This window comes from Pseudomonas paraeruginosa PA7, from assembly GCF_000017205.1.
In the GTDB taxonomy this organism is placed as follows: domain Bacteria; phylum Pseudomonadota; class Gammaproteobacteria; order Pseudomonadales; family Pseudomonadaceae; genus Pseudomonas; species Pseudomonas paraeruginosa.
Map to the genome: position 1 here is coordinate 1,035,814 of NC_009656.1, position 224,613 is coordinate 1,260,426.

The window sequence follows — 224,613 nt, forward strand, 5'->3', positions numbered from 1 at the left end:
CCGACCCTTTCATGTCGCCAGCGAGGCGCAGGACGTCACTGCCTTGGGGCGTGCGCCGCGTCGCCAACCACTATCAGATTTCGAGTGCCCCCCTACACCATGCGAATGCGCCTGATGCTTTTGGGCGGCGGTAATGCCCTTGGACAGGCGCTGATCCGCCTCGGGGCGGAGGAAGACATCGGTTTCCTCGCGCCCAGACCACCCGAGCAGGGCTGGGATGCCGCCAGCCTCACCACCCTGCTGGACGAAACGCGTCCCGATGCGGTGATCAACCTCGCCTTCTACCATGACTGGTTCCAGGCCGAGCAGGTCGAAGCGGCGCGTCTGAATGCCCAGGAGCGCGCGGTCGAGCGCCTCGCCGAGCTCTGCCAGCACTACGAGATCCTACTGATCCAGCCGTCCAGCTACCGGGTTTTCGATGGCGCCCGGGCCACCGCCTACAGCGAGAAGGACGAGACCCTGCCGCTAGGCCTGCGCGGCCAGGCGCTCTGGCGCATGGAGCAGAGCGTGCGGGCGGCCTGTCCGCGGCATGTGCTGATCCGCTTCGGCTGGCTGCTCGACGAAAGCCCGAACGGCCTGCTGGGGCGCTTCCTCAGTCGCGCCGAGCAGCCGCAGCCGCTGTACCTCGCCGACGACCGGCGCGGCAACCCGACTCCGGTGGACGACGCCGCGCGGGTGGTGCTCTCGGTACTCAAGCAGTTGGATTGCCAGGCACCGCTGTGGGGCACCTATCACTACGGCGGTCTGGAGGCGACCACCACCCTGGCCCTGGGCCAGGTGATCCTCAACGAGGCGCGCAGCTACCGCTCCAACCTCATCCAGGAGCCGTCGGCGGAAGCCCACGCCGCTCGTCCCGATGCCGCGGACGAACCGCAGCACGCAGTGATGGTCTGCAAGAAAATCCTCCACACCTTCGGCATCAAGCCGCGCGCCTGGCGTGCGGGCTTGCCCCCGTTACTGGACAGGTACTACAGGCATGTCTGAACGACCGATCCTGATCACCGGCGGCGCCGGTTTCATTGGCTCCCACCTGACCGACGCGCTGCTCGCGCGCGGCCACCGCGTGCGGGTGCTGGACAACCTGTCCACCGGCAAGCGCGACAACCTGCCCCTGGACGACGGGCGGGTCGAGCTGATCGAAGGCGACGCCGCCGACGCGGCGACCCTGGCGGCGGCCCTGAAGGGCTGCGCGGCGGTCGCCCACCTGGCGGCGGTGGCCTCGGTGCAGGCCTCGGTGGACGATCCGGTCGCCACCCACCAGAGCAATTTCATCGCCACCTTGAACCTCTGCGAAGCGATGCGCGAGCAGGGCGTCAGGCGCGTGGTGTTCGCCTCGAGCGCAGCGGTCTACGGGCAGAATGGCGAAGGCAGCGCGATCGACGAGGACACCCCGAAATCCCCGCTGACGCCTTACGCCTCGGACAAGCTGGCCAGCGAGTATTACCTGGATTTCTATCGTCGCCAGCATGGCCTGGAGCCGGCGATCTTCCGCTTCTTCAACGTCTACGGGCCGCGCCAGGACCCGTCCTCGCCCTATTCCGGAGTGATCAGCATCTTCACCGAGCGCGCGCTCAAGGGAACCCCGATCACCGTGTTCGGCGATGGCGAGCAGACCCGTGATTTCATCTACGTCGCCGACCTGGTCGACTTCCTCGTCCAGGCGCTGGAGGCACAGGCGGTGGAGTCCGGCGCGGTGAACGTCGGCCTGAACCGCGCCACCAGCCTGAAGCAACTGCTGGCCGAGATCGGCCAGGTGCTCGGCGGCCTGCCGCCGGTGAGCCACGCCGAGGCGCGGGCCGGCGATATCAAGCATTCGCGGGCGAACAACGACCGCTTGCTGCAGCGCTTCCGCTTCGATCAGCCGACGCCGATGAGCGTGGGCCTGGCGCGCCTGCTCGGGCGTTGATCACCACCAGGGCTTGTTCAGCGCCAGGTAGAAGATCCCGCCCAGCAGGGCGAGACTGAGGGCGCTGAGCAGGCCCTTGCCGATCCCCCGGGCCATGCGCAGGGCGAACGCCGCGCAGACGATATAGCCCAGCAACAGGCCCAGCTTCGCCTGCAGCCACAGCGGCAGCGGCCAGGGCATCGCCAGGTGCACCAGGCCCAGCGCGCTGAGCAGCAGCAGGGTATCCACCAGGTGCGGTCCCCAGCGGCGGATGCCGCTGTTCTTGCGCCCCGACCAGTTCCAGGCCAGGCGCCAGGCGAACAGGGCGGCGCTGCTGAGGGCGAAGGTGATGTGCAGGGTCTTCAGCCAGAGGTACATGGGGTCCGTTTCCGCAGGATGAAAAAAGGCGCCCGAAGGCGCCTTTTCCCGTTGGGGGCGCAAGCCCCGCGACAGTCTACGACTCAGAACTTGTAGCCGAAACCGATCATGTAGACCCACGGATCGACGTCCACGTCGACCTTGGTCTTGCTCACGCCCAGCGCGCTCGGGCCGTTGATGCTGGCCTTGGTGTCGATGTCCATGTACCAGACGGCCATGTTGAACAGCGCGTGCTCGTTGAGCATGTAGTCGAAGCCCAGTTCGCCGGCCAGGCCCCAGGAGTCCTGCAGCTTCATGCTGCTGAAACCCTGCGCCTTGCGGTTGCTGGCGAGGTCTTCGTCGAAGAAGGTGGTGTAGTTCACGCCCAGGCCGCCGTAGGGCTGGAAGGCGCTGTTGGTGCCGCCCATGGGGTAGTACTGGAGCAGCAGGGTCGGCGGCAGTTGCTTGATGTCGGCCAGCTTGCCGTCCAGGCCCGGGCCGAGGCCCTTGACGTCGACCTGGTGGTTGAACGGGGTGGCGGCGACCAGTTCCACGCCCCACTTGTCGGCGAACATGTAGGTGAAGGTCAGACCGAGCTGGGTATCGCTGTCGACAGTCGCCTTGGTACCGCGCTGCTTGGCGCCGTCCAGCTTGATGTCGGAACTGCTGTCGTCGGGATCGACGGTGGCGAAGCCGCCGCGGATGATGAAGTCACCGGCCTTGTGTCCTTGAATATCCGCAGCGGCGAACGGGGAGGCGACGGTGAGGGCCAGCAGGGAAGCGGTAAGCCAGGACTTACGCATGATGAGCTCCATTCCTTGTATTAGAAGAGTGTTGGTGCTGCTAATGGTCAGCCAGCTAACAGTTGCCTTCCTTGACACAGCTCAATCAATCCTAGGGGCAAATGTGACCGCCGCAACCTAATGCGCGCGGCGGATTGTCGCATGCCGTTCAGCCATCTTCGTATTCATAGGGTGTCACCTTGCTCGCCTGCATGCGGTAGCCGGCCGCCGCCAGTTCGCTGCTGGCGTTTTCCACCTTGAAGGTGCCCTCGACCCAGAACGGCTGGTACAGCTCGTCCATCTGCACGCCCTTGGCGGTCTTCACGTAGACGATCTGGTTCGACGGCGGCGGTGGCACGTGGATGCAGGCGCCGTAGTAGGGCACCAGGAGGAACTCGGTGACCAGCCCGGCCTCGCTGATTTCCAGCGGCACGATGTAGCCCGGCAGCTTGGCCTCGATACCGTCCAGTGCCTTCACCACCGGGGCGTTGGGGCTCTGCTGGCTGGCCGCCGGGCCGGCTTCGCTGAGGGCGTTGGCCAGGTCGTGGATCGGCAGTGGCGCCGGGGCCGGCGGGGCGCCGGCCGGGATCAGTTGCGACCAGGTCAGTTCGCGCGGCGCGGCGCGCGCCACGGCACTGCCCAGGAGCAGGGCGAAAGCCAGCAGGAGGACGGTCAGGGAGCGCAGCATCGGGGAATATCTCCGGGTCATAGGCGGATCGACAGGCCATCGGCCAGGGACTGGCGGTAGGCGCGCCAGGCCGGCACGCAGCCGATCAGCACGGCGGCCGCCAGGATAGCCCCGAGCAGGCTCCACTCATAGTCGCTCGGCCAGGCCAGCGGCAGGTAGATGCCGTAGCTGGCCTGGACGTAGCCCTGGCTGGCGGCGAGGCCCAGGTAGAGCAGGCCGAGGCCGAGGCCGACGCCGGCCAGCGCCAGGCTGAAGGCCTCGGCCAGCAGCAGGCCGAAGATGTGCCAGGGACGCGCGCCCACCGAGCGCAGGATGGCCATCTCGCGGCGGCGCTCGTTGAGGCTGGTGAGGATCGCCGTGAGCATGCCGATCAGGCCGGTCAGGACGACGAACAGCGAGACCACGAACAGCGCCTTCTCCGCGGTGCCCATCAGGCCCCACAGTTCCTGCAGGGCGACACCGGGGAGGATCGCCATCAGCGGTTCGCCGGGATAGTCGTTGACCGTGCGCTGCAGGGCGAAGGTCGCCACCTTGCTCTTCAGGCCGACCAGGAACGCGGTGATCGCCTGCGGCTGCAGCTCCATGTGCCGTGCCTGCTCGGCGCTGACGCGCCCGGCGCCCAGCGCCGGCACGCCGTTGCGCCAGTCGACGTGCAGCGCCTCCATGCCGGCGAGGGAGATGTGCAGGGTGCGGTCCACCGGCGTGCCGGTGCGCTGGAGGATGCCGACCACGGTGAACGGCTTGTCGTCGTGCTTCACCAGGCTCACCGTGCTCACCCCGTGGGCCAGCACGATCCTCTCGCCGAGCTTGTAGTGCAGGGCCTCGGCCACCTCGGCGCCGAGCACCACGTCGAACAGGTCCTGGCCGAAGGCGCGGCCCTCGGCCAGTTGCAGTGCCTGGCCGCGCCCGTAGCGGTAATGCTCGAAATAGCCGGCGTCGGTGCCCATCACCCGGTAGCCGCGGTGCGAGTCGCCCAGGGAGATGGGGATCGCCCACTTCACCCGCGGGTTGTCGGCGAAGTGCCGGTAGCTGTCCCAGCGGATGTTGTTGGTCGCGTTGCCGATGCGGAACACCGAGTAGAGCAGCAGGTTCACCGAGCCGGAGCGCGCGCCGACGATCAGGTCGGTACCGGAGATGGTACTGGCGAAGCTGGCCTTGGCCTCGCTGCGGACTCGCTCCACCGCCAGCAGCAGGCAGGCGGAGAGGGCGATGGCGAAGATCGTCAGCAGGGCGGTGAAGCGGCGGTTGGCCAGGCTGGCCAGAGCCAGTCGGAAGAGATACATGCTCAGAGTCCTACCGGCCGGGCGGCGCGGTTGAGATCGGAAAGGGACAGGCTGCGGTCGAACAGCCCGGCCAGGCTCTGGTCGTGGCTGACGAACAGCAGGCTGGCGCCGGCCTCGCGGCATTCGGCGAAGAGCAGTTGGAGAAACGCCTCGCGGCTGTCGGCGTCGAGCGCCGAGGTCGGCTCGTCGGCGATCACCAGTTCCGGCTGGCCGATCAGCGCACGGGCGGCGGCGACCCGCTGCTGCTGGCCGATGGACAGGCTGTCGGCGCGGCGTTCGTGCAGTTCGCCGCCGAGGCCGAGCTGGCCGAGCAGGTGGCTGGCGGCCTGCGCCGGGCTGCCGTGGCGTTCGCGGGCGCGCTGGCGGCGCAAGGTGGAAAAGTGGCAGGGCAGTTCGACGTTCTCGCGCACCGAAAGGAACGGCAGCAGGTTGAACTGCTGGAAGATGTAGCCGGTGTGGTCGACGCGGAAATGGTCGCGGCGCGCGGCGGACAGCTTTTCCAGGTCCTCGCCGAGCAGGCGGATGCTGCCGCGGCCGGGCTTCTGCACGCCGCCAAGGAGGCCGAGCAGGGTGGTCTTGCCGCTGCCGGAAGGCCCCTTGAGGAACAGGCTCTCGCCGCGTTCGAGATGGAAGCTGGGGATGTCCAGCAACTCCGCCTGGCCGGGCCAGGCGAAGCCGAGGTTGCTCAGGGTGATCAGTGCGCTCATGGGGATAGGGGCGGAACGCTCCGCCGGAGCCTCGAGAATGGATGGAGGGGCGCCGCGCCGAATCCCTCGCGGCGCCTCCGGAACGATCCTACAGCTTCAGCTCGGCGCTGGCCGGAGCCAGGTCGGCGCCTTTCTGGCCGTCGGGACCGATCAGTTGTACCTGAATTTTCTGGGTGGCGGGGAAGCGCTTGAAGAACTCGGCGAGGGTCAGCAGCTTGAGCAGCTCGGGCTTCTCGCAGCTGAGCCGGTAATGGGCGTGGATATCGGCATGGCCGTGTTCGTGCTCGTGGCCTGCCTCCTCCTTGTGCGCGTGGGCCGCCGCCTTGTCGCCGAACAGCGGGCTCCGCAGCTCCTGGCTGGCCACCGAGCAGCCGGCGGTGACCGGCAGGGCGAACAGCTCCAGCGGTTTTTCCAGCTGTGCGCGGGCCTTGGCCACGGCGGCCTTGTCCGCTTCGCTGCTGGCGGCATGCTCGAAGCCGACCAGGTTCATCGCCGGGCTGTCCAGCTCCAGTTCGAGGCTCTTGCCGTCCAGCGCCACGTTCAACTGGGCTACGCCGTGCTCGTGCTTGCCGAGGCTGCCATGGGCGTGGTCATGGTCATGATCGTCATGGGCCTGGACGGCGAACGGCAGCAAGGCGAGGGCTAACAGCAGTGGGCGCATGGACGGGACTCCGGCAAGGATGGGAAATGATTCGTTACGTTATAACGAATTTTTCCGCCTGCCTAGCCTGGATGATTTGGTCCATTCGCGCCGACGTGGGAGCATGGCGCGATTCGCTTGTGGAGAAACGAGATGGTGCGGATTCGCGGAAGCATCGGCGATTGGCCGGTGGACCTGACCCTGGAGCTGGACGCCGAGGATTGGCGCCAGCTGGCGCAACACTTGCCCCCGCCGCCGCAGGCCGTGGCGGCCAGGACGCCGGTGGCGGAAGCGCCGCAGGATCGCCTGTGGCAGGCTGCCATCGACCTGCTGCGCGGCAGTGGACGGATCGAGGGACCGCAACTGCTCGCGGAACTGCAGGCCTTCGCCGGCAACGCCGGGGCCGCCAAGCATCTGCTGGTGCGCCTGCGGCACAACGCGCGGGTCAGGGTCGAGGTGGTCGACGGTACCCAGGTATTCGTCTGGCAGGAAGAGTGAGCCCCGCGGACGGGGCCCGGACCACTCAGTAGAGCGCCTGGTAGAGCTTGCGGCGATAGGTGGTGACCAGCGGGTGGTCGTTGCCGAGCAGGTCGAACACCTGTACCAGGGTCTTGCGCGGCAGGTCGTCCTGGTAGCCGCGGTTGCGCAGGAACAGCTTGAGCAGGCCATCCAGCGCCGCTTCGTACTGCTGCCGGGCGAGCTGCTGGATGGCCAGCTGGTAGGCGGCCTCGTCGTCGCCGGCGTCGTTCGCCAGGCGACTCTTCAGCTCGGCGGCGTCGGGCAGGTCGGCGGCCTGGCGCAGGAAGGTCAGCTGCGCGCGGGCGCCGGCCAGGGCCTGCTTGTGCTCGTCGCTCTTCACCGCGTCGAGGATGGCCTGCGCCTCTTCCAGTTCGCCGCGCTCGGCCAGGCAGCGGGCGTAGAGGATCAGCGCAGCGGGGTTGTCGTTGTGCTCCGCCAGCAGGGCCTTCAGGGTCGCTTCGGCGTCGCCGATGCGACCTTCGGCGAACAGCGCCTGGGCCACTTCCAGCGGGTCTTCGTCGGGCAGCGCCGGGGCTTTCACATGGGGTTCCAGCAGGGCGCGGATCTGCGACTCGGGCTGGGCGCCGGCGAAGCCGTCGACCGGCTGGCCATCCTTGAACAGCACCACGGTCGGCAGGCTGCGGATGCCGAAGCGCATCACGATGTCCTGCTCGACGTCGCAGTTGACCTTGGCCAGCAGCAATTCGCCCTGGTAGGACTCGGCGATCTGCGCCAGCAGCGGCATCAGCGCCTTGCACGGGGCGCACCAGTCGGCCCAGAAGTCCACCAGGACCGGCTTGTGGAACGAGTTCTCGATGACCAGCTGCTCGAAGTTGGCGCCGGTGACGTCGAAGATGTAGGGCGTATCGCTCATGTCGATTCTCGGAAACGCAAGGTGGTGACCACTATAAGTGGGGGCGCGCCGCGCGCAAACAAGCCCGTGCCTCAGGCTTGCCCGCGTTCGGCGTGATACAGGCTGACCAGGCGGAATTCGGCGGGCTCGGCGAGGTCCGGCCAGGTACAGGCGTCGAGCACGTCCAGGCGCCGGTACAGCGGATGACGGAAGTCACGCACCCGCGAGTCGGCGACCAGCGCCTGGCGGCCGCGACTGAGGAACTGGTCGAGCAGCGGCAGGTTGGCGCGGTCATAGAGCACGTCGGCGACCAGGATCAGGTCGAAGCGATCGTCTTCGGCGAAGAAGTCCGCCGAATAATTCAGCGCCACTCCGTTCAGTTCGGCGTTCGCCCGGCTCGCCGCCAGCGCCAGGGGATCCAGGTCGCAGGCCACCACCTCGGCGGCGCCGGCGCGGGCCGCGGCGATCGCCGCCACCCCGGAGCCGCTGCCGAAGTCCAGCACGCGCTTGCCGCGGACCCACTGCGGGCGCTCCGCCAACCAGCGCGCCAGGACCAGCCCGCTGGCCCAGCAGAAGCACCAGTACGGCGGCTCCTCGAGGATGCGGCGGGTTTCCTCCGGACTGAACTGGCGGTCCATGTTCCGCGCGTCGATCAGCCACAGGCGCAGGTCGGTGCCGGGCAGCGCGGTGGCGCTGAGCCGGGCGTCGCCGAGCAGTTCGCCCAGCGCCTGGGTCAGGGCTTGCGGTGCCGTCACGGTGCGCGTACCAGGCGCAGTTCGCCGAGGGCCTGGGTGGTCGGCTGGGCGATCCGCAACGGGTGCAGGCGCCAGGCCAACTGGCCGGACTGGATCACCCGGGCGTGCAGTTCGACGCGCAGCGCGCCGCCGGCCGGCGGGAAGGATTCGGGGTTGAAAGGCAGGCGGAAGGGCATGAGTTCGCCGGAGGCCAGCACCGTCTCGCTGGCCAGCAGTCGCTGCGGGCGGTCGCGCTCGTCGATCACCAGCAGCGCCATCTGCACCTCGCTGCCGCGCGGCAGGCTGCCCTGGACGCTGCTCAGGGTTCCGCTCAGCTCGCGCAGGTGGGCCGGCAGCACCGGCTCGACCATGCTCACGCTGCGCGGGGCTGGCGGTGTCGGCGCGGGCTTCGGCTTGTCGCTGGAACAAGCGGCGAGGAGAAGGAAAGCCAGCAGGGCGATCGGGCGCAGGGTCATGGGCTGCTCCATGGCGGTGGAATCCGGGGCGGCGCTTGTATAGCGCAAAGTGTGATTCTTGTCGCGCTTCGCGTGGGCCGCAACGTCCGATTCCTCCCGCCTTTCCCATCGCGCCGGCGCCGGTCGATTCTGCGGGTGCTCGGCCGGGCGCGGATGCGCTACCATGCGGCTTCCTTCAGCTACGCCTGTACCTGCACCATGCATTGTCCCTTCTGCGGTGCCCATGACACCAAAGTGATTGACTCGCGACTGGTCGCCGAGGGCGATCAGGTGCGCCGGCGCCGCGAGTGCCTGGCCTGCGGTGAACGCTTCACCACCTTCGAGACCGCCGAGCTGGTCATGCCGCGTCTGATCAAGCAGGACGGCAGCCGCCAGCCGTTCGACGAGGACAAGCTGCGCGCCGGCATGCAGCGTGCCCTGGAGAAGCGTCCGGTCAGCGTCGAACGCCTGGAAGCGGCCATCGGCCACATCAAGCACCAGTTGCGCGCCACCGGCGAGCGCGAGATCAAGTCGCGGGTGCTGGGCGAACTGGTGATGGCCGAGCTGCAGAAGCTCGACGAAGTCGCCTACATCCGCTTCGCCTCGGTCTACCGGCGCTTCCAGGACCTCAACGAATTCCGCGAGGAGATCGAACGCCTCGCCCGCGAGCCGGCCAAGGAATGAACGCCGCCGACCCGCTGTACATGGCCCGCGCCCTGGAGCTGGCGCGCCAAGGGCTGTACTCCACCCATCCGAATCCGCGCGTCGGCTGCGTGCTGGTCAGGGACGGCCAGGTGGTCGGCGAGGGCTGGCACGTCCGCGCCGGCGAGCCGCACGCCGAGGTCCATGCCCTGCGCCAGGCCGGCGAGAAGGCACGCGGCGCCACCGCCTACGTGACCCTCGAGCCCTGCAGCCACTTCGGCCGCACCCCGCCGTGCGCCGATGCGCTGGTGGGCGCCGGGGTGGCGCGGGTGGTCGCGGCGATGCAGGATCCAAACCCCGAGGTTGCCGGTCGCGGCCTGCTGCGTCTGATGCAGGCAGGCATCGCGGTGCACAGCGGGGTCCTCGAGGCCGAGGCGCGGGAACTCAACATCGGTTTCATCAAGCGCATGGAACATGGCCTGCCGTTCGTCCGGGTCAAGCTGGCGATGAGCCTGGACGGGCGCACCGCCATGGCCAGCGGGGAAAGCCAGTGGATCACCGGCCCCGCCGCGCGTTCGGCGGTGCAGCGCTTGCGCGCTCGCTCAAGCGTGGTGTTGTCCGGCGCCGATACGCTGCTGGCGGACGATGCGCGGCTCAACGTACGCCCCGACGAACTGGGCCTGGACGCCGAGCTTACCGCGCTCGCCGCGGCTCGCCAGCCGTTGCGGGTGCTGGTCGACGGGCGCCTGCGGGTGCCGCTGGAGTCGGCGTTCTACCAGGCCGGCCCGGCGCTGGTGGCGACCTGCGCCGCCGCCTCCGCGCGCGAACGCTTCCAGGACGCCGGCCACGAACTGCTGGCGCTGCCCTCCGCCGAGGGCCACGTCGATTTGCACAAGCTGCTCCTGGAACTGGCGGCGCGCGGTGCCAATGAAGTGCTGGTGGAGGCCGGCCCGCGCCTGGCCGGCGCCTTCGCCCGGCTGGGGCTGGTGGATGAGTACCGGCTGTTCGTCGCACCGAAGTTCCTCGGCTCCAGCGCCCGTCCTTTGCTCGACTGGCCGCTGGCGCGGATGGCCGATGCGGCGGAGCTGGAGATCGACGACATCCGCGCGGTGGGCGACGACTGGCTGGTCACCGCGCGGCCCCGTCCGCAGGACGCCTGAACTTCGCTGCGCGGCGACGCGCAGGACGATGCACAAGCGGCGCAACTGTGGTAAAACGCCACACGGCCATCTCGGTGGCCGTAACGTTCTCAGGGCGGGGTGAAAGTCCCCACCGGCGGTAATGGCGCGCAACGCGCCTAGCCCGCGAGCGCTTGCCGGACCGGCCACCGCCGGACGACAAGGTCAGCAGATCCGGTGCGATTCCGGGGCCGACGGTCATAGTCCGGATAAAGAGAGAACGGGATTGCCTGCCTGGGCGTACCGCGTGCGCCCGCAAGATCCCCTTCGATCCAAAAAGCCCTGTTTTTCACGAAACAGGAGTTCGTCATATGTCTTCATCTTGGAATACCCGCGCTATGGCATGCAGGCCGCTCGGCGTCGCGCCGGCCGGGCTGCGCGCCTGTGCGGCGGAAAAACGGGAGGTCGCATGTTCACCGGCATAATCGAGTCGATCGGCAGTATCCGCGCGATGACGCCCAAGGGCGGCGACCTGCGGGTCTACATCGCCACCGGCAAGCTCGACCTGGGCGATGTCAAGCTCGGCGACAGCATCGCGGTCAACGGCGTCTGCCTCACCGCGGTGGAACTGCCCGGCGATGGCTTCTGGGCCGACGTCAGCCGCGAGAGCCTGGCGCGCACCGCCTTCCAGCACCTGAAGGTGGGTAGCCGGGTGAACCTGGAAAAGGCCCTGACGCCGACCACCCGCCTCGGCGGGCACCTGGTCAGCGGCCACGTCGACGGCGTTGGCGAGGTGCTCAAGCGCGAGGAGAATGCCCGCGCCATCCAGTTCACCGTACGCGCCCCGCGCGAACTGGCCAGGTACATCGCGCACAAGGGCTCGATCACCGTCGACGGCACCAGCCTCACGGTGAACGCGGTGAACGGCGCGGAGTTCGAGCTGACCATCGTCCCGCATACGCTCAGCGAAACCATCATGGCCGAGTACCAGCCCGGACGCCGGGTCAACCTCGAGGTCGACCTGCTGGCCCGTTACCTGGAGCGCCTGCTGCTTGGCGACAAGGCCGCCGAGCCCAGCGCCTCCGGCATCAGCGAAGCGTTTCTCGCCGAGAACGGTTTTCTCAAGTAACCCACGAATTGCACAAGGGGGTGCCCATGGCACTCAACACGATCGACGAACTGATCGAAGACATCCGCCAAGGCAAGATGGTCATCCTGATGGATGACGAGGACCGCGAGAACGAAGGCGACGTGATCATGGCCGCCGAATGCGTCCGCACCGAAGACATCAACTTCATGGTCAAGCATGCCCGCGGCCTGGTCTGCATGCCGATGACCCGCGAGCGTTGCGAGCGCCTCGGCCTGCCGCTGATGGTGCAGCGCAACGGCTCCGGCTTCGGCACCAAGTTCACTGTCTCCATCGAGGCCGCCGAGGGCGTCACCACCGGCATCTCCGCCGCGGACCGCGCCCGCACCGTGCAGGCTGCGGCGGCGAAGAACGCGGTGGCCGCCGACATCGTCAGCCCCGGCCACATCTTCCCGCTGATGGCCCAGCCGGGCGGTACCCTGGCTCGCGCCGGGCACACCGAAGCGGCCTGCGACCTGGCGCGGATGGCCGGGTTCGAGCCGTCCGGGGTGATCTGCGAGGTGATGAACGACGACGGCAGCATGGCCCGCCGGCCCGAGCTGGAGGCGTTCGCCGCCGAGCACGGGATCAAGATCGGCACCATCGCCGACCTGATCCACTATCGGCTGATCCACGAGCGCACCGTGGAGCGCATCGCCGAGCAGCCGCTGGACAGCGAACTGGGGCACTTCAACCTGATCACCTACCGCGACTCGGTGGAGGGCGACGTGCACCTGGCGCTGACCCTCGGCAAGGTCTGCGCGGAAGAGCCGACCCTGGTCCGCGTGCACAACATGGACCCGCTGCGCGACCTGCTGCAGGTCAACCAGCCGGGCCGCTGGAGCCTGCGCGCGGCGATGAGCAAGGTCGCCGAGGCGGGCAGCGGCGTGGTGCTGCTGCTCGGCCACCAGATCGGCGGCGACGACCTGCTCGCGCACGTCCGCGAGATCGCTTCGGCGCCGGCCCCGGCGCCCAAGGCCACCACCACCTACAGCACCGTGGGTGCCGGCTCGCAGATCCTGCGCGACCTCGGCGTGCGCAAGATGCGCCTGCTGAGCGCGCCGATGCGCTTCAATGCGATATCCGGTTTCGACCTGGAAGTTGTAGAATACCTGCCCGCCGAATAAGGCCTGTCCCGCCCGCCGCGTGCAAGATCGCGGCGGGCGCTATGCTGGACGGACCTTTCGACCCTTTTCGCTCGGGGCGCAACGGCGCCCCGGCTCTTTAACAGATGAGACCTGCTCATGACCCTGAAGACCATCGAAGGTACCTTCATTGCTCCCAAAGGCCGCTACGCCCTGGTGGTCGGCCGCTTCAACAGCTTCGTCGTGGAAAGCCTGGTCAGCGGCGCCGTCGACGCCCTGGTCCGCCACGGCGTGGCTGAAAGCGAGATCACCATCATCCGCGCCCCGGGCGCCTTCGAGATCCCGCTGGTGACCCAGAAGGTCGCCCAGCAGGGCGGCTTCGACGCCATCATCGCCCTCGGCGCGGTGATCCGTGGCGGCACCCCGCACTTCGAATACGTGGCCGGCGAGTGCACCAAGGGCCTGGCCCAGGTGTCCCTACAGTTCGGCATCCCGGTCGCCTTCGGCGTCCTCACCGTCGACTCCATCGAGCAGGCCATCGAGCGCTCCGGCACCAAGGCCGGCAACAAGGGCGCGGAAGCAGCGCTGTCGGCCCTGGAAATGGTCAGCCTGCTGGCGCAGTTGGAGGCCAAGTGAGCAATCAAGACAGCGGCAGCCCGGCAGCCAAGCCGCCCAAAGGCAAGACCGCCGCTCGCCGCAAGGCCCGCAGCCTGGCCGTCCAGGCCCTGTATTCCTGGCAGATCGCCGGCCAGCCCCTGCACGAGATCGAGGCGCAGTTCCGTACCGACAACGACTTCTCCGAGGTCGACGGCGCCTACTTCCACGAGATCCTGCACGGCGTGCCGCGGCAGAAGAGCGAGCTGGACTCCACCTTCGAGCCCTGCCTGGACCGCCCGCTGGCCGAGATCGACCCGGTCGAGCTGGCCATCCTGCGGCTGTCCACCTACGAGCTGCGCAACCGCATCGACGTGCCCTACAAGGTGGTGATCAACGAGGGTATCGAGTTGGCCAAGACCTTCGGCGCCACCGACGGCCACAAGTTCGTCAACGGCGTGCTCGACAAGCTGGCGCCGCGCCTGCGCGCCGCCGAGCTGCGCGGCGGCAAGCGCTGATCCCGCGCCGGCGGCGTCATGGGTGAGTTCGAGCTGATCCGCCGCTTCTTCGCCGCGGCCGCCTGCGCGGCGCAGGCGGAGGGTGTGGCCCTCGGCATCGGCGACGACTGCGCCCTGCTGGCGCCGCCAGCCGGCGAACAGCTGGCGGTCTCCACCGATACCCTGGTGGAAGGCGTGCATTTCCCCGCCGGTTGCGACCCTTTCCTTCTTGCCCAGCGCGCCCTGGCGGTGTCCGCCAGCGACCTGGCAGCGATGGGCGCCGCGCCCCTGGCCTTCACCCTGGCCCTGACCCTGCCGCAGGCCGACGCCGAGTGGCTGCAGGGCTTCGCCCGCGGCCTCGACGCCATGGCCCGGCAATGTGGCCTGGTCCTGGTCGGCGGCGACACCACGCGCGGCCCGCTGAGCATGACCCTGACCGTGTTCGGCAGGGTGCCGGCCGGCCAGGCGCTGACCCGCGCCGGTGCGCGCCCGGGCGACCTGCTCTGCGTCGGTGGCCCGCTCGGCGAGGCTGGAGCGGCGCTGGAACTGGTGCTGGAGCGAAGATCGGCGCCCGCCGAGGTGGCCGAGCCCCTGCTGGCGCGCTACTGGACGCCGGCCCCGCAATTCGAGCTGGGCCTCGCCCTGCGCGGCAAGGCCAGCGCCGCCCTGGACATCTCCGACGGGCTGCTCGCCGACTGCGGACATATCGCCCGCGCTTCCGGCGTCGCCCTGCTGGTCGAATGCCAGCGCTTGCCGGCGAGCGCCGCGTTGAGCGGCCTGCTCGCCGGCGAGGAAGCCTTGCGCCAGCAACTGGCCGCCGGCGACGACTATGTGCTGGCCTTCACCCTGCCGCCCGCGCACCTCGACGAGATTCGCGCCGCCTGGCCGGCCATGGCGGTCATCGGCCGGGTCGAGGTGGGGCAGGGGGTGCACCTGCTCGACGCCAGCGGAAAGGAACTCACGCCGGCCGCGGCCGGCTACCAACATTTCGGAACCCAACGTGACTGAGCATCCTGATCAGGCGCCGGCGCAGCCGGTGCCGCCGTCGGTCTGGCGCAATCCCTGGCATTTCCTCGCCTTCGGCTTCGGCTCCGGTACCCTGCCCAAGGCGCCGGGTACCTGGGGTTCGCTGGTGGCCATCCCGTTCATCCCGCTGTGGCAGATGCTGCCGGACTGGGGCTACTGGCTGATGCTGGGAGTCACCATGCTGTTCGGCTTCTGGCTGTGCGGCAAGGTCGCCGACGACCTGCGCGTGCATGACCACGAGGGCATCGTCTGGGACGAGATGGTCGGCATGTGGATAACCCTCTGGCTGGTTCCGGAGGGCTGGTGGTGGCTGCTGGTCGGCTTCGTCGTGTTCCGCATCGTCGATATCCTCAAGCCCTGGCCGATCAGCTGGGTTGACCGCAACGTGCACGGTGGCGTCGGCATCATGCTCGACGACGTCCTGGCCGGGGTATTCGCCTGGCTGGTCATGCAGGGTCTAGTCTGGGGATGGGTACACTGGCTGGTCTGAGGCCTCCCATGCGTCTGCTCGTCCTGTTCTGCTGCCTGTGGCTGTTGTCCGCTGTCGCGTCTGCCGCGTCCGCTCCCGGCGAGATCCGCGTGGTCAGCGAAACCTGGACGCGCTACACCCAGGAGGATGGTCGCGGGGTCGCCTGGGACTTGCTGCGCGCGGTCTACGAGCCGGCCGGGGTGCGCCTGCGCATCGCCAACGAGCCCTATACACGGGCGGTCGGCCTGGTCCTGCGTGGCGAGGCCGACGCCTGGGTCGGCGCCTACCGCGGGGAAGTCGACGAAGCGCTCTACCCTCGCTGGCCCTATGACGTCGATCCGATCGCCGTGCTTTCCCTGAGGGACAACCCACCGCCGCCACTCGAAGGCCTGAGCCGGTTCCGCCTGGCCTGGATGCGCGGCTACGCCTTCGCCCGCTATATCCCACTGGCCCCGCACAGCGAGGTGCAGCGCCGCACCTCGGTGCTGCCGATGCTGCTCAACCACCGGGTCGACTACTTCATCGATTCACGTCCGGAACTGGAAGAAATGCTCGCCGGAGCCGGAGCGCTGGCGGCTGAGTACCGCATCACCGACGTCACCCGGCTGCCGTTGTATCTTGGCTTCTCCGATACCCCCAGGGGCCGCGAGCTGCTGGCGCTGTTCGACCGGCGCATGCGGCGGCTGCACGCCAGCGGCGAGCTGGAACGCATCTTCGCCCGCTGGAACTGGCCCTACGCGCCGTTGCAGGCGATCCTGCCACCCAAGGAGTGATTCCATGCCGCGCCTGTGCGTCGCCCTGTTTTCCAGCATTCTCGCGCTGCCCTCGCTGGCTGCGCCCCAGGTGTTCGTGGTCGGCCTGTTTCCTGGCGCTGCGGTGCTCAACGTCGACGGCCAGCGCAAGCTGGTCAGGGTCGGCCAGACCGGCCCGCAGGGCGTCCAGGTGGTCAGCGCCGACAGTCGCAAGGCGGTGCTGCGGGTCGATGGCGTCGAACGCACCTACGAGTTGAGCCGCGAGTACAACGAGGCCGGCTACTCGACGCCGCAGCGGCAGGCCTTCAGCATCGCCCGAGGTACCGGCGGGCACTACTGGGTGGCGGGGTCGGTGAACGGGCAGAACATGCAGTTCCTGGTGGATACCGGCGCCACCAGCATTGCCATGAACGAGAACGAGGCGCGCCGCCTGGGCATCGACTACCGGGTGGCCGGCAAGCCGATGGTCGCCTCCACCGCCAGTGGCACCTCGCGCGGCTGGCGGGTGACCCTGGACCGGGTGAAGATCGGCGGCATCGAAGTGCTGGGCGTCGAGGCGGCGGTGATCGAAGGCGATCATCCGACCGAAGCCCTGCTCGGCATGAGCTTCCTCAACCGGGTGCGTTGGCGTGAGGAGCAGGGGATGCTGCTTATCGAGGCCAAGCATTGAACGCCGGTCGTTCATAACCCGGGGTTCTATCCATCGTCCATCTCGATAGGTATTTGCGGCATTTCGAACTGACCGGGCGCCGGACGCTGCTGGTACAATGGCGGACTTCCGTTTCCCTAGGAGTTCCCCGGTGTCCGTCGTGTTCGTCGCCGCCTCCAAACTGCCGACTCCCTTCGGCGAATTCACCATGCACGGCTTCCTCGACGAGGAGAGTGGCAAGGAGCATGTGGCCCTGACCATGGGCGACATCGCCGATGGCGCGCCGGTGCTCGGCCGCCTGCATTCCGAATGCCTGACCGGCGACGCGCTGTTCAGCCTGCGCTGCGATTGCGGTTTCCAGCTGGAAGGCGCGCTCGCCGCGATCGCCGAGGAAGGCCGCGGCGTGCTCCTCTACCTGCGCCAGGAAGGCCGCGGCATCGGCCTGCTGAACAAGATCCGCGCCTACGAGTTGCAGGATGGCGGCGCCGACACCGTCGAGGCGAACCTGCAACTGGGCTTCGGCGCCGACCAGCGCGACTACGCCATGTGCCAGCCGATGCTCGCGCACCTGGGCGTTTCCTCCCTGCGCCTGATGACCAACAATCCGCGCAAGGTCAAGGCGCTGGAAAGCTATGCCGTCACCGTGGCCGAGCGCGTGCCGCTGCAGAAGGGCCTGAACAAGCACAACAGGCGCTACCTGGCGACCAAGGCCGGCAAGCTCGGCCACATGCTCGGCAGCCTGCACCAGGGCGAGGCGGAAACCACGTGAGTCGCCAGCAAGCCCGCGGCGCGCTGGGACGCGCCTGGTGGTCGCAGCTGGCGTTGGCGCTGTTGCCGCTGATCCTGGTCGAGTTCTTCCTCGGCGCACTGCAACCCCTTCCCCATGGCCTGGCGATGCCGTTGTTCATCGCCGCGCTGCTGTCGATGTTCGTCAACCTGCCGCTGTTCGGTGCCTACAAGCGTGGCCTCATCGCCACCCAGAAAGCGCTGGATACGCCGGAGGAAGCCGCCGCCTGGAGCAGCCTGGCCCAGGTGCGCCGCAAGGCCCTGCTGGGCGCCAGCCTGCCGGCCTGGGTCGCCGTGCCGGGCATGTTCGCCGGGCTCAACGGCGTTGCGCTGATCCTGCTCGGGATCACCAGCCTGGTGCTGTTCTGGCTCTACCGTATTCCGCGTCAACTGGGCTGATGCGTTCGTTCTGGCTGCTCGCCTGCCTGCTCCTCAGCCTTTCCGCCGGGGCGGCGCAGCGGGTGGTCAGCCTGGCGCCTTCGTTGACCGATAGCGTGCTCGAACTCGGCGCCGCGGGCCGCCTGGTCGGCGTGCTGGACGGCGGCGAACGGCCGGCGGCGATCCGGGACCTGCCTTCCGTCGGCCGCTACGGCCAGGTCAACCTCGAACGCCTGCTCGAACTGCAACCCGATCTGATCCTGGTCTGGCCGGGCAGCGTGCCCGAGGCGCAGTTGCAGCGCCTGCGCGATTTCGGCATCTCCCTCTTCATCGCCGAACCGCACAACCTCGACGAACTGGCTCGGCAACTGGCTTCGCTGGGCGAGGCATTGGGCGAGGCCGAGGCCGGCCAGCGGTTGTCGGCCAGGTTCCGCGAAGGCATGCGGCGCCTGGCCGAGCGCTACCGGCGGGACAAGCCGCTGAAGGTGTTCTACCAGGTCTGGGACCGGCCGCTGTACACCATCGGCGGACGCCAGGTGATCAGCGATGCGCTGCGCGTCTGCGGCGCCGAGAACCTGTTCGACGATCTGCCGCAACCGGCGCCGCAGGTCAGCATCGAAGCGGTGCTGGCGCGCGATCCAGCGGTCATCGTCGCCGGCAGCCACGCCCAGCTGGAACTCTGGCGTCAGTGGCCGGCGCTGGCGGCGACGCGGCGCGGACAGCTGTACCGGATCGAAGACAAGAACCTCGAACGGCCGAGCTTCGCCATGCTGGCGGCGACCGAGAAGCTCTGCCGCTCGCTCGCCGGGGCGCGCTGAGTGCTGCCGGTATCGCGCTGTACCGGCGGATGACGCCGGTGGCGTTGTCGCTGCCACGCGGTGCGTGTCGGCATGGCGGTGTATCGGCGGATAACGCCGGTGGCGTTATTCGCCCTACGGGCAATTGGGGGGAGGGCGAATAACCGCAACGCGGTTATCCGCCGTTGTCGCTGGGTTTGGCGCTACTGCCGGTCGAGGCGCTGGCGCACGGCTTTTTCGATGCCGGCGGCATCCAGGCCGCACTCGGCGAGCATCTCGCTGGGCTTGGCGTGCTCGACGTAGTAATCGGGCAGGCCCAGTTGCAGCAGCGGGACTTCGAGGCCCTCGCGGGCGAGGAACTCGCCGACCGCCGAGCCGGCGCCGCCCATCACCGCGTTTTCCTCGATGCTCACCAGCAGTTCGTGGCTGCCCGCCAGTTCGCGCACCAGGGCTTCGTCGAGGGGTTTGACGAAACGCATGTCGGCGACCGTGGCGTCGAGCCCTTCGGCGACCTTCATCGCCTCCGCCAGTTGCACGCCGAAGACTAGCAGGGCGACCTTGCCGCCACGGCGGCGGACCACGCCCTTGCCGATCTCCACCGGCTGCAGGTCGGGATCGATCGGGTGGTTGGGGCCGCTGCCGCGCGGATAGCGCACCGCGGCCGGGCCGTCGAACAGGTAGCCGGTGGTGAGCAGCTTGCGCAGCTCGTCCTCGTCGCTGGGGGTCATCACCAGCATGCCGGGGATGCAGCGCAGGTAGGAGATGTCGAAGCTGCCGGCGTGGGTCGGTCCGTCCTCGCCGACCAGGCCGGCGCGGTCGATGGCGAAGAGCACGTCGAGGTGCTGCACGGCGACGTCATGGATCAGTTGGTCGTAGGCGCGCTGGAGGAAGGTCGAGTAGATCGCCACCACCGGCTTCATGCCCTCGCAGGCCATGCCGGCGGCCAGGGTCACGGCGTGCTGCTCGGCGATGGCGACGTCGAAGTAGCGTTCCGGGTAGCGTTCGCTGAAGGCCACCAGGTCGGAGCCTTCCTTCATCGCCGGGGTGATGCCGAGCAGGCGCGCGTCCTGGGCGGCCATGTCGCACAGCCACTGGCCGAAGACGCTGGAGTACTTCGGGCCACCGGTCTTCTTCGGCGCGCTGCCGGGGGCTTCCAGCTTGGTGATCGCGTGGTAGCCGATGGGGTCCAGCTCGGCCGGGGCGAAGCCCTTGCCTTTCTTGGTCACCACGTGAAGGAACTGCGGACCCTTCATGTCGCGCATGTTGCGCAGGGTGGCGACCAGGGTCGGCAGGTCGTGGCCGTCGATCGGGCCGATGTAGTTCCAGCCGAGTTCCTCGAACAGGGTGCCGGGGACCAGCATGCCCTTGGCGTATTCCTCGGTGCGGCGGGCGATCTCCCAGGCCCCGGGCAGGCGCGAGAGGACCTTCTTGCTGCCCTCGCGCATGCTGCTGTAGGTGCGGCTGGAGAGGATCTTCGCCAGGTAGTTGGAGAGTCCGCCGACATTGTGCGAGATCGACATGTCGTTGTCGTTGAGGATCACCAGCATGTCGGCGTCGACTTCCGAGGCATGGTTGAGCGCCTCGAAGGCCATGCCGGCGGTCAGCGCGCCGTCGCCGATCACCGCCACCGACTTGCGCTCCTTGCCCTGCAGGCGGGCGGCGATGGCCATGCCGAGGGCGGCGCTGATGGAGGTGCTGGAATGACCGACGCCGAAGGTGTCGTATTCGCTCTCGGCGCGACGCGGGAAGGCGGCCAGGCCGTCCTTCTGGCGCAGGGTGCCCATCAGCTCGCGGCGCTCGGTGAGGATCTTGTGCGGATAGGCCTGGTGGCCGACGTCCCAGACCAGGCGGTCGTCCGGAGTGTCGAAGACGTAGTGCAGGGCGATGGTCAGTTCGACCACGCCGAGGCCGGCGCCGAAGTGACCGCCGGTCTGGCCGACGGTATACAGCAGGTACTGGCGCAGCTCGTCGGCCAGGGTTTCCAGGTCCGCCTCGCCCAGCCGGCGCAGCTCGGCCGGCGAAGAGGCGCGGTCGAGCAGGGGCGTGGCGGGGCGCTCGCGGGGAATCTCATGGAGCGTCTTGGGCATCAGGCTGTCGTTATGCAATCCGGAGAGGGCAGCAGTTTACCTGATGCACCGGCCACGCCCAAGCAAGGCAACCCCTACCTTTGCCGGGGTCTTGCGACGACCCGTCGGTCAGTTGCGCCGCTCGACGATATAGCGGGCCAGCTGGCGCAGCGGGTCGGCGCTCGCCGGGAAGCCTTCGAGGGCCGCCAGGGCCTGGTCGCGCAGCTCCAGGGCATAGGCCTTGGCGGCCTCCAGGCCGAGCAGGGCGGGGTAGGTGGGCTTGTTGTGCGCCTGGTCCTTGCCCTGGGTCTTGCCGAGGGTCGCGGTGTCGCTTTCCACGTCGAGGATGTCGTCCTGTACCTGGAAGGCCAGGCCGATCGCCTGGGCGTAGCGCTCCAGGGCGGCCAGGGTGGCGGCCTCGGCGCGGCCGCTGGCGAGGGCGCCGAGGCGCACGCTGGCTTCGATCAGAGCGCCGGTCTTGTGCCGGTGCATGACCTCCAGGGCCGCCTGGTCGAGCGCCACGCCGACCGAGCCGAGGTCGATCGCCTGGCCTCCGACCATGCCGGCGGAACCGGCGGCGCGGGCCAGGTGGGTGAGCATTTCCAGACAGACGGTAGGTTCCTGCGGATTGCGCCGGCCGTCGGCGAGCACTTCGAAGGCCAGCGCCTGCAGCCCGTCGGCGGCGAGGATCGCGGTGGCTTCGTCGAAGGCCCGGTGGGTGGTCGGCTGGCCGCGGCGCAGGTCGTCGTCATCCATCGCCGGCAGGTCGTCGTGGACCAGCGAGTAGGCATGGATCAGCTCCACCGCGCAGGCCGCGGCGTCGGCACGCTGGGCCTCGCCTTGAAGGGCTTCGCAGGCGGCGTAGGCGAGCAGCGGGCGGACCCGCTTGCCGCCGTTCATGACGCTGTAGCGCATCGCCTGGTAGAGGCGATGCAGCTCTTCGCGAGGGGCGACGAACAGGGCGTCCAGGGCGCCGTCGACGCGCGCCTGGCAGCGCGCCTGGTACGCCGCGATCATGCCTCGTCGCCTTCCGTGTCGAACGGCGCTTCGCTGAGTTCGCCGTCGCGCTCGAGAAGGATCTGCACCTTCTGCTCGGCCTGGCTCAGCGAGGCCTGGCATTCGCGGGTCAGGCGGATACCCTGCTCGAAGGCGCCCAGCGACTCTTCCAGCGACAGCTCGCCGCTTTCCAGGCGTTCCACCAGGGTTTGCAGCTCGGTGAGGGACTGTTCGAAATCGAGGGTTTTCTTGCGGGCCATCGGGGGAGTCTCGGCGAGGTGTTCAAAACCCCGCGACACTAGCAGAGGGGCGGGGGCCGGGCAAATCGGCGGAAGGTCGGGACAGCCGGTCGGGCGACCGTCGCGGCGAGCTTGGCTAAGGTGAAGGAGGGCGGATCGAGGAGGAACCGGCCAGCGATGCGAATCCAGGAAATCCACGAACGCAGCATTCCGCTATCCCGCTACGCCGGGGTGGCCGCCGCCGCGGGCGGGCTGAGCACCAGCCTGGTGGCGGTGCGCACCGATGTCGTGCGCGACGGCCGGCGAGTCGTCGGCTACGGCCACGCTTCGGTAGGGCGCTACGCCCAGGGCGGACTGATCCGCGAGCGTTTCGCCCCGCGCCTGCTGGCGGCCCCGGCAGACAACCTGCTCGGCGACGACGGCGGTATCGATCCGTTCCGCGCCTGGAGCGTGATGATGCGCGACGAGAAACCCGGCGGGCATGGCGAGCGCTGCGTGGCGGTGGGCGCCCTGGACATGGCGTTATGGGATGCCGCGGCCAAGGCCGCCGGGCTGCCGCTGCATCGCTTCCTGGCGCGACGCCTGGGGCTGGCGCAGGACTATCCGCGGTGCGTACCGGTCTACGCCAGCGGCGGCTACCCCTATCCGCACGACGACCTGGCGCGCCTGGAGGAGGAGCTGCGGCGCTTCGTCGATCTCGGCTACACCCACGCCAAGATCAAGATCGGCGCGGCCGGGCTGGACCGGGACCTGCGCCGTATCGACACGGCGTTGCGGGTTCTCGGCGACGCTTCGCGGCTGGCGGTCGACGCGATGAACCGCTACGACGCGGGGGGCGCCGTCGACGCAGCGAAAGCCCTGGCGCCGCTGGGGTTGTGGTGGTTCGAGGACATCTGCGATCCCCACGACTTTCCCACCCAGGCCGCGGTGGCGGCTTTCTACCCGGGGCCCATCGCTGCTGGCGAGGCCCTGTTCTCCCTGGCCGAGGCGCGCCTGCTCGATGCCTACGGCGGCCTGCGGCGGGAGCGTGACGTGCTGCTGTTCGACCCCGTGCATTGCTACGGTCTGCCGGGTTACCTGGCGATACTCGACGCGCTCTGCGTCCGTGGCTGGCCGCGCTCGGCCTTCCGTCCGCACGCCGGGCAACTGTTCAGCCTGCATCTGGTGGCGGCCCTGCGCCTGGGCTGGGCGGAGGCCAATCCGCTGGCTTTCCAGCCGCTCGACGGTCTCGCCGCCGCACAGCCGCTTGCCTCGGGGCTGGTCGAAGTGTCCGAGGCGCCGGGGATCGGTTTCGAACTCCAGCCCGCGCTCGGCGGGCTGTTCCGCGAACTGCTGGAGGCCTAGCCAGGAGTATCCAGCAGCCGGCGCGGGGGGCGTTCGATATCGTCGTGTCGTTCCGCTGGATCCTTCGGACGAGGTCCGGGGGCAGGGCTCGTGTTTCGACGAGCCCGCCAGGAGCCAGTGGGGAGCCGGACAAAGGCCGTTCACCGTTTTACCTCCCTTGACCAGAGGCACTGCGCCGGGATGCTCCGACAGCGCTGATGCATGGTGCAGGAAATCGGCGAAAAGATGGTTCTTTTGGTCACCCATGCGCTCGGCGACGATGGAGGTCAGCGATGGCTTTTCCGACTTCCTGGGGGTACAGACGTATGAAGGTTGCCTTGCTCGTTGCGTTGATGGAGTTCTTCAGCCTGTGGATAACACCTCCCGTGCTTGCAGAGAATGGGACGGAGCGGAGCGTGGACAAGCTGCACGAGCGGATGCGGGATTCCTCCCGGTCAGCCTGAGGTACGGCAGCCGGCTGCCAAGGACAGAGGCGGACCGTCGGTTTCCTTCCGCCGGCCGGCCGTTCCGATCAGGACGCTTCGCCGTCCTTTTCGATGAGCTGGCGCAATCTTCCGCAGAGCGGTTCGAGCTCGTTGCGGTCTATGTTCGAAACGCCCAGAAGCAGGCCGCTCCGGACCTCCTGTTTCAGGGAGCAGCACCACATGGAAAGGGGCGAAGGGGCGAGCCCCTGCGAATACGCCTGGCGAGCGATCTTCTGGTCGCTGGAGGAGGGCGGCAGCTTCAGGAGCAGGGCCAGCCCGGCCAGCTTCGTCGTCAGGCCAAGCCTTCCCAGTTCTGCCCGTAGCGCGTCGGCCCGCTGCGTATACAGGCGCTTCGTGCGGCGCAGGTGCCTCATGTAATGCCCTTCGCTCATGAAACGGGAGATCGTCATCTGCACTACCGGGTCGGGGGCGGGAGCCAGGCAGTTCGCGGCAATGGCGAAGCGTTCCAGAAGCGTGAGGGGGGCGACGATGAAGCCCAGCCGCAAGGTCGGGCCGATGGTCTTGCTGAACGAGCCGATATGGATGACGCGTCCCGAGCGATCCAGGGAGGCCAGGGCCGGAGCGGCACGGCGTTTCAGCTGCAATTCTCCCAGGTAGTCGTCCTCGATTATCCAGGCCCCAACCTGTTCCGCCCATTCCAGCAAGCCCATGCGCCGATCCAGCGACAGCGTCGCCCCGGTGGGGGCCTGTTGGCTGGGGGTGGTGAGCACGAGGGTGGCGTCCGGCGCCTGACGGATGCCCTGCTCGACATCCAGTCCGTGGTCATCCACGGGGACCGGTATCAGGTTGAATCCCGAGAGCGTCAGCGCTTTCCGGCTGGGAGGAAAGCCGGGGTCTTCCACCCAGGCCTCGCGTTTCTCCAGCCGAAGCGTCTGGAGCGCCAGGCCTAGTGCCCCGCTGAAGCCTGTGGTGACGATGATCTGCTCCGGAAGGCACTCTATCCCTCGTGCAAGCGCCAGGTGAACGGCGATTTCGCGGCGCAGGTCGGATTCTCCCAGGGCGGAAGGATAGAGTGCCGGTTCCCGTGCCTTGGCCCTGGCCGCCTTGGCTTGCAGGCGAGCCAGCAACGCGGTCGGCAGGCAATCCATGCCGGGCACGCCCATGCGGAAGACGATCGGGCAGGAGGGGCTTGCATCGAAGGCCGGGTACATCAGGGAATGCCTGCCTGCGCCGTCGAACGACGGGTTCCTGGCCTGCCGGCAGGGTTGCGAGGCGACCCGGGTTCCTCCGGCTCCCAGCGGTACGACCAGTTGGGCGTCGGTCAGCCGGTCATAGGCGGCCTTGACGGTTCCCCTGGAGACGCCTAGCTGAGTGGCGAGGTCTATCCAGGAGGGCAGTCGCATGCCGGGGGTCAGCACGCCGTTGCGGATGGCAGCTGCGATTCCGGCGCGAATCTGTTCGCTCAGAGGGGTTCGATTGGAGCGGTCCAGGTGAAGCTTCAGTGCCATGGTGGCTCTTCTGTCAGGTGGAGACGAGAGAGTGTCCGGCGAGCGTAACGCTCCTGGCGCAGGGGTTCGACCGTCGATGGCCGCCGGGGATGGAGGACCTGCCGGCGCCACCGTCGGCAGGCGAGACGTGGCGGATCAATCCTGCGGAATGTCCCTGGCCAGTTTTGGCAGGCTGTCGGGTGTGAGCAGTTGCGGCAGGATCTCGGTCCTCCCGTCGGCGTGCTGCCAGAGATAGAAGGGAACTCCGGAATGCCCGTGGACGGTGATGAAACGGCTGATCTGCGGATCGCCGTCGGTCCAGTCGCCGATCATCGTCACCACCCCGGCTTTGCTGAAGGCTTGCCGGGTGTCCTGGCGGTCGATCGCTACGCGTTCGTTGACCTTGCAGGTCAGGCACCAGTCCGCGGTGAAGTAGAGGAACACCGGTCGGCCTTCGGCTTGCAGGGCTGCCAGGCGCGCCTGGTCGAATGGCTCTCCGGCCAATTTGGCAGAGCGCTCGGTTTTTTCCATGTTGGACGGCAACAGGCCGATACACCCCAGGGCCAGCAGCATGGCCAGGAGAGCCGGCCACCAGCGCAGGCGCAGCAGGGTCTGTTGGCGCAGGCCGGTGAACCACAGGCCCAGGCCCAGCAGTAGCGCCGCGGCGATGCCCAGGACAGCGCCATCGACACCTGTCTGGCGTCCCAGCACCCAGACCAGCCAAACCGCGCTGGCGAACAGCAGGATCGCGAGAACTCTTCGCAGCGTTTGCATCCAGGCGCCCGGCCGGGGTAGCCAGCCTTGCAGAACCGGAGCGAAGCTCAGGAGCAGAAACGGTAACGCCAGGCCGAATCCCAGGCCGGCGAATACCAGGAGACCGGCCAATGGCGGAAGGACCAGGGCGGCCCCCAGGGCACCGGCCATGAACGGCCCGGAGCAGGGAGTGCCGACGAAGGCGGCCAGCCCGCCGGTCCAGAATGCGCCCGCCGGACCATCCTGGCCCGCCAGCCTGGAGCCCGCGGATAGCGAACCCAGTTCGAAGAGCCCGGCCAGGTTAAGGCCCATGGCGCTGGTCAGCAGAATCAGCAGCAGGATCACCGCAGGATTCTGCAATTGGAAGGCCCAGCCAATCTCGCTTCCCAGCGCTCTCAGCGCCATCAGCACGGCGCCCAGCGCGAGGCAGACCAGTACCGCTCCGGCGGTGTAGGCCAGTGCTTCGTTGCGCGCTCCGTAGGCATCCGGATTGGCCTTGGCCAGACTGAGGACCTTCAGGCTGAGGATCGGGAACACACAAGGCATCACGTTGAGCAGCAGGCCGCCGAGTATCGCTCCCAGCAGGGCCAGGAGCGTCGTGCGCAGCTGCGGAGCGCTGTCGCCCACCGCCAGCCCCTGGCCCGCGGCAGGTACGCTACCTGGCCGGGCCTGTATCGCCAGCCCTGCGCCATTGCCGAGGCCGAGCACGCCGGAGAAGGCCGGCAGCTCGGTCACGTCATTGCCGGCCATTTCGACCACCAGCGTGTCGCCGTTGCGGGAGAAACGTTGTGCCGCGGCGTAGCCGAAGGCAGTGTCCGATAGCGGAAAGACATGGGGACTGGTGAGCTCGACTGTCGCCGGCAGCGGTATGCCGAGGCGAAACCGGCCGTTCCTGAATTCATACCGGGCCTCTGCGCGCAGCGGCCGTGGCAGGGCTCGACGCCAGCCATCGAAGCGGGCCTGTCGAGCAGGGTCGGGGGTGGCGGCGTCGCCGGGTGTGACGATGGTCTCGACGTCGGCACTTTCTGGAACGCAACTGCGCTCGGTACAGACCAGATAGCGCAGCCTGGCGCTGATCGGCAGAGGCTCTCCGGGCCTGGCATCGGCCGGTATCCGCAATGTCGCCAGCAGGGCGTAGGGACCTTCGTAGACATGGTTCATCAGACCCTGCATCAGCAGGGGCCGGGGAACGGGATACTGCAACTCGCCGATACTGGCGGCTTTCGGCAGCCGCCATTGCACGTCGTTGGGAAAGCCCGCATCGCCCGGCGTTTTCCAATAGCCATGCCAGCCTCGCTCGGGCTCCATCAGCAACGCCAGCGTCGTTCGCGTGCCTGGAGCCGGAGCAGCGTTCTCCAGCTCCAGCGTGACTTTCATGTGCCGTTCGCCGATAGGTGTGACAGGCGGCTCCGGTCGGCCCTGCGCTGCCAGCGAGCTGCCCTGGGCAAGTAAAACGAGCAGCGCGGCCAGGCCCAGGAAAAGCCTTCTATGTTGTCTCATCGAGCGGAAAGCTCCTCGATCGCCTGTTCCAGGTCGTTGTCGTCGGGACCCACGACGCGTTGCAGACGGCCCTGCGCATCGATCAGGGCGACCGCTGGGAAGCGATGGATGCCGAACAGGCGGAAGGCCTTGCCTTCGCTGTCTATGACGAAAGGCTGCTGCTGCCGGGTCTGCTGCCGGTAGTCCGCCAATGCCTGGGGGGATGTCCACAGGTGGGTCACGACGCCGCTCCAGCGAACGGCGCTGTTCGCCGACAGCCGGTCGAAGTCCTGGCGCAGACGCGCGCAACTGGCCGAGGTCCCGGGCTCCATTTCCTTCAGGTAATCCTCGCACCAGGTGGCGGTGAACAGGATGGCGTGTGGTTTGCCGGTGCCGTCGGCGCCCAAGGTGGAGGACGAACCGTCCGGCAGCGTAACGCTGATCTCGGGAATCTGCTCTCCTGGCTTCAGCGGCGCCAGCTGTCGCATCGGGTTGGTCTGTACCGGGCCGTTGGCGGTCGGACTGTCGAGTGCCTGCTGCAATGCGGAGTCCAGTTCCGCGCCGTCGCCCTGGCCGGAGAAAATCACCCGACCGTCACGTCCGATCACCAGGTGCACGGGCGTGCCCTGCATTTTCAGCCAGGCACTCAGGCTGCCGTCGTCGATCGCGATCGGCGTACGCAGATGGGTCCTGGCGGCAAATCCCGTGATCTTGCGCGCGTCGTCGCCGATGCCCGCATTCACGGCGACGATCTCCATGCGATCTCCCATCGCCTCGTAGATCTTGTCGAGCTTGGGCATCTGCGCGCGGCAGGGGATGCAGTAGGAGGCCCACATCTTCAGGTATACGGGTTTCTTTCCATAGATGTCGGCCAGGTCCACCGAGCCTCCTGTCAGAGACTGCAAGGTAATGGCCGGTGCGGGCTGGCCGATCAGGCGCTTGAGCTGCGGGTCTTCTTCCACTTCCGTGGCCGCGGCCTGTTCGGAACTGGGTTCGACGGTTGCGGCGGAGCTTCCACCTCTTTTGGTGGCGTCATCGGCATTGTCCTGGCAGGCGCACAACAGGAGGGCCAGCGAGAGGATTGGCAGGTACTTGGCAAGCATAGGGATGCGGTCCTGATAAAGGTGATGGGGAGGCGTCTTATCGATCCCCTCATGCGCGGCTGGTACGGCCTGGTTAACCTGCCCGGGTGATGGCTTGAAGAAAAGAACCAACTTTCTCGGTTTTTCCTGTACCAAGGAAACGAATGGATGCACGTCTTCATTACCGACGTTCGGAGCCGGCGGCAGGCGACGATGATGGATATCGTCGATGAAGGGGAGTGGGAACGACCTGCCAGGCCATGGCCGGAGGGGGGAAGCGAGCGAGGGTCCACCGGGAGAAGGCCGGGACAGAGGCATTAAAAAAGCCGGCTTGTGGCCGGCTTTTCTGGGGTGGGGTTGGCTTACTTCTGATAAGCCGCGCCTGCCTTAGGAATTCTGCATCGACGAGCCCGTGGCCCGTGGAGGAGGCGGTACTCTAGCAAACTCGGCGGGCCCTGCCCAGCGCGCTATTGCGCCGGGCATCGACCGGCGGCTGGCGGGGACGTTCAGCATTTGGGCGGCGAAGGCTTCGCCGGCTTGCGCTTCTTCACCGGCGACGCCTTGGGTGGGCTGGGCGCGGGGGCGGTGTCCGGCGCCAGGCCTTCGACCCGGTAGCGCCAGCCCTGGAGGGCGGCCACCTGGCCCTCGGCGAAGCCCTTGCTCTCGGACAGTTGCAGCCAGTACTGGCGGTCCAGCTCGAAGAGCTGGCCCTGCAGGACGCCACCGGCGAAGCTTTTCAGGGTGAAGGTGAGCAGCGGCTTCTGTCGCGTTTCGGCGGCCGGCGCGACATCCACCAGGGTGAGCGCGCTGAACAGCCGCGCGGCCTGTTCCGCTTCCGCCTCGTCCATCAGCCGCGGCCTGGAGGGAAACTGCTGCAGACGGATGCCGGCGTCCTGCTCGCTGCTGCGGGAGATGCTCAGCCGCATGCCGTTGCTGTAGGACAACGTCAGTTCACGCAGTTGCTCGAAGGGCAAGGCGGTGAGCTTTCGATCGAGCAGTGCCAGGTCGCCAAGGGGCAGGCCCACCGTGCGGTCGATCAGCCAGGCACGGGCGTCTTCGCCCTGCCTGACCAGTTGCCCGCCCTGCGGAGTGGGCTTGCCCAGCAACAGCACCAGGGGAGCGGCGTCGCCGCGCTCCAGGGTGATACGGCTGGCCTGGCCCTTGCCTTCGTCGGCGAGCCCCATGCGCTCGCGGTTTTCCGCAGAGGCGCTCTTTTCTTCCAGCAGGCGGGCGTCCGCCAGGGTCCGTAGCAGTTGCCGGATCGCCACGCCGGAAGCGGGATAGTCGGCACGGCTGGCGAGCTTCCAGACCTTGCCGTCGCGCCTGAGGCGAATCGGCGGCTTGCCGGGGGTGGCAATGCACAGTGCGGTTACCTGGTGCGGTTTCAGCTCCGGTAGCCAGGCGCGGCTGGCGGGCGCTTGCGCCGGAGGCTGCTGGCGCTCGTGCAACCAGCTGAAGGCGGCGGCGAGCAGGACGAGGGCGAGGGAAAGGCCCGCTACGGTTCGCAGGCGCATGTCAGGCGCTCCTTCGGCGCAGTCTGCGCCAGGTCCAGTGCAGCAGGAGAAGGAATGTGAGCAGCGCCGGCACCAGGACCGTGTTGACCAGTTTCACCTGCTCCGCCAGGCGGTCGATGTCGGCGTTCAGCTGGAACTGCAGCTGGCGCAGTTGCTGGCGGATGCGCAGCTTGTCGTCGACGAAACGCCGCAGGGTCGCTTCCATTTCCGGGGTGACGTCCTGTTCGGCGCCGTCCATCGACTGTTGCAGCTCCTGCAGGTTCTTCTCGGTATCGTTCAGGCTTTGCTGCAGGACGTTGAGCTGTTCCTGGACGCGCATCCCGGCTTCGCGACGCAACTCCTCCACGCGAGTGAAGGGACGGTTCGTATGGCCGCGCGAGCGCAGGTCGATCAACGCGTCCGATCCGGAGAGATAGTCGAGGGCGTTGCCGACGAACAGGTCGTTGTCCGCCCACACCCGCGGGCCGCCAGGCCCCGCCTGTTCCTGCAGCCAGAGTGGATCGCTCAGCAGGTCGCTGTCGGCGACCAGCAGGACATGGATGTTGGCACTCTCCGCCGGGCCGTCGGCCGGCTTTCCCGGCTCCGGCGCGAAGGCGCTCTTCGCCGGGCCTTCGAGCTTGGCGGCAAGCACGTAGCGCTCGCCGGTTGGGGCCAGGGCGGCGTTGAGTTCGTCGGTGGTGGACCGCTGGAAGCGCTCCAGCGACAGCGGCATGCTGCGCTCCGAGCTGTACATCAGCGGGATGAAGCGGGTGGACGCTTCGGCAAGGGGTTCGAGCAGGCCGGCGGTGGCGAGGTTGAGTCCTTCCAGCCCGGTGGTCAGGACGTTGTTCTGGGGGAACGAATGCCCGGGAAGGTGCAGCCAGGTCGGGTTGCGTTCCGGCCGCCGCTCGGCGTTCGGCCTGATCATGGCGAACGCGGCATCCGCCAGCAGGGTGTCCGGTCGCAGTTGGACGCCCCAGGCGCGCAGCAGGGGGGAGAGGTCGGAGCCCTTGTCGGCGGAAGGGTCGGCCAGGCTCAACGGATCGACGAAAGCCAGGAGCTTGCCGCCGCGCAGGACGAAGCGGTCGATGGCGCGCAGGGTCGGTTCGGACAACTGCCTGGGATGGACCAGCATCAATACCGAAATCTCGGCGGGAATTTCCGTGGTGGCCAGCCCCAGGGTACGGATGTCGAACTGCTGGTGGAGCTTGTCCATCATCGCCCACGGCCGGCTGCCCGGCTGGCTGTCGGTGGCGGCCTGGCCGTTCATGGGCAGGCTGCTCATCAGCCCCACGACGGTGCGTTCCCTCTCGGCGAGAGCCTGCACCAGGCGGCTCAGGTCATATTCGAGCAGCGGTTCCTCCTCCGGCGAGAAGAACGGAATCACCTGGATGCCGTCGGTGGCGTTGGTAGCCGCCAGGCCGAAGTAGATGCCTTCTTCGTTCGGGCCGAGGGGCAGGGCCTGCAGACCGAAGCGCGAGGCGCGGTCCTCGTCGTCGGAGAACGGCAGGGGATCGATCACGAACAGGCGGATCTTGCCGTGGCTGCGCTGTACATACAGGTCCAGCACTTCCTCGACACGGCGGGCGTAGTTGCGCAGGGCGACCAGGTCACCGGCGCGGCTTTTCGAAAAGAACAGGTAGAGGTTCAGCGGTTCGTCGAGCTGGTCGAGGATCTCCCGGGTGCCGTCGCTGAAGGTGTAGAGCTTCTGCTGCGTGAGGTCGACCTGCAGGTTGCGCAGCAGCAGGCCGGACAGGAGATTGAAGACGAGGAACAGCAGGCCGACCAGCAACAGGCCGGCGCCCGAGTACAGGGTTCGTTTCATGGTTGCTTCCTAGGCCGCCTTTTTCAGGTCGATGATGATGGTGGTGGCGGCCAGCCAGGCGACGATCAGGCTGAGGAAATAGGCCAGGTCGCGCAGGTCGAGCACGCCCCGGCCAAGCGCCTCGAAACGCACCAGCACGCTCAGCGAGGCAATTCCGTCGAGTAGCCATTGCGGCAGCCAGCCGGCGAGTGCCTGTTGCACATCGGCAGCGCCGCTGCCGACGAACAGCAGGCAGGTCAGGACGGTCAGGGCGAAGGCGATGATCTGGTTCTTCGCCAGTGCCGACATGCAGGAGCCGATGGCCAGGTAGCCGCCGGCCAGCAGCCAGCCGGCCAGGTAGCCGGCGACGATCGCGCCGTTGTCCGGGGAACCCAGGTAGTTGACCGTCAGCGGCATCGGGAAGGTCAGCAGCAAGGCCAGGCCGGAGAAGAACCAGGCCGCCAGGAACTTGCCGGCCACCACCGTGGCACCGGAGACCGGCAGGGTCATCAGCATCTCGATGGAGCCCGACTTGCGCTCCTCCGCCCACAGGCGCATGGACAGGGCGGGGATCAGCAACAGGTATAGCCACGGCAGGATCGAGAAGAACGGCACCAGGTCGGCCTGGCCGCGTTCGAAGAACTCCCCCTGGTAGAACGTCGTGAGGCCGGCGAGGACCAGGAAGATCAGGGTGAACACATAGGCGAGCGGCGTCGCGAAGTAGCTGCCCAGCTCGCGTCTGAAAATGGTGCCGATGGCGGTCATGCGAGGTTTTCCCGGGTCAGTTGGCGGAACACTTCTTCCAGTTGGCCGTGCTCGGTACGCAGGCCCGAGACCCGCCAGCCCTTGCCGTGGATCAGGTGGTTGAGTCCGGGCAGTATCTGCGTGCCGGGGCGGGCCAGGATGGTCAGGGTGCCGGCCCGGTCGGGCCGCCCTTCGATTCCGGCGACACCGGGGAGCATCGCGATCGCCAGGGGATCCACCGGTGCTTCGATGGTCAGGCTGACGGCATGGTGGTAGCGGCTGCGGGTCTTCAGTTCGCCCGGGGTGTTGTCGGCCAGCAGGCGGCCGCCGCTGATCACCAGGGCACGGCTGCACATGAAGGAGACTTCCTCGAGGATGTGAGTGGAAATCACCACGATCTTGCTTTCCGAGAGATTCTTCACCAGTTGCCGCACCTGGTGCTTCTGATTCGGGTCGAGGCCGTCGGTGGGTTCGTCGAGCAACAGCAGTTCGGGATCGTGGAGGATCGCCTGGGCCAGCCCTACGCGGCGCTTGAAGCCCTTGGACAGGGTCTCGATGACGCTCCGGCGCTCGCCATGCAGTTCCATGCACTGCATGGCGTGGTCGAGGCGGCGCCGTTTTTCCCGGCCGCTGTAGTTGCGGATGGAGGCGACGAAGGCGAGGAAGCCTTCGACGGTCATTTCGCCGTAGCTGGGGGCGTTTTCCGGGAGGTAGCCGATCAGCTTCTGCGCCTGGCGCGCCCTGTCCTGCATGTCGAAGCCGAAGATGCGAACGCTGCCGGCGCTCGGCGGGAGGAAGCCGGAAAGCATCTTCAGGGTGGTCGACTTGCCGGCTCCGTTGGGGCCGAGGAGGCCGACGATCTCCCCCCGGCCAATGCGGAAGCTCAGATCGTTCACTACCGTCCGGCCAGAAAAACGTTTGGTCAGTCTGTCTATGTCGATCATGGTTTCACTGCAGTGGTTGAACCGTTTGCCTTTTATGCGGAGGGGATCGCGTGAGCGCGGTAGATTACCGGGAGTTGCCGGTTAATTTTTTAGGCCCGCTCTTTTTGGGATTAGTTACTTGTACGCTTGGGAAACTTCCTACGAACTTTGCCCATGCATGAAAGTTGTTCCGGAGTTCGGCAGATAAAGCGGGTTAAACGTCGAATTCAATATCGCCGGATACCGTAGGCATGAAGGCATTCGAGTTGAGCGTCGAAGGCAGGCAAGGAGGGGCCTTGCCTGCCTGCAGCGGCATCGCACGGCGCGGCAATGGCTGGGCGGATGTCGCTCATGGTCCGCCAGGGGGCGAGTCAGCCTTCGCTTTTCAGCAGCGGCAGGCGAATCTCGAACGTGGTGCCTTGGCCGACCTGGCTTTCGCAGGTGATCCTGCCGCCGTGGCGGTCTATCACCGTCTTCACCATGGCCAGGCCCAGGCCCAGGCCGGCGCTGCCTTCGGCGGAGGCGAAGCGCTGGTACTGGCCGAACAGGCGCGGCAATTCCTCGGCGGCGATGCCCCGGCCCTGGTCGGCGATCCGGCAGGACAGCCAGTCGCCATCGAGGTGGATGCCAAGGCTGACGCGACTACCCGCCGGGCTGTACTTGACGGCGTTTTCCAGCAGGTTGAACAGCGCGCGGGTGAGCAGGCCGGGGTCGGCCCAGACCATCGGTTCCTGCTCGTCGTCCCAATCGCGGTGCAGCTCGATGTCCTTCTGCTGCGCCAGTGGCCAGAGCTGGTCGGCGGCGTCCATCGCCAGCATGGTGAACATGCACGCTTCGAAGCGGTAGGCGTCGGACTCGGCCTTGGCCAGTTGCACGAAGGCGTCGGTCAGGCCCAGGGCGCGGCGGACCTGCTGCTCGATCTGCCGGTAGACCCTCTGGCCCGCTTCGTCCTCGGCGCGGCGCACGTCGAGCAGGGCGAGGATCGCCGAGTGCGGCGCGCGCAGGTCGTGGGAGAGGAAGCGCAGCAGGGTGGCGCGCTGGCGCTCGGCGTCACGCTCGGCGCTCAGGTCGATCAGGCTGACCAGCCAGCCGATGGCGGTTTCGCTTTGCACCGGCAGCAGGCGCGCCAGTTCGACGCGCAGGTCGCGTTCGTGGCGGTCATGGAACTCCACCGCTTCGAGGCTCCCCAGTGGCGGAGGGTTGTCGCCGGCGAGACTCGGATGGCCGAGCTCGGCCAGGCGCTGGCGCAATTCGTCGCCGCGCAGGTCCCGGCCGAACAGTTCCCGGGCCTTGCGATTGGCCAGCAGGATCCCGCCTTCCGGATCGCAGATCAGCGTTGCCACCGGCAGCCCTTCCAGGCCATCGGCCATGAAGCGTCGGCTGTCGCGGGTGCGGCTGACCGCCTGTTCCAGGGCGGCGATGCGGTTCTGCAGGGGATCGTTGCCGGCGGCGGGCGCGCGGCTCCGTTCGGGAAGCACCTTGGGCTCCTGGTCGAGGCGCGCCAGCTCCCAGCCGAAATAGGCGAGCACCGCGTTCAGCCGGCGCCAGCTCCAGATCAGGTAGGCCAGCAGCAGGCCGACCAGGCTGGCCAGCGGCGACCACCACCAGCCGTTCAAAAGCAGGACCCAGGACAGGCCGAGGGCCAGCGCCGCGCAGGTCAGGGTGAGGAGCAAGGCGTGGCGCGAGCGGAACAGCATCAGGCCGAGCAGCAGGGCGACGCTGGCGGCGGAGAGCAGCGCGGCGAGCCAGGGTTGCAGGTCGACGCTGCTGCGCTGCTGCAGCAGGCCGTTGAGGATGTTCGCCTGGATTTCCACCCCCGGCGTGGTACCGAGGCTGGCCGAGAGCGGGGTGACGTAGCGATCGCCGAGGCCTGGCGCAGTGGCGCCGACCAGGACCAGGCGGTCGCGCAGCAGGGTGTCCGGCACTTCGCCGCGCAGCACGCTGACGTAGGGTACGCTGGGGAAGCCCGCGGCGGCGCTGATGAAGGGAATGCGGATCGCGTGGTCACGCTGCCAGCCGGGCAGGTTGCGCTTCGTGTCGAGCCCGGGCATCGGCGTTTCGCCGAGGCTGGCGAAGACCTGCCAGGCGAGCAGCGGGCGTGGCTGGCCGAGCGGCCCCTCGCGCAGGTAGACGCTGCGCACCGTGCCATCGCTGTCGGCCTCCACGTTGATATGGCCGATGCCGGCGGCGCAGCTCGCCAGCTGCGCCGCCGGCGGTATCTCCCGGGGCGGTTCGCCGTAGCGCGGGACGCTTTCGCGCAGCAGCGGCAGCAGCACGTTGCCGGCCCGGCACAGCGACTGCGCCAGTTGGCGGTCGTTGTCCGGATCGGCGGAGGGTTCGCTGAAGATCACGTCGAGCAGCACGCTGCGCGCGCCGGCGGCGCTCAGGCGCTCCAGCAGTTCGGCGTGGACGCTGCGTGGCCAGGGCCAGCGGCCGAGGCTTTCCAGGCTGCGATCGTCGATGGCGACGATGAGGATGCGCGGGTCGACCGCCAGGGGCGTGAGGTTGCGCAGGCGATCATAGAGCAGGTTGTTCAGTGGCAGCCCGGCGCTCAGCGAAAGCAGCGCGGTGAGCGGCAGGAGCACCAGGCTGACCAGCAGCCATTCGCGTACCAGGCCGCGGAACAACCGCTGCGCCTGGCTGGATTCGTCCCGCCGGGAAGGCGCAATCACCGCCGGGGCCCCGGCGCCTTACCGGGCACTGCCGCCCCGGGGGTAATAGAGGATGTCGTAGACGCTGGTTTCGCCTTCCAGGCCGTCGTTGTCGAAGGCCGAGAGGCGGACGTGGTAGAAGGCCGCCTTCAGGCCGCTGAAGGCGACCTCCGGGGTGCTCGAGAAGCGTTCCTGCTGGATGCGCAGGAAGTCCGGGTCGCTGGCCACCTGGGCGCGGTAGCGCTTGGCGCCCTGCAGCGGCGCGAGGTACAGCTTCCACACCGGCGAGTCGCCATGCTCGCCGCCCTGGCCGCGCAGTTGCGGAGCGGGCAGCAGGTCGACCGGGGTCAGCTTGCCCTGCGGCCTGACCTTCAACCCGCGGCGCGCATCGACCAGCACGTCCTCGTCGGGGACGGTCCGCGCCTGCGGCGACTTGCGGGCGGGGCGCCCGCCGTTGAGCGGCAGGTCGTCGCTGGTCAGCTCGCGGTTCACCGCGACGCGTCCGTCGAGCACTTCGGTCAGCGTCTGGCCGTCCTCGGTGCGGGCGCGGAAATGGGTACCGCGCACGCCCAGCACGCCGACCGGGGTCAGCACCTGGAAGCGGTCGTGATCGCTCTTTCTCTTCAGGACATACGACTCGACCTGCCCCGCGCGCAGGGCGATCTGCGGAATGCCGGTGTCCTCGTCCAGGTGCAGGGTGACTTCCGAGCTGGAGGGCAGGACGATGCGGCTGCCGTCGCCGAGCAGCAGGCTGACGAAGGCGGTCGGGGAGGTTTTCACACCTTCCAGGTCGTCGATGTCCATGCCTTCTTCCAGGGGCGTCTGGTTGCCCTTGGCATCGAGCTTCCACGCGTCGCCGGCGAGATAGAGCACGCTGGCGGGGAGTGGCTGGGGCAGGCAGGTTTCGCCCTGCTCGATGAACGGCGGCCGTTTCGCCTTGGCCGGCACGGCCGCGACGGGGTTGGCGAGCAGCGCCAACAGACCGCCCAGCGCCAGGGCGGCGCAGGCCGGAAGGAAGGTACGGGGTGTAGGGGCGAGGGCTGTCATAGGCTTCACTGGCGGCGGGTAAGGTATCGCTGGCGGTCCGGTCAGGCTGCAATCTGCCTGATCGGGCGGCGGTTTCGCAATCCTTGCAACGACATCGGGAGCCCGCAGGCTCCCGTGACGTTTCCTCGGCCGCAGCGCCTGGCGAGCGGGCCAGGCGCTTCGGTTCAGTCGTTCTTGTCGCCGATCAGGCGATAGGCCAGGGCGCCGAGTACCGCGCCGAGGATCGGCGCGACCCAGAACAGCCACAGCTGGGATACCGCCCAGTCGCCGACGTACAGGGCGACCGCGGTGCTGCGCGCGGGGTTCACCGAGGTATTGGTGACCGGGATGCTGATCAGGTGGATCAGGGTCAGGGTCAGGCCGATGGCGATCGGCGCGAAACCCTGGGGCGCGCGCTTGGAGGTGGCGCCGAGAATGATCAGCAGGAACATGCCGGTGAGCACCACTTCGCTGACCAGCGCGGCCTGCAGCGAATAGCCGCCCGGTGAATGCTCGCCGTAGCCGTTGGAGGCGAAGCCGGCGGCCAGGTCGAAGCCGGCCTTGCCGCTGGCGATCAGGTACAGCACGCCGCCGGCGGCCAGGCCGCCGAGCACCTGGGCGACGATGTAGGGCAGCAACTGGCTGGCCGGAAAGCGCCCGCCGACCCACAGGCCGATGGATACCGCCGGGTTCAGGTGGGCGCCGGAGATCGGTCCGATGGCATAGGCCATGGTCAGCACGCTGAGGCCGAACGCCAGGGCCACGCCGAGGTAGCCGATTCCCAGTTCCGGTACGCCGGCGGCGAGCACGGCGCTGCCGCAACCGCCCAGTACCAGCCAGAAGGTGCCGAAGAACTCTGCTCCGTATCGTTTCATGATGAGGTCCTTTTCAGATCCAGGGTGGGACGCGGAACGAGGCGTCCGGATGTCGGGAGGGGATGATTCGGATAAGGAAGGGGAGATGACACATCCGTGTGTCGAAGCCAGCCCTGGGGGGATTGGCTCGGTCGCCTGGGGCGGTCGTCCGTTACCGGCCCCCGACTGTGGTTCGAGTGATCTCGTCCCACGGCCCGCCGAGGCGGGTTTACACGTCCCTGTGTCGGAGCAATCCATTTGCTCCTTGGCCTACTCAGCGGTTGGAAATCTACCAAGCGGCTTTCGCCTGCTGCGGGATTTGCCATATTTCTTCAGATTCTTTCGCGAAATTTCAGATTCACAGGATTCAAAAAACCCAGCGCGTCTCGTCCCGCACGCTGACTGCGCCGGACAGGCCGACGTTCCACAGTTCCACGCCTGCCCGCGCGCTGTTGTCGAGGCCGAGCGGAGCGGCGAAGGAAGGGCTGCTGGTGCCCTGGTTGAACACCGGGGCGAGGGTAGTGGTGGACGGCGGGCCGACCGATTCGAGGCCGAGGATCAGGGCCAGGCAGGAAAACTTGCCGAAGGCCTGCAGGTTGATGTCACGCAAACGTTGGCGAACTGGCCGGAAACCCATGGCTACGACTCCTTGATAGTCAGGCTGGCACTGGCGCGCGGGTTCTCTGTCCCGCTTAATGGCTATTTGGAATCAGGCTATCAAGGGCTGGTCGCCACCAGAGAGATTCGTCACAATTCTTCAGATTTGTACGTAATCAACCGTTCCTGGAGCGAAAAAAGGGCGATAGCCCGATTGAACAGGACCAGCTTTCTATGCGTGTCGCAATACTGGACGACGAGTCGGCCGAACTGGACCGGGTCGAGCAGACCCTCCAGCAGATACCCGCGCAGGGCGAACAGGCCTGGGTGGTGCACCGTTTCTCCCGGGGCGAGGACCTGCTCAAGCAACTCAAGCGGGAAACCTTCGACCTGCTGATCCTCGACTGGCAGCTGCCGGACCTCAGCGGCCTGCAGTTGCTGCGCTGGAGCCGCGAGCATCTCGACGCGCCGCCGCCGGCGATCATGCTGACCAGCCGCGACGCCGAGCAGGACATCGTGCAGGCGCTGAACAGCGGCGCCGATGACTACGTCAGCAAGCCGTTCCGCCCCAACGAACTGAAGGCGCGGGTCGCCGCCGTGCTGCGTCGCCACGCGGCGACGCGGCCGGCGCAGCACGAGATGCAGACCTTCAATGACCTCAGCTTCGACGACGCCGAACTGACCGTGACCCGCGCCGGCGCGCCGATCAGCCTGACCGAGCGCGAATACCGCCTGGCTCGCTGCCTGTTCGCCAACCTGGGGCGGCCGCTGTCGCGGGAATATCTCTACGAGCGCTTCTGGCCTCACGAGGAGGTGCTTTCCTCGCGACCGCTGGACACCCACATCTACCGTCTGCGCAACAAGCTCGGCCTGACCGCCGAGCGTGGCTGGCAACTGCTGACCATCTATGGCTACGGCTACCGCCTGGAGAGCGTGGCGGCCGGGGAATGACCCGTCGCGCCGGCGGAAATGAAAAAGCCCCGCGGGTGCGGGGCTTTTCCTGGCTGGGCGGCGCTTACTTCTGGAACGCGGCCACGGCCTTGGTGATTTCGGCGCGGGCGGCGTCGGCGTTGCCCCAGCCTTCGACCTTGACCCACTTGCCCTTCTCCAGATCCTTGTAGTTCTCGAAGAAGTGCTTGATCTGCTCCAGCAGCAGGGCCGGCAGGTCGGTGTATTCCTTCACGTCCTTGTACAGGACGCTCAGCTTGTCGTGCGGCACCGCGATCAGCTTGGCGTCGCCACCGGCTTCGTCGGTCATGTGCAGGACGCCGACCGGACGGGCGCGGATCACCGAACCCGGCGCCACCGGATAGGGGGTCACCACCAGCACGTCCAGCGGGTCACCGTCGTCGGCCAGGGTGTTGGGGATGAAGCCGTAGTTGGCCGGGTAGAACATCGGGGTGGCCATGAAGCGGTCGACGAACAGGCAATCGGTGTCCTTGTCGATCTCGTACTTGATCGGCGCATGGTTGGCCGGAATCTCGATAGCGACGTAGATGTCGTTCGGCAGGTCCTTGCCGGCCGGGATCTTGCTGTAGCTCATGGGTTGACTCCAGAGGTTTCTGGCCAAAAAAGAGGCCGCGATTATAGGCATATTCGCCTGGCGATGCCATGTACCGGCGTTCAGCCGTTAGTCGTGCCGCCCGCCGCCTCGCGGTAGTCCGGGTGCTCGGCCTGCAGGCGCCGCAGGCGTCGCAGCGGATCCTGGCGGTAGAACAGCTGGAGCTGCTGGTAGACCGCCGGGTAGGCCTCGTGGAGAAGGTCCGGGGCGCTGAAGAAGTACTCGCTGGTGACCGCGAAGAATTCCGCCGGGTCTTCCGCCGCGTAGGGATCGATGGCGGTCTGCGCATCGGGGTCGTGGTCGAGCAGCGCGTTCATCTCGTCGTAGGCGGCCTGCATGGCGCTCGCCCAGTCGCCGATGCGCATGCCGGCATGCAGCGGCGGCAGGCCGTTGGCGTCGCCGTTGAGCATGTCCAGCTTGTGCGCCAGCTCGTGGATCACCAGGTTGTAGGCGTCCCAGCCGCCCCCGCCGACGACGCCGGGCCAGGCCAGGACCACCGGCCCTTGCAGGGACGTCTCGCCGCTGCGTTCGTCGTCGAACTCATGGACCACGCCGCTGGCGTCGCGGTGTTTCTGCGGACTGACGAAGTCGTCGGGATACAGCACCAGTTCATGGAAGCCCTGGTACCAGTTCAGGTCCGGCAGGTGCAGCAGTGGCAGTTGCGCCTGCGCCGCCAGCAGCAGGCGGCCGAAGTCATCGAGATCGACGCCGGAGAGTGCGGTCAGGTGCTTGTCGGCGAGAAACAGCACGGCCCGCTCGCGCAGGCGGCGGTCCTCGTCGGCGTCCAGGCCGTCGAGGATCGGCAGGTGCCGGCGCACCTGCCGCCAGAGTTCGTCCGCCACCGGGTGGCGCGCCAGCAGGCGTCGGCGCCGCCAGGCGCGGAACGACCACATGTTCAGTCGCTCTGGGCCTTGGCCTGCTTGGCGGCGCTGGCCTGCAGGCGATGGCGGATGAAGCCGAGGATCATCGGCAGCAGCGACAGCAGGATGATGCCGATCACCAGCAGCGACAGGTTCTTCTTGATGAAGGGCACGTTGCCGAAGAAGTAGCCCAGGGTCACCAGGCCACCGACCCAGGCCACGGTGCCGGCCACGCTGAACATGACGAAGCGCGGGTAATGCATCTTCGCCATGCCGGCGACGAAGGGCGCGAAGGTCCGCACGATCGGCAGGAAGCGCGCCAGGGTCACGGTCTTGCCGCCGTGGCGGGCGTAGAACTCGTGGGTGCGGTCGAGGTAGTCGCGGCGGAACACCTTGGAGTCGGGGTTGCTGAACAGCCGCTTGCCGAGGGTCCTGCCTATCACATAGTTGGTGCTGTCGCCGGTGATCGCCGCGATCATCAGCAGGCCGCCGAGCAGCCAGGGATCCATGCCGCCGGTGGCGCAGATGGCGCCGGCGATGAACAGCAGCGAGTCGCCGGGAAGGAACGGGGTCACCACCAGGCCGGTTTCACAGAAGATCACCAGGAACAGGATGGCGTAGATCCAGACGCCATAATTGCTGACCAGCATGGCCAGGTAGGTGTCCAGGTGAAGGATCAGATCGATTGGGTTGAAGTCCATTGAGCAACCTGCGGAGACAACGCGTTGAGCGGCAGAGGGCCGCCATTATAGGGGGGCGTCCGGACGGGTGGGGGGTTGTTTGTCGCGATCCCGGCAAAACCACTGATTGCAGGATGTTTCGGTAATTTTTCCGAAATTGGTCGGCATAAAGTCTGCAAGAACAGGAGAAATTTCTAGCAGGGAAGGACCCGCCATGACATTCCAGCCTGATGCCCGGCCAGCGCTCAGCTTCACGCTGGGTACCGGGCGCGACCTCGCCGGGCAGGCCGCGCGGGCCCGCGCCGAGTGGCTCGTGGCGCGCCCCGGGCGGGCGCCGGCGTTTCTCCTGGCGCTGCTCTGGGGACATGGCTGCGCCAACGTGGTGCAGGCGCTCGAAGGACATCTCGACGGCCTGTTCGCCGACTACGCCTGCACTCCCGAGGGCTGGCCGGAAGCGCAGGCGGTACGCCAGGTGCTCGCCTCGCTGAACATGCAACTGTACCGCCGACGCCGGGAGGGCGAGCCGGGGGTGCTGGAACTGGCGGCGGGGTTGCTGCTGGTCCACGGCGGCGGCGTGCACTTCTTCCAGTGCGGCGCGGTCGGCCTGCTGCGCTATTGCCGGGGCAGCCTGCAGCGCCTGGGCGGCAGTGGCCAGGCGCTGGGCAGCAGCGCGGAACTGGCGCTGGTCCAGCACAACCTGGCCCAGGTGACAGGCGAGCCGCTGTTGCTGGCGCCGCAGCCGTTGCTCGAGGTGGCCGACCTGCGCGCCCTTGGTGAGCGCTGCGCGGGGCTGGCCGAGGAACGCCTGGACGAGGTACTGCAACCTTTGCTGCAGGCGCCGGGAGCGGTGGCGCTGGTCCTGCCGGGGGCCATGGGGGCGGCGCCCCCGGCGCCACGGCACGCCGGCTGGCCGGCGCTGCGCAGCGCGCGGCCGGGCGAGTGCCTGGACGGCTGGACCTTGCAGGCGGCCTGTGCATTCGGTCCGTCCGGGCGACTGTTCCGCGCCCGCGACGAGGTGGGTCGCGAGGCCTGGCTGCTGCTCGCGATGACGGACGCCGACGAAGCGTTCTGGCAGCGTGAGTGGGCGTTGCGCCGTTGCCGGGTGGAAAGCCTGCCACGGGTGCTGTCGTCGCAACGGCCGCGCCGGCATGCTTACCAGTTGTTCGCCCCGCCGAAGTGGCCGGTGCGTAGCCTGCAAGACTGGGCGCCGGCGCACCTGCCGCTGGATCCCGAATGCGCGCTGGTCCTGCTGGAACAACTGATCGAGGCCGTTCGCGCCCTGCAGCGGCGCGGTGTGCAGGGGCTGTGGCTGGCGCCGCGGCAGATCCTGCTGGACGAGGGCGGACGCCTGCTGTTCCTCCCCGAGGCCGCGGCGATTCTGCCGGGCGTGGCACGCCAGGCCATGCCGGCCGGGATCGTGCCACTGGCACCGGAACTGCGCGGTGGCGAGGCGGCCGACGGCCGTGCCGACCAGTTCGCCCTGGCGGCGCTGCTCTATTGGCTGCTCAGTGGGCGCTGGCCGCCGGTCGCCACCACGGAGGGCGCCGCCGGCAGCCGCTACGAGCCGCTGGGCGAGCGTCACGCGGGCCTGCCGGTGGGCTGGGACGGCGTCCTGGCGCGGGCGCTGGCGCCGCGGCCGGAGGCGCGCTTCGAGGCGTTGTCGGAATTCTGGCTGGCCTTGCAGAGGCCGCTAGCGCATCCCCAGCGAGCCCAGCCGCCACGCCGGCCGGGCCTGGGCGGGGTGCTGCTGGTCCTGCTCCTGGTCGGGCTGGCGCTGCTGGTCGGCCTGGCCGGTTAGCGGATCGATCGCCAGCGTGCGGGTCTGTCCGCTGCGTTCCAGGTGCGCTTCGGCGATGAGTTGCTCCAGCCGGCCGCTGCGGCGCATCAGGCGCAGGTTGCGATCGAGGCTGGCGGCCAGGGCCGCGCCGCGGCCGAGTTTCTTCGGCACCAGCACATAGAGCGGCTTGACCTCCAGTGGTGGCTCGATGAACACCAGGCGGTCCTTCAACGCCGGCACGTTGCGCGCCAGCAGATGGTAGCCGGTGTAGCGATCGACCACGGCCAGGTCGATACGCCCGCGCAGGAGCTTCTCGAGGTTCTGCCAGTCGTTGGTCACCGTGTCTCTGGTCAGGCTGCGGTCGGCGTCGAAGTCCTGCCGGTTGACGTAGCCGCGGACCACGCCGATGCGGTACGGACGCAGGCTTTCCAGGTGCGCCGGATCGACCGGCAGGAGGCGTTCGCGCTGGCGGAAGAAGCCCAGCTGCGAATCGAGCAGGGGAATGGTGGCATGGAACAGTTCGCCTCGCTCGGGCGACAGGTAGGCCGGCATCAGGGCGTCGAAGCGGCCCTCGGCGGTCTCCTTCAGGGCGCGCTGCCAGGGCAGGAAGACCAGCTCCGCGCGATGCCCGTCGAGCGCCAGGGCTTCGGCCAGGATGCGGCTGGCGAGGCCGTTCCCCGGCAGGTCGGGGCCGACGTAGGGCGCCCAGTCGAGGGTTGCCACACGCAGGGTGTCGGCCTGCGCGCCGGCCACGGCCAGGAGCAGGCCGAGCAGGACTGCGGGCCAGTGCGACGAAGGGCGCGAACCCATGGTTGCCTCTGCGCTACGCGATCGGGTAGTGGAAGAACCTCTGCCTTCAGCTTAGTTCGTCGCTGATCGGCAGGGTGTAGTTCTTGAACTCGTGGTCCTCGCGGAAACCGATCGACTCGTAGACCTTCTGCGCCACCTCGTTGTCGACGCTGGTGGACACCCGCATGCGCACCGCATGGGTGTCCCGGGCCATCTGCTTGGCGTGCTGCAGCAGGTGGTCGGCGACCAGTTGCCGGCGCGCTTCCTCGGCGACGTAGATGTCGTTGAGAATCCATACGCGCTTGAGCGACAGCGAGGAAAAGCTCGGATAGAGCTGGCAGAAACCGAGCAGCCGGTCTTCTTCGTCGGCCAGTGCCAGGTAGATCACCGACTCCTTGCGGCGCAGGCGTTTCTCGAGGAATTTGCGCGACGACTCGGGGTAGGACAGCATGCCGTAGAACTCGCGGTACCTGACGAACAGCGGCGCCAGCAGGTCGAGGTGTTCGAGGGTGGCTTGCACGATTCGCATGACGGACCTCGCGGTGCGGGAAGGGGCTGTCGGAACGATGCAGGCTGCATGCCAGCAATGTCCCGATGCTGCCCAATCTCCCTGCAAAGCGCAATCCAGGCGAGCGGCCGGATGGTGCGAAGAGCGGGCGGCTGGCGCCCGCCCGTCCTTCGGCCGGGGCTCAGTCCCTTGCCAGGAGGAAGTTGCCGGTGCGCGGAGCGTCGCCTTCCAGCGACTGGACCTCGGCTTCATCCTTCAGGTTGACCCCGGAAAGCTGCCGCCGGCAGGCCTCGCGCATGAGGTACAGCAGGCGGTGCGCGGCCATGCCGTAGCTGAGGCCTTCCAGGCGGACGTTGGAGATGCAGTTGCGGTAGGCATCGGTGAGACCGACCCGTGGCGCCCAGGTGAAGTACAGGCCGAGGCTGTCCGGCGAGCTGAGGCCGGGACGCTCGCCGATCAGGATCACGCTCATCCTGGCCCGCAGCAATTCGCCGATCTCGTCGGCCACCGCCACCCGTCCCTGTTCCACCAGGACCACCGGGGACAGTGACCAGCCTTCGGCCAGCGCCTGTTCCTCCAGGCGTTCGAGGAAGGGCAGGGTGTGACGCTGCACGGCCAGCGCGGAGAGGCCGTCGGCGACCACGATGGCCAGGTCGATCTGCCCGTCGTAGCCGGCGGCGTGCTCGCGCAGGCGGCGCACCGAGGCTTCGTCGAGGCGCCGGCCGAGGTCCGGGCGTTGCAGGTAGACGTGGCGGTCGGCTGCGGCGCTGTGCAGCAGCAGGCTGTCGCGGCCGCGCTGGCGCAGGCCGTCGCCGATGGACGCATGGTCGAAGGGCAGGTGCACGGCGTCGCGCGCCTGGGCGTGGGCGTACTGGAAGTCCAGTTGCGGGCGGGTCGGCAGGCTGGTGCCGGTGCGGCCCAGGGCGATCCGCGCGGGGGTCAGCTGGCGCAGCGGCAGCCAGGGGTTCTCGGCGCTGGCGTCGGGCAGGTGCTTGTCGTTCATCGGCGTCTCCTCAGGCCAGTTGCGCCAGGGCCTGGCGGAACGCCGGCGGTAGTTCCTCACCGAAGCGGATACGCCCGTCGGCCTGGGTGAAGATGCCCATCCGCTGCAACCAGTCCTCGAATTCCGGCGCCGGCTTCAGGCCCAGCGTCTGGCGCGCGTAGAGGGCGTCGTGGAAGGAAGTGGTCTGGTAGTTGAGCATCACGTCGTCGGAGCCGGGTATGCCCATGATGAAGTTGATCCCGGCGACGCCCAGCAGGGTCAGGAGCATGTCCATGTCGTCCTGGTCGGCCTCGGCGTGGTTGGTGTAGCAGATGTCGCAGCCCATCGGCACGCCGAGCAGCTTGCCGCAGAAGTGGTCTTCCAGGCCGGCGCGGATGATCTGCTTGCCGTTGTACAGGTACTCGGGTCCGATGAAGCCGACCACGGTGTTCACCAGGAACGGCTTGAAGTGGCGCGCCACCGCGTAGGCTCGGGTCTCGCAGGTCTGCTGATCGACGCCATGGTGGGCGTTGGCCGAGAGCGCGCTGCCCTGGCCGGTCTCGAAGTACATCAGGTTGTTGCCGAGGGTGCCGCGCTTCTGGCTGAGCCCGGCCTCGTAGCCTTCCTGGAGGATCTTCAGGCTGATGCCGAAGCTGGCGTTGGCCGCCTCGGTGCCGGCGATCGACTGGAACACCAGGTCCAGCGGCACGCCGCGATTGATCGCCTCGATGGAGCTGGTGACGTGGGTCAGCACGCAGGCCTGGGTGGGAATCTCGTAGCGCTGGATGATCGCGTCGAGCATCTCCAGCAGGGCGCAGATCGAGGCCATGCTGTCGGTGGCCGGGTTGATCCCGAGCATGGCGTCGCCATTGCCGAACAGCAGACCGTCGAGGATGCTCGCGGCGATCCCGGCCGGGTCGTCGGTCGGGTGGTTCGGCTGCAGGCGGGTGGAGAGCCGGCCGCGCAGGCCGAGGGTGTTGCGGAAGCGGGTGACCACGCGGATCTTCTGCGCCACCAGGACCAGGTCCTGGACGCGCATGATCTTCGACACCGCCGCCGCCATCTCCGGCGTCAGGCCCGGAGCCAGGGCGCGCAGGCTGGCCTCGTCGGCGGCGTCGCCAAGCAGCCAGTCGCGGAAGCCGCCGACGGTGAGGTGGGACACCGGGGCGAAGGCGTCGCGCTGGTGGGTGTCGATGATCAGGCGGGTGACCTCGTCGTCCTCGTAGGGGATCAGCGCTTCGTCGAGGAAGTGTTTGAGCGGGATGTCGGCCAGGGCCATCTGCGCGGCGACCCGCTCGCCGTCGTTGCTCGCCGCGACGCCGGCGAGGAAATCGCCGGAGCGCGCGGGGCTGGCCTTGGCCATCACGTCCTTGAGGCTGTCGAAACGGTAGGTCTCGCCGCCGACGCTATGGGTGAATCGTGCCATGTGTATCTCCAGCGCCCGGCCTCGCCGTGCGGCGGGCCGGGCTTTGCTTGTCGTTGTCGCTCAGCGCAGGTCCTGTTCCGCCGCCTGGATCGCGGCGAACTCCTCTTCCGGGGTGCCGGACACCAGGTGATGCCGACTGTACAGGGCGAAGTAGCCGATCAGTACAGCGTAGATCGCCACCGCGCCGACCACGACCCGCGGATCGACCAGGAAGCCGGCGACCACCGCGACGCAGGCCAGCGCCAGGGCCACGCCGGAGGTGAGGACGCCACCAGGGGTGCGGTAGGGGCGCTGCATGTCCGGACGGCGCACGCGCAGGGTGATGTGTGCGGCCATCATCAGCACGTAGGAGATGGTCGCGCCGAACACCGCGACCAGGATCAGCAGGTCGCCCTGGCCGGTCAGCGACAGGCCGAAGCCGATCACCCCCGGCACCACCAAGGCCAGCACCGGCGCCTTCTTGCGGTTGGTCAGCGAGAGGCTGCGCGGCAGGTAGCCGGCGCGGGAGAGGGCGAAGATCTGCCGCGAGTAGGCATAGATGATCGAGAAGAAGCTGGCGATCAGCCCGGCCAGGCCGACCAGGTTGACGAACTGGCTCATCCAGGTCGAACCCTTGTAGGCCGACTCCAGCGCCTCCACCAGCGGATTTCCCGAGCCCATCAGCTCCTTGGCCCCGGCGGCGCCCGGCCCGACGACCAGAATCAGTGCGGCGAAGGCGAGAAGCACCAGCATGGCGCCGATCAGGCCGCGCGGCAGGTCGCGCTTGGGGTTCTCGGTCTCCTCGGCGGCCAGCGGTACCCCTTCGACGGCGAGGAAGAACCAGATGGCGTAGGGGATCGCCGCCCACACCCCGACATAGCCGAACGGCAGGAAGCTGCTGGCGCCGGTCGCCGTGGTCTGCGGGATGTTGAACAGGTTGGCCGGGTCGAAGTGCGGAACCATCGCGACGATGAACACGCCGAGGGCTATGGCCGCTACCGCGGTGATGATGAACATCAGCTTCAGCGCCTCGCCGGCGCCGAGAATGTGGATGCCGATGAACACCATGTAGAACACCAGGTAGATCAGCCAGCCGCCGACGCCGAACAGCGATTCGCAGTAGGCGCCGATGAAGCAGGCGATGGCCGCCGGGGCGATGGCGTATTCGATGAGGATCGCGGTGCCGGTGAGGAAGCCGCCCCAGGGACCGAAGGCGCTGCGGGCGAAACCGTAGCCGCCGCCGGCGGTGGGGATCATCGAGGACAGTTCGGCCAGCGAGAAGCACATGCACAGGTACATGGTGGCCATCAGCAGGGTGGCGAGGAACATCCCGCCCCAGCCACCCTGGGCCAGGCCGAAGTTCCAGCCGGCATAGTCGCCGGAGATCACGTAGGCGACGCCGAGGCCGACCAGCAGGACCCAGCCGGCGGCGCCTTTCTTCAGTTGACGGTGTTGGAAGTAGTCGGCGTCGACGCTTTCGAAGTCGACCCCGGAGGTTGCGGGCGCATGGCCGGTTTGTTCGAGGGACATGGGTTTTCACCTCATCTTGTTGTTATCGACCCCGGGTTTTCCCGGTGGTGTGCTGTACGTGGTGAACGCAGGCAATAGCTGTGCCAGCCGCTCTGCAATCGGCCTGGCGAGGAGGTGGAAGGGGCGCCGCCGTCAGCCTCGGCGGCGAGTTTCACGAGCCACCGCGACCGCTCCGGGAAAGAGCGGTCGCGGCCGATCCGAGGTCTTAGAAGAAGCCCAGCGGATTGATGTCGTAGCTCACCAGCAGGTTCTTGGTCTGCTGGTAATGGTCGAGCATCATCTTGTGCGTCTCGCGGCCGACGCCGGACTTCTTGTAGCCGCCGAACGCGGCGTGGGCCGGGTACAGGTGGTAGCAGTTGGTCCACACGCGGCCGGCCTTGATCCCCCGGCCCATGCGGTAGGCGCGGTTGATGTCGCGGGTCCAGAGGCCGGCGCCGAGGCCGTACTCGGTGTCGTTGGCGATGGCCAGGGCTTCCGCCTCGTCCTTGAAGGTGGTGACGCCGACCACCGGGCCGAAGATTTCCTCCTGGAACACGCGCATGCCGTTGTGGCCCTTGAGCAGGGTCGGCTGGATGTAGTAGCCGCTGGCCAGGTTGCCTTCGAGCTTCTCGGCGCTGCCGCCGGTGAGCACTTCGGCGCCTTCCTGCTGGGCGATGTCGAGGTAGGAGAGGATCTTCTCGTACTGCTGCTGCGAGGCCTGGGCGCCGACCATGGTCTCGGTGTCCAGCGGGTCGCCGCGCTTGATCGCCCTGACCTTCTTCAGCACTTCTTCCATGAACGCCGGGTAGATCGACTCCTGGACCAGTGCGCGGGACGGGCAGGTACACACCTCGCCCTGGTTGAAGAAGGCCAGCACCAGGCCCTCGGCGGCCTTCTCGATGAACGCCGGCTCGGCCTGCATGATGTCTTCGAAGTAGATGTTCGGGCTCTTGCCGCCCAGCTCGACGGTGGAGGGAATGATGTTCTCCGCCGCGCACTTGAGGATGTGCGAGCCGACCGGGGTGGAACCGGTGAAGGCGATCTTGGCGATGCGCTTGCTGGTGGCCAGGGCCTCGCCGGCCTCCCTGCCGAAGCCCTGGACGACGTTGAGCACGCCCGGCGGCAGCAGGTCGCCGACCAGTTCCAGCAGCACGCAGATGCCCAGCGGGGTCTGCTCGGCCGGCTTGAGCACCACGCAGTTGCCGGCGGCCAGCGCCGGGGCCAGCTTCCAGGCGGCCATCAGCAGCGGGAAGTTCCACGGGATGATCTGCCCGACCACGCCCAGCGGCTCGTGGATGTGGTAGGCCACGGTGCTGTCGTTGATCTCGGCGGCGGAGCCTTCCTGGGCGCGGATGCAGCCGGCGAAGTAGCGGAAGTGGTCGGCGGCCAGGGGGATGTCGGCGTTGAGGGTCTCGCGCACGGCCTTGCCGTTGTCCCAGGTCTCGGTGACGGCGAGCAGTTCCAGGTTCTGTTCGATGCGGTCGGCGATCTTCAGCAGGATGTTCGAGCGCTCCTGCACCGAGGTGCGGCCCCAAGCGTCGGCGGCGGCGTGGGCGGCGTCGAGGGCCTTGTCGATGTCCTCGGCGGTGGAACGGGGGAACTCGGCGATCGGCTGGCCGTTCACCGGCGAGGTGTTGGTGAAGTACTGGCCCTTGACCGGAGGCACGAATTCGCCACCGATGTAGTTGCCGTAGCGGGCCTTGAAGGAAACGATGGCGCCTTCGCTACCGGGATGGGCATAACGCATGGTGGTATCTCCTGGCTCTTGTGTTTATTAGGGGAGGATGCGCTGTCGCGCTTGTCGAGAGCATGCAGCAAGGGCCGGGCCAGAGTTGCGAAAGGCCCGTGGCAGAGCGGCTGGGGCTTTCCTGCGGGGTGTCGGCGAGGGGGCTGTGTCACGCGGGTGAGACGTCCGGGGGTGACAATTCGTACCGTTTCCGGCGCAGCGCATGACTCATCGGTCAGTCCGTCGTTGCATTGCGCCCCGCCCTGTTGGATGCTGCACGTCTAGCCGTCCGGATAGACGCGGACCGATCCACCGCGCCCAGGCAAGAGACGGCCCATCCCTCGCGGAGACCATAACAATGCCTGCCAGCTCCATGAGCCGCCACGCGCGGCAAGTGCTGACCGTCGCCCAGGGCAAGATCCCGCCGGGCGGCCCGGCCACCGACCCGTCCATCGCCCGTTCCTGGCTGCGTTGCCTGGAGCAGCACCATCTCGATCCGGGCCAGCCGATGGCGCCGATGGTGCTCGAGCACGCGCGCATGCTCGAACGCCGCGAGCGCCTGCAACAGGTGCTGGAAATCGCCGACGGCGAGATGCACAGCCTCTACCAGCAGCTTTCCGGCAGCGATCACGCGGTGCTGCTCACCGACGCCCGCGGGGTCATCCTCAACTGCGTCAACGCCGACGCTCAGCGCCAGACCTTCGAGCACGCCGGCCTCTGGCTCGGCGCCGACTGGAGCGAACCCTGCGAAGGGACCAACGGCATCGGCACCTGCGTGGTCGAGCGGCAGGCCCTGACCATCCAGCAGGAAGAGCACTTCCGCAGCCGCCACACCGGCCTGACCTGCTCGGCGAGCCCGGTGTTCGACCCACAGGGCGAACTGATGGCGGTGCTCGACGTATCCTCGGCGCGCCAGGAGGTGTCGCGGCAGAGCCAGTTCCACACCATGGCGCTGGTCAACCTGTCGGCGAAGATCATCGAAGGCTGCTACTTCCTCCGTCGCTTCGAGGGTTCCTGGCTGCTGCGCTTCCATGTCCAGGGCGACTATGTCGGCCTGTTCAGCGAGGGTCTGCTGGCCTTCGAGGAGGACGGGCGGATCCGCGCGGTGAACCAGAGCGCGCTGAACCTGCTCGGCTGTCCGCGCCAGCGCCTGCTCGGCCAGCCGGTGGAAGCCTTCTTCGATTGCCGCCTCGACGACCTGCTCGGCCGTGCCTCGCCGCAACCCGCCGCCAGCTGGCCGCTGCGCACCCGCGAGGGACGGACCCTGTACGCCATGTTGCGGGGCGCGCCGCGGGCGATCCCGCAGGCCCTGGTGGTGCCGTCCGTACCCGCGCCACTGTCGGCGCCAGGCCTGTGCCTGGGCGACGCCGAGCTGGCCGCCGACTTCCGCCGGGCGCTGAAGGTCTATGCGCGTGACGTGCCGCTGCTGCTCAACGGCGAGACCGGCTCCGGCAAGGAAGCCTTCGCCAAGGCCGTGCACCTGGCCGGACCGCGCGCGCGCCAGGCGTTCGTCGCGCTGAACTGCGCGGCGATCCCGGAAACCCTGATCGAGAGCGAACTGTTCGGCTACCGCGGCGGCAGCTTCACCGGCGCGCGCAAGGAGGGCATGCGCGGCAAGCTGCAGCAGGCCGACGGCGGCACCCTGTTCCTCGACGAGATCGGCGACATGCCGCTGGCCCTGCAGACCCGCCTGCTGAGGGTGCTGGAAGAGCGCCGGGTGGTGCCGCTGGGCGGCGAGCCGCAGGATGTCGATGTGCGCCTGATCAGCGCCACCCACCGCGATCTTGCCGGCCTGGTCGCCGATGGGCGCTTCCGCGAGGACCTCTACTATCGCCTCAACGGCATGGTCCTCAGCCTGCCGCCGTTGCGCGAGCGCAGCGACCGCGAGGAACTGCTCGACTACCTGCTGGCCGAGGAGGCCAGGGGCCAGGCCATCCAGCTCGATGCCGAGGTTCGCCGGGGTCTGCTGGCCTATCGCTGGCCGGGCAACGTCCGGCAGATGCGCACGGTGCTGCGGACCCTGGTGGCGCTCTGCGAGGACGGCCGGGTCGGCCTGCGCGACCTGCCGGCCGATATCCGCCAGGCCCTGGCGGCGCTGCCGACGGCCGAGGCGGCGCCGGTCGCCGCCAACAGCCTGGAGGACGCCGAGCGCGTCGCCCTGCTGGCGGCGCTGGACGGCCAGCGCTGGCATATGAGCCGGGTCGCCGAGCAACTCGGGATCAGCCGCAACACGCTGTACCGCAAGCTGCGCCGCCACGGCCTGGTGCGCGGCCGGGCCTGAGTGCGCGGACGCGCTTCCCGCTCTGCCGGGAACCGCGTCCGCGCCGCGTCGTCTGATGCCGCGACGCCGGGCGGCCGGCACCTCCGCTGTGCTAATCTGCCGCCCATTCACAGCGCCTTCGACGGCTTGATCTGCAGGAGTCTGCATGCACATCCACGTACTCGGCATCTGCGGGACCTTCATGGGCTCGCTGGCCGTGCTGGCCAAGGAACTGGGCCACCGGGTGACCGGTTCCGACGCCAACGTCTATCCCCCCATGAGCACCCAGCTGCAGGCCCAGGGCATCGAACTGATGCAGGGCTACGACCCGGCCCACCTGGAGCCGGCGCCGGACCTGGTGGTGATCGGCAACGCCCTGTCGCGCGGCAATCCGGCGGTGGAGCATGTCCTGAACAAGGGCCTGCCCTACGTCTCCGGCCCGCAATGGCTGGCCGACCACGTGCTGCAAGGGCGCTGGGTGCTGGCGGTGGCCGGTACCCACGGCAAGACCACCACCACCAGCATGCTCGCCTGGGTCCTGGAGCACGCCGGCATGAGCCCGGGCTTCCTGATCGGCGGCGTGCCGCAGAACTTCGGGGTCTCGGCGCGCCTGGGCGGCACGCCGTTCTTCGTGGTCGAGGCCGACGAGTACGACAGCGCGTTTTTCGACAAGCGCTCGAAGTTCGTCCACTACCGTCCGCGCACGGCGATCCTGAACAACCTGGAGTTCGATCACGCGGACATCTTCCCCGACCTCGCGGCCATCGAGCGGCAGTTCCACCATCTGGTGCGCACCGTGCCGGGCGAGGGCCTGATCATCCGCCCGAGCGCCGAGGAAGCGCTCGAACGCGTGCTGGAGATGGGCTGCTGGACCCCGGTGCAGACCACCGGCGAAGGCGGCCAATGGCAGGCGCGCCTGCTCGCCGAGGATGGTTCGCGCTTCGAGGTGCTGTTCGACGGCGTGCTCCAGGGTGAGGTGAACTGGCCTCTGAGCGGCCTGCACAACGTTGCCAACGCCCTCGCCAGCCTGGCGGCTGCGCGCCATGTCGGCGTGCTGCCGGACCAGGGCGCCGCGGCGCTCAGCGCGTTCCGCAACGTCAAGCGGCGCATGGAGAAGGTCGCGGAAGTCGATGGCGTGACCATTTTCGACGACTTCGCCCACCATCCGACCGCCATCGCCACCACCCTCGACGGCCTGCGCAAGCGGGTTGGCGCGGACACCCAGGTGATCGCCATCGTCGAGCCGCGCTCCAACTCGATGAAGCTCGGCGCCCATCGCGACGGCCTGCCGGACAGCGTGCGCCAGGCCGACCAGGTGCTCTGGTACGCGCCGCCGAACCTGGGCTGGGACCTGGCCGCCACCGCCGCGCAGTGCGCGGTGCCGTCGCAGGTCTGCGACTCCCTGGAGGCGATCATCGTCCAGGTGCGCCACCTGGCGAAGCCTGGCGCCCAGGTGGTGATCATGAGCAACGGCGGCTTCGGCGGCTTGCATGGCAAGCTGGCCGCGGACCTGGCCGAACGAGGGGCGCGATGAGCGGTCCGGAACGCATTACCCTGGCGATGACCGGCGCTTCCGGCGCCCAGTACGGCCTGCGTTTGCTCGACTGCCTGGTGCAGGAAGAGCGCGAGGTGCATTTCCTGATCTCCAAGGCCGCGCAACTGGTGATGGCCACCGAGACCGACGTCGCCCTGCCGGCCAAGCCGCGGGCGATGCAGGCCTTCCTCACCGAATACTGCGGCGCCGCCGCCGGACAGATCCGCGTGTTCGGCCAGCACGACTGGATGGCGCCACCGGCGTCGGGCTCCAGCGCGCCCAATGCGATGGTGATCTGCCCGTGCTCCACCGGCACCCTGTCGGCGGTCGCCGCCGGCGCCTGCAACAACCTCATCGAGCGCGCCGCCGATGTCGCCCTGAAGGAGCGCCGGCCACTGGTGCTGGTGCCGCGCGAGGCGCCGTTCTCCAGCATCCACCTGGAGAACATGCTCAAGCTGTCCAACCTTGGCGCGGTGATCCTGCCGGCGGCGCCGGGTTTCTACTACCAGCCACAGTCGGTGGAAGACCTGGTCGATTTCGTCGTGGCGCGGATCCTCAATACCCTGGGGATTCCCCAGGACATGCTGCCGCGCTGGGGGGAACAGCACCTTGTCAGCGACGAGTAGGGCGCTGCTGCTGATCCTGGCGCTACAACTGGCCGGCTGCGCTACCGTGCGCACGTTGGACGCGGCCAAGCCCGGCGCGCCGGTGATCTATGCCGGCACCCGGCTGGACTGGTACAGCCTGCACGGCGGCTGCTGCCCGATGGAGCGCTTCGGCGCCGAGGCACCGGCTCATCCGGGTCTCGACCTGCCGGGCAGCGCGCTGCTGGACACCCTGTTGCTGCCGTTCTCGCTGGCCACCGCCATCGGCCTCAACCTCGGCGTCAGCGGCGGCATGTAGGGCGGGACCCGCCCGAGGCTCATTTCCCCAGCTTGCGCAACTCGTCGGACTCGACGAAGCGCACGCCCTTGCCTTCTTCCAGCGCCAGGCGCCAGAGCGCGCGAGCCAGGTCGCAGGCCTCGATGCCGTGGTACTTGCCGGGAAGGATCCGGGCGATCGGCGCGGCGAGGATCTCGGCGAGGCGGAATTCCTCGCGCGGGCCGAACAGCAGCGATGGCCGGGCGATGGTCAGTTGTGGCCAGCCCTGCTCCTGCAGGGCCTGTTCCAGTTCGCCCTTGACCCGGTTGTAGAAGATCGACGACTTGGCGTCGGCGCCCAGGGCGCTGACCACCAGGTAATGCCGGGCGCCCATTTCCAGCGCGCGCTTGCCGACCGCGAGCGGCAGGTCGAAATCGACCGAGCGGAAGGCTTCCTCCGAGCCGGCTTCCTTGATCGTGGTGCCGAGGCAGCAGAAGGCGATGTCGATGCTCCCGCTCAGTTGCGGCAGCAGTTCGGCCAGTGGGCCGACCGGGTTGTCCAGCCGCGGATGCTCGGCCAGCGCCTTGCGGGCGGGCGCGATGACCTTGGCGAGGGTCGGCTCGCTCAATATCCGGTCCAGCAGGTGTTCGCCGGTAAGACCGGTCGCGCCGGCGAGCAGAACGCGCTTGGGCGTCGAGTGCATGTGTGTATCTCCCCTTCCACACCAATGAGCGTAGTGCGCGGCGAATCTATTTGCCCGCCGTGCCCTCGCCGGTTGTTTCCTCCCGGGACGCGAGCGCACCCGCGGCATGCTGCCCCCGCAGCGTCCGCCAGTGCGCGAGCACGCGTTCCGGTAGCCAGGCTTGGGGTTCCGAGGCTTCGAAACCCTCTTCCTTCTCTCTTTGACGCACTTCCTCCTTCGCCAGTTCGAAGGCCCTGGCGAGGTCATCGGTGCGGTGCAGCGCATTGGCCAGCAAGGCGCGGCCGAAGTAGGTGAAATCGGCGTCGTCGGAACAGCCGAACGAGACCCGGTCGGCACGCGCCGCGGTCAGGACCAGGGTACGTTCGTCCTTCAGCGGCGGGATGAACCCTCCGCTGTAGCAGGCCGATACCACCAGCACCTTGTCGCGCTTGCGCAGTGGCGCGAGCAGTTCGGCCAGTTCCGCGGCCGGCAGGTCGCCGAGGTTCAGGCCGGGCATGTCCAGGGCCAACTGGTGGTCGCTGGAGCCGTGGCTGGTCAGGTAGATGAAGACCAGGTCTTCCGGCCCGCTGCGTTCGGCCAGGGTGCGCACGGCGCGGGACAGGCTTTCCCGGGTGGCCAGCGGGCGGTCGCCGAAGTGGTCGCGATGGTTGACCAGGCGGATCACGCCACGAGCGGCGAAACGCTGGCCGAGCAGGTCGCCGGCGTAATCGGCCTCGCGCAGGAACACGCCCTGGCGACCGTCGCCGCCCAGGCTCAGGGCATAGAGCTCGCTGGCCGGCGTCGAGGCCGGAATCTTGTCCAGTTCTTCGTCGAGCAGGCGACCCTGGGCCAGCAGGCCGACCTCGAGGGTGTCGGGCAGGGCCTTGCCGGCGGCGTCGCGGATGCGCTTGCCGTCGGCCCAGAGTCCCTGCTCGCGGCTACCGTCGGCGCGACTCAGGCTGCCTTGTCCGGCATAGGCGCCGGCGGCGAAGCCGCCTTCGTAGCGGCTGCCGTCCAGTTGTTCGAGCAGGCCCTGGCCATGGAAGCGCCAGAACTGGAAGCCGCCGCGATAGCGGCTGCCATCGGCGCCGAGGAACTCTCCGGGGCCGTTCAGCGCGCCTTCGCTGAAGCGGCCGCTCCAGACATCGCCGCTGGCGCTTTCGTAGCGACCCTGGCCATGGAACTGGTTGTCCTTGAACTGCCCGTCGTAGCGGTCGCCATCGGGGCCGTTCCAGCGCCCCTTGCCGTTCAGCATGCCGTCGCGAAAGGTGCCGGCGTACTGGTTGCCCTGGCTATCGGTGAAAAGGCCTTCACCTTCCAGCCGGCCCCGGCGGAAGCTGCCCTGGTAGCGGCTGCCGTCGCTGCCCTCCAGGCTGCCCTGGCCGCTGTACAGGCCCTTGCGGAAGCCGCCGCGGTAGCGATCGCCCTGCTGCTCCAGAGCGCCTTCGCCATCGAACAGACCCTGGCGAAATCCACCCTGGTAGACGCTGCCGTCGGCCAGCGCCAGGCGGCCCTGGCCGTCGAACAGGCCGGCGGCGAAGCCGCCGCTGTAGCGGCTGCCGTCGGCGCCCTGCCAGGTGCCATGGCCGTGCAGCAGGCCATGCTCGAAGCGGCCGGCGTACCAGGCGCCGTTGTCGTAGTCCAGCCGGCCCTGGCCTTCCAGGCGCCCGTCCACCAGTTCGCCGCGATAGCGCGCGCCGTCCGGCAGGCGTGCGTCGGCCGGCAGCAGCGGTTCGCCCTCGCCGCAGGCGGCGAGCAGGATGACCAGGGCGGAGCAGAGCGAGATAGACCTGGCGGGGCGAAGCATGCGGCGTTCCCGATGAGTGGTTCGGTCCGAGGGTGAAGGGGAGACAGTGTGGCGGAAAAATCGTTGCCTGGCAGTAGAGTATTTCCCCGCCGGCGCAGGACGCCCCCGCGAGCGGGGGCGATCGGCTCCCTCTCCTTTCAGGGAAAGGGGAGAGCGGCGCAACGGCGCCTGGCCGTCAAGCGAACGGCAGCGCTCGCTGGGGCGGGCTCAGACGAAGCAGAGGCTGAGGGTCTCGGCGATGTAGGCGGGTTTCTCCTGGCCTTCGATCTCCAGGGTGGCGCGGGCCTTGATCAGCCACTGGCCGGGGTTCTTCTCGTTGACGTCGAGCAGGGTCAGGCCCAGACGGACCCGCGAGCCGACCCGCACCGGCTGGATGAAGCGGACCGTGTCGAGGCCGTAGTTGACCGCCATCTTCAGCCCTTCGGGCAGTACCAGCAGACCTTCCATCAGTTTCGGGATCAGCGATAGGGACAGGAAGCCGTGGGCGATGGTGCCGCCGAAGGGCGTCTTCGCCGCTTTCTCCGGGTCGACGTGGATGAACTGGTGGTCGCCGGTGCATTCGGCGAACTGGTCGACCCGCTCCTGGTCGATGGTGAGCCATTCGGAATGGCCGAGATCCTTGCCGACATAGTCCTTGAGCGTTGCTACGGGTACGAATGGCATAAGTCCTCCGGGAGGATGGCTGTTGTTCTCGAGGTGCAGGAAGATCAGCACGCGTCGGCGAGCGGGTCAAGAAACCATCGGCCTGGCGAATACCCGGTCATGCGGCGCCGCGACTACGACCGATGGCCAGGCGAAGAGCGTGCCAATGTCCGGGCGGGCTGGGCATAATGGTCGGCCCTGGCTGGAGGTGCCCATGTTGCTTCGTGGTCTGACCTGGCTGGTGCTGTTCCAGTTGCTCGGCACCGGTCTGAACGTTCTGTTGTTGCCTATGCTGCCCGGGCCGATCATCGGCCTGGTACTGCTGTTCGGCTATTTCCTGCTGCGTGGCGAGGTCGGCAAGCCGCTCAACGAGGCGGCCGGCGCGCTGCTGCGCTACCTGCCGCTGCTGCTGGTGCCGGCGGCGGTCGGGGTGATGGCCTACGCGCGGGAGATCGCCGCCGACTTCTGGGCCATCGTCGGCGCGCTCGTGCTGTCGCTGGTGGTCTCGTTCCTGTTCGCCGGCTGGATGATGCAGAAGCTGATCGACCGCCAGCAACGTCGCCGGGAGGAACCCTGATGGCCTGGCAGGCCGCCCTCGCGGCGGTGATCCACCATCCGTTGTTCGGCGTCGGCGTGACGCTCGGCGCCTACCAACTGGCCCTGGCCGCCTACGAACGGACCCGCTGGGTATTCCTGCAGCCGGTGCTGGTGTCGATGCTGGTGGTGATCGGCGTGCTGCTGCTCTGCGGCATCGACTACGAGGAATACAGCGCCAGCGCCAAGGTCCTGACCATCCTCCTCGGTCCCGCCACGGTAGCCCTGGCGGTGCCGCTGTTCCTCAACCTGCGGCGTATCCGCCAATTGTTCTGGCCGACCCTGCTGACCCTGGTCGTCGCCGGTACGCTGGCGACGGTGCTGGGCATCGCATTCGGCTGGCTGTTCGGCGCCGAACCGCGGATGCTGATGAGCATGGCGCCGAAGTCGGTGACCTCCCCGATCGCCATGCTGGTGGCCAGTCAGATCGGCGGCGTGGCGGCGCTGGCCGCCGTGTTCGTCCTGATCACCGGGGTCCTCGGGGCGATCCTCGGCCCGGAGCTGTTGCGCGCCATCGGTGTCCGCCATCCCGCCGCGCAGGGCATGGCGCTGGGCATGACCGCCCATGCGGTGGGCACTTCGCGGGCCTTGCAGGAGGGCGAGGAGTGCGGCGCCTTCGCCGCCCTGGCGATGAGCCTGATGGGCGTCGCCACCGCAGTGCTGCTAACGTTGGCGGTAGCGCTGGTCGCCTGACGATGCCCGAGGAGTCGCGATGAAGTTGCCGCTGTTCCCCCTCAACGCCGTGCTGTTCCCCGGTTGCCGCCTGGACCTGCAGATCTTCGAGGCGCGCTACCTGGACATGCTCAGCCGCTGCATGAAGCAGGGCACCGGTTTCGGCGTGGTGACCATCGGTGAAGGGCGGGAGGTCGGCGAAGCGCCGAGCCGCCTGGCGATGGTCGGCTGCGAGGCGTCGATCCGCGACTGGCAGCAGCGCCCGAACGGCCTGCTGGGGATCCGCGTGGAAGGCGGCCGGCGTTTCCAGGTGCTGTCGGTGGAGGTCCAGGCCGACCAGCTCAGCGTCGGTGAGGTCGAGTGGTTCGACGACCCGCCGGAGCAGCCCCTGACCCACGAGCACAACGATCTCGCCGCGCTGCTCGGCGTACTGGCCGAGCATCCGATGGTGGCGGCGTTGGAGATGGGCGGCGAGCCCGCCGGCCAGCAGGACCTGGCGAACCAGTTGGCCTACCTGCTGCCGTTCAACACCGAGCGCAAGCTGGAGCTGCTCGCTTTGCCCGACGCGCAGACGCAACTGGCGCGGATCCAGGTGCTGCTGGAGCACCTGCAGGGCGAACTGGGCAGCGACTGAACCGCCGCCGTCACAGTGGCCGGTAGCGCGCGATGGCCTCCGGCAGGGCCCAGCCGGCGGCGATCGCCAGGGTTGCCACGCAGACCGGCAACAGCAGCCACCAGACCCGTTGCGGCAGCGCCGGCAGCGACTCGCGGCGCTGGCTCAGCCACAGGCTGGCGGCGCATACCGTGGTGGCGAGCAGGGCACCGGCGATGATGTCCGACGGCCAGTGCACGCCGAGGTAGACCCGCGACAGGGCGATGCTCAGCGACGGGATCACCGCCAGCAGTACCCAGGTCAGGCGCCAGCGTGGCGGCTGCTGGCGGCTGGCGAGCACGCCCAGGGTAAGGAAGAAGGCGAAGGACGCCGAGCTGTGCCCGCTGGGGAAGCTGAAGCTGCTCAGCGGCTCGGCCAGCACTTCCGGGCGGGCGCGGGCGAACAGGGTCTTCAGCGCCTGGTTGGCCAGGGCGGTGCCGACCAGGGTACCGATGGCGAACGCGGCCGGACGCCATTGCCGGGTCAGCAGGAGGATGCCGCCGAGCAGGGCGCCGGCGATGAACTGGGTGCGGAAGTCGCCGAGCCGGGTGACCACCACCATCACCGGGTTCAGCTCGGCGTTGCGGTGTTCCTGGACCAGCGTCATCAGGCCCTGGTCGAGGTCCTGCAGGTACGGCCAGGCGACGGTCATCGCCAGCAGCAGGACCAGGCTCAGCGCGGCCGCTACCGCGGTGGCCCAGCGCTTGCGCCGCAGGCTGGCCTGTACCACCACGCCGACCAATACCGCCAGGCAGGCGGCCACCACCCCGGCCTCGCTCCAGAAGCCTTCCGGCAACGGCAGGCGCAGCGCCGCGCCGGTGGCCCAGCCGGGCAGCAGGTAGGCCACGGCCCAGCCGGCGGCGGCGATCAGCGAGACGCCGAGGAAGCGGCCGAACGGCATGTCGAGCATGCCGGCGACCATCGGCAGCATCGGCCGCAGGGCGCCGATGAAGCGGCCGACCAGGAGGCTGGCGATGCCGTAGCGCTCGAAGTACACCTCGGCGGCGGTGATCCACTGCGGATGGCTGCGCAGGCCGGGCAGGCGGCGGATGTTCTGGTGGAAGCGGCGGCCGATCCAGTACGAGCTGAGATCGCCGAGCACCCCGCCGGTGTAGGCCAGCAGCAGGGTCTCGCCGAGGCCCAGGGCACCGCTGCCGGCGATCACCGCGACGCCGAACAGCAGCACCACGCCGGGCAGGACGATGCCGACGATGGCCGCGCATTCGAGGAAGGCGACGAGGAAGATGGCCAGGCCCAGCCATTCTGGGTTGGCGGCCATCCAGGCGTTGAAGGCGTCGAGGCTCATTGCAGGTGCGGGTCCTGGGGTCCGAGTAGTTGGTAGTCGCGCCCGGCGAGCTGGCCGCGGCGCAGCGGGTTGCGGGTGCAGAAGGCGGCGAAGGCGGCATCGACGAAACGGTACGGCAGGTGCTCGTCGCGCCCCTTCGGAATGCCCAGCCGAGCGGCCTGGACCACCTGGCTGGGGCGTTCGCCGACATCGTCGACGAACAGCCGCTGCGGATCGAAGCGCTGTGCGTCCCAGTCCGGCACCTTCAGGCCCATGGCCTTGCACAGCAGGGTCTGGCCGGCGCACAGGCGGCCGATCTCGCGGGGACGGCCCTGGCTGTCCGGGTTGAGGCTCTGCATCCGCTCCAGCGCCGCGTGGTCGCTGACGCGATCCAGCCAGGGGTGGCCGGACTTGATCAGCACCGCGTTGCCCGGCCCGCCGGCGCTGAAGTTCAGCGAGTCGCCGCCGCGCGCGTAGTACATATAGATGTGCCCGCCATCGAGGAACAGCGCCTTGCGCTTCTCGGTGTAGCCGAGCGAGGCGTGGCTGCCTTTCTCGTCGAGGTAATAGGCCTCGGTCTCGATGATCCGCGCCGCCAGCCAGAGGTTTCCATGGCGATGACGGATCACCTTGCCCAGCAGTTCGCGGGCGACCAGCAGTGCATCGCGGTCGAAGAAGGCGTCGGGGAGTGGCCGGGCGTCCGGCCAGGGCAAACTAAGGATGGGATCGCGGGACATGGGATTGTCGCTGGGACCATGGCAGTCATAGGCTGGCGAATGATAACAACAAGAGCCTGAATCATGGTTGAACGAGAGCGTGTCGACAGTGCCCACATCACGCCCAGCGCCCATTACACCGGGTATGTCTGGTTCCGCCACCGGCTCGCCGAACCGGCCTTCGCCACCGCTTTCGGCCGCTGGGTGCACGGCTTCGTCGCGCCGATCAACTGGGGCGCGCAGCTCGGTTTCGGGCTGAACATCGAGGATTTCCTGTTACAAAGACACCTGCTGATCGACGCGCGCCTGTCCCAGGCCGTCGAGCGCGAGGGGGTGGTCCAGGTGGTGGAAATGGCCTGCGGACTGTCGCCGCGCGGGCGACGCTTTCGGCAGCGCTATCCACAGCTGCGCTACCTGGAGGCCGACCTGCCGCCGATGGCCGCGCGCAAGGCGGCGCTGCTCCGCGAGCAGGGCTGGCTGGGCCCGGAGCACGCGGTGGCGGCCGTGGATATCCTCGCCGAGGACGGCGAACGCAGCCTCGCCGCGCTATTCGCCGGGCTCGACCGCCAGCGTCCGCTGGTGGTGATCACCGAGGGCCTGGTGAACTATTTCCAGCGCCCGGTGATCGAGGCCTTCTGGAGTCGCCTGGCGACCGAACTGAAACGCTTCCCCCAGGGCACTTACCTGACCGACCTCTATCCGGACCTGCGCGAACACCCGCGCTACCGGCAGATCCGCTGGGGCGTGGGGATCATCGGGCGGCTGACGCGGGGAAGCTATCCGTTGCACTACCGCAATGCCGCGGAGATCGAGGCGGCATTCGCCCGCTGTGGCTTCGCCTCGACCCTGGTGCTCGACCCCCAGCGCGACGGCGCCGCCCTGGGCTTGCCGCAGGGACGCCTGCCGAGCCTGGTGCGGGTGATCGAAAGCCGCACGGCGTAGTCGTTTCTCAGGCGACCCGCGCCCGCTGCCAGGCGGCGAGGAGGGCGGCCAGTCCGGCGCTGGCCGCCGGGTCGGAGTGCGGGAAGATGAAGGCGAAGCCGCCGGCGGTCGGACGCAGGGGCAGGATGTCCAGGTCCGCCAGGCCGTCGATGCGCAACCGCCAGCCGCGTTGCGGGCGGGATTCGGGCAGGTCGGCGTGCAGCCGCCCGCCGAAATAGCCGAGCTCCAGCAGCTCCGCCGAGCGCTCGCCGAGTTGCGGATGGTCCAGTCGTGCGTGTCCCTGGGCTGGCCGATGGCGGACCTCGAAGCGTCGCTCCAGGCTGAGCAGGCGCGTGCGTGGAATCCGCGTGCTGCCCTCGGCCCGTTCCGGCAAAGCCTCGCCGCGCAGGAACGGGCCGTAGAGCCGGGCACAGGCCTCGCGCCGTTCGAACTGGGCTAGATGGTCGGCGTCGTGGATCAGGGCGAACTCGGCGTTCCCGCAGGCATGGGCGAACACCGCATGTTCCCAGGGCTGGGTGAAATGGTCGTACTCGCCGGCGAGCACCAGGGTCGGGCAGGTCGGGTGCCGCTCGAAGCCGCCGAAGGCCAGCAGGCGCCGGCTGTTCTGCCGGTAGCGTTCGATCTCCGCCGCGGTCAGGCGTTGCAACTGGCGCAGCATGGCCTTGCGAAACAGCGGGGAGACGCCGGTACGCTCCAGCTGTAGCGGGTTGATCAGGCCGGTCAGTACGCCGTGGGCGAAGGCGCTCTGGTCGCCCTCGTCGAGCCGGGCCAGGGCTTCCACCAGCAGCAGCCGGGCGCCGGGACGGCCGAACGCGGTGATGCCGGCCAGCAGCAGGCGCGCGCAGCGGCGCGGATGGCGGGCGGCGAACAGCGCGGCCAGGGCCGAGCCGTAGGACAGGCCGATGGGCATCAACGGCGGCAGGTCGAGCCGTTCGGCGAAGGCCGCGATCAGGTCGGCGAGGTCTTCCAGGCTCAGTTCGGCCGCCAGTTGCAGGTTGCCGCCCTGGCTCGGCAGGTCGAGGAGGATCACTGGGTGCTCGGCGAGCAGTTCGCTGACCTCGCCGGCGAACGAGCGGAAGCTCTGGAAGGCGCCGCCCAGCAGGAGCACCGGCGGGCGCGGGTCGTCGACGCGGGCGGCGAAGGCCTGGTAGCGCAGTTGCCAGCCGTCGAGGAGGAGGAGATTCGGTTCGCTGCTCAGCGACTGCGCGCTGTAGTCGGTCCGGTAGCGCATGGCGAGGCCCCGCGGTGTGTGCGTCGTTATTGTTGTTCTGCCGGGCGGCTGCCGGTGGGTGGCAGTGGCCAGGCGCATCTCGAAGGTAAACAGAGGTAGCAATTTTGTTTACCTATCCTTCGGCCGGCGCCTTTGCCCGGGTGTCACCGTCTCGCGCACAGGCCCAGGCGCAGCGGGGCCGCCGCGTTACCGCCGGGGGCGGCGGAACGCGCTGTCTACCGACCGGCTGTTGCGGCTGGGCGCGCCGGGGTAGGCTCGCTATAATCGCGCATTTCCCTGACGCCAGATGCCGAGACCATGACCGAGTCCGTCCTCGACTATATGAGCCGCCTTGGCCGCGACGCCCGCGCCGCCTCGCGGCTGCTCGCGCGCGCCGCCACCGCGCAGAAGAACCGCGCCCTGCTGGCCGCGGCCGATGCGCTGGACGCCGCTCGCGCGGAGTTGTCCCACGCCAACGAGCAGGACCTCGCCGCCGGCCGCGCCAACGGCCTGGAGCCGGCGATGCTGGACCGCCTGGCGCTGACCCCGGCGCGCATCGACGACATGATCGAGGGCCTGCGCCAGGTCGCCACGTTGCCCGACCCGATCGGCGAGATCCGCGACATGCGCTACGTGCCCTCGGGCATCCAGATCGGCAAGATGCGCGTGCCGCTGGGCGTGGTCGGGATCATCTACGAGTCGCGGCCGAACGTGACCATCGATGCCGCCAGCCTGTGCCTGAAGTCCGGCAACGCGACCATCCTGCGTGGCGGCTCCGAGGCGATCCACTCCAACCAGGCGATCGCCCGCTGCATCCAGCAGGGCCTGGCCGAGGCCGGGCTGCCCGCCGCCGCCGTGCAGGTGGTGGAAACCACCGACCGCGCCGCGGTCGGCGCGCTGATCAGCATGCCCGAGTACGTCGACGTGATCGTCCCGCGCGGCGGCAAGGGCCTGATCGAGCGCATCAGCCGCGAGGCCAGGGTGCCGGTGATCAAGCACCTGGACGGCATCTGCCACGTCTACATCGACGTCGCCGCCGACCTGGACAAGGCGATCCGCGTCGCCGACAACGCCAAGACCCAGCGTTACGCGCCGTGCAACACCATGGAGACACTGCTGGTGCACGCCGGCATCGCCGAACGGGTGCTGCCGCCCCTGGCCGCGATCTACCGCGAGAAGGGCGTGGAACTGCGCGGCGACGCCGCGACCCGCGCGCTGCTCGGCGCAGACGTGCTGGAGGCTACCGAGGAGGACTGGCGTACCGAGTACAACGCGCCGATCCTGTCGATCCGCATCGTCGACGGCCTCGGCGCGGCGATCGAGCACATCAACACCTACGGCTCGCAGCACACCGACGCGATCATCACCGAGAACTTCAGCGATGCGCGGCGTTTCCTCGCCGAAGTGGATTCCGCTTCGGTGATGGTCAACGCCTCGACCCGCTTCGCCGATGGCTTCGAGTACGGCCTCGGCGCCGAGATCGGGATTTCCACCGACAAGCTGCACGCCCGCGGCCCGGTCGGCCTGGAAGGCCTGACCAGCGAGAAGTACGTCGTCTTCGGCGACGGTCACGTGCGCACCTGATGGGCAAACGTATCGGCCTGTTCGGCGGCACTTTCGACCCCGTGCATATCGGACATATGCGCAGCGCCGTGGAAATGGCCGAGCAGTTCGCCCTCGACGAACTGCGCCTGCTGCCCAATGCTCGGCCGCCGCACCGGGACGCCCCGCAGGTGTCGGCCGCGCAGCGGTTGGCGATGGTCGAGCGGGCGGTGGCGGGGGTCGAGCGGCTGACGGTCGACGCCCGCGAACTGCTGCGCGACAAGCCGTCCTACACCATCGACACCCTGGAGTCGGTGCGGGCGGAGCTGGCGGCTGACGACCAGTTGTTCATGCTGATCGGCTGGGATGCCTTCTGCGGCCTGCCGACCTGGCACCGCTGGGAGGCGTTGCTGGAGCACTGCCACATTATCGTGCTGCAGCGTCCGGATGCCGACAGCGAGCCGCCGGAAGCGCTGCGCGACCTGCTGGCGGCGCGGAGCGTGGCCGACCCGCGGGCCCTGAAAGGACCGGGCGGGCAGATCACCTTCGTCTGGCAGACGCCGCTGGCGGTGTCCGCCACCCAGATCCGCGCGTTGCTGGGGAACGGGCGTTCCGTGCGTTTCCTGGTGCCGGACGCGGTATTGAACTACATCGAGGCGCACCACCTGTATCGTGCGCCACACTGATAAAGAAACAGAGACCGACTCAATGCAAACCGAACAACTCGTCCAGCTGGCCATCGATGCCCTGGAAGACCTCAAGGCCCAGGACATCGTGACCCTCGATGTGCGGGACAAGACCAGCGTCACCGACTACATGGTGATCGCCTGCGGCAGTTCCAGCCGCCAGGTCAAGTCGCTGGCCGACAACGTCCTGACCAAGGCCAAGGAAAACGGCGTCAAGCCCCTGGGCAGCGAAGGCCTGGAGTCCGGCGAATGGGCGCTGCTCGACCTGGGCGACGTGGTGGTCCACGTGATGCTCCCGGCGACCCGCCAGTTCTACGACCTGGAGCGCCTCTGGCAGGGCGCCGAGCAGAGCCGCGCCCAGCACCAGCCGGAAGAGTGACGCCGGCATGCGGTTGCGCCTGATCGCGGTTGGCTCGCGCATGCCTCGCTGGGTCGAGGAAGGCTGGCAGGAGTACGTCAAGCGCCTGCCGGCCGAGCTGTCCCTCGAACTGGTGGAGATCCCGCTCAACACCCGCGGCAAGAACGCCGACGTGGCGCGCCTGATCCGTCAGGAAGGCGAGGCCATGCTGGCGCGCGTGCAGCCGGGGGAACGGGTGGTGACCCTGGAGGTCGAAGGGCGGCCCTGGAGCACCGAGCAACTGGCCCGCGAGCTGGACCGCTGGCGCCTCGATGCGCGTACCGTGAACCTCATGGTCGGCGGCCCGGAAGGGCTGGCGCCGGAGGTCTGCGCGCGCAGCGAGCAGCGCTGGTCGCTGTCGCCGTTGACGCTGCCGCACCCGCTGGTGCGGATCCTGGTCGGCGAGCAGATCTACCGGGCCTGGACCGTATTGTCCGGGCACCCCTACCACAAATAGTCCCCAGTCCCGATGCCGCAGCCGATCCACCTGAAAGACCACGAGAAAGACGCCCGCCTGGTGCGTCGGCGTGTCATCGTCGGGGCGGTGGCGGTGGTCCTGCTGACCCTGGTGCTGGTGGCGCGCATGTACCACCTGCAGGTGACCCAGTACGAGTACCACTCGACGCTGTCGGAGAACAACCGGGTCCACGTGCAGCCGATCCCGCCGACCCGCGGGATCATCTTCGATCGCAACGGGGTGATCATCGCCGACAACCGGCCGAGCTTCAGCCTGACCATCACCCGCGAGCGCACCGAGGACCTGCAGAAGACCCTCGACACGCTGGTGGAGATCCTCGGCCTGAGCGAGGACGACCGGGCCATCTTCGAGAAGCGCATGAAACAGGGGCGGCGTCCGTTCGAGCCGGTTCCCATCATGTTCGAGCTCAACGAGGAGCAGATCGCCCGCATCGCGGTGAACCAGTTCCGCCTGCCGGGCGTCGACGTGGCGACCCAGTTCGTCCGCCATTACCCGCTCAAGGAGCACTTCGCCCATTCGGTCGGCTACGTCGGGCGGATCAACGAGCAGGAACTGAAGAACCTCGACCCGATCAACTACAGCGGCACCCACCATATCGGCAAGACCGGCATCGAGCGCTTCTACGAGAGCGAGCTGCACGGCACCGTCGGCTACGAGGAGGTCGAGACCAACGCCCGCGGGCGGGTGCTGCGGGTACTCAAGCGCACCGATCCGATTCCCGGCAAGGACATCGTCCTGAGCATCGACAGCCGCCTGCAGGAGGCTGCCGAGAACGCCCTGGCCGGCCGTCGCGGGGCCATCGTGGCGATCCAGCCGTCCACCGGCGACGTGCTGGCGATGGTCAGCCAGCCGAGCTACGACCCCAACCTGTTCGTCACCGGCATCAGCTTCAAGGCCTACGCCGAGCTGCGCGACTCCATCGACCGGCCGCTGTACAACCGCGTCCTGCGCGGGCTCTATCCGCCGGGCTCGACGGTGAAGCCGGCGGTGGCGCTGGCCGGCCTCGACGCCGGCGTGGTCACGCCGACTTCGCGGGTGTTCGACCCCGGCTATTACCAGTTGCCCAACTACGACCACAAGTACCGTAACTGGAACCGCTACGGCGATGGCTGGGTGAGCCTGGAGTCGGCGATCTACCGGTCCAACGACACCTACTTCTACGACCTCGCGCACAAACTGGGGATCGACCGTCTGCATGCCTTCATGAGCCGTTTCGGCTTCGGCCAGAAGGTCGCCCTGGACATGTTCGGCGAGGCCGACGGGCTGATGCCCTCGCGCGAATGGAAGCGCAAGACCCGGCGCCAGGCCTGGTACCCGGGCGAGACCCTGATCCTCGGCATCGGCCAGGGCTACATGCAGGCGACGCCGATCCAGCTGGCGCAGATGACCGCGCTGCTGGCCAACAAGGGCCACTGGATCCGCCCGCACCTGGCCAAGACCATCGACGGCCAGCCGCCGCTCGACCCCAACCCGATGCCCGACATCGTGCTGCGCGACCCGGCCAACTGGGACCGCGTCGACTACGGCATGCAGCAGGTGGTGCATGGCGCCCGCGGCACGGCGCGCAAGGTCGGCGCCACCTCGGTCTATCCGATCGCCGGCAAGAGCGGTACCGCCCAGGTGGTGGCGATCAAGCAGAACGAGCGCTACGACCGCTCCAAGCTGCTCGAGCGACATCGCGACCATGCCCTGTTCGTCGGCTTCGCGCCGGCCAACAACCCGCAGATCGCGGTGGCGGTGATGGTGGAGAACGGCGAGTCCGGCTCCGGCGTCGCCGCCCCGGTGGTCAAGCAGGTGATGGACGCCTGGCTGCTCGACGAGCACGGCAAGCTCAAGGCCGAATACGCCGAACCCGTGGCGCCGCTCGCGGCGGCGGTGGCCAGGCCCGAACCCACGGCAGCCGAGCCGGAGGCGCCCGCCCTTGAACAGTAACTTCGACCGTACCCTGTCCAACGAAGACGTGATGCGCCGGCGCGCCAGCCTGCTGCAGCGCCTGCACATCGACGGCATCCTCCTGCTGCTGTTGCTGATCCTCGGCGCCACCGGCCTGTTCGTCCTCTATTCGGCGAGCGGCAAGAGCTGGGACATGCTGATGAAGCAGGCCACCTCGTTCGGCCTGGGCCTGGGCATGATGGTGATCATCGCCCAGATCGAACCGCGCTTCATGGCCCGCTGGGTGCCGCTGGGCTACCTGGTGGGGGTCGCGCTGCTGGTGGTGGTCGACGTGATCGGCCACGACGCCAAGGGCGCGACGCGCTGGATCAACATCCCCGGGGTGATCCGCTTCCAGCCCTCGGAATTCATGAAGCTGCTGATGCCGATGACGGTGGCCTGGTACCTGTCCAAGCGCAACCTGCCGCCGGGACTCAAGCACATGGTGATCAGCCTGGCGATCATCATCACCCCGTTCGTGCTGATCCTGAAGCAGCCCGACCTCGGCACCGCCATGCTGATCCTCGCTTCCGGCGGCTTCGTTCTGTTCGTTGGCGGCCTGCGCTGGCGCTGGATCGTCGGCGCGGTGTCGGCGGCGGTGCCGATCGCGGTGGCGATGTGGTTCTTCATCATGCACGACTACCAGAAACAGCGGGTGCTGACCTTCCTCGACCCGGAAAGCGACCCGCTGGGTACCGGCTGGAACATCATCCAGTCGAAGGCGGCCATCGGTTCCGGCGGGGTATTCGGCAAGGGCTGGCTGCTGGGCACCCAGTCGCACCTGGATTTTTTGCCGGAAAGCCATACCGACTTTATCATTGCGGTCCTCGGCGAGGAGTTCGGCCTGGTCGGCGTCTGCCTGCTGCTGGTGCTCTACCTGCTGCTGATCAGTCGCGGCCTGGTCATCACCGCCCAGGCGCAGACGCTCTACGGCAAACTGCTGGCCGGGGGCATCACCATGACGTTTTTCGTTTATGTCTTCGTGAATATCGGTATGGTGAGCGGGTTGTTGCCGGTGGTGGGGGTACCGCTGCCTTTCATTAGTTATGGCGGAACTTCGCTGGTTACCCTGTTGTCAGGGTTCGGGGTTCTGATGTCGATCCATACCCATCGGAAATGGATCGCCCAGGTTTGAGACCAAGAGTGAAGAACGCAATGCACGTACTGCGTACATGGGCGGCCAGGGGCGTCCAATGGGTCGGCGTGGCCGGCTTCGTTGGCCTGTCCGGGGCGGCCCAGGCGGGGGACTACGACGGCTCGCCGCAAGTGGCCGAGTTCGTCAGCGAGATGACCCGCGACTATGGCTTCGCCGGAGAGCAGCTGATGGGGCTGTTCCGCGACGTGAACCGCAAGCAGTCGATCCTCGATGCGATCTCGCGCCCGGCCGAGCGGGTCAAGCAGTGGAAGGAATACCGGCCGATCTTCATCAGCGACGCACGCATCAGTCGGGGCGTCGACTTCTGGAACAAGCATGCCGAGGACCTGGCGCTGGCGGAGAAGGAATACGGCGTACCGGCCGAGATCATCGTCTCGATCATCGGCGTGGAAACCTTCTTCGGCCGCAACACCGGCAGCTACCGGGTGATGGATGCGCTGTCCACCCTCGGCTTCGACTATCCGCCGCGGGCCGACTTCTTCCGCAAGGAATTGCGCGAGTTCCTCCTGCTCGCCCGCGAACAGCAGGTCGACCCGCTCAGCCTGACCGGCTCCTACGCTGGCGCCATGGGCCTGCCGCAATTCATGCCAAGCAGCTTCCGCGCCTACGCGGTGGACTTCGACGGCGACGGCCATATCAACATCTGGAGCGACCCGACCGACGCCATCGGCAGCGTCGCCAGCTATTTCAAGCAGCACGGCTGGGTCACCGGCGAGCCGGTGGTCTCGATGGCCGAGATCAACGACGAGAGCGCCGAGAGCGCGGTGACCAGGGGCGTCGACCCGACCATGAGCCTGGGCGAGCTGCGCGCCCGCGGCTGGCGCACCCACGATGCGCTGCGCGACGAGCAGAAGGTCACGGCGATGCGTTTCGTCGGCGACAAGGGCATCGAGTATTGGGTCGGTTTGCCGAACTTCTACGTGATCACCCGCTATAATCGCAGCGCCATGTATGCCATGGCGGTTTATCAGCTGGCGGGCGAGATTGCCCGCGCGCGAGGTGCCCATTGAGCAAGCGTGTCCGCTCCTCCCTGATCCTGCCCGCCGTCTGCGGCCTCGGGCTGGCGACCGTGCTGTTGAGCAGTTGCTCCAGCAAGGCGCCCCAGCAGCCGGCCAGGCAGGCGGGCATTTCCGGGCCGGGCGACTATTCCCGTCCGCATCGCGACGGCGCCCCCTGGTGGGACGTCGACGTGTCGCGGATCCCCGATGCGGTGCCGATGCCGCACAACGGTTCGGTGAAGGCCAACCCCTATACCGTGCTGGGCAAGACCTACTACCCGATGAACGACGCGCGGGCCTACCGGATGGTCGGCACCGCCTCCTGGTACGGCACCAAGTTCCACGGCCAGGCCACCGCCAACGGCGAGACCTACGACCTGTACGGCATGACCGCCGCGCACAAGACCCTGCCGCTGCCGAGTTACGTGCGGGTGACCAACCTGGACAACGGCAAGAGCGTGATCGTCCGCGTCAACGACCGCGGACCGTTCTATTCCGACCGGGTCATCGACCTGTCCTTCGCCGCGGCGAAGAAGCTCGGCTATGCCGAGTCCGGCACCGCGCGGGTCAAGGTCGAAGGCATCGACCCGGTGCAATGGTGGGCCCAGCGCGGCCGGCCGGCGCCGATGGTCCTGGCGCAGCCCAGGCAGGCGGTGGCCCAGGCCGCTCCTGGCGCGGCGCAGCCGCAGGCGGTGGCAATGGCGCAGCCGATCGAGACCTATACCCCGCCGCCGACGCAGCACGCCGCAGCCGTGCTGCCGGTGCAGATCGACTCAAAAAAAAACGCTTCATTACCAGCCGATGGCCTGTATCTCCAGGTGGGCGCCTTCGCCAACCCGGATGCGGCGGAGCTGCTGAAGGCCAAGCTGAGCAGCGTGACGGCTGCGCCGGTGTTTATCAGCTCGGTCGTGCGCAACCAGCAGATCCTGCACCGGGTGCGGCTGGGACCGATCGGTTCGGCGGACGAGGCTAGCCGGACCCAGGACAGCATCCGCGTGGCCAATCTTGGCCAGCCGACGCTGGTACGCCCCGACTGAGCGCCTACTCACGCAGGGAATTCCCGCAAGGGATTGTTTGACCATTGGTAGAACCAGAGAGACGGATGAACATCACCACTATCGCGAAACGCTTGTCACTGCTTGTCCTGTTCATCGCCCCTACGGCTGGCTGGGCTGCTGAATCCATGGTTCCGGCGCCGCCGCAACTGGCCGCCAAGTCGTACGTCCTGATGGACGGCGAGAGCGGTCAGGTACTGGTCGAGAACAACGGCGACCAGCGCCTGCCGCCGGCCAGCCTGACCAAGCTGATGACCGCCTACATCGCCACCAAGGAGATCGAGGCCGGCCGCATCGGCGAGAACGACCTGGTCACCGTCAGCGAACATGCCTGGCGCACCGGCGGTTCGCGGATGTTCATCAAGGTCGGCAGCCAGGTCTCGGTGAGCGACCTGCTGCATGGCATCATCATCCAGTCCGGCAACGACGCCAGCGTCGCCCTGGCCGAGCATATCGCCGGTAGCGAAGACGCCTTCGCCGACATGATGAACACCACTGCGCAGAAGCTGGGCCTGACCAACTCGCACTTCATGGACGCCACCGGCCTGCCCAACCCGGACCATTATTCCTCGGCCCGCGACATGGCGGTGCTGGCCCGCGCGATCATCTACGGCGAGCCGAGCCACTATGCGATCTACGCGCAGAAGGAATTCCTCTGGAACAACATCAAGCAGCCGAACCGCAACCTGCTGCTGTGGCGCGACAAGACCGTCGACGGCCTGAAGACCGGTCATACCGACGAAGCCGGGTACTGCCTGGTGGCTTCCGCTGTGCGTGACGGCCAGCGCATGATCGCCGTGGTGTTCGGCACCAACAGCGAGCAGGCCCGCGCCGCCGAGACCCAGAAGCTGCTGACCTATGGCTTCCGCTTCTTCGAAAGCCGCAACTTCTACAAGAAGGGCACCGAGCTGACCAAGGGCCTGGTCTGGAAAGGTTCCGAGCATGAAGTGAAGGCCGGCCTCGCCGAGGACCTGACCATGACCCTGCCGCGCGGCCAGATGCAGAAACTGCAGGCCAGCATGGTCCTGGAGCCGCAGCTGATGGCGCCGATCCAGCAGGGCCAGGTGATCGGCAAGGTCGAGGTGAAGCTGGACGACAAGGTCATCCGCACCGCCGACCTGGTCGCCCTCAACGCCGTCGAGGAGGGTGGTTTCTTCCGCCGCCTGTGGGATAGCATCCGCCTGTTCTTCTACGGTTTGTTCAACTGACCGACCGGCGCCCGCCCGCTCACGAGGCCAGCGGGCGCCCGTCCCAGCGGACCACGGGTCCGCCGCCGCCATGACCGATACCCCTGACGTTCAACCCCCGAAAATCGAATTCCCCTGCGAGCGCTACCCGATCAAGGTGATCGGCGACGCCGGCGAAGGTTTCTCCGACCTGGTCGTGGAAATCATCCGGCGCCATGCGCCAGACCTCGACGCCGAGACCCTGGTGGTCCGCGACAGCAGCAAGGGGCGCTTCCTCTCGGTGCAGGTGCTGATCACCGCCACCGATGTCGACCAACTGCAAGCCATCCATAACGACCTGCGCGCGACCGGACGCGTGCACATGGTGCTCTGATGGGTCTCGAGCTGGGCTTCCGTGAGCTCGGCGAGGTTCCCTACGAACCGACCTGGCATGCCATGCAGCGCTTCGTTGCCGAACGCGACAAATCGGTGATGGACGAAGCCTGGCTGTTGCAGCACCCTGCGGTCTTCACCCAGGGCCAGGCCGGCAAGGCGGAGCATGTGCTGTTCCCCGGCGACATCCCGGTGATCCAGGTGGATCGCGGCGGCCAGGTGACCTACCACGGCCCCGGCCAGTTGGTCACCTACCTGCTGCTCGACGTCCGCCGCCTGGGCCTGGGCGTGCGCGAGCTGGTCAGCCGGATCGAGCAGAGCCTGATCGGCCTGCTGGCATCCTATGACGTGCAGGCCGTGGCCAAGCCGGACGCGCCGGGTGTCTACGTCGACGGGGCGAAGATCGCCTCGCTCGGCCTGCGCATCCGCAACGGCTGCTCGTTCCATGGCCTGGCGCTGAACCTGGACATGGACCTGCGTCCGTTCCAACGAATCAATCCCTGCGGCTACGCCGGGATGCCCATGACCCAACTGCGCGACCTGGTTGGGCCGGTGGATTTTGCCGAGGTGTGTACCCGATTGCGCGCTGAGCTCGTCTCACGCCTTGGCTACGCTGAACAGAAGACCCTTACGGGCGGGATCGAACTGACATGAGCACTGTTGTGGAGAAGTCCGGAGAAGCCAAGCCGGGCAAGGTGGAAGTCGGCGTGAAGCTGCGCGGCGCGGAAAAGGTCGCGCGGATTCCGGTGAAGATCATTCCCACCGAGGAACTGCCGAAGAAACCCGACTGGATCCGCGTGCGCATCCCGGTTTCCCCCGAGGTCGACCGCATCAAGCAACTGCTGCGCAAGCACAAGCTGCACAGCGTCTGCGAAGAAGCGTCCTGCCCGAACCTGGGCGAGTGCTTCTCCGGCGGCACCGCGACCTTCATGATCATGGGCGACATCTGCACCCGCCGCTGCCCGTTCTGCGACGTCGGCCACGGCCGGCCGAAGCCGCTGGACGTCGACGAGCCGACCAACCTGGCGATCGCCATCGCCGACCTGCGCCTGAAGTACGTGGTGATCACCTCGGTGGACCGCGATGACCTGCGCGACGGCGGTGCCCAGCACTTCGCCGACTGCCTGCGCGAGATCCGCAAGCTGTCGCCGGGCATCCAGCTCGAGACCCTGGTTCCCGACTACCGCGGGCGCATGGACATCGCCCTGGAGATCACTGCCAACGAGCCGCCGGACGTGTTCAACCACAACCTGGAGACGGTACCGCGGCTGTACCGCTCCTCGCGGCCGGGCTCGGACTTCGAGTGGTCGCTGGACCTGCTGCAGAAGTTCAAGCAGATGGTCCCGCACGTACCGACCAAGTCCGGCCTGATGCTCGGCCTGGGCGAGACCGACGAAGAGGTCATCGAGGTCATGCAGCGGATGCGCGAGCACGACATCGACATGCTGACCCTCGGCCAGTACCTGCAGCCGTCACGCAACCACCTGCCGGTGCAGCGCTTCGTGCATCCGGACACCTTCGCCTGGTTCGCCGAGGAAGGCGAGAGGATGGGCTTCAAGAACGTCGCCTCCGGTCCGCTGGTGCGCTCGTCCTACCACGCCGACCAGCAGGCGCACGGCAACAAGATCGGCTGATCGTCACCGCGCCAATACCCTCCGACGCCGCGTCCCTGCGCAGGGACGCGGCGTTTTTCATTGGGCCGCCACGAAGCCTCTTCAGGCGCAGGGCGAACAACCGCTTGCGGTTATCCGCCGGCGCCGAGGCACGGGGCATCGGCGGATAACGCCGGGGTCGTTACCCGCCCTGCGCGGGGGCGGCTCATTCCTGCGTGGCCGAGGCAGCAGGTGGAGCGCCGTTTGCGCTCACCCCCGTGCAGCGACGAAGCGATTGCGCTGGCCGAGTTGCCGTACCGCTTCCACCAGCGCCTCGGCCGCCAGGCTGGGCTGGCGCGAGAAGGCGTAGAAACGCGCCTCCGGCAGATCCAGAAAGCCCTGCTCCGGCCCCACTTCTCGCAAACCCTCGCGCATCTGGCTGCGTGCGACCACCGTCACGGCGAAACCGGCCAGCGCGGCGGACAGGCAGCCGGCCATGCTGGCGCTCTCGAACACCAGTCGCCAGGGGCGCGCAGCGGCGCCCAGGGCGGTGATCGCTGCCTCGCGGTAGACGCAAGGCTCGGGGAACAACGCCAGCGGCATCGGTTCACCCGGGGATAGCTCGACCGCGCTCGCGGCGGCCCAGACCAGCGGTTCCTCCCAGAGCAGTTCGCCGTCGTCCTCGACTCGCCGGCATTGCTTGCCGAACACCACGTCGGTGCGGCCCTGGGCCTGCTGGCGGAGCAGGTCGCTGGTGATGCCCACCTTGAGTTCGATGGAGGCTTCCGGGTGCCAGCGGCGGAAGCGCTGCAGGACCCTGGGCAGCCAGGCGCTGGCGAAATCCTCCGAGGCGCCGATGCGCAAACGCTCGCGGATCGGCGTGCCGTGCAGCCTGGCGCGTGCCTCGCGCTCCAGTTCGACGATGTTGCGGGCATAGCCGTAGAGCGTCTCGCCTGCCTGGGTCAGCTCCAGGCGGCGGGTGGTGCGGCTCAGCAGGCCAACCCCGGCGCTTTGCTCCAGGCGCTTGATGTGCCCGCTGACCGCGGAGGGGGTGAGCGCCAGGTTGTCCGCGGCGAGGGCGAACCCTCCGCTGTCGACCACTTCGAGAAAGGTGCGCAGCAATACGATGTCCAGCGATTGGGAGACGGGGACGGCAAGCTCCATGAAGTCATCCATTCATTTCGTTTCATGAAGAGTAGACGCTAACTATTCATGAATCACGCGTGGAGATCGTTCCAGGATGGCGGTTCATCCTCCCGGAGGTGTCCGATGAGCCGCTATGCCTTCGCTTCCACCGACGACCTGGAAATCGCCTACCTGGAGTGGAGTCCCCAGGGCGAACGCAACGCCGTCCTGCTCCACGGCTGGCCGGACAGCCCGCATGGCTGGAAGGCCGTGGCGGAAACCCTGGCGAGCGCCGGCTACCGGGTACTGGCGCCGGCCCGCTTCAGGCATGCCGCGACGCCGCGCAGCGGGCAACTGGCGGCGCTGGGTTGTGACCTGCTGGGGCTCATCGACAGCCTGGCGCTACGCCGTCCTCTGCTGGTGGGCATGACTGGGGCGCTCGCGCGGTGGCCAATGCTCGCGGCCTGCGCGAGGGCGTTGGCTCACCGGGAGGCACAGCTGCTGCCGCGCCACGCCTGGCTGTGCCTGCACGGCGGCGCGGACGCCTGTACCCATCCTGACGGCTCCCGCGGCCGCGAACAGTATTTCAGCGGACGCTACCGGCGCCTGCTGCTGGATGGCGTCGGCCACTTCCCGCCGCGCGAGGCGGCCCTGCGAGGCGCTGCGGAAGCGCTCGCCGGTAGGGCGAATAACCGCATCGCGGTTATCCGCCGATGCGGGGCGGGGCGGTGGATAATGCCCGTGGCGTTATACGAACCGGTATGCCGCGAGCGGTCGTGCAGGACGTGGGTCCATAAGCTCCGCCGGCGGCCCTATGGCGTGCGCAGGCGATCGAGCAGCGCCGGGGTCGGATAGCCGTCCGCCGGCCAGCCGAACTCCTGCTGGCAGGCGCGGATCGCCTTGCGCGTATTGGCGCCGATAATGCCATCCACCGCGCCCGGATCGTGTCCGCGTGCGGCCAACTGCTGTTGCAGTTCGATACGTTGCGAACGGCTCAGCGGCACATCCTCCAGCGGCCAGGCGGCGACGATCCGGCCGCCGCCCTTGAAGCTGTCGGCGAGCAGGCCGACCGCCAGGGCATAGGCGCTGGAGTTGTTGTACTTGAGGATCGCACGGAAGTTGTGCAGCACCAGGAACGCCGGGCCGCGATGGCCGGCGGGCAGCAGCAGGGAAGCCTGTTCGCCGGCGAGGTGTGCGGGCAGGCCGGCGCCAGCCACGCCTTGTACACCCAGTCCTTGCCACTCGCTCAGGGGCTTGCGGATGGTGAGCTCAGCCTGGGAGTAGTCGAAGCCCGCGGGCAGGCGGACTTCGAAGCCCCAGGGCTGACCGGCGATCCAGCCGGAAGCCTTCAGGTAATTGGCGGTCGAGGCCAGGGCGTCGCCGGGGGAACCCCAGATATCGCGCCTGCCGTCGCCGTCGAAATCCACTGCGTACTGGTTGTAGGTGGTCGGGATGAACTGGGTCTGGCCCATGGCGCCGGCCCAGGAGCCGATCATGAAGGAGGCCGGAACGTCACCGTGCTGGAGGATCTTCAGGGAGGCGAGCAACTGGGCGTGGGCGAACTCCGGCCGGCGTCCCTCGTAGGCCAGGGTGGCCAGGGAGCGGATCACGTTCTTGTTGCCCATGTGCGAGCCGTAGTTGCTTTCCATGCCCCAGATCGCCACCACCGCGTTCGCGTCCACGGCGTAGCGTGCGTCGACCTGCTCGAGGATCCGCGCGTGTCGCGCCAGGCGTGCCTGGCCCTGGCGGACCCGCAAGGGATCGAGGGCGCCTTCCAGATACTTCCACACCGGACGGGTGAATTCCGGCTGGCTGCGGTCGGCTTCGACCACGGCGGGATCGGGTTGCACGTCGGCGAAGGCACGATCGAAGGTCTGCGCGTCGATGCCATCGGCCAGGGCCTGCTGGCGGAAGGCTTCGCGCCACTGCTCGAAGCTCTGTGCGGGCTGTGCGGCATCCGCCGTAACGCTGGAGTAACCCGGGACGGTCGGGCGCGCGCCAGTGGATGACTTGGCCGGCAGGGGGGCGGCAGGCTGGTTGTATTCGAGCGCCGGATTCTTTTGCGCGCAGGCGCTGGAGAGGCCAAGCCCCATGGCGATCACGGTGCTGCCCAGCAGCCCGCTCACCTTCAGCAGGGCGGATCGTTCGGGGTTACGCATTGCTCTCCTCAGCAGGGTCCTCGGGACGGGCCACCTTAGCACGCCGGCCTGGACGCGTCTGCCGTCGTTGGACGCGCCGGCAGGGCTCGGGTTCGCCAATGCGGTGCCATCGGCGCGGTGGATATCTTTCGCCATATGTTCGGTCACTGTCAGGCGGCCAATGGTTTCGTCCGTATCGCTGCGCCGCCTGTCGACGCCTCTCGGCACCCCGGTCCGGAATCGGCGGCGGGGCGCACGGCACGTTCGAGGCATTCGACTTCCTATTCCCGGCCTTCGTTCTGCGCGACATCGCTGTCCGCTTCGGCGCCGGCATCGAATACCCGAGCCTGGCTCTCGCGCCGCAATGGCCAGGGAACTGCCAGTCGGCCGCGCGGGATGTCCAGGCTGCGAATCTTGATGGAGGAACCACCGGCTTTTCGCCCAACCCGATGGGACCATGTCCGGCACGCTGGCGATGGTGTGCCCATGGGCGACCTGGTGGCGGTGAGCTTGGTCTTGTCGAAGGGCTTCGGGGGGATGGCGGGGGAGTGTGGGAGAGGCAGGTCGTTGCGGGAGGAATGGGCCAGCGGTTGTTTCAGGCCGCCATAACGAAAGAAGCCTCCCAGTTACGGGAGGCTTCGCGGCGGTAGCTGCCTTTGCCTTTCTTCGCCTGTTCCTGACGGCTGCGGAACAGGGGCTGGGCGATCAGGGATTTGGCCTTGTTCGGCCGCTTGCTTTTCTTTGCCATGGCAGAGGTCCTCGAAGGTGATCGGGCTGGCGCTCGCCAGCGCGCGCATCATCTGCCTGTCGCCGCGGATTGTCCAGTGCCGGTTGCGCCTTCAGGCTGCCGGCAGGCCGAGACGCTGGCCTGCGAGGGTCAGGGTGAGAAGCGAGAGGCCGCTCCAGGGGCTGCCGGGCGCCTGGCCCTTGATCTGCGCGTCGATCAACTGGGCGTCGCGCAGCATCTGGTTCCAGCGGCTGCTCGAGTGGCGCTGCAGGGCGCGGGTCAGCAGCGGCCGGCGCTTGTCCCAGACCGGCGGGCGTGCCTGGGCGAAGGCCTTTTCCAGGGGAATGCCCTGCCCGTATTGCTGGGCCAGGCCAGCCAGCAGGCGGATCTCCCGGGCCAGACCCCAGAGGATCACCGGTGGTTCGATGCCCTCGCCACGCAGCCCTTCGAGGATGCGCAGGGCATGGGCGGCTTCGCCGCCCAGGGCCGCGTCGATCAGGCCGAAGATATCGAAGCGTGCGCTGTCGGCGACCGCGGCCTGGACGGTGGCGGCGTCGATCTGGTTGCCCTCGGCGAGCAGCTTGAGCTTTTCGATTTCCTGGGCGGCGGCGAGGAGGTTGCCTTCTACCCGCGCGGCGATCAGCTCCAGGGCTTCGGGGCTGGCGGACAGCCCGGCCTGGGACAGGCGCTGGCGAATCCACTGCGGCAACTGATGGACGTCGACCGGCCAGACCTGGATGAACTGCGCGGCGCCGCCATCGATCAGGGCCTTGGCCCACTTGGTTTTCTGCGTACTGCCGTCGAGCTTGGGCAGGCTCAGCAGCAACACGGTGTCTTCCGGTGGCCGCTGCAGGTATTCCTGGATAATCGCCGCGCCCTTGTCGCCGGGCTTGCCGGAGGGCAGGCGCAGTTCGATCAGGCGCTTCTCGGCGAACAGCGACAGGCTGGCGCCAGCTTCCAGCAGCAGGCCCCAGTCGAAGTTGGCTTCCGCATTGAACACCTGGCGCTCGCCGAAGTCGCGTTCGCGGCAGGCCTGGCGAATGGCGTCGCAGGCTTCCTGGCATAGCAGCGGTTCGTCGCCACTGACGACATAGACCGCTGCCAGTGGGCCCTGGAGGTGTTTGGCGAGTTGCGCGGGAGTCAGTTTCATAGGGAAGGGCGGGGCCGGCAGGGCCGGCCCCGGGGTATCACGGGGTGGGGAACTCGATCGGCGACTGCTGCGGCTCGGCGGCGCGGCGCTGGCGTTCGGCCTCGTCGGCGGCGCGCAGGGCGTCGGCTTCCGCCTTGGCCTTGGCTTCGGCCTGGCGCTGGGCCTCGTCGAGTTGCGCCGGAGTCAGCGTCTGCAAGCGCATGGAGAGCTGCTGGATCAGGTCGCGGCGCATTTCGCTGCGCAGTTGCGCGGCTTCCTGGTCGGAACCGATCAGGTTGTTCTCGTCGTGCACGTAGACCTTCTGCACCTGCACCTGGTTGCTCATCAGGACCAGGTCGTTGGCGCCGACGATCTCGTAGTTGATCGTGTTGGTCAGCTCGAACTCCGCGCCGCGCGCCGAACCGGTGTAGCTGACGGTGCGCTGCTGGCTGTCCTCGCGGACCAGCACCAGGTGGTAGGGAGCGCTGCTGGTGACCTTCACGCCGCTGTTTTCCAGATTTTCCTTCAGCTCACGCACGGTCGGACCGTAGGCATTGCGCGCGCTGACGTCAAGTTCCTTGAGCGCGAACTGCGCATCGCCCAGGCCGCGCAGTTGGAAGCCGCAGGCAGCCAGCAGGGTGGTCATACCGATCAGCGCGGCGCTGGTCAGGATACGTTTCATCAAGCTTCCCTCACTCCTGTTGATCAGCGCCCCCGGCTCTCCGGGGGCGTCGAATGTAGTCGCGCGTCAGTTGGCGACGATGTTGACCAGCTTGCCCGGAACCACGATGACCTTGCGGATGCTCAGTCCCTCGGTGAAGCGCAGCACGTTCTCGTTGGCCCGCGCCGCCGCCTCGACGTCCTCGCGGCTGGCGCTGGCGGCCACGTCGATGTGCCCGCGCAGCTTGCCGTTGACCTGCACCACCAGTTGCAGGGTGTCCTGCACCAGGGCGCTTTCGTCGACGACCGGCCAGCGTGCGTCGATCACCGCCTCGGCGTGGCCGAGCTGCTCCCACAGCACGTGGCAGATATGCGGGGTGATCGGCGCGAGCAGCAGGACCACGGTTTCCAGGCCCTCCTGGAGCAGCGCGCGATCCTGGGCGTCCTGGCTCGGTGCTTTCTCCAGCACGTTCATCAGGGTCATCACCGCGGCGATGGCGGTGTTGAACTTGTGGTGCTGGCCGACATCCTGGCTGGCCTGCCTGATCGCCAGGTGGATGGCGCGACGCACCTGCTTCTGCGCATCGCTCAGGCTGGCGCCGTCCAGCGCGCCGGGGAGACCGGCGCTGACGTGCGCGTGGGCCAGGCGCCAGACGCGGCGGAGGAAGCGGTTGGCGCCTTCGACGCCGGCGTCCGACCACTCCAGGCTCATGTCCGGCGGCGAGGCGAACATCATGAACAGGCGGCAGGTATCGGCGCCATACTGGTCGATCATCGATTGCGGGTCGACGCCGTTGTTCTTCGACTTCGACATCTTCTCGGTGCCGCCGATCTCCACCGGCTGGCCGTCGCTCTTCAGGCGCGCGCCGACCACCTTGGCCTTGGCGTCGCGCTCGACCTCGACGTCGGCCGGGTTGAACCAGTCCTTGCCGCCATTGGCGGTGGTCCGGTAATAGGTGTCGGCAACCACCATGCCCTGGGTCAGCAGGTTCCTGAACGGCTCGTCGCTGCCGACCAGCCCCTCGTCGCGCATCAGCTTGTGGAAGAAGCGCGCGTAGAGCAGGTGCAGGATGGCGTGCTCGATGCCACCGATGTACTGGTCGACCGGCAGCCAGTAGTCGGCGGCCTTCTTGTCCAGCATGCCGCCTTCGAACTGCGGGCAGGCGTAGCGGGCGAAGTACCAGGACGACTCGACGAAGGTGTCCATGGTGTCGGTTTCGCGCTTGGCCGGCTGGCCGCACTTCGGGCAGCTGCACTCGTAGAACTCCGGCATCTTCGCCAGCGGCGAGCCGGCGCCGTCCGGCACCACGTCCTCCGGCAGGACCACCGGCAACTGCTCGGCCGGCACCGGGACGTCGCCGCAAGCGTCGCAATGGATGATCGGGATCGGACAGCCCCAGTAGCGCTGGCGGCTGATGCCCCAGTCGCGCAGGCGGAACTGAGTGCGCGCCTGGCCCAGGCCCTTGGCCTCGAGGTCGGCGCCAATGGCGTCGAAGGCGGCCTGGTAGCCGAGGTCGTCGTACTTGCCGGAGTTGACGGTGCGCACGGACTCGTCCTTGGCGCCGTACCATTCCTTCCATACGGTGGGCTCGAAGTCGTTCTCGCCTTCGACCCTGGCGATCACCTGGCGGATCGGCAGGCCGTACTTGTTGGCGAATTCGAAGTCGCGTTCGTCATGGCCGGGCACCGCCATCACCGCGCCTTCGCCGTAGTTCATCAGCACGTAGTTGGCGACCCACACCGGCAGCTTGTCGCCGGTCAACGGGTGTTCGACGAACAGGGAAGTGGCCAGGCCTTTCTTTTCCTGGGTGGCGATGTCGGCCTCGGCGACGCCGCCGCGCTTGCACTCGTCGATGAATGCCTGCAACTGCGGATCGTTCTGCGCGGCCTGGGTGGCCAGCGGATGCTCGGCGGCGACGGCCACGTAGGTGGCGCCCATCAGCGTGTCCGGGCGGGTGGTGAAGACCTTCAACTGGCCGGCGTGGCCGATCGAGGCCTGGTCGTAGGGGAAGGCGATCTCCATCCCGCGCGACTTGCCGATCCAGTTGCGCTGCATGGTCTTCACCTGCTCCGGCCAGCCGGGCAGGTTGTCGAGGCTTTCCAGCAGTTCCTCGGCGTAGGCGGTGATCTTGAAGTAGTACATCGGGATCTCGCGCTTCTCGATCAGCGCGCCGGAGCGCCAGCCGCGCCCGTCGATCACCTGCTCGTTGGCGAGTACGGTCTGGTCGACCGGGTCCCAGTTCACGGTGCCGTTCTTGCGGTAGATCACGCCTTTCTCGAACAGGCGGGTGAACAACCACTGCTCCCAGCGGTAGTAATCCGGTTTGCAGGTGGTGACTTCGCGGGTCCAGTCGATGGCCAGGCCGAGGCTGTCCAGCTGCGACTTCATGTAGGCGATGTTGTCGTAGGTCCAGGCCGCCGGCGCTACGTTGTTCTTCATCGCGGCGTTTTCCGCCGGCATGCCGAACGCGTCCCAGCCCATCGGCTGCAGCACGTTGCGGCCCTGCATGCGGTGGTAGCGGCTGATCACGTCGCCGATGGTGTAGTTGCGCACGTGGCCCATGTGCAGCTTGCCGCTCGGATACGGGAACATCGACAGGCAGTAGAACTTCTCTTTGTCGGGTAGCTCCCTGACGAGGAAGGACTGGTGTTCTTTCCAGTAGTTCTGGGCCTGGGTTTCGATCTCGAGTGGCTGATATTGCTCGTGCATGGCGCTACTTAGACGTGACTGTTCGAAAGCCTCGTAGCATACATGACCCCCACCGCCGTCGATAGCCCGCGCCGTTTGTCGCCGGGAGCGGTTCGGCCGGACGGGAACGCTAAGCTTGCCCTATGGACGGTCGATGGCTGGCCGTCCAGTGGTACCTTCAGAGGTGTTCGATGGCTGAGCTGCAACGTGCGAGTGTGACGGGAGGTGGGCTGTACGAGAGGCTGCTGCAGCGTCTCGCCCTGGCTCTGGATGAAGCGGATACGGCCGAGCGCCTGCGCGACGAGCGCCCCACGGAACTCGAGTTGCGCGGCCTCAGCGAAGCAGAGATGGGGCTGATACGCGCCTATCTCGACCAGGACCTGCACTGGTTGCGCGGCTGGCACGCGGCCGCGGAGGAACTGGCGCTGCTCGAGCGCCAGCCCGGCAGGACGGCGCGGCCGCCACGGCCGCAAACGACACCGTTGCGCCGGCATGTCTCGCTCAAGCAGCGACAATTGCTCTGCGCGCTCTGCGGCGCCCCGGTGCAGTGGAGCAAGGGCCATGGCGTGCTGCCGTGCGGCCACTGCGGTTCGCAACTGTTCCGCTCGGGCAACGGTCGCTAGAGGCTTACTGCCGAAGTTTCGCCACGCGTCGCACAATCCTTTAGATTGCCTCCTTCCGACAGGGAGGGGACGATGCCGATCCGTTATTTCTTCAAGCAACTGCTGCTGCCGCCCGGCGGTCTGCTGGTATTGCTGTTCCTGGCGTTCTGGTGGCGTGACAGGCGGCCGCGGCTGGCGCGCCTGTGCGGCGTCTGCGGATTCTTCGGGTTGTGGCTGATGAGCATGCCGCTGAGCGTGGAATGGATGGGCCGCTGGATCGAGAGCGAACCCGCGCTGCGGGCGGAAGACTGGCCGGGCCTGGCGCAGCGCGCCGACGCCATCGTCATCCTCGGTGCCGGGCGGCAGACCAGCGATCCGGCCTGGGGCGACGACGCCCCCAGCCTGCTGGCGGCCGAGCGGCTGCGCTACGCCGCGCGGCTGGCCAGGGCGTCGTCCCTGCCGGTGCTGACCAGCGGCGGCCTGCACTATGGCCGGCCGCCCAGCGAGGCGGCGCTGATGGCCAACGCGCTGCTGGAGGATTTCGGCGTGCCGGCCCGCTGGCAGGAAGGCCTCAGTCGCACGACCTGGGAGAACGCCACCCTCAGCGCCCCGCAGCTACGCGAGGCCGGCGTGCGCCGGGTGGTGCTGGTGACCCAGGCCTGGCACATGCAGCGGGCGCGCTGGAGTTTCGAGCGCCAGGGCTTCGAGGTGATCCCGGCGCCGGTCGGTTTCCTCGGTGGGGCCAACCTGCGCCCGTTCGGCGGCTGGCTGCCGGAGGCGCAGGCGTTCTGGCAGAGCGGCATGCTGCTGAACGAGGCCGTCGGCCTGCTCGGCTATCGCCTGTTCTACCGCTGAAACGCGGTCGGCGCCGCTGCGGCGCCGGTCGTCGAGCGAGCGCTGGCCTCAGCCGAACAGCCGGCGCTCCTGCGGGCGCAACCGGCGACCGAGCAGGGCCCATAGCAGCAGCACGCCGGCCAGGCCGGCCAGCGGCCAGACACGGTACTGCAGGTAGGGCGTGAGGCCCTGCATCGGTATCACCTCGCCACGCAGGATGCCCTGCTGGAACTGCGGGATCTGCTTGACGATCCGGCCGTAGGGATCGATCAACCCGGTGACGCCATTGTTGGTCGCGCGGATCATCCAGCGGCCGCTCTCCAGGGCGCGCATCTGCGCCATCTGCAGGTGCTGCAGCGGGCCGATGGAGGTGCCGAACCAGGTATCGTTGCTCACCGTCAGCAGGACCTGGCTCTGCGCCGCGAGGGCGGCGGCGAACTCCGGATAGACCACTTCATAGCAGATGTACGGGGCGATCTCGTAGCCCTTGGCCTTGAGCAGCGCCTGGTCGGCCGGACCGCGGGCGAAGTCGGACATGGGCAGGTCGAAGAAGGCGATCAGGCCGCGCAGCAGGTCCTGCAGCGGCACGTATTCGCCGAACGGCACCAGCTTCTGCTTGAGGTAGGTGCCCGCGCCTTCGCCGACCACGGTGATGCCGTTGAAGTAGCGGCTGTTTCCGTCGGCGAGGCGCTCGCGCACCGGTACTCCGGTGATCAGCGCGGCCTTCTTGTCGGCGGCGACCTGGCCCATGGCGCCGAGGTAGCCGCTGGCCATGTCCTTGAGAATCGGCACCGCGGTTTCCGGCCAGACGATCAGGTCGACGTCCTGCTGCGGCAGGCTCAGGTCGCGGTAGAGGTCGAGTTGCGCGCGGACCTGCGTCGGGTCCCACTTCAGCTCCTGGGCGATGTTGCCCTGGATCGCCACTACCTTCAGCGGTTCGCCGGCCGAATGGGTCCAGGCGTGGCCCTTGAGATAGAGGCCGGCCGCCCACGGGCCGAGCAGCAGGACCAGCGCCAGCAGCAGGCTGGCACCGTGCGGGAAGAGGCGCGGCAGGTTCACCAGCAGGGCCGCACTGAGAGCGATGACGAAGGACGACAGCCACACGCCGCCCACCGGGACCAGCCCGGCCAGTGGGCCCTGCAGTTGGCTGTAGCCGGCATAGAGCCAGGGGAAGCCGGTGAGGAACCAGCTGCGGAACAGTTCCAGCGCCAGCCACAGCGCGGCGAACGCCAGGGCGTCGCCCAGCGGCGCGTTGTCGCGGCGCAGGCAGCGCGCCCACAGCCAGGCCGGCAGGGCGAAGAAGAAGGCGACGCCGGCGGTGAAGCCGAGCATCAGGAAGCTCGCCAGCGGCACCGAGGCGGCGCCATAGTCGTGGATGCTGACGTAGATCCAGCTGGTGCCGGCGCCGAACGCGCCGAAGCCGTACCACCAGCCGCGCCATAGCGCGGCGCGGGCGGGCAGGCCGCGCAGGCCGAGATAGAGCAGGGCGATCGAGAGGATCGCCAGCGGCCAGTAGTCGAAGGGCGCCAGGGCCAGTGGGGTGAGCGCGCCCGCGGCCAGCGCCAGCAGGTGCCCGGGCCAGCCGGGACGAGAAATCCAACGCATCGAATGTCCTTAGAACCTGTTCAATGTCCGACTGCGCAGACACGGGCCGCTTTCCGGGGCCGACGCAAGCCGCCCGCGGCGTCACCGGCGGACGTGCCGGTCTGGCGCAAGGCGCAAGAGTAAAGGAGGGGCTGGCGAGACGCCAGAAGGACGACGAGGGAAGATGCCCCCCGCACCGTGGCGCAGGGGGAGCAGGCTCAGTTCTGCAGTGGAGACAGGCGCAGCAGGTGCACGCGGCGGCTGTCGGCGTTGAGCACGCGGAAGCGGAACTCGCCGAGTTCTACCACCTCGTTGCGCTTGGGCAGATGGCCGAAGGCACTCATCACCAGGCCGCCGACGGTGTCGAATTCCTCGTCGGAAAACTCCGAGCCGAAGAAGTCGTTGAAGGCATCCACCGGAGTCAGCGCCTTGACGATGAAATCGCCGCTGGGCAGCGGCTTGATGTAGCTGTCTTCCTCGACGTCATGCTCGTCCTCGATGTCGCCGACGATCTGCTCCAGCACGTCCTCGATGGTCACCAGGCCGGCCACGCCGCCGTATTCGTCGATGACGATGGCCATGTGGTTGCGGTTGGCGCGGAATTCGCGGAGCAGGACGTTGAGGCGCTTGGATTCGGGAACGAAGGTGGCCGGGCGCAGCAGTTCCTTGATGTCGAACGGACGCTCGTCGTTGTGCAGGATCAGTGGCAGCAGGTCCTTGGCCAGCAGCACGCCCATGATGTCGTCGAGGCTTTCGCCGATCACCGGATAGCGCGAGTGGGCGGCCTCGATGATGGCGGGGAGGAATTCCTTCGGCGTCTGGGTCGAGCGGATGCTCATCATCTGCGAACGCGGCACCATGATGTCGCGAACCTGCAGGTCGGCGACCTGGATCGCCCCCTCGACGATGGACAGCGCCTCGCTGTCCAGCAGCTTGTTGTCGTGGGCATCGCGCAGCAGCTCGAGGAGCTCCTGGCGGTTTCTCGGCTCGTGGGCAAAAGCCTGGGTGATCTTGTCCAGCCAGGACTTGTGCCCGTTGCTCGATCGGTCTTCGCTCATTTTTCCTTGCTCGGTGGCTCTTCGTCGTCGCAGGCGTATGGGTCGGGATGGCCCAGTTCCGCCAGCAATTCACGTTCCAGTGTTTCCATTTCTTCCGCTTCGGCGTCGTCGATATGGTCGTAGCCGAGCAGGTGCAGGCAGCCGTGGATCACCAGGTGCGCCCAGTGGGCCTGCAGGGGCTTGTGCTGTTCGCGCGCCTCGCGGGCGACCACCGGGGCGCAGATGACCAGGTCGCCGAGCAGCGGGATATCGAGGAACTCCTCCGGCACGTCGGCGGGAAAGGACAGCACGTTGGTCGCGTAGTCCTTGTGCCGGTAGGTGCTGTTCAGCTCCAGGCCCTCGGCCTCGTCCACCAGGCGGATGGTCAGTTCCGACTCCGCCCGCTGGCGCAGGGCCAGTTCGCACCAGGCGCGGAACTGCGCCTCGCTGGGCAGGTCGGCGGCGTCACTGGCGACCTGCAGGTCGAGCTCAAGCGGCATCGTGACCGCCCTTGCCGCTCCCATCGACCGGTCGCACCTGGCCCTGCTGGCGACTTTCGTGGCGTTCGTAGGCTTCGACGATACGCTGCACCAGCGGGTGGCGCACCACGTCCTTGGGCTTGAAGTGGGTGAAACTGATGCCGGGGACGTCCTGCAGCACCTCGATCACGTGCCTGAGGCCGGAGCGGGTGCCGCGCGGCAGGTCGACCTGGGTGACGTCGCCGGTGATCACCGCGGTGGAGCCGAAGCCGATCCGGGTGAGGAACATCTTCATTTGCTCGACGGTGGTGTTCTGGCTCTCGTCGAGGATGATGAAGCTGTTGTTCAGCGTGCGCCCGCGCATGTAGGCCAGCGGCGCGACCTCGATGACGTTGCGCTCGATCAGCTTGGCCACGTGCTCGAAACCGAGCATCTCGTAGAGGGCGTCGTACAGTGGGCGCAGGTAGGGGTCGATCTTCTGCGACAGGTCGCCGGGCAGGAAGCCGAGCTTCTCGCCGGCCTCGACCGCCGGGCGCACCAGCAGGATGCGGCGGATCTGCTCGCGCTCCAGGGCGTCCACCGCGCAGGCCACGGCGAGGTAGGTCTTGCCGGTGCCGGCCGGGCCGATGCCGAAGTTGATGTCGTGGTCGAGGATCGCCTTGACGTAGCGCTGCTGGTTGGCGCCGCGCGGGCGGATGTGCGCCTTGCGCGACTTCAGGGTGATCTGCGGCGCGCTCTGCAGCTCCTCGAGGTCTTCCAGGCCGGACTCCTGGAGGAACAGGTGCACGGTGTCGGGGCTGAGATCGGTACCGTTCTGCGCTTCGCGGTAGAGGCGCTGCAGCAGGCGTTCGGCGACCTTGGTCCGGCGCGGTTCGCCGGCCAGCTCGAACTGGTTGCCGCGGTTGCGGATCTCGATATCGAGACGTTTCTCGATCTGGTGGAGATGTTCGTCGAACTGCCCGCAAAGTGTCGCGAAGCTGCGGGCGTCGAACGGCTCGAGGATGAATCGATGAAGTTCCTGGGGGGCGTTCAAGGTGTTCTGTCGTACTCGCCAGTGGCTGGTTGATAGGGAAGAGGATAACCGCTGGATACCCTCGCGCAAAGTTGCCGCATCGCGGTGGCGCTCCCGGCGCGCCTGCTGAATCGTTGGTTCAGCGGCACGGCGGGAAGGTTCAGCGGCGCCGCCGTACGGTCGTGCCGGCTCAGTGCAGGGTGCCCTCGATCAGCGTGCCACGCAGCGAGTGCGGCAGCGCGTCGTCGATGTGCACCTGGGCGAACTGGCCGATCAGGCGTGGATTGTCGCAGCGGAAGTTGACGATCCGGTTGTTCTCGGTGCGCCCCTGGAGCATGCCGGGGTCCTTCTTCGAGAAGTCGGTGACCAGGATCCGCTGGGTGCTGCCGACCATCCGCCGGCTGATCTCGTAGCCCTGCTGGTGGATGCGGCCCTGGAGGATCTGCAGGCGCCGTTTCTTCACTTCTTCCGGCAGGTCGTCGGCGAGATCGGCGGCGGGCGTGCCGGGACGCGCGCTGTAGATGAAGGAGAAGGAAAAGTCGAAGCCGACCTCTTCCACCAGTTTCATGGTCTGCTCGAAGTCCTTTTCGGTTTCCCCGGGGAAGCCGACGATGAAGTCGGAGCTGATGCAGATGTCCGGGACCGCGGCCTTCAGCTTGCGAATCCGCGACTTGTACTCCAGCACCGTGTGGTTGCGCTTCATCGCCGCCAGCACGCGATCCGAGCCCGACTGCACCGGCAGGTGGATGAACTTCACCAGTTCCGGCACCTCGGCGTGGGCCTGGATCAGCGCGTCGGAGAACTCCAGCGGGTGCGAGGTGGTGTAGCGGATCCGCTCGATTCCGTCGACGGCGGCGACCACCCGCAGCAACTCGGCGAAGTCGGCGAGACGGCCGTCGTGGGTCTGGCCGCGGAAGCCATTGACGTTCTGCCCGAGCAGGGTGACTTCGCGGACGCCATTCTCGGCCAGGTGGATGACCTCGGCGATGACGTCGTCGAACGGCCGGCTGACTTCCTCGCCGCGGGTATAGGGCACCACGCAGAAGCTGCAATACTTGCTGCAGCCTTCCATCACCGAGACGAAGGCCGTGGGACCGTCGACCCGCGGCTCCGGCAGGCGGTCGAACTTCTCGATCTCCGGGAAGGACACGTCGACCTGCGGCTTGCGCGTGCTGCGCGCGGCATCGATCATTTCCGGCAGGCGGTGCAGTGTCTGCGGGCCGAAGACCACGTCGACATAGGGCGCGCGCTCACGGATCGCGGCGCCTTCCTGGCTGGCCACGCAGCCGCCGACGCCGATCACCAGGTCGGGATTCTGCTGTTTCAGGTCGCGCCACATGCCCAGCTTGGAAAACACCTTTTCCTGGGCCTTCTCGCGAATCGAGCAGGTATTGAGCAGGATGACGTCGGCCTCGGCGGCGTTTTCGGTCACCTCGAGGGCTTGGTGTTCACCGAGCAGGTCCGCCATTCGCGAGGAGTCGTACTCGTTCATCTGGCAGCCGTGGGTTTCGATGAAAAGCTTCTTGGCCATGCGCTTCGTCGGACAGTTCGAAAGGACCGGGCATTATAGAGGGAGGGGGGCCGGCTTCCTAGCGTTGCTGGCCGAAAGGCTGTGCTATGATTCGCGCCCTTCTTTTTCCGGCATTGCTTTCCCCGCCATGAACAAGCGCGAAAACCCCATCTACAAGGTGATTTTCCTCAACCAGGGCCAGGTCTTCGAGATGTACGCCAAGCAGATCTACCAGAGCGATCTGTGGGGCTTCCTGGAAATCGAGGAGTTCGTCTTCGGCGAGCGTACCCAGGTGGTGGTGGATCCCAGCGAGGAGAAGCTCAAGGCGCAGTTCGAAGGCGTGCTGCGCAGCTTCGTGCCGATGCATGCGATCGTCCGTATCGACGAGGTCGAGCGCCTCGGCACGCCGAAGATCAGCGAGGCCAAGGGTGCCGGCAACGTCATGCCGTTCCCCATGCCGATGCCCGGCAAGAGCGACTGATCCACTTGGGCGCGAGGGTCAGGGCAGCGGCGCGAAGGGCGTGACGCCGCCGGCGGTCTGCAACTCGATCAGATAGTTGCGGAAGATCTGGCCGAGAACCCGGGTGGCGATGTCCAGCTCGTCGCGGTTCATCTGCTCGGCCACCAGGTCGGCGCTGTCCAGCGCGTCCTCGGCGCCGTTCACCGCGGCCATCTTCAGCACGATGTAGGCCTGTACGTTGTTCGCCGGTACCCCTTCGCCGCGGAAAAACATGGTGCCCAGGTGGTACTGGGCCAGGGCATGGCCCTGCAGCGAAGCTTTCTCGAACCAGTTGAGGGCGGCCTGGAGGTCGCGCGGGATGCGCTGGCCGTCGTAGAAGAACTCGCCCAGTTCGTATTGCGCCTCGGCGTCGCCGTCGTTGGCGACCTTCTGGCAGGTGGCGAGGGCTTGCTGCAATTCTTCGGGAACGGTGTTCAGCGCGCAGCGGCCGGTCGCTGGAATCAGCAACGAGTTGCCTCCCGCCTGCGCGAGCAGCGGCTGGAGGAGCAACAGGCAACCCAGGGCGAGGGTGCGGCCGGTACGGAACATGAGGGGAAGACACCTCCTGGATCGGGGCGGGCAAGGGCTGCCCGGCCAACGAAATGCGCTGACCCTCACATTATGAAATAAGCCGACGCCTCCTTACAAAGTCTTTACTGTCTTTTCGGGAACTTTGTCGGTGTGCCTATGCGTTTCGGGTAGGAATGTCCTGCGCCAGGGGCGGGCGGCGCCCGGAAGGGCGCCGTAAGGGAGGTCACTTCAGCGCGGCGAAGGCTTTCTCTGCGGCGTTCAGCGTGATTTCCAGTTCCCTGTCGCCATGGGCGATCGAGGTGAAACCGGCTTCGAAGGCGCTCGGCGCCAGGTACACGCCGCCGTCGAGCATCAGGTGGAAGAAGCGCTTGAAACGCTCCACATCGCTGGTCATCACGTCCTCGAAGGTGACGATGGCCTCGGCGTCAGTGAAATACAGGCCGAACATGCCGCCGGCCTGGGTGGTGACGAAGGGGATGCCGGCGGCGTCGGCGCGCTGCTGCAGGCCCTCGAGCATGCGCGTGGTGTAGGCGCCCAGCTCGTCATGGAAGCCGGGGCGGCTGATCAGGCGCAGGGTGGTCAGGCCGGCGGCCATCGCCAGCGGGTTGCCCGACAGGGTGCCGGCCTGGTAGACCGGGCCCAGCGGGGATATCTGCTGCATGATCTCGCGCTTGCCGCCGAAGGCACCCACCGGCATGCCGCCGCCGATGATCTTGCCGAAAGTCGACAGGTCCGGGGTGACCCCGTAGTAGGCCTGGGCGCCGCCGAGGGCAACGCGGAAGCCGGTCATCACCTCGTCGAAGATCAACACCACGCCATGCTCGTCGCAAGCCTCGCGCAGGCCTTCGAGGAAGCCCGGCGCCGGCGGCACGCAGTTCATGTTGCCGGCGACCGGCTCGACGATGATGCAGGCGACGTCCGTGCCGACCTCGGCGAGGGTCTCGCGCACCGCCTCGATGTCGTTGAAAGGCAGCGTCAGGGTGTGCTTGGCGAAGGCCGCCGGCACGCCCGGGGAATTCGGCACGCCGAAGGTCAGGGCGCCGGAGCCGGCCTTCACCAGCAGGCTGTCGGAGTGGCCGTGGTAGCAGCCTTCGAACTTGATGATGCTGTCGCGTCCGGTATAGCCCCGGGCCAGGCGGATCGCGCTCATGGTCGCCTCGGTGCCGGAGCTGACCATGCGCACCATTTCCATCGACGGCACCATGGCGCAGACCAGGTCGGCCATTTCCACTTCCAGCGCGGTCGGCGCGCCGTAGGACAGGCCGTGGTCGAGCTGCCGGCGCACCGCGTCGAGCACGTCCGGGTGGCTGTGGCCGAGGATCATCGGGCCCCAGGAGCCGACGTAGTCCACGTAGCGCTTGTCGTCTTCGTCCAGCACATAGGCGCCTTCGGCATGCTTGAAGAACAGCGGGGTGCCGCCGACGCTCTTGAAGGCGCGCACCGGGGAGTTGACCCCGCCGGGGATGTGTTTCTGGGCGTTGCTGAACAGCGTTTCGGAACGGGACATGGCTAGCTCTCTATCTCTTCGGGCGAGGCGCGGAGGCGTCAGGCGGTTTCGAACAGGGCGCTGAAGGCGCGGGCGCGGCGTTCCACCTCGGCGGCGGATGCGGCGGCGAACAGCGCATGGATCACGGCGATCAGGTCGACGCCGCGGGCGATCAGGCCGGGCGCGGTGTCCAGGCTGATGCCGCCGATGGCGGTGATCGGCAGGTGCAGGCGCGGCCGTGCCTGGTCGAGCAGTTCGACGCTGGCGGCGGGAGCGCCGGGTTTGGTGCTGGAGTTGAAGAAGCGGCCGAAGGCGACATAACTGGCGCCGTCGGCCACCGCCTGCTCGGCCAGTTCCAGGCTGGCATGGCAGGTGGCGCCGACGAGCGCCTGGCGGCCGAGCAGGGCGCGCGCCGCGGACAGCGAACCGTCGGTCTGGCCGAGGTGCACGCCGACGCCCAGGCGCGCAGCGAGTTCGGCGTCGTCGTTGACGATGAGCTGCGCGCCATGCCGCTCGCAGAGTTCGCGCAGGCTTGCCGCCTCGCGCAGGCGCCGCGCCTGGTCGCAGGACTTGTCGCGGTACTGCAGCAGGCGCGCGCCGCCGCGCAGCGCCGCTTCGACGTAGGGCAGCAGGCGACCGTCGTCCAGTAGCTGGCTATCGGTGATGGCGTACAGGCCGCGCAGCTTCATCTCGTGGCTCTCAGTGGCAGAAGTCGGTGGGCAGGCGGCGCGGCACGTACTGGCCGTGGCCCGGGCTCTCGGCGTCGCGCAGGGTGCGCCAGGTGTAGTCGAGGGCGCTCTGCACGGCGCCGTGCAGCGCTTCGCCGAGGGCGATGCGGCCGGCCAGGGTGCTGGCCAGGGTGCAGCCGGAGCCATGGTAGCTGCCGGGCAGGCGCTGGCAGGTGAAGGTGTGGCGGCTGCCGTCGCGGCTGTACAGGCGGTTGTGCACTTCGCTTTCATCGCCGTGGCCGCCGGTGATCAGCAGGTGCTGGCAATGCTCCAGCAGGCGCTCGGCGCACTGGTCGGCGCTGCCTTCCGGCAGGTCGGCGAGCAGGCGCGCTTCCGGCAGGTTGGGGGTGGCGATGGTGGCGCGCGGCAGCAGCCGCTCGCGCATGGCGAAACCGACGTCGCCCTTGCCCAGCGCGCCGCCGCCGCCGGCGCGCAGCACCGGGTCGCAGACCACCGGCAGGTGCGGGTGGGTGGCGAGGAGTTCGATCACCGTGTCGACCATCTCCAGCGAACCGAGCATGCCCAGCTTGACCGCGGCGACGGGCAGGTCGGCGAGCACGGCGTTGGCCTGGGCCAGCACCCATTCACGGTCGAGGACGCGGAAGTCGCTGACGTTGACGGTGTCCTGCACGGTCAGCGCGGTGACCGCCGGGGCGGCATGGCAACCCTGGGCGAGCAGGGCTTCGATGTCGGCCTGCAGGCCGGCACCGCCACTGGGGTCGTGGCCGGACAGGCAAAGCACTACGGGGCGGGAGGTCGGTGTTTTCATGGCGCGGGAGCTTACCACTAAAAGCGTCGTGCGGCGGAGGCGCGGGCGACCTTCGGCCGCATCGGCCGGCCAGCCTGTGACGCTCGCCAGGCCGGATGTGGCGCGGCGTGTGCTAAAGTTCGGCGATATTCAAACAACGCCCGCCAAGGGCGGACCATATCGAGGGAGGTGGGGCTCCCGGTCCGCTCGAGGGGCATTGCGGGGCATCATGCGGCACTGGCTGATTCTCTTTCTTCTTGCGTTGCCCTGCCTGGCGGGCGCGGTGAGCTTCGACGAACGGGTCGAGCGCCTGCCGCTGGGGCAGTCCATCGACGTCTTCGAGGACGTGCGTGGCAGCGCCGACATCAACGACATCACCTCCCGAGCCATCGATGGCAGCTTTCGCCGCCATGACAAGGAGGTATTGAACGCCGGCTATTCGCGCTCGGTGTTCTGGCTGCGCCTGGACCTCGACTATCGTCCGCTGGCCACGGGCGTTCCGCGCACCTGGCTGCTGGAGCTGGCCTATCCGCCGCTGGACAAGCTCGACCTGTACCTGCCCGACGGCCAGGGCGGCTACCGCCTGGCCCAGCGCACCGGCGACACCCTGCCGTTCGCCAGCCGGCCGATCCGGCAGAACAACTACCTCTTCGAGCTGCCGCTGGAGCCGAACAAGCCGCAACGCGTCTACCTGCGGCTGGAAAGCCAGGGGTCGATCCAGGCGCCGCTGACCCTCTGGTCGCCCAAGGCCTACCTGGAAGAGCAGCCCGGGCGCATCTACGTGCTCGGCATCATCTACGGCGTGCTGCTGGTGATGCTGATCTACAACCTGTTCATCTTCCTCAGCGTCCGCGACACCAGCTATCTCTACTACATCCTCTACATCGCCTCGTTCGGTCTCTACCAGGTGTCGGTGAACGGTGCCGGCATCGAATACTTCTGGCCCGATAACCCCTGGTGGGCGAACGCCGCCACGCCGTTCCTGATCGGCTCGGCGGCATTGTTCGGCTGCCAGTTCGCCCGCAGTTTCCTGCACACCCGCGACCACAGCGTGTGGGTCGATCGCGGCCTGCTGGCGCTGATGGCGGTCGGTGCGCTGGTGATGCTGCTGGCGCTGACCATGAGCTACGCCGTGGCCCTGCGCCTGGCCACCTACCTGGCGCTGGCCTTCACCGGCCTGATCTTCGCCGCCGGCATCCTCGCCTGGCTGCGCGGCATGCGGGTGGCGCGCTATTTCATCATCGCCTGGACCGCCTTCCTCCTCGGCGGCATCGTCAACACCCTGATGGTGCTGGGCTACCTGCCGAACATGTTCCTCACCATGTATGCCAGCCAGATCGGTTCGGCGCTGGAGGTGGGTCTGCTGTCGCTGGCGCTGGCCGACCGGATCAACGCGATGAAGGAGGAGCGCGCGCGAATCCTCCAGGAGTCCAGCCGCAAGCTGGAGGCACTGAACCAGGAACTGGCCAACAGCAACCGCCTGAAGGACGAGTTCCTCGCCACCGTCACTCACGAGTTGCGCACGCCGATGAGCGGGGTGATCGGTTCGCTGGAACTGATGCAGACGGTGCCGATGGACGTCGAACTCGCCGAGTACCAGCGCACCGCCGCCGGCTCGGCGCGGGACATGATGCGGATGGTCAACGACATCCTCGCCCTCATCGAGCTGCAGGCCGGCAAGCTCTACCCGCGGCGCGAGCCGTTCAGCCTGCGCGGGCTGTTCGACAGCCTGCGCGCGCAATACGCGCCGCGCGCCGAGGAGAAGGGCCTGCGCTTCGTCCTGCAACTGGACGACAGCCTGCCGGATACCCTCGAAGGCGATGCCGGCAAGCTGGCCCAGGCGCTGGGCTACCTGATCGACAACGCGATCAAGTTCACCGCCAGGGGCAGCGTGACCCTGCGCGTCGCCGCCGGGCGTACCCATGACGGCGTGGCGTTGCGGGTGGAGGTGATCGACACCGGCATCGGTTTCGACATGGCCGCCGGCAGCGACCTCTACCAGCGCTTCGTCCAGGCCGACAGCTCGCTGACCCGGGGCTATGGTGGGCTTGGCATCGGCCTGGCGTTGTGCCGCAAGCTGGTGGAGCTGCTTGGCGGCGAGCTGAGCCATGAGTCCCGGCCGGGACAGGGCAGCCGCTTCCTCCTGCGCCTGCAACTGACCCAGCCGGCCCAGGGCCTGGCGCCGCCGCCGCGGCGCGCCGGCGGGCAGGCGGTGCGGCGTCCCGAGGAGTGCACGGTGCTGGTGGTGGAGGACAATGCCATCAACCAGTTGGTGACTCGCGGCATGCTGCTCAAGCTCGGCTACCGGGTGCGCACCGCCGACAACGGCAGCGAGGCGCTGGAGTCGCTGGCGCGCGAGCGGCCGGACGGCGTCCTGCTCGACTGCCAGATGCCGGTGATGGACGGCTTCGCCACCTGTCGGGCGATCCGCGCGCTGCCCGGCTGCGCGGAACTGCCGGTGCTGGCGTTGACCGCCCACAGCCACAGCGGCGATCGCGAGCGCTGCCTGGCGGCAGGCATGAGCGACTACATGGCCAAGCCGGTCAAGTTCGAAGAGTTGCAGACCCTGCTGCACGATTGGCTGCTGTGCCAGCCGATCGTCACCAAGTCCGCCTGAAGCCTTTCCTCGGCTGGCTGAAATGCCGGCCTGCGCGACCTGTATGTCTCTTTAGGCAAAGCCTGAAGCGTGATTCACTGGGAAAAAGTGAATCCGGATTCAGTCATGGTCTATCGTGTCACCGAACGCCGCCTGCAACGCGATTCCGCGCTGCGCGAGCGTATCCTCCAGCTGGGCCTGCGGCGTGTCGCGGAGGGCGGTTTCGCCGCGCTGACCATGCAGGCCCTGGCCGACGACGCGGGGATCGCCACCGGCAGCCTGTACCGCCATTTCCGTGGCAAGGGCGAGCTGGCGGCGGAAATCTTCCGCCGCGCCAGCCAGCGTGAGGTCGATGCCCTGGCCGTCGTCCTGCGCGGTCCCGGCGCGCCCGCCTGGCGCCTGGCCGAGGGCTTGCGGCGCTTCGCCGCGCGCGCCTGGAGCAGCCAGCGGCTGGCCTTCGCCCTGATCGCCGAGCCGGTGGACCCGGAAGTCGACGAGCAGCGCCTGCGCTATCGCGAGGCCTACGCCGCGCTGTTCGTCGAACTGCTCGAGGAAGGCCGGCGCAGCGGCGCATTCCGGCTTTCCCTGGTGCCGCTTGCCGCGGCCTGCCTGGTCGGGGCCATCGCCGAGGCGCTGGTCGGCCCCTTGTCTCCCCCGGCGCGCGCCGCTCGCGACAGCGGCCAGCCGGAACCGAGTCTGGAGCCGGTGAGTACGGCTCTGGTGAACTTCTGCCTGCGCGCGGTGGGCGCGCCTGTCTGCGAGGAACCCTCATGAACCTGCACCAGTACGCCGAAACCCACGAAGTGACCAACCAGGTACCGTCGCTGGATGGCGCCAACCTCTACCGCCTCGACCTGCCTCTCCAGGAGTGGGTGCGTCGCTACCAGGGCGGCTGGGCCGAGGAGCGCCTTCAGCGCTACGGCGAGCTGGCCGGCGGCCCGCTGATGGCGGCCGGCTTCCTGGCCAACCAGCACAAACCGGAATTCCACAGCCACGACCGCTACGGCAACCGCGTCGACCTGGTGGAGTTCCATCCCGCCTACCACGAGCTGATGCGCGCCGCCATCGAGCACGAACTGCCCTCGCTGCCCTGGACCGACCCGCGACCCGGCGCCCAGGTGGCGCGGGCCGGGCTGTCCTACCTGCACAGCCAGGCGGAGGCCGGCACCGGTTGCCCGCTGACCATGACCTACGCCAGCGTGCCGGCGATCCGCCTGCAGGCGGACCTGGCCGAGAAATGGCTGCCGAAGATCCTCTCCCGCGAGTACGACCCGCGCAACGTGGCGATGGAGCAGAAGGCGGGCGTCACCATCGGCATGGCAATGACCGAGAAGCAGGGCGGCACAGACGTCCGTGCCAACACCACGCGGGCCTACCCGGTGGGGATTCCCGGGCCGGGCCAGGCCTACGAACTGGTCGGGCACAAGTGGTTCTGCTCGGCGCCGATGTGCGACGCCTTCCTCACCCTGGCCTATACCGACAAGGGCCTGACCTGCTTCCTGCTGCCGCGCCACCGGCCGGACGGTAGCCGCAACCAGTTCTACATCCAGCGCCTGAAGGACAAGCTGGGCAACTGGTCGAACGCCTCCAGCGAGATCGAGTACCGCGGCGCCCTGGCCTGGATGGTCGGCGAGGAGGGCCGTGGCGTGCCGACCATCATCGAGATGGTCGCCATGACCCGCTTCGACTGCATGATCGGTTCCAGCGCGCTGATGCGCCAGGCGTTGACCCAGGCCGCGCACCACTGCGCCTACCGCAAGGTCGGCGGGCGGGTGCTGGCCGAGCAGCCGCTGATGCAGAACGTGCTCGCCGACCTGGCGCTGGAAAGCGAGGCGGCCCTGGCCCTGACCCTGCGTATGGGGCATGCCCTGGACCGTGCCCACGACGAGCAGGAGGAGAAGTTCGCCCGCCTGGTCACCGCGGTGGGCAAGTACTGGATCTGCAAGCGTGCGCCGGCGATGATCAACGAAGCCTCCGAATGCATGGGCGGTGCCGGCTACGTCGAGGAAACCATCCTCCCGCGGCTGTACCGCGAGGCGCCGGTGAACTCGATCTGGGAAGGTTCCGGCAACGTCCAGTGCCTGGACGTGCTGCGTGCCCTGTCGAAGGAGCCGGGCGTGCTCGACGCGCTGTTCGCCGAACTTGGCGACGGCCATGGCGATGCCCGTCTCGCCGCGCACATCGGCAACCTCAAGGCAGCTTTCGCCGACACCGCCGACATCCAGTACCGCGCCCGTCAGCTCACCGAGGACGTGGCGGTCGCCCTGCAGGCCAAGCTGTTGCTGGAAGCCGGCAACTCCGTGGTGTCCGATGCCTTCATCGGCAGTCGCCTGGGCGACGGCGGGCGGGTCTACGGCACCCTGCCGCGTGGCGCCGAGGTCGAGGCGCTGTTGGCTCGCGCCACCCCGCACCTGGCCTGAGGCGCGCCGCGATGCAGGCGCATCCGCGCTACCGGGAGCTGGTCGAGCAGGGCTTCGCCGCGGCCAGTTTCGTCGGCGACCTCGGCATCCGTCCGCTGGACTGCGGGCCGGGTTGGGTCGAAGCGGGGCTGGACATCCTGCCCCGCCACGCCCAGCAGAACGGCTTCATCCATGCCGGGGTCCAGGCGACCCTGGCCGACCATGCCGCCGGGGCCGCCGCCGCGACCCTGGTGGCGGAGGGGCAGACGGTGCTGACCCTCGAGTTCAAGCTCAACCTGTTGCGCCCGGCGCGCTGCCAGCGCCTGTTGTGTCGCGCCGAGGTGCTCAAGGCCGGGCGCCAGGTGACGGTGGTCGAGGCCGAGGTGTTCGCCGAGGAGGGCGGCCGGCGATGCCTGTTCAGCAAGGCCACCGTGACCATGGCGGTAGTGGCGTTGCCCGAATGAGGCAACGGGAGAAAAGCGCTGTGTTTTCCTGTCGGTACAGGCAAGATGTTTCCCATGCGAACCGACAGGAAATCCACCATGAGTATCGATTCCGACGACGGGTTCGTCGTCGCCCGCACGGCCGAGGAGGCCGTCGACCGCCTCGCCGCGCTGCATCGCGAGGCTACTTCGGCGCTGAGCCAGGCGCTCAAGCGCTACATCAAGGAGCGCGTCGAGCCGAGCGAGGCCGAGCGGCAGAACTTCCACTACCCGCAACTGCGCATCGGCTACCGCTGCCAGGGCGAGGTGCCGTCCTCTACCCGCGCCTACGCCAAGGTCCAGGTGCCGGGCGACTATAGTGTCACCGTCACCCACCCCGACGCCTTCCGCAAGTACCTGCTGGAACAGTTGCGTCCGCTGATGGACGATTTCACCGTGCAGGTGCAGGTCGGCCCGAGCCAACAGGACATTCCCTATCCCTACGTGGTCGAGCAGGGCGACGAGCTGGCCGGCTCCGGGGTGACCGCCGCCGAGCTGGCGCGGGTGTTCCCCAGCACCGACCTGTCCGCCGCCTCCGACGACATCGCCGATGGGCTCTACGAATGGGAGCGCGCCGACCAGTTGCCGTTGGCGCTGTTCGACGCCGCGCGGGTGGACTTCTCCCTGCGCCGCCTGGTGCACTACACCGGCAGCGACTGGCGCCACGTTCAGCCGTGGATCCTGCTGACCAACTACCACCGCTACGTCGACCAGTTCATCCGCCTCGGCCTGACCCGCCTGCGCGAGGACCCGCGCTTCGTGCGCATGGTCCTGCCGGGCAACGTGATCATCGAGCGCGGGATGGACGAGGGCGAGGCCAACGCCATCGTCGCCGGGGTGGTCTGGCACCGCTACCAGATGCCGGCCTACCACCTGATCGCCGCCGACGGCGACGGCATCACCCTGGTCAACATCGGGGTCGGCCCGTCCAACGCGAAGAACATCACCGACCACCTGGCCGTGCTGCGTCCGCATTGCTGGCTGATGATCGGCCACTGCGGCGGCCTGCGGCAGTCGCAGACCATCGGCGACTACGTGCTGGCCCATGCCTACATGCGCCGCGACGGCATTCTCGACCGCGCCCTGCCGCCGCATATCCCGATCCCGGCGCTGGCCGAGGTCCAGGTGGCCCTGCAGGAGGCCGCCGCCGACGTCACCGGCGAGCGTGGCGAAGCCCTCAAGCGGCGCCTGCGCACCGGCACCGTGCTGACCTACGACGACCGCAACTGGGAACTGCGCTGGGCCCAGGAGCGGCCGCTGATCAACCTGGCGCGGGCCATCGCGGTGGACATGGAGAGCGGTACGATCGCCGCCCAGGGCTATCGCCTGCGGGTGCCCTACGGCACGCTGCTGTGCGTCTCGGACAAGCCGCTGCACAGCGAGATCAAGCTGCCCGGCTCGGCCAACGCCTTCTACGAGCGCGCGGTGAACCAGCACCTGCGGATCGGCATCGCTGCCCTCGACCTGCTGCGCAGCCAGCTCAACTCGCTGCACTCGCGCAAGTTGCGCAGTTTCGACGAGCCGCCGTTCCGTTGAGCCGTCGCCTCCCGCCTTCCTCGTGAAAACCGGGGGCGCCCCGCTACGCCGCGCGACGTCGAGGGCTTACAATGATGGCCCTTCGCTCCGCGCGGAACCGCGGCGCCTCCTGCCGGTCGGAACGACCATGCCTGCCCATCGATGTGAACCCCATGCCGTTCAGTGCCCCGCCCCATCTCAGCAACCCGCTGCGTCGTTTCGCCCGCCGCCTGGTGCCGGACGGCACGCCGGAAGTGGCATCGCCCCTGCCGATGCCGGAAAGCCTGGCTGGCGAGCCGTGGTTCTCGGTCGGGCGGGCGGTGGACAGCCTCGGTGGTGAGCGGGTCGACGGCTGGATCCTCGAAGAATGGCGCGGCCTGGCCTTGCGCGCGCGGTTCGGTGCCTGCTGGCGCGATCCGCGCGGCAACCTGTGGAACGTCCTGCCGCAGGCGCAAGCCATCGCCTTCCTGGCCGATCCGCAACGGCGCTACGAAGGCGTGCCGCTGGCCGACCAGTACCAGGCGCTGAGTCGCGACGTGCTGCTGGAGGACTACCTCGGCCTGCAGCGCCGGTTGTCCCGCGCCGGACTCGACGAGGAAGCCCGCGAGCGCCTGGCCGGCATGTCCGGGCGCCTGGAAAGCTGGCTGGCGCTCGGCGGTCGCGCTGACCAGGCCTGCCCCTGTGGCAGCGGCAAGCGCTACCGCAATTGCTGCACGCGCCTGGTGTCCTCGACCTCCTGAACCTGCTCGGCGCGCGGCGCGACGCGCCACTGTTCGCCCGGCTTCGGCGCCCGGAAGCTGGTGGCGTCCACGCCCTGGGCGAGCAGCGCCGCCCGGAGCGCCCGGGGCGGGTCGTCCTGCTCTTCGTCGGTGAGATTGAAGGTGCCGAAGTGGATGGCCATGCTGGTTTGCGCCTGCAGCGTGCGATGGGCCTGCACCGCGTCCTCGGGGTTCATGTGGTGGTTGCGCATGAACCAGCGCGGCGCGTAGGCGCCGATCGGCAGGGCGGCGAAGCGCAGCGGCCCGAAGCGCCGGCGGATCAGCTCGAACTCCGGGCCTAGCCCGGTATCGCCGGGGAACAGCAACGGGCCGTCCGGCGAGTCGATGACGAAGCCGAGCCAGAGCGTGCGGTTGGTGTCGCTGCGGGTGCGCGACGACCAGTGCTGCACCGGTACGCCGTGGAGGGTCATGCCCTCGCCCAGCGCCAGCTCCTGCCACCAGTCGATTTCCTCGACATCGACGAAGCCGGTCCGGCGGATCAGCCCGGCGTTGCCCAGGCCGCTGACCACCTTGGCCGCCGGCCAGCGCCGGTGGAGCTGGCGCAGGCTTTCCAGGTCGAGGTGATCGTAGTGGTTGTGGCTGACCAGGATCAGGTCGATCGGCGGCAACTGGTCGAGGGTCAGTCCGGGTGGGTGGTGGCGCTTCGGGCCGATGAAGGGGAGCGGGCTGACTCGCTGCGACCAGACCGGGTCGGTGAGGATGTTCAGGCCACGGTGCTGGATCAGCAGGGTGGCGTGGTTGATGTAGGTGACCCGCAATTCGTCGCCGTGTGCGCGTTCGTCCACCCTGGCCGGGGTTTCCGTGGGCGGCAGGGCGATCCAGGGGCGCTGCGGCGGACGGTTCCATTGCCACTTGAGCAGGTCGCGCAGGCTCTTCTGCTCGGTGGGCTGGATGTTGCGGAAACGCTCGCCGTCGAAATGATCCGAGGGCGGGCCCTGGTAGGCGCTGCCGGTGCAGCCGGCCAGGGTCAGCAGGCTGATCAGCCAGGTGGGACGCAGGGAAGGCATGAGGGGATGCTCTTGCGGTCAGGCTCGCCGACAACCTAGCATGCCGCCCGGTATCCCGATCAAGCCAACTCGTTTCCAGTCATGTCCCGTCCCCCGCGTTCTTCCCAGCGTCCTCCCGCCCGGTCCGCGCCGCGTCGCGTGCCCAAGGCGCCACCGAGCGAGCCGAGGCTGCTGCTGTTCAACAAGCCGTTCGACGTACTGACCCAGTTCAACGACGAGCGAGGTCGGTCGACCCTCAAGGACTTCATCCCGGTGCCGGGCGTGTATCCGGCCGGGCGCCTGGACCGCGACAGCGAGGGTCTGCTGCTGCTGACCAACGATGGGCGCCTGCAGGCGCGCATCGCCGACCCCCGGCACAAGCTGCCGAAGACCTACTGGGTACAGGTCGAAGGCACGCCGGAGGAGGATCAATTGCGGCGTCTGCGCGAGGGGGTGACGCTCAACGACGGCCCGAGCCTGCCCGCCGAGGCGCGTCTGCTGGACGAGCCGGCCTTGTGGGAGCGGGTGCCGCCGGTGCGTTTTCGCAAGTCGGTGCCGACCCACTGGCTGGAGCTGGTGATCCGCGAGGGGCGCAATCGCCAGGTGCGGCGGATGACGGCGGCGGTGGGCTTGCCGACGCTGCGGCTGGTGCGGGTGCGGATCGGTCCCTGGAGCCTGGACGGCCTGGGCCTGGGGGAGTGGCGGGAAGTGCCGGCGCGGCTGGACTGACGAGAGGGGCGTCGTCCAGCGGGCGCGGACCGATCAGTAGTACGACTTGATCACGGCGATGCCGCGACCCATCACGTCGCGCCAGGCGTCGCGGGTCTCGGCGTCGCAGTCGCGGTCGTGCTCGGCGACCGCCATCAGCAGGGCGTCGAGCCACAGGTCGTAGAGTTCCGGACGGATATCCAGCGCGGCGCGCGAATGACTGGCGCCGAGGGCGCGCAGCTTGCTGTCGGACATGCCGCGAGCGTACATCACCAGGTTCATGATCCCGGCGCGCAGCAGGTGTTTCTGCGCGGTCATGTCGGTGGTGGCGAACTTGCCGCGAATCTGCGGGGAACTGGCAAGGAAATGCCGGTAGAAATCATCGAAGAATCCGGTGCTGGCACAGCAGCGTCCATAACTCTGCATGACGCGGTCGGCGGCGTTCATGGCGACTCCCTTGTTCTAGGCAATGGCAAGGCGAGCCGGCCCCGTTGGGTGGGCCGGCGGATGGATAACGAGTAGTTGGATGACGCGCGCGGCGGCGGGGTTACATACCCGCGCCTTCGAGGCTGCCGATGACCAGGCCCTTGATGATGAAGCCCAGCACGCCCAGGCCGAGGGCGAAGAACAGGATCAGGGTGCCGAACTTGCCGGCCTTGGATTTCTTCGCCAGGTCCCAGACGATGAAAGCCATGAACAGGATCAGGACGGTCACCAGACCGGTCATCATCCACTCTTCGAACAGTTCGGGATCCATTGGCAACCTCCGGATTTTCAAGCAAACGAAGTCCGGCTCGCGGTCGGACGGAGCGTGCCATGGGGGGCGGGCAAGGCGTTTATCGTTCTACGAGCGGGAGCTCTTTATGTGCGGGGGCCACGCGGGCATGACAACTGAAACAGGCTGCCGATTATACGGCATGCCGCCTGTTCCGTGTCATGTCCCAAGTCTCGCTCCGATCAATCGCGCAGGTGCTCCAGCGGCAGTTCGGTACTCGCCAGTACCTGGTTCAGGACGAAACTGGAGCGCACGCTGGAGACCCCTTCGATGCGCGTGAGGGTACCGAGCAGGAGCTTCTGGTAATGGTCCATGTCCGGCACCACGACCTTCAGCTGGTAGTCCGCGTCCATTCCGGTGACCAGGCTGCACTCCAGCACTTCCGGGCATTTGCCGATGACTTCCTGGAAGTGCTCGAAGCGTTCCGGGGTGTGCCGGTCCATGCCGATGAGGACGAAGGCGGTGAGGCTCAGGCCGAGCTTCTTGCGGTCCAGCAGGGCCACCTGGCGGACGATGTAGCCGTCGTCCTCGAGCTGCTTGACCCGTCGCGAACAGGGCGATGGCGACAGGCCTATCCGTTCTGCCAGTTCCTGGTTGGAGATGCGTGCGTCGCGCTGGAGCTCTTCGAGAATACGCAGGTCGTAGCGGTCGAGTTTGTTCATGGCGAGGGATTCTTTCGGGTTGATTGCCGTTGGCAAGGTGTATTTGAGTGATTTATTGCGCAATAAGTCTTATGGTGAGCAATATTAGCAATCATTGGTCGCGCCTGGCGACGTATTCTTTTACCCAGATTCACGGCCCGGACATCTCGTCCATCACGGCACGCCCAATCAGGCCTGCCGTGGCCGCCGACCCTACAGGGTTGCGCCGGCCTCCGGGTTGCACACCGCCCAGAAGGTGGAGTGAGGTGAGCCGCCGCCAACAGCGCCGAGCCAGGACAGTTACTCCGGAAGGGAGGTCGACGGACCTCCCTTTTTCTTTGCCCGCGATTCGCTACGAGTGCCAGCGCTGGGCGGTGGGCCAAAGCGGCTTCGACCCGGCGGCGGCCTACGCGCCGGCCGCCGGGTCGCCAACGGCTACCGGCGGGCCAGGGCGGCTTGCCTGAGCGGGCGTGGCTACAGCGTCAACTGATGGTTTCCCTGCCGACCACTTCCTGCGGGTCGGCGTGGACCAGCACCTCGGCCTTCGGGTATTCGCGCCTGATCGCCAGCACCGCCTGGTCGGTCAGCGCGTGGGCGGTGGAGAGGCTCAACTCGCCGGGCAACTCGAGGTGCAACTGGACGAACCAGTGGTTGCCGGAGATGCGCGTGCGCACGTCGTGCGCGCCGAGCACGCCCGGCACGCTGCAGGCCAGTTCCCGCATGCGCTCGCTGATATCGGTCGGCAGCTCGCGGTCCATCAGGATCGACACCGACTCGCGGGCGATCTGCAGTGCGCTCCAGAGGATGTACAGGGCGATGCCGAGGCCGAACAGGCCGTCGCTCTGCGGCCAGCCGTAACGGGTCAGCAGCAGCGCCACGAGGATGCTGGCGTTGAGCAGCAGGTCCGAGCGGTAGTGCAGCGAGTCGGCGCGGATCGCGGTGGAGCCGGTGCGGCGGATGACATGGGTCTGGAAGGCCAGGAGCAGGGCGGTCAGCAGCAGCGACAGGAGCATCACCGCGATGCCCCAGTCGGCCGAGCCGAGGGGCTGCGGATCGCGCAGTTGCTCGAGCGCCTGGATCCCCACCAGCACTGCGCTGGCGCCGATGAACATGGCCTGGGCCAGGCCGGCCAGCGCTTCCGCCTTGCCGTGGCCGTAGCGGTGGTCGTCGTCCGCCGGGCGCAGCGAATAATGCACCGCCAGCAGGTTGAGCAGCGAGGCGGCGCTGTCCAGCAGGGAGTCGGTGAGGCCGGCGAGCAGGCTCACCGAACCGCTCAGCCACCAGGCGATGGCCTTGCCGATGACCAGGGTGACGGCGACGCCGAGCGAGGCCAGGGTGGCCAGGCGCAGCAGGCGGGCATGGGGGGAATCGGGACTCATGGGGCGCTTCTGCGAGGAGACTGGCGCCACTGTAAACCAACCGGGTGGCGACCGGGCACTGCTGCACGGTCGCGCCGCGACGACGGATCAGGCGGCCGGCTTCAGGCCATAGGCCGCCAGTTGCTCGAGGTTGCCGCTGTGGCGGATCAGGCGCGGGTCGTCGAGCGGCAGCTCGCGGCCGATCTCGCGCTCGAGGATCGCCTTGAGCTTGCGGTTGTCGACCTTGCCGTCCGCGCCGACGGCATCCTTGAGCACTTCCGGGGCGACCGAGTACTTGGCGTCGGGCAGGTAGATGGCGCCGGTGGCGAAGTCGACGCCGAAGGCGATCAGGCCGGGGATGATATAGAACAGCAGGCCGATGGCGTCGAAGGCGACGATGGCCGGGTCGATGCGGCCGTCGATCTGGCCGCGCCGCTCGGGGTAGAACAGCGTACCGCAGGCCGACAGCTGGCTCAGCAGGGCGGCGCTGAGAACGGCACAGGAAACGCGGGTGGCAAGGCGCATGGAGGACCTCCGGGTGGACATGACGGCGAACTATAGCAATCGGCCAGGGTTCGGCAATCTTCTGGCCTGGACATGACGATAAGACCGTCGAAGGCGCTCGCCGGTTCGCCGGTATACTGCGTCGGACTGTCCGGAGCCACCATGATTTCCCTACCCATCGATGCCGTTCTTCCCGCCTTGCGCCAAGCCCTTGGCGAACACCACCAGGCCGTGCTCGAAGCCCCGCCGGGCGCCGGCAAGACCACCCGGGTGCCGCTGGCCCTGCTCGGCGAGCCCTGGCTCGCCGGCCAGCGCATCCTCATGCTCGAACCGCGCCGGCTGGCGGCGCGCGCGGCGGCCGAGCGGCTGGCCGCCGAGCTGGGGGAGCGGGTCGGCGAGACCGTCGGCTATCGCATCCGCCTGGAGAACAAGGTCGGTCCGCGGACCCGCATCGAAGTGGTCACCGAGGGCATACTCGCCCGCCGCCTGCAGGACGATCCGGCGCTGGAAGGCGTCGGCCTGGTGATCTTCGACGAATTCCACGAGCGCAGCCTGGATGCCGACCTGGCCCTGGCGTTGACCCTCAATGGCCGCGAACTGTTGCGCGACGAGCCGCCGCTGAAAGTGCTGGTGATGTCGGCGACCCTGGAGGGCGAGCGCCTTGCGGCGCTGCTCGGCGAGGCGCCGGTGGTGCGCAGCGAAGGACGCATGTTCCCGGTGGATATCCGCTGGGGGCGGCCGGCGCAACCCGGCGAGTTCATCGAGCCGCGGGTGCAGCAGGCGGTGCTCCAGGCGCTGGCGGAGGAAAGCGGCAGCGTGCTGGTCTTTCTTCCCGGACAGGCCGAGATCCGCCGCGTACACGACGGCCTGCGCGAGGCTCTCGAGGGACGCGACGCGGTGCTGCTCTGCCCGCTGCATGGCGAACTCGATCTCGCCGCCCAGCGCGCCGCTATCGAGCCGGCGCCGGCCGGGGTGCGCAAGGTGGTGCTGGCGACCAACATCGCCGAGACCAGCCTGACCATCGATGGCGTGCGAGTGGTGATCGACGCCGGCCTGGCGCGGGTGCCGCGCTTCGATCCGGGCAGCGGCATGACCCGCCTGGAGACCCAGCGCATCTCCCGCGCCTCCGCCACCCAGCGTGCCGGTCGCGCCGGGCGCCTGGAGCCGGGGGTGTGCTACCGGCTGTGGTCGGAGACCCAGCACGAACAGTTGCCGGCCTATGGCAGCGCGGAAATCCTCCAGGCCGATCTCGCCGGGCTGGCCCTGCAACTGGCGCGCTGGGGCGTGGCGCCGGAGGAGCTGGCCTGGCTCGACGCGCCGCCCGCGGCGGCCTATGCCCAGGCCCGCGACCTGCTCGGGCGGCTGGGTGCGCTGAACGCCAGCGGCGCGCTGAGCGCCCATGGCCAGGCGATGGCCGAGTTGCCGACCCACCCGCGCATTGCCCACCTGCTGCTGCGCGGCCAGGCCCTCGGCCTTGGCGAACTGGCTTGCAACGTAGCGGCGCTGCTCGGCGAACGCGATATACAGCGTGGCGGCGGTGCCGACCTGCACAGTCGTCTCGCCCTGCTCGCCGGCGAAGCCCGCGCTGGCGCCTCGCGAAGCGCGGTACAGCGCGCCCGGCAACTGGCCCGGCAGTTCCGCGGCTACCTGCGCGGGCCGGTCGCCGAGGCGGTGGTCGATCCCGGGCATCCGCGCTGGCTCGGCTGCCTGCTGGCCTTCGCCTATCCCGACCGCGTCGCCCGCCAGCGCCGCGCCGGCGGCGGCGACTACCGGCTGGCCAACGGTCGCGCCGCGCAGTTCGGCGAGCCGGACAGCCTGATGAAACAGCCCTGGCTGGTGATCGCCGACCTCGGCAGTCGCCAGGGCCAGCGCGAGGAGCGCATCTACCTGGCGGCCGAACTCGACCCGGCGCTGTTCGACACGGTCCTGGTGGAACAGGTCGGCCTGCACGACGAACTGGAGTGGGACGAGCGCGAGGGCGTGCTGCGCGCCGAGCGTCAGCGCAAGGTCGGCGAGCTGGTGCTGTCCAGCGAGGCGCTGCCCGGCCTCGACGAGGCGGCGCGCAGCCGGGCGCTGATCGGACTGGTCCGGCGCAAGGGACTGGAGTTGTTGCCCTGGACCCCGGAGCTACGCCAGTGGCAGGCGCGCATCAGCCTGTTGCGTCGGCTCGACCTCGAACGGGGCGATACCAGCGACTGGCCCGACCTCGGCGACGCGGCCCTGCTGGCGCGCCTGGAGGATTGGCTGCAACCCTACCTCGGCAAGGTCACCCGCCAGGCCCATTTCGCCAATCTCGACCTCGCCTCGATGCTCGCCGGCCTGCTGCCCTGGCCGCTGCCGCAGCGCCTCGACGAATGGGCGCCGAAAACCCTGGAAGTACCCTCCGGTTCGCGGATCCGCCTGGACTACAGCGAAACCCCGCCGATCCTCGCGGTGCGCCTGCAGGAGCTGTTCGGCCTGGGCGACACCCCGCGCATCGCCCAGGGCCGCCTGGCGGTGAAGCTGCACCTGCTGTCTCCCGCGCAGCGCCCGGTGCAGGTGACCCAGGACCTGGCGAATTTCTGGCGCAGCACCTACGCGGAGGTGAAGAAGGACCTCAAGGGGCGCTATCCCAAGCACTACTGGCCGGACGACCCGCTGATCGCCGAGGCCACCGCGCGGGCCAGGCCGCGCAAGTAGCCGGCGACGCTCAGAGCACCCGGGTCAGGTCGTCGTCGAGGAAGTGACGGAAGCTCAGGCGCTGGCCGTCGGCGAAGTCGAAATGGCTGTCCAGGGTCGGCCCGTTGAGGACGAACCCCAGGTCCAGCAGGCGCACGCCGACCAGCCCGCGCTGCTGGCCGAGGTCGTGCAGGCGATATTCGCCGGGTCCCTCGTCGCGCTCGCAGGGGCGCGGCGCCTCGCCGCTGCGCCAGAACACCGTCTCACCCTCGAAGTAGAGGCGGTACCAGCGCTGCCCGAACTGCAGGTAGACCACGTTCACCGGGTCCGCCGGGCGCCCCTCCCACCACCATTCCTGGATCAGCAGCGACTGGCAGACCTGGCCGAGCAGGGCGGGCTGTTCACCGTTTATCGTGCAGCAGGGAATCGCGGTGTGCATCGGGCTCCTCCTCCGGGGGCGGGGGTCACAGCAGGGACAGGTCGGCGCCGTTCCTGCGCAACTGGTCGTAGGCCTGGTCCAGGCGGTCGCGCAGCGCCTCGGCGCCGGGCACGTGGCGCGAAACGATCATCCGCAGCGGCAGGCGCTGCAGTTCCTGGCTGGCCAGGGGCTGGTGGCTCGCCGCCTCCACTGGCGCCTGGTAATCCAGCAGGTAGTCGCCGCGCCCCAGTTCGAGCATGCGCAAGGCGGCCTGGTGGCTACCGGTACGGTACAGCCGCAGGCGCAGGGCGGGGTCATGGATGAAGTCGGTGGCCGGCTTCCAGTAGCTGTAGCCGCTGATCAGGATCAGCCGGCGCCCGGCCAGGTCCTGGGGAATGCGCGGGGCCGGCTGTCGCGCCGGGTAGTACAGGTTCAGGCTGACATGGCCGAGCACGCGCCGTGCCTGCAGGGTGTCGGCGGCCAGATCTGGCTTGGCGGCGCCGGCCCAGAGCGCCACGCTGCCGTCGCGCAGCCCGAGGTACAGGCGGGCGCTGGGCAGGGCGCGGAAATTCGCTCGGTAGCCGGCCTGCCCCAGCAGCAGGCGTACCAGGCGCGCGCCAGGACCGACGGCCCGACCGTTCGCGGCGGTATGGATATAAGGCGGGAATTCGTAATAGCCGACGTTCAGCGCGGGCCGGGCATCCTGCGCGCGGAGCGGCGGTGCGACCAGCAGGACGAGCGCCAGCAGCGCTAACAGCGGCGTGGAAGGGCGTAGGGGCATGCGATGCGGCCTTGCCGTTTTCTTGTTGTTATCGATTGGGGGCGAAGCATGCGGCGCGCCGGGCCGCTTGTCCAGCCCGGCGCGCGGTCGTTCAGTGGGGCAGGAGGAAGCGCGCGCTGAGTGGCAGGTGATTGGAAATCTGCAGCGTATCGCTGCGTCGTACCCGTGCCTCGAGGCGGGTCAGCGAGGGGCTGTGGAACAGGTAATCGAGTGTCCGGTCCGGCCCGTGGACCCGCGGATCGTTGGGGAAGTGCGTGTACCAGCGCATCTGGTCGACGCCGCCGGCTTCCTCCAGCGAGGGCACCATCGGGTAACGCCCGCTGAGGAGCGCCAGTTCGCTGTCCGCGCGATAAGGCGCGCGCAGCGGCTCCAGAAGGTAGGCGTACTGGCCGGGCGGCAGCAGGTTGAGGTCGCCGCCGAGCAACCAGGGCGTGCGTCGGGCCTGGAGTTCATCGAGCAGCGCGCGGGTCATTTCGACCTGGCGCTGCAAGGTGTCGTCCTGTTCCCGCGGGCGGTCGAAGCGGGCGTTGAGCACCGCCAGTGCGCCGCCGCCGTCGATCGGCAGGTGGCTGACCAGGATCGCCGGGCGCGGCCCGAACAGGCGGTCGAACAGCCCGCCGTCGCGCTGTGGCAACTGGCGGCGTTCGGCGCTGTCGATGCGGTAGCGGCTCAGGGTGGCCTGCTTGCGGCCGACGCTACCGAAGATGTGCGGGGTCGGCACGAAGGCCGACTTCCATTCGTAGGCCTGGGTGCTGCAGGGATAGAGGTCGTTGATGCGTTCCTGGATCAGTACCAGCTGGTCCTGGTCGTCGGTGGCGCTGGAGCCGTCGTCGATTTCCTGCAGCAGGACTAGGTCCGGTTGCTCGTCGCGGATGACCCGGACCACTTCATCGAGGGTGAACGCGAGGTCCTCGGCGGTCGGCCGCTGGTCGGGGCCGGTGGCGTCGGGCAGGTCGTCCCAGAAGATGTAGCGCTTGCCGGCCAGGTACTGGATGTTCCAGGTCATCACCTTCAGCGCCTGGCCTGGCTTCAGCGTTGGCGTGGAGCCCTGGCAGTGCAGGGGCGCGGCTTCGCGCTCGGCCGGTTGCCAGCTCAGCAGGTAGCTGGCGAGCAGGGCGCCGCCGACCAGCAGGAGCAGGCCGATGAACAGCAGGTTGCGTAGACGGGGCAGGGACATCGCGATCGAGACTGGGCCGGAAAGGACCAGAGCATAGAGCTTGCCGCCGCGTATTTCATCCTTGCCGCATGAATTGAGGCAGGGTTCGCGTTTTTTCGAGCGGGAGCAACGAGCCGGCCGCGCAGGGGCTCCCGCGGCCAGGCGTATCGTCACGAGGCGCTGCGTCCGCCGGGCTCGGGCTGCCGCCCCGCGTGGCGATCAGTGGGTGTGGTCGTGGCTATCGAAACCCTGGCCCGGGTCCCAATAGGAGGCCTCCACCTTGTGCCCGTCGGGATCGCGGATGAAGCACCCGTAGTAGGGCTCGCCGTACTCCGGGCGGGGGCCGGGCGCGCCGTCGTCGCGGGCGCCGGCGGCGAGGGCGGCGGCGTGGAAAGCGTCGACCTGGGCCTTGCTGTTGGCGAGGAAGCCGACATGGCTGCCGTTGCCGGTACTGGCCGGACGCCCATCGATAGGCGCCTGCACCCAGAATTCCGGATAGAGCCTGCCATAGGCCACTGCCCCGGGATGCTCGAGGATCACCTTGCAGCCCAGGGTGGCCAGCACCGCGTCGTAGAAGGCCCTGGCCCGGGGCAAGTCGTTGGTGCCGATGGACAGGTGGGAGATGCAGCTGGGGTTGGCCGATTCGTCGCTCATGGCGTATTCCTCGCGGGTCGGGCCTCCAAGGATAGGCTACCGGCGTGGATCGGCGCGTGACCGCGTTCAGCTCAGCTCGCGGGGCGCCGGACCGAGACTGTAGATGCGGAAGGCGACGATGGTCAGCAGCAGCTGGAAGAACCCGCTCAGGGTATGCAGGCCGACCTTCAATATCACGGCTTCGCCGGCCGAGTCGGCGAGCCAGGCTTCCAGGCTCCAGACCGGCAGCAGGATCACCAGCGAGCAAGCGAGGATGACGAAGAACCGCCCGCGGGTGAACTCGAAACTTTCCCGCAGCGCCTGCAGCGGGCTGCGCCCGCGCAGGACCAGGCAGAACTCGGCGAACGCCAGCTTCACCATGACGAAGATCCCCGGCAGGATCAGCAGCGACAGGCCGAGCACGATCAGCAGCGAGGTCAGCGCCGCGAGCAGGGCGAAACCCGGCCACAGGCGCAGGGCGGCGCTCCACAACTGGCCGATGCGGGGCCGCTCGTCGCGGCCGCGGGCGTCCATGAACAGGATCAGCGCGGCGGTGTAGAGCGGGTAGAAGAGCAGTCCGGCGACCAGGCTCCAGGCGCCCATCTGCTGGGGGCCGACTGCCTCGTCGATCTGTTGCTGGACCAGGCTCTCGAGGAAGATCCAGGGCAGGCAGAGCGGCACCAGGGTGGTCAGGTGGCGGGTGAAGAAAAACCAGGCGTCACGCAGCGGCAGCAGAGGATTCATCGCGGGTCGGCAGATCGGGGTCGAGCCCGCGACTCTACCGCAGCCGGCCCGCCGAGGCCAACGCCCGGCGGCCGGCTGCGGGTTTTCAGGCGGCTTCGCGGGCCCGAGCCTGCTCCAATTCGCGAACCAGCGGCAGCACGTGCTTGCCGAAATACTCGACTTCTTCGTGGAAATGCAGGAAAGCCGAAAGCACCAGGTCGACGCCGGCGGCCTTCAGCGCGACGATTCGCTCGGCGACCTGCCGCGGGGTGCCGATCAGGTTGGTCTTGAAACCGTCGTTGTATTGCACCAGGTCCTCGAAAGTCGATTTGGCCCAGTTGCCTTCACCCTCAGGCGAGGCCTTGCCGGCCTGCTTCACCGCGTCGCCGAAGGCATTCACCGCCTCGTAGTCGGCCTTGGCGATGATCTCGTCGAGCACAGCCCGCGCCTCTTCTTCGCTGTCGCGGGCGATGATGAAGGCGTTTACCCCGACCTTCACCGAATGGCCGTTGGCCGCCGCCTTGGCACGGACATCCTCGACCTGGGCGCGGATGCCCTCGACGCTGTTGCCGTTGGTGAAGTACCAGTCGGACACGCGCGAGGCCATGTCCCGCGCCGCCCGCGAACTGCCGCCCTGGAAGATTTCCGGGTGCGGCTGCTGGATCGGCTTGGGTTTCAGGCTGTAGTCGTGGAAGCGATAGAAGTCGCCCCTGAACGTGAAGTTCTCCTCGGTCCAGATGCCTTTCAGCACGCGGATGAACTCCTCGGAGCGACGGTAGCGTTCGTCGTGTTCCAGCCAGGGTTCGCCGATGCCGGTGAACTCGCCCTTGAACCAGCCGCTGACGATGTTCACCGCGACCCGGCCGTTGGTCAGCTGGTCGATGGTCGCCAACTGCTTGGCCACCACCGCCGGATGCCAAGGACCGGGCAGGATCGCCGCGATCACTTTGAGCTTTTCGGTGGCCGCCAGCAGGGCGTGGCTGATGGCCACCGACTCGTGCTGGTACTCGGCGCCGTAGCCAGCGGTGAAGCGGATCTGCGAGAGGGCGTAGTCGAAACCGTTGCGCTCGGCCAGTCGGGCCAGTTTGCGGTTGTAGTCGATGTCCCAGCTGGTGCGCTGCTCGATCCTGCTCACCACCAGGCCGCCGCTGACGTTGGGGACCCAGTAGGCGAAGCGGATCGGCTGTTGCTCTTGGCTCATCGGGGTTATCTCCGGGTAGGGGCGTGGTCCGGTGTCTATGAAGGAACTGTGCCATCCCGGATTCATGTTTTCGAATCAATGGCTTATGGGTGATAGGGCGGAACCGGCCTGTCTTCTGCCGGACAGCCCTGTTGTCCCGCTGTTGCCCGGCAGACAGTCAGGCTGGCAAGCGCTGCAACAGTTCGGCGGTGCGCAGTACCACGGCGTACTCGCCGTGCAGGTTGGCCAGCGCCATGGCGTGCACATCGTCGGCGCTACGCGGAATGCCGTGGAAGTCGGTCTTGGCGAAGGTGAAGCAGGCGTCCGCCACCACCCAGGTGTGGAAGCCGAGGTTGCCGGCGCTACGCGCGCTGGCTTCCACCGAGTTTTCCGTGGCCACGCCGGCGATCGCCAGGTGGCGGATGTCGCGGGCGTGTAGCCAGCGTTGCAGGCCGCTGTTGACGAAGGCGTCGGGGACGTTCTTCTCGAACACCGTCTCGTCGTCGCGTGGCGCCAGCGCCGGCTGGAACTCCACGCCCGGCTGGCCTGGAGCGAACGGCGAGGCAGGCTGCCGGGAAATGTGCCGGATGTGCACCACCGGCCAGCCGATGGCGCGCCAGGAGGCGAGCAGCTCGGCGATGCGCGCCTCGGCGCCGGGGTTGTTGCGTGGCGGCAGGTCGCTGCGCTGCATGCCACGTTGCAGGTCGACGACCAGCAGGGCGATCGGCGGCTGCGGGGAAGGCGGGGTGGCGTCATTCATCGGGATTTCACCGGAGGAACTTGAGATCGTGCAGGGTGCTCCAATATTTCCCTTTCGTGCAATCCATCCTTCCTTCTCGAAATGCAGTCGAGGCGTGCGATGAAATCCGATGAGAAAACCCTGATCGATGGTCTGTTCAGCCGTCTGCGCGAGGCCGAGGGGCAGTCCGCTCCGCGTGACGCCGAGGCCGAGGCGCAGATCAACCAGCACCTGGTGCGGCAGCCAGCGGCGCCGTACTACATGGCGCAGGTGGTGTTGATCCAGGAAGCCGCGCTGAAGCGCCTCGACCAACGGGTGAAGGAGCTCGAGGCGCAGGTCGCCCAGTCGCAGCAGAGCCGTCCGAGCAGCGGCGGCTTCCTCTCCGGCCTGTTCGGCGGCGGCGCGCGCGACGAGCCGGCGCCGAGCCAGCCGGGGCGCCCGGTGGGCTGGGGCGAGACGCGGTTCTCCAGCCCAGCGGCTGGGACCGGCGACATGCGTCCGGGGATGGCGCCAGCTGCGGCGGCCGCGCCTTCGCGCGCCAGCGGTTTCCTTGGCGGCGCGCTGCAGACCGCGGCCGGCGTCGCCGGCGGGATGCTGGTAGCCGACCTGCTCACCGGCATGTTCCGCCACAGCCAGCCGCAGGAGATCGTCGAGGTGATCCAGGACGTCCCGGTGGATAACCTGGACGCCAGCCAGTTTGCCGACCCCGAGCCGGCGTCCGGGCGTTTCGCCGATGGCGACCATTCCGCCGACGCTGGTTTCGCCGATGGCGATTTCAGCGACAGCGACTTCAACGACGACTCCAGCTTCCTAGGCGACGACGATTTGTTCACCTGATCGTTAGGGTTGCGGGCCGTGGGCTGCGATAATGGTGGCCCACGGCCGTCGTTCCGGAGTTCCCCTTGAGTCATCCCGAGTCGCCCGCGGCGAAGAAGATCGCTGTCTTCGCCGATGTGCAGAACCTCTACTACACCGTGCGCCAGGCATACGGCTGTCACCTCAACTACGCCGCCCTGTGGGCCGACATCGCCCGTCGCGGACGGATCGTCGAGGCCTACGCCTATGCCATCGATCGGGGCGACCCGCGCCAGCAGCAGTTCCAGCGGATCCTGCGCAACCTCGGTTTCACGGTGAAGCTCAAGCCGTACATCCAGCGCGCCGATGGCTCGGCCAAGGGCGACTGGGACGTCGGCATCACCATCGACGTGCTGGACGCCGCACCGCGGGTGGACGAGGTGGTGCTGCTCTCCGGTGACGGCGACTTCGACCTGCTGCTGGAAAAGGTCATCCGTGCCCACGGCGTCGAGGCGAGCGCCTATGGCGTGCCCGGGCTGACCGCCAACGCGTTGATCCGCGCGGCGTCGCGCTACGTGCCGATCGAGGGCGGGTTGCTGCTCAAGGGCTGAACGAGCTCGCCGCAACGAGTCAGGCGGGCGGCGAATCCGTTAGAATGCGCTCCGTTTCACTCTTTCCCGAGCCTGTCATGACGTTCGCCTCCCTCGGTCTGCTCGACCCCCTGCTCAAGGCCCTCGAAGGGCTCGGCCTGCACACGCCCACGCCGATCCAGGCCCAGGCCATTCCGCCGGCGCTCAAGGGCCGCGACCTGCTCGCAGCGGCCCAGACCGGCACCGGCAAGACCGCCGCTTTCGCCCTGCCGCTGCTGCAGCGGCTGACCCTGGAGGGGCCGCAGGTCGCAGCCAACTCGGTGCGCGCACTGGTACTGGTTCCGACCCGCGAACTGGCCGAGCAGGTCCACGGCAGTATTCGCGACTACGGCCAGCACCTGCCGCTGCGTACCGCGGTGGCCTATGGCGGGGTCAGCATCAATCCGCAGATGATGAAGCTGCGCAAGGGCGTGGACGTCCTCGTCGCCACCCCGGGCCGCCTGCTCGACCTGTACCGGCAGAACGCGGTGCAGTTCGCCCGGCTCCAGGCGCTGGTGCTGGACGAGGCCGATCGCATGCTCGACCTCGGTTTCGCCCGCGAGCTGGACGAGCTGTTCGCCGCGCTGCCGCGCAAGCGCCAGACCCTGCTGTTCTCCGCGACCTTCTCCGACGCCATCCGCACGTTGGCCGGCGAACTGCTGCGCGACCCGCTGTCCATCGAGGTCAGTCCGCGCAATACCGCGGCGAAGAGCGTCAGGCAATGGCTGGTGCCGGTGGACAAGAAGCGCAAGGCCGAGCTCTTCTGTCACCTGTTGCAGGCCAATCGCTGGCGCCAGGCGCTGGTCTTCGCCAAGACCCGGAAGAGTGTCGAGGAACTGGTCGGATTGCTGCAGCGGCAGGGTATCGCCGCCGACTCGATCCATGGCGACAAGCCGCAGCCGGCGCGATTGCGCGCGCTACAGCGATTCAAGGCCGGCGAGGTCGACCTGCTGGTGGCCACCGACGTCGCCGCGCGAGGCCTGGACATCGAGGAAATGCCGCTGGTGGTCAACTTCGACCTGCCGATCGTCGCCGAGGACTACGTGCACCGGATCGGCCGCACCGGCCGCGCCGGCGCTACCGGCCAGGCGCTGTCGCTGGTCTGCGCCGACGAGGTGGAACTGCTGGCGGCGATCGAGACGCTGATCGGCCAGACCCTGCAGCGCCGCGAAGAGCCCGACTTCGAGCCGGAGCACCGGGTGCCGCAGACCGCGCCGGGTGGGGTGGTGCTGAAGAAACCGAAGAAGCCGAAGAAAACCAAGGCCGCCGAGGCCACCGGCAAGCCCGGCCAGATCCACCTGGGCACCTGGTTCGACAGCAGCGCGCCGAAGGTCAGGGCGGTACGCAAGGCGCCGGGCTTCGGCGCGGCGGGCAAGCCGAAGAAGCGGCCGTCCGGGAAGTAGCGAGACGGACAGGTTCGCGGCGGCTCCGGAGCCTAGCGCCTGCCGCGCAACCACTCCAGCGCGCCCAGCCCCGCCACGCGCCCGCTGGCGAAGCAGGCGGTCAGCAGGTAGCCGCCGGTGGGCGCCTCCCAGTCGAGCATTTCGCCGGCGCAGAACACCCCGGGCAGGACCTTGAGCATCAGCTTGCGATCGAGCGCCTCGAAGCGCACGCCGCCGGCGCTGCTGATCGCCTCGTCCAGCGGACGCGGACGCAGCAGCCGCAATGGCAGGCGCTTGATCGCCGCCGCCAGGCGGGCCGGATCGGCGTAGGTGTCGGCGGGCGAGAGTTCGCGCAGCAGGCCGGCGCGTACCCCGTCGATACCCAGCTGGCTGCGCAGGTGGTTGGCCATCGAACGGGAACCGCGCGGTCGGGACAGGGCCTTCTCGATCTGCTCGTGGCTCCGGTTCGGCAGCAGGTCGAGCAGTACGTCGGCCGCCCCCTGCGTTTCGATCCGAGCGCGGATCGCGGCGGACAGCGCATAGACCAGGCTGCCCTCGATGCCGTTGCCGGTGACGACGAACTCGCCCTGGCGCGGCGTGTCGCCCGGCAAGCCCATGGCCACCGGCTTGACCGGCGCGCCGGCGAACCTGTCGCGGAACAGCTCGCTCCAGCCGACGCACTCGAAACCACAATTGCTCGGGCGCAGGGCCTCGACCTCGATCCCGCGCGCCTGCAACAGGGGCACCCAGGCGCCATCGGAGCCCAGGCGGCGCCAACTGCCGCCGCCGAGGGCGAGGATCATGGCATCGACCCGCAGCGTCTGGCGTTCGCTGCCGCTCTGGATGTCCAGCGCGCCATCCGGGTGCCAACCCAGCCAGCGGCTGCGGGTATGGATGAGCACGCCCTGCTCGCGCAGGCGCTTGAGCCAGGCGCGGAGCAGGGGGGCGGCCTTCATGTCCGTGGGGAAGACCCGGCCGGAGCTGCCGACGAAGGTGTCGATGCCCAGGTCATGGATCCAGGCGCGCAGGGCTTCCGCATCGAAATCTCCGAGCAATCCGGAAATTTCTTCCCGGCGCTTTCCATAGCGGCTGAGAAATTGCGCCTTGGCTTCCGCATGGGTGATGTTCATGCCGCCGACGCCCGCGAGGAGAAACTTGCGGCCGACCGAAGGCATGGCATCGAACACTTCCGTACGCACGCCCTCCCTGCTCAGGACTTCCGCGGCCATCAGGCCAGCGGGGCCGCCGCCGATGATGGCGACTCGGGGGGAGGGGCGATGGGGTTGGCTGGGCATGTGGATGACGCGCGTGACTGGAGGAAACAGGCGCGCAGTGTACCCGAGGCGAAGAGCGGCTCCGAGCCCCGGGAACCACGAAGCCTCCCGGCGCGGCGTCTGGTCGGGAAATGATCGATTCTCGCGGAGCCAGCGGTGGCGCGGTGCGCAAGCCGTTTTTCGCATCTTGTCCACAGCTGGCTCCACATGCTTTGTGGACATTTCTGCCCTCTCGCCGGGAGGGCGGCGCGGCAACCAACCGGGCGCCGCTCGCCGGCGGAAGGCGTGAAGCCCGGTCTCAGCTGATCAGCGAGTTGCGCTTGGCGAATTCCGCGAGGTCGACCAGCGAGCCCAGGCCAAGCTTCTGCAGCAGGCGGGTCTTGTAGGTGCTGACGGTCTTGTTGCTGAGGAACAGCTTCTCGCCGATGGCCTTGTTCGAATATCCCATGGCGAGATGCTGCAGGACGATCATCTCGCGGTCCGAGAGCAGGCCGATGAGTTCGCTTTCGGAAATCCGCTCCGGCGGGGTGCCGAGGGTATCGAAGGTCAGCGAGGGGAAGAAGGTATAGCCCGCGGTGACGGCGTTCAGGGCGTTGATCAGGTTGCCCAGGTCTTCTTCCTTGTTGACGAAGCCCCGGGCGCCCACCTGGATGCAGCGCTTGCAGAAGGCTTCCGCGGATTGCGAGGTGAGAACCAGCACCTGGCTGCGCAATTCCAGCGATTTGATCCGCGAGATCACGGTCAGGCCGTCGAGCTTGGGAATGCCGATGTCGAGAATCACCACGTCCGGCTCGTGCTCCCGGACCAGTTGGATGGCGTCCACGCCATTGTCCGTCTCGGCCACCACCTGCAAGCCATGCTTTTCCAGCAGGACGCGCACGGCGAGGCGGATGACGGGATGGTCGTCGACGATCAGGACGGTATGCATAAGTTCGATTTACCTTGAGGGACCGGTGTTGCTCCGGGCTTCGACTTCCCGAGCGCTTCCACCGCTGGTCATCCATGTTGGGGCGCTAAGCCGATATCGCTGCCCAGAATAGCCTGTTACGGCAGGGCGATCCGCTTTTTCATGTGTACTCATGCTAATCCAACGGGGCCTTCAAATCAGTAGGAAAATTCCCACAAAACATGGGGACTTGTCCCATAGGTCTAGTAAGGGAAAAACAGCAGTATATCGCCGGTATTTTCTGGAATCCCTGCGTGAGCCGCGATGAATGATTTGAATGTGCTGGTGCTGGAAGATGAGCCATTCCAGCGTCTGGTGGCTGTCACCGCCCTGAAGAAGGTTGTGCCCGGATCGATCCTCGAAGCGGCGGATGGCAAGGAGGCCGTTGCGATTCTGGAGTCCTGCGGGCATGTGGACATCGCCATCTGCGACCTGCAGATGAGCGGCATGGATGGCCTGGCCTTCCTTCGTCATGCGAGCCTGAGCGGCAAGGTCCATTCGGTGATCCTCAGCAGCGAGGTCGATCCTATCCTGCGCCAGGCCACCATTTCCATGATCGAATGCCTGGGCCTGAACTTTCTCGGCGACCTCGGCAAACCATTCAGCCTGGAGCGTATCACCGCCCTGCTGACCCGCTACAACGCCCATCGCCAGGACCAGCCGCGGCAGGTCGAGGTGGCCGAGCTGCCCTCGGTGGCGGACGTCGTGCGCGGCCTGGACAACGGCGAATTCGAAGCCTACTACCAGCCGAAGGTGGCCCTCGACGGCGGCGGGCTGATCGGCGCGGAGGTCCTGGCGCGCTGGAACCACCCGCACCTGGGCGTGCTGCCGCCCTCGCATTTCCTGTATGTGATGGAGAGCTACAACCTGATCGACAAACTGTTCTGGCAACTGTTCAGCCAGGGGCTGTCGATGCGCAGGAAGCTGGCGCAGCTCGGGCAGCCGATCAATCTAGCGTTCAACGTCCATCCTTCGCAACTGGGGTCCCGGGCGCTGGCCGAAAACATCTCGGCGTTGCTGACCGAGTTCCACCTCCCGCCCAGTTCCGTGATGTTCGAGATCACCGAAACCGGCCTCATCAGCGCGCCGGCGAGCAGCCTGGAGAACCTGGTGCGCCTGCGGATCATGGGCTGCGGCCTGGCGATGGACGACTTCGGCGCCGGCTACTCCTCCCTCGACCGGCTATGCGAGTTCCCGTTCAGCCAGATCAAGCTCGACCGGACCTTCGTGCACAAGATGAAAAGCCAGCCGAGAAGCTGTGCCGTCATCAGCAGCGTGGTGGCTCTGGCGCAGGCGCTGGGGATTTCCCTGGTGGTCGAAGGGGTGGAGAGCGACGAGCAGCGGGTGCGCCTGATCGAACTCGGTTGCTCGATAGCCCAGGGCTACCTGTTCGCCCGACCGATGCCGGAGCAGCATTTCCTCGACTACTGCTCCGGTTCCTGAGGCCGTGGCGTCGGCAGCGGGTCGCCTCGCGCCGGACCGCTGGCCGAACGCCTGACGCATCGCGTCAGCCATTTTCCCTGGCCGTGCCTGGCCTCGTTCAGACGCCGGCCTTCCACTTCACGACCCGACTCCCATGCGATCGAAACTACTCCTGCTGTTCATTTGCCTGTTGCTGCCGGCGGTACCGCTGGCCGCCACCCAGGCGGGTGCTTCCATGACCCTGTTCAGCCAGATGCACGTCGAGCACGAGGACATGGTGATCGGCGAGGACGACTGGGCCTGGGTGCGCCACAAGGGAACCCTGCGGGTCGGCGTGGCCCTCGACGAAACGGCGCCGTTCAACGTGCGCCTCGACGACGAGAACTACGAAGGCATCACCGCCGATGTCACCGCGCTGGTCGGGCAATTGCTCGGCATGCGCATCAAGCTGGTGGCGTACGCCACCCATGCGGCGGCGATCGAGGCGCTCGGCGCCGGGCAGATCGACCTGCTGGGCAGTCACTACAGCGCGCTGGAGCAGCCCGCGCTGGTTTCCAGCCGTCCCTACGCCCGGGATCGGCTGGCCGTGTTCAAGCGGGTCGGCGAGCCGCGCAATTCATCGGCGGACCTCGCCGGTCTGCGCGTGGCCGTGGCCAGGGAGCACGACGAGGAACTGCGCCAGCGCTTCCCGCGTGCCCGCTTCGTGGTGTCCGACAATCACGACGAAGCGATCGCGGCGGTAGCCTTCGGCCACACCGACCTTTATATCGACGACGTGCTCAGCGCCTACCAGCGGATCAATCGTTCCTTCTACGGCTACGTGAAGTTCGAGCGTTTCGCCGATACCCGCAGCGACGGAGGGTACGGCTACCTCCTGCGCAGCGACGAGACGCGCCTGTTGCGGGTGGTCAACGCCGCCATCGGCGCCATCGACCAGGATCGCCTGGAGTACATCGCCCGGCGCTGGGTCGGCGGCGGCTCCCTGCCGACCGGCGAGCGTATCGCGCTGACGCCCGAGGAACGTCGCTGGGTCGCCCGGCATCCGGTGGTACGCCTGGTGATAAACGACGACCTGGCGCCGCTGGCCTTCTTCAACTCCAACGACGTGTTTTCCGGGATCACCTCCGACCTGCTGGAAATGATCTCCCGGCGCACCGGCCTGCATTTCCAGGTTTCCTCCCGCAGTGGCGGCTTTCCGGAACAGATCGCCGCATTGCAGAAAGGCCAGGCCGACCTGGCGATCATGAGCCGCAGCAGCCGGCGCGAGGAGACGCTGCGCTTCACCCGCTCCTTCCTGTCGACCTCCTTCGTGCTGATCGCCCGGGCCGACGAGAAGGGCCGGGCGGAAAGGGTGGGGAACCTGGATGGCAAGCGCCTGGCGATTCCCTCGGGCCACGTGGGAATCCAGGGGGTGCGCGATCGTTATCCGCAGGCTGCCGTCGTCGAGGTCGAGACCACCCTCGACGCGATGAACCTGGTCTACGAAGGGCGTGCCGAAGCGGCGGTGGTGCCGCTGGTTTCCGCCCGTTACTACATCGTCCGCCTGTTCCACGAGAGACTGGCGGTGGCCGACCAGGTTGCCCTCGGCCCGGCGACCGCCAACTTTGCCGTGCGCCGTGGCGACACGGAGTTGCAGACCATCCTCGACAAGGCCCTGTTGAGCATTTCCCCCGGCGACCTGAGCGATGTCGTCAACCGCTGGCGCTCGCCGCCAGGCATGAGTGGGCAGACCTGGGTCGACTATACCCGGCTGATCGCGGAAATCGTCGCGGCGGCGGCGGGCCTGCTGCTGCTGAGCCTGGGCTGGGTCACCTACCAGCGTCGGCAGATTCGCGACCGGCTGCGCGTCGAGCAGGCGCTCAGCGACCAGTTGCAGTTCGTCGAGGCCCTCACCGATTCCATGCCGCCCCCGCTCTACGTGCGTGACGCCAATGGGCGGATGCTCTCCTGCAACCGCAGCTACCTGAGCAGCGTTGGCCTCGTTGCCGAACAGGTGCTGAACCGGACGGTGCTCGAACTGCCCATGGAAAACTTCGAGACCGGCCCCCAGTTCCATCGCAATTACCTCGAGGCCATGCGTGACGGCCGGACCATCGAGTCGGTGCACGAGGTGGTCCTGGGTGGCAGGAAATGCTGGATCGACCACTGGATCCAGCCGTTCCGCGACGCCAACGGTACCGTGCGGGGCGTCATCTGCGGCTGGCTGGACATTTCCGAACACCGCAAGCTGGTCGCTGAACTCAAGGAAGCGAAGAACCTGGCGGACGAGGCGAGCCGGGCCAAGACCACCTTCCTGGCGACCATGAGCCACGAGATCCGCACGCCGATGAATGCGGTGATCGGCATTCTCGAGCTGGCGCTCAAGCGCGCCGATACCGGCCGGGTGGACCGCTCCAGCATCGAGATCGCCTATGCCTCGGCGAAGAGCCTGCTGGAACTGATCGGCGATATCCTCGACATCGCCCGCATCGAGTCCGGACGTCTCGGCCTGTCGCCGAAGCGGGCCAACCTGCGCGAACTGGTGGAGTCGGTGGCGCGGGTGTTCGAAGGGCTGGCCCGGCAGAAGCGCCTGAGCCTGATCCTCGACATCGACGCGAGCATCAATGGCGACGTGCTGCTCGACGCCATGCGTTTCAAGCAGATCCTGTCCAACCTGGTCAGCAACGCGATCAAGTTCACCGACGAAGGCTCGATCAGCATCCGCATCGACGGTCACCTGGTGGAGCCCTCGCTGCTGCAGGTCAACCTCTGCGTGGAGGATACCGGCATCGGCATTTCCCTGGGCGACCAGCAGCAACTGTTCCGTCCGTTCGCCCAGGTCGAGCGCAATGTGCAGAACACCGAAGGAACCGGACTGGGTCTGGTGATCTGCCGTTCGCTGTGCGAGATGATGGGCGGGCGCCTGGTCATGAGCAGCGCGCTCGGACAGGGTACGCGGGTCGACGTCGAGCTGCGCCTGCAAGTGCTCGAACCGGTCAGCGTCAGCGAGCGCCCGGTCCAGGTCGGCACCCGCCAGGCGCGGCGCCTGCAGGTGCTGGTGGTGGACGACCATGCGGTCAACCGGCAGATCCTCCACCAGCAACTGAGCTTCCTCGGCCATGACGTGCAGGAGGCGGAAAACGGCCTGGCTGCCCTCAATCTGTGGCACGAGCAGCCGTTCGACATGGTCATCACCGACTGCCACATGCCGTTGATGAACGGTTCCGACCTGGCCCGCTCGATTCGCCAGGAGGAGTGCGAGAACAACGAGGAGCCGGTGGTCATCCTCGGCCTCACCGCGGATGCCCAGCCGGAAGAGATCGAACGGTGCATCCAGGCCGGGATGAACGAGTGCCTGATCAAGCCGATCGGTCTCGACGTGCTGGAGGAGCGTCTGCTGGCCCTCGGCTTCGCCGAGGAGCAGGAGGAGACCTCGCCGGTGTCCCTCGATGCCGAGCCCGTCGCGGCGCCGCCGTTACCGCTTCTGTACGACCTGGAGTCGCTGCATGCGCTGACGGGCGGCGAGCCGAGCATGCTTCGTCGCCTGCTCGACGAGTTGCTCACCAGCAACCGCAAGGATCTGGAAGCCCTCGAAATTCTGGTGCAACGCCAGGAGACCGGTGAACTGGCCGAACTGGCGCACCGGATCAAGGGCGCGGCGCGGGTGGTGCGCGGCGAGCAACTGGTGGACAGTTGCCGGCGCCTGGAAGAGGCCTGCCTCAACCCCAACGCCGCGTTTTCCCGGGTGGAGGAGTGCGCCGTCGGCGTGAAGCTGGCGCTCCTCGCCCTGGACGAGGGCCTGCTCGGGGAACTGGCCGAATGACCCGCGGCTCTTTTTCTTGCATGCCGGTCGCCTGGGTGCCGCAACCGCCGGCGCGGTAAAGCGATCGTCATCGCTTTGCCCGAGGATCGGACATGTCCAGGCGCGGAAAAGACTACACTCCGGTTGGGTAGCCTTTTCCGCGGAGCCTGACCAAAGATCGGAATGTCGTCCTCGCGGGCACCCCAACCGATTCCCGCGGTCAGACATTCCTTCTGGAGTGTGTCGAACGAAAGGAACCAAGCGATGGCCGACCTGACCAGCCTGAGTATCGAGCATCTGCGCTCGCCACGGCTGTACACCCACCGTCTGATCCTGCGGCCCTGGCTGGTGCAGGACCGAGCCAGGTTCGCCGAGCTGAACGCCGATCCGCGGGTGATGGAGTTCTTTCCGTCTTGCCTGGATCGTGCCCAGAGCGACGCGTTGCTGCGCCGCATCGACGCGCATTTCGCCGAGCACGGTTTTGGCTGGTGGGCGCTGCAGGTCAAGGGTGGCGATCCTTTCATCGGCTACGTGGGGCTGGAGGTCGTGGACTTCGATGCGCCCTTCGTCCCCGCGGTGGCCATCGGCTGGCGCCTTGCCGCCGAGCATTGGGCGGAGGGCTTCGCCCACGAGGCGGCCGAGGCGGCGTTGAGCTACGCCTTCGATACCCTTGGCCTGGACCAGGTGGTGGCTTTCACCGTACCGGCCAACGGCAACTCCCTGAGACTGATGGAGCGTCTGGGGATGCAGCGCGACCCCGCCGACGACTTCGAGCATCCCGACCTGCCTCCCGGCCACCGCTTGCGGCATCATGTGCTGTACCGGTTGACGCGCGAGGACTGGCTTCGCAGATGAGTCGGCCGTTTCCGAAAAGGCCTTCTATGAACGCGATCCCTTCTCCTTCCGCCATTGCCCAACTGCATGGCCCGCGCCTGCTGCTGCGCGCCTGGCGCGACAGCGACCGCGAGGCGTTCGCCGAGATGTGCGCCGACCCGCGGGTGATGGAATTCTTCCCAAGCGTGCTGGACCGGGCGCAGAGCGACGCCCTGGTCGATCGTGTCCAGGCGCATTTTGCCGAGCGTGGCTGGGGGCCCTGGCCCTGGAATTGCCTGGCGAGGCGGCGTTCATCGGGTTCACCGGCCTGTTCGAGGTGACCATGGATGTGCACTTCGCGCCGACCGTGGAGATCGGCTGGCGGCTGGCGCCCGCCCATTGGGGGCGGGGACTCGCCCGCGAAGCAGCGGAAACCGCATTGGACTTCGCCTTCGAGCGGCTGCGCCTGCCGGAGGTGGTGGCCTTCACCACGCCGCCCAACCGTAGCTCCTGGGGCTTGATGGAGCGCCTGGGCATGCGTCGCGATCCGGCCGAGGATTTCGACCACCCGCTCCTGGCGGCAGACCACCCGATGCGCCGGCATATCCTCTATCGCACCGATGCGGCTCGCTGGGCGGAGCGACGGCGATGAGCGATACCGCCGCCGAGGTGCTGTCCTACCATCGCCTCAGCATGCATCACCCGGAGCGCTATGCGCCCGGCCCCGGCGGGCTGGACTGGGCGACCCAGCCGGCACCGTTCCGCCAGTACCGGGGCTGCCGGCAAATCGAACTGCTGCATCGGCCGCTGGAGGAGTCTCACCCCTACGACGTCATCTTCTCCGGGCCGGCGGCGACGCCCGCCCGGCTCGACCGCGCGAGCCTCTCGCAACTGCTCTACGACAGCCTGGCGCTGTCGGCCTGGAAGGAAGCCGGTGGCAATCGCTGGGCGCTGCGGGTCAACCCGTCGAGCGGCAACCTGCATCCCACCGAGGCCTACCTGCTGCTTCCCGGCGGTGCGCTGGAGGCGGCGCCGTTGCTCGCCCACTACCGTCCCGACAAGCATGCCCTGGAAGTGCGCGGCGAACTGCCGGCACCGCTGGCTTCGCTGCTGGATGAATGCTTGCCGCCCGGCGGCTGTCTCCTGGCGTTGGCCAGCGTGCCCTGGCGCGAAGCCTGGAAGTACGGTGAGCGGGCCTATCGCTACTGCCAGCACGACCTTGGCCATGCGCTGGCCTGTCTCTCCATCGCCGCGGCGATCCAGGGCTGGGAGATGCGCCTGATGCGCGGCGTCGCCGAAAGCGCACTGGACGGCCTGTTCGGGCTTGACCGGGACGGCTTCGCCGAGCGTGAGAGTGTCGACGCACTGTTCTGGATCGGTCCGGCACTCACCGAGGAGCCGTCCCTTTCGCCGCGCCTGTGCGAGGCATTGGCGGTCCTGCCGTTGGCCGGCGCGCCGAACCGGCTGTCGCGCGAGTACCGCGACTGGCCGGAGTTGCAGCGGATCCATGGACTGTGCCGTGCGCCGCGCCTGCCGGCACGCCCCTGGAGGGTCGCGCCGGGCGAGCCCGGCAATGACAACCCCGGCCTGCCGTTGCGCCCGCTGCTGCATCGGCGGCGCAGCGCGCAGCGCATGGACGGGCGCACCGGGATCGACGTCGACCTGCTACGGGCCTGGCTGCGCCGGCTGCTGCCGGAGCGCTCGCCGGTGCCTTTCGCGGTCACGGGCGAGGCCGTGCGGGTCGACCTGCTGCTGTTCGTCCATCGTGTCCGGGGCCTGGCGCCGGGCTTGTACTGGCTGGAGCGCAGTGGCCTGCGGCGGCCGCCGATGCGCGACGATTTCCTCTGGCAACGCGTCGATCCGGAGTTGCCGCTGTACCTGCTGCAGGAAGGCGATGCGCGCGCGCTGTCGGCGTTTCTCTCCTGCCAGCAGGACATCGCCGGCGATGGCTGCCTCGCCGTCGCCATGCTCGCCCACCTCGGCGCGGCGCTCGAAGAAGGCCCCTGGTGCTATCCGCGGCTGTACTGGGAATGCGGCCAGATCGGCCAGTTGCTCTACCTCGAGGCGGAGGCTGCCGGGCTGTCTGGAACGGGCATCGGCTGCTACTACGACCCCCTGGTGCAGGAGCTGCTTGGACTAACGGACGAGTCCCTGGCCAGTCTCTACCATTTCACCCTCGGCCGCGCGGTGTGGGACACTCGTCTTTCCAACATGCCCGCGTACCCGGCCTTGCGCCGCGACTAGCCCGTCGACAGCCCGAATTCGAGGAAACACCCCATGACCCAGATACTCGACAACCTGGTGGCTTTGCTGAGCCTGGAACCCATCGAGGAGAACCTGTTCCGGGGCATGAGCCAGGATCTCGGCTTCCGCCAGCTCTATGGCGGCCAGGTCCTGGGCCAGGCACTGTCGGCGGCCAGCCAGACGGTGGAGGACGATCGCCACGTACACTCCATGCACGGCTACTTCCTGCGTCCCGGCGACGCCGGCATGCCGGTAGTCTACCAGGTCGACCGGGTGCGCGACGGCGGCAGCTTCAGCACCCGCCGGGTCACCGCGATCCAGAAAGGCCAGCCGATCTTCACCCTGAGCAGCTCCTTTCAGTACGACGAGGAAGGCTTCCACCACCAGATCGAGATGCCCGAGGTGGTCGGCCCGGACAACCTGCCGTCGGAGCTGGAACTGACCCGCCTGCGCGCCGAGCGGATTCCCGAGCGCATCCGCGACAAGCTGCTGTATCCGAAGCCGATCGAGATCCGCCCGGTCACCCAGCACGACCCCTACGACCCGCAGCCGGACGAGCCGGTGAAATACCTCTGGTTCCGCGCCGACGGCAAGCTGCCGGACGTCCCGGCGCTGCACAAGTACCTGCTGGCCTACGCCTCGGACTTCGGCTTCCTCACCACCTCGATGCAACCCCACGCCGTGTCGGTGTGGCAGAAGACCATGCAGGTCGCCAGCCTCGACCACGCCCTGTGGTTCCACCGCGACTTGCGCGCGGACGAGTGGCTGCTCTATGCCATCGACAGCCCCTGGGCCGGCAACGCACGCGGTTTCGTGCGCGGCAGCATCTTCAACCAGAGCGGCCAGCTGGTCGCCTCGTCGAGCCAGGAAGGCCTGATCCGCAAGCGCGAGGACTGGGCGTGAGGCTGGCCGACATCCATCACTGGGTATTCGACATGGACGGCACCCTGACCCGGGCGGTGCACGACTTCCCGGCGATCCGCCGGGCGCTGGACATTCCCGAGCAGGACGACATCCTGCTGCACCTCGCCGCCCTGCCCGAAGCCGAGGCCGCGGCCAAGCACGCCTGGCTGCTGGAGCACGAGCGCGAGCTGGCCGAGGCCGCGCGGCCGGCGCCGGGCGCGCCGGAACTGGTGCGCGAGTTGCAGCGACGCGGCATGCGCCTGGGCATCCTGACCCGCAACGACCACCAGTTGGCGCTGATTACCCTCGAAGCGATCGGCCTGGGCGGCTGCTTCCCCACCGAGCACATCCTCGGGCGTGGCGAGGCGCGGCCCAAGCCGGACCCGGACGGCCTGCTGCGCATCGCCAGGCGTTGGAACGTGACGCCGGCGGAGCTGGTGATGGTCGGCGACTACCGTTTCGACCTCGACTGCGGACGCGCCGCGGGTAGTCGCACGGTGCTGGTCAACCTGCCGGAAAACCCCTGGCCGGAGCTGGCCGACTGGCACGCTGCCGACTGCCATGCGTTGCTCGAGCAACTGCAAGCGCCGTAGGAATATCCGGCGGAAGATCCCCAGGGCGAGAGCGCCAGCGCCCCGCTGAAAACGAAAAAAGCGCAGGAGGCCAGGCTCCTGCGCTTTTTTGGGATGCGGTGGCCGTTATCAGCCGTTGATCGCGTCGGTCAGGGCCTTGGCCGGAACGAACTTGGCTACACGCTTGGCAGCGATCTCGATCGCCTTGCCGGTCTGCGGGTTGCGGCCGGTGCGGGCGGGACGCTCGGAGACCTTCAGCTTGCCGATGCCCGGCAGGGTGATTTCGCCATCGTTCTCCAGGGCGTCCTTGACGATGTCGGTGAGCTGGTCGAGCGCGCTGCGAACGGTGGTCTTCGGCGCGTCGATGGCTTCGGCGATGTCCTGGATCAGTTGGTCTTTGGTCAGTGCCATGGTGGTGTAGCTCCTTGGTGAAAGACTGCGCGAGGGGCCTCGCGCAGAAACGGGCGTGATTTTAAACAGCTTGGCGCGAATAAGGTTCCCTTTTCTCCGCTTATTTGTTTCCTCGCACGACGCGCATGACAGAGCCGTTACAGAGGTTTTCGCGGCTGTCGGGAATGATGCCGGCGTCGGTTGTCCGACGCACCCTCATGGTTCTGCCAGGAGCGCGCGCGTCCGGTTCCTGGTCAAGGATGATTGGTTATTTATGTGCGGGACACTCATCGATCAGGGTTATAAGCAGGACCTCCCGTTCCCTTCGCATCCTTTCCCGGAGCCTGCTGGGTAGTCCGGAGCGGCAGTGCCGCCTGTGCCGACAGGCCCTGGAAGCCCGCCTGCTGGGCGCCGCCCTGTAGAGGCGAGCGCGCATGGGACAAGGGGGAGGGTGCCTCGCGCTCATAAACTAATTTCCAAATATTATTTATATTGAGTTTTTTATAGCTGTAATCTACATCGCACCGGACCACCGGACTCGCTGTCGCCACCCATTGCCCGTCCCTGGTCCGTTCTCCTCCGGAGCGCGGCACCGTTGCCTCCGAGGTTCGCCCGATGAAACGCCCGAATTCCCTGCACCGCCTGGTGGCAGCCCTGGCCCTTGCCAGCCTTTCCGTCGCCGCCCAGGCCGCCGACATCACGGTCGGCTACCAGACCGGCATCGACCCGACCAAGGTGCCCCAGGCCGATGGCCTGTACGAGAAAGCCATCGGCGAGAAGATCGACTGGCGCCGCTTCAACAGCGGTCCGGAAGTGATCGCCGCGCTCGCCTCCGGCGACCTGCAACTCGGCAACATCGGGTCCAGCCCGCTGGCAGCGGCGACCTCGCGCAAGCTGCCGATCGTCTCCTTCATCGTTTCCGCGCAGATCAACGCCGCCGAGGCGCTGGTGGTGCGCAATGGAAGCGGGATCGAGAAACCCGAGGACCTGGCCGGCAAGATCATCGCTACCCCGTTCGTTTCAACCTCCCACTACAGCCTGCTCGGCGCCCTCAAGCACTGGCGGATCGATCCGTCCAAGGTGAAGATCGTCAACCTCAACCCGGCCGAGATCGCTGCCGCCTGGCGTCGCGGCGACATCGACGGGGCCTTCGTCTGGTCGCCGGCACTGGGCGAGATCAAGAAAAGCGGCAAGGTCCTCACCGACGCCGCCGAAGTCGGCCGGTGGGGTGCGCCGACCTTCGAGGTGTGGGTGGCGCGCAAGGACTTCGCCGAGAAGCATCCTGAAATCGTCGCCCGCTTCGCCCGCGTCAGCCTCGACTCCTTCGCCGACTACAACGCACACAAGGCCGAATGGACCGCCGACTCCGAGCCGGTGAAGAAGATCGCCCGGCTGACCGGCGCCGATCCCAGGGACGTCCCCGAACTGCTGGCCGGCTCGACCTTCCCGGAAAGCCAGGCGCAACTGTCCGCAGACCTGCTCGGCGGCGGCACCGCCAAGGCTATTGCCGGCACTGCCGAATTCCTCAAGGAACAGAAGCGCGTGCCGGCCGTCCTCGGCGACTACTCGCCCTACGTCAGCGCCGACTTCGTGCGCCAGGCGGAGCAGGTCCAGGTCGGCCAGCGCTGAATGCCGCGACTCCGCTCCGGCCTGTCGGAGCGGAGGCTTTCTTACCCTACGGAGGGCAGAACACATGAGCCGTCTGACGGCCGAGGCGATCAGCCTCTCATTCGAACAGCGCGGCCAGCGCCGCGCTATCCTCCGCGATCTCAGCCTGGGCCTGGCCAAGGGCGAGTCGCTGGTGGTGCTGGGTCCTTCGGGCTGCGGCAAGTCGACACTGCTGAACATCCTCGCCGGTTTCCAGAAGCCGGACCAGGGACGCGTGCAGATCGACGGCCGGACACTCGAAGGGCCCGGCGGCGAGCGCGGCGTGGTGTTTCAGGACGACGCCCTGATGCCCTGGCTCAACGCCCTCGACAACGTCGCCCTGGGCCTGCGCATCCGTGGCCTGGGCAAGGCCGAGCGCACCGCGCGGGCGCGCCAGGTCCTGCAACTGGTGGGACTCCAGGAGTACGCCGGGCAGTCCGTCGCCCAGCTCTCCGGCGGCCAGCGCCAGCGCCTCGGGCTGGCACGCGCGCTGGCGGTCGAACCGGACTTCCTGCTGCTCGACGAGCCGTTCGGCGCGCTCGACGCGCTGACCCGCGAGCGCATGCAGGTGCTTGTGCTGGACCTGTGGAAGCAGACCGGCAAGGGCCTCTTCCTGATCACCCACAGCGTCGACGAAGCGCTGTTCCTGGCCACCGACCTGGTGGTGATGGACGGCCCGCCGGCGCGCATCGTCAAGCGCCTGCCGATGGACTTCGCGCGGCGTTACGCCGCCGGCGAAACGGTGCGTTCGATCAAGTCCGATCCCGAGTTCGGCCGTTTGCGCCAGGCGTTGCTGGACGAATTCCTCGATGTCGCGGAGGCCGAACATGCCCACTGATACCCTCGGACTCGCCGTCGCCAAGCCTGTCCCGCGCAAGCGGAGCCTGCCCGGCGACCGTCGGCGCTGGGCGGCCGGTGCCAGCGTGCTGGCCCTGGCCCTGCTGTGGTGGGCGGCGACCCATTTCGGCTGGGTCGACGTGCTGTTCCTGCCAGCGCCCGAACAGCTCTTCGAAGCCCTGCAACGGCTATGGCAGGAGGGTTACCTCGATGCCAGCCTGCTGCAACACGTCGGCACCAGCCTGCTGCGGGTGCTCCTGGCGCTCGGCGCGGCGGTGCTGACGGCGATCCCGCTGGGCGTGCTGATGGGCCTCAACCCCTTGGCCGGAGCGGCCCTCGATCCGCTGGTGGAGTTCTACCGGCCGATCCCGCCGTTGGCCTACCTGCCGCTGATCGTCATCTGGTTCGGCATCGGCGAGCTGAGCAAGGTGCTGCTGATCTACCTGGCGCTGTTCGCGCCGCTGCTGATCGCTACCGCTGCCGGCGTGCGTCGCGTCGACCGATCGCGGGTGCAGGCGGTGCGCTGCCTGGGGGCCAGCCGCTGGCAGGTGGTGCGCTACGTGATCCTGCCGAGCGCCTTGCCGGAGGTCCTCACCGGCCTGCGCATCGCCCTCGGCGTCGGCTGGTCGACCCTGGTCGCCGCCGAGCTGATCGCGGCCAACCGCGGCCTCGGCTTCATGGTCCAGTCCGCCGCGCAATTCCTCGCCACCGATGTGGTGGTGGTCGGCATCCTGCTGATCGCCGCCGTCGCCCTGGCCTTCGAACTGGGGCTGCGCTGGGTCCAGCGGCGCTTCGCCGCCTGGGGTTGAGCGCGAGAGTCCCGAGTCATCATTCCCGAACCGGCCTTCACCCTTGCGGCGAAGGCCGGAGCGAGGGCGCGCAGGGCGCGCCCGCAACCTGCCCGACGAGTAGCACGACATGAGCCTGACCATCCAACCCATCAGCCCGGCCCTGGGCGCCATCGTTTCCGGCATCGACCTCGCCGCGCCGCTCGACGACGGCGGCCAGCGGGCCATCGAGCAGGCCCTGCTCGACCACCAGGTGCTGTTCTTCCGCGACCAATCTCTGGAGCCGAAGAGCCAGGCGCGCTTCGCCGCCCACTTCGGCGATCTGCACATCCACCCGATCTACCCCAGCGTGGCGGAGCAACCGGAGGTCATCGTCCTCGATACCGCGGTCACCGACGTGCGCGACAATGCCATCTGGCACACCGACGTGACCTTCCTCGAGACCCCGGCGCTGGGGGCCGTGCTCGTCGCCAAGCAATTGCCGCCGTACGGCGGCGACACCCTCTGGGCGAGCAGCACGGCGGCCTACGAGGCGCTGTCGGCGCCGCTGCGGCGTCTGCTGGACGGCCTCACGGCGACCCACGACATCGGCAAGTCCTTCCCCCGCGAGCGCTTCGGCGTCACCGAGGCCGACCTGGCGCGCCTGGAGGAGGCCCGCCTGAAGAATCCGCCGCGCTCGCATCCGGTGGTGCGCACCCATCCGGTCACCGGGCGCAAGGGCCTGTTCGTCAGCGATGGCTTCACCACCCGCATCAACGAACTGGAGCCGGCCGAGAGCGATGCGCTGCTGAAGTTCCTCTTCGCCCATGCCACGCGACCCGAATTCACCGTGCGCTGGCGCTGGCAGGAAAACGACGTGGCGTTCTGGGACAACCGTGTGACCCAGCATTACGCCGTGGACGATTACCGGCCGCAGCGGCGGGTGATGCACCGCGCCACCATTCTCGGCGACAGGCCGTTCTGATCCGCGCCGGGCGCGGATCCGTGCTGCAACTGTCCGTTCCGCCAGCTTTCCCTCTCGAAAAGGTCGCCTCTGCGACATTCGCTGTCGTGTCCCCGCGCGTCGCACTCGCCTAAGCTTGGCGGGTCCAATTGTTTCGAGAGTTTTCATCCATGCAAGAACGCATCCCGGATGAGCTGACCCTGCCGGAGCTCACCCTGCGAGGCCTGATCCTCGGTGCGCTGATCACCGTGGTCTTCACCGCTTCCAACGTCTACCTCGGGCTGAAGGTCGGCCTGACCTTCGCCTCGTCGATCCCGGCGGCGGTGATCTCGATGGCGGTGCTGCGCTACTTCACCGGCGCCAACATCCTCGAGAACAACATGGTGCAGACCCAGGCCTCGGCGGCCGGCACCCTGTCCTCGATCATCTTCATCCTTCCCGGCCTGCTGATGATCGGCTACTGGAGTGGCTTCCCGTTCTGGCAGACCGCGGCGATCTGCTCCATCGGCGGCATCCTCGGGGTGCTCTACACCATTCCGTTGCGCCGGGTGATGGTGGTGCAGAGCGAACTGCCCTATCCGGAAGGCGTGGCGGCGGCGGAAATCCTCCGCGTCGGCAGTGATGGCGGCGAGCCGGAGGAGGGCGCCGCCGCGCCTCGCGACGACGGCCGCGCGCCCGGCCTGCGCGACATCCTCGGCGGCGGCCTGGTGGCGGCGCTGTTCAGCCTGTGCAGCAGCGGCTTCAAGGTCTTCGCCGAAGGCTTCAGCGTCTGGCTGAGCGCCGGGCAGGCAGCATTCCGCCTGTCCACCGGTTTCTCCCTGGCGCTGGTCGGCGCCGGCTACCTGATGGGCATCACCGCTGGCATCGCGATTCTCGTCGGCGTGGTGATCTCCTGGGGCGTCGCGGTACCGCTGCTGACCGTCAACAGCCTGCCGGCCGACGGCCAGAGCCTGGCGGACCTGGCTTCCCAGCTATGGAGTTCGCAGGTGCGTTTCCTCGGCGCCGGGACCATCGGCGTGGCCGCGCTGTGGACCCTGGCGACCCTGTTCAAGCCCATGGTCCGTGGCGTCTGGGCGTCCCTCGGGGCGGTACGCGGCAACGCCCGGGCGAGCGGCCAGCGCACCGAGCTGGACATGCCGGCCAGGTGGATCCTGCTGATCGTCGGCGCATTGCTGGTGTCGCTGACCGCGGTCTTCGGGTATTTCCTCGGCGAGGCCGCGCCGGACATGGCGCGGCCGGCGTTCTGGAGCCTGGTCGCGGTGTGCGTGGTGTTCGCCTTCTTCTTCGGCTTCCTGATCGCCGCCGCCTGTGGCTACATGGCCGGCCTGGTCGGCTCGTCGAGCAGTCCGATCTCCGGGATCGGGATCATCGCGGTGATCCTGGTGTCGCTGCTGATCCTTGCCTTCGGCAGCGTCGAGGGCGACCTGCTGCAGCGCCAGGGCGGCAAGCTGGCGATCGCCCTGGCGCTGTTCACCACCTCGGTGGTGCTGGCCATCGCGGCGATTTCCAACGACAACCTGCAGGACCTCAAGACCGGCTACCTGGTCGGCGCCACTCCCTGGCGCCAGCAGGTCGCGCTGATCGTCGGCTGCATCGTCGGCGCGCTGGTGATCCCGCCGGTGCTGGAACTGCTCTATGGCGCCTATGGTTTCACCGGCACCCTGCCGCGTGACGGCATGGATCCGAACCAGGCGCTGGCGGCGCCGCAGGCGACCTTGCTGACGGCGATCGCCAGCGGGATTTTCCACGATGCGCTGAACTGGAACATGATCCTGATCGGCGTCGTGCTCGGTATCGCCCTGATCCTCGTCGACCTGCTCCTGCGCCGCACCGGCAAGGCCTGCCTGCCGGTGCTGGCGGTGGGCCTGGGGATCTACCTGCCGCCGACCATCGGCATGACCCTGGTGGTCGGCGCGCTGCTTTCCTGGCTGCTGGAAAACGCCCTGAAGAAGCGCGCGGCGGCGGCCGGGACCGACCCGGAAAGCTACGCCGAAGTGCCGAAGCGGCGCGGCGTGCTGCTGGCCTCGGGACTCATCGTCGGCGAGAGCCTGATGGGCATCCTTCTCGCCGGGGTGATCGGCACCACCGGCGAGGACGCGCCGCTGGCGCTGGTCGACGCCGGCTTCGCCGGCACCGCCCAGTGGCTGGGGCTGGCGGTATTCGTCGCGGTCTGCGTGCTGTTCTACCGGCGCGTGCTGGCGCGCTGAGGGATTCGCGGCTGCAAGCAGAGGGGAGGCCGCTAGCGTCATTGCCCGCGCTCAGGCCGGCTGCCCCTCCCTTCAGGGACAGGGCTGGGAGAGGAGGCGGCACGACCTGCGCGCCCCCTTTGCGTACGCTCAACGCACCAGGTGAAGGAATTGCAGGTGCCGCTCGTACTGGTCGAGCATGTCGTTGATGATCTGCTCCCTGGTGTAGCCCATCAGGTCGTAGTCCTGGCTGCCCTCGGCGAGGTGCACCTCGGCGCGGAAGTAACGGCGGTTCTTCAGGTGCAGGCCGCCCATGCCGGCGCGGGCGAAGGATGGGGTGAAGTAGCCGCGCATCAGCACCTGGTAGAGGAAGCGGTGCTGTTCACCATGGCCGATCTCCAGGCTCAGCGAGGCGTTGCCCGGGTCGAGCTGGGCGTCCACCGCCAGGCCCTTCTCGCGGAACACTTCGGAGACTTCGCTGATCGCCGGGCGTACCACGTCGTTCATGAAGCGATACACCTCGTCCCGCGAGGGGAAGTGCACCGCCTGCGAAAGGCGCCGCTTCCAGCCGCCGGAGCGCTTGCCGTTGCCGCTCATCAGCGGCGCCAGGGAGTGGGTTCGCGCGCGTTGCCGCTGCGATTCCAGGTAGAAGGCCTTGTGCAGGCCCCACATCATCAGCAGCAGGATCAGCGAGAAGGGCAGCGAGGTCAGCACCACCGCCGACTTCAGCGCGTCGATGCTGCCGGCGAACAGCAGCCCGCCGGTGACCAGCGCGGTGACCGAGCCCCAGAACACCCGTAGCCACTTCGGCCCGTCGTCGTCGGCGTTGCCGCCGTGGGCGGAGAGGGTGGACAGGACCACGGTCCCGGAATCCGCCGAGGTGACGAAGAAGACGAAGCTGACCAGTACCGTGACGGTGATCACCGTGCGGCTCCAGGGATAGTTCTGGAGCATCTGGTAGAGCGCCATCGACGGTTGCTCGATGGCCACCCGACCGAGCTCGCTGGCGCCGCCGAGGGCCTGGTCGAGGGCGCTGTTGCCGAAGATCGACATCCACGCCAGGGTGAAGCCGAGCGGGATGAACAGCACGCCGAAGACGAATTCGCGGATCGTCCGGCCGCGCGAGATGCGCGCGATGAACAGGCCGACGAAGGGCGCCCAGGCGATCCACCAGGCCCAGTAGAACACCGTCCACGAGCCCAGCCAGTCGCTCGGGCCGCCGTAGGCGTAGAGGTCGAAGCTCTTGCCCGGCAGGTGGCCGAGATAGTCGCCGACGTTCTGCACCAGGGTGTTGAGCAGGTGCTGGGTCGGCCCGGCGAACAGCACGAACAGCAGCAGGCTGCAGGCCAGCAGCATGTTGATATCGGAGAGGATGCGGATGCCTTTGTCGACCCCGGAGATCGCCACCGAGATCGCCGCGCCCATCATCAGCGCGATGAGCACCATCTGCACCGGGTGGGTGTGCGGGATGGCGTAGAGGTAGTCCAGTCCTGAGTTGAGCTGGAGTACGCCGAAGCCCATGTCGGCGCCGAGGCCGAACACCGTGGCGATGATGCCGAAGCAGTCCACGGTGTAGCCGATCGGCCCGTTGATCCGCTTGCCGATCAGCGGGTAGAGCGCCGAGCGCAGGGCCAGCGGCAGGTTGTGGCGATAGGCGAAATAGGCCAGGGCCATCGCCACCAGGGCGAACACCCCCCAGCCGTGCAGGCCCCAGTGCAGGAACAGCAGTTCCATGGCCTGCCGCGCGGCTTCCTGGGTACCGGCCTCGCCTTGCGGCGGTTGGAGGAAGTGGGTCAGCGGCTCGGACACGCAGAAGAAGAACAGGGTGATGCTGATGCCGGCCGCGAACAACATGCCGGCCCAGGACAGGTAGCTGAATTCCGGTTCGTCGTGGTCGGCGCCGAGCTTGATCTTGCCGTAGCCGGAGAGCGCGGTGACGACCACGAAGATCAGGTACAGGGTCATCGCCAGCAGGTAGTACCAGCCGACGGTCTGCGAGGCCCAGGTCTGCGCGGCCAGCAGCCATTCGCCGGCGCGCTGGGGAAAGCCTATGACCACCGTGGCGAACAGCAGGATCAGGACCGCCGCGCCGTAGAACACCGGTGGGTTCATGCGGATCGGCGGGGGCGTGGCGGGGGTAGTGGAGGGCGATTGTGCGTCAGTCAAAACAGGCTGGTCTCCTCGTCCTTAATTTGATCAAGCGTTCAATATAAACACGATCAAGGGCCGCGGAGCCAATCCTTCGGACGTATGGATCCCCTCGGCGGGGCGCTTTTTCCCGCACGTTCGCCGAAGGTTTTCCTCAGTTCGCCACCAGTCCAAGGCGCAGCCTGGCGGCCTGCGCATCCCCTCCGGCCTGCTCGGTAGCCAACTGCAGGAGCAGGGCCTGGACCTGCTCCAGGGACGGCGCACCTGGCTGGCCGAGCAGGCGCCTTACACCAGCCAGAGAAGGGTCTGGCGTCGCGCCGCCAAAATTCAGATGTTGCGGTAGGATTTCATCCCGTCCGCTGACCAGCAGGGCGAAGTGGACGACGTTTTCCAGTTCGCGGATGTTGCCGGGCCAGGGATAGCGCTCGAGGACCTCCTGGGTCTCCACGCCGATCACCGGCACCGGGAGTTCCAGGCGCTGGGCATAGACGCCGACGAAGTATTCCGCCAGCGGCAGGATGTCGCCGGGCCGCTCGCGCAGCGGCGGCAGGCTCAGGCGGCCGTCGTGCAGGTATTGCCGCAGGCCTTCGAGGAACTTGCCGGCACGCACCGCCTGGTTCAGGTCGACGCTGGTGGCGGTGACCAGGCGCACGTCGTGGGGCAGCGGCTGCTGCGCGCCGACCCGCAGCACCTCGCGTTCCTCCAGCGTTTGCAGCAGCTTGGCCTGCAGGGCCAGCGGCAGGTCGGCGATCTCGTCCAGGTACAGGGTGCCGCCGTTGGCCGAACCGAACCAGCCGGCGCGGCTGCCGACCGGGCCGTTATGGGCGCCGGGGGCGTAGCCGAACAGCTCGGCTTCGGCGTGGTTGCTACTGAGGGCGCTGCAACTGACCGCGACGAACAGCCCGGCGCGTTCGCTGTGGCGGTGGATCTGCCGGGCGAGCAGTTCCTTGCCGGTGCCGGTCTCGCCTTCGATCAGCACCGGCTGGCTCTGCGGCGCTAGGCGCTCGAGTTCTTCGCGGACCCGGTGCGAGCGCGGGTCGAAGAACACCAGGGCCTTGGCGCGGATGCTCAGCGGACTGCGATCGGCGTCGGGGAAGGTCAGGGGCGCGGGGTGTGGTTTCTCGCTCATGGGTAACTCCTTGACGGCACGGGGCGCCTCCAGCGCCTGCGCCGCGACGACGACCGGGACGGCTGCGGGCGGGGACCGTTCCGGAAAAAGAAACGCCGGTGCAAGTCATGCGACACCGGCGTGAACAAGGGGCGCTGCAACGGCGCCCAGCGTGGGAGTCGAGGTAGGATCAGAAGGCCGGAACCACCGCGCCGTCATATTTCTTCTCGATGAAGGCTTTCACTTCCGGGCTGGTCAGCGCGGCGGAAAGCTTCTTCAGGGCGTCGCTGTCCTTGTTGTCGGGGCGCGCCACCAGGTAGTTGACGTAGGGTGAGTCGCGGTCCTCGAGGATCAGTGCGTCCTTCGCCGGGTTGAGCTTGGCTTCCAGTGCATAGTTGGTATTGATCAGATCCAGGTCGACCTGGTCCAGCACGCGCGGCAGCAGGGCCGATTCGAGCTCCTTGAACTTCAGGTTCTTCGGGTTCTCGGCGATGTCCCTGGGCGTGGCCAGGGCGTTGTTCGGGTCCTTCAGCTTGAGCAGGCCGGCTTTCTGCAACAGCAGCAGGGCGCGCCCGCTGTTGCTGCCTTCGTTAGGGATGGCGACGGTGGCGCCTTCGGGCAGGTCGGCCAGTGACTTGTATTTCCTCGAATAGCCGCCGAAGGGCTCGACGTGCACGCCGACCACGGTGACCAGGTTGGTGCCCTTGCCTTTGTTGAAGTTCTCCAGGTACGGCAGGGTCTGGAAGTAGTTGGCGTCCAGGCGTTTCTCGGCGACCTGCACGTTGGGCTGCACGTAGTCGGTGAACACCTTGATCTGCAGGTCGACGCCTTCCTTGGCCAGGGTCGGCTTGATCAGCTCGAGGATTTCCGCGTGGGGGACCGGAGTGGCGGCGACGATGAGCTTTTCCGCGGCGCTGGCGGACACGCTGATGACGGAGGCCAGGGCGGTCAGCAGAAGCAATTTTTTCATTCCTAGATCCTTGTAGGGCTGTTTCCGCTGCGGTGCGCAAGGCGGGAGTCGAGTTGCCGGGGCCGGAAGGGCGGGTCTGGAGGGAGATTAGCGATTCTTTTTATTCCATAAAAATATTATTTGTTTATTTTTATATTCATTATTTGAATAATGAGCGGCTGAGGCAATTTGTCTCGCGACAACCGACCACAGCGGGACGGTCTAGGCTAACGGGTAAGATTTTCGTACCGGATTGCTCTGCATCAAGGCGGGCAGGCCGGGAATCTGCTTGCGACCCTTCCCGCACTCCTGCCGGCCAGGGCTGCGGTCGCTTTCCAATGACAAGAACGATAGCTGAAGGATGTGTTCCAAAGCCTTGCGCGAACGGCGCGCGAGGAAGCACGGCCGAATCCGCACGTAAGCCGGAAGGGCCGAGAACCTGAAGAGGAGTTGCCATGTTCGGATTGGAGGCTATCGACCTTGCCCGCATCCAGTTCGCCTTCACCGTGTCCTTCCACATCATCTTCCCGGCGATCACCATCGGGTTGGCCAGCTACCTGGCGGTGCTGGAAGGGCTCTGGCTGAAAACGAACGAAGAGGTCTACCGCGACCTCTATCACTTCTGGTCGAAGATCTTCGCGGTCAACTTCGGAATGGGCGTGGTGTCCGGCCTGGTCATGGCCTACCAGTTCGGCACCAACTGGAGCCATTTCTCCGATTTCGCCGGATCCATCACCGGGCCGCTGCTGACCTACGAGGTGCTCACCGCGTTCTTCCTCGAGGCCGGCTTTCTTGGCGTCATGCTGTTCGGCTGGAACCGCGTCGGGCCGGGGCTGCACTATTTCGCCACGGTGATGGTGGCGATCGGCACGCTGATTTCGACCTTCTGGATCCTTGCCTCCAACAGCTGGATGCAGACCCCGCAGGGCTTCGAGATCGTCGACGGCCGGGTGATCCCGGTGGACTGGCTGGCGGTGATCTTCAACCCATCGTTCCCCTATCGCCTGCTGCACATGTCGGTCGCCGCGTTCCTCGCCACCGCCTTCTTCGTCGGCGCCTCGGCGGCCTGGCACCTGCTGCGCGGGCGCGACAACCCGGCGATCCGCAAGATGCTCTCGATGGCCATGTGGATGGCGCTGATCGTCGCCCCGGTGCAGGCGGTGATCGGCGACGCCCATGGTCTCAACACCCTGGAGCACCAGCCGGCGAAGATCGCCGCGATGGAAGGCCACTGGGACAACAGCAGCGGCGAACCGACCCCGCTGATCCTGTTCGGCTGGCCGGACATGCAGCGCGAGGAGACCCGCTTCAAGGTGGAGATCCCGGTGCTCGGCAGCCTGATCCTCAAGCACAGCCTGACCGAACCGATCCCGGCGCTGAAGGATTTCCCGCCGGAAGACCGGCCGAACTCCACCGTGGTGTTCTGGTCGTTCCGGATCATGGCCGGCCTCGGCATGCTGATGATCCTGGTCGGTGTCTGGAGCCTGTGGCTGCGCTGGCGCGGCCAGGACCGCCTGTTCAACTCGAAGGCCTTCCTGCGCCTGACCCTGCTGATGGGCCCTTCCGGACTGATCGCGATCCTCGCCGGCTGGTTCACCACCGAGATGGGTCGCCAGCCCTGGGTGGTCTACGGGCTGATGCGCACCGCCGATGCCTCCTCGGCGCAGAGCGTGACGCAGATGAGCCTGACCCTGCTGACCTTCGTGGTGGTGTACTTCTCGCTGTTCGGCGTCGGCATCGGCTACATGATGCGCCTGGTGCGCAAGGGCCCGGTCACCCACGAGGGACGCGAGACCAACCCCGGCGGCGCCGGGCAGAAGCGCACCCCGGCACGGCCGCTGTCGGCCGCCGGTGAAGGCTTCGACGAAGAACACGACGGCCACGACCAGGACAAGAGGAACTGAGACATGGGTATCGATCTTCCCCTCATCTGGGCGGTCATCATCATCTTCGGCATCATGATGTACGTGGTGATGGACGGTTTCGACCTCGGCATCGGCATGCTCTACCCGTTCTTCAAGGACAGCGGTGACCGCGATGTGATGATGAACACCGTGGCGCCGGTCTGGGACGGCAACGAGACCTGGCTGGTGCTGGGCGGTGCGGCGCTGTTCGGGGCCTTCCCGCTGGCCTACGCGGTGGTCCTGTCGGCGCTTTACCTGCCGTTGATCTTCATGCTCGTCGGGCTGATCTTCCGTGGCGTGGCCTTCGAGTTCCGCTTCAAGGCCAAGCCGGCCAAGCAGCACATCTGGGACAAGGCGTTCATCGGCGGTTCGCTGGTGGCGACCTTCTTCCAGGGCGTGGCGCTGGGTGCCTTCATCGAAGGCATCCCGGTGGAGAACCGCAGCTTCGCCGGCGGCTCGCTGGACTGGATCGCACCGTTCCCGCTGTTCTGCGGCCTGGCGCTGATCGTCGCCTACACCCTGCTTGGCTGCACCTGGCTGATCATGAAGACCGAGGGCCGCCTGCAGGAGCGCATGCACGACCTGGCGCGTCCGCTGGCGCTGGTGCTGCTGGCGATCATCGGGGTAGTCAGCCTGTGGACGCCGCTGGCCCACGCCGAGATCGCCGCGCGCTGGTTCAGCTTGCCGAACCTGTTCTGGTTCCTGCCGGTGCCGATCCTGGTCCTGGTGACCTTCTATGCGCTGCTGCGCTCGGTGGCCAACAACGACCATGTGAAGCCGTTCGTGCTTACCCTGGTGTTGATCTTCCTCGGCTACAGCGGCCTGGGCATCAGCCTGTGGCCGAACATCATCCCGCCGGCGGTGAGCATCTGGGAGGCCTCGGCGCCGCCGCAGAGCCAGGGCTTCATGCTGGTCGGCGCGCTGTTCATCATTCCCTTCATCCTCGGCTACACCGCCTGGAGCTACTACGTGTTCCGCGGCAAGGTGAAGCACGGCGATGGTTATCACTGAGGAGGCGCCGCACATGGTCCGTACGCCGAGTCATCCCGAACGAGACACCGCGGCCAAGCCGCCGCTTTGGCGGCGCCTGGCCTGGCTGGCGGGCATCTGGACCGCCAGCGTGCTGGCCCTGGGCGTCGCCGCCTGGCTGATGCGCCTGTTCATGAGCGCGGCGGGGCTGGGGGTTCCGCACTGATCGAGGATCCCATCCGGGGCGCTGCGGCGCCCTTTTCCGAGAGCCCTCCGCCGGAGGGCTTCTTTTTATCCGCTGTGTATCGCCCCAGCGATTAAGCGGAATCGTCGTGTAGGGCGGATAACGCCACAGGCGTTATCCGCCGATCCGCCATTGCCTCGGGTTGCGCCGAGGGGCATCAGTCCTCGCGGCCTCTGACCCGTGCCAGTTGCTCCAGTCGCCCCAGGTAGTCGCGCGGGGTCTCGCCGAGCAAGCGGCGGAACATGCTGCTGAAGGCCCGCGTACTGCCGTAGCCGAGGTCGCGGGCGACCACCTGCACGCTGTCGCCGGCCAGCAGGCGCGGCAGGGCTTCGGTCAGGCGCAGTTGCTGGCGCCACTCATGGAAGCTCATCTGCAGTTCCTGGGCGAACAGCCGCGCCAGGGTGCGCGAGCTGGCGCCGACCCGCAGGCCCCAGTCATCGAGGGTCAGCCCCAGCTCCGGCTGTTTCAGCAATGCCTGGCAGATCGCCTGCAGGCGGCGGTCGCGGGGCATCGGCAGGTACAGCGGCATCCGTTCGAGGTTGGCGATCTCGCTGAGGATCAGCCCCTGCAGGCGCTGGCGGAAGTCGTCCAGGCGCGGCTGGCTCTCGAGGTGGATGGCGCGCAGGATCATTTCCCGCAGCAGCGGCGTCACCGCCAGTACGCAACAGTCGCTTAGCGGTGTCGGTGTTTCGGGTTGCTCGATGAACAGGGTGCGCATGTGCACCTCGCCGGACATGAATATCTCGTGCTCCACCCGGGGCGGAATCCATACCGCGCGGGTCGGCGGGATCACCCAGGCGCCGTGGTGGGTGGCCAGGCGCATCAGGCCGCGAGCGGCGTAGAGGAACTGCGCCTGCGGGTGGAAATGCCGCCCCAGCTGGTGGCCGTCGGGGAAGTCGAGGGAGATGGCGGCCAGCAGGCCGTCCGGGCGGTGCTCGATCAGCATGTCCGTTTCGATGACCTCGCTGTCCTATCTGCGCTTTTCGGTCAACCTATCATGCCCGGGTCATGACGCCCATTCCCCACCGACCATTCAGGCCGCACGCCATGAACCGACCTCGAACCGTTATCCGCTTCATCAACGCCGCGCATGTCATCGACCACATGTTCATGCTGATCTTCCCCGCCGCCGTGCTCGGCATGGCCGGCAGCTTCGACCTCGACTACGCCGGGCTGATCGGCCTGGCGCTGGGCGGCTTCATCGCCTTCGGCGCCTGTTCGCTGCCGGCCGGCTGGCTGGGCGACACCTGGAGCCGGCGCAGCATGATGCTGCTGTTCTTCTTCGGCATCGGCGCCGCCGCGGTGCTCACCGGGCTGGCCGGCAGCGTACCGATGCTGGTGACCGGGCTGACCCTGATCGGGGTATTCGCCGCGATCTACCACCCGGTCGGCACCGCGATGCTGGTGGCTCACGCCGAGAACCGCGGCCGCGAGATCGGCATCAACGGCATGTGGGGCAACCTCGGGGTGGCCTTCGCCGCGCTGCTTACCGGTTTTCTCACCGCGCACTTCGGCTGGCGCGCGGCGTTCATCCTGCCCGGCGGGGTGGCCATCCTGCTCGGCATCGGCTTTTTCCTCTGCGTGCGCGAGGAGCCATCGCCGCACCTGTCGGCCAAGGCCGCGGCGCGTGGCGAGGACAGCGAGGGCCTGTCGATGCGCCGGGTGTTCGGCGTGCTGGCGCTGGTCACCGCCACCGGCGGGGTGGTGTTCAACGCCAGCACCGTGACCTACCCGAAGCTGTTCCAGGAGCGCCTGAGCGACCTGCTGGCGTCGCCGCAGACCCTCGGCGTGGTGGTCAGCCTGGCCTATGCCTTCGGCGCGGTGGCGCAACTGATCATGGGCCGCCTGATCGATCGGCTGAACCTGAAGTTGCCGTTCGTCTTCCTCACCTTCTGCCAGGTGCCGCTGCTGTTGGCCCTGGCCTACGGCCACGGCAGCGCGGTGGTGCTGTTCGGCGCGCTGTTCATGTTCGCGGTGTTCGGCCAGGTGACGGTGAACGACGCGATGGTCGCCCACTTCGTCGCGCCGCAGTGGCAGGCGCGGGTCTTCGCCCTGCGCTATTTCCTGTCGTTCGGCGCCAGTGCGGCGGCGATCCCGATGATCGCCTTCCTCGAACCGCGGCAGGGACTGGTGGGGTTGTACCTGGTGCTGGCAGGCTTCGCCGCGCTGACCTTCGCCGCGGCGCTGGTGTTTCCGCGCCCGGCGCGTAGCGCCGCGGTGGGTGCCTGAGGAAGAGGGCGCCCGGACCGCGCGATCCGGCCGGGCGCCGATGGCTCAACGCCGCGTCAGAGCAGTTCGACCGCCACCGCGGTGGCTTCGCCGCCGCCGATGCACAGCGAGGCGACGCCGCGCTTGCCGCCTTTCTGGCGCAGTGCGTTGATCAGGGTGAGGATGATCCGCGAGCCGGTGGAGCCGACCGGGTGGCCTTGGGCGCAGGCGCCGCCATAGACATTGACCTTGGCATGATCGAGGCCGTGTTCGCGCATGGCGAGCATGGTGACCATGGCGAAGGCTTCGTTGATCTCGAACAGGTCGACGTCGTCCTTGCTCCAGCCGGTCCTGGCGAACAGATTGGTCATCGCGCCGATCGGCGCCAGGGTGAACTCGCTCGGGTCCTGGCTCTGGGTGGCATGGCCGACGATTCGCGCCAGCGGCTTCAGGCCACGGCGCCGGGCTTCCTCGGCGGTCATCAGGACCAGCGCGGAGGCGCCGTCGGAGATCGAACTGGCATTCGCGGCGGTGATGGTGCCGTCCTTGCGGAACGCCGGCTTGAGGCTCGGGATCTTCTCCAGGTTGGCGGTCAGCGGTTGCTCGTCGTCCTTCACCACGGTCTCGCCCTTGCGGCTGGTGACGGTGACCGGGACGATTTCCGCCGCCAGCGAGCCATCGGCGATGGCGGCCTGGGCGCGCCTGAGCGATTCGATGGCATAGGCGTCCATCTCCTCGCGGGTCACGCCGTACTTGTCGGCGGTCTCCTGGGCGAACGAACCCATCAAACGGCCAGTGCGGGCGTCCTCGAGGCCGTCGAGGAACATGTGGTCCTTGATCTCGCCGTGGCCCATGCGCAGGCCGGTGCGGGCTTTCGGCAGCACGTAGGGCGCGTTGGACATGCTTTCCATGCCGCCGGCGACCATCACCTGGTTGGTGCCGGCCTTGAGCAGGTCGTGGGCCAGCATCACCGCCTTCATCCCCGAGCCGCACAGCTTGTTGATGGTGGTGCAGCCGGTGGCGGCGGGCAGCCCGGCCTCCAGCGCGGCCTGGCGGGCCGGCCCCTGCTTCAGGCCGGCGGGCAGGACGCAGCCCATGATCACTTCCTGCACGTCGTCGGCGGCGATGCCGGCGCGCTGCACCGCCTCGCGGATCGCGACGGCGCCGAGTTCGACCGCGGAAACCCCGGCCAGGCTGCCCTGGAAGCCGCCCATGGGAGTGCGGGCGCCGGCGACGATGACGATATCGGACATGGAACGTTACCTCTTGTTCTGGATAGGGTCTGAACGATTCAGTGAGCGGATTCTATCTTGTGACCGAGAGGGTCCGAAAGGTCACGGGGCAAATCACTCTTTTGACTGATGAACAAAGCCCGCCGACGGCTCTAGAGTCGGCCTCATCCTGACAACGAACCCGCTCCCAGGTGTACGCCCCATGCTGAAGACCCGTCTCATCCCGGCCGCCGCCGGCGCTTATCAGTATCCGTTGCTGATCAAGAGCCTGATGCTTTCCGGCAGTCGTTACGAAAAGAGTCATGAAATCGTCTACCGCGACCAGGTGCGCTACAGCTACGCCACCTTCAACGAGCGTGTCGCGCGACTGGCCAACGTGCTCAGCGAAGCCGGGGTAAGAGCCGGCGACACGGTGGCGGTGATGGACTGGGACAGCCATCGCTACCTGGAATGCATGTTCGCCATCCCGATGATCGGGGCGGTGCTGCATACCATCAACATCCGTCTCTCCCCGGAACAGATCCTCTACACCATGAATCACGCCGAGGATCGTTTCGTGCTGGTCAACAGCGAGTTCGTCCCGCTCTACCAGGCAGTGGCGGGGCAGCTGGCCACGGTGGAGCGGACCATCCTGCTCAGCGATGGCGCGGAAAAGAGCGCCGAACTGCCCGGGCTGGTCGGCGAATACGAGTCGCTGCTGGCCGCGGCCAGCCCGCGCTACGACTTTCCCGATTTCGACGAGAACTCCATAGCCACCACCTTCTACACCACCGGCACCACCGGCAATCCGAAAGGGGTGTATTTCAGCCACCGGCAACTGGTCCTGCACACCCTGGCGATGGCCTCGACCATCGGCAGCCTGGACAGCATCCGCCTGCTCGGCACCAGCGATGTGTACATGCCGATCACCCCGATGTTCCACGTCCACGCCTGGGGCACTCCGTACGTGGCGACCATGCTCGGGGTCAAGCAGGTCTACCCCGGGCGTTACGATCCGGAACTGCTGGTCGAACTGTGGAAGCGCGAGAAGGTCACCTTCTCCCACTGCGTGCCGACCATCCTGCAGATGGTGATGAACGCCAGGGCCGCCCAGGGCGTGGATTTCAAGGGCTGGAAGGTGATCATCGGCGGCAGCGCACTGAACCGCTCGCTCTACGAGGCCGCCAAGGCGCGCGGTATCCAGCTGACCGCCGCCTACGGCATGTCGGAGACCTGCCCGCTGATCTCCTGCGCCTACCTCAACGACGAACTGCTGGCCGGAAGCGAGGACGAGCGCACCACCTACCGGATCAAGGCCGGCGTGCCGGTACCACTGGTGGATGCGGCGATCATGGACGAGCAGGGCCGCTTCCTGCCGGCCGATGGCGAGTCCCAGGGCGAGCTGGTGTTGCGCTCGCCATGGCTGACCCAGGGGTATTTCCGCGAACCCGAGCGCGGCGAGGAACTCTGGCGTGGCGGCTGGATGCACACCGGTGACGTGGCGACCCTGGACGGCATGGGCTTCATCGAGATCCGCGACCGCATCAAGGATGTGATCAAGACCGGCGGCGAGTGGCTGTCCTCCCTGGAGCTGGAAGACCTGATCAGCCGCCATCCGGCGGTGCGCGAGGTGGCGGTGGTCGGCGTGCCCGACCCGCAGTGGGGCGAGCGACCGTTCGCCCTGCTGGTGGTGCGCGAGGGTCAGGAACTCGACGCGCGCGGGCTGAAGGAGCACCTCAAGCCTTTCGTCGAGCAGGGCAACATCAACAAGTGGGCGATTCCCTCGCAGATCGCGGTTGTTACCGATATTCCCAAGACCAGCGTCGGCAAGCTGGACAAGAAGCGCATCCGCATCGAGATCGCCCAGTGGCAGGAAGCCGGCAGCGCCTTCCTGTCGACCGTCTGACAGGGCTTTCCTACACCGCTGAAACGCCCGGAGGCCAAGCAAACGCTTGGTCTCCACGTTTTGCGACCGTCCGGTCACGGCAGGCCCGCCGCAAAGGCGCGAGCCAGAGTGGTCGCGCCGCGCAAATCACACTTTCGAGGGATCAAGCGGCAGGCACCGCTGGCTATAGTCCACGCACTCATAACAAAAAACACACATGGAGTAGCGTCGATGACAACCCGTAATCCGTTCTCGCGCCGGGCCCGGTTGCCGTTGGCCGTCAGCCTGGCTTCCTCGCTGGCGGCTCCGGCCTTTGGGGTGACCTTCAACATCGGGGAAATCGAAGGTTCCTTCGACTCGGCGTTGTCGGTCGGGGCCAGCTGGTCGACCGCCAAGCCGAACAAGAACCTGATCGGTGTGAACAACGGCGGCAAGGGACTTTCCCAGACCTCCGACGACAGCCACTTGAACTTCAAGCGTGGGGAGACGTTCTCGAAGGTCTTCAAAGGCATCCATGACCTCGAACTGAAGTACGGCGATACCGGTGTGTTCCTGCGCGGCAAGTACTGGTACGACTTCGAACTGAAGGACGAGCACCGCGAGTTCAAGGACATCGACGACAGCGGCCGCAAGACCCTGGCCAAGTCCTCCGGCGCCGAACTGCTCGACGCCTTCATCTACCACAACTACGCCATCGGCGACCTGCCGGGCAGCGTGCGCCTGGGCAAGCAGGTGGTGAACTGGGGCGAGAGCACCTTCATCCAGAACGGCATCAGTGCGGTCAACCCCATCGACGTCACCGCCTTCCGCCGGCCCGGTTCGGAGATCAAGGAAGGCCTGATCCCGGTGAACATGTTCTACCTGTCGCAGAACCTCACCGACAACCTGTCCGCCGAAGGCTTCTACCAGATCGAGTGGGACCAGACCGTGGTGGACAACTGCGGCACCTTCTTCTCCCAGCCGGACGTGGTGGCCGACGGCTGCGACCAGAACCTGGCGGTGCTGACCAACAACAAGGCGTCCATCAACCTGCTCAACAACGTGCTCGCCGGCGCCGGCCTGAGCGTTACCCCATCGCCCTGGGACGAAGGCATCCTGGTGCGCCGCGGACCGGACCGCGACGCTCGCGACAGCGGCCAGTACGGCTTCGCTCTGCGCTACTTCGCCGACGAACTGAACACCGAGTTCGGCGCCTACTACATGAACTACCACAGCCGCCTGCCGATCTTCAGCGGCCAGGGCGCCTCGGCCAGCACCATGGCAAAAATCAACGAACTGACCACCCGCCTCGCTGCGCTCAACCCGGCGCTGGCCGCCCAGGCCGCGGCGGCAGCCACCGCCGGCAACTCCAGCTACTTCATCGAATACCCCGAAGACATCCGCATGTTCGGCCTGAGCTTCTCCACCACGCTGCCCAACGGCACCGCGTGGAGCGGCGAGGTCAGCTACCGGCCGAACGCGCCGGTACAACTGAACACCACCGACATTCTCTTCGCCGGCCTCGACCCGGTGAACATCGGTGGCAACCGCCCCTACGACAATGCCTCGGTGCTGAACGGCCAGGCCGGGCAGGACCTGCACGGCTACCGGCGCAAGGAGATCACCCAGCTGCAGACCACCCTGACGCACTTCTTCGACCAGGTCATGGGCGCCGAGCGCCTGACCCTGGTCGGCGAGGTCGGCTGGACCCACGTCGGCGGCCTGGAAAGCACCTCCAAGGCGCGCTACGGGCGTGACCCGGTGTTCGGCCCGGGGCCGCTGCCGGGGACCATCTCCGGCCTGGCCAGCTGCCAGGCGCTGAACGTCAGCACCCTCGGCACCGCAGCGGCGAACAACGTCAGCCGCTACTGCGAGAACGACGGCTATACCACCTCCGATGCCTGGGGCTACCGCGCCCGTGCGATCTGGGACTACAACGACGTGTTCATGGGGGTGAACCTCAAGCCCAGCGTGGCCTGGTCGCATGACGTCGACGGCTATTCGCCCGGTCCGGGCGCCAACTTCGAGGAAGGCCGCAAGGCGGTCAGCCTGGGGGTGGACGCGGAGTACCAGAACACCTACACCGCGAGCCTCTCCTACACCAACTTCTTCGACGGCAAGTACACCACCGTGGACGATCGCGACTTCGTCGCGCTCAGCTTCGGCATGAACTTCTGATGTACGCCGGCCCGGCGTGCGCCGGGCCGGCGAGCGGGACTTAACGAGGACGACGAGCGAATGAAAACAACCAAGATTCTCCTGCATTCCGGTGTGCTGGCCCTGAGCCTGCTGGCCACCCAGGTGATGGCGGCGGTGTCCGCCGACGAGGCGGCCAAGCTCGGCGCCAGCCTGACCCCGCTGGGCGCGGAAAAGGCCGGCAACGCCGACGGCAGCATCCCGGCCTGGGACGGTGGCCTGGCGACCAACGCCGGCAGTGTCGACGGCCGTGGCTTCCTCTCCAACCCCTACGCCAGCGAGCAGCCGCTGTTCACCATCACCGCGCAGAACGTCGACCAGTACAAGGACAAGCTGACCCCCGGCCAGTTGGCCCTGTTCAAGCGCTATCCGGACACCTACAAGATCCCGGTGTACAAGACCCATCGCAGCGCCACCGTCCCGGCGGCGGTGCAGGAGGCGGCCAAGCGCAACGCCACCACCACCAAGCTGGTGGAGGGCGGCAACGGCCTGGAGAACTTCGATACCGCCAACCCGTTCCCGATCCCGCAGAACGGCCTGGAGGTGATCTGGAACCACATCACCCGCTACCGTGGCGGCAGCGTGCGGCGCCTGGTGACCCAGGCCACTCCGCAGGTCAACGGCTCCTACCAGCTGGTCTATTTCCAGGACGCCTTCACCTTCCGCACCAACCTGAAGGACTACAACCCGAACAAGCCGAGCAACGTGCTGTTCTACTTCAAGCAGCGGGTCACCGCGCCGTCGCGGCTGGCCGGCAACGTGCTGCTGGTCCACGAGACCCTCAACCAGGTCAAGGAACCGCGCCTGGCCTGGCTCTACAACGCCGGCCAGCGCCGTGTGCGGCGCGCGCCGCAGGTGTCCTACGACGGCCCCGGCACCGCCGCCGACGGCCTGCGCACCTCGGACAACTTCGACATGTACAACGGTGCGCCCGACCGCTACGACTGGAAGCTGGTGGGCAAGAAGGAAATCTACATTCCCTACAACAGCTACAAGCTCGACGATCCGAAGATCAAGTACAGCGATATCGTCAAGGCCGGGCACATCAACCAGGACCTGACCCGCTACGAGCTGCACCGCGTCTGGCACGTGGTCGCGACCCTGAAGCCGGGCGAGCGGCACATCTACGCCAAGCGTGACTTCTATATCGACGAGGACACCTGGCAGGCCGCCGAGATCGATCACTACGACGGTCGCGGCACCCTGTGGCGCGTGGCCGAGGCGCATGCCGAGCAGTACTACGACAAGCAGGTGCCCTGGTATGCGGTGGAGACCCTCTACGACCTGCTCTCCGGCCGCTACCTGGCGCTGGGCATGAAGAACGAGGAGAAACAGGCCTACGACTTCAACTACAGCGCTTCGGAAAGCGACTACACCCCGGCGGCGCTGCGCCAGGAAGGGGTGCGCTGAGGAAGGACGCCGCTTGCCACGAAGAAACCGGCCTTGTGCCGGTTTCTTCGTTTTCGCGCCCGGCTGCCGGTCCTGGCCGCCAATTCATTACAAAGTGTTTACCCGCCTCGCCCGCGGATTCCGCCGCCGTCGTCCTCCCGGCAGGCGCCCGCACGGCCGGGAAACGTTTGCCGCGCCTGGACCGCGGCGGGAAAGCGGTCTTTTCTTGAGTGTCGAGCTGAAGCGCCGGGGCGCTATTTGGTCCGAGCCGATGGATAGTGCTTCAAATAGCCATCACTTGTGGTTAGTCTCCGGAGCGTTCACGCCCCATACATAAACCAAGAAACCGGGTGATGACTGACTTCTCGCGCACCTTTCCGGGCACCGCCGCCGCCGTCCTGCCGACGGCCAACCGCTTTTTCCGCCCGCCGTTGCCGACGGCCCACGTGGCACGCCCGCGTCTTTGCCAGCGGCTGCGCGAGGGGCTCGACGGGCGCCTGCTGCTGATCGCCGCGCCCGCCGGGTTCGGCAAGAGTTCCCTGGCCATCGAGTTCTGCGAAAGCCTCGACCCGCGCTGGCAGAGCCTCTGGCTGGGACTGAGCAGCCGCGAGAGCGATCCCGGGCGTTTCCTCGAACGTCTGCTCGATGGCTTGCGACAGTACCACCCGACCCTCGGCGAAGAGGCCCTGGGCCTGCTGAAGATGCGCCAGCGCCACCAGCCGTTCGCCTTCGAGACCTGGCTCGACGATCTGCTCGACGAACTGGCGCCCTGCCTGGACCCGCAACGCCCGCTGCTGCTGGTGCTGGACGACTACCATCTGGCCCAGGGCGCGGTTCTCGATCGCTGCCTGCAGTTCCTTCTCAACCACCTGCCCGAGGGGCTGGTGCTGCTGGTCACCAGCCGGCAGCGGCCGGACTGGCACCTGGCGCGCCTTAGGCTGTCGCGGCAGTTGCTCGAACTCAGCGAACAGGACCTGCGCCTGACCGCCGAGGAAAGCGCGGCGCTGATGGCCGCCAGCGGCCTGGCGCTGGACGAGGAGGCGCTGGACAGCCTGCTCGAACGCAGCGAGGGCTGGGTCGCCGGGTTGCGCCTGTGGCTGCTGGCGCGCGGCGACCGGGCGGAACAGGTCAGCCCCGGGGTGCACGGCGCCGACGAGCTGATCCGCGACTACCTGCTGGAGGAAGTGATCGAGCGGCAGCCGCCCGAGGTCCAGGTCTTCCTCGCCCAGACCGCGCGCTTCGAGCGCTTCTGCGCCGAACTCTGCGACACCGTGCGCGAGGCCGGCGACAGCGCCGCGATCCTCGAGCACCTGCAGCAGCACCAGGTATTCCTCGTGCCGCTGGACGAAAACGGCCAGTGGTTCCGCTACCACCATCTGTTCTCCGACCTGCTGCTGGCGCGCCCCTTGCCCGACTTCGGGCCCTCCGCCGGCGCCCTGCACCTGCGCGCCTGCGGCTGGTTCAGCCGCCACGGCCTGCTCGACCAGGCGGTCGAGCAGGCCCTGCGCGCCGGCCAGCCGGACGTGGCGGCGAGCCTGGTGCAGAACCTGTCGGAAGAGCAACTGTTGGCGGAGCAGAACATCGCCACCCTGCTGCGCTGGAAGATGGACCTGCCGGACAGCCTGCTGGCCAGCACGCCGCGGCTGATCCTGCTGTACGGCTGGGCCCTGGCCCTGGCCTGCCAGCTGGATGCGGCGCAAGAGCTGGCCGGCCAGCTGGCGCGCTTCCTGCCGGCGCCGGACGCCACCGCGCAACGCGACCTGCTGGCCCAGTGGCAGGCCCTGAGCGGGGTGATCGCGCGTGGCCGCGGCGATATCGACAAGGCCGAGGCGCACTGCCGCGAGGCCTTGCAGGACCTGGCCGGGGAGCGCTACGGCACCCGCCTGCAATGCCTGTCGACGCTGAGCAACCTGGCGGTGACCCGTGGCGACTTCTGGCAGGCGCGCAACTACAACCGCGACGCCCTCGAATTCGCCCAGCGCTACGGCAACCCGCTGTTCGAGGCGCTGGTCCATTACGACCGCGCCCGGGTCCTGCAGGCGCGCGGCGAAGTGGCGCGCGCCGAGGAGGAGGTGCGCCAGGGCCTGGAACGCCTCCAGCACCTGCCGGCGCAACGCCGCTACGCGGTGCGCGGGCGGCTGCTGCTGTACCGCGGCTACCTGCGCAGCCTGGCGCTGCAGCCGGACGAGGCGCGCAAATGGATCAAGCAGGGGATCGAGGAAACCCGCAGTTGCCGGGACGTCAGCCTGGTGATCGGCTATTGCGTCCTGGCCAGCCTGGAAGGGCGCCTGGGCAACTACGCGGCGGCGTTCTCCCGGCTCGGCGACGTCGAACGGCTGATGCATGCCTGGGACATCCCGCCGATCTACTACCTGGCGGCGATCACCCTGATCAAGTGCGAACTCTGGCTGGCCCAGGGCCAGACCGAGCTGGCCGGCGTCTGGCTACAGCGCCTGGGCGGCACCTATGGCGGGCAGGCGGCCACGCCGCCGGAATGCAGCCCGCTGCTGCCGCTGCATGTCGAATTGCTCCAGGCCGGCCTGGAGCGCCGCGAGGGGCGCTCGCAGGAAGCCGCCCAGCGGCTGGCGCGGCTGGCCCGCTCGACGCGGGAGAACGGCGCGCTGCTGCCGGCGCGCCTGGCCCTCGGCCAGTTGGCCGCGCTGTACCTGGAGCAGGGCCGCGAGCGCGATGCCCTGGCGACCCTGCAGCAGGCGATGGAGGGCGCGGTCGGTGGTGCCTTGCTGCCACTCCACGAATTACTGGTGCAGCAGCCGGAATGGCTGCGCGAGCAGTTGCAGCGCTTCCCCGCCTGCCCCGGTGCCCGGCGCTTGCGCGCGTTGCTGCCGGAGCCGCCGGCGGAACCGGCCGCCGTCGCCGGCGAAGTGCTCAGCGGGCGCGAACTGGCGGTGCTGGAACTGATCGCCCAGGGCCTGTCCAACCAGGAGATCAGCGAGCGGCTGTTCATCTCGCTGCATACGGTGAAGAGCCACGCCCGCCACATCAACGACAAGCTCGGCGTCGAGCGGCGCACCCAGGCGGTGGCGCGGGCCAAGCACATGGGGTTGTTGCGCTAGGCGCGCCACCCCAAGTGCCTGGCGTGCTGGTTCAGGGCTTCCAGCGCCGCAGGAGCAGGGCGTTGCCGACTACGCTGACGCTGGAGAAGGCCATCGCCGCGCCCGCCACCATCGGGTTGAGCAGGCCGAAGGCGGCCAGCGGAATGCCGATCACGTTATAGATGAAGGCCCAGAACAGGTTCTGCCGGATCTTCGCGTAGGTCCGCCGCGAGATGTCCAGCGCCGCCGGCACCAGGCGCGGGTCGCCGCGCATCAGGGTAATGCCGGCGGCGTGCATGGCCACGTCGGTGCCGCCACCCATGGCGATGCCGACATCGGCGGCGGCCAGGGCCGGGGCGTCGTTGATGCCGTCGCCGACCATCGCCACCACCCGGCCCCGGCCTTTCAGCTCGGCGACCGTGGCGGCCTTGTCCGCCGGGAGCACCTCGGCGTGCACGTCGTCGATACCCAGGGTCTTGGCCACCACCGCCGCGCTGCCGCGGTTGTCGCCAGTGATCAGATGGCTGTGGATATCCCGTTCGCGCAGGGCGGCCACCGCCTCCGCCGCGCCTTCCTTGAGGCTGTCGCCGAAGGCGAACAGGCCGAGCACGCGTTTTTCCGGAGCCAGCTCGAGCAGCCAGGACAGGGTCCGCCCCTCGGCCTCCCAGTCCGCGGCCGAGGATGCCAGCGCGCCGGGCTTGAGTTCCTGTTCGTCGAGCAGGCGACGGTTGCCCAGGGCCAGCCGGCGACCCTCGACCTCGCCCTGGATGCCGCGCCCGCTGAGGGCCTGGCTGGCGCTTACCGATGGAGTTTCCAGGCCGCGCTCGGCGCAGCCTTCGAGCACCGCCTTGGCCAGCGGGTGTTCGCTGCCGCGTTGCAGGGCGCCGGCGAGCCTGAGCAGCTCGTCGTGGTCGTCGCCGCCGAGGTGGATGATCTGCGGTCGGCCCGAGGTCAGGGTGCCGGTCTTGTCGAAGGCCACGCTGGTGACCGCGTGGGCGACCTCCAGGGACTCGGCGTCCTTGATCAGGATGCCGTGGCGCGCGGCGACCCCGGTGCCGGCCATGATCGCGGTCGGGGTGGCCAGGCCGAGGGCGCAGGGACAGGCGATCACCAGCACCGCCACGGCGTTCACCAGTGCCTGTTCGAGGCCGACCCCGGCCACCAGCCAGGCGCCCAGGGTGACCAGCGCGATGAGGATCACCACCGGCACGAAGACCTGGCTGACCCGGTCCACCAGCTTCTGGATCGGCGCCTTGGCGGCCTGGGCGTCTTCCACCAGGCGGATGATCTTCGCCAGCACCGTTTCCCCGCCGAGGGCGGTGGTGCGCAGCAGCAGCCGGCCTTCGCCGTTGATCGCGCCGCCGGTGACCTTGTCGCCCGGCGCCTTCGGCACCGGCAGGCTCTCGCCGGTGATCAGCGCCTCGTCGGCGTGGCTGCTGCCGTCGAGCACCTCGCCGTCGACCGGGAAGCGCTCGCCGGGGCGCACCACCACCTCGTCGCCGAGGCGCAGTTCGGCGATCGCCACTTCCTCCTCGCGGCCGTCGCGCAGGCGCACCGCGCGTTCCGGGCGCAATGCCTCGAGGGCGCGGATGGCGCTGGCGGTCTGGCGCTTGGCGCGGCTTTCCAGGTACTTGCCGAGGAGGATCAGGGCGATCACCACGGTCGAGGCTTCGAAGTACAGGTGCGGCATGTGTCCGGGCGGGGCGGTCAGCCAGAGGTAGACGCTGAGCCCGTAGCCGGCGCTGGTGCCGAGGGCGACCAGCAGGTCCATGTTGCCGGCGCCGGCCTTCACCGCGCGCCAGGCGGACACGTAGAAACGCGCGCCGATGATGAACTGCACCGGGGTGGCCAGGACGAACTGCGCCCAGGGCGGCAGCATCCAGTGCAGGCCGGCCCATTCCACCAGCATCGGCAGCACCAGCGGCAGCGCCAGCAGCAGGGCGGCGATCACCCACCAGCGCTCGCGGCGCAGGCGACGTTCGGCGTCGTCCTGCTGCGGCTGTCCGGCGTCGAGCAGGCGCGCCTTGTAGCCGGCCTGCTCGACCGCCTGCAGCAGCGCCTGGCTGTCCACCGCGCCGAGCAAATCGAGGTGGGCGCGCTCGCTGGCCAGGTTGACGCTGACCTCGCGCACCCCGGGCACCTTCTTCAGCGCGCGTTCGACACGGCCGACGCAACTGGCGCAGGTCATGCCCTCGACGGCCAGCTCCAGGCTCTGCGCCGGTACCTGGTAGCCGGCCTGCTCGACCGCTGCCACCAGGGCCGGCAGGCTGTCAGCCGGGGCTTGCACGCGGGCCTGTTCGCTGGCCAGGTTGACCGAGGCGGCCGTGACCCCGGGCACTTTCTTCAGGGCTCGCTCGACACGTCCGGCGCAGGACGCGCAGGTCATGCCGCTGACCGGCAGATCGAGCTCGGTGAGCGTGGCGCTGTTCATGGAACCTCCTTGGAATCGCGGAATTGGCACCGGTGGGGCCGCAAGGGGCTTCGGTGAAGTCTGGGCGACAGCTTCAGCCTTGACATCGTGTCAAGGTCAAGCCCCGGATTCATACAGGAGAAACGCACGGGCGCGCGGCGGATTTGCCGTGCGCAGAGGGGGATGGGGAAGGGCGGGCGGAACCCCGGCGCGGCAAGGGGCGCCAGGTTTTCCCATGGGTGGGACCGATAACACTAGCCCTCGATACAGGCCTAGCCAAGGTATTTCGTCGCTTGCGGAAAAAAAACCTGCTGATGACGAAAAGTACTTTTTACCGTCATATTTTTTGCGGTATTTGTGGAACCGTAGACCGCCGAACCCTGCAGCACAGGTGGCGGCCCCGGCCCTCACCTCTGCTGTCAGGCTCTCCCCACCGGAAGAGAGAAGGCGGCTCGCCCCCCGGCGGAGCGCCGACCCGGCATTCCGTCGCCAGGCCCTTAGCAGAAGGTGATCGCGTATGGATGACCACGGACGTTCCCGCCCCACCCAGCCCACCCTGTACGTCCTCGATACCAATGTCCTGATCCACGATCCGAATGCCTTGTTGAACTTCCAGGAACACCGCGTCGCGATCCCGATGACGGTGCTCGAAGAGCTGGACAAGCTGAAGACCGGCAAGCACACCATCGCCGCCGAATGCCGCCAGGCCATCCGCCTGATCGATCAGGTTCTGGGCGAGGCCACGCCCGAGCAGGTGGAGGGCGGGGTGCCGATCCAGCGTGGCAAGAACGGCCCCAGCGGCAGCCTGTCGATCCTCATGAGCAAGCGCGCCGAACCCATCACCTGGCTGCCCGAGCATCTCAACGACAACAAGATCATCAACCAACTGGTCGAGCTGAAGAGCCGCCACAGCGGCGTGCGCGTGGTGCTGGTGACCAAGGACATCAACATGCGCCTGAAGGCGCGCGCCTGCGGGGTGGACGCGGAGGACTACCACACCGACCAACTGATCGACGACGTAGCCCTGCTGCCGCGTGGCTACCACTCCCTCGCCGGCTCGTTCTGGGACCGCGTGAGCAAGGTCGAGACCCGCCAGGACCATGGTCGCACCTGGCACCGCGTGCAGCTCACCGACAACCTGCCGGCGGTGCATATCAACGAGTTCATCGTCGACGAACAGGGCTTCGTCGGCTGGATAAAGGGCATCCATCAGGACGAACTGACCATCCTCGACCTGCACCAGGAACCGCTCCTGCACCAGGAAGCCTGGGGCCTGCGGCCACGCGACGTGTACCAGTCGCTGGCGTTGTACGCCCTGCTCGATCCGGATATCCACCTGGTCAACCTGTCCGGCGCCGCCGGTTCCGGCAAGACCATCCTGGCGCTCGCCGCGGCCATCGAGCAGACCATGGTCAGCAAGCGCTACCGGCGCATCATCGCCACCCGCAGCGTGCAGGGCCTGGACGAGGACATCGGCTTCCTGCCCGGCACCGAGGCGGAGAAGATGGAGCCCTGGCTCGGCGCCATCACCGACAACCTCGAGGCGCTGCACATGGACGACGAATGCACCCACGGCAGCGTCGACTACATCCTCAGCAAGGTGCCGTTGCAGTTCAAGTCGCTGAACTACATCCGTGGCCGCAGCTTCCAGCAGAGCCTGATCCTCATCGACGAGTGCCAGAACCTCACGCCGCACCAGATGAAGACCATCATCACCCGTGCCGGCAGCGGCTCGAAGGTGATCTGCCTGGGCAACCTGGCGCAGATCGACACGCCCTACCTATCAGCCACCAGTTCCGGCCTGACCTACCTGACCGAACGCTTCAAGGACTTCCCCCACGGCGTGCACGTGACCCTGCAGGGCGTGCCGCGCTCGGTACTGGCGGAGTACGCCGAGGCGCACATGTGAGGTAGCCGGCGGCAAACGCCGGCCGATATCCCGCCCGGTTGCAAACCAGGCGGGATATACATCCTGCCAGGCCCTGTCCGGGGGCCGAGCCCGCATCGTTGCGGGCGCCCGGCGCAGGATGCCTTGGGCCGGCGCTTTCTCCGCGCCGGCCCGGCCTACCTCTTTATGTATACAATCATCCCCCTTGCGAACCTTCCCCAGGCATGGCGTCATGCCCTCCAGGGCTTACAATGACTGGCCAGTAGCCTCTTCCAGGAGCACCCACGTGCTGACCCATCTCGATTCCCAGGGCCGTGCCAACATGGTCGACGTCACGGAAAAGGCCGTGACCTCCCGTGAGGCCACGGCCGAGGCCGTGGTGCGCATGCGCCCGGAAACCCTGCAACTGATCCAGGACGGCGGCCATCCCAAGGGCGACGTCTTCGCCGTGGCGCGGATCGCCGGCATCCAGGCGGCCAAGCGCACCCACGAACTGATCCCGCTGTGCCATCCGCTGCTGCTCACCAGCGTCAAGGTCGAGTTGCAGGCCGAGGCGCCCGACGCGGTGCGTATCCGCGCGCGCTGCCGGCTGGCCGGGCAGACCGGGGTGGAGATGGAGGCGCTGACCGCCGCCAGCGTCGCCGCCCTGACCATCTACGACATGTGCAAGGCGGTGGATCGCGGCATGCTCATCGAGCAGGTCCAGCTGCTGGAGAAGCTCGGCGGCAAGAGCGGCCACTACCGCAAAGAGGAGGAAGGGCAGGCATGATCCGCGTGCAGTATTTCGCCCGTTACCGCGAGGCCCTGGGCATCGACGGCGAACAGTTGAACTGGGAGGCCGGGCTGGCCACCCTCGGCGCCTTGCGCCAGCTCCTGGTGGAGCGCGGCGGCGCCTGGGAACGCACCCTCGGCGAGCAGAACCTGATGTGCGCGCGCAACCAGGAACTGTGTGGCCTCGACGAGCCGCTGCAGGACGGCGACGAAGTCGCCTTCTTCCCCACCGTCACCGGAGGTTGAGCCCATGGCCATCCGCGTCCAGCAGGCCGCCTTCGACCCGGGGCGGGAACTCAACGCCCTGCACGCGCAGAACGTCGGCATCGGCGCGGTGGTCGGCTTCGTCGGCTACGTGCGCGATTTCAACGACGGCCGCGAGGTCGGCGGGATGTTCCTCGAACACTATCCGGGAATGACCGAGAAGGCCCTCGGCAGGATCGCCGACGAGGCCCGGCAACGCTGGCCGCTGCTGCGCCTGGAGATCCTCCACCGCATCGGCCGCCTGGAGCCGGGCGAGCCGATCGTCTTCGTCGGCTGCGCCAGCGCTCACCGGCAGGCGGCGTTCGACGCCTGCAACTTCGTCATGGACTACCTGAAGACCCGCGCGCCGTTCTGGAAGAAGGAAGACACCGCCGAAGGCCCGCGCTGGGTCGAAGGCCGCTGCAGCGACCAGGCCGCCGCGCAGCGCTGGGAGGAGTGACGGCTACCTCCTCGCGCCGCCGGCTTACCTCTTCGGAGGAATAGCCAGCCGGGGGTCCCGGGTTCAGGCTGAGGCATCGCCCGTTCCGAGGACCCCCTTCCATGAGCCACCTGGCCACCTCCGCCTTCCAGCCGCTGAACATCGCCATCCTCACCGTCAGCGACACCCGTACCCTGGAAACCGATACTTCCGGCCAGACCCTCGCCGACGCGCTGCTGGCCGCCGGTCATCGCCTGCACCAGCGGAGCCTGAAGACCGATGACATCTACCAGATCCGCGCGGTGGTCTCGGCCTGGATCGCCGACCCCGAGGTACAGGTCGGCCTGATTACCGGCGGCACCGGCTTCACCGTGCGGGACAACACCCCGCAGGCGGTGAAGCCGCTGTTCGAACGCGATGTCGAGGGCTTCGGCGAACTGTTCCGCCAGGTCTCGCAGCGCGAGATCGGCACCTCCACCATCCAATCGCGGGCGCTGGCCGGGCTCAGCAACGGCACCCTGGTCTGCTGCCTGCCTGGCTCGCCGGGCGCCTGCCGCACCGCCTGGAACGAAATCCTCCTGGCGCAGCTGGACAGCCGCACCCGGCCGTGCAATTTCGTCCCGCACCTGAAGACCCCGCCGGCCACGGCGCCGGTGACCGGCTGCGGGTGTCGTTCATGAGCGGTTGCGGCTGCGACGGCGGACAACTGCGTCCGCTGGACGAGGCGCTGGCCGAGCTACTGGCGCGCGCCCCATGCCCGCCGGCCTGCGAAACCCTGCCCCTGGAGCGGGCGCTGGGGCGGGTGCTCGGCGACGACCTGCCGGCGCCGATGGACCTGCCGCCCTGGGACAACAGCGCGATGGACGGCTACGCCCTGTGCTCCGCCGACCTTCCGCGCAGCGGCGGCAGCCTGACGGTCGGCGCGCGGATCGCCGCCGGCGATACCCGTGGCATGAGCCTGCCGCTGGGCCAGGCGGCGCGGATCTTCACCGGCGCGCCGCTGCCGACCGGCGCCGATTGCGTGGTGCCGCAGGAACTCTGCACGGTCGACGGCGAGCGCGTGCAGTTGCCGCCGGTGAGCGCCGGCCAGCACGTGCGTCGGCGCGGCGAGGAGTTGCGGCGTGGCGCGCCGGTGCTGCGCGCCGGGCAGCGATTGCGCCCGCAGGAACTCGGCCTGCTGGCGAGTCTCGGCGTCGCCACGGTGTCGGTGCGCCGGCGCCTGCGCATCGGCCTGCTGAGCAGCGGCGACGAATTGCGCGAGCCTGGCCAGCCGCTGTTGGCCGGGCAGATCTACAACGCCAACCGTTACTGCATCGGCGCGCTGCTGCGCGGCCTCGGCTTCGAGGTGCACGACGAGGAAGTGCTCGCCGACGAGCTGGTGGCCAGCCGCGACGCCCTCAGCCTGGCGGCCTCCGAATGGGATGCGCTGGTCACCAGCGGCGGCGTCTCGGTGGGCGAGGAAGACCATCTCAAGCGTGCCATCGCCGAACTCGGCGAGGTCAACCTGTGGCGCCTGGCGATCCAGCCGGGCAAGCCGTTCGCCTTCGGTACGGTGGCCGGCAAACCCTGGCTGGGCCTGCCGGGCAATCCGGCGGCGGCGCTGGTCACCGCGCTGCTGCTGGCGCGGCCGTTCCTGCTGCGCCAGCAGGGGCTGCTCGAGGTGCTGCCACGGCCGCTGGCGCTGCCGGCGGCGTTCGACTGGGCGCAGCCGCGGACGCGCCGCCAGTACCTACGGGCGCGGCTCGACGAACGGGGGCGGGTGGCGATCCACCCGCAGCAGGGCTCGGCGATGCTGCTCGCCGCCAGTTGGGCGGACGGGCTGGCGGTGATCGAGCGCGGCGCGACCCTGGCGGCGGGTGACAGGATCGACTTTCTGCCGTTCTCCGCGCTGCTGGCCTGAGGCCTTCTTGATCCCGGTCAAGCGCCGACCGGGAGCGTCTTTCTAGAGTGTGGCGCCTGTGCCCCGGGGTTGCCCACTGCCGCGGAGCGCGTTTTTCGCCAGAGGAGCAACCCCATGCAACTGGTCTGTCCGGCGGGCAGCCTGCCCGCCCTGAAGTCGGCCCTGCGCCAGGGCGCCGACGCCATCTACGTCGGCTTCCGCGACGACACCAACGCCCGCCATTTCGCCGGCCTCAACCTCGACGAACGCCAGCTCCAGGAAGGCCTGCGGCGCGTCCACGAGGCCGGGCGACAGCTCTACGTCGCGGTCAATACCTACTCCAGCGCCCAGGGCTGGGAGCGCTGGCAGCGCGCGGTCGACCAGGCCGCCGACCTCGGCGTCGACGCGCTGATCGCCGCCGACGTGGCGGTGCTCGGCTATGCCGCCAAGCGTCATCCGCGGCTCAACCTGCATCTGTCGGTGCAGGGCTCGGCGACCAATGCCGCGGCCCTGGCCCTCTACCACGAACGCTACGGCATCCGCCGCGCGGTGCTGCCGCGCGTGCTGTCGCTGGCGCAGGTACGCCAGGTGGCGGCCGGCAGCCCGGTGCCGGTGGAGGTATTCGCCTTCGGCAGCCTGTGCATCATGGCCGAGGGCCGCTGCCACCTGTCGTCCTACGTCACCGGCGAGTCGCCGAACCTCTGCGGGGTCTGTTCGCCGGCCAGGGCGGTGCGCTGGAGCGAGGAGCCGGAGGGGCTGACCTCGCGCCTCAACGAAGTGCTCATCGACCGCTACGCCGCCGGCGAGGCGGCCGGCTACCCGACCCTCTGCAAGGGCCGCTTCCTGGTCAATGGCCAGCGCTTCCATGCGCTGGAGGAACCGACCAGCCTGAACACCCTGGACCTGGTCCCGCAACTGGCGGAAATCGGCGTGGCGGCGGTGAAGATCGAAGGCCGCCAGCGCAGCCCGGCCTACGTCGAGCAGGTCACCCGGGTCTGGCGCCAGGCGCTGGACAGCTACGCCAGCGCACCGGGCGCCTACAGCGTGCAGCCGCAATGGCAGCGCGCGCTGGCCGGACTTTCCGAAGGGCACCAGACCACCCTGGGCGCCTACCACCGTTCCTGGCAGTGAGGAGCGCCGCGATGAAACTGAGCCTGGGACCGCTGCTGTTCTACTGGGACAAGCGGCAGATCTTCGATTTCTACGCCGAGATGGCCAGCCAGCCGCTCGACGTCATCTACCTCGGCGAGACCGTCTGCGCCAAGCGCCGGGCGCTGTCGCTGAACGACTGGCAGGCGCTGGCCCGCGAACTGGCGCAGGCGACCCGCGCCGAGCTGGTGCTCTCCGGGCTGGCGCTGATCGAGGCCGCCTCGGAGCTGTCCAGCCTGCGCCGGCTCTGCGAGAACGGCGAATTGCGGGTCGAGGCCAACGACATGGCCGCCGTCTACTACCTCAGCCAGCGCGGCGTGCCCTTCGTCGGCGGTCCGGCGCTGAACCTCTACAACGGCCATGCCCTGGCCGAACTGTATTCCTGGGGCATGCGCCGCTGGGTTCCGCCGGTGGAAGTCTCCGGCAAGCTGCTGCGCGGGGTGCTCGACCAGGCTGCGCGGCTGGGCCTCGACCAATTGCAGACCGAGGTCTTCGCCTACGGCCACCTGCCGCTGGCCTATTCGGCACGCTGCTTCACCGCGCGGGCGGAGAACCGGCCCAAGGACGACTGCCAGTTCTGTTGCCAGCAGTATCCCGAAGGCATCCCGCTGCTCAGCCAGGAGGGCGAGGCGCTGTTCACCCTCAATGGCATCCAGACCCTGTCCGGCAAGGTCAGCAACCTGCTGGCCGACTACCGCTCGCTGGAACATAGCGGCGCCGACCTGCTACGCCTGAGCCCCCGGGCGCAGGGCATGGCCGAGGTGATCGCGGCCTTCGACCGGGTACGCAAGGGTGCCGCTCCGCCGCTCGCCGTGGAAGGCTGCAACGGCTACTGGCACGGCCGGCCGGGGATGCTGCGGGCAGAGGAGGCAGGGCTATGCTGAACCGCCAACGCCTGCTCCTCGGCGTCGCCGGACGCCTGTTGCCGCTGGCGGCGAAGGTTCCGCGCGGGCTCCAGCACCTGGTCCTGCAACGGGTCGCCAACCGGCTGTTCGCCCAGCCGCTGGAGGAGGGCGCCTTCGACCTGCTGGAAGGTCGCTGGCTGCGCCTGGAAGTGAGGGACCTCGGCGTCGGCTGGTGCGTCACCCGGGTACCCGGCGGCCTGCGCCTGGTCGAACGGCCACGGGCCAGCGTGACCATCCGCGGCGACTGGCGCGACTTTCTGCTGCTGGCCAGCCGCCAGGAGGACCCGGACACGCTGTTCTTCCGCCGTCGCCTGGTGATCGAGGGCGACACCGAGTTGGGCCTGGCGGTGAAGAACCTGCTCGACAGCCTCGATCCCGAGCACCTGCCGCCCTGGCTGTGGAACGCCGTGGAGAGCGCCGGACGGGCGGTGCAGGAGGAGCGTGGCGAGGTGGTACAAGGTGCGCAGGGCGCTTGAGGTCGGTGCAGGAGAGCCGCAGAGATAGCCGACGTTAGGAACGCCCAGGTCTGCTGCAGCGACAGCGTTCTGCCGGTATGGGACGGCGCAGAGCGCGTCGGCGATTTACACCGCAGTGCACAACAGAGATACCGTCGCTTAGAGCCTGAGCGGGCTTCAGGCTTGGTGGTCCAGCTCCTTGCCGTGTCTGCCTCGACTTCTTGTTTCGCCTTCCCAGGCGAGTCCCTTTTGCACGCGTCCAAAAGGAACCAAAAGACTCGCCCCTGCATCCGGCCCCAGCCGCTGCGCGACTGGGGTTCCCTCGCTGCATCGTTGCTCCGGGGCCCGCCGCCCCGGTCCTTCGTGGACCGGGGCGGCTTTCGCGGCTTCCTGCCGCTCGGCCTCCTGACGGGGCGGGTTCGCCGCCCCACCGATTGGTGAACAAGCATGGCTTCGTGCATGCCCGGCCTTCACACGCTGATGCCTGATTCGTAGGGCGAATAACCGCCTGCGGTTATCCGCCGCTTATCCGGAGTATCGGCGGATACCGCCCATGGCGGTATTCGCCCTACACGCCCTGGAAACGCCGGACAGCTTCGCCGAACATTTCCCAGCCTCTTTCGGACGCCCAGGAATTGGATAAAAACCCAGTAGGAGGATGATGGAGGGGTCGCCAAGACGATCTTCCCAGATACGTCCCAGCGGCAGAAAAAGACGCGGGCCGCAGGTGCGACCAACACCTACGACCCGCTAACCACAACCCAGCTTTTCAAGGAGCTGACCCATGGCTAAGCCGAATGATACGTCCAAGCCCCCGGTAACAGAACCGTCCCCCCGCTTCATCCCCCTGTTGCCCACCTCGCAGGCCAACCGCTTCCCGCACAACGCCACGCTGTACCTCGACACTCAGGCACCGCCCGGCCAGTTGTTCGAGAGCGCGAAAGCGCGCCTGAAGTCGGCGATCAACGTCCTCGCCCTGACCTGCCTGCTCGACGAGAACGAAGAACCCGGCGACACCCTCGCCTACATCAACGGCGCCTTGCTGAAGCTGGTCAGCGACGCCCTCTCCGAGATCGACGCGGCCCACCCACGCCAGTAGCGCCCGTCCCAGGCGCGACGCCCCCGGCCTGGCCGGGGGCTTTGAGAGGTGATCCCTTCGAGGCCCATTCGCGCGCAAACGGCGAGGTCCGCCGCCCGTCCCGATCATCGCGAAATGGCCTCCAATTGCCCGAAGCTTGCGACCCTTTTTTGGGACGGTTTCTTACGCCCTTGAAAATCAAAGACTTACAAAGCCTCGTAAAAAGAGGGTTTCAAACTGGGAAAACCCTGTATTTCTTTTTCCTTCAAATGGTTATAGGTTTTCGCGGCTAGTTCACTGCCGTATAGGCAGCTAAGAAAACGACGACGGCCAGCAACAGCGTCACCCTCGGGTTCACTGCCGTATAGGCAGCTAAGAAAAGCGGCAACATCACCACCAGCGCGGACATCAGGTTCACTGCCGTATAGGCAGCTAAGAAAATGCGTTCAGAAGTCTTCATGCCGCAGTCCTCGTTCACTGCCGTATAGGCAGCTAAGAAAACGGTGTCGCCGCAGCTTTACGCCCTGGCGTTGTTCACTGCCGTATAGGCAGCTAAGAAAATCGTGATCAATGCCCGCCATGATTTCGCCGGGTTCACTGCCGTATAGGCAGCTAAGAAATCGCGAGCGATATAAATCCATAGGGCACCGGCCTGCGGAGGTCTGGCAGGCACGAAGTCATGCTTGGCCTCCAGACGGTAGGGCGGCGAACCCGCCCCGTCAGGAGGCCGAGCGGAATCGTTGCGTAGGGGGACGAGCGGCAGGAGGCCGCGAGAGCCGCCCCGGTCCACGAAGGACCGTGGCGGCGGGCCCCCGGAGCGACGATGTAGCGAGGGAACCCCAGTCGCGTAGCGGCTGGGGCCGGATGCAGGGGCAAGCGCTTTGGTTACTTTCTCGCGACTGAGAAAGTGACTCGCCTGGGAAGGCGAAACAAGAGGTCGAGGCAGGCACGACAAGCAGCTAGACCGCCCAGCCAGAAGCCCGCTCAAGCTTTAAGCGACATCCTTCCCCAGCTGTTAACTGCCGTGTAGGCAGCTAAGAAAACGGTCCCTTGCTCGCGCCGACCAGACGTCCCGTTCACTGCCGCATAGGCAGCCTGACTTCCCTCGGACTCGCAAATGGACGCTGGAAGGCAAGAGACGATCACCGTGGAACGAGTGGCAGACACTGCCGCCCACACCCGGCATTCCCCTGACGAAACGAATAGCCTGTCCGTTCCCGTAACGCCCCTGTCAACTTGCCCCGGTAAACCGGACCTTCGTGAAGCCTGCGGAGAACTCCGGAATGAGTGCAATGGACCTCAAGCGCCGCCGCGTCGTGCAAGGCCTGGGCGCTGGGCTGCTGTTGCCGGCGCTGGGCGCGCCGGCGGTGATCGCCGCGCCGAATGCGCGGCCGAAGCTGACCGATGGCGTGCAGTCCGGTGACGTGCACGGCGACCGCGCGCTGGTCTGGAGCCGCACCGACCGTCCGGCACGGATGATCGTCGAGTGGGACACCCGCAGCGTCTTCAGCGAGCCGCGCCGGCTGGTCTCGCCGATCACCGACGAGCGTCTCGACTACACCGCGCGCATCGACCTGCGCGGTCTGCCGGCCGACCAGTCGATCTTCTACCGGGTGCGCTTCGAGGATGCCCGCGACGGCAGCCTGAGCCGGCCCTGGTTCGGCCACCTGCGCAGTGCGCCGGGCGAGGCGCGCAACATCCGCTTCGTCTGGAGCGGCGACACCTGCGGGCAGGGCTTCGGAATCAATCCGAATATCGGCGGCATGCGCATCTACGAAGCCATGCGCCGGCGCCAGCCGGACTTCTTCCTGCACAGCGGCGACACCATCTATGCCGACGGGCCGATTCCCGAGCGCATCGAGACCGAGGGCGGGCGCATCTGGCGCAACCGGGTGACCGAGGCCAAGAGCAAGGTCGCCGAGACCCTCGACGAATTCCGCGGCAACTACCGCTACAACCTGCTCGACGACAACCTGCGCCGCTTCAACGCCGAGGTGCCGCAGATCTGGCAGTGGGACGACCACGAGACCACCAACAACTGGTCCTCCAGCAAGCAGCTCGACGAGCGCTACCGGGTGAAGGACATCGACCTGCTGGCGGCCCGCGCGCGCCAGGCGTTCCTCGAATACGCGCCGTTGCGCTTCCAGCGCCAGGGGCGCGACGGGCGGATCTACCGCAAGGTCGCCTACGGTCCGTTGCTCGATGTGTTCGTCCTCGACATGCGCAGCTACCGCGGCGGCAACAGCGCCAACCTGCAGGCCCGGCGCAGCGGCGCCACCGACTTTCTCGGTCGCGAGCAACTGCAATGGCTCAAGCGCGAGCTGCGTGGTTCGCGCGCGCAGTGGAAGGTGATCGCCGCCGACATGCCGATCGGCCTCTGCGTGCCCGACGGCAAGGACGAGCACGGTCGCGAGCGCTGGGAGGCCATCGCCAACGGCAACGACGGCAAGGCCCTGGGCCGCGAGCTGGAGATCGCCGACCTGCTGCGCTTCATCCAGCGCGCCGGGGTGCGCAACACCGTCTGGCTGACCGCCGACGTGCATTACTGCGCGGCCCACCACTACAGCCCGGAGCGCGCCGCGTTCAAGGACTTCGCGGCGTTCTGGGAGTTCGTCGCCGGGCCTCTCAATGCCGGTAGTTTCGGCCCCAACGCGCTGGATGGCACCTTTGGCCCGCAGGTGATGTTCCAGAAGGCCCCGCTGGTCCAGAACAGTTCCCCCTTCGCCGGCTACCAGTTCTTCGGCGAGGTGGAGATCGATGCGCAGACCCGCGCGCTCACCGTCACCCTGCGCGACCTCGACGGCGAGTCGGTGTTTTCCCAGGAGCTGCAGCCCGACGGCGCCTGAGCCGCGGCGATTCCCTTCCGATAAAGGAGTATCCCGATGCACCCCTTGCGTAACGCCGCCCTGCTGGGCGGCCTGGCCCTGCTGGGCCTGCCGGTGGCGAACGCCGCCGAGCTGATCATCTCCGAGTACGTCGAAGGCAGCGGCAACAACAAGGCGCTGGAGTTCTACAACAGCGGCAGCCAGGTCCTCGATCTCTCCGCCTACCGCGTCGAGTTCTACTTCAACGGCGCCAGCGCGGCGGGCCGCAGCATCGAGCTGAGCGGCAGCCTGGCGCCGGGCAGGACCTTCGTCCTCGCCAACGGCGTGGCCGATCCGGCGCTGCTGGCCCTGGCCAGCCAGCGCGTGGAAGGCAGCTGGTTCAACGGCAACGACGCGGTGCTGCTGCGCCGACGCGATGGCGAAGTCCTCGACAGCCTCGGCCAGGTCGGCGTCAATCCCGGCACCGCCTGGGGCGGCGGTGACGTCCAGACCCTCGACCGGACCCTGGTGCGCAAGACCGATATCCGCGACGGCGACAGCGATCCCGGCGATGCCTTCGATCCGGCGGCGCAATGGCTGGGCTACCCGCGCGACACCTTCGCCCATCTCGGCCAGCACGGTGATGGCCAGCCGGGTGGCGGCGAGGAGGCCGGCCTGCGACCGATCCACGAGGTGCAGGGCGCCGGCGCCGAAAGTCCGCTGGTGAACCAGCGGGTCGCCATCGAGGGCGTGGTGGTCGGCGACTTCCAGAACGCCAGCGAGTTGAAGGGCTTCTACGTGCAGCAGGAAGACGCCACGGTGGACGGCGATCCGGCCACCTCCGAAGGCCTCTTCGTCTACGACGGCGGCAACGGCAGCGACGTCAAGCTCGGCGACCGCGTCCGGGTGAGCGGCCAGGTCCGCGAGTTCAACGGCCTCACCGAGCTGGTCGGACCGCTGCAGGTCAGCGTCCTGGCGAGCGGCGTGGCCCTGCCGTCGCCGGCCGGCATCAGCCTGCCGCTGGCCAGCGCCGACGCGCTGGAACGCTATGAGGGCATGCGCGTGCAGATCCGCCAGGCGCTCACCGTCAACGAGGTCTACAACCTCGGGCGCTACGGCGAGGTCCTGCTGTCCTCAGGCGGTCGCCGGATGACTCCGACCAACGTGGTGGCGCCCGGTGAACAGGCCAGGGCCATGCAGGCACGCAACGACCTGGACCGGATCATCCTCGACGACGGCCGCAGCGGGCAGAATCCCGACCCGATCCGCTATCCGGCGCCCGGGCTGAGCGCCTACAACAGCCTGCGCGTGGGCGACCGCACCAGCGCCATCGACGGCGTGCTCGACTACTCGGCCGGCAGCTACCGCATCCAGCCGCTGCAAACCCCGGTATTCGAGGCGGCCAACCCGCGCCCGGCCCAGCCGGTGGTGGAAGGACGCCTGCGGGTGGCCAGCTTCAACGTGCTCAACTACTTCAACGGCGACGGCAAGGGCGGCGGCTTCCCCACCTCGCGCGGGGCCAGCACGGCGGAAGAGTTCCAGCGGCAGAAGGCGAAGATCGTCGCCGCGATCCTCGCCTCGAAGGCGGACATCGTCGGCCTGATGGAGATCGAGAACGACGGCTACGGCGAGTTCGCCGCCATCGCCGACCTGGTCGATGGCCTCAACGCCGGCCTGCCCCAGGGGCAGCGCTACGCCTTCGTCAATCCGAACCGGACTAAGCTGGGCAGCGACGAGATCGCCGTCGGCCTGATCTACCGCAGCGACAGGGTACGCACCTACGGTGCCGCGGCAGTGCTCGATCGCACGGTGAACCCGGAGTTCGATGACAGCAAGAACCGCCCGACCCTGGCCCAGACCTTCCAGGAGATCACCGGCGGCGAGCGCCTGACCATCGCGGTCAATCACCTGAAGTCGAAGGGCTCGGCCTGCGACGGCGACCCGGACACCGGCGATGGCCAGGGCAACTGCAACCTGACCCGTGCGCGCGCCGCCCAGGCCCTGGTGGACTGGCTGGCGAGCGATCCGACCGCGGCGAAGGACCCGGACTACCTGATCATCGGCGACCTCAACTCCTATGCCAAGGAAGACCCGGTGAACGTCATCCGCGCCGCCGGCTACACCGACCTGGTGGCGCGTCAGGCCGGGGCCGGGAAGGGCTACTCCTACGTGTTCTCCGGGCAGTCCGGCTATCTCGACCATGCCTTGGCCAATGCCAGCCTGGCGCGCCAGGTGCGCGGCGCGGTGGAGTGGCACATCAACGCCGACGAGCCGCGGGTGCTGGACTACAACCTGGAGTTCAAGACGCCGCGGCAGCAGGACAGCCTGTACAGCGCCGAGCCGTATCGTGCGTCGGACCACGACCCGGTGGTGATCGGCATCGACCTGCGGCGGGTGGCGATGAAGCGCCACCGGCGCTGAGTCGCGCTTGAAAAGGCGGGCGTTGTCCTGATGCCAGTCCGTTGAGAAAAAACGGCGCTTCCTCACGCGAGGGAAGCGCCGTTTCGCTTGGGTCTTCTCATCGCCTCGAGCGAGAAGCCGCTCGCGACTGGCATTCGCCGGTTGGCTTGCCTTTTTCGCCTGTCGCGATCAGTGATGCTCGCGTGTCGCGCGGAAGCGGATATCCGGCCAGCGCTCTTCCATCAGGCTCAGGTTGACGCGGGTCGGCGCCAGGTAGGTGAGGTGGCCGCCGCCGTCCACGGAAAGATTCTCGAAGGCCTTGTCCTGGAACTCCTTGAGCTTCTTCTCGTCGTCGCACTCGATCCAGCGCGCCGACCAGACGTTGATCGCCTCGTAGGCGCACTCGACCTTGTATTCCTCCTTCAGGCGGCTGGCGACCACGTCGAACTGCAGCACGCCGACCGCGCCGAGGATGATGTCGTTGTTGCGCTCGGGGAAGAACACCTGGGTGGCGCCTTCCTCGGCCAGCTCCTGCAGGCCCTGGCGCAACTGCTTGGACTTCAGCGGGTCCTTCAGGCGCACGCGGCGGAACAGCTCCGGGGCGAAGTGCGGAATGCCGGTGAAGCCGAAGTTCTCGCCTTCGCTGAAGGTGTCGCCGATCTGGATGGTGCCGTGGTTGTGCAGGCCGATGATGTCGCCGGCATAGGCTTCCTCCAGCTGCTCGCGCTCGGAAGAGAAGAAGGTCAGCGCATCGGCGATCTTCACATCCTTGCCCAGGCGCACGTGGCGCATCTTCATGCCCTTCTCGTACTTGCCCGAGCAGATGCGCATGAAGGCGATGCGGTCGCGGTGCTTGGGATCCATGTTCGCCTGGATCTTGAACACGAAGCCGGAGAACTTCTCCTCGGTCGGCTCCACGTTGCGTTCGTGGGTGGCGCGCGACAGCGGTTGCGGCGCCCAGTCGACGATGCAGTCGAGGACCTGGTCGACGCCGAAGTTGCCCAGCGCGGTGCCGAAGAACACCGGGGTCATCTCGCCCTTGAGGAAGGCGTCCTTGTCGAACGTGTGGCACGCGCCCTGGACCAGTTCCAGCTGCTCGACGAAGTTGTCGTAGAGATCGCCCAGGTGGGCGCGGGCCTCGTCGGAGTCGAGCTTGTCGATGATCTTCGTCTCGATACGCTCGTGGCCATGGCCCGGGACGTAGACGATGATCTTGTCGTCGGCCAGGTGGTAGACGCCCTTGAAGTCCTTGTAGCAGCCGATCGGCCAGGTGATCGGCGCGGCCTTGATCTTCAGCACCGCCTCGATCTCGTCGAGCAGCTCGATGGGATCGCGGATGTCGCGGTCGAGCTTGTTGATGAAGCTGACGATGGGCGTGTCGCGCAGCCGGCAGACTTCCATCAGGGCGATGGTCCGCGGTTCGACGCCCTTGCCGCCGTCGAGCACCATCAGCGCCGAGTCCACCGCGGTCAGGGTGCGGTAGGTGTCTTCGGAGAAGTCCTCGTGGCCGGGAGTGTCGAGCAGGTTGATCATGTGCTCGCGGTAGGGGAACTGCATCACCGAGGTGGTGATGGAGATGCCGCGCTGCTTTTCCATTTCCATCCAGTCGGAGGTGGCGTGGCGGTCGGACTTGCGCGACTTCACGGTACCGGCGACGGCGATCGCCTTGCCCATCAGCAGCAGCTTCTCGGTGATGGTGGTCTTACCGGCGTCGGGGTGGGAGATGATCGCGAAGGTACGGCGCTTCGCGACTTCGGCGGCCTGAGTGGTCATGGATGCGTGCCTGCTGGAATCCGTTGGCGTGGGCGCGGGGCGGCCCGGAAAAACGCGGGATTATAGCGGTAAAACGTGGCGTTCCGGGATGCCTGTCATCCGGCAATCCAGGGATTTGTCGGTCGCCGGCGAACTTGTCGGGCCCGTGCCGCTCCAAGCAGCCATTGGCGGGGACACTGCCCGGCAGGCCGGCCAACCTTTTCATCTGATCGAAGGAAATCGCCATGAACGGAATATCCAGACTGCTCTCGCTGGCCCTGCTCGGCGCCTCGCTGCATGCGGTGGCAGTCCAGGCCGAGGAGCAGCCGCGGCTGTTCGAGCTGCTCGGCCAGCCTGGCTACAAGGCCACCTGGCACGCCATGTTCAAGGGCGAGAACGAGGTACCGAAGTGGGTTTCCGAGGCCAGCGGCCCGAGTTCTCCGTCCACCAGCCTGAGCCTGGACGGCCAGCCCTACGTGCTGGCCGACAGCTGCAAGCCGCATGATTGCGGCAACAACCGCCTGCTGGTCGCCTTCCGCGGCGACAAGAGCGCCGCCTATGGCTTGCAGGTCAATCTTCCGGACGAGCCCGCCGAGGTCATGGAGAAACCCAGCGCGTATGCCACCTACCGCTGGTACGGCAAGCCGTCCAAGCCGGTCCGCGAGCTGCTGATGAAGCAGCTGGAGAGCGATCCGAACTGGAAGTGACGCGGGGCCTGACCGTCGCCCCGGCCCGGCGACGGATGGCGCCTTGCGCCATTCGCCCTGCCGGTGGAGGGGCGGATGGTCGCTTGCGCTCTTGCGCCTCGGATTCCCGCTCCGGCGTGCCTCAGAAGCCTACCGACGCCTGCACGTACAGGGTGCGCGGCTGGCCGACGTAGAGTCCCTTGTTGTTGTCGTCGAACGAGCGGGTGTAGTAGCGGCGATCGAACAGGTTCTTCACCCCCAGGCCGAGCTTCAGGTCGTTCAGTTGCGGGCCGAAGTCGTAGCTGCCGCGCGCGCTCCAGACCATCCAGCCGGCGATCCGCCCGGTGCTGCCGTCGGCGCTTTCGCTCTCGGTGTTGGCGTTGTCGGCGTACTGGCTGGTCTGGAAGCTGCCGTCGAGGTTGTAGCTCCAGGCGCCGGTGCGGTAGTTGGCGCCAAGGGTGCCCTTGTGCTTCGAGGAGAACGGCACCTGGTTGCCCTTGTTCGGTCCGTCCTCGCGGATGCTCGCGTCGACATAGGCGTAGCTGGCGTAGACGTCGAAGCCGGAGAGCAGCGGATCGAGATCGGCCAGGTCGTAGGCGAGCGCCGCCTCGATGCCCTTGTGCCGGGTCTTGCCCCGGGCGGTGACGCTGTCGGTCTGCTGGTTGCTCTCGTACTGGTTGTCGAAGTTGATCAGGAAGGCGCCCAGTTCGGCGCGCAGGATGCCGTCGTCGTAGCGGCTGCCCAGTTCCCAGGTGCGTGCCTTCTCCGGCTCGATGTCGCCGCTGCGCACCGCCTTGCCCATCTGGCTGTACTGCACGGTGCCGAACGAGCCTTCGGTGTTGGCGTAGAGATTCCAGCTCGGGGTGAGGTGGTAGATCACGTTGAGCGCCGGCAGCGAGGCGTTGTAGCGACCGCTGTCCTTGCTGCCCTTCAACAGGTTCTTCTGTTGCGAGTCGATCTTCTCGTAGCGGATGCCAGGGGTGATGGTCCAGTTGCCGATGTCGATGCGATCGTCGATGTAGAACGCGTTGGCCTCGGTGCCGCCGCGGGTGTCGCGATCGTTGCGGCTGCCGGTGCTGGGCAGTTGGCCGCTGTCGGCGCGGGTCCAGTAGCGCAGCTCGTGGCTGGCTTCGTTGACGTAGCGATGGCCGATGCCCACTTCGTGGCGACTTTCGCCCAGCTCGAAGCCCTGGCTGAAACGGGTTTCCAGGCCTCGCACCCAGTATTCGCGCGGCGACAGGGTGAGGTTGCGGCCCTGGTCGAGGTAGCCGCTGCGCAGGGTCTTGGTGAAGAAGCCGGTGACGTTGAGCTTCTGGCTGGCGTTGGGGGTGTATTCGTAGCTGGCGCTGGCCAGGGTACGGCGGCCCCAGAACTTGTCGTAGGGACGGCTCGACTGGTACGGATCGTCGCGGTAGGCCGCGGCGCTGAGGCCGCCGGGCATGTCGGCCTCGCCGTCGTAGTACTGGGTCAGCGCCGAGAAGGCGTGTTCGTCGCTGGGCTGGAAGCGGCCCTTGAGGATCAGGTCGTCGATCCGCGTATCGCTGTGCTCGCGCCAATCGCCGCCGCGGGTGCCGGAGTAGAGCAGGGCGCCGCCGAGACCGTTGGCACCGGTGCCGCCGATCAGCACGTTGTGGGTGGTCTTCAGGCCGTCCTGGCTGGAACTGGGGCTGAGTTCGCTGTGCACGTCGAGCCTGGTGGCGAAGTCCTCGGGGATCGCCCGGGTCACGAAGTTGACGATGCCGCCGACGTTCTGCGGGCCGTAGCGCACCGCGCCGCCGCCACGCACCACGTCCACCGCGTCCATGTTGCCGATGGACACCGGCGCCAGCGACAACTGTGGCTGGCCATAGGGCGCGAAGGGTACCGGGATGCCATCCATCAGCACCGTCGAGCGCGACGCCAGGCGCGGGTTGAGGCCGCGGATGCCGAAGTTCAGCGCCAGGTCATGGCTGCCGGTGCCATTGTTCAGCGGCGCGCTGACCCCTGGAATGCGCTCCAGCACTTCGCGGGTGCTGGCCGCGCCTTGGGCCTGGAACTGCTCGCGGCGGACCACGTCGCGCGCGCCGGGATGCTCGAAGACGTCGGCGGCGCTGGCGTCGGCCAGCCAGTCGCCGACCACGGTGACCGCCTGTAGGCTGGCCGGGTCTTCCACCGGCAGCGTTTCCAGGATGTAGGCGCCGCCGCCCTGGGCGCGTGCCTCCAGGCCGGAGCTGGCGAGCAGGGCGGCCAGTGCCTCGTCCAGGGTGTACTCGCCGTCCAGCGGTTGGCTGCGGCGCGCGGCGGTCTGCTCGGGGCTGAAGGCGATCAGTACGCCGGCCTGGCGGCCGAGGTGGTTCAACGCCTGTTCCAGTGGCTCGGCGGGCAACCGGTAGTACTGGCGGGCATCGGCGCGGATCTCGGCGGCGCCGGCGGCCTCGGCGGTAACCAGGGCGGGACCGCCGAGGCAGGCGAGGAGCAGGGCGCGGCTGAGCGGTGACAGGACGCGTGACGGGGACATGAGGGACACTCCAGTGAATCTTCGAGGTTGGCTTTCCTCCTCTGTCACGCGAGGTGGGGAAAAAGGCTCAGGGGCGCGGAAAGTTTTTCCCGCTCATTCGCGCGGGTGCACGCCGACCCAGTAGCGGGTGACCCGCCGCACCTCCACCGGCAGTACCGTCGGCAGGGTGGCGAGGATCCGCTCGCTGTCGTCCAGCGGATAGCTGCCGGAAATCCGCAGGCCGCCGATGCGCGGGTCGCAGCCCAGCCGTCCGGGGCGATAGCGCGAGACTTCGGCGAGGAACTCGTCCAGGCGCATGCCGGCGGCCACCAGCATGCCGTCGGTCCAGGCGCCGCTGCCGACCGGCAACGGCTGCGGGGCGCCGAGTCGCTCGCGGTCGAAATCCAGTTGCCGGCCGCTGGGCAACAGCAGGCCCTGGCCGCCGCGGTTCTCCACCTGCACCGCGCCCTCGTGGACGGCGACGCGGGTGCGTCCGGCGAACTGGCGCACGTCGAACCGGGTGCCCACCGGTCGCAGCCGGCCTTCCGCGCTGTACACGTGCAGCGGGCGCGGGTCGTGGCCGGTGCTGAGCTGGATTTCCCCGCGCAGCAGGAGCAGGCGCCGTTCGCCGGCATCGAAGCGGACATCCACCGCCGTGTCGCTGTTCAGCTCGACGCGACTGCCGTCGGCCAGGGCCAGGCGCCGGCGTTCGCCGACGCTGGTGGCATAGTCGGCGCTCCAGCGCTGCAGGCTGCCGTTCTCGCGCAGGCCCCAGGCGCCGCCACCGGCGGCCAGCATGACCAGCAGGGTCTTCAGCGCGCGCCGGCGCTGTGCCGAGCGCGGCGCGTTGACGACGGCCAGGGCCAGCGGCGTGCCGATCCCGGCCAGGCGCTGGTTGACCGCTTCGATGTGACGCCAGGCCTGCTCGTGTTCCGGCGCCGCCTGGCGCCAGCGCTGCCAGGCCTGGCGCAGGCGTTCGTCGTCGGCGCCGCCCTGCAACTCGACCAGCCAGCGCACCGCCTGCTCGGCCACCTGCGGCGGCACCTTGGGCGCGGCGGGCAGGCTCATGGCAGATCGAAGAAATAGCAGCGCTGCGCGGCCTTGAGCATGTAGCGCTTGACGCTGCTCAGGGAGATCCCCAACTGCGTGGCGATCTCGGCATAGCCGAGGCCGTCGAGCCGGGCCAGCAGGAAGGTTTCCTTGGCCAGCGGCGGCAGGCCGTCGAGCAGGTGGTCCAGCTCGACCAGGGTTTCCAGGACGATGGCGCGCGTCTCTTCGCTGGGCAGCTCGCACTCGGGCAGGCTGGCCAGGGCTTCCAGGTAGGCGCGCTCGACGTCCTGGCGGCGGTAGTGGTTGCACAGCACGCGGCGGGCGATGGTGGTGAGGAAGGCGCGCGGTTCGTCGATGCGCGTGGCCTGGCGCGAGACCAGGACCTTGACGAAGGTGTCCTGGGCCAGGTCGGCGGCGTTCTGCGGGCAGCCGAGGCGGCGCCGCAGCCAGCCCGTGAGCCAGTGGTGGTGGTCGCTGTAGAGGGTATGCAACGCGGCCGCATGGGCGAGATCGGCGCTCGACACCTGGACATTCCCGGAGCAGAAGGGTTAACGAATGATAATAGTTATCATTTTATGCTGCGAGAGTGCCTGCCTACAACCGCAGGCCGTCGGCGCCAGGCTTTCAGGAGGCTTTCAGGGCGGTGCGGTATTGTCCCGGGGTGGCACCGTGGGCTTCGCGGAAGCGCCGGATGAAATGGCTCTGGCTGGCGAAGCCGCAGGCCAGCGAGACCTCCTGCAGCGATTGCGCGGAGTACGCCAGCAGTTCGCGGGCCCGCGCCAGGCGCCGCTCCAGCACGTAGCGGTGCGGCGGCAGGCCGAAGGAGACGCGGAACATGCGGGCGAAGTGGTACTCGGAGAGCGCCGCCAGTTCCGCCAGCGACCCCAGTTCCAGCGGCTGCTCCAGGTGGCTTTCGATGTACTCGGCCAGGCGTCGCCGCACGTGCGCGGCCAGCCCGCCCTGCCAGCGCACGCCGGTGCGCCTGCCGCAACCGGTGAGCAGCAGGTGGTCCACCGCCTGGTGGGCGAGGCTGGTGCACAGCAGGCGCTCGGCGGGTTCGTTCCAGTCCTGCCGTTCCAGGGTCCGGCACAGCGCGGCCAGCGGGGCGTCCTGGATGTAGGTACGCTCCTCCAGTTGCAGGCTGCGCGGTTCGCAGTCGAGGGTACGCACCGCCGCGCCGGCCAGGCGTTGCGGGCTGATGTACAGGTGCATGAAGCCCAGGCCGCGAGTCACCGCCCAGTCGGAGTGGTGTTCGGCCGGCATCACGCAGAAGCGGTCGGGACCGCCGTAGAGGCCCGGGCGGTCGCGGCGGAAGGTCTGCCAGCCGCCCTGCAGGTAGAGCGACAGGGTGTGGTGGCCGGGATCGCTGTAGCCGAGGATCTCCGCTTCGTCGCGGTACCAATGGGCGAGCGCCAGGCCGTCGCTGAGCGTGCTGCTGCGCAGCAGGCGCGCATTGGAGGTCCGGTCGAGGGTGCGGAATACCTGGAAATCGCTGGGTTGGTGCATGTCCTCCATGCTACCCGCGCGTGTCCGGGGCGGCGAGGGGCGGCGGATGAAAAGCGCAAGAATGGACAATCGTCCCACCCGGACTCGCCCGCAGACTGGCGGCATCCTGTCGTTGCGGAGCCGCCATGAACCTTTCGCTGTACCTGCTCACCGTGCTCATCTGGGGCACCACCTGGATCGCCATCAAGCTGCAGATGGGCCCGGTGGCGATCACCCTGTCCATCGCCTACCGCTTCGCCCTGGCGGCGCTGGTGCTGTTCGCCATGCTGCTGCTGGGTCGCCGCCTGCAACGGCTGGATGCGCGTGGCCAACGCCTGTGCATGGCCCAGGGCGTATGCCTGTTCTGCCTGAATTTCATCTGCTTCTATACCGCCAGCCAGTGGATTCCCAGCGGCCTGGTGGCCGTGGTGTTCTCCACCGCGACCCTGTGGAATGCGCTGAACGCCCGGCTGTGGTTCGGCCAGCGCATCGCGTCGAACGTGATGGCCGGTGGCGGTCTCGGCCTGCTCGGCCTGGGGCTGCTGTTCTGGCCGGAACTGGTGGGTCACCAGGCCACCCCGGAAACCTTCTACGGCCTCGGCCTGGCCCTGCTCGGCACGCTGTGCTTCTCCACCGGCAACATGCTTTCCAGCCTGCAACAGAGGGCCGGCATCCGCCCGCTCACCGGCAACGCCTGGAGCATGCTCTACGGCACCCTGATCCTCCTGGCGCTGTGCCTGGTCCAGGGCGTGCCGCTGAATTTCGACTGGAGCGCGCGCTACGTCGGCTCGCTGCTGTACCTGGCGATCCCCGGCTCGGTGATCGGTTTCACCGCCTACCTGACCCTGGTCGGGCGCATGGGCCCGGATCGCGCCGCTTACTGCACCGTGCTGTTCCCGGTGGTGGCGCTGAACATCTCGGCCTTCGTCGAGGGCTACCGCTGGACCGCGCCGGCGCTGGCCGGGCTGGCCCTGGTGATGCTCGGCAACGTGCTGGTGTTCCGCAAGCCGAAGGCGCCCGCGCTGGCGGCGCCGGCGCGTTCGGCATAGCGCGGAAGAGGGGGTGCGCTCAGGCGCGCGACCAGGTCTGCGGGTTGACCAGGTCCAGCGGTCGCTCGCCGCGCAGCGCCGCCTCGAAGTTGTCCAGCGCGCGCTCGGCCATGGCCCGGCGCGTCTCGTGGGTGGCCGAGCCGATGTGCGGCAGGGTCACCACGTTGTCCAGGGCGAACAGTGGCGACTCGGCCAGCGGTTCCTTCGCGTAGACGTCCAGGCCGGCGCCGAGGATGCGTTTCTCCCGCAGGGCGTCGACCAGCGCGGCCTCGTCGACCACCTGGCCGCGGGCGACATTGACCAGGATCGCCGAGGGCTTCATCAGGCCCAGTTCGCGCGCGCCGATCAACTGGCGGGTCTGCGGCCCCAGCGGCACCACCACGCAGACGAAGTCGGCCTGGCCGAGCAGTTCGTCGAAACCGAGGAAGCGCGCGCCGAGTTCCCGCTCCAGCTCCGGCTTGCGGCTGTTGCCGTGATAGAGCACCTGCATGCCGAAGCCGAAACGGCCGCGCCGGGCGATGGCCGCGCCGATCCGGCCGAGGCCGAGGATGCCGAGTTTCTTGCCATGCACATCGGTGCCGAACTGCGGGGTGTCGACGGTACGCTTCCAGTTCCCGGCCTTGACCCAGGCATCCAGTTCGGCGACCCGGCGCGCGGCGCTGATCAGCAGGGCGAAGCCGAGATCGGCGGTGGTCTCGGTGAGCACGTCGGGGGTATTGGTCAGGGCGATGCCACGCTGGTTGAGGTAGTCGAGATCGTAGTTGTCGTAGCCGACCGAGACGCTGGAAATCACTTCCAGTTGCCGCGCCTGTTCCAGTTGCCTGGCGCCGAGCGGCCGGCCGACGCCGATCATGCCGTGGGTGTCGGGCAGGGCGGCGGCATACTGGGCGTCGATATCGCCCAGCTTCGGTTCGAGCAGGCGGACGTTGAACTGCCGCCGCAGGCGCTCGAGGTGCTCGGGGGCGAGGCGGCTGAAGACGAAGACGTTCTTTTTCATGGCGGTACTCTGCAAGCGGGAGCGAAGGCGCCGACCTTACCACCGCCGCCTCGGCGGCGGGCGGCGGCTCGCCACGTGGCGGGCGATTATCGGCTCAGGAAGACTTCCTGAGTTCCAGGCACAACTCGACCAGCGTGGCCTCGTCGCGTTGCAGCAGGCCGGGCAGGCTTTCCTTGAGATACTCCACCCAGGTCTTGATCTTGGCGTCGAGATACTGCCGCGAGGGATACAGCGCGTAGACGTTCAACTGTTGCAGGCGATGCTGCGGCAGTACCCGCACCAGGGTGCCCTTGCCGAGGTCGTCGATGGCCGAGTAGACCGGCAGGATGCCGATGCCCAGGCCGGAGCGGATCGCCTCGGTCATGGCGTCGCCGACATTGACCTGGAACGGCGAGGCACCGATGGAGACCATTTCCTGGCCGTTGGGACCGTCGAACAGCCAGCGGTCCAGCGGCACCACCGGGCTGACCAGGCGCAGGCAGTCGTGGTTGGCCAGCTCCGCGGGTTCGCTCGGCGTGCCGTTGCGGCGCAGGTATTCCGGCGAGGCGCAGAGAATGCTGTAGGTCTCGCCGATGCGCTGGGAGATGAAACCGGAGTCGGGTAGCTCGGAAGCGACCACGATGGCCACGTCGAACCCCTCGTCGAGCAGGTCCGGCACGCGGTTGGCCATGGTCAGGTCGAAGGTCACGTCGCGGTACTGCTGGCGGTAGCCGGCGATGGCGCGGATCACGTAGTGCTGGCCGATGCCGGTCATCGAATGCAGCTTCAGCCTGCCGGCCGGCCGGGCATGCGCGTCGCTGGCTTCGGCCTCGGCTTCCTCGACGTAGGCGAGAATCTGCTCGCAGCGCAGCAGGTAGCGCTGGCCAGCCTCGGTGAGGGCGATGCGACGAGTGGTACGGTTGAGCAGGCGGGTGCGCAGGTGCGTCTCGAGGTTGGCCACCGCCCGCGAGACGTAGGCGGTGGTGGTGTTGAGCTGCTGGGATGCCGCGGTGAAACTGCCGGTTTCCGCCACGCAGACGAAGGCTCGCATGTTTTGCAGGGTGTCCATCGACGGGGCCTCCTAGGCACGCGCAGAAGTGTGTCAGATTGTTGCGGGGAGGGATTATTTCACATTACGCAATAAACAATCGCACTTGAGCCAGCTTATCAGCCGCCGCCAGCCTCTTAAAATCCACAAGCCCCCGAGCGCATGGACGCTCGAGCGGGTTGAGCGGCGCCCGTACCGCTCAAATTCCGTGCTTTGCCCCTCCCAGGATCAGACAACGTGCCGCGTGTTCTCAGGAAGGAGCTGACCTTGGTCGGTTCTTTCGTCGGTTTTCTCGTCGTTTTCTCCGCAATATCCGGTTGTGTCAGTACAGGCGATATCGCCCCCCAGGCCGCTACCCTCGATGCCAACGCACTGGCCACCGACCCTGCGATCCGGGCTGCCGCCCGCGAAGCCGGCTGGCCGCAGGCTCAGTGGTGGAAGGCATATGCCGATCCACAGCTGGACGCCTGGATCGACAAGGCCCTGGACGGCAATCCGAGCCTGGCGGTGGCCCATGCGCGGGTACGCCAGGCGAAGTCCATGGCCGGGCTGGTGGAGTCCATCGAGTCGCCGCAGATCCAGGGCAAGGGCTCGCTGGTCCGCCACCGCTGGCCGGACGACTACTTCTACGGCCCCGGCGACCTGGCGCGGACCACCTCCTGGAACAATTCCACCGAGATCGGCCTGAACTACAAGCTCGATCTCTGGGGACGCGACCGCAGCGACAGCGAACGCGCCGTCGACCTGGCCCACATGGCCGCCGCCGAGGCGCGCCAGGCGCAGCTCGAACTGGAGGGCAACATCGTCCGCGCCTACGTCCAGCTGTCGTTGCAGTACGCCGAGATGGACATCGCCAAGGCCATGCTGCAGCAGCAGCGCGACATCCTCGCCCTGGCCCAGCGCCGCCTGCGCGGCGGCCTCGGCACGCATTTCGAGGTCAGCCAGGCGGAAGTGCCGCTGCCCGAGACCGAGCGCCGCATCGAGGTGATCGACGAAGAGATCCAGCTCAGCCGCAACCTGCTCGCCGCCCTGGCCGGCAAAGGCCCGGGCGAGGGCCGCACGATCCGCCGGCCGCGCCTGGACCTGGCGGCGCAGCCGAGCCTGCCCAGCGTCCTGCCGGCCGAGTTGCTCGGTCGCCGCCCGGACGTGGTCGCCCGCCGCTGGCAGGTCGCCGCCCTGGCCAAGGGCGTGGACGTGGCGCGCGCCGACTTCTATCCCAATGTCGACCTGATGGCCTCGGTCGGTTTCAGCGCGGTCGGTGGCGGCATGCTCGAGTTCTTCCGCAGCGCCAAGTACACCTACAGCGCCGGCCCGGCGGTGACCCTGCCGATCTTCGATGGCGGTCGCCTGCGTTCGCAACTGGGCGAAGCGGCGGCTGGCTACGATGCGGCTGTGGAGCAGTACAACCAGACCCTGGTGGATGCGCTGAAGAACATTTCCGACCAGTTGATCCGCCTGCATTCGGTGGACGTGCAGAAGGACTTCGCCGCACAGTCGGTGGCTTCCGCGCAGAAGACCTACGATATCGCCACCCTGGCCTACCAGCGCGGCCTCACCGATTACCTCAACGTGCTCAACGCGCAGACCCGGCTGTTCCAGCAGCAACTGGTCCAGGAACAGGTGCGGGCCGCCCGGCTGGCCGCCCACGCCAGCCTGGTCACCGCTCTCGGTGGCGGCGTCGGCGCTGGCACGGATACCCCGGCGCAGCCGAAGCTGGCGCCGGAAAGCGTCCCGGTCAGAGCGGTGTCCTCGCGATGAGCGGGCGCCCCGGCAGCCTCGCCCTGCCCAGCCGCGACGAGTGGCGGCGCGCCCTGGCCGAGTGGGCGCGCAGCGACGGGGCGACCTGGATCTATGTGTTCAAGGTGCTCTGCGCGGCCTTCCTGACCCTCTGGCTGGCGATGCGCCTGGAGTTGCCGCAGCCGAGCACGGCGACCATCACCGTGTTCATCGTCATGCAACCGCAGAGCGGTCAGGTATTCGCCAAGAGCTTCTACCGCATCCTCGGCACCCTGGTCGGGCTCAGCGTGATGGTCACCCTGATCGCCCTGTTCGCCCAGGAGCGGGTGCTGTTCCTGCTCAGCTCGGCGATCTGGATCGGTCTCTGCACCGCCGGTGCCGCGCGCTACCGTGACTTCCGTTCGTACGCCTGCGTGCTCGCCGGCTACACCGCGACGCTGATCGGCATCCCCGCCACCAGTCACCCGGAAGGCGCGTTCATGCAGGCGATCTGGCGGGTGCTGGAGATCAGCCTGGCGATCCTCTGCTCGGGCGTGGTCAGCGCGGTGATCATGCCGCAGACCACCAGCGCGGCGATGCGCAACGCGCTGTACGTGCGCTTCGGCCTGTTCGCCGCGTTCGTCCTCGACAGCCTGCGCGGGGTCGGCGGGCGCGAGCGCTTCGAGAGCAGCAACGTGGCCTTCGCCGCCCAGGCCGTGGGCCTGGAGACGATGCGCGCGGCGAGCGCCTTCGAGGATCCGCACATGCGCCTGCGCAATGGCCGGTTGATTCGCCTGAGCGGCGAGTTCATGGCCATGAATACCCGTTTCCACGCCCTCCACCAGTTGCTCGAACGCCTGCGTGCGCAAGGCTCCAAGCCAGTGCTGGAAGCGTTCGAGCCGTGCCTGGAGGAAATCACCGGGTTGCTTGAGGAAATCCGTGGCCGCGCCGTCACCGACCATGACGCCGAACGCTTCGCCGGGCGCCTCGCCGACTGCCGCGAACGCCTGATGGCGCGCATCCGCCAGGCGCGCGGCGAACTGCTGGCGCGGGAGCCCGGGGAAGAGGCGCGGCTGGACTTCAACACCGCCGCCGAGCTGCTCTATCGCTTCGCCGAGGAAATGCACGACTACGCCCTGACCCACGCCTCGCTGGCCGCCCACCGCCACGAGCGCGAGCAGTGGAAGGACGCCTTCACCGCCAAGGCCAACGCGGTGGCGGCGGCGGTGGCGGGGGTGCGCACCGGGCTGATGATCCTGCTGTTCGGCTGCTTCTGGATCTACAGCACCTGGCCCAGCGGCGGCACCTTCGCCCTCAACGCGGTGGCGGTCTCGGCGCTGGCCTCGGCGGCGCCGAATCCGAAGAAGATCGCCATGCAGATGGCTATCGGCACCATGGGCGCGGCGGTACTGGGTTTCAGCGAGATGTTCTTCGTCTACCCGCACATCGACGGTTTCCCGCTGCTGTGCCTGGTGCTGGCGCCGGTATTCGCCCTCGGCGCGTTCATTTCCTCGCGGCCGCAGTGGGCCGGCTACGGCCTCGGCCTGCTGGTGTTCTTCTGCTTCGGTTCGGTGCCGGCGAACCTGACCGTCTACGACCCGGCCCACGTGATCAACGAGTACATCGCCCTGATCCTCTCGATGCTGCTCTCGGCCGCCGCCGCCGCGGTGATCCTGCCGCCCAACAGCGCCTGGCTGTGGAAGCGCCTGGAGCGCGACCTGCGGATGCGCGTGGTGTTCGCCATCAGCGGCAAGAGCCGGGGTCTCGGCTCGGCGTTCGAAAGCGGCACCCGCGACCTGCTGAACCAGGCCTACGGGGTCGCCGCCGGGCGCCCGGACGTGCAGCGTGGCCTGCTGCGCTGGATGTTCCTGGTGCTGGAGGTCGGCCACGCGATCATCGAACTGCGTCGCGAGCAGGAGCGTCTGCCGGACGAGCCCTGCTACGCCGAGTCCATGCCCTGGCGCCAGGCGATCCGTGCCATGGGCCGCGCGCTGATCCGGCTGTTCGTGCGCCCCGGCGAGGAGAACCTGGAACGCGCCCTGGCGGCCGTCGACCAGGCGATCCACGCGGCAAGGCACACCGACGAACCCTGTGCGCCGCACTTCGACAGCTCGCCGCTGCGGCGGGTGCGCAGCTACTTGCACTTCATCCGTTCTTCCTTGCTCGCGCCGACCTCGCCGCTGACCGAACTGGCCGGCCGGACGAGTGGCCAGGGGACTGTCCATGCCGCGTGAAATCGCCATCCATGGGGTCTACATGCCGACCCTGACGCTGTTGTTCGTGATCGCCGCGGCGCTCACCTGGGGCCTCGACCGGATCTTCGCCTCGGTCGGCCTGTATCGCTTCACCTGGCACCCGGCGTTGTTCCGGGTCAGCCTGTTCGCCTGCCTGTACGGCGGCCTTTCACTGACCATCTACCGCTGAGGCGGTAGCGCACTCTTCGTTATCGTGAGCCGACCATGACCTTGAAATCCGTAATCAGCCTGCTGGCCACCCTGCTGATCCTGCTGGTCGCCGTGTTCATCGGGCGGACCCTGTGGGTCAACTACATGGACACCCCCTGGACCCGCGACGGCCGCGTGCGCGCCGACGTGATCAACGTCGCCGCCGATGTCTCGGGGATCGTCGTCGACGTCCCGGTGCGCGACAACCAGTTGGTGAAGAAAGGCGACCTGCTGATGCAGATCGACCCCGACCACTACCGCATCGCGGTTAAGCAGGCCGAGTCGCTGGTCGCCTCGCGCAAGGCGACCCTGGAGATGCGCCAGCTGAACGCCCGCCGCCGTGCGGAAATGGACGAGATGGTGGTCTCCCGGGAAAGCCGCGACGACGCCCACAACACCGCCGCCGCGGCGATGGCCGACTACGAGCAGGCCAAGGCCCAGCTCGACGCCGCGCGCCTGAACCTGGCGCGTACCCGGGTGGTGGCGCAGGTCGACGGCTACGTCACCAACCTCAACGTGCACCGTGGCGACTACGCGCGGGTCGGCGAGGCGAAGATGGCGGTGATCGACAGGAACTCCTACTGGGTCTACGGCTACTTCGAGGAGACCAAGCTGCCGTACATCCGCGAAGGCGACCCGGTGGACATGCAACTGATGAGCGGAGAGCACCTCAAGGGCCATGTGGAAAGCATCGCCCGCGGCATCTACGACCGCGACAACCCGGAAAGCCGCGAGCTGACCGCCGACGTCAACCCGACCTTCAACTGGGTGCGCCTGGCCCAGCGCGTGCCGGTGCGGGTGCACATCGACGAAGTGCCGGATGGCGTGCTGCTCTCGGCGGGGATCACCTGCACGGTGATCGTCAAGCCGCAAGGGCGCGACGACCAGACCTCGGCGGCGCAGGCGCCGGGGCGGGCCGGTTGAGCGAAAGAGGCATGGAGAAGCCCGGCGGATGCCGGGCTTTTTCGTTTCGGCGGGGCGGAAGCGCTACTCGCCCGGAGTACGCTCCGGTTGGCGCCTGCGAGCGCTGAATATCCACCCGGCGGCCTAGGCCCCGACCTGCTCCGCCGGCGACACGATCACCCCCTTGCCGCCGCGCGAGCGACCGGAGCTGAGGTAGTCGGCGATGGACTCCTGGGTGACCTCGCCGAGGAACTGCTGGTCGGGGTCGAGCACCGGCAGCCAGGAGCTGTTGAACTCGTACATCCGCGACAGCAGGATGCGCAGGTGCTCGTCGTGGCTGGCGGTGACCCGGAACGGGGTGATGAACGGTTCGCAGGTGCCCTCCTGGCGGCGCAGGTCCTTGCGTCGCACGTAGCCCAGGCCCCTGCCCTGGTCATCCAGCACGATCAGGTAGCGCCGGTCGTTCTCGTCCATCAGTTCCAGCGCCTCGGCCACCGGGGTCTGCGGCCGGGCGGTGACCAGGCTGCTGTCGGCGGCGTCCTCGGCGCGCACCAGGAGCAGGCGCTTGAGGGTGCTGTCCTGGCCGGTGAAGGCGCTGACGAACTCGTCCGCCGGGTGCGCCAGCAGGGTGTCCGGGTGGTCGTACTGGAGCAGCCGGCCGCTCTTGAACACCGCCACCTTGTCACCCAGCTTGATGGCTTCGTCGATGTCGTGGCTGACCATGATCACGGTCATGCCGAGCTTGCGCTGCATCTCGAAGAACTCGTTCTGGATCGACTCGCGGTTGATCGGATCGACCGCGCCGAACGGCTCGTCCATCAGCAGCAGCGGCGCGTCCGCCGCCAGCGCGCGGATCACCCCGACGCGCTGCTGCTGGCCGCCGGAGAGTTCGCGCGGGTAGCGTTGCAGGTACTGCTTGGGCTCCAGCTTGACCATGCCCATCAGTTCGCGGGCCTTCTCCTTGCAGCGCGCCTTGTCCCAGCCGAGCAGGCGCGGCACGACCATGATGTTTTCCTCTATGGTCATGTTCGGGAACAGGCCGATCTGCTGGATCACGTAGCCGATGTGGCGGCGCAGGGTGACCTCGTCTAGCTCGGCGGTGTCCTGGCCGTCGATCAATACGCGGCCGGAGGTCGGCGGGATGATCCGGTTGATCATCTTCAGGGTGGTGGTCTTGCCGCACCCGGAAGGGCCGAGGAAGACGCAGATCTCGCCTTTCTCCACGGTCAGGCTGACGGCATCGACGGCGCGGAATTCCTTGCCGTTCTTCTGGGTGAAGGTCTTGCTGAGCTTGTCCAGTTCGATCATGTGCGGCTCCTGTCAGTGCGCGCCGGCGCGCAGTCCCTTGGGGGTGAGGATGCGTTGCAGCCATTGCAGCAGCAGGTCGGCGACGATGGCCAGGAGGCTGACCAGCACCGCGCCGACGACCAGCATCGGCATGTTGCTCTGGCTGATGGAAGTGAGGATCAGCACGCCCAGGCCGCCGGCGCCGATCACCGCGGCGATGGTCATCACGCCGATGTTCATCACCACGGCGGTGCGCACGCCGGCGAGGATCACCGGCACCGCGAGGGGAATGTCGACCATCCGCAGGCGCTGCCAGAAGGTCATGCCGATGCCCTTGCCGGCTTCGCGGATGCCCGGCTCCACGCCGGTCAGGGCGAGGTAGGTGTTGCGCAGGATCGGCAGCAGCGAATAGAGGAACACCGCGGTGATCGCCGGCAGCGGCCCGAGGCCCTGGCCGAACACCGAGTAGATCGGCATCAGCAGGCCGAACAGGGCGATCGAGGGGATCGTCAGCATCACCGTGGCGGCGCCCTGCAGCGGGCCGGCCAGCCACTTGAAACGGGTCATCAGCACACCCAGCGGCACGCCGACGAGGATCGCCAGGCCCACGGCGACCAGCACCAGCAGCAGGTGCTGGAGGGTGAGCTGGCCGACCTGGGTCCAGTCGAGATGGGAAAGCACGCTGAAGAAATCCATTACTGGCTACCTCCCTGGCCGGCCTTGCCGCCATCGAGCAGGTGGTGTTCGCGGAGGAAATCGGCGGCGACCTTCTGTGGCGTCTGCTGCTGGACGTCGACCCGCGCGTTGAGCGCCTGCATGGTGGCGTCGTCGAGCCGCTCGATGATCGGATCGAACAGCGTGGCGAACTCCGGATGGCGTTGCATGACGTCCTTACGCACCACCGGGGCGGCGTTGTAGAAGGGGAAGTACTGCCTGTCGTCCTTCAGCACGCGCAGCTTGAAGTCCTTCAGGCGACCGTCGGTGGTGTAGACGAGGCCGAGGAACACCTGCCGGTTCTTCAGCGCGGTGTAGACCAGCCCGGCGTCCATCTGGCGGATGTCGTCGCGGGTGAAGTGCAGGCCGTACAGCTCGCTCATGGGGCCGAGGCCGTCGGGGCGGCCGGCGAACTCCGGGTCCATGGCGAACAGGTGGCTGCTCCCGGGCTCGGCCTTCCGCTGTTCGGCGAGCACCCGCGCGAGGTCGCTGACGCTGTGGATGCCCAGGCGCTCGGCTTCTTCCTCGGGCATGGCCAGGGCATAGGTGTTGTTGAAGCGGGTCGGCTTCAGCCAGACCAGGCCCTGGGCCTCGTCAAGTTGCTTGACCCGGCGGTAGGAGGCCGCGGCGTCGAGCTTCTCGTCGATGTGGTTGTAGACGATCAGCGACGAGCCGGTGTACTCCCAGACGATATCCAGCTGGCCGCTTTCCTGGGCGGCGCGCGCCAGGGTGCTGCCCAGGCCGGTGGTGACGCTCACGTCGTAGCCGCGCTTCTGCAGGAACTGCGCGGTGATGGCGGTGAGGATGCGCTGTTCGGTGAAGGTCTTGCCGCCGATGCGCAGGGTTTCCGCCTGCGCCAGGCCGGCGGCGAGGAGCCCGGCGCAAGCCAGGCAGAGGGATCGGAGCAGTCGGTTCATCAGGCCTCCCTGGCGGCCAGGCCGCGTTCCAGGAACGTGCGGCTGAACAGCACCACCAGGGCGTCCAGCAGCAGGGCGAGGAGCGCGGTGCAGGCGGCACCGAGCAGCAGTTGCTGGTGGTTGTTCAGGTAGATGCCGGGGAAGATCAGGCTGCCCAGGCTGTTGGCGCCGATCAGGAACGCCAGCGGCGCGGAGCCGACGTTCAGCGCCAGGGCCACGCGCACCCCGCCGACGATGATCGGCATCGCGTTCGGCAGCTCCACCCGCAGCAGCACCTGGTTGGGCGTCATGCCGATGCCGGTGGCGGCTTCCTTCAGCGCCGGCGAGACATTGCGCAGGCCCTCGTAGGTGTTGCGCACGATCGGCAGCAGCGAGGCGAGGAACAGGGCGAGGATCGCCGGGGCGTTGCCGATGCCGATGATCGCCAGGGCGATGGCCAGTACCGCCAGCGGCGGGATGGTGTTGCCGACGTTGAACAGCTGCATCAGGCGTTCGGCACGGGCCTGCATGCCGGGACGGCTGAGCAGGATGCCAGCCGGCACGCCGACCAGCAGGGCGGCCGCCATCGAACTGAAGACCAGCACCAGGTGGGCCTGGAAGTAGAACAGCAGGTCCTCGCGGTAGTGGAGGATGGTCGCGGGGGTGATCCAGTGGATCAGCAAGGCCAGTACGGCGGCTGCGGCGCAGAGGCCGAGCAGGGCCTTGCCACAGGTTTTCACCATGGTCGGGACTCCCTTCGGAATGAGCGTTGGCTACGCTGTCGGGCGCTTCGTCGAAACGCGGAAACAGGCCGGAAATCAAAGGCTTCGGATGGGCACCGAATTCCCGGCCCTGAAAAGGTTGACCGTTCGTCGTTCGCGGAGGTTCAACGCAACGGCCATGCTTGTGCCATGACCAGGCCTGGGGAAACGGCCGCAGCCGCCGCCTCGCCTGGGCTGGCGGCGAACGAAGAAATTTTCCCGTGGGAGCGGGCGAGAAGGACGTCGCCGCGACGGCGGCATTCCATGCACCGTATCGGTGCGCTGGACGCCCAGGGCTTTTCTGCGGTTATGATGCCGGTTCCGAAATTTTCTCGGGCTTTTCCAGACATTCGCACCCCACGGTTCACGGATCGGCCTTTTGGGGTAGGTGTTTTACCTTCTGCTAAGGGAGTACCCGCGTCATGCTCGATCTCGTCGCGGCATTCATTGCCTTGACCACCCTGCTCACCTACGTGAACTACCGTTTCATCCGCCTGCCGCCGACCATCGGCGTGATGGCCACGGCGCTGGTGTTCTCGCTGGTCGTGCAGGGCCTGTCGGAGCTGGGCTATCCGATCCTCGAGGTGGAGATGCAGGAAATCATCCGCCGCATCGATTTCTCCGAAGTGCTGATGACCTGGTTCCTCCCCGCGCTGCTGTTCGCCGGCGCGCTGCACGTCGACCTCTCCGACCTGCGCAGCTACAAGTGGCCGATCGGCCTGCTGGCCACCGCCGGGGTACTGATCGCCACCTTCGTCATCGGCGGCCTGGCCTACTACACCTTCCCGCTGTTCGGCTGGCAGGTGGATTTCATCTACTGCCTGCTGTTCGGCGCGCTGATCTCGCCGACCGACCCCATCGCCGTGCTCGGTATCCTCAAGTCCGCCGGCGCGCCGAAGCCGCTGGCGACCACCATCGTCGGCGAGTCGCTGTTCAACGATGGCACCGCGGTGGTGGTGTTCGCCATCATCCTCGGCATCCTCCAGCTCGGCGAGGCGCCCACGGTCGGCGCCACGGCGATCCTCTTCGTCCAGGAAGCCATCGGCGGCGTGCTCTTCGGCGCGCTGCTCGGCTACGGCGTGTTCCTGATGATGCGCGGTATCGACCAGTACCAGGTGGAGGTCATGCTGACCCTCGCCCTGGTCATCGGCGGCGCCGCGCTGGCCGCGCGCCTGCACGTATCGGCGCCGATCGCGATGGTGGTGGCCGGGCTGATCATCGGCAACCACGGACGCCACTACGCGATGTCGGACGAGACCCGGCGCTACGTGGACAAGTTCTGGGAGCTGATCGACGAGATCCTCAATGCCCTGCTGTTCGCCCTGATCGGCCTGGAGCTGCTGCTGTTGCCGTTCTCCTGGCTGCACGTGGCGGCGGCCTTCGCCCTCGGCGGCGCGGTGCTGGTCTCGCGGCTGCTCACGGTGGGTCCGGCGATCCTGGTCCTGCGCCGCTTCCGTGGCGCCAACCGGCAGGTGCCGGCGGGCACCATCCGTATCCTGGTCTGGGGCGGGCTGCGTGGCGGCGTCTCGGTGGCGCTGGCGCTGTCCCTGCCGCTGGGGCCGGAGCGCGACCTGATCCTCAGCCTGACCTACATCGTGGTGCTGGTGTCGATCCTGCTCCAGGGGCTGTCCATCGGCCCGCTGGTGCGGCGCATCTATGCCGGCCAGCCGCTGGAGAAGAACGAGGGCGCGCACTGAGCGCAGCCTGGCAAGGCGAGCGCCCGCCGTCATGGCGGGCGTTTTCGTTGGCGGGCCTCAGGCGGGGTCCCGGGGCGCTTCGTTGCGGTGGGTGCCGCGCAGGTTCATCGCCGCCAGGCAGACCTGCAGCAGGATCAGCGCATAGGCCTGGGCGTACAGGCCCCAGGCGATCCACAGCAGGTTGCTGGCGAGGAACACCCAGAAGCCGACCTTGCGCCGCCGCCGGTGCGCCGACGCCACCAGCCAGGCGGCCACCACCGTGACCAGCATGGCGGGCCATTGCAGGTAGTCCAGCCAGTGCATGCGCGCATCCTTCTTCCGACCTTTGAGGGTCAGACCAGCCCTGGCGCGGCAAAGTGCGGTCGGATCGGATAGCCGTGCAGCAGCGACCTGACCCGCTCCTCGTCGAGCGCGCCGTTGAACTCGGCGCCGAGTGCCTCGCGGTGGATGCCGGTGGCGCCCAGCCAGAGGGTGTCGATGCGCGCGGCGAGGGCGCCGGGGACATCGGTCACCAGCGAGTCACCGACGAACAGGATGTGCCGCGCGCCGCGCGCCTCCAGTTGTCGCTGGGCGACGCGGAAGGCTGCCGGATCGGGCTTGCCGTACCAGCTGACCTGGCCGCCTTCCTCGCTGAACAACTCGGCGAGCATGCCCGCGCCGTACACCGTGCGCCCGCCGGAGACCACCACGCGGTCCGGATTGGCGCAGAGGAACGGCAGGTCGGTGGCGCCGCGCAGAGGCGCGAAGCGCTGTTCCAGTTCTTCCTGGGGAAAGCTGCCGACGCCGACGATCAGCGCCGCCCGGGCGATGTCGTCGACGAAGCGCTCGCGGATTTCCCCCGGCCAGGTCTGCTGGGCCAGGCCGACGCCGGCCAGGTAGATACCGCCGCGCTGGTATTCCGGAACCTGCAGCAGGGCGTCGATGGTCAGTTGCCCGGAGGTGGTGATGCCGGCGAACCATTCCCGGCGCACGCCCAGGCGTTCCAGGCCGGCGCTCATTTCCACCACGCTGCTGGAGGAGTTGCTGAGGAACCATACCGGGCGGTCTTCGGCATGCCGCCGGGCGAGCCAGGCGAGGGCGCCGGGGAAGGCTTCGGCGCCGTCCATCACCACGCCCCAGAGATCGAGGAGGAAACCGTCGTAGTCGGCGCAGAGCGTGTCCAGTTGCGCGTGGTCGAGCAGGCGGGTGCTGGTGGCGGCGCTGAAGCGCGGGGAGGTCGGGGCATCGCTCATGGGGAGTCTCGTCGCGGCTGTCGAAGGGGCGCCGCGTGCGGCGGCGAGTCCCAAGGGTGCCAAACTTGCGTGACGGGACCAAGCCTTTCGGCCGGGCGCGCGGTTAAGAACGGTCGAGCGCCTGGGCCATCCACTCGCGCACATGGCAGACGGCGAAGCGCGACGGGCTGCATTCGCCGCTGGCCATCGCCAGTCGCAGGCCGTCGACGTCGGCCTCGCGCACATAGGCGCTGGCGTCCTCCATGTCGTCCTCGTCGCCGAAGCCGCCGCGCTGCATTTCCTCCAGCGCGGCCTGCTTGTCCCAGCCCTGCACGACGATGCGGTACATGGCGGCGAACAGCCCGGTGCGGTTATTGCCGTGCTTGCAGTGCATCAGCACCGGGCCTTCGCGCTCGGCGGCCTGCAACTGGCGGAGGACGCTGAGCACCTCGGTGTCGTCGACCCGGTCGGCGTGGGTCGGCAGGCTGACTATCCGTATCGGCGCCTGGCCCAGCCAGGCGCGGTCGTCGTCCTTGATGAAGCTGACCACCGTCTTCACCTGCAGGCGCTCCAGCAACGCCACGCTCTGCGCGTTGGGCAGCGCGCTGCGGTAGAGCGTGGGGCTCATGCGGTAGAGGTTGATCGAAGGGTCGACCGGTTGCGCCCAGGCCGGCGGACGCCCGGCGGGCGCCGCGGCGGCGTGCAGCGGGCCGCCGAGCAGGAAGGCGCCGAGGGCGGCGGCGAGCAGCAGGCGGAGCCAGGTGAGCGGTGAGCGGGACATGTCGGCCTCGTGCGTTGGGTGGCCAACACTAGGCGACGATGGGTCAAGGCGACCTGAAGAGAATGTGAAGATTTCGTTGGGGGAATTTCACTTTCTAGCGTAGGAAAAATCCGTAAACCCTGCCGGAGAAGAACACCAGCAACAGCGCCGGGTAGCACAGGTAGTGCAGCACCACGATCAGCAGCGCCGCCGGGCTGGGATCGCCCTTCAGCGAGGCGAGACCGACCAGCAGCAGGTAGAGCACGCCGAGTACCCCGCCGTAGAGGCTGACCAGGCGCAAGCGCTCGCCCCAGGTCGGCCAGCGCCGCTGCGCGCGGGCGAACCACCAGGCCAGGCCGCCGGCGATGACGGCGGCGATCAGCAGGCTGGCCGGCAGTCCGCCGAAACGGACCACCCCGCGCAGCAGCACGTTGAGCAGGATCGCCGCGGCGATGCCGGCCAGGGCGTAATAGCGGATGCGGACGGGAAGAGCGGCGTCCATGGCGGTTCCCCTATAGGCGCGTGTCGAGGCCGAAGCGCTTCTTCAGTACCCGTTCCAGCAGACCGCGCGGCAGCCAGCGGGCCAGCGCCGGCAAGGCCCGGCTGCCGTTGCCGATGCGCACCAGCGCGGGACGCGGTCGGCGCTGCACGGCGGCGAGCAACTGGCGGGCGAAATCAGCAGCGGGCGTGGGATTGTCCTGGGACGCCGCGGAGCGCGCCTGGATCTGCCGACGCAATGGCCACCAGGGCGAGCGTTCGTCGACCACGCTGTCCATCTCGCGGCTGGCGCTGGCGCCGAAGTTCGAGGCGATGGCGCCCGGCTGCACTTCCAGCACCTCGACGCCGAACGGCGCCAGCTCCAGGCGCAGGGCATCGCTCAGCGCGTGCACCGCGGCCTTGGAGGCGCAGTAGGCGCCGGCGAAGGGCGTGACCAGCACGCCGGAGACGCTGCCGACGTTGACCACCAGGCCGGACTTGCGCCTCAGCAGCGGGAACAGCGCGCGGGTCACGCCGACCACGGCGAACACATTGGTCTCGAACTGCCGGCGCATGGCCTCGACGCCGCCGTCCAGCAGCGGACCCATGGCGCCGTAGCCGGCGTTGTTGACCAGTACGTCGAGGCCGGCGGCCTCGACTTCCAGCTCCCCGGCCAGCCGGGCCAGCGCGGCGGCGTCGTTGACATCCAGCTGTACCGCCTGGAAGCCGGCCTCGGCCAGGGCGCGCACGTCGTCTTCCTTGCGCGCGCTGGCCCAGACCCGGTAGCCGGCGGCCTGGAACGCCTCGGCCAGGGCGCGGCCGATGCCGCTGGAGCAGCCGGTGATGAGGGCGACGGGTTGGCTCATGGACGGCTTCCTTTGGGAGAGGACGGCCTACCGTACTGGATTCGGCGCTCGCGGAAAACCTCCGACGGCGTTCAATCGTTCTTGCGGGCGATACGCAGCATCAGCGGCATGCGCACCCGGCGCGCCGTCCTCGGATCGCCCCACTGCGCGGCGACCCGCTGCAGGGCCTGGCGCACGAAGGCGTTGCCCTGCGCCTCGCGGCACAGCCGGCTGGCCGACCAGGTGGCCATGTAGTCGAACAACTGGGCCAGGGTCCACTGCTGCTCGATGACGAAGGCCGGGGCCGGGAGTTCCTCCAGTGGCAGCTCGAGATCCCGGTAGGCGTTCCACAGCAGGCGATTCTGCCCGGCCCAGTACGGGCGGATCGGCCGCAGGTATTCCTCGTCGATGGCGGCGTCGATCCCGGCCTCGATGCTGAACCAGCTGTAGCCCCAGGCGGCGAACACCCCGCCGGGGCGCAGTACGCGCAGTAACTCGCGGTTGAAGCGCGGATGATCGAACCAGTGCCAGGCCTGGGCCACGCAGGCCAGGTCGAAGGCGGCGGCGGGATAGTCGGTGGCTTCGGCGTCCTGCACGCTGTAGCGGATGCCCGGATGTAGCGTGGCGTGTTCGATCTGCTGCGTGCTGGTGTCGCTGGCGAGGACTTCGCCGAAGTACTGTGCCAGGCCGAGCGCGGCCTGGCCGGTACCGCAGGCGCAGTCCCAGGCGCGCCGGCGCTGGCCGCAGAGTCCGGCAAGATGGCGGTAGAGCGCGTCGGGATAATGCGGGCGGGCGCTGGCGTAGGCAGCGGAGCCCTGGTCGAACAGGTGGCGGGTTTCCATCGGGTCCTCCCCTCGGTCAATCGCCGAAACGCCCGTCCAGGCGTTCGGCGCGGAATTCCAGGGTGCTGGCGCGATAGCCTGGCCGCAGCGGTGGCAGCGGCAGGCAGTCGTGCCAGCTGTCGCCGCCGAGCAGGGCGCTCGGCGCCCGGTAGCGCGGGCTGTCGAAGCTGGTGTCGGCCAGGTTGACGCTGTCGCCGGGCCGGTAGGCGGCAATCCTCCAGCGTAGTTCCAGCAACGGACGGTCGCTGCCGTTCTTCAGCTCGACCGCCAGCGGGCGGTCCACCGGGCAGCGTTCCGGCGCATAGCTCAGGCGCAGTTCCTGGCGTTGCAGGTGGCGGCTTTCGTCGTTGTCCTGCCAGACCACCCAGGCCGCCACCAGGCCGAGCCCGGCGAGGGCCGCCAGGGAGACCGGCAGGGCCTTGGCCGGGTAACGGACCAGGAGGATGACCCAGGTGAGGATCAGCAGCGCACCGATCAGCATGCAAATGTCCTTTCTTCGAAGCCGAAAGGACATCCTAGCGTAGTGGCGTGCCGCGGGCGTGGCGCGGGGGCGGGCAACTGGCGGATGAGCCTTGCAAGCCGACGGGCGCGGGGCCGTGCTCCGCAGGGCGGGCAAGGATGCCGGCGATCATTCGCAACGCCGTGCGCCGCCCTGCGCCAGCAGTCGCTCCAGTTCGACGAACAGGCGCTCGGCGTCCCCTGTCTCGCAGTCCTCGCCGTAGCGTTTCTTCAGGCCGTGCTCGCTGAGGGTCAGGTGCAGGGTCGGCGTGACCTCATGGCGCGCCAGGCAGCCTTTCACGCAGTGCAGGGGACAACCGTCGAGGGCCAGGATCGGCCGGCCGGAGCGGGCCCGGCGAACCAGCAGCGGGACGTCGCCGCCGACCCCGGCGATGCAGGACATCTCCGCCAGCCGGGCGCGGTCCAGGCGCAGCGCGAGGTCGTTGGCCAGTTGCGCCACGTTGGAGCAGCCGGAGCAGGCGTAGACCAGGGGAAGGGGATCGTCGGGACTGCGCTCGAACATCATGACGGACGCCTCGTGGAAGGAAGCCTCCAGTATCGACGCAGCGCGGCGCCGGGCTTCTTGACCGGAATCAAGCGGCGGTCCGGCTCACACCAGGTCGTTCTCCACCGCCCACACCGCGGCCTCGACCCGCGAGCGCATGCCCAGCTTGTGCAGCACCCGCTTCACATGGACCTTCACCGTGCCTTCGGTGATGTCCAGCTTTCGCGCGATCATCTTGTTGCTGTAGCCGTGGGCGATCTGGCGGAGGATCTGCCGTTCGCGCTCGGTCAGCTCGTCGAGGCTCTTCGAGCGGTCGTCGCCACGCAGGGCCTGGGCGAGGATCTGGGTCAGCTGCGGGCTCAGGGTCATCTGCCCGGTGGCGGCCTGGCGGATGTGCTCGAGCAGGCGCTCCGGCTCCATGTCCTTGAGCAGGTAGCCGTCGGCGCCGGCGCGCAGGACGTTGACCACGTCGCCCTTGTCGTCGGACACGGTGAACACCACGATGCGCGCGTCGACTCCGGCCTCGCGCAACGCGCGCAGGGTGTCCAGGCCGTTCATGCCCTTCATGTTCAGGTCCAGCAGGATCATGTCCGGGTCCAGCGCGGCGGCCAGGCGCAGGGCCTCCTCGCCGCTGCCGGCCTCGCCGACCACGCTGAGGTCGTCTTCCAGCTCGAGCAGCTGGGCGACGCCCTTGCGCATCATCGGGTGGTCGTCCACCAGCAGCAGGCGAACCGGTTCGTCGGCGGTGGCTGGCATGTCCGTCATGGGGTCTGCTCCTTGGCAGGGGAGGGTTGCAGGGCGCTCGGCACGAAGCTGAAGAGCACTCGCGTACCGTGCGGCGCGCGCGGTTCGAAGCGTAGCTGGCTGCCGAGGGTCTGGCCGCGCTCCTGCATGATGGTAAGCCCATAGTGGCCGCTGCGGTTCTGCTGCGGATCAAAGCCGACGCCATCGTCCTCGACGGCGATGCTCACCTGGCCGTCGGCCTGGCTGCTCAGGCGCACCCAGGCCCGCCGCGCCTGCGAATGGCGAACCACGTTGGACAGCGCCTCGCGGACGATCTGCAGGACGTGGATTTCCTCGTTGGGGCTCAGCGGCACGTGTTGCAGGCGGTTGTCCAGCTCGATGGCCACCTCGCCGCGCTCGCCGAACTCGGCCACGGCGTTCCCCAGCGCGGCTTCCAGGCTCGGCTCGTCGAGGCTGAGGCGGAAGGTGGTGAGCAGTTCGCGCAGTTGCCGGTAGGCGCCGTTGAGGCCTTCGCGCAGTTCCTCGAGGGTGTCCTCGATCTTCTGCGCCGGCGCCTCGCGCTTGAGCAGGGTGCCCAGGCGGCTGACCTGGATCTTCAGGTAGGACAGCGACTGCGCCAGCGAGTCGTGCAGTTCGCGGGCGATGGTGCCGCGCTCGGCGAACAGGGCCAGGCGGCTTTCCTGTTCCTGTTGCAGGGACAGGGCGAAGGTGCGGGCGATGTTGTCGCAGAAGGTCTCGATCAGTTGCTGCTGCCAGTTCTCCAGGCGAGCGCCGCGGCTCTCGATGAACAGCTCGCCGAAGCGGTGCCCGGCGATCGACAGCGGCTGCATCAGCAGCGGCTGGGCCAGGGTCGAGGGCTGGTCGCAGGCGCTGGCCTGCTCGCGGCAGCTACCGCAGTCGCCCTGCAGGCAGAAGTCCGCCGGGCGCTCGGTGGTGGTCAGCGAACTGTAGGCGCGCTCGACCCCGTCCTTGTTCAGGCAGAGGGTCACGCGGCCGGCGTCGAGCACTTTCTCCAACTGGTTCAGCAGCGGTTGCAGGGTGCGATTGTCGTAGGGGTTCTCGCCCAGCCGGCGGGCGCTGGCGTAGAGCAGTTCGAGGCGCTGGTGGCTCTGCGAGAGGGCGCGGGTCTTGTCCTCCACGCGCTCTTCCAGGTCGCCGTAGATGCTCTTCAGCTCGCCGGCCATCTGGTTGAAGCGCTCGCCCAGCTGCGCCAGTTCGTCCTCGCCGCTGTAGGTGACCCGCGCGTCCAGCTCGCCGCGGCCCAGGCGGCGGGCGGTGCTGGTGAGTTCGCGCAGCGGGCCGATGACGTGGTAACTGAGGTCGTAGAGGGTGACGAACACCACCAGCAGGCTGAGGAACAGGCACAGGCCCTGCACCGTGCTGAGCAGTTGCGAGCGGCGCTCGGCCTTGGCCTGGAGGATGCCGACGAAACGGTCGATGTCGCCGACGTAGGCGTCCAGCACGTCGCGTCCGGGCAGCGCGCGCGGGTCCAGGCGCGCCAGGCCCTCGCGCAGTTCCTGGTGCAGCTGGCGGATCGGGTCGTCGGCGTCCTGGCGTTGCAGCAGGCGGCGGATGTCGCCGCTGTCGAGGCGCTCGCCGAGGGTCCCGAGCAGCGCCTGGCGGCCTTCCAGGCTGGGCTCCAGGGCGACCCGGTAGGTGAGCATGCGCAACGAGCCGGCGTGGTTGATCACCGCGGCGTCCTGGTGCGTGTAGTCGGCGAAGAGCAGGGCGCTGAACATCCCGATCAGCGCCAGCGATACCAGCAGGGTGAGGTAGCAGCCGAAGCGGACTACCAGGGAGCGGCGCAGGATCGGCTTTCCGGCCCTGTCACTACCTCCAAAGAATCTGTCCCGCTGGTCAGCGTCCGACGCGGTCGCCTTGTTCATGGAAAAAACCTTTTAAAACAGTAAGTTGCGCAATAATTTCAGCCATACCTCTTTCGAGGTAGGGGCGCGCATCTAGGCACGGAACGGCCGGTATTTCATTGATTCCTATCAAATTTGCATAGGAACGCCTTCCCTAGGCTCTCGCTGAACGCTGTCCGTGCAGAGAGTTTAGCCATGGCTTCCCTACGTCAGAAACAGTACTCCGTCCTCGGCATGAGTACCTTGTCCTTCGCGGTGAATTTCGCCGTGTGGACGATGTTTTCGATCATCGGCATCCGCATCAAGGACGAGCTCGGCCTGAGCGAATCCCAGTTCGGCCTGATGGTCGCCCTGCCGATCCTCACCGGCTCCCTGGTGCGCCTGCCGCTGGGCCTGATCACCGACCGCTTCGGCGGCCGCATCGTGTTCTTCATCCACATGCTGCTGGTGGCCATCCCCATCTACGGCCTGGCCTTCGCCAGCCAGTACTGGCACTACCTGGTGCTCGGCCTGTTCGTCGGCCTGGCCGGCGGCTCCTTCGCGGTCGGCATCGCCTATACCTCGGCCTGGTTCGAGAAGGAGCGCCAGGGCACCGCGATGGGCATCTTCGGTGCCGGCAATGCCGGCGCGGCGATCACCAACCTGGTGGCGCCGATGATCGTGGTCGCCTTCGGCTGGCGCATGGTGCCGCAGGTCTACTCGGTGGCCATGCTGGTCACCGCCGTGCTGTTCTGGCTGTTCACCTGGACCGACCCGGCGCACCTCAAGGGGGCCGCCGAGGCCAGCCAGCGGCCGACCCTGGCCAGGCAACTGGCGCCGCTCGGCGAGCTGCGCGTGTGGCGCTTCGGCCTGTACTACTTCTTCGTCTTCGGCGGTTTCGTCGCCCTGGCCCTGTGGCTGCCGAAGTACTACATCGCCGAGTACGGCCTGGACCTGAAGACCGCGTCCTTCATCACCATGCTGTTCACCCTGCCGTCCGGCCTGATCCGCGCCCTCGGCGGCTGGTTCAGCGACCACTACGGCGCGCGCTCGGTGAACTGGGGCGTGTTCTGGGTCTGCCTGGTGTGCCTGTTCTTCCTCTCCTACCCGCAGACCACCATGACCATCCACGGCATCCAGGGCGACCTCAGCCTGGGCATCGGCTTGAACGTCTGGCTGTTCACCTTCCTGGTGTTCGTCGTCGGCATCGCCCAGGGCTTCGGCAAGGCCAGCGTGTACCGGATCATCCACGACTACTACCCGAGCAACATGGGCACCGTCGGCGGCATGGTCGGGGTGATCGGCGGCCTCGGCGGCTTCTGCCTGCCGATCCTGTTCGGCTACGCCGCCGACCACATCGGCGTGCGCTCCTCCTGCTTCATGCTGCTGTTCGGCCTGACCGTGGTCTGCATGGTCTGGATGCACTACGCGATCAAGCAGCAACGCCGCATCGACGGCCAGGCCGCCTCGGCCGACGTCGACCTTCCTCCCACCCTTCCCACCCACTCCTGAGGTAATGCCGTCATGGGCATGATCGCCAATACCCAACTGAAAGCCGCGCGGGGGCCGCTGCTGCTCGACTGGCGCCCCGAGGACCCCGAGTTCTGGGCGCGCAGCGGCAAGCGCATCGCCAGCCGCAACCTGTGGATCTCGATTCCCGCGCTGCTGCTCGCCTTCGCCGTGTGGATGATCTGGAGCACGGTGACCGTGCGCCTGAACAGCGCCGGCTTCGCCTTCAGCAACGACCAGCTGTTCCTGCTCGCGGCGCTGCCGTCGATCTCCGGCGCCACCCTGCGGGTGTTCTATTCGTTCATGGTGCCGATCTTCGGCGGCCGTCGCTGGACCGCCCTGAGCACCGCCTCGATGCTGATCCCGTGCATCTGGCTGGGCTTCGCCGTGCAGGACCCGAGCACCCCGTACTGGGTGTTCGCCCTGATCGCGCTGCTCTGCGGCTTCGGCGGCGGCAACTTCGCCTCGAGCATGTCCAACATCAGCTTCTTCTATCCGAAGAGCCAGCAGGGCACCGCCCTCGGCCTGAACGCCGGGCTCGGCAACCTCGGCGTCTCGGTGATGCAGTTCGCCGTGCCGCTGGCGGTGGCCGGCGGCCTGTTCGGCGCCTTCGGCGGCGAGCCGCAGCAGCTCGGCGACGGCGGCCGCCTGTGGCTGCAGAACGCCGGCTGGATCTGGGTGCCGTTCATCGCCGTGGTATCGGTCGCGGCCTGGTTCGGGATGAACGACATCGCCGACGCCAAGGCCTCGTTCCGCGACCAGGCGGTGATCTTCAAGCGCAAGCACAACTGGCTGATGTGCTGGCTGTACGTGGCCACCTTCGGCTCCTTCATCGGCTTCTCGGCCGGCTTCGCGATGCTCAGCAAGACCCAGTTCCCCGACGTCAACCCGCTGCAATACGCCTTCCTCGGTCCGCTGGTGGGCGCCCTCAGCCGGCCCCTGGGCGGCTGGCTGGCGGACAAGTTCGGCGGCGCGCGGATCACCCTGTGGAACTACGCGCTGATGATCGGCGGGGTGTTCGCGGTGATCGCCTTCCTGCCGGGCGACGGCGGCCAGGGCAACTTCTTCGGCTTCCTTGGCGCCTTCATCCTGCTGTTCTTCTTCGCCGGCATCGGCAACGGCTCCACCTTCCGCATGATCCCGGTGATCTTCCGCAACGAGTGGGCCCGGCGGGTGCGCGACGGCCAGGCCGACGAAGCCGGCGCGGCGCGCAACGCGAGCATGGAGTCGGCCGCGGTGATCGGCTTCTCCGCCGCCATCGGCGCCTTCGGCGGGTTCTTCATCCCGAAGGCGTTCGGCACCTCGCTGCACATGACCGGCAGCGCCGAGGGCGCCCTCTACGTGTTCATCGCCTACTACCTGAGCTGCATCGTCGCCACCTGGTGGTGGTACGCGCGCAAGGGTGCGGAGAGTCCCTGTTGAGACCGTCGGCAGCAGCCCGCGGCAACCCCTGATTAGCGTTGTAACGCCCGGCACAGACCGGGTGAGGAGATCAAGATGAGTCACCTGCTCGACCGCCTGCAGTTCTTCAAGAAGAAGCAGGGCGAATTCGCCGATGGCCACGGCGAGACCAGCAACGAGAGCCGCGCCTGGGAAGGCGCCTACCGGCAGCGCTGGCAGCACGACAAGATCGTGCGCTCCACCCACGGGGTGAACTGCACCGGTTCCTGCTCCTGGAAGATCTACGTGAAGAACGGCCTGATCACCTGGGAAACCCAGCAGACCGACTACCCGCGCACCCGTCCGGACCTGCCCAACCACGAGCCGCGCGGCTGCCCGCGCGGGGCCAGCTACTCCTGGTACATCTACAGCGCCAACCGCCTGAAGTACCCGAAGGTGCGCAAGCCGCTGCTCAAGCTCTGGCGCGAGGCGCGGGCACGGCACGGCGACCCGGTGGACGCCTGGGCCAGCATCGTCGAGGACGCCGCCAAGGCGAAGAGCTACAAGAGCCAGCGCGGCCTGGGCGGCTTCGTCCGCTCCAGCTGGGACGAAGTCACCGAGATCATCGCCGCGGCCAACGTCTACACCGCCAAGACCTACGGTCCGGACCGGGTGATCGGCTTCTCGCCGATCCCGGCCATGTCGATGGTCAGCTACGCCGCCGGCGCCCGCTACCTGTCGCTGATCGGCGGGGTCTGCCTGAGCTTCTACGACTGGTACTGCGACCTGCCGCCGGCCAGCCCGCAGATCTGGGGCGAGCAGACCGACGTGCCGGAGTCGGCCGACTGGTACAACTCCAGCTACATCATCGCCTGGGGCTCCAACGTGCCGCAGACGCGGACCCCGGACGCGCACTTCTTCACCGAGGTGCGCTACAAGGGCACCAAGACCGTCTCCATCACCCCGGACTATTCCGAGGTGGCCAAGCTCACCGACCTCTGGCTCAACCCCAAGCAGGGCACCGACGCCGCGCTGGGCATGGCCTTCGGTCACGTGATCCTGAAGGAGTTCCACCTCGACCGGCCGAGCGCCTATTTCGTCGACTACTGCCGCCAGTACACCGACATGCCGATGCTGGTGTTGCTGGAGGAACACGCCGGCGGCGCGTTCAAGCCGACCCGCTACCTGCGCGCCGCCGACCTGGCGGACAACCTCGGCCAGGACAACAACCCCGAGTGGAAGACCATCGCCTACGACGAGCGCAGCGGCGGGCTGGTCTCGCCCACCGGCGCCATCGGCTACCGCTGGGGCGAGTCGGGCAAGTGGAACATCGCCGAGCTGGACGGCAGGAGCGGTGACCAGACGCGCCTGCAACTGTCGCTGCTCGATGGCCCGGAACATGCCTGCGAGGTGGCCTTCCCGTATTTCGCCGGGCAGGAGCACCCGCACTTCAAGGGCGTCGCCAACGACGAGGTACTGCTGCGCCGGGTGCCGTTCCGCGAGATCGTCGCGGCGGACGGCAAGCGCCTGCGGGTGGCCACCGTCTACGACCTGCAGATGGCCAACTACAGCATCGACCGCGGCCTGGGCGGCGACAACGTGGCGACCTCCTACGAGGACGCCGACACGCCCTATACCCCGGCCTGGCAGGAGCGCATCACCGGCGTTCCGGCGGCGCGCGCGACGCAGGTCGCCCGCGAGTTCGCCGACAGCGCCGACAAGACCCGCGGCAAGGCGATGGTGATCATCGGTGCGGCGATGAACCACTGGTACCACATGGACATGAACTACCGCGCAGTCATCAACATGCTGATGATGTGCGGCTGCATCGGCCAGAGCGGCGGCGGCTGGGCGCACTATGTCGGCCAGGAGAAGCTGCGCCCGCAGACCGGCTGGGCGCCGCTGGCCTTCGGCCTGGACTGGAGCCGGCCGCCGCGGCAGATGAACGGCACCAGCTTCTTCTACCTGCACAGCTCGCAATGGCGCCACGAGAAGCTGTCGATGCACGAGGTGCTGTCGCCGCTGGCCGACGCCAGCCGCTTCGCCGAACACGCCCTGGACTACAACATCCAGGCCGAACGCCTCGGCTGGCTGCCGTCGGCGCCGCAACTGAACCGCAACCCGCTGCGCATCGCCGCCGAGGCCGAGGCCGCCGGCCTGCCGGTCGCTGACTATGTGGTGCGCGAACTGAAGAGCGGCGGCCTGCGCTTCGCCAGCGAATCGCCGGACGATCCGCAGAACTTCCCGCGCAACATGTTCATCTGGCGCTCCAACCTGCTGGGCTCCTCCGGCAAGGGCCACGAGTACATGCTCAAGTACCTGCTCGGGGCGAAGAACGGGGTGATGAACGATGACCTCGGCAAGGCCGGCGGTCCGCGTCCCACCGAGGTCGACTGGGTCGACGACGGTGCCGAGGGCAAGCTCGACCTGGTCACCACCCTGGACTTCCGCATGTCCTCCACCTGCATGTACTCGGACATCGTCCTGCCGACCGCTACCTGGTACGAGAAGGACGACCTCAACACCTCCGACATGCACCCCTTCATCCATCCGCTGTCGGCGGCCACCGATCCGGCCTGGGAAGCCAGGAGCGACTGGGAGATCTACAAGGCCATCGCGAAGAAGTTCTCCGCCGTCGCCGAAGGCCACCTCGGCGTGGAGCAGGACCTGGTCACGGTGCCGCTGCTGCACGACACCCCCACCGAGCTGGCGCAGCCGTTCGGCGGCGACGGCCATGACTGGAAGAAGGGCGAGTGCGAGCCGATGCCGGGACGCAACCTGCCGACGCTGCACCTGGTCGAGCGCGACTACCCGAACGTCTACCGCAAGTTCACCTCGCTCGGTCCGCTGCTGGACAAGCTGGGCAACGGCGGCAAGGGCATCGGCTGGAACACCGAGAAGGAAGTGAAGCTGGTCGGCGACCTCAACCATCGCGTCGTCGAGAGCGGCGTCAGCCAGGGCCGCCCGCGCATCGACAGCGCCATCGACGCCGCCGAGGTGGTCCTCGCCCTGGCTCCGGAAACCAACGGCCAGGTCGCGGTCAAGGCCTGGGAAGCGCTGTCGAAGATCACCGGCCGCGAGCATGCCCACCTGGCGCTGCCCAAGGAAGACGAGAAGATCCGCTTCCGCGACATCCAGGTGCAGCCGCGCAAGATCATCTCCAGCCCGACCTGGTCCGGCCTCGAGGACGAGCACGTCAGCTACAACGCCGGCTACACCAACGTCCACGAGCTGATCCCGTGGCGCACCATCACCGGTCGCCAGCAGTTCTACCAGGACCACCCGTGGATGCAGGCGTTCGGCGAAGGCTTCGTCAGCTACCGGCCGCCGGTCAACACCCGGACCACCGAGAAGCTGTTGAACAGGAAGCCCAACGGCAACCCGGAGATCACCCTGAACTGGATCACCCCGCACCAGAAGTGGGGCATCCACTCCACCTACAGCGACAACCTGCTGATGCTCACCCTGTCGCGCGGCGGTCCGATCATCTGGCTCAGCGAGCACGACGCGGCCAGGGCCGGGATCGTCGATAACGACTGGGTCGAGGTGTTCAACGCCAACGGCGCGGCGACCTGCCGCGCGGTGGTCAGCCAGCGGGTCAAGGACGGCATGGTGATGATGTACCACGCCCAGGAACGCATCGTGAACGTACCCGGCAGCGAGACCACCGGCACCCGTGGCGGCCACCACAACTCGGTGACCCGCGTGGTGCTCAAGCCCACCCACATGATCGGCGGCTACGCCCAGCAGGCCTGGGGCTTCAACTACTACGGCACGGTCGGCTGCAACCGCGACGAGTTCGTCGTGGTGCGCAAGATGAGCAAGGTCGACTGGCTGGACGAACCCCGCCACGGCGGACTCGGCGGCGACGCCCTGCCGCAACCGCTGCCCCAGGACATTTGAGGAGAGACGCCATGAAAATTCGTTCGCAAGTCGGCATGGTGCTGAACCTCGACAAATGCATCGGTTGCCACACCTGCTCGATCACCTGCAAGAACGTCTGGACCAGCCGCGAAGGCATGGAGTACGCCTGGTTCAACAACGTCGAGACCAAGCCCGGAATCGGCTACCCGAAGGAATGGGAAAACCAGGAGAAGTGGAAGGGCGGCTGGGTGCGCGCGGCGGACGGTTCGATCCGCCCGCGCATCGGCGGCAAGTTCCGCGTGCTGGCGAACATCTTCGCCAACCCGGACCTGCCCGAGATCGACGACTACTACGAACCGTTCGACTTCGACTACCAGCACCTGCATACCGCGCCCAAGGCTGAACACCAGCCGGTGGCGCGCCCGCGCTCGCTGGTCTCCGGGCAGCGCATGGAGAAGATCGAGTGGGGCCCGAACTGGGAGGAGATCCTCGGCACCGAGTTCGCCAAGCGGCGCAAGGACAAGAACTTCGACCAGGTCCAGGCGGACATCTACGGTGAGTACGAGAACACCTTCATGATGTACCTGCCGCGCCTCTGCGAGCACTGCCTGAACCCGGCGTGCGTGGCGTCCTGCCCGAGCGGGGCGATCTACAAGCGCGAGGAGGACGGCATCGTCCTGATCGACCAGGACAAGTGCCGCGGCTGGCGGATGTGCATCTCCGGCTGCCCGTACAAGAAGATCTATTTCAACTGGAAGAGCGGCAAGTCCGAGAAGTGCATCTTCTGCTACCCGCGCATCGAGGCCGGCCAGCCCACCGTCTGCTCGGAGACCTGCGTCGGGCGCATCCGCTACCTCGGCGTGCTGCTCTACGACGCCGACCGCATCCACGAAGTGGCCAGTTGCGAGAACGAGCGCGAGCTGTACGAGAAGCAGCTGGAGATCTTCCTCGATCCGTTCGACCCGGCGGTGATCGCCCAGGCGCGCAAGGACGGGGTGGCCGACAGCGTCATCGAGGCGGCGCAGAAGTCGCCGGTGTACAAGCTGGCGATGGACTGGAAGCTGGCCCTGCCGCTGCACCCGGAATACCGCACGCTGCCGATGGTCTGGTACGTGCCGCCGCTGTCGCCGATCCAGAACGCCGCCGCCGAGGGGCACATCGGCAGCGACGGGGTGATCCCGGACGTCGAGTCGCTGCGCATTCCCGTGCAGTACCTGGCCAACCTGCTCACCGCCGGCGACACCGCGCCGGTGCTGCTGGCGCTCAAGCGCCTGCTGGCGATGCGCGCCTACAAGCGCGCCGAGCACGTCGAAGGCCGCCAGGACCTGGAGGTGCTGGCCAAGGTCGGGTTGAGCGTGGAGCAGGTGGAGGAGATGTACCGCTACCTGGCCATCGCCAACTACGAGGATCGCTTCGTGATCCCCAGCGCGCACCGCGAGGAAGCGCTTTCCGATGCCTTCGCCGAGCGTTCCGGCTGCGGCTTCAGCTTCGGCAACGGCTGTTCCGGCGGCAGCAACTCCGCCGTCAACCTGTTCGGCGGCAAGCCGACCAACCGCCGCGACGTGATCCAGGTCGTGCAGATCCAGGAGTGAGCGCCATGAACGATCACAGCCAACTGTTCCGCCTGCTCGCCCTGCTGCTCGACTACCCGCGCGCCGAGCTGCGCGAGGAGAGCCTCGGCCTGCATGCGCTGATCCGCACCTGCGAACTGCCCGAAGCGCTGCGCGACGGCCTCGCGGCGCTGCTCAACGAGCTCGGCCAGGGCGACCTGCTGGACGTCCAGGCGCGCTACGACGGTCTCTTCGAACGCGGCCGCTCGGTCTCGCTGCTGCTCTTCGAGCACGTCCACGGCGAGAGCCGCGACCGTGGCCAGGCGATGGTCGACCTGCTCGACCGCTACACCCGGGCCGGCCTGCAGATCGACGTACCGGAGCTGCCGGACTACCTGCCGCTGTACCTCGAATACCTGTCGCTGCTGCCGTTCGCGGCGGCCAGCGAGGGGCTCGCCGAAGTGGCGCACATCCTCGGCCTGCTGGCGCTGCGCCTGGAGGAGCGCGGCAGCGCCTACGCGGCGATCTTCGAGGCGCTGCTGGAACTCGGCGGCGAACGCCCGGACCTCGGCACGTTGCGTCGCGACCAGGCCCAGGAACAGCGCGACGACAGCCTGGAAGCCATCGACCGGGCCTGGGAGGAAACCCCGGTGAGTTTCACCGATCCTGCCGGCGGTTGCCCGTCGAGCAGCGGCCGCCGTCCGACGGCGTCCACCGAACAACCATTGCAATGGGTCGCCCAGCCGGTACCGCAGATGCAGTACCGCGCGGCCCGCGAAGGAGTCTGAGCATGTCGACCAATCTTCTGTTCTTCGGGATCTATCCCTATGTCGCGCTGCTGATCTGCCTGGTCGGCAGCTGGGCGCGCTTCGACCTCTCGCAGTACACCTGGAAGGCCGGTTCCAGCCAGATGCTCAGCAAGAAGGGCATGCGGGTATACAGCAACCTGTTCCACGTCGGCGTGCTGTTCATCCTCGCCGGCCACTTCGTCGGCCTGCTGACCCCGGCCTCGGTCTACCACCACCTGATCAGCACCGAGAACAAGCAACTGCTGGCGATGGTCTCCGGCGGCTTCTTCGGCGTGCTCTGCTTCATCGGCCTGAGCGGACTGATCCTGCGCCGCCTGACCGACGCGCGGGTGCGCGCCACCGGCAACGCCTCCGACCTGATGATCCTGCTGGTGCTCTACGCCCAGCTGATCCTCGGCCTCTCCACCATCGTCGCCTCGACCCATCACATGGACGGCTCGGTGATGGTGATGCTCGCCGACTGGGCCCAGGCCATCGTCACCCTGCGTCCGCTGGCGGCGGCCGAGGCCATCGCGCCGGTGGGCCTGGTCTACAAGCTGCACGTCGGCCTGGGCCTGACCCTGTTCGTGCTGTTCCCCTTCACCCGCCTGGTGCACATCGTCAGCGTGCCGGTGTGGTACCTGGGCCGGCGCTACCAGATCGTGCGCCAGAAACGTCCTGCCTGAACCCTGGGCGGCCGGCGCATCCGGCGCCGGCCCGCCGAACCGAGGTGATCGATCATGAGTTGCTCCCACTACGAAGAACGCGTCGAGAAGGTCGAACTGCCGCAACTGAAGGTCAACGGCGTGGCCATCGGCGAAGACCTGCTGGCCCGCGAGCTGCAATACCACCCGGCGGACAGCTACGCGCTGGCGTTGGAGGCCGCCTGCCGTGCGCTGATCGTCCGCCAGTTGCTCCTGCAACGGGCCGACGCGCTGGGCATCGAGGCCCGTTGCGAAGACGGCGAGACGCCGGAGGAGGCGCGTATCCGCCAATTGCTGGAGGAAGAGGTGCAGGTCCCGGAAGCCGACGAAGACGCCTGCCGGACTTGGTACGCGGCCAATCCGGGGCGCCTGCTCGGTCCCTGGCGCCTGCAATTGCGCCATGTGCTGCTGGCCTGCGCGCCGGACGACCTGGAAGGCCGCGAGACGGCGCGCAAGCAGGCCGCGGAGCTGCTCGACGAGCTGCGTGGGCATCCCGAGCGCTTCGTCGACCTGGCCCGGCGTTTCTCCGCCTGCCCGTCGAAGGAGGAGGGTGGCGACCTCGGCTGGATCGTGCCGGGGCAGACCGTCCCCGAATTCGAGAAGCGCCTGCTGCGTCGCGCGCCCGGGCTGCTGGAGCATCCGCTGGAAAGCCGCTATGGCCTGCATGTGGTGGAGCTGCTGGCGCGCGAGGGCGGCGAACCGCTCGGCTTCGACGCGGCCCGCGCGCAGATCGCCACGCACCTGCAGGCGCAGGTGTTGCAGCGAGCGGTGGGGCAGTACATCGGCGTGCTGGCGGGAGACGCCCGCATCGAGGGCTTCGCCTTCGAGGGCGCGGATGGGGCGCTGGTGCAATAGGTTTCGCCGCCGTTGTTTCCCTCTTCCTCCCGAACATCAACCGGAGTACCCAGGACATGACCGACTGGATCGATGGCCAAGGCCGACAGATCGACTACCTGCGCCTGTCGGTCACCGACCGTTGCGACTTCCGCTGTGTCTACTGCATGGCCGAAGACATGCGCTTCCTGCCGCGCCAGCAGGTGCTGACCCTGGAGGAGATCGAGCGGGTCGCCCGGCTGTTCGTCGCCGGCGGCGTGCGCAAGCTGCGCCTGACCGGCGGCGAGCCGCTGGTGCGGCCCGGCATCGTCGGCCTGTGCGAGCGCCTGGCGGCGCTGCCGGGATTGCGCGAACTGTGCATGACCAGCAACGGCTCGCAACTGGTGCGCTACGCCCGGCCGTTGTACGACGCTGGCCTGGCGCGTCTGAACATCAGCCTCGACACCCTCGATCCGGCGCGTTTCCGGGCGATCACCCGCAACGGCGAGCTGGACAAGGTGCTGGCCGGCATCGACGCCGCCCAGGCCGCCGGTTTCCGCCGGATCAAGCTGAACGCGGTGGTGATGAAGGGGCGCAATGCCGATGAAGTGCCGGCGCTGGTGGACTTCGCCATCGCCCGCGGCCTGGACATCAGCTTCATCGAGGAGATGCCGCTGGGCCAGGTCGGCCGCGAACGTGGCGAGAGCTTCTGCTCCAGCGACGAAGTACGCGCGCTGATCGCCCAGCGCCACGCCTTGCTCGACAGCGCCGAGCAGAGCGGCGGGCCGGCGCGCTACGTGCGCCTGGTCGAGCATCCGCAGACACGCATCGGCTTCATCTCGCCGCACTCGCACAACTTCTGCGCCACCTGCAACCGCCTGCGCCTGACCGTCGAGGGCCGCCTGCTGCTGTGCCTCGGCCACGAGCATTCGCTCGACCTGCGCGCGCTGCTGCGCCGCCACCCACTGCACGACGGACCGTTGCTGGAAGCGATCGGCGAGGCGCTCCAGCGCAAGCCGGCGCGCCATGAATTCAGCGCCGCCGGCGAGGTGCAGGTGCTGCGCTTCATGAACATGAGCGGCGGCTGAGGCGACTCGGGGCGCCTCCAGCGGGCCTTCGCCAGCGGCCAGGGCGAGGCCGCTCTTCTGGTAGGTCACCAGGGTCTCGTCGCCGGTCTCGCTGCTGTACAGCTCGCCCCCGGAAAACATCACGGCATAACCGTCGCAGGAACTGCGTGCGATCACCAAGCTGCGCCGCGCGTCCGGGTGGCCGGGCATGTCCAGACCGACCTGGTCCCGCACGTCTCTCAGGCGCCCTTCGGTACTCGCGCTCGGCGCCGACCTGGGCGCGCTAGCTGGCGGAGCGCGGCTTGCGACGGGTAGCGAAGCCTTTCAAGGGCGTTGACGAAACGAAAAAATCCCCGCGGCATGAGCGTGACGCGGGGATCCAGGCGTAAATGGAGCCTTAACCGTGATAGCTGAAATGGAGCAGGGGTGTTGTCTGCTTGGCGGGACACCTCGCGGGGTGGCTGTGTATGGCTCAAGCCTAAGGCTCTCGGGCCGGCGGGCCTATTCCTCGAAGGAGGTAAGGAAGGGTGGCGGAGGAGGGACGGCGATTGACGATGTGTACTTTTTGGTCCAGATTGGACGAAAAGTATAAAGACGGATCACCGTCTCTCCCCGCCCCGGTTCGAGGGCGGACCTTCGCCACCCCTGGAGTCGTCCATGATCAAGTCGCTGAACACCAAGAACCTGCTGGGAGGCCTGCTGCTCGGCGTGCTCGCCAGCGGATCCGCCGTCGCCGCCGATGGCAACCTGCGGATCGGCATCGAGGCCGCCTACCCGCCGTTTTCCTTCAAGACCCCCGAAGGCGAGCTGGCCGGCTTCGACTACGACATCGGCAATGCGCTGTGCGCGCAGATGCAGGTGAAGTGCCAGTGGATCGAGCAGGAGTACGACGGCCTGATCCCCTCGCTGAAAGTCCGCAAGATCGACGCCGCGCTGTCTTCCATCACCATCACCGAGGAACGCCGGCGCTCGGTGGACTTCACCCGCAAGTACTACTTCACCCCGGGCCGCCTGGTGATGAAAGAGGGCGCCCAGCTCGACGACAGCTTCAGCCAGCTGGCCGGCAAGCGTATCGGCGTGCAGCGCGGCGCCACCGCCGACCGCTTCGCCAGCGCGGTGCTGGCCAAGGCCGGCGCCGAAGTGGTGCGCTACACCAGCCAGGACGAGATCTACCTGGACCTGGTGGCCGGCCGCCTGGACGCCACCTTCGCCGATTCCATCCCGCTGCAGACCGGCTTCCTCGACACCCCGCGCGGCAAGGGCTACGCCTTCGTCGGGCCGGAGTTCAAGGACCCGAAACACTTCGGCGAGGGCGCCGGGATCGCGGTGCGCAAGGGCGATGCCGAACTGCTCGGCAAGCTCAACGCGGCGATCGACGCGATCCGTGCCGACGGCACCTACAAGCGCATCGAGAGCAAGTACTTCAAGACCGACATCTACGGCGACTGACCGCTCGCCGGCGGCGGCTGCTTTCAGTCGCCGCCTTCCTTCAGCTCCTTGAGGTGCTTGTAGACCGTCGCCCGGCCCATGTTCAGCACGTTGGCCACATAGTTGGCCGCGCTCTTGCCCTTGAACGCGCCCTCGGCGTGCAGGGCCAGCACCAGCTCGCGCTTGTGCTCGCGGGTCAGCAGGTTGAGGCCGAGCTGGCGCTGGCGCAGCCAGCCGTGCAGGAAGGTGTTGATGCGCTCCTGCCAGTCGTCGCGGAACAGCGCATCCGGTTGCGGAATCAGCTTGCTCGGCGAGAGGAACAGGTCGAGCGCCGCCTTGGCGCTCTCGAACAGGCTGATGTTCAAGTTGATGCACAGCACCGCCAGCGGCTGGTCGGCGCCGTCGCGCAGAACGGTGCTGACCGAGCGGATCTTCTGCCCGTCCCAGTTGAGCTTCTCGTAAGGGCCGATGTTGCGCTCGTGGCTGCCGCCTTCGAGCATGTCTTCCAGCGCCGAATCGTCGCCGATCTCGCGCTTGGACAGGTTGTTGGCGATGTAGTCGACCCGCTGGCTGCGCAGATCGTGCAGGACCACTTCGGCGTGGGGGAAGAACAGGGTGGCGATGCCGTCGGCGATCGCCCGGTAGTTCTCCAGGCTGGGGTCTTGGCTCGGCTTCATGCGCAGGGGCTCTCGTGGGGCGGCGGGCGGGGCGAGTGTGCCGCAAACCCGCCGCCGGGTCATCAGGAACGCAGGCGCCGCGGCGACAGCATCGACTCGTCCAGGCCGTGCTCGCGCAGGTCTGCCGGCAGCGGCTGGTGGCGTACCAGCGCGGCGCTGGCCCGGCCCATCGCCGGCGAGGTCTGGATGCCGTAGCCGCCCTGGGCGGCGACCCAGAAGAAGCCTTCCGCGTCGTCGGCGTAGCCGGCCACCAGGTCGCCGTCGGCGACGAACGAGCGCAGTCCGGCCCAGGTGTGTTCCGGGCGGCGGATGGCGAGGCTGGTGGCTTCCTCGATCAGGTACATGCCGGTGGCGATGTCCAGTTGCTCGGGTTGCACGTCATGGGCCTCCACCAGGTCGGCGTTGGCTGGCGAGCCGAGCAGCATGCCGGCGTCCGGCTTGAAATAGAAGGATTCGTCGAGGCTGACCAGCATCGGCCAGTCGTGGCAGTCGATGTCCGGCGGCGGAGCGAAGATGAACGCCGAGCGGCGCTTGGGTTGCAGCCCCAGCGGGCGCACCCCGGCCAGCCCGGCGACGGCGTCGCACCAGGCGCCGGCGGCGTTGACCAGCACCGCTGCGCGGTAGCTGCCGGTGGCGCAACGGACTTCCCAGGCGCCGTCGACCCGGCGGATCTCCAGCGCCTCGTGGTTGCACAGGACCTGCCCCCGGTTGCGACGGATGCCGCGCAGGTAGCCCTGGTGCAGGGCGTCGGTGTCGATGTCGGCGCCGGTGGGGTCGTAGGTGGCGCCGAACACCTTGTCGCGGCGCAGCACCGGCACGATCGAGCAGGCCTGTTCCGCGTCGAGCAGGCGCATCTGCGGCACCAGCGCCTTGCCGCTTTCGTATTGACGGCGGAGTTCGTCCGGGTCGTTGGTGAAGTCGACCACCATTTCCGGCCGTGGGCTGAGCAGCGGATGCTCGCAGAAGCCGGTCGGCGGGTTGTCGAAGAAGGCCCGGCTGGCGGCGGTGAGCGCGCGCACCTGGGGCGTGCCGTAGGCCACCGTGTAGTGCGCGGCGGAGCGTCCGGTGGAGTGGTAGCCCGGATGCGCCTCGCGCTCCAGCAGCACGACACTGCCATGGGCCGACAACCAGTAGCCGGTGGATGCGCCGGCGATGCCGGCGCCGATGACGAGGAAGTCCGCTTCGATCATGCTGCTCTCCTGCATTGCGATCAGCCGGCCTGGCGCAGGCGGTAGAGGGCGTTGGCCAGGGCGACGTCTTCCAGGCCCAGGCCGATCGAGCGGAAGAACGCCGGGCGTCGGTAGTTCGGGCGCGGCGCCTGGCCGCTGAGCAGCTCGGCGAGGTCGCCGCGGATCGCCTCGGGGCTCCAGCCATGCTGTTCGGCGGCGATCAGCATCTCGCCGGCGGAGCCGGGGGTGGTGTGCCGGTAGTCGCAGTAGACGTCCATGGCCGCCAGGCTTTCCGCCGGCACCTCGTGGGCACGGGGCGCGTTGGTGCTGATCGAGGTGACCAGCGCCGGACGCTTGAGTTGGCGCGGGTCGATCACCGCACGGGCCGAGGAGGTGCAGAGCAGGATCACCTCGGCCTCGTCCAGCGCTTCCTCCAGGCTGCCGGCGGCTTCGGCGCGCGAATCGATGGCGCGCAGGCTGTGCAGGCGGCGCTCGTCCAGGCACGGCGAGTGGACCCGCACGCTCTGCCAGTCGCGCAGGCCTTTCACGTATTGCAGGTGAGCGTGGGCCACCGGTCCGCTGCCGATCAGCGCCAGGCGGCCGGCTTCGGCCGGAGCCAGGGCATCCACCGCCACGGCGGTGGTGGCGGCGGTGCGCGCGGTGGTCAGCCGGGCGGCATCGCAGAGCAGCAAGGGCTGGCCGGTCTGCATCGACATCAGCAGGGTCCAGGCGGTGACCAATGGGCCCTGTTCGCGGACGATGTAGGGCGAAGTCTTGACCCCGTAGACCTGTTCCTGGGCGAGCACGCCGAGGTAGTTGATGAAGTCGCCGCGACCGGCGGGGAACTCCACCAGTTGCTGGGCCGGCTGGAGCGCCTGGCCGGCGGCCAGGTCGAGGAACAGCTGGCGCATGGCCTGGAGCACGTCGATACGGGCGAGCAGTTGCTCGGCTTCGGCCTGCTGGACGATCAGGGGAGTGGCGGCGCTCATGCGATCTCCGGAATGGATGTAAACAATTTGTCCATTCTGGACTTTAAGGTATTGCCGGGCAAGCGCCGACCTGCCTCGATGACCGACGGCGGCACCTGCGTGTCGCAGAAACGAAAAAGGCGAAGCCGGATGGCTTCGCCTTTTTTCTTCGCGCCTGTGTTCAGTGCTTGCGCGGTACCGGCTTGAGCAACTCGGCCGGCGGCATCTCGCAGGTGATCTTGCGGCCCAGCAGTTCTTCGATCGGCGGCAGGGCGAAGGCGTCGTCCTCGCCGGCGAAGCTGATCGAGGTGCCCGAGGCGCCGGCGCGGCCGGTACGGCCGATGCGGTGCACGTAGTCGTCCGGATCTTCCGGCAGGGTGAAGTTGATCACGTGGCTGATGCCGTCGATGTGGATGCCGCGGCCGGCCACGTCGGTGGCCACCAGTACGCGGATCTTGCCTTCGCGGAAGCCTTCCAGGGTGCGGATGCGCTTGTGCTGCGGCACGTCGCCGGACATCTGGGCGGCGCTGATGCCGTCCTTGGTCAGGCGTTCCTCGATGCGGCGGACTTCGTCCTTGCGGTTGGCGAAGACCATCACCCGTTCCCAGTTGTTCTGCGCCACCAGGTTGTACAGCAGCTTGTACTTGTCGCTGCCGGCCACCGCATAGACGTGCTGCTCGACGGTGTCGCTGGCGACATTCTCCGGTTCGATCTCGACGATCGCCGGATCGACGGTCCACTGCTTGGCGAGGTTCATCACGTCGTCGGTGAAGGTCGCCGAGAACAGCAGGGTCTGGCGCTCGCCCTTGTGCGGGGTCTGCCGGATGATCTGCCGGACCTGCGGGATGAAGCCCATGTCGAGCATGCGGTCGGCTTCGTCGAGGACCATCACCTCGACCATGTCCAGGTGCACCTCGCCGCGCTGGTTGAAGTCCAGCAGGCGGCCGGGAGTAGCGACCAGGATGTCGCAGAAGCGCGCCTCCAGTTGCTTGAGCTGCTTGTCGAAGTCCATGCCGCCGACGAAGGTCATCACGTTCAGCCCGGTGTACTTGGTCAGCGCCGCGGCGTCCTTGGCGATCTGCACCACCAGTTCGCGGGTCGGGGCGATGATCAGTGCGCGCGGCTCGCCCATGTAGCGCTCTTTCGGCGGCGGGGTCTGCAGCAACTGGGTGATGATCGAGATGAGGAACGCGGCGGTCTTGCCGGTACCGGTCTGGGCGCGGCCGATGGCGTCCTGGCCGCGCAGGGTGAAGCCCAGTACCTGCGCCTGGATCGGCGTGCAGTAGGGGAAACCGAGGTCATGGATGGCGTGCATCAGGCTCGGCGCGAGGTTGAAGTCGTGGAAGCGGGTCTTGCCTTCCTGCGGCTCGACCACGAAGTCTTCCAGCTTCCAGTTGTCCACCGGCTTCGGCTTGGCCGTGCGTTCGCGGCGCGGCTTGTCGCCGCGAGGCTTGCCGTCGCGGCCTTCTTTGGCGGCTGGCTTGGCGGGTTTCTCGCCTTTCTCGGCCCTGTCGGCCTTGTCGCCATGGCGCGGGCCGCCGGACTCGTTGTCGGCGCGCGGGGCGCGCGGCTTGCGTGGGCGTTTCTCGGACGGCTTGTCGCCGGTGGGGGCGGCGGTACCTTTCGCGGTAGCGCCGGCAGGGCCTTGCGGGACCGGGGAGGAACCGCTCTGCGGCTGGGTTCCGTCGGCCTTGCCGAAGATTTTCTTGAGTGCTTTGAGCACGGCGATCTCGTAGTGGTTAAGGAATGAACGGGCGCCAGTGTAAAGCATGTTGCCAGCGGGGAGAAATCCATGCTTGGCCGATACCCTCCAGGCCTGGCGCCACGGGCCCCGGAGGGGCGTGCCGGGGTCCCCGGGATGGCGCCCGGCGGGCCCGGGGCGGCCACTCGGCGGCGCGCTACAAAAAGACAACGGTAGGCGACTGGCGAGGGTGGCATCTTCGGGGACGGTGCCGGAGCGATCCGGCGAGTGTCCGCTCACTCACCCACGGAAGAACAAGAAAACCATGAATCCGTCCCAACCGATCGCCGGGCTGCGCGATATCGAAGCCCTGGAACGCGTGCCGCTGGAGCAGCGCGACCTGCCGTCCAGCACCTACGAACTGCTGCGACGCTCGGCCCAGCGCCATGGCCAGCGCATCGCGCTGAGCTGCCTGCTGCACGGCAGCGCCGCCGAGGAGCCGCTGCGGATCAGCTACGCCGAGCTGTTCGCCCGCGTCACCCAGACCGCCAACGCCCTGCACCGGCTGGGCCTGGAGAGCGACCAGGCGGTGTCCTTCCTGCTGCCGAACCTGCCGCAGACCCACTACGTGATCTGGGGCGGCGAGGCGGCCGGGATCGTCAACGCGATCAACCCGCTGCTGGAGCCGGAGCACATCGCCGAGTTGGTCCGCGCCTCCAACACCCGGGTGCTGGTGACCCTGGCGCCGTTCCCCGGCAGCGACCTGTGGCAGAAGGTCGCCGGCCTGCGCGCGCAGTTGCCGGAGTTGTACGCGATCGTCGTGGTCGATCCGGCCAACCTGTTGCCGGCGCCGCAGCGCGAGGCGCTCAAGGCCCAGCGCGGGCCGCTGCCGGAGGGCGTGCTGGATTTCGATGCGCTGATTGCCGATTGCCCGGCAGACCGCCTGGAAAGCGGGCGGGTGATCCATCCGGACGACGTCGCCTCCTATTTCCACACCGGCGGTACCACCGGTACCCCGAAGCTGGCCCCGCACAGCCACTTCAACGAGGTGGCGATGGCCGAGATCATGGGCCTGAACGCCGACTACGGGGTGGACGACGTGCTGCTCTGCGGCCTGCCGCTGTTCCATGTCAACGGCGTGATGGTCACCGGCCTGGCGCCGTTCCATCGCGGCGCCCAGGTGCTCCTGGCCGGACCTCAGGGCTACCGCAATCCGACCCTGATCCAGGACTTCTGGAAGCTGGTGGAGCGCTACCGGGTCACCAGTTTCAGCGGCGTGCCGACCATCTACGCCGCACTGCTACAGGTGCCCAGCGACGGTCGCGACCTGTCCAGCCTGCGCTTCGCCCTGTGCGGCGCGGCACCGATGCCGGTGGAGCTGATCCGCCAGTTCGAGGCGCGCACCGGGCTCAAGGTGATCGAAGGTTATGGACTCACCGAAGGCACCTGCGGCACCAGCTGCAACCCGCGCGGCGGTGAGCGCCGGCCGGGCTCGATCGGCCTGCGCCTGCCGTACTGCCAGGTGAAGGTCGCCGTGCTCGACGGCGACGGCCGTTACCTGCGCGATGCCGCGCCGAACGAGGCGGGCAACCTCTGCCTGAAGGGCCCGACGGTGTTCAAGGGCTACCTGCAGCAGGAGAAGAACCGCGACATCTGGGTCGACGGTGACTGGTTCAACACCGGCGATCTCGGCCGCATCGACGAGGACGGCTATATCTGGCTCACCGGGCGCAGCAAGGACCTGATCATCCGTGGCGGCCACAACATCGACCCGCAGATGATCGAAGAGGCGCTGCACAAGCACCCGGCCGTGGCCCTGGCGGCGGCGGTGGGCAAGCCGGATGCGAGGGCCGGCGAGCTGCCGGTGGTATACGTCCAGCTCAAGCCTGGCGCCCGTGCCAGCGAGGAGGAACTGCTGGAACATGCCGGCCGCCATGTGCCGGAACGGGCGGCGGTGCCCAAGGATGTCTGGCTGATCGAGAGCATCCCGCTCACCGCGGTGGGCAAGACCTTCAAGCCGGCGCTGCGCCTGGACGCGATCCGCCGGGTGCTGGAGGAAGAGGGGCGGAAGATCGCGGCGGACATTCGCGTGGACGTCGTCACCGACGAGCGCCACGGCCAGCTTGCCCACCTGCACGTTCCCGGCCTCGACGAGACACGCCGGGCGGCGCTGCAGGAGATGCTCGGCGGCTACGCGCTGGCCTACCGGCTGCACGCCGGCTGAGAGACGCTGCGGGCGTCAGAGGCGCTTGCGCAGCCAGGCGCCGATATCGTGGACTTCCTCCAGGGACACCTCGTGCCCCATCGGGTAGTCGTGCCAGCCCACCTCCACGCCCTGCGCCTGCAAAGCGTCATGGGCAGCGCGGCCGAGCGCCGGGGCGACCACGTCGTCCTGGCTGCCGTGCAGGTGCAGGACCGGAGTCCGCCTGAGGTCGTCGTCCAGCGCCAGGTCGTCGAAAGTCGGCGCATAGGTGGACAGCGCCAGGACCCCGCCGAGCGGCTTGTCGTAGCGACGGAAGGCGGTGTGCAGGACCACCGCGCCGCCCTGGGAGAAACCGGCGAGGATGATCCGCTCGGCGGCGATGCCCTTGGCGCGCTGTTCGTCGAGCAGGGCGATGACCTGGTCGGCGGAGGCGTTCAACTGGTCCTCGTCGATCGCCCGCGCCGGGCTGAAGGCGAGGATGTCGTACCAGCTCGGCATCACCCAGCCGCCGTTGACCGTGACCGCCTGGCTCGGCGCTTGCGGAAGGATGAATCGGGTGCTCGGCAGGACCACCTGCAGGGCTTCGGCCACCGGCTTGAAGTCGGTGCGGTCGGCGCCCAGGCCGTGCAGCCAGATGATGCAGGCGTCGGCATTGGGGGCATCGAGGATCAGGGGTTCGCTCATAACGGCTCCAGATGGGGGCGAGTGGGCTATTTTGCCCAACGGGCAAATGCCGAGAGTGCGGCATGTCATATGGGGTGCTGCTGCGCGTTGCGTCGGGGCATGTCCGGTCCTTCGCAAACAGCGACAGGAGGACTTCAGGCGATCCTGCATCGGTCCGCTGGTTTCTTCAGCGCTCCCGTGGCGGCGCGTCATCCAGATCGCTGGCGTGCGCGGCGGCTCGTCGCTTCGACGGCAGCGTATGCTCGGCGTCCGATGCTGCCAAGAGATCGCTGGATTGCCAAGCCGCCGGCGGCGAACCCGGCGCGCCCTCGCTGGAAAGCGCCTCGTCGATGTCTCGATCGGCTGGGTGTGCGCAGAAGTGGCTGCTGCTGCGCTGCCGCGAGGGCGAGGCGGGGAGCGGCAGGCGAGGGCGCCGATCGAGGGCAATGCGATCCGCGAACCGGCTTTTCCGGAAGGATCGCTGGAGCCTTTTTTCATCCGGAGAATACTGGCGCTGGTGTGCAACCTTTTGGTGGATAACTTCGGGAAAAGCTGTGCATGGAGTGCTGTGAGCCTTGTCTTTTGTGGCTTGGAAGCGACTGTGCAACTTCTTGCATAGCAGTGTGCAAGAAGTTGCACAATTTTTGCTGTTTTCGCGCCAATAAGCGCCCCCCTGGCTTGAGGGGTTTCACCCAAGTTACTGATTCAAAAGGGTTCTACTGAAGATGGCACGTTCCTTGTCTAGGAATCGGCGCCCAGGACATGTCGTCCCGGCTCCACATGACAAGGAATGCATCCATGGCAACACCCGCCTATATGTCCATCACCGGCACCAAGCAGGGCCTGATCACTGCCGGCGCCTTCACCGAGGACTCGGTCGGCAACACCTACCAGGAGGGCCATGAGGACCAGGTGATGGTCCAGGGCTTCAACCACGAGGTGATCATCCCTCGTGACCCGCAGTCCGGCCAGCCGACCGGCCAGCGCGTGCACAAGCCGGTGGTCATCACCAAGGTCTTCGACAAGGCCTCGCCGCTGCTGCTCGCCGCGCTGACCTCGGGCGAGCGCCTGACCAAGGTCGAGATCCAGTGGTTCCGCACCTCCGCCGCCGGCACCCAGGAACACTACTACACCACCGTCCTGGAAGACGCGATCATCGTCGACATCAAGGACTACATGCACAACTGCCAGGACCCGGGCAACGCCCATTTCACCCACCTGGAGGACGTGCATTTCACCTACCGCAAGATCACCTGGACCCACGAAGTCTCCGGCACCTCCGGTTCCGACGATTGGCGCTCGCCGGTCGCCGGCTGAGGGTCCGGGGAGCCGGCCGCGCGTGCGGCTCCCCGCCACCCGGAAGCGTCCGCGCTTCGCAGAATCGACCCGGACCGGGAGACATCCGGAGGTCGACCGGGCAACAGTAGTAGCATGGGCCGGCCCTCCCGACGGAACGGGAAGGGCCCGCCACTGGAACAGGGAACGATCCATGCGTCAAAGGGACCTGAAGTTCACCTTCGTCGTCGGCGAAGGCAAGCTCGCGTTCGACGTCGTCGAGTTCGAGCTGGAGGAAGCGCTCTGCGAGCCTTTCCGCCTGCACCTGAAGCTGGCCAGCGACAGGCGCGCCGTCGATTTCAAGCAGGTGCTCGACCAGCCGGGCACCTTCACCCTGTGGCAGGACGGCCGACCCGTCCGCTACGTCCATGGCCTCGTCAGCCGCTTCACCCAGGGGGCCTCGGGCTTTCGCCGGACCCGCTACGAACTGCTGCTGGAGCCGCAGCTGGCGCGCCTGGAGCTGAGTTCCAACTGGCGCATCTTCCAGAACAAGAGCGTTCCGGAGATCCTCCAGGCGTTGCTGCAAGAGCACCAGGTGCTCGACCACGA

At 67.9% G+C, this 224,613-nt stretch carries 204 protein-coding genes, 3 pseudogenes, 1 CRISPR repeat array and 1 riboswitch (1 of these 209 only partly in view); of the genes and pseudogenes, 106 read left to right on the forward strand and 101 right to left on the reverse strand.

Features of this window, described 5'->3' with window-relative positions; all coding sequences use genetic code 11:
- The first annotated feature begins 99 nt into the window (after nt 1–99).
- Nucleotides 100–984 (forward strand): dTDP-4-dehydrorhamnose reductase, encoded by an 885-nt coding sequence (locus PSPA7_RS04905; RefSeq protein ID WP_003153849.1) that lies wholly within the window; start codon nt 100–102, stop codon nt 982–984.
- Nucleotides 977–1,906 (forward strand): NAD-dependent epimerase/dehydratase family protein, encoded by a 930-nt coding sequence (locus PSPA7_RS04910; RefSeq protein ID WP_003153847.1) that lies wholly within the window; start codon nt 977–979, stop codon nt 1,904–1,906. Before PSPA7_RS04905 ends, PSPA7_RS04910 begins: the two co-directional genes overlap by 8 nt.
- Here the strand turns inward: PSPA7_RS04910 and PSPA7_RS04915 are convergent, their stop codons facing one another.
- The 6 genes from PSPA7_RS04915 to PSPA7_RS04940 form a co-directional block, all read right to left on the reverse strand.
- Nucleotides 1,907–2,263: a SirB2 family protein gene (locus PSPA7_RS04915; protein ID WP_012074369.1), complete on the reverse strand. Its 357-nt coding sequence runs from the start codon at nt 2,261–2,263 to the stop codon at nt 1,907–1,909. It lies immediately after the preceding gene.
- A gap of 83 nt (nt 2,264–2,346) precedes the next feature.
- A complete protein-coding gene (oprG, locus tag PSPA7_RS04920) occupies nt 2,347–3,045 on the reverse strand; it encodes an outer membrane protein OprG (RefSeq protein WP_012074370.1) in 699 nt (232 codons plus the stop codon).
- A gap of 148 nt (nt 3,046–3,193) precedes the next feature.
- Nucleotides 3,194–3,712 carry a DUF3299 domain-containing protein gene (locus PSPA7_RS04925; RefSeq protein WP_012074371.1) on the reverse strand — a complete coding sequence of 173 codons (519 nt, stop codon included), beginning with the start codon at nt 3,710–3,712 and terminating at the stop codon, nt 3,194–3,196.
- A 17-nt stretch (nt 3,713–3,729) separates the two neighbouring features.
- Complete coding sequence (locus PSPA7_RS04930) at nt 3,730–4,995, reverse strand: ABC transporter permease (RefSeq protein ID WP_012074372.1); 1,266 nt, start codon at nt 4,993–4,995, stop codon at nt 3,730–3,732.
- Nucleotides 4,996–4,997: 2 nt separating this feature from the next.
- Nucleotides 4,998–5,702 carry an ABC transporter ATP-binding protein gene (locus PSPA7_RS04935; RefSeq protein ID WP_012074373.1) on the reverse strand — a complete coding sequence of 235 codons (705 nt, stop codon included), beginning with the start codon at nt 5,700–5,702 and terminating at the stop codon, nt 4,998–5,000.
- Nucleotides 5,703–5,790: 88 nt separating this feature from the next.
- Nucleotides 5,791–6,363, reverse strand: a complete 573-nt coding sequence (locus tag PSPA7_RS04940) for a DUF2796 domain-containing protein (protein ID WP_003151983.1) — start codon at nt 6,361–6,363, stop codon at nt 5,791–5,793.
- 132 nt (nt 6,364–6,495) lie between these two features.
- Here PSPA7_RS04940 and PSPA7_RS04945 point away from each other — a divergent pair, with 132 nt between their 5' ends.
- Nucleotides 6,496–6,840, forward strand: a complete 345-nt coding sequence (locus PSPA7_RS04945) for a hypothetical protein (RefSeq protein WP_012074374.1) — start codon at nt 6,496–6,498, stop codon at nt 6,838–6,840.
- A gap of 25 nt (nt 6,841–6,865) precedes the next feature.
- Here the strand turns inward: PSPA7_RS04945 and trxA are convergent, their stop codons facing one another.
- From trxA to PSPA7_RS04960, 3 genes are all read right to left on the reverse strand, one after another.
- Nucleotides 6,866–7,735 carry a thioredoxin gene (gene trxA / locus PSPA7_RS04950; RefSeq protein WP_012074375.1) on the reverse strand — a complete coding sequence of 290 codons (870 nt, stop codon included), beginning with the start codon at nt 7,733–7,735 and terminating at the stop codon, nt 6,866–6,868.
- A 71-nt stretch (nt 7,736–7,806) separates the two neighbouring features.
- Entirely contained in the window at nt 7,807–8,469 is a 663-nt protein-coding gene (locus PSPA7_RS04955) for a class I SAM-dependent methyltransferase (protein WP_012074376.1), read from the reverse strand.
- A complete protein-coding gene (locus tag PSPA7_RS04960; protein WP_012074377.1) occupies nt 8,466–8,924 on the reverse strand; it encodes a YbaY family lipoprotein in 459 nt (152 codons plus the stop codon). The genes PSPA7_RS04955 and PSPA7_RS04960 overlap by 4 nt, the downstream gene beginning before the upstream one ends.
- A 198-nt stretch (nt 8,925–9,122) precedes the next feature.
- Here PSPA7_RS04960 and nrdR point away from each other — a divergent pair, with 198 nt between their 5' ends.
- The 13 genes from nrdR (at nt 9,123) to PSPA7_RS05025 (ending at nt 18,843) form a co-directional block, all read left to right on the forward strand.
- Entirely contained in the window at nt 9,123–9,587 is a 465-nt protein-coding gene (nrdR, locus tag PSPA7_RS04965; protein WP_003107181.1) for a transcriptional regulator NrdR, read from the forward strand.
- Complete coding sequence (gene ribD, locus PSPA7_RS04970) at nt 9,584–10,705, forward strand: bifunctional diaminohydroxyphosphoribosylaminopyrimidine deaminase/5-amino-6-(5-phosphoribosylamino)uracil reductase RibD (protein ID WP_012074379.1); 1,122 nt, start codon at nt 9,584–9,586, stop codon at nt 10,703–10,705. The genes nrdR and ribD overlap by 4 nt, the downstream gene beginning before the upstream one ends.
- An 81-nt stretch (nt 10,706–10,786) precedes the next feature.
- Nucleotides 10,787–10,949, forward strand: a riboswitch (FMN riboswitch).
- Between the two features lie 183 nt (nt 10,950–11,132).
- Entirely contained in the window at nt 11,133–11,792 is a 660-nt protein-coding gene (locus PSPA7_RS04975; RefSeq protein WP_012074380.1) for a riboflavin synthase, read from the forward strand.
- Nucleotides 11,793–11,818: 26 nt separating this feature from the next.
- Entirely contained in the window at nt 11,819–12,916 is a 1,098-nt protein-coding gene (ribBA, locus tag PSPA7_RS04980) for a bifunctional 3,4-dihydroxy-2-butanone-4-phosphate synthase/GTP cyclohydrolase II (RefSeq protein ID WP_012074381.1), read from the forward strand.
- 117 nt (nt 12,917–13,033) lie between these two features.
- Entirely contained in the window at nt 13,034–13,510 is a 477-nt protein-coding gene (ribH, locus tag PSPA7_RS04985; RefSeq protein WP_003093311.1) for a 6,7-dimethyl-8-ribityllumazine synthase, read from the forward strand.
- Nucleotides 13,507–13,986, forward strand: a complete 480-nt coding sequence (gene nusB / locus PSPA7_RS04990; protein WP_012074382.1) for a transcription antitermination factor NusB — start codon at nt 13,507–13,509, stop codon at nt 13,984–13,986. The genes ribH and nusB overlap by 4 nt, the downstream gene beginning before the upstream one ends.
- 18 nt (nt 13,987–14,004) lie before the next feature.
- Nucleotides 14,005–14,973 carry a thiamine-phosphate kinase gene (gene thiL / locus PSPA7_RS04995; RefSeq protein WP_012074383.1) on the forward strand — a complete coding sequence of 323 codons (969 nt, stop codon included), beginning with the start codon at nt 14,005–14,007 and terminating at the stop codon, nt 14,971–14,973.
- Nucleotides 14,966–15,481 (forward strand): phosphatidylglycerophosphatase A family protein, encoded by a 516-nt coding sequence (locus PSPA7_RS05000; protein ID WP_012074384.1) that lies wholly within the window; start codon nt 14,966–14,968, stop codon nt 15,479–15,481. Before thiL ends, PSPA7_RS05000 begins: the two co-directional genes overlap by 8 nt.
- An 8-nt stretch (nt 15,482–15,489) precedes the next feature.
- On the forward strand, nt 15,490–16,233 hold the full coding sequence (locus PSPA7_RS05005) for a substrate-binding periplasmic protein (RefSeq protein ID WP_012074385.1): 744 nt from the start codon (nt 15,490–15,492) through the stop codon (nt 16,231–16,233).
- Nucleotides 16,234–16,237: 4 nt separating this feature from the next.
- The gene (locus PSPA7_RS05010) at nt 16,238–16,882 is read left to right on the forward strand and encodes a TIGR02281 family clan AA aspartic protease (RefSeq protein ID WP_003155194.1); all 645 of its coding nucleotides are present in this window, start codon (nt 16,238–16,240) and stop codon (nt 16,880–16,882) included.
- Between the two features lie 130 nt (nt 16,883–17,012).
- Complete coding sequence (gene ribA, locus PSPA7_RS05015; RefSeq protein WP_012074386.1) at nt 17,013–17,630, forward strand: GTP cyclohydrolase II; 618 nt, start codon at nt 17,013–17,015, stop codon at nt 17,628–17,630.
- On the forward strand, nt 17,627–18,046 hold the full coding sequence (locus tag PSPA7_RS05020; RefSeq protein ID WP_012074387.1) for a hypothetical protein: 420 nt from the start codon (nt 17,627–17,629) through the stop codon (nt 18,044–18,046). Before ribA ends, PSPA7_RS05020 begins: the two co-directional genes overlap by 4 nt.
- A complete protein-coding gene (locus PSPA7_RS05025) occupies nt 18,046–18,843 on the forward strand; it encodes a cobalamin-binding protein (RefSeq protein ID WP_012074388.1) in 798 nt (265 codons plus the stop codon). The genes PSPA7_RS05020 and PSPA7_RS05025 overlap by 1 nt, the downstream gene beginning before the upstream one ends.
- 182 nt (nt 18,844–19,025) lie before the next feature.
- On the opposite strand, the gene dxs is transcribed toward PSPA7_RS05025, so the two are convergent.
- The 3 genes from dxs to PSPA7_RS05040 all read right to left on the reverse strand — a co-directional run bounded on the left by dxs (nt 19,026) and on the right by PSPA7_RS05040 (nt 22,144).
- Nucleotides 19,026–20,909, reverse strand: a complete 1,884-nt coding sequence (gene dxs, locus PSPA7_RS05030) for a 1-deoxy-D-xylulose-5-phosphate synthase (RefSeq protein WP_012074389.1) — start codon at nt 20,907–20,909, stop codon at nt 19,026–19,028.
- Between the two features lie 108 nt (nt 20,910–21,017).
- A complete protein-coding gene (locus PSPA7_RS05035; RefSeq protein WP_003155202.1) occupies nt 21,018–21,905 on the reverse strand; it encodes a polyprenyl synthetase family protein in 888 nt (295 codons plus the stop codon).
- Nucleotides 21,902–22,144, reverse strand: a complete 243-nt coding sequence (locus PSPA7_RS05040; protein WP_003155204.1) for an exodeoxyribonuclease VII small subunit — start codon at nt 22,142–22,144, stop codon at nt 21,902–21,904. Before PSPA7_RS05040 ends, PSPA7_RS05035 begins: the two co-directional genes overlap by 4 nt.
- A 156-nt stretch (nt 22,145–22,300) precedes the next feature.
- Here PSPA7_RS05040 and PSPA7_RS05045 point away from each other — a divergent pair, with 156 nt between their 5' ends.
- Nucleotides 22,301–23,467 (forward strand): enolase C-terminal domain-like protein, encoded by a 1,167-nt coding sequence (locus tag PSPA7_RS05045; protein ID WP_012074391.1) that lies wholly within the window; start codon nt 22,301–22,303, stop codon nt 23,465–23,467.
- Nucleotides 23,468–23,978: 511 nt separating this feature from the next.
- On the opposite strand, the gene pdxR is transcribed toward PSPA7_RS05045, so the two are convergent.
- The 11 genes from pdxR to mucE all read right to left on the reverse strand — a co-directional run bounded on the left by pdxR (nt 23,979) and on the right by mucE (nt 38,825).
- A complete protein-coding gene (gene pdxR, locus PSPA7_RS05050; RefSeq protein WP_012074392.1) occupies nt 23,979–25,400 on the reverse strand; it encodes a MocR-like pyridoxine biosynthesis transcription factor PdxR in 1,422 nt (473 codons plus the stop codon).
- 135 nt (nt 25,401–25,535) lie between these two features.
- Nucleotides 25,536–27,509, reverse strand: a complete 1,974-nt coding sequence (locus PSPA7_RS05055) for a protein-disulfide reductase DsbD family protein (RefSeq protein ID WP_228380087.1) — start codon at nt 27,507–27,509, stop codon at nt 25,536–25,538.
- A gap of 119 nt (nt 27,510–27,628) precedes the next feature.
- The gene (locus PSPA7_RS05060) at nt 27,629–28,714 is read right to left on the reverse strand and encodes a TlpA family protein disulfide reductase (protein ID WP_012074394.1); all 1,086 of its coding nucleotides are present in this window, start codon (nt 28,712–28,714) and stop codon (nt 27,629–27,631) included.
- A gap of 485 nt (nt 28,715–29,199) precedes the next feature.
- Entirely contained in the window at nt 29,200–30,207 is a 1,008-nt protein-coding gene (locus PSPA7_RS05065; protein WP_012074395.1) for a DUF4340 domain-containing protein, read from the reverse strand.
- Between the two features lies 1 nt (nt 30,208).
- Nucleotides 30,209–32,011 (reverse strand): GldG family protein, encoded by a 1,803-nt coding sequence (locus PSPA7_RS05070; RefSeq protein WP_012074396.1) that lies wholly within the window; start codon nt 32,009–32,011, stop codon nt 30,209–30,211.
- Nucleotides 32,012–32,020: 9 nt separating this feature from the next.
- Entirely contained in the window at nt 32,021–32,755 is a 735-nt protein-coding gene (locus PSPA7_RS05075; RefSeq protein WP_012074397.1) for an ABC transporter permease subunit, read from the reverse strand.
- The gene (locus tag PSPA7_RS05080; protein WP_012074398.1) at nt 32,752–33,678 is read right to left on the reverse strand and encodes an ABC transporter ATP-binding protein; all 927 of its coding nucleotides are present in this window, start codon (nt 33,676–33,678) and stop codon (nt 32,752–32,754) included. The genes PSPA7_RS05075 and PSPA7_RS05080 overlap by 4 nt, the downstream gene beginning before the upstream one ends.
- Nucleotides 33,679–34,028: 350 nt before the next feature.
- Nucleotides 34,029–36,329, reverse strand: coding sequence for a CHASE2 domain-containing protein (locus PSPA7_RS05085; protein ID WP_041025291.1), 2,301 nt, complete (start codon nt 36,327–36,329; stop codon nt 34,029–34,031).
- 18 nt (nt 36,330–36,347) lie between these two features.
- Nucleotides 36,348–37,355: a FecR family protein gene (locus tag PSPA7_RS05090; RefSeq protein ID WP_003150478.1), complete on the reverse strand. Its 1,008-nt coding sequence runs from the start codon at nt 37,353–37,355 to the stop codon at nt 36,348–36,350.
- A 164-nt stretch (nt 37,356–37,519) separates the two neighbouring features.
- The gene (aqpZ, locus tag PSPA7_RS05095; RefSeq protein ID WP_012074400.1) at nt 37,520–38,209 is read right to left on the reverse strand and encodes an aquaporin Z; all 690 of its coding nucleotides are present in this window, start codon (nt 38,207–38,209) and stop codon (nt 37,520–37,522) included.
- A 346-nt stretch (nt 38,210–38,555) separates the two neighbouring features.
- Nucleotides 38,556–38,825 (reverse strand): mucoid induction factor MucE, encoded by a 270-nt coding sequence (mucE, locus tag PSPA7_RS05100; RefSeq protein ID WP_012074401.1) that lies wholly within the window; start codon nt 38,823–38,825, stop codon nt 38,556–38,558.
- Nucleotides 38,826–39,019: 194 nt separating this feature from the next.
- Here mucE and PSPA7_RS05105 point away from each other — a divergent pair, with 194 nt between their 5' ends.
- Nucleotides 39,020–39,736 (forward strand): response regulator transcription factor, encoded by a 717-nt coding sequence (locus tag PSPA7_RS05105; protein ID WP_012074402.1) that lies wholly within the window; start codon nt 39,020–39,022, stop codon nt 39,734–39,736.
- Nucleotides 39,737–39,800: 64 nt separating this feature from the next.
- On the opposite strand, the gene ppa is transcribed toward PSPA7_RS05105, so the two are convergent.
- The 3 genes from ppa to PSPA7_RS05120 all read right to left on the reverse strand — a co-directional run bounded on the left by ppa (nt 39,801) and on the right by PSPA7_RS05120 (nt 41,907).
- Complete coding sequence (gene ppa, locus PSPA7_RS05110; protein WP_003093248.1) at nt 39,801–40,328, reverse strand: inorganic diphosphatase; 528 nt, start codon at nt 40,326–40,328, stop codon at nt 39,801–39,803.
- An 80-nt stretch (nt 40,329–40,408) separates the two neighbouring features.
- Entirely contained in the window at nt 40,409–41,239 is an 831-nt protein-coding gene (locus PSPA7_RS05115) for a M90 family metallopeptidase (protein ID WP_012074403.1), read from the reverse strand.
- Between the two features lie 2 nt (nt 41,240–41,241).
- Nucleotides 41,242–41,907, reverse strand: coding sequence for a DedA family protein (locus tag PSPA7_RS05120; RefSeq protein WP_012074404.1), 666 nt, complete (start codon nt 41,905–41,907; stop codon nt 41,242–41,244).
- 193 nt (nt 41,908–42,100) lie between these two features.
- Between PSPA7_RS05120 and PSPA7_RS05125 the strand changes: the two genes are divergently transcribed.
- Entirely contained in the window at nt 42,101–43,684 is a 1,584-nt protein-coding gene (locus PSPA7_RS05125; protein WP_012074405.1) for a serine/threonine-protein kinase, read from the forward strand.
- Here PSPA7_RS05125 and PSPA7_RS05130 read toward each other — a convergent pair.
- The 6 genes from PSPA7_RS05130 to exaC all read right to left on the reverse strand — a co-directional run bounded on the left by PSPA7_RS05130 (nt 43,577) and on the right by exaC (nt 50,603).
- Entirely contained in the window at nt 43,577–44,473 is an 897-nt protein-coding gene (locus tag PSPA7_RS05130) for a substrate-binding periplasmic protein (protein ID WP_003156280.1), read from the reverse strand. The two genes, PSPA7_RS05125 and PSPA7_RS05130, sit on opposite strands and share 108 nt — an antisense overlap.
- Nucleotides 44,474–44,519: 46 nt before the next feature.
- On the reverse strand, nt 44,520–44,981 hold the full coding sequence (locus PSPA7_RS05135; protein WP_003156278.1) for a GNAT family N-acetyltransferase: 462 nt from the start codon (nt 44,979–44,981) through the stop codon (nt 44,520–44,522).
- Between the two features lie 160 nt (nt 44,982–45,141).
- The gene (eutC, locus tag PSPA7_RS05140) at nt 45,142–45,963 is read right to left on the reverse strand and encodes an ethanolamine ammonia-lyase subunit EutC (protein WP_012074407.1); all 822 of its coding nucleotides are present in this window, start codon (nt 45,961–45,963) and stop codon (nt 45,142–45,144) included.
- 10 nt (nt 45,964–45,973) lie between these two features.
- Nucleotides 45,974–47,368 carry an ethanolamine ammonia-lyase subunit EutB gene (locus PSPA7_RS05145; protein WP_012074408.1) on the reverse strand — a complete coding sequence of 465 codons (1,395 nt, stop codon included), beginning with the start codon at nt 47,366–47,368 and terminating at the stop codon, nt 45,974–45,976.
- 60 nt (nt 47,369–47,428) lie between these two features.
- Nucleotides 47,429–48,877: an ethanolamine permease gene (eat, locus tag PSPA7_RS05150; protein ID WP_003155254.1), complete on the reverse strand. Its 1,449-nt coding sequence runs from the start codon at nt 48,875–48,877 to the stop codon at nt 47,429–47,431.
- A 205-nt stretch (nt 48,878–49,082) separates the two neighbouring features.
- Complete coding sequence (gene exaC, locus PSPA7_RS05155; RefSeq protein WP_012074410.1) at nt 49,083–50,603, reverse strand: acetaldehyde dehydrogenase ExaC; 1,521 nt, start codon at nt 50,601–50,603, stop codon at nt 49,083–49,085.
- A 337-nt stretch (nt 50,604–50,940) separates the two neighbouring features.
- On the opposite strand from exaC, the gene eatR reads away from it, so the two are divergent.
- From eatR to PSPA7_RS05175, 4 genes are all read left to right on the forward strand, one after another.
- Nucleotides 50,941–52,863: a sigma-54-dependent transcriptional regulator EatR gene (gene eatR, locus PSPA7_RS05160; RefSeq protein WP_012074413.1), complete on the forward strand. Its 1,923-nt coding sequence runs from the start codon at nt 50,941–50,943 to the stop codon at nt 52,861–52,863.
- A gap of 145 nt (nt 52,864–53,008) precedes the next feature.
- On the forward strand, nt 53,009–54,376 hold the full coding sequence (gene mpl / locus PSPA7_RS05165) for a UDP-N-acetylmuramate:L-alanyl-gamma-D-glutamyl-meso-diaminopimelate ligase (protein WP_012074414.1): 1,368 nt from the start codon (nt 53,009–53,011) through the stop codon (nt 54,374–54,376).
- On the forward strand, nt 54,373–55,002 hold the full coding sequence (gene ubiX / locus PSPA7_RS05170; RefSeq protein ID WP_012074415.1) for a flavin prenyltransferase UbiX: 630 nt from the start codon (nt 54,373–54,375) through the stop codon (nt 55,000–55,002). Before mpl ends, ubiX begins: the two co-directional genes overlap by 4 nt.
- Nucleotides 54,986–55,279 (forward strand): YceK/YidQ family lipoprotein, encoded by a 294-nt coding sequence (locus PSPA7_RS05175; protein ID WP_012074416.1) that lies wholly within the window; start codon nt 54,986–54,988, stop codon nt 55,277–55,279. Before ubiX ends, PSPA7_RS05175 begins: the two co-directional genes overlap by 17 nt.
- A gap of 19 nt (nt 55,280–55,298) precedes the next feature.
- Here the strand turns inward: PSPA7_RS05175 and PSPA7_RS05180 are convergent, their stop codons facing one another.
- From PSPA7_RS05180 to PSPA7_RS05190, 3 genes are all read right to left on the reverse strand, one after another.
- On the reverse strand, nt 55,299–55,940 hold the full coding sequence (locus tag PSPA7_RS05180; protein WP_003155587.1) for an oxidoreductase: 642 nt from the start codon (nt 55,938–55,940) through the stop codon (nt 55,299–55,301).
- A 46-nt stretch (nt 55,941–55,986) separates the two neighbouring features.
- Nucleotides 55,987–57,726, reverse strand: a complete 1,740-nt coding sequence (locus PSPA7_RS05185; RefSeq protein ID WP_012074417.1) for a C13 family peptidase — start codon at nt 57,724–57,726, stop codon at nt 55,987–55,989.
- Nucleotides 57,727–57,933: 207 nt separating this feature from the next.
- Nucleotides 57,934–58,389: a MaoC family dehydratase gene (locus PSPA7_RS05190; protein ID WP_012074418.1), complete on the reverse strand. Its 456-nt coding sequence runs from the start codon at nt 58,387–58,389 to the stop codon at nt 57,934–57,936.
- A gap of 193 nt (nt 58,390–58,582) precedes the next feature.
- Between PSPA7_RS05190 and PSPA7_RS05195 the strand changes: the two genes are divergently transcribed.
- Genes PSPA7_RS05195 through PSPA7_RS05205 form a run of 3 tightly spaced genes read left to right on the forward strand, consistent with a single transcriptional unit; the run spans nt 58,583 to nt 60,268 of the window.
- The gene (locus PSPA7_RS05195) at nt 58,583–58,945 is read left to right on the forward strand and encodes a CidA/LrgA family protein (protein ID WP_003155583.1); all 363 of its coding nucleotides are present in this window, start codon (nt 58,583–58,585) and stop codon (nt 58,943–58,945) included.
- The gene (locus PSPA7_RS05200) at nt 58,945–59,655 is read left to right on the forward strand and encodes an LrgB family protein (protein ID WP_012074419.1); all 711 of its coding nucleotides are present in this window, start codon (nt 58,945–58,947) and stop codon (nt 59,653–59,655) included. Before PSPA7_RS05195 ends, PSPA7_RS05200 begins: the two co-directional genes overlap by 1 nt.
- Before the next feature lie 19 nt (nt 59,656–59,674).
- Entirely contained in the window at nt 59,675–60,268 is a 594-nt protein-coding gene (locus PSPA7_RS05205) for an LON peptidase substrate-binding domain-containing protein (RefSeq protein WP_012074420.1), read from the forward strand.
- Nucleotides 60,269–60,278: 10 nt separating this feature from the next.
- Here PSPA7_RS05205 and PSPA7_RS05210 read toward each other — a convergent pair whose 3' ends face one another.
- Both PSPA7_RS05210 and PSPA7_RS05215 read right to left on the reverse strand, forming a co-directional pair.
- Entirely contained in the window at nt 60,279–61,592 is a 1,314-nt protein-coding gene (locus PSPA7_RS05210) for a bifunctional DedA family/phosphatase PAP2 family protein (protein WP_012074421.1), read from the reverse strand.
- Nucleotides 61,589–62,308, reverse strand: coding sequence for a DNA-3-methyladenine glycosylase (locus tag PSPA7_RS05215; RefSeq protein WP_003155579.1), 720 nt, complete (start codon nt 62,306–62,308; stop codon nt 61,589–61,591). Before PSPA7_RS05215 ends, PSPA7_RS05210 begins: the two co-directional genes overlap by 4 nt.
- A gap of 63 nt (nt 62,309–62,371) precedes the next feature.
- Here PSPA7_RS05215 and PSPA7_RS05220 point away from each other — a divergent pair, with 63 nt between their 5' ends.
- Nucleotides 62,372–63,229 carry a class I SAM-dependent methyltransferase gene (locus tag PSPA7_RS05220; RefSeq protein ID WP_012074423.1) on the forward strand — a complete coding sequence of 286 codons (858 nt, stop codon included), beginning with the start codon at nt 62,372–62,374 and terminating at the stop codon, nt 63,227–63,229.
- 7 nt (nt 63,230–63,236) lie between these two features.
- Here the strand turns inward: PSPA7_RS05220 and PSPA7_RS05225 are convergent, their stop codons facing one another.
- On the reverse strand, nt 63,237–64,460 hold the full coding sequence (locus PSPA7_RS05225; RefSeq protein WP_012074424.1) for an alpha/beta fold hydrolase: 1,224 nt from the start codon (nt 64,458–64,460) through the stop codon (nt 63,237–63,239).
- 297 nt (nt 64,461–64,757) lie between these two features.
- On the opposite strand from PSPA7_RS05225, the gene PSPA7_RS05230 reads away from it, so the two are divergent.
- The 12 genes from PSPA7_RS05230 (at nt 64,758) to lipA (ending at nt 75,876) form a co-directional block, all read left to right on the forward strand.
- Nucleotides 64,758–66,023: a glutamate-5-semialdehyde dehydrogenase gene (locus PSPA7_RS05230; RefSeq protein ID WP_012074425.1), complete on the forward strand. Its 1,266-nt coding sequence runs from the start codon at nt 64,758–64,760 to the stop codon at nt 66,021–66,023.
- Complete coding sequence (gene nadD / locus PSPA7_RS05235) at nt 66,023–66,667, forward strand: nicotinate-nucleotide adenylyltransferase (protein WP_003153394.1); 645 nt, start codon at nt 66,023–66,025, stop codon at nt 66,665–66,667. The genes PSPA7_RS05230 and nadD overlap by 1 nt, the downstream gene beginning before the upstream one ends.
- Nucleotides 66,668–66,689: 22 nt before the next feature.
- Nucleotides 66,690–67,046 (forward strand): ribosome silencing factor, encoded by a 357-nt coding sequence (gene rsfS, locus PSPA7_RS05240; protein ID WP_003153392.1) that lies wholly within the window; start codon nt 66,690–66,692, stop codon nt 67,044–67,046.
- A 7-nt stretch (nt 67,047–67,053) separates the two neighbouring features.
- A complete protein-coding gene (gene rlmH, locus PSPA7_RS05245; protein WP_003093193.1) occupies nt 67,054–67,521 on the forward strand; it encodes a 23S rRNA (pseudouridine(1915)-N(3))-methyltransferase RlmH in 468 nt (155 codons plus the stop codon).
- Between the two features lie 12 nt (nt 67,522–67,533).
- Nucleotides 67,534–69,474 (forward strand): penicillin-binding protein 2, encoded by a 1,941-nt coding sequence (gene mrdA / locus PSPA7_RS05250; RefSeq protein WP_003153390.1) that lies wholly within the window; start codon nt 67,534–67,536, stop codon nt 69,472–69,474.
- Nucleotides 69,475–69,505: 31 nt separating this feature from the next.
- Nucleotides 69,506–70,609, forward strand: coding sequence for a rod shape-determining protein RodA (rodA, locus tag PSPA7_RS05255; protein ID WP_074197275.1), 1,104 nt, complete (start codon nt 69,506–69,508; stop codon nt 70,607–70,609).
- Nucleotides 70,610–70,617: 8 nt separating this feature from the next.
- Nucleotides 70,618–71,640, forward strand: a complete 1,023-nt coding sequence (mltB, locus tag PSPA7_RS05260) for a lytic murein transglycosylase B (protein WP_079262155.1) — start codon at nt 70,618–70,620, stop codon at nt 71,638–71,640.
- On the forward strand, nt 71,637–72,665 hold the full coding sequence (gene rlpA / locus PSPA7_RS05265) for a septal ring lytic transglycosylase RlpA (protein ID WP_012074427.1): 1,029 nt from the start codon (nt 71,637–71,639) through the stop codon (nt 72,663–72,665). Before mltB ends, rlpA begins: the two co-directional genes overlap by 4 nt.
- A gap of 65 nt (nt 72,666–72,730) precedes the next feature.
- Entirely contained in the window at nt 72,731–73,891 is a 1,161-nt protein-coding gene (locus tag PSPA7_RS05270; RefSeq protein ID WP_003153384.1) for a D-alanyl-D-alanine carboxypeptidase family protein, read from the forward strand.
- A gap of 70 nt (nt 73,892–73,961) precedes the next feature.
- The gene (locus PSPA7_RS05275; protein ID WP_003153382.1) at nt 73,962–74,243 is read left to right on the forward strand and encodes a DUF493 domain-containing protein; all 282 of its coding nucleotides are present in this window, start codon (nt 73,962–73,964) and stop codon (nt 74,241–74,243) included.
- On the forward strand, nt 74,243–74,896 hold the full coding sequence (gene lipB / locus PSPA7_RS05280) for a lipoyl(octanoyl) transferase LipB (protein ID WP_003093177.1): 654 nt from the start codon (nt 74,243–74,245) through the stop codon (nt 74,894–74,896). Before PSPA7_RS05275 ends, lipB begins: the two co-directional genes overlap by 1 nt.
- Nucleotides 74,893–75,876 (forward strand): lipoyl synthase, encoded by a 984-nt coding sequence (gene lipA, locus PSPA7_RS05285; RefSeq protein WP_041025292.1) that lies wholly within the window; start codon nt 74,893–74,895, stop codon nt 75,874–75,876. The genes lipB and lipA overlap by 4 nt, the downstream gene beginning before the upstream one ends.
- A 228-nt stretch (nt 75,877–76,104) precedes the next feature.
- Here lipA and PSPA7_RS05290 read toward each other — a convergent pair whose 3' ends face one another.
- Nucleotides 76,105–76,998 (reverse strand): LysR family transcriptional regulator, encoded by an 894-nt coding sequence (locus PSPA7_RS05290; protein WP_079262228.1) that lies wholly within the window; start codon nt 76,996–76,998, stop codon nt 76,105–76,107.
- 105 nt (nt 76,999–77,103) lie between these two features.
- Between PSPA7_RS05290 and PSPA7_RS30750 the strand changes: the two are divergent.
- Nucleotides 77,104–77,622, forward strand: a pseudogene (locus PSPA7_RS30750) (alpha/beta fold hydrolase); the annotation flags it as partial.
- A 149-nt stretch (nt 77,623–77,771) separates the two neighbouring features.
- Here the strand turns inward: PSPA7_RS30750 and PSPA7_RS05300 are convergent.
- From PSPA7_RS05300 to leuS, 5 genes are all read right to left on the reverse strand, one after another.
- Nucleotides 77,772–79,118 (reverse strand): lytic murein transglycosylase, encoded by a 1,347-nt coding sequence (locus tag PSPA7_RS05300; RefSeq protein ID WP_012074431.1) that lies wholly within the window; start codon nt 79,116–79,118, stop codon nt 77,772–77,774.
- A 574-nt stretch (nt 79,119–79,692) separates the two neighbouring features.
- Nucleotides 79,693–79,845, reverse strand: coding sequence for an alternative ribosome rescue factor ArfA (arfA, locus tag PSPA7_RS05310; RefSeq protein ID WP_003152231.1), 153 nt, complete (start codon nt 79,843–79,845; stop codon nt 79,693–79,695).
- A gap of 91 nt (nt 79,846–79,936) precedes the next feature.
- A complete protein-coding gene (gene holA / locus PSPA7_RS05315; protein WP_003152232.1) occupies nt 79,937–80,974 on the reverse strand; it encodes a DNA polymerase III subunit delta in 1,038 nt (345 codons plus the stop codon).
- 37 nt (nt 80,975–81,011) lie between these two features.
- Nucleotides 81,012–81,635, reverse strand: coding sequence for an LPS-assembly lipoprotein LptE (locus tag PSPA7_RS05320; protein WP_003152234.1), 624 nt, complete (start codon nt 81,633–81,635; stop codon nt 81,012–81,014).
- A 66-nt stretch (nt 81,636–81,701) separates the two neighbouring features.
- Entirely contained in the window at nt 81,702–84,323 is a 2,622-nt protein-coding gene (gene leuS, locus PSPA7_RS05325) for a leucine--tRNA ligase (protein ID WP_012074434.1), read from the reverse strand.
- A gap of 170 nt (nt 84,324–84,493) precedes the next feature.
- Here leuS and PSPA7_RS05330 point away from each other — a divergent pair, with 170 nt between their 5' ends.
- Both PSPA7_RS05330 and PSPA7_RS05335 read left to right on the forward strand, forming a co-directional pair.
- Complete coding sequence (locus PSPA7_RS05330; protein ID WP_012074435.1) at nt 84,494–84,925, forward strand: hypothetical protein; 432 nt, start codon at nt 84,494–84,496, stop codon at nt 84,923–84,925.
- 72 nt (nt 84,926–84,997) lie between these two features.
- Entirely contained in the window at nt 84,998–85,759 is a 762-nt protein-coding gene (locus PSPA7_RS05335; RefSeq protein WP_012074436.1) for a YdcF family protein, read from the forward strand.
- A 48-nt stretch (nt 85,760–85,807) separates the two neighbouring features.
- Here PSPA7_RS05335 and lnt read toward each other — a convergent pair whose 3' ends face one another.
- The 5 genes from lnt to miaB form a co-directional block, all read right to left on the reverse strand.
- Nucleotides 85,808–87,343 carry an apolipoprotein N-acyltransferase gene (lnt, locus tag PSPA7_RS05340; RefSeq protein ID WP_003157109.1) on the reverse strand — a complete coding sequence of 512 codons (1,536 nt, stop codon included), beginning with the start codon at nt 87,341–87,343 and terminating at the stop codon, nt 85,808–85,810.
- Between the two features lie 197 nt (nt 87,344–87,540).
- The gene (locus tag PSPA7_RS05345) at nt 87,541–88,380 is read right to left on the reverse strand and encodes a CorC family transporter (protein WP_012074437.1); all 840 of its coding nucleotides are present in this window, start codon (nt 88,378–88,380) and stop codon (nt 87,541–87,543) included.
- Nucleotides 88,377–88,859, reverse strand: coding sequence for an rRNA maturation RNase YbeY (gene ybeY / locus PSPA7_RS05350; protein WP_003157108.1), 483 nt, complete (start codon nt 88,857–88,859; stop codon nt 88,377–88,379). The genes PSPA7_RS05345 and ybeY overlap by 4 nt, the downstream gene beginning before the upstream one ends.
- Entirely contained in the window at nt 88,849–89,871 is a 1,023-nt protein-coding gene (locus PSPA7_RS05355) for a PhoH family protein (protein WP_003157107.1), read from the reverse strand. The genes ybeY and PSPA7_RS05355 overlap by 11 nt, the downstream gene beginning before the upstream one ends.
- A 169-nt stretch (nt 89,872–90,040) precedes the next feature.
- Entirely contained in the window at nt 90,041–91,381 is a 1,341-nt protein-coding gene (gene miaB, locus PSPA7_RS05360; RefSeq protein ID WP_012074439.1) for a tRNA (N6-isopentenyl adenosine(37)-C2)-methylthiotransferase MiaB, read from the reverse strand.
- A 127-nt stretch (nt 91,382–91,508) separates the two neighbouring features.
- Between miaB and PSPA7_RS05365 the strand changes: the two genes are divergently transcribed.
- Nucleotides 91,509–91,841 carry a DUF1820 family protein gene (locus tag PSPA7_RS05365; RefSeq protein WP_003093157.1) on the forward strand — a complete coding sequence of 111 codons (333 nt, stop codon included), beginning with the start codon at nt 91,509–91,511 and terminating at the stop codon, nt 91,839–91,841.
- An 18-nt stretch (nt 91,842–91,859) separates the two neighbouring features.
- Here the strand turns inward: PSPA7_RS05365 and PSPA7_RS05370 are convergent, their stop codons facing one another.
- From PSPA7_RS05370 to PSPA7_RS05385, 4 genes are all read right to left on the reverse strand, one after another.
- On the reverse strand, nt 91,860–92,408 hold the full coding sequence (locus PSPA7_RS05370; protein WP_012074440.1) for a tetratricopeptide repeat protein: 549 nt from the start codon (nt 92,406–92,408) through the stop codon (nt 91,860–91,862).
- Nucleotides 92,409–92,613: 205 nt separating this feature from the next.
- Nucleotides 92,614–93,897, reverse strand: coding sequence for a glutamate-1-semialdehyde 2,1-aminomutase (gene hemL / locus PSPA7_RS05375; protein ID WP_012074441.1), 1,284 nt, complete (start codon nt 93,895–93,897; stop codon nt 92,614–92,616).
- Between the two features lie 38 nt (nt 93,898–93,935).
- Nucleotides 93,936–94,565: a thiamine phosphate synthase gene (gene thiE, locus PSPA7_RS05380; protein WP_012074442.1), complete on the reverse strand. Its 630-nt coding sequence runs from the start codon at nt 94,563–94,565 to the stop codon at nt 93,936–93,938.
- A gap of 10 nt (nt 94,566–94,575) precedes the next feature.
- Nucleotides 94,576–95,373, reverse strand: a complete 798-nt coding sequence (locus PSPA7_RS05385) for a hydroxymethylpyrimidine/phosphomethylpyrimidine kinase (protein ID WP_003157102.1) — start codon at nt 95,371–95,373, stop codon at nt 94,576–94,578.
- 208 nt (nt 95,374–95,581) lie between these two features.
- Between PSPA7_RS05385 and ladS the strand changes: the two genes are divergently transcribed.
- The 6 genes from ladS (at nt 95,582) to PSPA7_RS05415 (ending at nt 103,084) form a co-directional block, all read left to right on the forward strand.
- The gene (gene ladS, locus PSPA7_RS05390) at nt 95,582–97,969 is read left to right on the forward strand and encodes a hybrid sensor histidine kinase/response regulator LadS (protein ID WP_012074444.1); all 2,388 of its coding nucleotides are present in this window, start codon (nt 95,582–95,584) and stop codon (nt 97,967–97,969) included.
- Between the two features lie 105 nt (nt 97,970–98,074).
- Nucleotides 98,075–98,722: a TetR/AcrR family transcriptional regulator gene (locus PSPA7_RS05395; RefSeq protein ID WP_012074445.1), complete on the forward strand. Its 648-nt coding sequence runs from the start codon at nt 98,075–98,077 to the stop codon at nt 98,720–98,722.
- Nucleotides 98,719–100,368 (forward strand): acyl-CoA dehydrogenase family protein, encoded by a 1,650-nt coding sequence (locus PSPA7_RS05400; RefSeq protein ID WP_012074446.1) that lies wholly within the window; start codon nt 98,719–98,721, stop codon nt 100,366–100,368. Before PSPA7_RS05395 ends, PSPA7_RS05400 begins: the two co-directional genes overlap by 4 nt.
- A gap of 11 nt (nt 100,369–100,379) precedes the next feature.
- On the forward strand, nt 100,380–100,811 hold the full coding sequence (locus PSPA7_RS05405; protein WP_012074447.1) for a PaaI family thioesterase: 432 nt from the start codon (nt 100,380–100,382) through the stop codon (nt 100,809–100,811).
- Between the two features lie 54 nt (nt 100,812–100,865).
- A complete protein-coding gene (gene amn, locus PSPA7_RS05410; protein WP_023443091.1) occupies nt 100,866–102,365 on the forward strand; it encodes an AMP nucleosidase in 1,500 nt (499 codons plus the stop codon).
- A 152-nt stretch (nt 102,366–102,517) separates the two neighbouring features.
- A complete protein-coding gene (locus PSPA7_RS05415; RefSeq protein WP_012074448.1) occupies nt 102,518–103,084 on the forward strand; it encodes an SEC-C metal-binding domain-containing protein in 567 nt (188 codons plus the stop codon).
- Here PSPA7_RS05415 and PSPA7_RS05420 read toward each other — a convergent pair.
- Entirely contained in the window at nt 103,042–104,130 is a 1,089-nt protein-coding gene (locus PSPA7_RS05420; RefSeq protein ID WP_012074449.1) for an MBL fold metallo-hydrolase, read from the reverse strand. The genes PSPA7_RS05415 and PSPA7_RS05420 overlap by 43 nt on opposite strands.
- 138 nt (nt 104,131–104,268) lie before the next feature.
- On the opposite strand from PSPA7_RS05420, the gene PSPA7_RS05425 reads away from it, so the two are divergent.
- Nucleotides 104,269–104,838 carry a pseudouridine synthase gene (locus tag PSPA7_RS05425; protein WP_012074450.1) on the forward strand — a complete coding sequence of 190 codons (570 nt, stop codon included), beginning with the start codon at nt 104,269–104,271 and terminating at the stop codon, nt 104,836–104,838.
- A gap of 33 nt (nt 104,839–104,871) precedes the next feature.
- Here PSPA7_RS05425 and PSPA7_RS05430 read toward each other — a convergent pair whose 3' ends face one another.
- The 3 genes from PSPA7_RS05430 to PSPA7_RS05440 all read right to left on the reverse strand — a co-directional run bounded on the left by PSPA7_RS05430 (nt 104,872) and on the right by PSPA7_RS05440 (nt 106,254).
- Nucleotides 104,872–105,264: a globin gene (locus PSPA7_RS05430; RefSeq protein ID WP_003154126.1), complete on the reverse strand. Its 393-nt coding sequence runs from the start codon at nt 105,262–105,264 to the stop codon at nt 104,872–104,874.
- A gap of 100 nt (nt 105,265–105,364) precedes the next feature.
- Nucleotides 105,365–105,574 (reverse strand): DUF2788 domain-containing protein, encoded by a 210-nt coding sequence (locus PSPA7_RS05435; protein WP_003093125.1) that lies wholly within the window; start codon nt 105,572–105,574, stop codon nt 105,365–105,367.
- Nucleotides 105,575–105,774: 200 nt separating this feature from the next.
- A complete protein-coding gene (locus PSPA7_RS05440; protein ID WP_003106063.1) occupies nt 105,775–106,254 on the reverse strand; it encodes an Lrp/AsnC family transcriptional regulator in 480 nt (159 codons plus the stop codon).
- A gap of 329 nt (nt 106,255–106,583) precedes the next feature.
- Here PSPA7_RS05440 and PSPA7_RS32610 point away from each other — a divergent pair.
- Nucleotides 106,584–106,723 (forward strand): annotated as a pseudogene (locus tag PSPA7_RS32610) (DUF6515 family protein); the annotation flags it as partial.
- Here PSPA7_RS32610 and fieF read toward each other — a convergent pair.
- Entirely contained in the window at nt 106,716–107,612 is an 897-nt protein-coding gene (fieF, locus tag PSPA7_RS05445) for a CDF family cation-efflux transporter FieF (RefSeq protein ID WP_003154127.1), read from the reverse strand. The pseudogene PSPA7_RS32610 and the gene fieF overlap by 8 nt on opposite strands.
- Before the next feature lie 87 nt (nt 107,613–107,699).
- Nucleotides 107,700–108,116 carry a periplasmic Zn2+ metallochaperone PmcY gene (gene pmcY, locus PSPA7_RS05450; protein WP_012074452.1) on the reverse strand — a complete coding sequence of 139 codons (417 nt, stop codon included), beginning with the start codon at nt 108,114–108,116 and terminating at the stop codon, nt 107,700–107,702.
- 141 nt (nt 108,117–108,257) lie between these two features.
- Here pmcY and hrpB point away from each other — a divergent pair, with 141 nt between their 5' ends.
- Nucleotides 108,258–110,774, forward strand: coding sequence for an ATP-dependent helicase HrpB (gene hrpB / locus PSPA7_RS05455; protein WP_012074453.1), 2,517 nt, complete (start codon nt 108,258–108,260; stop codon nt 110,772–110,774).
- 10 nt (nt 110,775–110,784) lie between these two features.
- Here hrpB and PSPA7_RS05460 read toward each other — a convergent pair whose 3' ends face one another.
- The 7 genes from PSPA7_RS05460 to PSPA7_RS05490 form a co-directional block, all read right to left on the reverse strand.
- Nucleotides 110,785–111,192 (reverse strand): hypothetical protein, encoded by a 408-nt coding sequence (locus PSPA7_RS05460; protein ID WP_012074454.1) that lies wholly within the window; start codon nt 111,190–111,192, stop codon nt 110,785–110,787.
- A gap of 25 nt (nt 111,193–111,217) precedes the next feature.
- The gene (locus PSPA7_RS05465) at nt 111,218–111,952 is read right to left on the reverse strand and encodes a substrate-binding periplasmic protein (protein ID WP_003157169.1); all 735 of its coding nucleotides are present in this window, start codon (nt 111,950–111,952) and stop codon (nt 111,218–111,220) included.
- 91 nt (nt 111,953–112,043) lie between these two features.
- Entirely contained in the window at nt 112,044–113,183 is a 1,140-nt protein-coding gene (locus PSPA7_RS05470) for an endonuclease/exonuclease/phosphatase family protein (RefSeq protein ID WP_034000254.1), read from the reverse strand.
- 144 nt (nt 113,184–113,327) lie between these two features.
- Nucleotides 113,328–113,762 (reverse strand): VOC family protein, encoded by a 435-nt coding sequence (locus PSPA7_RS05475; protein ID WP_012074456.1) that lies wholly within the window; start codon nt 113,760–113,762, stop codon nt 113,328–113,330.
- Between the two features lie 66 nt (nt 113,763–113,828).
- Nucleotides 113,829–114,485, reverse strand: coding sequence for a DUF7847 domain-containing protein (locus PSPA7_RS05480; RefSeq protein ID WP_003156728.1), 657 nt, complete (start codon nt 114,483–114,485; stop codon nt 113,829–113,831).
- Nucleotides 114,486–114,570: 85 nt separating this feature from the next.
- Nucleotides 114,571–115,665, reverse strand: coding sequence for a dimethylsulfone monooxygenase SfnG (gene sfnG / locus PSPA7_RS05485; RefSeq protein WP_003156730.1), 1,095 nt, complete (start codon nt 115,663–115,665; stop codon nt 114,571–114,573).
- Nucleotides 115,666–115,822: 157 nt separating this feature from the next.
- Entirely contained in the window at nt 115,823–116,404 is a 582-nt protein-coding gene (locus PSPA7_RS05490; protein WP_003156731.1) for a cysteine hydrolase family protein, read from the reverse strand.
- A gap of 99 nt (nt 116,405–116,503) precedes the next feature.
- On the opposite strand from PSPA7_RS05490, the gene PSPA7_RS05495 reads away from it, so the two are divergent.
- From PSPA7_RS05495 to rhlE1, 3 genes are all read left to right on the forward strand, one after another.
- Entirely contained in the window at nt 116,504–117,220 is a 717-nt protein-coding gene (locus PSPA7_RS05495) for a DUF2076 domain-containing protein (protein WP_012074457.1), read from the forward strand.
- Nucleotides 117,221–117,285: 65 nt separating this feature from the next.
- Nucleotides 117,286–117,789 (forward strand): LabA-like NYN domain-containing protein, encoded by a 504-nt coding sequence (locus PSPA7_RS05500; protein WP_012074458.1) that lies wholly within the window; start codon nt 117,286–117,288, stop codon nt 117,787–117,789.
- A gap of 77 nt (nt 117,790–117,866) precedes the next feature.
- A complete protein-coding gene (gene rhlE1, locus PSPA7_RS05505) occupies nt 117,867–119,210 on the forward strand; it encodes an RNA helicase RhlE1 (protein WP_012074459.1) in 1,344 nt (447 codons plus the stop codon).
- 32 nt (nt 119,211–119,242) lie between these two features.
- On the opposite strand, the gene PSPA7_RS05510 is transcribed toward rhlE1, so the two are convergent.
- Together PSPA7_RS05510 and PSPA7_RS05515 are read right to left on the reverse strand one after the other, a co-directional pair.
- Nucleotides 119,243–120,484, reverse strand: a complete 1,242-nt coding sequence (locus PSPA7_RS05510) for a TIGR03862 family flavoprotein (protein ID WP_071535392.1) — start codon at nt 120,482–120,484, stop codon at nt 119,243–119,245.
- A 277-nt stretch (nt 120,485–120,761) separates the two neighbouring features.
- Nucleotides 120,762–121,391: a response regulator transcription factor gene (locus tag PSPA7_RS05515; RefSeq protein ID WP_003151746.1), complete on the reverse strand. Its 630-nt coding sequence runs from the start codon at nt 121,389–121,391 to the stop codon at nt 120,762–120,764.
- 282 nt (nt 121,392–121,673) lie between these two features.
- Between PSPA7_RS05515 and rocR the strand changes: the two genes are divergently transcribed.
- The 7 genes and pseudogenes from rocR (at nt 121,674) to PSPA7_RS05550 (ending at nt 131,165) form a co-directional block, all read left to right on the forward strand.
- Entirely contained in the window at nt 121,674–122,852 is a 1,179-nt protein-coding gene (gene rocR, locus PSPA7_RS05520; RefSeq protein WP_003151744.1) for a two-component system response regulator cyclic di-GMP-specific phosphodiesterase RocR, read from the forward strand.
- Nucleotides 122,853–122,985: 133 nt separating this feature from the next.
- Nucleotides 122,986–126,633, forward strand: coding sequence for a transporter substrate-binding domain-containing protein (locus PSPA7_RS05525; protein ID WP_012074461.1), 3,648 nt, complete (start codon nt 122,986–122,988; stop codon nt 126,631–126,633).
- A gap of 243 nt (nt 126,634–126,876) precedes the next feature.
- A complete protein-coding gene (locus PSPA7_RS05530; RefSeq protein ID WP_012074462.1) occupies nt 126,877–127,467 on the forward strand; it encodes a GNAT family N-acetyltransferase in 591 nt (196 codons plus the stop codon).
- Nucleotides 127,468–127,493: 26 nt separating this feature from the next.
- Nucleotides 127,494–128,077: pseudogene (locus tag PSPA7_RS05535) on the forward strand (GNAT family N-acetyltransferase).
- Nucleotides 128,074–129,669 (forward strand): nitroreductase family protein, encoded by a 1,596-nt coding sequence (locus PSPA7_RS05540; RefSeq protein ID WP_012074463.1) that lies wholly within the window; start codon nt 128,074–128,076, stop codon nt 129,667–129,669. Before PSPA7_RS05535 ends, PSPA7_RS05540 begins: the two are co-directional and overlap by 4 nt.
- 33 nt (nt 129,670–129,702) lie before the next feature.
- Nucleotides 129,703–130,572 carry an acyl-CoA thioesterase II gene (gene tesB, locus PSPA7_RS05545; RefSeq protein WP_012074464.1) on the forward strand — a complete coding sequence of 290 codons (870 nt, stop codon included), beginning with the start codon at nt 129,703–129,705 and terminating at the stop codon, nt 130,570–130,572.
- The gene (locus tag PSPA7_RS05550) at nt 130,569–131,165 is read left to right on the forward strand and encodes an HAD family hydrolase (protein ID WP_012074465.1); all 597 of its coding nucleotides are present in this window, start codon (nt 130,569–130,571) and stop codon (nt 131,163–131,165) included. The genes tesB and PSPA7_RS05550 overlap by 4 nt, the downstream gene beginning before the upstream one ends.
- A 108-nt stretch (nt 131,166–131,273) precedes the next feature.
- Here PSPA7_RS05550 and PSPA7_RS05555 read toward each other — a convergent pair whose 3' ends face one another.
- Nucleotides 131,274–131,615, reverse strand: coding sequence for an HU family DNA-binding protein (locus PSPA7_RS05555; protein ID WP_158039327.1), 342 nt, complete (start codon nt 131,613–131,615; stop codon nt 131,274–131,276).
- A 534-nt stretch (nt 131,616–132,149) separates the two neighbouring features.
- Between PSPA7_RS05555 and tauA the strand changes: the two genes are divergently transcribed.
- The 5 genes from tauA (at nt 132,150) to PSPA7_RS05580 (ending at nt 137,956) form a co-directional block, all read left to right on the forward strand.
- Nucleotides 132,150–133,163 (forward strand): taurine ABC transporter substrate-binding protein, encoded by a 1,014-nt coding sequence (gene tauA / locus PSPA7_RS05560; protein ID WP_012074467.1) that lies wholly within the window; start codon nt 132,150–132,152, stop codon nt 133,161–133,163.
- 64 nt (nt 133,164–133,227) lie between these two features.
- Entirely contained in the window at nt 133,228–134,019 is a 792-nt protein-coding gene (locus tag PSPA7_RS05565; RefSeq protein ID WP_012074468.1) for a taurine ABC transporter ATP-binding protein, read from the forward strand.
- The gene (locus tag PSPA7_RS05570; protein ID WP_012074469.1) at nt 134,009–134,827 is read left to right on the forward strand and encodes an ABC transporter permease subunit; all 819 of its coding nucleotides are present in this window, start codon (nt 134,009–134,011) and stop codon (nt 134,825–134,827) included. Before PSPA7_RS05565 ends, PSPA7_RS05570 begins: the two co-directional genes overlap by 11 nt.
- A gap of 109 nt (nt 134,828–134,936) precedes the next feature.
- Nucleotides 134,937–135,770 (forward strand): taurine dioxygenase, encoded by an 834-nt coding sequence (gene tauD / locus PSPA7_RS05575; protein ID WP_012074470.1) that lies wholly within the window; start codon nt 134,937–134,939, stop codon nt 135,768–135,770.
- Between the two features lie 149 nt (nt 135,771–135,919).
- Nucleotides 135,920–137,956 (forward strand): OPT family oligopeptide transporter, encoded by a 2,037-nt coding sequence (locus PSPA7_RS05580; RefSeq protein ID WP_012074471.1) that lies wholly within the window; start codon nt 135,920–135,922, stop codon nt 137,954–137,956.
- Nucleotides 137,957–138,085: 129 nt separating this feature from the next.
- Here the strand turns inward: PSPA7_RS05580 and betT are convergent, their stop codons facing one another.
- From betT to PSPA7_RS05595, 3 genes are all read right to left on the reverse strand, one after another.
- Nucleotides 138,086–140,047: a choline BCCT transporter BetT gene (gene betT / locus PSPA7_RS05585; RefSeq protein WP_023442573.1), complete on the reverse strand. Its 1,962-nt coding sequence runs from the start codon at nt 140,045–140,047 to the stop codon at nt 138,086–138,088.
- 190 nt (nt 140,048–140,237) lie between these two features.
- A complete protein-coding gene (locus PSPA7_RS05590) occupies nt 140,238–141,212 on the reverse strand; it encodes a sigma 54-interacting transcriptional regulator (protein ID WP_003148865.1) in 975 nt (324 codons plus the stop codon).
- A 169-nt stretch (nt 141,213–141,381) separates the two neighbouring features.
- Nucleotides 141,382–142,161 carry a MetQ/NlpA family ABC transporter substrate-binding protein gene (locus PSPA7_RS05595; RefSeq protein ID WP_003148863.1) on the reverse strand — a complete coding sequence of 260 codons (780 nt, stop codon included), beginning with the start codon at nt 142,159–142,161 and terminating at the stop codon, nt 141,382–141,384.
- 434 nt (nt 142,162–142,595) lie between these two features.
- Between PSPA7_RS05595 and cioA the strand changes: the two genes are divergently transcribed.
- From cioA to PSPA7_RS05610, 3 genes are read left to right on the forward strand one after another with little or no spacing between them, the layout of a single operon-like run.
- The gene (gene cioA, locus PSPA7_RS05600; RefSeq protein WP_012074473.1) at nt 142,596–144,044 is read left to right on the forward strand and encodes a cyanide-insensitive cytochrome bd quinol oxidase subunit I; all 1,449 of its coding nucleotides are present in this window, start codon (nt 142,596–142,598) and stop codon (nt 144,042–144,044) included.
- Nucleotides 144,045–144,047: 3 nt separating this feature from the next.
- Nucleotides 144,048–145,055: a cyanide-insensitive cytochrome bd quinol oxidase subunit II gene (gene cioB, locus PSPA7_RS05605; RefSeq protein ID WP_003093053.1), complete on the forward strand. Its 1,008-nt coding sequence runs from the start codon at nt 144,048–144,050 to the stop codon at nt 145,053–145,055.
- A 13-nt stretch (nt 145,056–145,068) separates the two neighbouring features.
- A complete protein-coding gene (locus PSPA7_RS05610) occupies nt 145,069–145,239 on the forward strand; it encodes a DUF2474 domain-containing protein (protein WP_003148860.1) in 171 nt (56 codons plus the stop codon).
- A 175-nt stretch (nt 145,240–145,414) separates the two neighbouring features.
- Here the strand turns inward: PSPA7_RS05610 and PSPA7_RS05615 are convergent, their stop codons facing one another.
- Nucleotides 145,415–146,203, reverse strand: a complete 789-nt coding sequence (locus tag PSPA7_RS05615; RefSeq protein WP_012074474.1) for an AraC family transcriptional regulator — start codon at nt 146,201–146,203, stop codon at nt 145,415–145,417.
- Nucleotides 146,204–146,304: 101 nt separating this feature from the next.
- Here PSPA7_RS05615 and PSPA7_RS05620 point away from each other — a divergent pair, with 101 nt between their 5' ends.
- The gene (locus tag PSPA7_RS05620; protein WP_012074475.1) at nt 146,305–147,486 is read left to right on the forward strand and encodes an MFS transporter; all 1,182 of its coding nucleotides are present in this window, start codon (nt 146,305–146,307) and stop codon (nt 147,484–147,486) included.
- A gap of 56 nt (nt 147,487–147,542) precedes the next feature.
- Here PSPA7_RS05620 and PSPA7_RS05625 read toward each other — a convergent pair whose 3' ends face one another.
- The gene (locus tag PSPA7_RS05625; RefSeq protein ID WP_012074476.1) at nt 147,543–148,718 is read right to left on the reverse strand and encodes an acetyl-CoA C-acyltransferase; all 1,176 of its coding nucleotides are present in this window, start codon (nt 148,716–148,718) and stop codon (nt 147,543–147,545) included.
- A 181-nt stretch (nt 148,719–148,899) separates the two neighbouring features.
- Here PSPA7_RS05625 and PSPA7_RS05630 point away from each other — a divergent pair, with 181 nt between their 5' ends.
- The 4 genes from PSPA7_RS05630 (at nt 148,900) to PSPA7_RS05645 (ending at nt 157,199) form a co-directional block, all read left to right on the forward strand.
- Nucleotides 148,900–150,582, forward strand: a complete 1,683-nt coding sequence (locus PSPA7_RS05630; protein ID WP_003148856.1) for a fatty acid--CoA ligase — start codon at nt 148,900–148,902, stop codon at nt 150,580–150,582.
- A 210-nt stretch (nt 150,583–150,792) separates the two neighbouring features.
- Nucleotides 150,793–152,718, forward strand: a complete 1,926-nt coding sequence (locus tag PSPA7_RS05635; RefSeq protein ID WP_012074477.1) for a DUF1302 domain-containing protein — start codon at nt 150,793–150,795, stop codon at nt 152,716–152,718.
- A 60-nt stretch (nt 152,719–152,778) separates the two neighbouring features.
- Nucleotides 152,779–154,146: a DUF1329 domain-containing protein gene (locus PSPA7_RS05640; RefSeq protein ID WP_003148854.1), complete on the forward strand. Its 1,368-nt coding sequence runs from the start codon at nt 152,779–152,781 to the stop codon at nt 154,144–154,146.
- Between the two features lie 332 nt (nt 154,147–154,478).
- Nucleotides 154,479–157,199, forward strand: coding sequence for a winged helix-turn-helix domain-containing protein (locus PSPA7_RS05645; protein ID WP_012074478.1), 2,721 nt, complete (start codon nt 154,479–154,481; stop codon nt 157,197–157,199).
- A 31-nt stretch (nt 157,200–157,230) separates the two neighbouring features.
- Here PSPA7_RS05645 and copA1 read toward each other — a convergent pair whose 3' ends face one another.
- Nucleotides 157,231–159,609: a copper-translocating P-type ATPase CopA1 gene (gene copA1, locus PSPA7_RS05650; RefSeq protein WP_012074479.1), complete on the reverse strand. Its 2,379-nt coding sequence runs from the start codon at nt 159,607–159,609 to the stop codon at nt 157,231–157,233.
- A gap of 496 nt (nt 159,610–160,105) precedes the next feature.
- On the opposite strand from copA1, the gene PSPA7_RS05655 reads away from it, so the two are divergent.
- The 12 genes from PSPA7_RS05655 (at nt 160,106) to PSPA7_RS05710 (ending at nt 173,620) form a co-directional block, all read left to right on the forward strand.
- Entirely contained in the window at nt 160,106–161,497 is a 1,392-nt protein-coding gene (locus tag PSPA7_RS05655; protein WP_012074480.1) for a PhoH family protein, read from the forward strand.
- Nucleotides 161,498–161,762: 265 nt separating this feature from the next.
- Nucleotides 161,763–162,245 carry a cyclic pyranopterin monophosphate synthase MoaC gene (moaC, locus tag PSPA7_RS05660; RefSeq protein WP_012074481.1) on the forward strand — a complete coding sequence of 161 codons (483 nt, stop codon included), beginning with the start codon at nt 161,763–161,765 and terminating at the stop codon, nt 162,243–162,245.
- Entirely contained in the window at nt 162,242–162,493 is a 252-nt protein-coding gene (gene moaD, locus PSPA7_RS05665; RefSeq protein ID WP_003156340.1) for a molybdopterin converting factor subunit 1, read from the forward strand. Before moaC ends, moaD begins: the two co-directional genes overlap by 4 nt.
- A gap of 4 nt (nt 162,494–162,497) precedes the next feature.
- A complete protein-coding gene (moaE, locus tag PSPA7_RS05670; RefSeq protein WP_003156338.1) occupies nt 162,498–162,950 on the forward strand; it encodes a molybdopterin synthase catalytic subunit MoaE in 453 nt (150 codons plus the stop codon).
- Between the two features lie 101 nt (nt 162,951–163,051).
- On the forward strand, nt 163,052–163,609 hold the full coding sequence (gene moaB, locus PSPA7_RS05675; protein ID WP_012074482.1) for a molybdenum cofactor biosynthesis protein B: 558 nt from the start codon (nt 163,052–163,054) through the stop codon (nt 163,607–163,609).
- Nucleotides 163,606–164,829: a molybdopterin molybdotransferase MoeA gene (locus PSPA7_RS05680; RefSeq protein ID WP_012074483.1), complete on the forward strand. Its 1,224-nt coding sequence runs from the start codon at nt 163,606–163,608 to the stop codon at nt 164,827–164,829. Before moaB ends, PSPA7_RS05680 begins: the two co-directional genes overlap by 4 nt.
- A 114-nt stretch (nt 164,830–164,943) precedes the next feature.
- The gene (ubiU, locus tag PSPA7_RS05685; protein ID WP_003093020.1) at nt 164,944–165,939 is read left to right on the forward strand and encodes a ubiquinone anaerobic biosynthesis protein UbiU; all 996 of its coding nucleotides are present in this window, start codon (nt 164,944–164,946) and stop codon (nt 165,937–165,939) included.
- Between the two features lie 11 nt (nt 165,940–165,950).
- Nucleotides 165,951–166,841 (forward strand): U32 family peptidase, encoded by an 891-nt coding sequence (locus PSPA7_RS05690; protein WP_003148589.1) that lies wholly within the window; start codon nt 165,951–165,953, stop codon nt 166,839–166,841.
- Nucleotides 166,835–167,338, forward strand: coding sequence for a ubiquinone anaerobic biosynthesis accessory factor UbiT (ubiT, locus tag PSPA7_RS05695; protein WP_012074484.1), 504 nt, complete (start codon nt 166,835–166,837; stop codon nt 167,336–167,338). Before PSPA7_RS05690 ends, ubiT begins: the two co-directional genes overlap by 7 nt.
- Before the next feature lie 763 nt (nt 167,339–168,101).
- Nucleotides 168,102–168,416, forward strand: a complete 315-nt coding sequence (locus tag PSPA7_RS05700; protein ID WP_033997657.1) for a hypothetical protein — start codon at nt 168,102–168,104, stop codon at nt 168,414–168,416.
- A 271-nt stretch (nt 168,417–168,687) separates the two neighbouring features.
- Nucleotides 168,688–169,015: a CRISPR direct-repeat array (repeat unit 28 nt; unit sequence GTTCACTGCCGTATAGGCAGCTAAGAAA).
- Between the two features lie 663 nt (nt 169,016–169,678).
- Entirely contained in the window at nt 169,679–171,241 is a 1,563-nt protein-coding gene (locus PSPA7_RS05705; RefSeq protein ID WP_041025294.1) for an alkaline phosphatase D family protein, read from the forward strand.
- A gap of 36 nt (nt 171,242–171,277) precedes the next feature.
- Nucleotides 171,278–173,620, forward strand: coding sequence for an endonuclease/exonuclease/phosphatase family protein (locus tag PSPA7_RS05710; RefSeq protein ID WP_012074488.1), 2,343 nt, complete (start codon nt 171,278–171,280; stop codon nt 173,618–173,620).
- Nucleotides 173,621–173,788: 168 nt separating this feature from the next.
- Here the strand turns inward: PSPA7_RS05710 and PSPA7_RS05715 are convergent, their stop codons facing one another.
- A complete protein-coding gene (locus PSPA7_RS05715) occupies nt 173,789–175,372 on the reverse strand; it encodes a peptide chain release factor 3 (protein ID WP_012074489.1) in 1,584 nt (527 codons plus the stop codon).
- 224 nt (nt 175,373–175,596) lie between these two features.
- Between PSPA7_RS05715 and PSPA7_RS05720 the strand changes: the two genes are divergently transcribed.
- Nucleotides 175,597–176,058 (forward strand): inhibitor of vertebrate lysozyme family protein, encoded by a 462-nt coding sequence (locus tag PSPA7_RS05720; RefSeq protein ID WP_003156809.1) that lies wholly within the window; start codon nt 175,597–175,599, stop codon nt 176,056–176,058.
- 121 nt (nt 176,059–176,179) lie between these two features.
- Here PSPA7_RS05720 and fecA read toward each other — a convergent pair whose 3' ends face one another.
- The 4 genes from fecA to mdrR1 form a co-directional block, all read right to left on the reverse strand.
- The gene (fecA, locus tag PSPA7_RS05725; protein ID WP_012074490.1) at nt 176,180–178,534 is read right to left on the reverse strand and encodes a TonB-dependent Fe(3+) dicitrate receptor FecA; all 2,355 of its coding nucleotides are present in this window, start codon (nt 178,532–178,534) and stop codon (nt 176,180–176,182) included.
- 93 nt (nt 178,535–178,627) lie between these two features.
- A complete protein-coding gene (locus tag PSPA7_RS05730; RefSeq protein ID WP_012074491.1) occupies nt 178,628–179,581 on the reverse strand; it encodes a FecR domain-containing protein in 954 nt (317 codons plus the stop codon).
- The gene (locus PSPA7_RS05735; RefSeq protein ID WP_012074492.1) at nt 179,578–180,087 is read right to left on the reverse strand and encodes a sigma-70 family RNA polymerase sigma factor; all 510 of its coding nucleotides are present in this window, start codon (nt 180,085–180,087) and stop codon (nt 179,578–179,580) included. The genes PSPA7_RS05730 and PSPA7_RS05735 overlap by 4 nt, the downstream gene beginning before the upstream one ends.
- Nucleotides 180,088–180,187: 100 nt before the next feature.
- Complete coding sequence (mdrR1, locus tag PSPA7_RS05740; protein ID WP_012074493.1) at nt 180,188–181,069, reverse strand: efflux pump transcriptional regulator MdrR1; 882 nt, start codon at nt 181,067–181,069, stop codon at nt 180,188–180,190.
- 125 nt (nt 181,070–181,194) lie between these two features.
- Here mdrR1 and PSPA7_RS05745 point away from each other — a divergent pair, with 125 nt between their 5' ends.
- The gene (locus PSPA7_RS05745; RefSeq protein ID WP_012074494.1) at nt 181,195–182,097 is read left to right on the forward strand and encodes a DMT family transporter; all 903 of its coding nucleotides are present in this window, start codon (nt 181,195–181,197) and stop codon (nt 182,095–182,097) included.
- A 19-nt stretch (nt 182,098–182,116) separates the two neighbouring features.
- Here PSPA7_RS05745 and PSPA7_RS05750 read toward each other — a convergent pair whose 3' ends face one another.
- Nucleotides 182,117–183,094, reverse strand: a complete 978-nt coding sequence (locus PSPA7_RS05750) for a 2-hydroxyacid dehydrogenase (protein ID WP_012074495.1) — start codon at nt 183,092–183,094, stop codon at nt 182,117–182,119.
- 94 nt (nt 183,095–183,188) lie between these two features.
- Nucleotides 183,189–184,142 carry a LysR family transcriptional regulator gene (locus PSPA7_RS05755; protein WP_003157793.1) on the reverse strand — a complete coding sequence of 318 codons (954 nt, stop codon included), beginning with the start codon at nt 184,140–184,142 and terminating at the stop codon, nt 183,189–183,191.
- 246 nt (nt 184,143–184,388) lie between these two features.
- Between PSPA7_RS05755 and PSPA7_RS05760 the strand changes: the two genes are divergently transcribed.
- From PSPA7_RS05760 to PSPA7_RS05775, 4 genes are read left to right on the forward strand one after another with little or no spacing between them, the layout of a single operon-like run.
- Nucleotides 184,389–185,879: an efflux transporter outer membrane subunit gene (locus tag PSPA7_RS05760; protein ID WP_012074496.1), complete on the forward strand. Its 1,491-nt coding sequence runs from the start codon at nt 184,389–184,391 to the stop codon at nt 185,877–185,879.
- Nucleotides 185,876–188,071: an FUSC family protein gene (locus PSPA7_RS05765; RefSeq protein ID WP_012074497.1), complete on the forward strand. Its 2,196-nt coding sequence runs from the start codon at nt 185,876–185,878 to the stop codon at nt 188,069–188,071. The genes PSPA7_RS05760 and PSPA7_RS05765 overlap by 4 nt, the downstream gene beginning before the upstream one ends.
- Nucleotides 188,061–188,261 carry a DUF1656 domain-containing protein gene (locus tag PSPA7_RS05770; protein ID WP_003082823.1) on the forward strand — a complete coding sequence of 67 codons (201 nt, stop codon included), beginning with the start codon at nt 188,061–188,063 and terminating at the stop codon, nt 188,259–188,261. The genes PSPA7_RS05765 and PSPA7_RS05770 overlap by 11 nt, the downstream gene beginning before the upstream one ends.
- Nucleotides 188,262–188,296: 35 nt before the next feature.
- Nucleotides 188,297–189,205, forward strand: a complete 909-nt coding sequence (locus PSPA7_RS05775) for an efflux RND transporter periplasmic adaptor subunit (RefSeq protein ID WP_012074498.1) — start codon at nt 188,297–188,299, stop codon at nt 189,203–189,205.
- Nucleotides 189,206–189,328: 123 nt separating this feature from the next.
- Here the strand turns inward: PSPA7_RS05775 and PSPA7_RS05780 are convergent, their stop codons facing one another.
- The 4 genes from PSPA7_RS05780 to PSPA7_RS05795 are packed head-to-tail and all read right to left on the reverse strand — an operon-like array spanning nt 189,329 to nt 192,824.
- The gene (locus PSPA7_RS05780) at nt 189,329–190,492 is read right to left on the reverse strand and encodes an osmoprotectant ABC transporter ATP-binding protein OsmV (RefSeq protein ID WP_003156262.1); all 1,164 of its coding nucleotides are present in this window, start codon (nt 190,490–190,492) and stop codon (nt 189,329–189,331) included.
- Nucleotides 190,493–190,504: 12 nt separating this feature from the next.
- Nucleotides 190,505–191,167: an ABC transporter permease gene (locus PSPA7_RS05785; protein ID WP_003156264.1), complete on the reverse strand. Its 663-nt coding sequence runs from the start codon at nt 191,165–191,167 to the stop codon at nt 190,505–190,507.
- Nucleotides 191,167–192,102, reverse strand: coding sequence for a glycine betaine ABC transporter substrate-binding protein (locus PSPA7_RS05790; protein WP_012074499.1), 936 nt, complete (start codon nt 192,100–192,102; stop codon nt 191,167–191,169). The genes PSPA7_RS05785 and PSPA7_RS05790 overlap by 1 nt, the downstream gene beginning before the upstream one ends.
- Nucleotides 192,102–192,824 carry an ABC transporter permease gene (locus PSPA7_RS05795; protein ID WP_012074500.1) on the reverse strand — a complete coding sequence of 241 codons (723 nt, stop codon included), beginning with the start codon at nt 192,822–192,824 and terminating at the stop codon, nt 192,102–192,104. Before PSPA7_RS05795 ends, PSPA7_RS05790 begins: the two co-directional genes overlap by 1 nt.
- 440 nt (nt 192,825–193,264) lie before the next feature.
- Here PSPA7_RS05795 and PSPA7_RS05800 point away from each other — a divergent pair, with 440 nt between their 5' ends.
- Complete coding sequence (locus tag PSPA7_RS05800) at nt 193,265–194,539, forward strand: cation:proton antiporter (RefSeq protein WP_003156268.1); 1,275 nt, start codon at nt 193,265–193,267, stop codon at nt 194,537–194,539.
- 57 nt (nt 194,540–194,596) lie between these two features.
- On the opposite strand, the gene PSPA7_RS05805 is transcribed toward PSPA7_RS05800, so the two are convergent.
- The 10 genes from PSPA7_RS05805 to narX all read right to left on the reverse strand — a co-directional run bounded on the left by PSPA7_RS05805 (nt 194,597) and on the right by narX (nt 202,307).
- On the reverse strand, nt 194,597–194,842 hold the full coding sequence (locus tag PSPA7_RS05805) for a hypothetical protein (RefSeq protein ID WP_012074502.1): 246 nt from the start codon (nt 194,840–194,842) through the stop codon (nt 194,597–194,599).
- Nucleotides 194,843–194,871: 29 nt separating this feature from the next.
- Nucleotides 194,872–195,771 carry a TIGR01459 family HAD-type hydrolase gene (locus PSPA7_RS05810; RefSeq protein ID WP_012074503.1) on the reverse strand — a complete coding sequence of 300 codons (900 nt, stop codon included), beginning with the start codon at nt 195,769–195,771 and terminating at the stop codon, nt 194,872–194,874.
- Nucleotides 195,772–195,874: 103 nt separating this feature from the next.
- Nucleotides 195,875–196,531 carry a dual specificity protein phosphatase family protein gene (locus tag PSPA7_RS05815; protein ID WP_012074504.1) on the reverse strand — a complete coding sequence of 219 codons (657 nt, stop codon included), beginning with the start codon at nt 196,529–196,531 and terminating at the stop codon, nt 195,875–195,877.
- Nucleotides 196,532–196,625: 94 nt separating this feature from the next.
- The gene (locus PSPA7_RS05820) at nt 196,626–197,012 is read right to left on the reverse strand and encodes a hypothetical protein (protein ID WP_012074505.1); all 387 of its coding nucleotides are present in this window, start codon (nt 197,010–197,012) and stop codon (nt 196,626–196,628) included.
- A 10-nt stretch (nt 197,013–197,022) separates the two neighbouring features.
- The gene (locus PSPA7_RS05825) at nt 197,023–197,853 is read right to left on the reverse strand and encodes an SDR family oxidoreductase (RefSeq protein WP_012074506.1); all 831 of its coding nucleotides are present in this window, start codon (nt 197,851–197,853) and stop codon (nt 197,023–197,025) included.
- A 71-nt stretch (nt 197,854–197,924) separates the two neighbouring features.
- Nucleotides 197,925–198,674, reverse strand: coding sequence for a class I SAM-dependent methyltransferase (locus tag PSPA7_RS05830; RefSeq protein ID WP_003151307.1), 750 nt, complete (start codon nt 198,672–198,674; stop codon nt 197,925–197,927).
- 16 nt (nt 198,675–198,690) lie between these two features.
- Nucleotides 198,691–199,155 carry a hypothetical protein gene (locus PSPA7_RS05835; RefSeq protein ID WP_003151305.1) on the reverse strand — a complete coding sequence of 155 codons (465 nt, stop codon included), beginning with the start codon at nt 199,153–199,155 and terminating at the stop codon, nt 198,691–198,693.
- 147 nt (nt 199,156–199,302) lie between these two features.
- The gene (gene anvM, locus PSPA7_RS05840) at nt 199,303–199,698 is read right to left on the reverse strand and encodes an anaerobic/virulence modulator AnvM (protein WP_003151303.1); all 396 of its coding nucleotides are present in this window, start codon (nt 199,696–199,698) and stop codon (nt 199,303–199,305) included.
- Between the two features lie 84 nt (nt 199,699–199,782).
- On the reverse strand, nt 199,783–200,442 hold the full coding sequence (narL, locus tag PSPA7_RS05845) for a two-component system response regulator NarL (RefSeq protein ID WP_003151302.1): 660 nt from the start codon (nt 200,440–200,442) through the stop codon (nt 199,783–199,785).
- Entirely contained in the window at nt 200,439–202,307 is a 1,869-nt protein-coding gene (narX, locus tag PSPA7_RS05850; protein ID WP_012074507.1) for a two-component system sensor histidine kinase NarX, read from the reverse strand. The genes narL and narX overlap by 4 nt, the downstream gene beginning before the upstream one ends.
- A 174-nt stretch (nt 202,308–202,481) precedes the next feature.
- Here narX and PSPA7_RS05855 point away from each other — a divergent pair, with 174 nt between their 5' ends.
- The 9 genes from PSPA7_RS05855 to aotJ all read left to right on the forward strand — a co-directional run bounded on the left by PSPA7_RS05855 (nt 202,482) and on the right by aotJ (nt 215,389).
- Nucleotides 202,482–203,777: a nitrate/nitrite transporter gene (locus PSPA7_RS05855; protein WP_012074509.1), complete on the forward strand. Its 1,296-nt coding sequence runs from the start codon at nt 202,482–202,484 to the stop codon at nt 203,775–203,777.
- 12 nt (nt 203,778–203,789) lie between these two features.
- Nucleotides 203,790–205,196, forward strand: coding sequence for a nitrate/nitrite transporter NarK2 (gene narK2 / locus PSPA7_RS05860; RefSeq protein ID WP_012074510.1), 1,407 nt, complete (start codon nt 203,790–203,792; stop codon nt 205,194–205,196).
- Nucleotides 205,197–205,271: 75 nt separating this feature from the next.
- Entirely contained in the window at nt 205,272–209,057 is a 3,786-nt protein-coding gene (locus tag PSPA7_RS05865) for a nitrate reductase subunit alpha (RefSeq protein WP_003154503.1), read from the forward strand.
- Between the two features lie 11 nt (nt 209,058–209,068).
- Entirely contained in the window at nt 209,069–210,610 is a 1,542-nt protein-coding gene (narH, locus tag PSPA7_RS05870) for a nitrate reductase subunit beta (protein ID WP_003092958.1), read from the forward strand.
- A gap of 5 nt (nt 210,611–210,615) precedes the next feature.
- The gene (gene narJ, locus PSPA7_RS05875) at nt 210,616–211,356 is read left to right on the forward strand and encodes a nitrate reductase molybdenum cofactor assembly chaperone (RefSeq protein ID WP_012074511.1); all 741 of its coding nucleotides are present in this window, start codon (nt 210,616–210,618) and stop codon (nt 211,354–211,356) included.
- 2 nt (nt 211,357–211,358) lie between these two features.
- Nucleotides 211,359–212,042, forward strand: coding sequence for a respiratory nitrate reductase subunit gamma (gene narI / locus PSPA7_RS05880; protein WP_012074512.1), 684 nt, complete (start codon nt 211,359–211,361; stop codon nt 212,040–212,042).
- A gap of 54 nt (nt 212,043–212,096) precedes the next feature.
- Entirely contained in the window at nt 212,097–212,915 is an 819-nt protein-coding gene (locus PSPA7_RS05885; protein ID WP_012074513.1) for a peptidylprolyl isomerase, read from the forward strand.
- 56 nt (nt 212,916–212,971) lie between these two features.
- Nucleotides 212,972–213,961 (forward strand): GTP 3',8-cyclase MoaA, encoded by a 990-nt coding sequence (gene moaA / locus PSPA7_RS05890; protein ID WP_012074514.1) that lies wholly within the window; start codon nt 212,972–212,974, stop codon nt 213,959–213,961.
- Between the two features lie 636 nt (nt 213,962–214,597).
- Nucleotides 214,598–215,389, forward strand: a complete 792-nt coding sequence (gene aotJ / locus PSPA7_RS05895; RefSeq protein ID WP_003156363.1) for an L-arginine-binding protein AotJ — start codon at nt 214,598–214,600, stop codon at nt 215,387–215,389.
- A 23-nt stretch (nt 215,390–215,412) separates the two neighbouring features.
- On the opposite strand, the gene dauR is transcribed toward aotJ, so the two are convergent.
- The 4 genes from dauR to rhlB all read right to left on the reverse strand — a co-directional run bounded on the left by dauR (nt 215,413) and on the right by rhlB (nt 219,905).
- Entirely contained in the window at nt 215,413–216,045 is a 633-nt protein-coding gene (dauR, locus tag PSPA7_RS05900) for a transcriptional regulator DauR (RefSeq protein WP_012074515.1), read from the reverse strand.
- 62 nt (nt 216,046–216,107) lie between these two features.
- Nucleotides 216,108–217,235, reverse strand: coding sequence for an NAD(P)/FAD-dependent oxidoreductase (locus PSPA7_RS05905; RefSeq protein WP_012074516.1), 1,128 nt, complete (start codon nt 217,233–217,235; stop codon nt 216,108–216,110).
- Nucleotides 217,236–217,255: 20 nt separating this feature from the next.
- The gene (gene dauB, locus PSPA7_RS05910) at nt 217,256–218,203 is read right to left on the reverse strand and encodes an NAD(P)H-dependent anabolic L-arginine dehydrogenase DauB (protein ID WP_012074517.1); all 948 of its coding nucleotides are present in this window, start codon (nt 218,201–218,203) and stop codon (nt 217,256–217,258) included.
- A gap of 160 nt (nt 218,204–218,363) precedes the next feature.
- Nucleotides 218,364–219,905, reverse strand: a complete 1,542-nt coding sequence (gene rhlB / locus PSPA7_RS05915; protein WP_003156356.1) for an ATP-dependent RNA helicase RhlB — start codon at nt 219,903–219,905, stop codon at nt 218,364–218,366.
- Nucleotides 219,906–220,188: 283 nt separating this feature from the next.
- Between rhlB and PSPA7_RS05920 the strand changes: the two genes are divergently transcribed.
- Complete coding sequence (locus PSPA7_RS05920; RefSeq protein ID WP_003156354.1) at nt 220,189–222,087, forward strand: acyl-CoA synthetase; 1,899 nt, start codon at nt 220,189–220,191, stop codon at nt 222,085–222,087.
- A 15-nt stretch (nt 222,088–222,102) separates the two neighbouring features.
- On the opposite strand, the gene PSPA7_RS05925 is transcribed toward PSPA7_RS05920, so the two are convergent.
- Entirely contained in the window at nt 222,103–222,750 is a 648-nt protein-coding gene (locus tag PSPA7_RS05925) for a carboxylesterase (protein WP_003156353.1), read from the reverse strand.
- Between the two features lie 777 nt (nt 222,751–223,527).
- Here PSPA7_RS05925 and PSPA7_RS05930 point away from each other — a divergent pair.
- Nucleotides 223,528–224,046 carry an Hcp family type VI secretion system effector gene (locus PSPA7_RS05930; protein WP_012074519.1) on the forward strand — a complete coding sequence of 173 codons (519 nt, stop codon included), beginning with the start codon at nt 223,528–223,530 and terminating at the stop codon, nt 224,044–224,046.
- A gap of 172 nt (nt 224,047–224,218) precedes the next feature.
- Nucleotides 224,219–224,613 carry the 5' end (the start) of a type VI secretion system spike protein VgrG2b gene (gene vgrG2b / locus PSPA7_RS05935; protein ID WP_012074520.1) on the forward strand. The gene runs 2,665 nt beyond the window's last position, so 395 of the gene's 3,060 nt are visible here — the first part of the coding sequence; its start codon is at nt 224,219–224,221; its stop codon lies off the right edge, out of view.

Coding starts and splice junctions, on each gene's coding strand:
- PSPA7_RS05795 (WP_012074500.1), bottom strand. CDS start 192,824: ATGGTGAAAACCTGTGGCAAGGCCCTGCTCGGCCTCTGCGCCGCAGCC.
- PSPA7_RS05195 (WP_003155583.1), top strand. CDS start 58,583: ATGTTGCTTCGTGGTCTGACCTGGCTGGTGCTGTTCCAGTTGCTCGGC.
- PSPA7_RS05210 (WP_012074421.1), bottom strand. CDS start 61,592: ATGAGCCTCGACGCCTTCAACGCCTGGATGGCCGCCAACCCAGAATGG.
- narL (WP_003151302.1), bottom strand. CDS start 200,442: ATGACGGACATGCCAGCCACCGCCGACGAACCGGTTCGCCTGCTGCTG.
- PSPA7_RS05615 (WP_012074474.1), bottom strand. CDS start 146,203: ATGCTGATCGAGCACCGCCCGGACGGCCTGCTGGCCGCCATCTCCCTC.
- PSPA7_RS05495 (WP_012074457.1), top strand. CDS start 116,504: ATGAAATCCGATGAGAAAACCCTGATCGATGGTCTGTTCAGCCGTCTG.
- narH (WP_003092958.1), top strand. CDS start 209,069: ATGAAAATTCGTTCGCAAGTCGGCATGGTGCTGAACCTCGACAAATGC.
- PSPA7_RS04975 (WP_012074380.1), top strand. CDS start 11,133: ATGTTCACCGGCATAATCGAGTCGATCGGCAGTATCCGCGCGATGACG.
- ladS (WP_012074444.1), top strand. CDS start 95,582: ATGCGGCACTGGCTGATTCTCTTTCTTCTTGCGTTGCCCTGCCTGGCG.
- PSPA7_RS05595 (WP_003148863.1), bottom strand. CDS start 142,161: ATGAAAAAATTGCTTCTGCTGACCGCCCTGGCCTCCGTCATCAGCGTG.
- PSPA7_RS04945 (WP_012074374.1), top strand. CDS start 6,496: ATGGTGCGGATTCGCGGAAGCATCGGCGATTGGCCGGTGGACCTGACC.
- PSPA7_RS05490 (WP_003156731.1), bottom strand. CDS start 116,404: ATGAATGACGCCACCCCGCCTTCCCCGCAGCCGCCGATCGCCCTGCTG.
- lnt (WP_003157109.1), bottom strand. CDS start 87,343: ATGCGTTGGATTTCTCGTCCCGGCTGGCCCGGGCACCTGCTGGCGCTG.
- PSPA7_RS05225 (WP_012074424.1), bottom strand. CDS start 64,460: ATGCGCTACCGGACCGACTACAGCGCGCAGTCGCTGAGCAGCGAACCG.
- thiE (WP_012074442.1), bottom strand. CDS start 94,565: ATGAAGCTGCGCGGCCTGTACGCCATCACCGATAGCCAGCTACTGGAC.
- betT (WP_023442573.1), bottom strand. CDS start 140,047: ATGAACCCACCGGTGTTCTACGGCGCGGCGGTCCTGATCCTGCTGTTC.
- PSPA7_RS05465 (WP_003157169.1), bottom strand. CDS start 111,952: ATGCCCCTACGCCCTTCCACGCCGCTGTTAGCGCTGCTGGCGCTCGTC.
- ubiT (WP_012074484.1), top strand. CDS start 166,835: ATGCTGAACCGCCAACGCCTGCTCCTCGGCGTCGCCGGACGCCTGTTG.
- PSPA7_RS05610 (WP_003148860.1), top strand. CDS start 145,069: ATGGTCCGTACGCCGAGTCATCCCGAACGAGACACCGCGGCCAAGCCG.
- fecA (WP_012074490.1), bottom strand. CDS start 178,534: ATGTCCCCGTCACGCGTCCTGTCACCGCTCAGCCGCGCCCTGCTCCTC.
- tesB (WP_012074464.1), top strand. CDS start 129,703: ATGACCCAGATACTCGACAACCTGGTGGCTTTGCTGAGCCTGGAACCC.
- ubiU (WP_003093020.1), top strand. CDS start 164,944: ATGCAACTGGTCTGTCCGGCGGGCAGCCTGCCCGCCCTGAAGTCGGCC.
- mrdA (WP_003153390.1), top strand. CDS start 67,534: ATGCCGCAGCCGATCCACCTGAAAGACCACGAGAAAGACGCCCGCCTG.
- PSPA7_RS05705 (WP_041025294.1), top strand. CDS start 169,679: ATGAGTGCAATGGACCTCAAGCGCCGCCGCGTCGTGCAAGGCCTGGGC.
- PSPA7_RS05480 (WP_003156728.1), bottom strand. CDS start 114,485: ATGAATCCTCTGCTGCCGCTGCGTGACGCCTGGTTTTTCTTCACCCGC.
- ubiX (WP_012074415.1), top strand. CDS start 54,373: ATGAGCGGTCCGGAACGCATTACCCTGGCGATGACCGGCGCTTCCGGC.
- PSPA7_RS04935 (WP_012074373.1), bottom strand. CDS start 5,702: ATGAGCGCACTGATCACCCTGAGCAACCTCGGCTTCGCCTGGCCCGGC.
- PSPA7_RS05275 (WP_003153382.1), top strand. CDS start 73,962: ATGACCGATACCCCTGACGTTCAACCCCCGAAAATCGAATTCCCCTGC.
- PSPA7_RS05830 (WP_003151307.1), bottom strand. CDS start 198,674: ATGGAAACCCGCCACCTGTTCGACCAGGGCTCCGCTGCCTACGCCAGC.
- tauA (WP_012074467.1), top strand. CDS start 132,150: ATGAAACGCCCGAATTCCCTGCACCGCCTGGTGGCAGCCCTGGCCCTT.
- PSPA7_RS05270 (WP_003153384.1), top strand. CDS start 72,731: ATGAACATCACCACTATCGCGAAACGCTTGTCACTGCTTGTCCTGTTC.
- PSPA7_RS05630 (WP_003148856.1), top strand. CDS start 148,900: ATGCTGAAGACCCGTCTCATCCCGGCCGCCGCCGGCGCTTATCAGTAT.
- PSPA7_RS05525 (WP_012074461.1), top strand. CDS start 122,986: ATGCGATCGAAACTACTCCTGCTGTTCATTTGCCTGTTGCTGCCGGCG.
- ribD (WP_012074379.1), top strand. CDS start 9,584: ATGAACGCCGCCGACCCGCTGTACATGGCCCGCGCCCTGGAGCTGGCG.
- PSPA7_RS05710 (WP_012074488.1), top strand. CDS start 171,278: ATGCACCCCTTGCGTAACGCCGCCCTGCTGGGCGGCCTGGCCCTGCTG.
- ribBA (WP_012074381.1), top strand. CDS start 11,819: ATGGCACTCAACACGATCGACGAACTGATCGAAGACATCCGCCAAGGC.
- PSPA7_RS05145 (WP_012074408.1), bottom strand. CDS start 47,368: ATGGCACGATTCACCCATAGCGTCGGCGGCGAGACCTACCGTTTCGAC.
- PSPA7_RS05775 (WP_012074498.1), top strand. CDS start 188,297: ATGACCTTGAAATCCGTAATCAGCCTGCTGGCCACCCTGCTGATCCTG.
- rodA (WP_074197275.1), top strand. CDS start 69,506: ATGCGCCGGCGCGCCAGCCTGCTGCAGCGCCTGCACATCGACGGCATC.
- PSPA7_RS05745 (WP_012074494.1), top strand. CDS start 181,195: ATGAACCTTTCGCTGTACCTGCTCACCGTGCTCATCTGGGGCACCACC.
- PSPA7_RS05590 (WP_003148865.1), bottom strand. CDS start 141,212: ATGAGCGAGAAACCACACCCCGCGCCCCTGACCTTCCCCGACGCCGAT.
- eutC (WP_012074407.1), bottom strand. CDS start 45,963: ATGAACGACAAGCACCTGCCCGACGCCAGCGCCGAGAACCCCTGGCTG.
- moaD (WP_003156340.1), top strand. CDS start 162,242: ATGATCCGCGTGCAGTATTTCGCCCGTTACCGCGAGGCCCTGGGCATC.
- PSPA7_RS05395 (WP_012074445.1), top strand. CDS start 98,075: ATGGTCTATCGTGTCACCGAACGCCGCCTGCAACGCGATTCCGCGCTG.
- PSPA7_RS05930 (WP_012074519.1), top strand. CDS start 223,528: ATGGCAACACCCGCCTATATGTCCATCACCGGCACCAAGCAGGGCCTG.
- miaB (WP_012074439.1), bottom strand. CDS start 91,381: ATGGCCAAGAAGCTTTTCATCGAAACCCACGGCTGCCAGATGAACGAG.
- PSPA7_RS05125 (WP_012074405.1), top strand. CDS start 42,101: ATGACATTCCAGCCTGATGCCCGGCCAGCGCTCAGCTTCACGCTGGGT.
- PSPA7_RS05045 (WP_012074391.1), top strand. CDS start 22,301: ATGCGAATCCAGGAAATCCACGAACGCAGCATTCCGCTATCCCGCTAC.
- PSPA7_RS05640 (WP_003148854.1), top strand. CDS start 152,779: ATGAAAACAACCAAGATTCTCCTGCATTCCGGTGTGCTGGCCCTGAGC.
- PSPA7_RS05790 (WP_012074499.1), bottom strand. CDS start 192,102: ATGAACCGACTGCTCCGATCCCTCTGCCTGGCTTGCGCCGGGCTCCTC.
- narI (WP_012074512.1), top strand. CDS start 211,359: ATGTCGACCAATCTTCTGTTCTTCGGGATCTATCCCTATGTCGCGCTG.
- lipA (WP_041025292.1), top strand. CDS start 74,893: ATGAGCACTGTTGTGGAGAAGTCCGGAGAAGCCAAGCCGGGCAAGGTG.
- PSPA7_RS04960 (WP_012074377.1), bottom strand. CDS start 8,924: ATGACCCTGCGCCCGATCGCCCTGCTGGCTTTCCTTCTCCTCGCCGCT.
- pdxR (WP_012074392.1), bottom strand. CDS start 25,400: ATGGCACTGAAGCTTCACCTGGACCGCTCCAATCGAACCCCTCTGAGC.
- PSPA7_RS05565 (WP_012074468.1), top strand. CDS start 133,228: ATGAGCCGTCTGACGGCCGAGGCGATCAGCCTCTCATTCGAACAGCGC.
- PSPA7_RS05300 (WP_012074431.1), bottom strand. CDS start 79,118: ATGCGTAACCCCGAACGATCCGCCCTGCTGAAGGTGAGCGGGCTGCTG.
- PSPA7_RS05345 (WP_012074437.1), bottom strand. CDS start 88,380: ATGAGCGAAGACCGATCGAGCAACGGGCACAAGTCCTGGCTGGACAAG.
- PSPA7_RS05645 (WP_012074478.1), top strand. CDS start 154,479: ATGACTGACTTCTCGCGCACCTTTCCGGGCACCGCCGCCGCCGTCCTG.
- ybeY (WP_003157108.1), bottom strand. CDS start 88,859: ATGCCGCTTGAGCTCGACCTGCAGGTCGCCAGTGACGCCGCCGACCTG.
- leuS (WP_012074434.1), bottom strand. CDS start 84,323: ATGCACGAGCAATATCAGCCACTCGAGATCGAAACCCAGGCCCAGAAC.
- eat (WP_003155254.1), bottom strand. CDS start 48,877: ATGTCCCTCGAACAAACCGGCCATGCGCCCGCAACCTCCGGGGTCGAC.
- PSPA7_RS05090 (WP_003150478.1), bottom strand. CDS start 37,355: ATGACAGCCCTCGCCCCTACACCCCGTACCTTCCTTCCGGCCTGCGCC.
- PSPA7_RS05070 (WP_012074396.1), bottom strand. CDS start 32,011: ATGAAACGAACCCTGTACTCGGGCGCCGGCCTGTTGCTGGTCGGCCTG.
- arfA (WP_003152231.1), bottom strand. CDS start 79,845: ATGGCAAAGAAAAGCAAGCGGCCGAACAAGGCCAAATCCCTGATCGCC.
- PSPA7_RS05230 (WP_012074425.1), top strand. CDS start 64,758: ATGACCGAGTCCGTCCTCGACTATATGAGCCGCCTTGGCCGCGACGCC.
- PSPA7_RS05855 (WP_012074509.1), top strand. CDS start 202,482: ATGGCTTCCCTACGTCAGAAACAGTACTCCGTCCTCGGCATGAGTACC.
- PSPA7_RS05415 (WP_012074448.1), top strand. CDS start 102,518: ATGCCGTTCAGTGCCCCGCCCCATCTCAGCAACCCGCTGCGTCGTTTC.
- nrdR (WP_003107181.1), top strand. CDS start 9,123: ATGCATTGTCCCTTCTGCGGTGCCCATGACACCAAAGTGATTGACTCG.
- PSPA7_RS05130 (WP_003156280.1), bottom strand. CDS start 44,473: ATGGGTTCGCGCCCTTCGTCGCACTGGCCCGCAGTCCTGCTCGGCCTG.
- mdrR1 (WP_012074493.1), bottom strand. CDS start 181,069: ATGCACCAACCCAGCGATTTCCAGGTATTCCGCACCCTCGACCGGACC.
- PSPA7_RS05215 (WP_003155579.1), bottom strand. CDS start 62,308: ATGTCCCGCGATCCCATCCTTAGTTTGCCCTGGCCGGACGCCCGGCCA.
- aotJ (WP_003156363.1), top strand. CDS start 214,598: ATGATCAAGTCGCTGAACACCAAGAACCTGCTGGGAGGCCTGCTGCTC.
- PSPA7_RS04915 (WP_012074369.1), bottom strand. CDS start 2,263: ATGTACCTCTGGCTGAAGACCCTGCACATCACCTTCGCCCTCAGCAGC.
- PSPA7_RS05475 (WP_012074456.1), bottom strand. CDS start 113,762: ATGAGCGACGAATCGGCCAACCCCAGCTGCATCTCCCACCTGTCCATC.
- PSPA7_RS05025 (WP_012074388.1), top strand. CDS start 18,046: ATGCGTTCGTTCTGGCTGCTCGCCTGCCTGCTCCTCAGCCTTTCCGCC.
- PSPA7_RS05105 (WP_012074402.1), top strand. CDS start 39,020: ATGCGTGTCGCAATACTGGACGACGAGTCGGCCGAACTGGACCGGGTC.
- PSPA7_RS05370 (WP_012074440.1), bottom strand. CDS start 92,408: ATGTTCCGTACCGGCCGCACCCTCGCCCTGGGTTGCCTGTTGCTCCTC.
- PSPA7_RS05190 (WP_012074418.1), bottom strand. CDS start 58,389: ATGCCATTCGTACCCGTAGCAACGCTCAAGGACTATGTCGGCAAGGAT.
- PSPA7_RS05715 (WP_012074489.1), bottom strand. CDS start 175,372: ATGACCACTCAGGCCGCCGAAGTCGCGAAGCGCCGTACCTTCGCGATC.
- mucE (WP_012074401.1), bottom strand. CDS start 38,825: ATGGGTTTCCGGCCAGTTCGCCAACGTTTGCGTGACATCAACCTGCAG.
- PSPA7_RS05815 (WP_012074504.1), bottom strand. CDS start 196,531: ATGTCCCGCTCACCGCTCACCTGGCTCCGCCTGCTGCTCGCCGCCGCC.
- PSPA7_RS05460 (WP_012074454.1), bottom strand. CDS start 111,192: ATGCACACCGCGATTCCCTGCTGCACGATAAACGGTGAACAGCCCGCC.
- PSPA7_RS05820 (WP_012074505.1), bottom strand. CDS start 197,012: ATGGACGCCGCTCTTCCCGTCCGCATCCGCTATTACGCCCTGGCCGGC.
- dxs (WP_012074389.1), bottom strand. CDS start 20,909: ATGCCCAAGACGCTCCATGAGATTCCCCGCGAGCGCCCCGCCACGCCC.
- dauR (WP_012074515.1), bottom strand. CDS start 216,045: ATGAAGCCGAGCCAAGACCCCAGCCTGGAGAACTACCGGGCGATCGCC.
- aqpZ (WP_012074400.1), bottom strand. CDS start 38,209: ATGAAACGATACGGAGCAGAGTTCTTCGGCACCTTCTGGCTGGTACTG.
- fieF (WP_003154127.1), bottom strand. CDS start 107,612: ATGAGTCCCGATTCCCCCCATGCCCGCCTGCTGCGCCTGGCCACCCTG.
- PSPA7_RS04910 (WP_003153847.1), top strand. CDS start 977: ATGTCTGAACGACCGATCCTGATCACCGGCGGCGCCGGTTTCATTGGC.
- PSPA7_RS05540 (WP_012074463.1), top strand. CDS start 128,074: ATGAGCGATACCGCCGCCGAGGTGCTGTCCTACCATCGCCTCAGCATG.
- PSPA7_RS05115 (WP_012074403.1), bottom strand. CDS start 41,239: ATGTGGTCGTTCCGCGCCTGGCGGCGCCGACGCCTGCTGGCGCGCCAC.
- PSPA7_RS05180 (WP_003155587.1), bottom strand. CDS start 55,940: ATGCACTCGACGCCCAAGCGCGTTCTGCTCGCCGGCGCGACCGGTCTT.
- PSPA7_RS05570 (WP_012074469.1), top strand. CDS start 134,009: ATGCCCACTGATACCCTCGGACTCGCCGTCGCCAAGCCTGTCCCGCGC.
- PSPA7_RS05750 (WP_012074495.1), bottom strand. CDS start 183,094: ATGAAAAAGAACGTCTTCGTCTTCAGCCGCCTCGCCCCCGAGCACCTC.
- hemL (WP_012074441.1), bottom strand. CDS start 93,897: ATGTCCCGTTCCGAAACGCTGTTCAGCAACGCCCAGAAACACATCCCC.
- trxA (WP_012074375.1), bottom strand. CDS start 7,735: ATGAGCGATACGCCCTACATCTTCGACGTCACCGGCGCCAACTTCGAG.
- PSPA7_RS05320 (WP_003152234.1), bottom strand. CDS start 81,635: ATGAAACGTATCCTGACCAGCGCCGCGCTGATCGGTATGACCACCCTG.
- PSPA7_RS05060 (WP_012074394.1), bottom strand. CDS start 28,714: ATGCTTGCCAAGTACCTGCCAATCCTCTCGCTGGCCCTCCTGTTGTGC.
- dauB (WP_012074517.1), bottom strand. CDS start 218,203: ATGAGCGCCGCCACTCCCCTGATCGTCCAGCAGGCCGAAGCCGAGCAA.
- PSPA7_RS05120 (WP_012074404.1), bottom strand. CDS start 41,907: ATGGACTTCAACCCAATCGATCTGATCCTTCACCTGGACACCTACCTG.
- PSPA7_RS05805 (WP_012074502.1), bottom strand. CDS start 194,842: ATGCACTGGCTGGACTACCTGCAATGGCCCGCCATGCTGGTCACGGTG.
- tauD (WP_012074470.1), top strand. CDS start 134,937: ATGAGCCTGACCATCCAACCCATCAGCCCGGCCCTGGGCGCCATCGTT.
- ppa (WP_003093248.1), bottom strand. CDS start 40,328: ATGAGCTACAGCAAGATCCCGGCCGGCAAGGACCTGCCGAACGACATC.
- PSPA7_RS05185 (WP_012074417.1), bottom strand. CDS start 57,726: ATGCTTCGCCCCGCCAGGTCTATCTCGCTCTGCTCCGCCCTGGTCATC.
- PSPA7_RS05885 (WP_012074513.1), top strand. CDS start 212,097: ATGAGTTGCTCCCACTACGAAGAACGCGTCGAGAAGGTCGAACTGCCG.
- anvM (WP_003151303.1), bottom strand. CDS start 199,698: ATGATGTTCGAGCGCAGTCCCGACGATCCCCTTCCCCTGGTCTACGCC.
- PSPA7_RS05080 (WP_012074398.1), bottom strand. CDS start 33,678: ATGATCGACATAGACAGACTGACCAAACGTTTTTCTGGCCGGACGGTA.
- PSPA7_RS05205 (WP_012074420.1), top strand. CDS start 59,675: ATGAAGTTGCCGCTGTTCCCCCTCAACGCCGTGCTGTTCCCCGGTTGC.
- PSPA7_RS05770 (WP_003082823.1), top strand. CDS start 188,061: ATGCCGCGTGAAATCGCCATCCATGGGGTCTACATGCCGACCCTGACG.
- PSPA7_RS05385 (WP_003157102.1), bottom strand. CDS start 95,373: ATGAAAACACCGACCTCCCGCCCCGTAGTGCTTTGCCTGTCCGGCCAC.
- PSPA7_RS05435 (WP_003093125.1), bottom strand. CDS start 105,574: ATGGATCCCGAACTGTTCGAAGAGTGGATGATGACCGGTCTGGTGACC.
- thiL (WP_012074383.1), top strand. CDS start 14,005: ATGGGTGAGTTCGAGCTGATCCGCCGCTTCTTCGCCGCGGCCGCCTGC.
- nadD (WP_003153394.1), top strand. CDS start 66,023: ATGGGCAAACGTATCGGCCTGTTCGGCGGCACTTTCGACCCCGTGCAT.
- cioA (WP_012074473.1), top strand. CDS start 142,596: ATGTTCGGATTGGAGGCTATCGACCTTGCCCGCATCCAGTTCGCCTTC.
- PSPA7_RS05065 (WP_012074395.1), bottom strand. CDS start 30,207: ATGCGCCTGCGAACCGTAGCGGGCCTTTCCCTCGCCCTCGTCCTGCTC.
- PSPA7_RS05420 (WP_012074449.1), bottom strand. CDS start 104,130: ATGCCTTCCCTGCGTCCCACCTGGCTGATCAGCCTGCTGACCCTGGCC.
- moaA (WP_012074514.1), top strand. CDS start 212,972: ATGACCGACTGGATCGATGGCCAAGGCCGACAGATCGACTACCTGCGC.
- copA1 (WP_012074479.1), bottom strand. CDS start 159,609: ATGAACAGCGCCACGCTCACCGAGCTCGATCTGCCGGTCAGCGGCATG.
- PSPA7_RS05785 (WP_003156264.1), bottom strand. CDS start 191,167: ATGGATTTCTTCAGCGTGCTTTCCCATCTCGACTGGACCCAGGTCGGC.
- PSPA7_RS05200 (WP_012074419.1), top strand. CDS start 58,945: ATGGCCTGGCAGGCCGCCCTCGCGGCGGTGATCCACCATCCGTTGTTC.
- holA (WP_003152232.1), bottom strand. CDS start 80,974: ATGAAACTGACTCCCGCGCAACTCGCCAAACACCTCCAGGGCCCACTG.
- PSPA7_RS05680 (WP_012074483.1), top strand. CDS start 163,606: ATGAGCGGTTGCGGCTGCGACGGCGGACAACTGCGTCCGCTGGACGAG.
- pmcY (WP_012074452.1), bottom strand. CDS start 108,116: ATGCGCCTTGCCACCCGCGTTTCCTGTGCCGTTCTCAGCGCCGCCCTG.
- PSPA7_RS05040 (WP_003155204.1), bottom strand. CDS start 22,144: ATGGCCCGCAAGAAAACCCTCGATTTCGAACAGTCCCTCACCGAGCTG.
- PSPA7_RS05135 (WP_003156278.1), bottom strand. CDS start 44,981: ATGCGAATCGTGCAAGCCACCCTCGAACACCTCGACCTGCTGGCGCCG.
- amn (WP_023443091.1), top strand. CDS start 100,866: ATGCGAACCGACAGGAAATCCACCATGAGTATCGATTCCGACGACGGG.
- exaC (WP_012074410.1), bottom strand. CDS start 50,603: ATGCGTTATGCCCATCCCGGTAGCGAAGGCGCCATCGTTTCCTTCAAG.
- cioB (WP_003093053.1), top strand. CDS start 144,048: ATGGGTATCGATCTTCCCCTCATCTGGGCGGTCATCATCATCTTCGGC.
- PSPA7_RS05810 (WP_012074503.1), bottom strand. CDS start 195,771: ATGAGCGATGCCCCGACCTCCCCGCGCTTCAGCGCCGCCACCAGCACC.
- PSPA7_RS05530 (WP_012074462.1), top strand. CDS start 126,877: ATGGCCGACCTGACCAGCCTGAGTATCGAGCATCTGCGCTCGCCACGG.
- PSPA7_RS05005 (WP_012074385.1), top strand. CDS start 15,490: ATGCGTCTGCTCGTCCTGTTCTGCTGCCTGTGGCTGTTGTCCGCTGTC.
- PSPA7_RS05035 (WP_003155202.1), bottom strand. CDS start 21,905: ATGATCGCGGCGTACCAGGCGCGCTGCCAGGCGCGCGTCGACGGCGCC.
- PSPA7_RS04905 (WP_003153849.1), top strand. CDS start 100: ATGCGAATGCGCCTGATGCTTTTGGGCGGCGGTAATGCCCTTGGACAG.
- lipB (WP_003093177.1), top strand. CDS start 74,243: ATGGGTCTCGAGCTGGGCTTCCGTGAGCTCGGCGAGGTTCCCTACGAA.
- rlmH (WP_003093193.1), top strand. CDS start 67,054: ATGCGGTTGCGCCTGATCGCGGTTGGCTCGCGCATGCCTCGCTGGGTC.
- ribH (WP_003093311.1), top strand. CDS start 13,034: ATGACCCTGAAGACCATCGAAGGTACCTTCATTGCTCCCAAAGGCCGC.
- PSPA7_RS05655 (WP_012074480.1), top strand. CDS start 160,106: ATGGATGACCACGGACGTTCCCGCCCCACCCAGCCCACCCTGTACGTC.
- PSPA7_RS04925 (WP_012074371.1), bottom strand. CDS start 3,712: ATGCTGCGCTCCCTGACCGTCCTCCTGCTGGCTTTCGCCCTGCTCCTG.
- PSPA7_RS05405 (WP_012074447.1), top strand. CDS start 100,380: ATGCAGGCGCATCCGCGCTACCGGGAGCTGGTCGAGCAGGGCTTCGCC.
- PSPA7_RS05055 (WP_228380087.1), bottom strand. CDS start 27,509: ATGAAAGTCACGCTGGAGCTGGAGAACGCTGCTCCGGCTCCAGGCACG.
- PSPA7_RS05335 (WP_012074436.1), top strand. CDS start 84,998: ATGCCGATCCGTTATTTCTTCAAGCAACTGCTGCTGCCGCCCGGCGGT.
- PSPA7_RS04930 (WP_012074372.1), bottom strand. CDS start 4,995: ATGTATCTCTTCCGACTGGCTCTGGCCAGCCTGGCCAACCGCCGCTTC.
- PSPA7_RS05800 (WP_003156268.1), top strand. CDS start 193,265: ATGCTCGATCTCGTCGCGGCATTCATTGCCTTGACCACCCTGCTCACC.
- PSPA7_RS05010 (WP_003155194.1), top strand. CDS start 16,238: ATGCCGCGCCTGTGCGTCGCCCTGTTTTCCAGCATTCTCGCGCTGCCC.
- oprG (WP_012074370.1), bottom strand. CDS start 3,045: ATGCGTAAGTCCTGGCTTACCGCTTCCCTGCTGGCCCTCACCGTCGCC.
- PSPA7_RS05905 (WP_012074516.1), bottom strand. CDS start 217,235: ATGATCGAAGCGGACTTCCTCGTCATCGGCGCCGGCATCGCCGGCGCA.
- PSPA7_RS05625 (WP_012074476.1), bottom strand. CDS start 148,718: ATGTCCGATATCGTCATCGTCGCCGGCGCCCGCACTCCCATGGGCGGC.
- PSPA7_RS05825 (WP_012074506.1), bottom strand. CDS start 197,853: ATGAGCCAACCCGTCGCCCTCATCACCGGCTGCTCCAGCGGCATCGGC.
- eatR (WP_012074413.1), top strand. CDS start 50,941: ATGCCTGCCAGCTCCATGAGCCGCCACGCGCGGCAAGTGCTGACCGTC.
- PSPA7_RS05835 (WP_003151305.1), bottom strand. CDS start 199,155: ATGCTGATCGGTGCGCTGCTGATCCTCACCTGGGTCATCCTCCTGGTC.
- PSPA7_RS05700 (WP_033997657.1), top strand. CDS start 168,102: ATGGCTAAGCCGAATGATACGTCCAAGCCCCCGGTAACAGAACCGTCC.
- sfnG (WP_003156730.1), bottom strand. CDS start 115,665: ATGAGCCAAGAGCAACAGCCGATCCGCTTCGCCTACTGGGTCCCCAAC.
- moaE (WP_003156338.1), top strand. CDS start 162,498: ATGGCCATCCGCGTCCAGCAGGCCGCCTTCGACCCGGGGCGGGAACTC.
- PSPA7_RS05330 (WP_012074435.1), top strand. CDS start 84,494: ATGGCTGAGCTGCAACGTGCGAGTGTGACGGGAGGTGGGCTGTACGAG.
- PSPA7_RS05290 (WP_079262228.1), bottom strand. CDS start 76,998: ATGGAGCTTGCCGTCCCCGTCTCCCAATCGCTGGACATCGTATTGCTG.
- PSPA7_RS05920 (WP_003156354.1), top strand. CDS start 220,189: ATGAATCCGTCCCAACCGATCGCCGGGCTGCGCGATATCGAAGCCCTG.
- rhlE1 (WP_012074459.1), top strand. CDS start 117,867: ATGACGTTCGCCTCCCTCGGTCTGCTCGACCCCCTGCTCAAGGCCCTC.
- rsfS (WP_003153392.1), top strand. CDS start 66,690: ATGCAAACCGAACAACTCGTCCAGCTGGCCATCGATGCCCTGGAAGAC.
- hrpB (WP_012074453.1), top strand. CDS start 108,258: ATGATTTCCCTACCCATCGATGCCGTTCTTCCCGCCTTGCGCCAAGCC.
- PSPA7_RS05430 (WP_003154126.1), bottom strand. CDS start 105,264: ATGAACGCCGCCGACCGCGTCATGCAGAGTTATGGACGCTGCTGTGCC.
- narK2 (WP_012074510.1), top strand. CDS start 203,790: ATGGGCATGATCGCCAATACCCAACTGAAAGCCGCGCGGGGGCCGCTG.
- PSPA7_RS05925 (WP_003156353.1), bottom strand. CDS start 222,750: ATGAGCGAACCCCTGATCCTCGATGCCCCCAATGCCGACGCCTGCATC.
- PSPA7_RS05690 (WP_003148589.1), top strand. CDS start 165,951: ATGAAACTGAGCCTGGGACCGCTGCTGTTCTACTGGGACAAGCGGCAG.
- PSPA7_RS04940 (WP_003151983.1), bottom strand. CDS start 6,363: ATGCGCCCACTGCTGTTAGCCCTCGCCTTGCTGCCGTTCGCCGTCCAG.
- PSPA7_RS05400 (WP_012074446.1), top strand. CDS start 98,719: ATGAACCTGCACCAGTACGCCGAAACCCACGAAGTGACCAACCAGGTA.
- PSPA7_RS05765 (WP_012074497.1), top strand. CDS start 185,876: ATGAGCGGGCGCCCCGGCAGCCTCGCCCTGCCCAGCCGCGACGAGTGG.
- PSPA7_RS05365 (WP_003093157.1), top strand. CDS start 91,509: ATGAACAAGCGCGAAAACCCCATCTACAAGGTGATTTTCCTCAACCAG.
- PSPA7_RS05580 (WP_012074471.1), top strand. CDS start 135,920: ATGCAAGAACGCATCCCGGATGAGCTGACCCTGCCGGAGCTCACCCTG.
- PSPA7_RS05620 (WP_012074475.1), top strand. CDS start 146,305: ATGAACCGACCTCGAACCGTTATCCGCTTCATCAACGCCGCGCATGTC.
- narJ (WP_012074511.1), top strand. CDS start 210,616: ATGAACGATCACAGCCAACTGTTCCGCCTGCTCGCCCTGCTGCTCGAC.
- PSPA7_RS05730 (WP_012074491.1), bottom strand. CDS start 179,581: ATGAGCCTGCCCGCCGCGCCCAAGGTGCCGCCGCAGGTGGCCGAGCAG.
- moaB (WP_012074482.1), top strand. CDS start 163,052: ATGAGCCACCTGGCCACCTCCGCCTTCCAGCCGCTGAACATCGCCATC.
- rocR (WP_003151744.1), top strand. CDS start 121,674: ATGAATGATTTGAATGTGCTGGTGCTGGAAGATGAGCCATTCCAGCGT.
- mpl (WP_012074414.1), top strand. CDS start 53,009: ATGCACATCCACGTACTCGGCATCTGCGGGACCTTCATGGGCTCGCTG.
- PSPA7_RS05510 (WP_071535392.1), bottom strand. CDS start 120,484: ATGCCCAGCCAACCCCATCGCCCCTCCCCCCGAGTCGCCATCATCGGC.
- PSPA7_RS05755 (WP_003157793.1), bottom strand. CDS start 184,142: ATGGACACCCTGCAAAACATGCGAGCCTTCGTCTGCGTGGCGGAAACC.
- PSPA7_RS05720 (WP_003156809.1), top strand. CDS start 175,597: ATGAACGGAATATCCAGACTGCTCTCGCTGGCCCTGCTCGGCGCCTCG.
- PSPA7_RS05780 (WP_003156262.1), bottom strand. CDS start 190,492: ATGATCGAACTGGACAAGCTCAGCAAGACCTTCACCCAGAAGAACGGC.
- PSPA7_RS05220 (WP_012074423.1), top strand. CDS start 62,372: ATGGTTGAACGAGAGCGTGTCGACAGTGCCCACATCACGCCCAGCGCC.
- PSPA7_RS05515 (WP_003151746.1), bottom strand. CDS start 121,391: ATGCATACCGTCCTGATCGTCGACGACCATCCCGTCATCCGCCTCGCC.
- PSPA7_RS05635 (WP_012074477.1), top strand. CDS start 150,793: ATGACAACCCGTAATCCGTTCTCGCGCCGGGCCCGGTTGCCGTTGGCC.
- narX (WP_012074507.1), bottom strand. CDS start 202,307: ATGAACAAGGCGACCGCGTCGGACGCTGACCAGCGGGACAGATTCTTT.
- PSPA7_RS05865 (WP_003154503.1), top strand. CDS start 205,272: ATGAGTCACCTGCTCGACCGCCTGCAGTTCTTCAAGAAGAAGCAGGGC.
- PSPA7_RS05440 (WP_003106063.1), bottom strand. CDS start 106,254: ATGAACAAACTCGACCGCTACGACCTGCGTATTCTCGAAGAGCTCCAG.
- PSPA7_RS05075 (WP_012074397.1), bottom strand. CDS start 32,755: ATGACCGCCATCGGCACCATTTTCAGACGCGAGCTGGGCAGCTACTTC.